Source organism: Egicoccus halophilus, assembly GCF_004300825.1.
Classification (GTDB): Bacteria; Actinomycetota; Nitriliruptoria; order Nitriliruptorales; family Nitriliruptoraceae; genus Egicoccus; species Egicoccus halophilus.
This window is the reverse complement of record NZ_CP036250.1, coordinates 2925001-3155686: the sequence shown is the minus strand read 5'-3', so window position 1 is coordinate 3155686 and position 230686 is coordinate 2925001. Positions and strand designations below refer to the sequence as shown.

Annotated in this window: 199 protein-coding genes and 4 pseudogenes (1 of these 203 cut by a window edge); 122 read left to right on the top strand and 81 right to left on the bottom strand. The window is 73.0% G+C overall.

The features are described 5' to 3' along the window. From rpsO to dapB, 4 genes are all read left to right on the top strand, one after another. Positions 1-148: the 3' portion of a 30S ribosomal protein S15 gene (gene rpsO / locus ELR47_RS18970; RefSeq protein WP_229730570.1), read on the top strand. It extends 125 nt beyond the left edge of the window; the window shows 148 of its 273 coding nt (coding positions 126-273); the start codon falls outside the window, past its left edge; the stop codon is at positions 146-148. Positions 149-360: 212 nt separating this feature from the next. Continuing rightward, entirely contained in the window at positions 361-2988 is a 2628-nt protein-coding gene (locus tag ELR47_RS14240; protein WP_130650491.1) for a polyribonucleotide nucleotidyltransferase, read from the top strand. Between the two features lie 63 nt (positions 2989-3051). Then, positions 3052-4314, top strand: a complete 1263-nt coding sequence (locus ELR47_RS14235; protein WP_130650490.1) for a M16 family metallopeptidase — start codon at positions 3052-3054, stop codon at positions 4312-4314. Positions 4315-4351: 37 nt separating this feature from the next. Then, on the top strand, positions 4352-5137 hold the full coding sequence (dapB, locus tag ELR47_RS14230; protein ID WP_130650489.1) for a 4-hydroxy-tetrahydrodipicolinate reductase: 786 nt from the start codon (positions 4352-4354) through the stop codon (positions 5135-5137). Between the two features lie 114 nt (positions 5138-5251). Here dapB and ELR47_RS14225 read toward each other — a convergent pair whose 3' ends face one another. Further along, positions 5252-6172 carry a ribonuclease Z gene (locus tag ELR47_RS14225; RefSeq protein WP_130650488.1) on the bottom strand — a complete coding sequence of 307 codons (921 nt, stop codon included), beginning with the start codon at positions 6170-6172 and terminating at the stop codon, positions 5252-5254. Positions 6173-6451: 279 nt separating this feature from the next. Here ELR47_RS14225 and ELR47_RS14220 point away from each other — a divergent pair, with 279 nt between their 5' ends. Both ELR47_RS14220 and ELR47_RS14215 read left to right on the top strand, forming a co-directional pair. Further along, on the top strand, positions 6452-8584 hold the full coding sequence (locus tag ELR47_RS14220; RefSeq protein ID WP_130650487.1) for a pentatricopeptide repeat-containing protein: 2133 nt from the start codon (positions 6452-6454) through the stop codon (positions 8582-8584). A 480-nt stretch (positions 8585-9064) separates the two neighbouring features. Beyond that, positions 9065-9841 (top strand): hypothetical protein, encoded by a 777-nt coding sequence (locus ELR47_RS14215; protein WP_130650486.1) that lies wholly within the window; start codon positions 9065-9067, stop codon positions 9839-9841. An 84-nt stretch (positions 9842-9925) separates the two neighbouring features. On the opposite strand, the gene ELR47_RS14210 is transcribed toward ELR47_RS14215, so the two are convergent. From ELR47_RS14210 to ELR47_RS14195, 5 genes and pseudogenes are all read right to left on the bottom strand, one after another. Further along, positions 9926-10552 carry a hypothetical protein gene (locus ELR47_RS14210; protein WP_130650485.1) on the bottom strand — a complete coding sequence of 209 codons (627 nt, stop codon included), beginning with the start codon at positions 10550-10552 and terminating at the stop codon, positions 9926-9928. A 573-nt stretch (positions 10553-11125) separates the two neighbouring features. After that, positions 11126-12052, bottom strand: coding sequence for an S-layer homology domain-containing protein (locus tag ELR47_RS14205; protein ID WP_229730572.1), 927 nt, complete (start codon positions 12050-12052; stop codon positions 11126-11128). A gap of 24 nt (positions 12053-12076) precedes the next feature. Beyond that, positions 12077-12823 (bottom strand): annotated as a pseudogene (locus ELR47_RS19415) (hypothetical protein); the annotation flags it as partial. Continuing rightward, on the bottom strand, positions 12747-14606 hold the full coding sequence (locus tag ELR47_RS14200) for an ABC transporter ATP-binding protein (protein ID WP_420811109.1): 1860 nt from the start codon (positions 14604-14606) through the stop codon (positions 12747-12749). The gene ELR47_RS14200 and the pseudogene ELR47_RS19415, both read right to left, overlap by 77 nt. Before the next feature lie 169 nt (positions 14607-14775). Continuing rightward, a complete protein-coding gene (locus ELR47_RS14195; protein WP_165404100.1) occupies positions 14776-15636 on the bottom strand; it encodes an FAD-dependent thymidylate synthase in 861 nt (286 codons plus the stop codon). A gap of 178 nt (positions 15637-15814) precedes the next feature. On the opposite strand from ELR47_RS14195, the gene ELR47_RS14190 reads away from it, so the two are divergent. After that, positions 15815-16192, top strand: coding sequence for a hypothetical protein (locus ELR47_RS14190; RefSeq protein ID WP_130650482.1), 378 nt, complete (start codon positions 15815-15817; stop codon positions 16190-16192). A gap of 32 nt (positions 16193-16224) precedes the next feature. Here the strand turns inward: ELR47_RS14190 and ELR47_RS14185 are convergent, their stop codons facing one another. Further along, positions 16225-17022 (bottom strand): hypothetical protein, encoded by a 798-nt coding sequence (locus ELR47_RS14185; RefSeq protein ID WP_130650481.1) that lies wholly within the window; start codon positions 17020-17022, stop codon positions 16225-16227. Positions 17023-17206: 184 nt separating this feature from the next. Here ELR47_RS14185 and dapA point away from each other — a divergent pair, with 184 nt between their 5' ends. The 3 genes from dapA to ELR47_RS14170 all read left to right on the top strand — a co-directional run bounded on the left by dapA (position 17207) and on the right by ELR47_RS14170 (position 22585). Further along, the gene (gene dapA / locus ELR47_RS14180) at positions 17207-18124 is read left to right on the top strand and encodes a 4-hydroxy-tetrahydrodipicolinate synthase (protein WP_130650480.1); all 918 of its coding nucleotides are present in this window, start codon (positions 17207-17209) and stop codon (positions 18122-18124) included. Next, entirely contained in the window at positions 18121-19806 is a 1686-nt protein-coding gene (locus tag ELR47_RS14175; RefSeq protein WP_130650479.1) for a ribonuclease J, read from the top strand. Before dapA ends, ELR47_RS14175 begins: the two co-directional genes overlap by 4 nt. A gap of 142 nt (positions 19807-19948) precedes the next feature. Beyond that, the gene (locus ELR47_RS14170; RefSeq protein ID WP_130650478.1) at positions 19949-22585 is read left to right on the top strand and encodes a DNA translocase FtsK; all 2637 of its coding nucleotides are present in this window, start codon (positions 19949-19951) and stop codon (positions 22583-22585) included. Positions 22586-22791: 206 nt separating this feature from the next. Here the strand turns inward: ELR47_RS14170 and ELR47_RS14165 are convergent, their stop codons facing one another. Beyond that, positions 22792-23091, bottom strand: coding sequence for a hypothetical protein (locus tag ELR47_RS14165; RefSeq protein WP_130650477.1), 300 nt, complete (start codon positions 23089-23091; stop codon positions 22792-22794). Positions 23092-23282: 191 nt separating this feature from the next. On the opposite strand from ELR47_RS14165, the gene ELR47_RS14160 reads away from it, so the two are divergent. The 5 genes from ELR47_RS14160 (at position 23283) to thpR (ending at position 28442) form a co-directional block, all read left to right on the top strand. Continuing rightward, the gene (locus tag ELR47_RS14160) at positions 23283-24116 is read left to right on the top strand and encodes a helix-turn-helix domain-containing protein (protein ID WP_130650476.1); all 834 of its coding nucleotides are present in this window, start codon (positions 23283-23285) and stop codon (positions 24114-24116) included. A 109-nt stretch (positions 24117-24225) separates the two neighbouring features. Continuing rightward, complete coding sequence (locus ELR47_RS14155; RefSeq protein ID WP_130650475.1) at positions 24226-25893, top strand: MiaB/RimO family radical SAM methylthiotransferase; 1668 nt, start codon at positions 24226-24228, stop codon at positions 25891-25893. Beyond that, the gene (gene pgsA, locus ELR47_RS14150; RefSeq protein ID WP_130650474.1) at positions 25890-26537 is read left to right on the top strand and encodes a CDP-diacylglycerol--glycerol-3-phosphate 3-phosphatidyltransferase; all 648 of its coding nucleotides are present in this window, start codon (positions 25890-25892) and stop codon (positions 26535-26537) included. Before ELR47_RS14155 ends, pgsA begins: the two co-directional genes overlap by 4 nt. Beyond that, positions 26534-27847: a CinA family nicotinamide mononucleotide deamidase-related protein gene (locus ELR47_RS14145; protein WP_165404099.1), complete on the top strand. Its 1314-nt coding sequence runs from the start codon at positions 26534-26536 to the stop codon at positions 27845-27847. Before pgsA ends, ELR47_RS14145 begins: the two co-directional genes overlap by 4 nt. Before the next feature lie 10 nt (positions 27848-27857). Continuing rightward, positions 27858-28442, top strand: coding sequence for an RNA 2',3'-cyclic phosphodiesterase (gene thpR, locus ELR47_RS14140; RefSeq protein WP_130650472.1), 585 nt, complete (start codon positions 27858-27860; stop codon positions 28440-28442). A gap of 12 nt (positions 28443-28454) precedes the next feature. Here the strand turns inward: thpR and ELR47_RS14135 are convergent, their stop codons facing one another. Further along, complete coding sequence (locus ELR47_RS14135; RefSeq protein WP_130650471.1) at positions 28455-29216, bottom strand: 3'-5' exonuclease; 762 nt, start codon at positions 29214-29216, stop codon at positions 28455-28457. A 436-nt stretch (positions 29217-29652) separates the two neighbouring features. Between ELR47_RS14135 and recA the strand changes: the two genes are divergently transcribed. The 10 genes from recA (at position 29653) to miaA (ending at position 39849) form a co-directional block, all read left to right on the top strand. Beyond that, on the top strand, positions 29653-30678 hold the full coding sequence (recA, locus tag ELR47_RS14130) for a recombinase RecA (protein WP_165404098.1): 1026 nt from the start codon (positions 29653-29655) through the stop codon (positions 30676-30678). Positions 30679-30683: 5 nt separating this feature from the next. After that, positions 30684-31544, top strand: a complete 861-nt coding sequence (locus ELR47_RS14125; protein WP_130650469.1) for a regulatory protein RecX — start codon at positions 30684-30686, stop codon at positions 31542-31544. A gap of 272 nt (positions 31545-31816) precedes the next feature. Next, positions 31817-32515 (top strand): PRC-barrel domain-containing protein, encoded by a 699-nt coding sequence (locus ELR47_RS14120; RefSeq protein WP_130650468.1) that lies wholly within the window; start codon positions 31817-31819, stop codon positions 32513-32515. A 322-nt stretch (positions 32516-32837) separates the two neighbouring features. After that, positions 32838-33680: a PRC and DUF2382 domain-containing protein gene (locus tag ELR47_RS14115; RefSeq protein WP_130650467.1), complete on the top strand. Its 843-nt coding sequence runs from the start codon at positions 32838-32840 to the stop codon at positions 33678-33680. 91 nt (positions 33681-33771) lie between these two features. Continuing rightward, positions 33772-33939, top strand: coding sequence for a hypothetical protein (locus ELR47_RS18460; protein WP_165404097.1), 168 nt, complete (start codon positions 33772-33774; stop codon positions 33937-33939). 180 nt (positions 33940-34119) lie between these two features. After that, the gene (locus ELR47_RS14110) at positions 34120-34416 is read left to right on the top strand and encodes a hypothetical protein (RefSeq protein WP_130650466.1); all 297 of its coding nucleotides are present in this window, start codon (positions 34120-34122) and stop codon (positions 34414-34416) included. A 179-nt stretch (positions 34417-34595) separates the two neighbouring features. Beyond that, a complete protein-coding gene (locus tag ELR47_RS14105) occupies positions 34596-36692 on the top strand; it encodes a putative bifunctional diguanylate cyclase/phosphodiesterase (RefSeq protein ID WP_130650465.1) in 2097 nt (698 codons plus the stop codon). 6 nt (positions 36693-36698) lie between these two features. After that, positions 36699-38195, top strand: a complete 1497-nt coding sequence (miaB, locus tag ELR47_RS14100; protein WP_130650464.1) for a tRNA (N6-isopentenyl adenosine(37)-C2)-methylthiotransferase MiaB — start codon at positions 36699-36701, stop codon at positions 38193-38195. Continuing rightward, on the top strand, positions 38192-38923 hold the full coding sequence (locus tag ELR47_RS14095; RefSeq protein ID WP_130650463.1) for a hypothetical protein: 732 nt from the start codon (positions 38192-38194) through the stop codon (positions 38921-38923). The genes miaB and ELR47_RS14095 overlap by 4 nt, the downstream gene beginning before the upstream one ends. Then, positions 38920-39849 (top strand): tRNA (adenosine(37)-N6)-dimethylallyltransferase MiaA, encoded by a 930-nt coding sequence (miaA, locus tag ELR47_RS14090; protein WP_130650462.1) that lies wholly within the window; start codon positions 38920-38922, stop codon positions 39847-39849. The genes ELR47_RS14095 and miaA overlap by 4 nt, the downstream gene beginning before the upstream one ends. A 265-nt stretch (positions 39850-40114) precedes the next feature. On the opposite strand, the gene ELR47_RS14085 is transcribed toward miaA, so the two are convergent. After that, positions 40115-42745 (bottom strand): penicillin acylase family protein, encoded by a 2631-nt coding sequence (locus ELR47_RS14085; protein ID WP_205745268.1) that lies wholly within the window; start codon positions 42743-42745, stop codon positions 40115-40117. 144 nt (positions 42746-42889) lie between these two features. On the opposite strand from ELR47_RS14085, the gene dapF reads away from it, so the two are divergent. From dapF to ELR47_RS14070, 3 genes are all read left to right on the top strand, one after another. Further along, positions 42890-43822, top strand: a complete 933-nt coding sequence (gene dapF / locus ELR47_RS14080) for a diaminopimelate epimerase (RefSeq protein ID WP_130650461.1) — start codon at positions 42890-42892, stop codon at positions 43820-43822. A 95-nt stretch (positions 43823-43917) separates the two neighbouring features. Then, complete coding sequence (gene hflX / locus ELR47_RS14075; RefSeq protein WP_130650460.1) at positions 43918-45408, top strand: GTPase HflX; 1491 nt, start codon at positions 43918-43920, stop codon at positions 45406-45408. Beyond that, entirely contained in the window at positions 45384-47006 is a 1623-nt protein-coding gene (locus ELR47_RS14070) for a GGDEF domain-containing protein (protein WP_276319925.1), read from the top strand. Before hflX ends, ELR47_RS14070 begins: the two co-directional genes overlap by 25 nt. 3 nt (positions 47007-47009) lie before the next feature. On the opposite strand, the gene lexA is transcribed toward ELR47_RS14070, so the two are convergent. Beyond that, entirely contained in the window at positions 47010-47690 is a 681-nt protein-coding gene (lexA, locus tag ELR47_RS14065; RefSeq protein ID WP_370469419.1) for a transcriptional repressor LexA, read from the bottom strand. Positions 47691-48109: 419 nt separating this feature from the next. Between lexA and ELR47_RS14060 the strand changes: the two genes are divergently transcribed. Beyond that, the gene (locus tag ELR47_RS14060; protein WP_130650458.1) at positions 48110-48556 is read left to right on the top strand and encodes a hypothetical protein; all 447 of its coding nucleotides are present in this window, start codon (positions 48110-48112) and stop codon (positions 48554-48556) included. Between the two features lie 32 nt (positions 48557-48588). Here the strand turns inward: ELR47_RS14060 and nrdR are convergent, their stop codons facing one another. Beyond that, positions 48589-49065, bottom strand: coding sequence for a transcriptional regulator NrdR (gene nrdR / locus ELR47_RS14055; RefSeq protein ID WP_130650457.1), 477 nt, complete (start codon positions 49063-49065; stop codon positions 48589-48591). Between the two features lie 141 nt (positions 49066-49206). Between nrdR and ELR47_RS14050 the strand changes: the two genes are divergently transcribed. From ELR47_RS14050 to ELR47_RS19170, 4 genes are all read left to right on the top strand, one after another. Further along, complete coding sequence (locus ELR47_RS14050) at positions 49207-50085, top strand: hotdog family protein (RefSeq protein WP_130650456.1); 879 nt, start codon at positions 49207-49209, stop codon at positions 50083-50085. Between the two features lie 176 nt (positions 50086-50261). Then, positions 50262-50780 carry a nuclear transport factor 2 family protein gene (locus tag ELR47_RS14045; protein ID WP_130650455.1) on the top strand — a complete coding sequence of 173 codons (519 nt, stop codon included), beginning with the start codon at positions 50262-50264 and terminating at the stop codon, positions 50778-50780. Further along, positions 50773-51600, top strand: a complete 828-nt coding sequence (locus tag ELR47_RS14040) for a putative RNA methyltransferase (RefSeq protein ID WP_205745267.1) — start codon at positions 50773-50775, stop codon at positions 51598-51600. The genes ELR47_RS14045 and ELR47_RS14040 overlap by 8 nt, the downstream gene beginning before the upstream one ends. Positions 51601-51651: 51 nt before the next feature. Next, on the top strand, positions 51652-51783 hold the full coding sequence (locus tag ELR47_RS19170; RefSeq protein ID WP_268234458.1) for a PIN domain-containing protein: 132 nt from the start codon (positions 51652-51654) through the stop codon (positions 51781-51783). A gap of 531 nt (positions 51784-52314) precedes the next feature. On the opposite strand, the gene ELR47_RS14030 is transcribed toward ELR47_RS19170, so the two are convergent. Next, on the bottom strand, positions 52315-53202 hold the full coding sequence (locus ELR47_RS14030) for a GNAT family N-acetyltransferase (protein ID WP_130650454.1): 888 nt from the start codon (positions 53200-53202) through the stop codon (positions 52315-52317). Between ELR47_RS14030 and ELR47_RS19410 the strand changes: the two are divergent. Then, positions 53168-54046: pseudogene (locus tag ELR47_RS19410) on the top strand (amidase family protein); the annotation flags it as partial. The gene ELR47_RS14030 and the pseudogene ELR47_RS19410 sit on opposite strands and share 35 nt — an antisense overlap. Before the next feature lie 185 nt (positions 54047-54231). After that, positions 54232-54777 carry an amidase family protein gene (locus ELR47_RS19405; protein WP_370469420.1) on the top strand — a complete coding sequence of 182 codons (546 nt, stop codon included), beginning with the start codon at positions 54232-54234 and terminating at the stop codon, positions 54775-54777. Positions 54778-54894: 117 nt separating this feature from the next. On the opposite strand, the gene ELR47_RS14020 is transcribed toward ELR47_RS19405, so the two are convergent. Together ELR47_RS14020 and ELR47_RS14015 are read right to left on the bottom strand one after the other, a co-directional pair. Continuing rightward, positions 54895-56070, bottom strand: a complete 1176-nt coding sequence (locus tag ELR47_RS14020) for an S-layer homology domain-containing protein (RefSeq protein WP_130650453.1) — start codon at positions 56068-56070, stop codon at positions 54895-54897. A gap of 666 nt (positions 56071-56736) precedes the next feature. Further along, a complete protein-coding gene (locus ELR47_RS14015; protein ID WP_130650452.1) occupies positions 56737-58134 on the bottom strand; it encodes an AI-2E family transporter in 1398 nt (465 codons plus the stop codon). Between the two features lie 199 nt (positions 58135-58333). Between ELR47_RS14015 and ELR47_RS14010 the strand changes: the two genes are divergently transcribed. From ELR47_RS14010 to ELR47_RS13990, 6 genes are all read left to right on the top strand, one after another. Then, complete coding sequence (locus tag ELR47_RS14010; protein WP_130650451.1) at positions 58334-59659, top strand: GAF and ANTAR domain-containing protein; 1326 nt, start codon at positions 58334-58336, stop codon at positions 59657-59659. 465 nt (positions 59660-60124) lie between these two features. After that, positions 60125-62938 carry a vitamin B12-dependent ribonucleotide reductase gene (locus ELR47_RS14005; protein WP_130650450.1) on the top strand — a complete coding sequence of 938 codons (2814 nt, stop codon included), beginning with the start codon at positions 60125-60127 and terminating at the stop codon, positions 62936-62938. Positions 62939-63024: 86 nt separating this feature from the next. After that, positions 63025-63198 carry a hypothetical protein gene (locus ELR47_RS18455; protein WP_165404095.1) on the top strand — a complete coding sequence of 58 codons (174 nt, stop codon included), beginning with the start codon at positions 63025-63027 and terminating at the stop codon, positions 63196-63198. Positions 63199-63210: 12 nt separating this feature from the next. Then, a complete protein-coding gene (locus ELR47_RS14000) occupies positions 63211-63525 on the top strand; it encodes a transposase (protein ID WP_130648066.1) in 315 nt (104 codons plus the stop codon). Then, positions 63522-64004, top strand: coding sequence for an IS3 family transposase (locus ELR47_RS13995; protein WP_165404094.1), 483 nt, complete (start codon positions 63522-63524; stop codon positions 64002-64004). Before ELR47_RS14000 ends, ELR47_RS13995 begins: the two co-directional genes overlap by 4 nt. Positions 64005-64015: 11 nt before the next feature. Continuing rightward, positions 64016-64426: an integrase core domain-containing protein gene (locus ELR47_RS13990; protein WP_165404093.1), complete on the top strand. Its 411-nt coding sequence runs from the start codon at positions 64016-64018 to the stop codon at positions 64424-64426. Positions 64427-64694: 268 nt separating this feature from the next. Here ELR47_RS13990 and istB read toward each other — a convergent pair whose 3' ends face one another. The 4 genes from istB to ELR47_RS13970 all read right to left on the bottom strand — a co-directional run bounded on the left by istB (position 64695) and on the right by ELR47_RS13970 (position 68009). Then, positions 64695-65468 (bottom strand): IS21-like element helper ATPase IstB, encoded by a 774-nt coding sequence (gene istB, locus ELR47_RS13985; protein ID WP_130648905.1) that lies wholly within the window; start codon positions 65466-65468, stop codon positions 64695-64697. Continuing rightward, positions 65465-66955, bottom strand: a complete 1491-nt coding sequence (gene istA, locus ELR47_RS13980) for an IS21 family transposase (protein ID WP_130651227.1) — start codon at positions 66953-66955, stop codon at positions 65465-65467. Before istA ends, istB begins: the two co-directional genes overlap by 4 nt. Positions 66956-67392: 437 nt before the next feature. Next, positions 67393-67800, bottom strand: coding sequence for a helix-turn-helix domain-containing protein (locus ELR47_RS13975; protein WP_130649562.1), 408 nt, complete (start codon positions 67798-67800; stop codon positions 67393-67395). Next, positions 67797-68009 carry a type II toxin-antitoxin system HicA family toxin gene (locus tag ELR47_RS13970; protein ID WP_130649563.1) on the bottom strand — a complete coding sequence of 71 codons (213 nt, stop codon included), beginning with the start codon at positions 68007-68009 and terminating at the stop codon, positions 67797-67799. Before ELR47_RS13970 ends, ELR47_RS13975 begins: the two co-directional genes overlap by 4 nt. A gap of 393 nt (positions 68010-68402) precedes the next feature. Here ELR47_RS13970 and ELR47_RS18450 point away from each other — a divergent pair, with 393 nt between their 5' ends. Next, the gene (locus tag ELR47_RS18450; protein WP_165404092.1) at positions 68403-68540 is read left to right on the top strand and encodes a hypothetical protein; all 138 of its coding nucleotides are present in this window, start codon (positions 68403-68405) and stop codon (positions 68538-68540) included. 65 nt (positions 68541-68605) lie between these two features. Continuing rightward, on the top strand, positions 68606-71662 hold the full coding sequence (locus tag ELR47_RS13965; protein ID WP_130650447.1) for a DUF3427 domain-containing protein: 3057 nt from the start codon (positions 68606-68608) through the stop codon (positions 71660-71662). A gap of 85 nt (positions 71663-71747) precedes the next feature. Here ELR47_RS13965 and ELR47_RS13960 read toward each other — a convergent pair whose 3' ends face one another. The 3 genes from ELR47_RS13960 to ELR47_RS18445 form a co-directional block, all read right to left on the bottom strand. Next, positions 71748-73319, bottom strand: a complete 1572-nt coding sequence (locus ELR47_RS13960; RefSeq protein WP_165404091.1) for a tannase/feruloyl esterase family alpha/beta hydrolase — start codon at positions 73317-73319, stop codon at positions 71748-71750. Between the two features lie 340 nt (positions 73320-73659). Beyond that, on the bottom strand, positions 73660-74505 hold the full coding sequence (locus ELR47_RS13955) for an SDR family NAD(P)-dependent oxidoreductase (protein WP_130650445.1): 846 nt from the start codon (positions 74503-74505) through the stop codon (positions 73660-73662). Continuing rightward, positions 74502-77009, bottom strand: a complete 2508-nt coding sequence (locus ELR47_RS18445) for an alpha/beta fold hydrolase (protein ID WP_165404090.1) — start codon at positions 77007-77009, stop codon at positions 74502-74504. The genes ELR47_RS13955 and ELR47_RS18445 overlap by 4 nt, the downstream gene beginning before the upstream one ends. A 209-nt stretch (positions 77010-77218) precedes the next feature. Here ELR47_RS18445 and ELR47_RS13945 point away from each other — a divergent pair, with 209 nt between their 5' ends. Together ELR47_RS13945 and ELR47_RS13940 are read left to right on the top strand one after the other, a co-directional pair. After that, positions 77219-77899, top strand: a complete 681-nt coding sequence (locus ELR47_RS13945) for an RNA polymerase sigma factor (protein WP_205745265.1) — start codon at positions 77219-77221, stop codon at positions 77897-77899. Next, complete coding sequence (locus ELR47_RS13940; protein ID WP_130650444.1) at positions 77896-78777, top strand: hypothetical protein; 882 nt, start codon at positions 77896-77898, stop codon at positions 78775-78777. Before ELR47_RS13945 ends, ELR47_RS13940 begins: the two co-directional genes overlap by 4 nt. Positions 78778-78882: 105 nt before the next feature. On the opposite strand, the gene ELR47_RS13935 is transcribed toward ELR47_RS13940, so the two are convergent. After that, positions 78883-79512, bottom strand: coding sequence for an isochorismatase family protein (locus tag ELR47_RS13935; protein WP_130650443.1), 630 nt, complete (start codon positions 79510-79512; stop codon positions 78883-78885). Positions 79513-79876: 364 nt separating this feature from the next. On the opposite strand from ELR47_RS13935, the gene ELR47_RS13925 reads away from it, so the two are divergent. Next, on the top strand, positions 79877-80752 hold the full coding sequence (locus ELR47_RS13925; protein ID WP_130650441.1) for a hypothetical protein: 876 nt from the start codon (positions 79877-79879) through the stop codon (positions 80750-80752). A 40-nt stretch (positions 80753-80792) separates the two neighbouring features. Here the strand turns inward: ELR47_RS13925 and ELR47_RS13920 are convergent, their stop codons facing one another. Together ELR47_RS13920 and ELR47_RS13915 are read right to left on the bottom strand one after the other, a co-directional pair. Then, entirely contained in the window at positions 80793-81557 is a 765-nt protein-coding gene (locus ELR47_RS13920) for a maleylpyruvate isomerase family mycothiol-dependent enzyme (RefSeq protein ID WP_130650440.1), read from the bottom strand. Positions 81558-81562: 5 nt separating this feature from the next. Then, positions 81563-82165: a TetR/AcrR family transcriptional regulator gene (locus ELR47_RS13915; protein ID WP_165404089.1), complete on the bottom strand. Its 603-nt coding sequence runs from the start codon at positions 82163-82165 to the stop codon at positions 81563-81565. Between the two features lie 179 nt (positions 82166-82344). On the opposite strand from ELR47_RS13915, the gene heR reads away from it, so the two are divergent. Continuing rightward, complete coding sequence (gene heR / locus ELR47_RS13910; RefSeq protein ID WP_130650438.1) at positions 82345-83130, top strand: heliorhodopsin HeR; 786 nt, start codon at positions 82345-82347, stop codon at positions 83128-83130. A gap of 46 nt (positions 83131-83176) precedes the next feature. Here the strand turns inward: heR and ELR47_RS13905 are convergent, their stop codons facing one another. Together ELR47_RS13905 and ELR47_RS13900 are read right to left on the bottom strand one after the other, a co-directional pair. Continuing rightward, positions 83177-84100, bottom strand: a complete 924-nt coding sequence (locus ELR47_RS13905) for an SAM-dependent methyltransferase (protein ID WP_130650437.1) — start codon at positions 84098-84100, stop codon at positions 83177-83179. A gap of 236 nt (positions 84101-84336) precedes the next feature. Continuing rightward, entirely contained in the window at positions 84337-85128 is a 792-nt protein-coding gene (locus ELR47_RS13900; RefSeq protein ID WP_130650436.1) for an IclR family transcriptional regulator, read from the bottom strand. A 174-nt stretch (positions 85129-85302) separates the two neighbouring features. Here ELR47_RS13900 and ELR47_RS13895 point away from each other — a divergent pair, with 174 nt between their 5' ends. From ELR47_RS13895 to ELR47_RS19400, 10 genes and pseudogenes are all read left to right on the top strand, one after another. Next, positions 85303-86334: an Ldh family oxidoreductase gene (locus tag ELR47_RS13895; RefSeq protein WP_130650435.1), complete on the top strand. Its 1032-nt coding sequence runs from the start codon at positions 85303-85305 to the stop codon at positions 86332-86334. Further along, positions 86324-87634: an iron-containing alcohol dehydrogenase gene (locus tag ELR47_RS13890; protein WP_130650434.1), complete on the top strand. Its 1311-nt coding sequence runs from the start codon at positions 86324-86326 to the stop codon at positions 87632-87634. The genes ELR47_RS13895 and ELR47_RS13890 overlap by 11 nt, the downstream gene beginning before the upstream one ends. Then, positions 87618-89078 (top strand): NAD-dependent succinate-semialdehyde dehydrogenase, encoded by a 1461-nt coding sequence (locus ELR47_RS13885; protein ID WP_370469428.1) that lies wholly within the window; start codon positions 87618-87620, stop codon positions 89076-89078. Before ELR47_RS13890 ends, ELR47_RS13885 begins: the two co-directional genes overlap by 17 nt. 100 nt (positions 89079-89178) lie before the next feature. Beyond that, positions 89179-90342 carry an ABC transporter substrate-binding protein gene (locus tag ELR47_RS13880; protein ID WP_165404087.1) on the top strand — a complete coding sequence of 388 codons (1164 nt, stop codon included), beginning with the start codon at positions 89179-89181 and terminating at the stop codon, positions 90340-90342. 102 nt (positions 90343-90444) lie between these two features. Next, on the top strand, positions 90445-92202 hold the full coding sequence (locus ELR47_RS13875) for an ABC transporter permease (RefSeq protein WP_130650431.1): 1758 nt from the start codon (positions 90445-90447) through the stop codon (positions 92200-92202). Positions 92203-92246: 44 nt separating this feature from the next. Further along, positions 92247-93374, top strand: a complete 1128-nt coding sequence (locus ELR47_RS13870) for an ABC transporter ATP-binding protein (protein ID WP_165404086.1) — start codon at positions 92247-92249, stop codon at positions 93372-93374. Positions 93375-93427: 53 nt separating this feature from the next. Further along, complete coding sequence (locus ELR47_RS13865; protein ID WP_130650429.1) at positions 93428-94606, top strand: mandelate racemase/muconate lactonizing enzyme family protein; 1179 nt, start codon at positions 93428-93430, stop codon at positions 94604-94606. Next, on the top strand, positions 94603-95694 hold the full coding sequence (locus ELR47_RS13860; protein ID WP_130650428.1) for an enolase C-terminal domain-like protein: 1092 nt from the start codon (positions 94603-94605) through the stop codon (positions 95692-95694). Before ELR47_RS13865 ends, ELR47_RS13860 begins: the two co-directional genes overlap by 4 nt. A gap of 18 nt (positions 95695-95712) precedes the next feature. Beyond that, a complete protein-coding gene (locus ELR47_RS13855; protein ID WP_130650427.1) occupies positions 95713-96846 on the top strand; it encodes a mandelate racemase/muconate lactonizing enzyme family protein in 1134 nt (377 codons plus the stop codon). Positions 96847-97289: 443 nt separating this feature from the next. Further along, positions 97290-97760 (top strand): annotated as a pseudogene (locus ELR47_RS19400) (GNAT family N-acetyltransferase); the annotation flags it as partial. A gap of 516 nt (positions 97761-98276) precedes the next feature. Here ELR47_RS19400 and ELR47_RS19395 read toward each other — a convergent pair. Further along, positions 98277-98651 (bottom strand): nitroreductase family deazaflavin-dependent oxidoreductase, encoded by a 375-nt coding sequence (locus ELR47_RS19395; protein WP_130650426.1) that lies wholly within the window; start codon positions 98649-98651, stop codon positions 98277-98279. A 98-nt stretch (positions 98652-98749) separates the two neighbouring features. On the opposite strand from ELR47_RS19395, the gene ELR47_RS13840 reads away from it, so the two are divergent. Both ELR47_RS13840 and ELR47_RS13835 read left to right on the top strand, forming a co-directional pair. Then, a complete protein-coding gene (locus ELR47_RS13840) occupies positions 98750-99367 on the top strand; it encodes a GyrI-like domain-containing protein (protein ID WP_130650425.1) in 618 nt (205 codons plus the stop codon). Positions 99368-99539: 172 nt separating this feature from the next. Beyond that, entirely contained in the window at positions 99540-100322 is a 783-nt protein-coding gene (locus ELR47_RS13835) for a potassium channel family protein (protein ID WP_130650424.1), read from the top strand. A gap of 12 nt (positions 100323-100334) precedes the next feature. Here ELR47_RS13835 and ELR47_RS13830 read toward each other — a convergent pair whose 3' ends face one another. The 8 genes from ELR47_RS13830 to katG form a co-directional block, all read right to left on the bottom strand. Continuing rightward, complete coding sequence (locus ELR47_RS13830; RefSeq protein ID WP_130650423.1) at positions 100335-101087, bottom strand: hypothetical protein; 753 nt, start codon at positions 101085-101087, stop codon at positions 100335-100337. A gap of 170 nt (positions 101088-101257) precedes the next feature. Then, entirely contained in the window at positions 101258-103159 is a 1902-nt protein-coding gene (locus ELR47_RS13825; RefSeq protein ID WP_130650422.1) for a metallophosphoesterase family protein, read from the bottom strand. A 256-nt stretch (positions 103160-103415) separates the two neighbouring features. Continuing rightward, positions 103416-104549: an iron-siderophore ABC transporter substrate-binding protein gene (locus ELR47_RS13820; protein WP_205745262.1), complete on the bottom strand. Its 1134-nt coding sequence runs from the start codon at positions 104547-104549 to the stop codon at positions 103416-103418. A gap of 272 nt (positions 104550-104821) precedes the next feature. Further along, positions 104822-105682, bottom strand: coding sequence for an ABC transporter ATP-binding protein (locus ELR47_RS13815; protein WP_188584437.1), 861 nt, complete (start codon positions 105680-105682; stop codon positions 104822-104824). Beyond that, positions 105679-106740 (bottom strand): FecCD family ABC transporter permease, encoded by a 1062-nt coding sequence (locus ELR47_RS13810; RefSeq protein WP_205745261.1) that lies wholly within the window; start codon positions 106738-106740, stop codon positions 105679-105681. Before ELR47_RS13810 ends, ELR47_RS13815 begins: the two co-directional genes overlap by 4 nt. Next, positions 106737-107699, bottom strand: coding sequence for a FecCD family ABC transporter permease (locus tag ELR47_RS13805; protein WP_205745260.1), 963 nt, complete (start codon positions 107697-107699; stop codon positions 106737-106739). The genes ELR47_RS13810 and ELR47_RS13805 overlap by 4 nt, the downstream gene beginning before the upstream one ends. A gap of 189 nt (positions 107700-107888) precedes the next feature. Beyond that, positions 107889-108254 carry a DUF1330 domain-containing protein gene (locus ELR47_RS13800; protein WP_130650420.1) on the bottom strand — a complete coding sequence of 122 codons (366 nt, stop codon included), beginning with the start codon at positions 108252-108254 and terminating at the stop codon, positions 107889-107891. Between the two features lie 254 nt (positions 108255-108508). Further along, positions 108509-110710 (bottom strand): catalase/peroxidase HPI, encoded by a 2202-nt coding sequence (gene katG / locus ELR47_RS13795; RefSeq protein ID WP_130650419.1) that lies wholly within the window; start codon positions 110708-110710, stop codon positions 108509-108511. Between the two features lie 212 nt (positions 110711-110922). Here katG and ELR47_RS13790 point away from each other — a divergent pair, with 212 nt between their 5' ends. Then, positions 110923-111357, top strand: a complete 435-nt coding sequence (locus ELR47_RS13790) for a Fur family transcriptional regulator (RefSeq protein WP_130650418.1) — start codon at positions 110923-110925, stop codon at positions 111355-111357. A 24-nt stretch (positions 111358-111381) separates the two neighbouring features. On the opposite strand, the gene ELR47_RS13785 is transcribed toward ELR47_RS13790, so the two are convergent. Together ELR47_RS13785 and ELR47_RS13780 are read right to left on the bottom strand one after the other, a co-directional pair. After that, complete coding sequence (locus tag ELR47_RS13785; protein ID WP_205745259.1) at positions 111382-111966, bottom strand: DinB family protein; 585 nt, start codon at positions 111964-111966, stop codon at positions 111382-111384. 82 nt (positions 111967-112048) lie between these two features. Beyond that, complete coding sequence (locus ELR47_RS13780) at positions 112049-112546, bottom strand: DUF2243 domain-containing protein (protein ID WP_130650417.1); 498 nt, start codon at positions 112544-112546, stop codon at positions 112049-112051. 180 nt (positions 112547-112726) lie between these two features. On the opposite strand from ELR47_RS13780, the gene ELR47_RS13775 reads away from it, so the two are divergent. Then, positions 112727-113077: a PGPGW domain-containing protein gene (locus ELR47_RS13775; RefSeq protein ID WP_130650416.1), complete on the top strand. Its 351-nt coding sequence runs from the start codon at positions 112727-112729 to the stop codon at positions 113075-113077. Here ELR47_RS13775 and ELR47_RS13770 read toward each other — a convergent pair. Together ELR47_RS13770 and ELR47_RS13765 are read right to left on the bottom strand one after the other, a co-directional pair. Continuing rightward, a complete protein-coding gene (locus ELR47_RS13770; protein ID WP_130650415.1) occupies positions 113074-113862 on the bottom strand; it encodes a transglutaminase-like domain-containing protein in 789 nt (262 codons plus the stop codon). The two genes, ELR47_RS13775 and ELR47_RS13770, sit on opposite strands and share 4 nt — an antisense overlap. 219 nt (positions 113863-114081) lie before the next feature. Continuing rightward, on the bottom strand, positions 114082-115263 hold the full coding sequence (locus ELR47_RS13765) for a M14 family zinc carboxypeptidase (RefSeq protein WP_130650414.1): 1182 nt from the start codon (positions 115261-115263) through the stop codon (positions 114082-114084). Between the two features lie 276 nt (positions 115264-115539). On the opposite strand from ELR47_RS13765, the gene ELR47_RS13760 reads away from it, so the two are divergent. Both ELR47_RS13760 and ELR47_RS13755 read left to right on the top strand, forming a co-directional pair. After that, the gene (locus tag ELR47_RS13760) at positions 115540-117021 is read left to right on the top strand and encodes a potassium/proton antiporter (RefSeq protein WP_130651396.1); all 1482 of its coding nucleotides are present in this window, start codon (positions 115540-115542) and stop codon (positions 117019-117021) included. Positions 117022-117114: 93 nt separating this feature from the next. Further along, positions 117115-117498 (top strand): SRPBCC family protein, encoded by a 384-nt coding sequence (locus ELR47_RS13755; RefSeq protein WP_205745257.1) that lies wholly within the window; start codon positions 117115-117117, stop codon positions 117496-117498. A 49-nt stretch (positions 117499-117547) separates the two neighbouring features. Here the strand turns inward: ELR47_RS13755 and ELR47_RS13750 are convergent, their stop codons facing one another. Beyond that, the gene (locus tag ELR47_RS13750) at positions 117548-118354 is read right to left on the bottom strand and encodes an SDR family NAD(P)-dependent oxidoreductase (protein ID WP_130650413.1); all 807 of its coding nucleotides are present in this window, start codon (positions 118352-118354) and stop codon (positions 117548-117550) included. 137 nt (positions 118355-118491) lie between these two features. Continuing rightward, entirely contained in the window at positions 118492-119352 is an 861-nt protein-coding gene (locus tag ELR47_RS13745; protein WP_440588486.1) for a dienelactone hydrolase family protein, read from the bottom strand. On the opposite strand from ELR47_RS13745, the gene ELR47_RS13740 reads away from it, so the two are divergent. Continuing rightward, positions 119351-119758 carry an NYN domain-containing protein gene (locus ELR47_RS13740; protein ID WP_130650411.1) on the top strand — a complete coding sequence of 136 codons (408 nt, stop codon included), beginning with the start codon at positions 119351-119353 and terminating at the stop codon, positions 119756-119758. The two genes, ELR47_RS13745 and ELR47_RS13740, sit on opposite strands and share 2 nt — an antisense overlap. A 75-nt stretch (positions 119759-119833) precedes the next feature. On the opposite strand, the gene ELR47_RS13735 is transcribed toward ELR47_RS13740, so the two are convergent. Continuing rightward, positions 119834-120079 (bottom strand): acyl carrier protein, encoded by a 246-nt coding sequence (locus ELR47_RS13735; RefSeq protein ID WP_130650410.1) that lies wholly within the window; start codon positions 120077-120079, stop codon positions 119834-119836. 332 nt (positions 120080-120411) lie between these two features. Between ELR47_RS13735 and ELR47_RS13730 the strand changes: the two genes are divergently transcribed. Next, positions 120412-122562 (top strand): DEAD/DEAH box helicase, encoded by a 2151-nt coding sequence (locus ELR47_RS13730; protein ID WP_130650409.1) that lies wholly within the window; start codon positions 120412-120414, stop codon positions 122560-122562. Between the two features lie 26 nt (positions 122563-122588). Here ELR47_RS13730 and ELR47_RS13725 read toward each other — a convergent pair whose 3' ends face one another. Then, positions 122589-123830 carry an MFS transporter gene (locus tag ELR47_RS13725; protein WP_205745256.1) on the bottom strand — a complete coding sequence of 414 codons (1242 nt, stop codon included), beginning with the start codon at positions 123828-123830 and terminating at the stop codon, positions 122589-122591. 63 nt (positions 123831-123893) lie between these two features. After that, on the bottom strand, positions 123894-125918 hold the full coding sequence (locus ELR47_RS13720) for a hypothetical protein (RefSeq protein WP_130650408.1): 2025 nt from the start codon (positions 125916-125918) through the stop codon (positions 123894-123896). A 483-nt stretch (positions 125919-126401) separates the two neighbouring features. On the opposite strand from ELR47_RS13720, the gene ELR47_RS13715 reads away from it, so the two are divergent. From ELR47_RS13715 to ELR47_RS18440, 8 genes are all read left to right on the top strand, one after another. Next, the gene (locus tag ELR47_RS13715; protein ID WP_130650407.1) at positions 126402-126866 is read left to right on the top strand and encodes a nucleotidyl cyclase domain-containing protein; all 465 of its coding nucleotides are present in this window, start codon (positions 126402-126404) and stop codon (positions 126864-126866) included. Beyond that, positions 126863-127615, top strand: a complete 753-nt coding sequence (locus ELR47_RS13710) for a sugar transferase (protein ID WP_130650406.1) — start codon at positions 126863-126865, stop codon at positions 127613-127615. The genes ELR47_RS13715 and ELR47_RS13710 overlap by 4 nt, the downstream gene beginning before the upstream one ends. Before the next feature lie 175 nt (positions 127616-127790). Beyond that, complete coding sequence (locus tag ELR47_RS13705) at positions 127791-128741, top strand: NAD-dependent epimerase/dehydratase family protein (RefSeq protein ID WP_130650405.1); 951 nt, start codon at positions 127791-127793, stop codon at positions 128739-128741. 33 nt (positions 128742-128774) lie between these two features. Next, positions 128775-130181, top strand: coding sequence for a hypothetical protein (locus tag ELR47_RS13700; protein WP_130650404.1), 1407 nt, complete (start codon positions 128775-128777; stop codon positions 130179-130181). Further along, on the top strand, positions 130178-131713 hold the full coding sequence (locus tag ELR47_RS13695) for an O-antigen ligase family protein (RefSeq protein WP_130650403.1): 1536 nt from the start codon (positions 130178-130180) through the stop codon (positions 131711-131713). Before ELR47_RS13700 ends, ELR47_RS13695 begins: the two co-directional genes overlap by 4 nt. Beyond that, positions 131710-133278 (top strand): oligosaccharide flippase family protein, encoded by a 1569-nt coding sequence (locus ELR47_RS13690; RefSeq protein WP_130650402.1) that lies wholly within the window; start codon positions 131710-131712, stop codon positions 133276-133278. The genes ELR47_RS13695 and ELR47_RS13690 overlap by 4 nt, the downstream gene beginning before the upstream one ends. Positions 133279-133301: 23 nt before the next feature. Further along, a complete protein-coding gene (locus tag ELR47_RS13685; protein WP_130650401.1) occupies positions 133302-134525 on the top strand; it encodes a glycosyltransferase family 2 protein in 1224 nt (407 codons plus the stop codon). Then, positions 134522-135706 carry a glycosyltransferase gene (locus tag ELR47_RS18440; protein WP_165404084.1) on the top strand — a complete coding sequence of 395 codons (1185 nt, stop codon included), beginning with the start codon at positions 134522-134524 and terminating at the stop codon, positions 135704-135706. Before ELR47_RS13685 ends, ELR47_RS18440 begins: the two co-directional genes overlap by 4 nt. 121 nt (positions 135707-135827) lie before the next feature. Here the strand turns inward: ELR47_RS18440 and ELR47_RS13670 are convergent, their stop codons facing one another. From ELR47_RS13670 to ELR47_RS13660, 3 genes are all read right to left on the bottom strand, one after another. Further along, positions 135828-137927, bottom strand: a complete 2100-nt coding sequence (locus tag ELR47_RS13670) for a PKD domain-containing protein (protein ID WP_130650399.1) — start codon at positions 137925-137927, stop codon at positions 135828-135830. A gap of 234 nt (positions 137928-138161) precedes the next feature. Then, positions 138162-140060 (bottom strand): PKD domain-containing protein, encoded by a 1899-nt coding sequence (locus ELR47_RS13665; RefSeq protein WP_130650398.1) that lies wholly within the window; start codon positions 140058-140060, stop codon positions 138162-138164. 255 nt (positions 140061-140315) lie between these two features. After that, on the bottom strand, positions 140316-141356 hold the full coding sequence (locus ELR47_RS13660) for a pirin family protein (protein ID WP_205745255.1): 1041 nt from the start codon (positions 141354-141356) through the stop codon (positions 140316-140318). A gap of 174 nt (positions 141357-141530) precedes the next feature. Between ELR47_RS13660 and ELR47_RS13655 the strand changes: the two genes are divergently transcribed. The 3 genes from ELR47_RS13655 to ELR47_RS13645 are packed head-to-tail and all read left to right on the top strand — an operon-like array spanning position 141531 to position 144851. Beyond that, positions 141531-142652: an alanine racemase gene (locus tag ELR47_RS13655; RefSeq protein WP_130650397.1), complete on the top strand. Its 1122-nt coding sequence runs from the start codon at positions 141531-141533 to the stop codon at positions 142650-142652. A 41-nt stretch (positions 142653-142693) separates the two neighbouring features. Further along, complete coding sequence (locus ELR47_RS13650) at positions 142694-143824, top strand: serine hydrolase domain-containing protein (protein WP_165404083.1); 1131 nt, start codon at positions 142694-142696, stop codon at positions 143822-143824. A gap of 31 nt (positions 143825-143855) precedes the next feature. Continuing rightward, complete coding sequence (locus tag ELR47_RS13645) at positions 143856-144851, top strand: Gfo/Idh/MocA family protein (RefSeq protein ID WP_130650395.1); 996 nt, start codon at positions 143856-143858, stop codon at positions 144849-144851. Positions 144852-144858: 7 nt separating this feature from the next. Here ELR47_RS13645 and ELR47_RS18730 read toward each other — a convergent pair whose 3' ends face one another. Beyond that, complete coding sequence (locus tag ELR47_RS18730) at positions 144859-146259, bottom strand: S8 family serine peptidase (RefSeq protein WP_130650394.1); 1401 nt, start codon at positions 146257-146259, stop codon at positions 144859-144861. A 70-nt stretch (positions 146260-146329) separates the two neighbouring features. Between ELR47_RS18730 and ELR47_RS13635 the strand changes: the two genes are divergently transcribed. From ELR47_RS13635 to ELR47_RS13615, 5 genes are all read left to right on the top strand, one after another. Further along, positions 146330-148993, top strand: coding sequence for a CHAT domain-containing protein (locus tag ELR47_RS13635; protein ID WP_130650393.1), 2664 nt, complete (start codon positions 146330-146332; stop codon positions 148991-148993). Positions 148994-149097: 104 nt separating this feature from the next. Continuing rightward, the gene (locus ELR47_RS13630; protein ID WP_130650392.1) at positions 149098-149673 is read left to right on the top strand and encodes an RNA polymerase sigma factor; all 576 of its coding nucleotides are present in this window, start codon (positions 149098-149100) and stop codon (positions 149671-149673) included. 13 nt (positions 149674-149686) lie between these two features. Beyond that, entirely contained in the window at positions 149687-150190 is a 504-nt protein-coding gene (locus ELR47_RS13625; protein WP_130650391.1) for a hypothetical protein, read from the top strand. Between the two features lie 279 nt (positions 150191-150469). After that, positions 150470-151489, top strand: a complete 1020-nt coding sequence (gene ligD / locus ELR47_RS13620; RefSeq protein ID WP_130650390.1) for a non-homologous end-joining DNA ligase — start codon at positions 150470-150472, stop codon at positions 151487-151489. 174 nt (positions 151490-151663) lie between these two features. After that, the gene (locus ELR47_RS13615) at positions 151664-151942 is read left to right on the top strand and encodes a GNAT family N-acetyltransferase (protein ID WP_130650389.1); all 279 of its coding nucleotides are present in this window, start codon (positions 151664-151666) and stop codon (positions 151940-151942) included. A gap of 20 nt (positions 151943-151962) precedes the next feature. Here ELR47_RS13615 and ELR47_RS13610 read toward each other — a convergent pair whose 3' ends face one another. Beyond that, positions 151963-153051, bottom strand: coding sequence for a hypothetical protein (locus tag ELR47_RS13610; RefSeq protein WP_130650388.1), 1089 nt, complete (start codon positions 153049-153051; stop codon positions 151963-151965). Between the two features lie 188 nt (positions 153052-153239). On the opposite strand from ELR47_RS13610, the gene ELR47_RS13605 reads away from it, so the two are divergent. The 4 genes from ELR47_RS13605 (at position 153240) to ELR47_RS13590 (ending at position 156674) form a co-directional block, all read left to right on the top strand. Continuing rightward, complete coding sequence (locus ELR47_RS13605) at positions 153240-153668, top strand: hypothetical protein (protein WP_130650387.1); 429 nt, start codon at positions 153240-153242, stop codon at positions 153666-153668. Between the two features lie 201 nt (positions 153669-153869). Continuing rightward, entirely contained in the window at positions 153870-155285 is a 1416-nt protein-coding gene (zwf, locus tag ELR47_RS13600; RefSeq protein ID WP_130650386.1) for a glucose-6-phosphate dehydrogenase, read from the top strand. Next, positions 155285-155980: a 6-phosphogluconolactonase gene (gene pgl, locus ELR47_RS13595; RefSeq protein ID WP_130650385.1), complete on the top strand. Its 696-nt coding sequence runs from the start codon at positions 155285-155287 to the stop codon at positions 155978-155980. Before zwf ends, pgl begins: the two co-directional genes overlap by 1 nt. Before the next feature lie 70 nt (positions 155981-156050). Next, a complete protein-coding gene (locus ELR47_RS13590; protein WP_130650384.1) occupies positions 156051-156674 on the top strand; it encodes a TenA family protein in 624 nt (207 codons plus the stop codon). A 19-nt stretch (positions 156675-156693) separates the two neighbouring features. Here ELR47_RS13590 and ELR47_RS13585 read toward each other — a convergent pair whose 3' ends face one another. From ELR47_RS13585 to ELR47_RS13575, 3 genes are all read right to left on the bottom strand, one after another. Beyond that, positions 156694-157605 carry a dihydrodipicolinate synthase family protein gene (locus ELR47_RS13585; protein ID WP_130650383.1) on the bottom strand — a complete coding sequence of 304 codons (912 nt, stop codon included), beginning with the start codon at positions 157603-157605 and terminating at the stop codon, positions 156694-156696. Beyond that, complete coding sequence (locus tag ELR47_RS13580; protein WP_188584434.1) at positions 157602-158486, bottom strand: MSMEG_6728 family protein; 885 nt, start codon at positions 158484-158486, stop codon at positions 157602-157604. Before ELR47_RS13580 ends, ELR47_RS13585 begins: the two co-directional genes overlap by 4 nt. 103 nt (positions 158487-158589) lie before the next feature. Beyond that, positions 158590-159057: an NUDIX hydrolase gene (locus tag ELR47_RS13575; protein WP_130650382.1), complete on the bottom strand. Its 468-nt coding sequence runs from the start codon at positions 159055-159057 to the stop codon at positions 158590-158592. 117 nt (positions 159058-159174) lie between these two features. On the opposite strand from ELR47_RS13575, the gene ELR47_RS13565 reads away from it, so the two are divergent. The 3 genes from ELR47_RS13565 to ELR47_RS13555 all read left to right on the top strand — a co-directional run bounded on the left by ELR47_RS13565 (position 159175) and on the right by ELR47_RS13555 (position 161726). Next, on the top strand, positions 159175-160260 hold the full coding sequence (locus tag ELR47_RS13565) for an aminotransferase class V-fold PLP-dependent enzyme (RefSeq protein WP_205745254.1): 1086 nt from the start codon (positions 159175-159177) through the stop codon (positions 160258-160260). Positions 160261-160331: 71 nt separating this feature from the next. Beyond that, complete coding sequence (locus ELR47_RS13560; protein ID WP_130650380.1) at positions 160332-161222, top strand: hypothetical protein; 891 nt, start codon at positions 160332-160334, stop codon at positions 161220-161222. Between the two features lie 90 nt (positions 161223-161312). Further along, positions 161313-161726, top strand: coding sequence for an STAS domain-containing protein (locus ELR47_RS13555; RefSeq protein WP_205745253.1), 414 nt, complete (start codon positions 161313-161315; stop codon positions 161724-161726). 704 nt (positions 161727-162430) lie between these two features. Here the strand turns inward: ELR47_RS13555 and ELR47_RS13550 are convergent. Then, the gene (locus ELR47_RS13550) at positions 162431-163435 is read right to left on the bottom strand and encodes a sigma-70 family RNA polymerase sigma factor (RefSeq protein ID WP_130650379.1); all 1005 of its coding nucleotides are present in this window, start codon (positions 163433-163435) and stop codon (positions 162431-162433) included. Positions 163436-163570: 135 nt separating this feature from the next. On the opposite strand from ELR47_RS13550, the gene ku reads away from it, so the two are divergent. Together ku and ELR47_RS13540 are read left to right on the top strand one after the other, a co-directional pair. Then, a complete protein-coding gene (gene ku / locus ELR47_RS13545) occupies positions 163571-164527 on the top strand; it encodes a non-homologous end joining protein Ku (RefSeq protein ID WP_130650378.1) in 957 nt (318 codons plus the stop codon). Positions 164528-164542: 15 nt separating this feature from the next. Next, positions 164543-165805, top strand: coding sequence for a hypothetical protein (locus ELR47_RS13540; protein WP_130650377.1), 1263 nt, complete (start codon positions 164543-164545; stop codon positions 165803-165805). A 929-nt stretch (positions 165806-166734) separates the two neighbouring features. Here ELR47_RS13540 and ELR47_RS18430 read toward each other — a convergent pair. From ELR47_RS18430 to ELR47_RS19390, 3 genes and pseudogenes are all read right to left on the bottom strand, one after another. Continuing rightward, entirely contained in the window at positions 166735-167439 is a 705-nt protein-coding gene (locus ELR47_RS18430; RefSeq protein ID WP_165404082.1) for an HNH endonuclease signature motif containing protein, read from the bottom strand. A gap of 373 nt (positions 167440-167812) precedes the next feature. Continuing rightward, positions 167813-168379 carry a hypothetical protein gene (locus ELR47_RS13530; protein ID WP_130650376.1) on the bottom strand — a complete coding sequence of 189 codons (567 nt, stop codon included), beginning with the start codon at positions 168377-168379 and terminating at the stop codon, positions 167813-167815. A gap of 84 nt (positions 168380-168463) precedes the next feature. Continuing rightward, positions 168464-168822 (bottom strand): annotated as a pseudogene (locus ELR47_RS19390) (DUF3140 domain-containing protein). A 73-nt stretch (positions 168823-168895) separates the two neighbouring features. On the opposite strand from ELR47_RS19390, the gene ELR47_RS13520 reads away from it, so the two are divergent. The 3 genes from ELR47_RS13520 (at position 168896) to ELR47_RS13510 (ending at position 171144) form a co-directional block, all read left to right on the top strand. Beyond that, on the top strand, positions 168896-170104 hold the full coding sequence (locus ELR47_RS13520) for an NAD(P)/FAD-dependent oxidoreductase (protein WP_165404081.1): 1209 nt from the start codon (positions 168896-168898) through the stop codon (positions 170102-170104). A gap of 114 nt (positions 170105-170218) precedes the next feature. Beyond that, a complete protein-coding gene (locus ELR47_RS13515) occupies positions 170219-170473 on the top strand; it encodes a DUF2277 domain-containing protein (protein WP_130650374.1) in 255 nt (84 codons plus the stop codon). An 11-nt stretch (positions 170474-170484) separates the two neighbouring features. Continuing rightward, a complete protein-coding gene (locus ELR47_RS13510; protein ID WP_130650373.1) occupies positions 170485-171144 on the top strand; it encodes a YigZ family protein in 660 nt (219 codons plus the stop codon). Positions 171145-171166: 22 nt separating this feature from the next. Here ELR47_RS13510 and ELR47_RS13505 read toward each other — a convergent pair whose 3' ends face one another. From ELR47_RS13505 to ELR47_RS13495, 3 genes are all read right to left on the bottom strand, one after another. After that, a complete protein-coding gene (locus ELR47_RS13505; protein ID WP_130650372.1) occupies positions 171167-171733 on the bottom strand; it encodes an Lrp/AsnC family transcriptional regulator in 567 nt (188 codons plus the stop codon). 132 nt (positions 171734-171865) lie between these two features. After that, positions 171866-174790 carry a M14 family zinc carboxypeptidase gene (locus ELR47_RS13500; RefSeq protein ID WP_130650371.1) on the bottom strand — a complete coding sequence of 975 codons (2925 nt, stop codon included), beginning with the start codon at positions 174788-174790 and terminating at the stop codon, positions 171866-171868. A gap of 200 nt (positions 174791-174990) precedes the next feature. Beyond that, complete coding sequence (locus tag ELR47_RS13495; RefSeq protein ID WP_130650370.1) at positions 174991-176028, bottom strand: LLM class flavin-dependent oxidoreductase; 1038 nt, start codon at positions 176026-176028, stop codon at positions 174991-174993. A 227-nt stretch (positions 176029-176255) separates the two neighbouring features. On the opposite strand from ELR47_RS13495, the gene ELR47_RS13490 reads away from it, so the two are divergent. The 4 genes from ELR47_RS13490 (at position 176256) to ELR47_RS13475 (ending at position 179775) form a co-directional block, all read left to right on the top strand. Continuing rightward, positions 176256-177098 carry an SDR family oxidoreductase gene (locus ELR47_RS13490; protein WP_130650369.1) on the top strand — a complete coding sequence of 281 codons (843 nt, stop codon included), beginning with the start codon at positions 176256-176258 and terminating at the stop codon, positions 177096-177098. A gap of 298 nt (positions 177099-177396) precedes the next feature. After that, positions 177397-178338 (top strand): PfkB family carbohydrate kinase, encoded by a 942-nt coding sequence (locus ELR47_RS13485; protein ID WP_165404080.1) that lies wholly within the window; start codon positions 177397-177399, stop codon positions 178336-178338. Further along, on the top strand, positions 178335-179198 hold the full coding sequence (gene surE, locus ELR47_RS13480) for a 5'/3'-nucleotidase SurE (protein WP_130650367.1): 864 nt from the start codon (positions 178335-178337) through the stop codon (positions 179196-179198). The genes ELR47_RS13485 and surE overlap by 4 nt, the downstream gene beginning before the upstream one ends. 163 nt (positions 179199-179361) lie before the next feature. Next, positions 179362-179775 (top strand): PLD nuclease N-terminal domain-containing protein, encoded by a 414-nt coding sequence (locus ELR47_RS13475; RefSeq protein WP_130650366.1) that lies wholly within the window; start codon positions 179362-179364, stop codon positions 179773-179775. 8 nt (positions 179776-179783) lie between these two features. Here ELR47_RS13475 and ELR47_RS13470 read toward each other — a convergent pair whose 3' ends face one another. Then, on the bottom strand, positions 179784-180470 hold the full coding sequence (locus tag ELR47_RS13470; protein WP_165404079.1) for an O-methyltransferase: 687 nt from the start codon (positions 180468-180470) through the stop codon (positions 179784-179786). Between the two features lie 284 nt (positions 180471-180754). Between ELR47_RS13470 and ELR47_RS13465 the strand changes: the two genes are divergently transcribed. From ELR47_RS13465 to ELR47_RS13455, 3 genes are all read left to right on the top strand, one after another. After that, a complete protein-coding gene (locus ELR47_RS13465) occupies positions 180755-182401 on the top strand; it encodes a RecQ family ATP-dependent DNA helicase (RefSeq protein ID WP_205745251.1) in 1647 nt (548 codons plus the stop codon). 118 nt (positions 182402-182519) lie between these two features. After that, the gene (locus tag ELR47_RS13460; protein WP_130650364.1) at positions 182520-183353 is read left to right on the top strand and encodes an ABC transporter ATP-binding protein; all 834 of its coding nucleotides are present in this window, start codon (positions 182520-182522) and stop codon (positions 183351-183353) included. Beyond that, on the top strand, positions 183346-184818 hold the full coding sequence (locus ELR47_RS13455) for an ABC transporter permease (RefSeq protein ID WP_130650363.1): 1473 nt from the start codon (positions 183346-183348) through the stop codon (positions 184816-184818). Before ELR47_RS13460 ends, ELR47_RS13455 begins: the two co-directional genes overlap by 8 nt. Before the next feature lie 18 nt (positions 184819-184836). On the opposite strand, the gene ELR47_RS13450 is transcribed toward ELR47_RS13455, so the two are convergent. Continuing rightward, a complete protein-coding gene (locus ELR47_RS13450) occupies positions 184837-186351 on the bottom strand; it encodes a hypothetical protein (protein WP_130650362.1) in 1515 nt (504 codons plus the stop codon). A 70-nt stretch (positions 186352-186421) separates the two neighbouring features. Between ELR47_RS13450 and ELR47_RS13445 the strand changes: the two genes are divergently transcribed. Then, positions 186422-187465 (top strand): glutathione S-transferase family protein, encoded by a 1044-nt coding sequence (locus ELR47_RS13445; protein ID WP_130650361.1) that lies wholly within the window; start codon positions 186422-186424, stop codon positions 187463-187465. Positions 187466-187468: 3 nt separating this feature from the next. Here ELR47_RS13445 and ELR47_RS13440 read toward each other — a convergent pair whose 3' ends face one another. Both ELR47_RS13440 and ELR47_RS13435 read right to left on the bottom strand, forming a co-directional pair. Beyond that, positions 187469-188275: an ABC transporter permease gene (locus ELR47_RS13440; RefSeq protein ID WP_130650360.1), complete on the bottom strand. Its 807-nt coding sequence runs from the start codon at positions 188273-188275 to the stop codon at positions 187469-187471. After that, complete coding sequence (locus tag ELR47_RS13435; protein ID WP_130650359.1) at positions 188272-189333, bottom strand: ATP-binding cassette domain-containing protein; 1062 nt, start codon at positions 189331-189333, stop codon at positions 188272-188274. The genes ELR47_RS13440 and ELR47_RS13435 overlap by 4 nt, the downstream gene beginning before the upstream one ends. Positions 189334-189779: 446 nt before the next feature. On the opposite strand from ELR47_RS13435, the gene ELR47_RS13430 reads away from it, so the two are divergent. The 3 genes from ELR47_RS13430 to ELR47_RS13420 are packed head-to-tail and all read left to right on the top strand — an operon-like array spanning position 189780 to position 193615. Continuing rightward, positions 189780-190571, top strand: a complete 792-nt coding sequence (locus ELR47_RS13430) for an ABC transporter ATP-binding protein (protein WP_130650358.1) — start codon at positions 189780-189782, stop codon at positions 190569-190571. Between the two features lie 4 nt (positions 190572-190575). After that, entirely contained in the window at positions 190576-193122 is a 2547-nt protein-coding gene (locus ELR47_RS13425) for an ABC transporter permease (protein WP_130650357.1), read from the top strand. Between the two features lie 58 nt (positions 193123-193180). Then, positions 193181-193615: a TraR/DksA family transcriptional regulator gene (locus tag ELR47_RS13420; protein WP_205745250.1), complete on the top strand. Its 435-nt coding sequence runs from the start codon at positions 193181-193183 to the stop codon at positions 193613-193615. Positions 193616-193658: 43 nt separating this feature from the next. Here ELR47_RS13420 and ELR47_RS13415 read toward each other — a convergent pair whose 3' ends face one another. After that, positions 193659-194615: a helix-turn-helix transcriptional regulator gene (locus ELR47_RS13415; RefSeq protein WP_130650356.1), complete on the bottom strand. Its 957-nt coding sequence runs from the start codon at positions 194613-194615 to the stop codon at positions 193659-193661. Between the two features lie 107 nt (positions 194616-194722). Beyond that, positions 194723-195904: a zinc-dependent alcohol dehydrogenase gene (locus tag ELR47_RS13410; protein ID WP_130651389.1), complete on the bottom strand. Its 1182-nt coding sequence runs from the start codon at positions 195902-195904 to the stop codon at positions 194723-194725. Between the two features lie 224 nt (positions 195905-196128). Between ELR47_RS13410 and ELR47_RS13405 the strand changes: the two genes are divergently transcribed. Together ELR47_RS13405 and ELR47_RS13400 are read left to right on the top strand one after the other, a co-directional pair. Further along, the gene (locus ELR47_RS13405) at positions 196129-197826 is read left to right on the top strand and encodes a potassium channel family protein (protein WP_205745249.1); all 1698 of its coding nucleotides are present in this window, start codon (positions 196129-196131) and stop codon (positions 197824-197826) included. A gap of 101 nt (positions 197827-197927) precedes the next feature. Next, the gene (locus ELR47_RS13400; RefSeq protein ID WP_130650355.1) at positions 197928-199784 is read left to right on the top strand and encodes a putative bifunctional diguanylate cyclase/phosphodiesterase; all 1857 of its coding nucleotides are present in this window, start codon (positions 197928-197930) and stop codon (positions 199782-199784) included. Here the strand turns inward: ELR47_RS13400 and ELR47_RS13395 are convergent. Next, a complete protein-coding gene (locus ELR47_RS13395; RefSeq protein WP_130650354.1) occupies positions 199685-199927 on the bottom strand; it encodes a hypothetical protein in 243 nt (80 codons plus the stop codon). The genes ELR47_RS13400 and ELR47_RS13395 overlap by 100 nt on opposite strands. A gap of 195 nt (positions 199928-200122) precedes the next feature. Here ELR47_RS13395 and ELR47_RS18425 point away from each other — a divergent pair, with 195 nt between their 5' ends. Both ELR47_RS18425 and ELR47_RS13390 read left to right on the top strand, forming a co-directional pair. Further along, positions 200123-200521 carry a hypothetical protein gene (locus ELR47_RS18425; RefSeq protein ID WP_165404078.1) on the top strand — a complete coding sequence of 133 codons (399 nt, stop codon included), beginning with the start codon at positions 200123-200125 and terminating at the stop codon, positions 200519-200521. Beyond that, a complete protein-coding gene (locus ELR47_RS13390) occupies positions 200518-201375 on the top strand; it encodes a sensor histidine kinase (RefSeq protein ID WP_165404077.1) in 858 nt (285 codons plus the stop codon). The genes ELR47_RS18425 and ELR47_RS13390 overlap by 4 nt, the downstream gene beginning before the upstream one ends. Positions 201376-201400: 25 nt before the next feature. On the opposite strand, the gene ELR47_RS13385 is transcribed toward ELR47_RS13390, so the two are convergent. After that, complete coding sequence (locus ELR47_RS13385; protein WP_130650352.1) at positions 201401-201586, bottom strand: hypothetical protein; 186 nt, start codon at positions 201584-201586, stop codon at positions 201401-201403. 65 nt (positions 201587-201651) lie between these two features. Then, the gene (locus ELR47_RS13380; RefSeq protein WP_130650351.1) at positions 201652-202149 is read right to left on the bottom strand and encodes a metallophosphoesterase family protein; all 498 of its coding nucleotides are present in this window, start codon (positions 202147-202149) and stop codon (positions 201652-201654) included. Positions 202150-202235: 86 nt separating this feature from the next. Here ELR47_RS13380 and ELR47_RS13375 point away from each other — a divergent pair, with 86 nt between their 5' ends. Beyond that, positions 202236-203117: a GNAT family N-acetyltransferase gene (locus ELR47_RS13375; RefSeq protein WP_165404076.1), complete on the top strand. Its 882-nt coding sequence runs from the start codon at positions 202236-202238 to the stop codon at positions 203115-203117. A gap of 34 nt (positions 203118-203151) precedes the next feature. On the opposite strand, the gene ELR47_RS13370 is transcribed toward ELR47_RS13375, so the two are convergent. The 6 genes from ELR47_RS13370 to ELR47_RS13345 form a co-directional block, all read right to left on the bottom strand. Then, positions 203152-204447 (bottom strand): hypothetical protein, encoded by a 1296-nt coding sequence (locus tag ELR47_RS13370; RefSeq protein ID WP_130650349.1) that lies wholly within the window; start codon positions 204445-204447, stop codon positions 203152-203154. A gap of 7 nt (positions 204448-204454) precedes the next feature. Then, positions 204455-205708: a multidrug effflux MFS transporter gene (locus tag ELR47_RS13365; RefSeq protein ID WP_130650348.1), complete on the bottom strand. Its 1254-nt coding sequence runs from the start codon at positions 205706-205708 to the stop codon at positions 204455-204457. Positions 205709-205847: 139 nt separating this feature from the next. Beyond that, the gene (locus ELR47_RS13360) at positions 205848-206654 is read right to left on the bottom strand and encodes a YtxH domain-containing protein (protein ID WP_130650347.1); all 807 of its coding nucleotides are present in this window, start codon (positions 206652-206654) and stop codon (positions 205848-205850) included. A 119-nt stretch (positions 206655-206773) separates the two neighbouring features. Further along, positions 206774-207553 carry an SDR family NAD(P)-dependent oxidoreductase gene (locus tag ELR47_RS13355; RefSeq protein WP_130650346.1) on the bottom strand — a complete coding sequence of 260 codons (780 nt, stop codon included), beginning with the start codon at positions 207551-207553 and terminating at the stop codon, positions 206774-206776. Positions 207554-207667: 114 nt separating this feature from the next. Then, positions 207668-208144: a hypothetical protein gene (locus ELR47_RS13350; protein ID WP_130650345.1), complete on the bottom strand. Its 477-nt coding sequence runs from the start codon at positions 208142-208144 to the stop codon at positions 207668-207670. A 68-nt stretch (positions 208145-208212) separates the two neighbouring features. Then, a complete protein-coding gene (locus ELR47_RS13345) occupies positions 208213-208428 on the bottom strand; it encodes a hypothetical protein (RefSeq protein ID WP_130650344.1) in 216 nt (71 codons plus the stop codon). Between the two features lie 155 nt (positions 208429-208583). On the opposite strand from ELR47_RS13345, the gene ELR47_RS13340 reads away from it, so the two are divergent. Both ELR47_RS13340 and ELR47_RS13335 read left to right on the top strand, forming a co-directional pair. Next, positions 208584-209024: a CBS domain-containing protein gene (locus ELR47_RS13340; RefSeq protein WP_130650343.1), complete on the top strand. Its 441-nt coding sequence runs from the start codon at positions 208584-208586 to the stop codon at positions 209022-209024. A 26-nt stretch (positions 209025-209050) separates the two neighbouring features. Continuing rightward, positions 209051-209320, top strand: coding sequence for a DUF3039 domain-containing protein (locus ELR47_RS13335; protein ID WP_130650342.1), 270 nt, complete (start codon positions 209051-209053; stop codon positions 209318-209320). A gap of 6 nt (positions 209321-209326) precedes the next feature. Here ELR47_RS13335 and ELR47_RS13330 read toward each other — a convergent pair whose 3' ends face one another. The 3 genes from ELR47_RS13330 to ELR47_RS13320 form a co-directional block, all read right to left on the bottom strand. Continuing rightward, positions 209327-210379, bottom strand: coding sequence for an alcohol dehydrogenase catalytic domain-containing protein (locus tag ELR47_RS13330; RefSeq protein ID WP_130650341.1), 1053 nt, complete (start codon positions 210377-210379; stop codon positions 209327-209329). 40 nt (positions 210380-210419) lie between these two features. Beyond that, a complete protein-coding gene (locus ELR47_RS13325) occupies positions 210420-211886 on the bottom strand; it encodes an aldehyde dehydrogenase family protein (RefSeq protein ID WP_130650340.1) in 1467 nt (488 codons plus the stop codon). 167 nt (positions 211887-212053) lie between these two features. Next, positions 212054-213565 (bottom strand): NarK family nitrate/nitrite MFS transporter, encoded by a 1512-nt coding sequence (locus ELR47_RS13320; RefSeq protein WP_130650339.1) that lies wholly within the window; start codon positions 213563-213565, stop codon positions 212054-212056. Between the two features lie 204 nt (positions 213566-213769). Between ELR47_RS13320 and ELR47_RS13315 the strand changes: the two genes are divergently transcribed. The 3 genes from ELR47_RS13315 to ELR47_RS13305 all read left to right on the top strand — a co-directional run bounded on the left by ELR47_RS13315 (position 213770) and on the right by ELR47_RS13305 (position 217019). Beyond that, positions 213770-214966 (top strand): uroporphyrinogen-III synthase, encoded by a 1197-nt coding sequence (locus ELR47_RS13315; protein WP_130650338.1) that lies wholly within the window; start codon positions 213770-213772, stop codon positions 214964-214966. After that, positions 214963-215769, top strand: a complete 807-nt coding sequence (cobA, locus tag ELR47_RS13310) for a uroporphyrinogen-III C-methyltransferase (RefSeq protein WP_165404075.1) — start codon at positions 214963-214965, stop codon at positions 215767-215769. Before ELR47_RS13315 ends, cobA begins: the two co-directional genes overlap by 4 nt. A gap of 155 nt (positions 215770-215924) precedes the next feature. Then, positions 215925-217019, top strand: a complete 1095-nt coding sequence (locus ELR47_RS13305; protein ID WP_130651387.1) for a M20 family metallopeptidase — start codon at positions 215925-215927, stop codon at positions 217017-217019. Positions 217020-217052: 33 nt separating this feature from the next. Here the strand turns inward: ELR47_RS13305 and ELR47_RS13300 are convergent, their stop codons facing one another. Beyond that, positions 217053-219251, bottom strand: a complete 2199-nt coding sequence (locus tag ELR47_RS13300) for a molybdopterin oxidoreductase family protein (protein WP_130650336.1) — start codon at positions 219249-219251, stop codon at positions 217053-217055. Beyond that, positions 219248-220939: a DmsC/YnfH family molybdoenzyme membrane anchor subunit gene (locus tag ELR47_RS13295; RefSeq protein WP_165404074.1), complete on the bottom strand. Its 1692-nt coding sequence runs from the start codon at positions 220937-220939 to the stop codon at positions 219248-219250. The genes ELR47_RS13300 and ELR47_RS13295 overlap by 4 nt, the downstream gene beginning before the upstream one ends. Positions 220940-221094: 155 nt before the next feature. Between ELR47_RS13295 and nirB the strand changes: the two genes are divergently transcribed. Next, on the top strand, positions 221095-223728 hold the full coding sequence (gene nirB / locus ELR47_RS13290; protein ID WP_130650334.1) for a nitrite reductase large subunit NirB: 2634 nt from the start codon (positions 221095-221097) through the stop codon (positions 223726-223728). Then, positions 223725-224099 carry a nitrite reductase small subunit NirD gene (gene nirD, locus ELR47_RS13285; RefSeq protein ID WP_130650333.1) on the top strand — a complete coding sequence of 125 codons (375 nt, stop codon included), beginning with the start codon at positions 223725-223727 and terminating at the stop codon, positions 224097-224099. The genes nirB and nirD overlap by 4 nt, the downstream gene beginning before the upstream one ends. Here the strand turns inward: nirD and ELR47_RS13280 are convergent. Then, entirely contained in the window at positions 224096-224278 is a 183-nt protein-coding gene (locus tag ELR47_RS13280; protein WP_130650332.1) for a hypothetical protein, read from the bottom strand. The two genes, nirD and ELR47_RS13280, sit on opposite strands and share 4 nt — an antisense overlap. A gap of 310 nt (positions 224279-224588) precedes the next feature. On the opposite strand from ELR47_RS13280, the gene lepA reads away from it, so the two are divergent. From lepA to ELR47_RS13255, 6 genes are all read left to right on the top strand, one after another. Beyond that, positions 224589-226466 carry a translation elongation factor 4 gene (gene lepA / locus ELR47_RS13275; RefSeq protein WP_130650331.1) on the top strand — a complete coding sequence of 626 codons (1878 nt, stop codon included), beginning with the start codon at positions 224589-224591 and terminating at the stop codon, positions 226464-226466. A 45-nt stretch (positions 226467-226511) separates the two neighbouring features. Then, complete coding sequence (locus tag ELR47_RS18420; RefSeq protein WP_165404073.1) at positions 226512-226673, top strand: hypothetical protein; 162 nt, start codon at positions 226512-226514, stop codon at positions 226671-226673. 127 nt (positions 226674-226800) lie between these two features. Further along, positions 226801-227424 (top strand): DUF1269 domain-containing protein, encoded by a 624-nt coding sequence (locus ELR47_RS13270; RefSeq protein ID WP_130650330.1) that lies wholly within the window; start codon positions 226801-226803, stop codon positions 227422-227424. Next, complete coding sequence (hemW, locus tag ELR47_RS13265; protein ID WP_165404072.1) at positions 227421-228662, top strand: radical SAM family heme chaperone HemW; 1242 nt, start codon at positions 227421-227423, stop codon at positions 228660-228662. Before ELR47_RS13270 ends, hemW begins: the two co-directional genes overlap by 4 nt. A 235-nt stretch (positions 228663-228897) precedes the next feature. After that, positions 228898-229647: a gamma-glutamyl-gamma-aminobutyrate hydrolase family protein gene (locus tag ELR47_RS13260; protein ID WP_130650328.1), complete on the top strand. Its 750-nt coding sequence runs from the start codon at positions 228898-228900 to the stop codon at positions 229645-229647. Then, positions 229644-230195 (top strand): MarR family winged helix-turn-helix transcriptional regulator, encoded by a 552-nt coding sequence (locus tag ELR47_RS13255; protein WP_130650327.1) that lies wholly within the window; start codon positions 229644-229646, stop codon positions 230193-230195. The genes ELR47_RS13260 and ELR47_RS13255 overlap by 4 nt, the downstream gene beginning before the upstream one ends. The last annotated feature ends 491 nt before the right edge of the window (positions 230196-230686 follow it).

The following is a 230686-nucleotide window of genomic DNA, read 5'->3' as shown; positions in this document are numbered from 1 at the left end:
GCACCTCAAGACGCACAAGCACGACCACCACTCGCGGCGTGGGCTGCTGATGCTGGTCGGTCAGCGTCGACGGCTGCTGAACTACCTGCGTGACAAGGACATCGAGCGCTACCGCGCGCTCATCGCGGAGCTCGAGCTCCGCCGCTGAACCGACCGAGCCGGGGTCCGCGACCCCGGCTCGTTCGTTTCGTCTGACAACCGACATCCCGCGACCCGACCCGTACCGACCGGGACGGTCGGTCGTCAGTGGAGACGTCTCGGTGGCCGCCGTCGCGGCGCCCGAGCCGCCCCCACTGATGCACCGGCAGCCCTCCCGGCGGGCGGACGTCGTCGCGGACCCATCACGACGAGGAGGCCCACGTGGGCACGCTCGGAACGTACGAACACAACGTCGAGATCGACGGCAAGACCATCACCTTCGAAGCCGGCACCCTGGCCCAGCAGGCCGGTGGCGCGGTCGTCACCACCCTCGGTGACACGAAGGTCCTGACGACCACCACGGCGTCGAAGCAGCCCAAGGACTTCCTGCCGTTCTTCCCCCTCACCATCGAGGTCGAGGAGCGGATGTACGCCAACGGGCGCATCCCGGGCTCGTTCTTCAAGCGCGAGGGCCGTCCGTCGGAGAACGCCATCCTGGTGTGCCGGCTGACCGACCGCCCGCTGCGCCCGACGTTCGCCGAGGGACTGCGCAACGAGGTCCAGGTCGTCAACACCGTCGTGCAGACGGTGCAGTTCGACCCCTACGACGTCGTCGCGATGAACGGCTCGTCGCTGTCGACGATGCTCTCGGGCCTGCCGTTCGCCGGCCCGATCGCCGCCGTGCGCTACGCGATGCTGCGCGACGGCTCCTGGATCGCCTTCCCCTCCTTCGAGGAGCTCGAGGAGGAGGCGGTCTTCAACATGGTGATCTCCGGCCGCGTCGAGGACGACGGCGAGGTCGCCATCCTCATGATCGAGGCCGAGGCCACCCCGGACGCGTGGGTGAAGGTCGAGATGGGCGCCCCGGCGCCGACCGAGCAGGTCGTCGGTCAGGCCATCGAGGACGTCAAGCCGATCATCAAGCAGCTGTGCGAGGCGCAGCAGGCGTTCGTCGACGAGGTCGGCGCCCGTGACGCGGGCGAGTTCCCGCTGTTCGTCGACTACACCGACGAGGTCTTCGACGCCGTCTGGGGCTTCGCCGCCGACCGGGTCACCTCGATCTACCGCGACGCCGAGCTGACCAAGGCCGAGCGCAACGACCAGCTCGACGTCGTGCGCCAGGAGTCGATCGCGCACGTGGTCGCCGACGGCCCGGAGGACCTCGACGAGGACGCCCGTGGCAAGCAGGCGTCCGAGGCGTTCCGCTCGACCGAGAAGAAGGTCGTGCGCCAGCTGATCGTCGACGACGGCTTCCGCATCGACGGGCGCGGCCCGAGCGACCTGCGGCAGCTGAGCGCCGAGGTCGGCGTGCTGCCCAAGACCCACGGATCGGCGCTGTTCCAGCGCGGCGAGACCCAGGTCCTGTCGGTCCTGGCGCTGGGCACCCAGCGCGACGGACAGCGGCTCGACACCCTCGACCCCCAGGACGAGAAGCTGTTCCTGCACCACTACAACATGCCGCCCTACTCGACCGGTGAGGCCGGCCGGGTCGGCAGCCCCAAGCGTCGCGAGATCGGCCACGGTGCGCTGGCCGAGCGTGCCCTGATCCCGGTCCTGCCCGAGCAGGACACCTGGCCGTACGCGATGCGGGTCGTCTCCGACGTCCTCAGCTCCAACGGCTCGACCTCGATGGGGTCGGTGTGCGCCGCGTCGATGGCGCTGATGGACGGCGGTGTGCCGGTGCACGCGCAGGTCGCCGGTATCGCGATGGGGCTGGTGTACGAGAACGGCAAGTACACCACCCTGACCGACATCCAGGGCGTCGAGGACTTCTTCGGCGACATGGACTTCAAGGTCGCGGGTCCCGAGAACTTCATCACCGCGCTGCAGTTGGACACCAAGCTCGCCGGCATCCCGGCCAACGTCCTGCAGGACGCGCTGCTGCAGGCCCGCGACGCCCGCCTGCAGATCCTCGAGGTGATGAACGACGCCATCGGCGAGCCGCGCGACGAGGTCGCCGAGACCGCCCCGCGGGTCGAGATCGTCAGCATCCCGCAGGACAAGATCGGTGCGGTCATCGGCCCGCGCGGGGCGATCATCAAGGAGCTGGTGGAGGTCACCGGCGCCCAGATCGACGTCGACGAGGAGGACGGCCGCGGCGTCGTCAAGATCTACGCCAGCTCCCGTGAGCAGGCGCAGGACGCCCTCGACCGGGTCAACGCGATCGCCAACCCGCAGCTGCCCGAGGTCGGCGAGCGCTACAGCGCCACGGTCGTCAAGACGGTCGACTTCGGCGCCTTCGTGAACCTCACCCCGGGGACCGACGGGCTGCTGCACATCTCCGAGCTGTCGAAGATGGCCGGCAAGCGGCTCAACCACGCCGAGGACGCGGTCGAGGTCGGCCAGCAGGTACTCGTCGAGGTCAAGGACGTTCTCGACGGCGGTCGCAAGTTCAAGCTCGAGTACGTCGGTGAGCGTGCCGGCGGGAACGACGACGGCGACGCCGACGGTGGCGACGACGAGCCCCGTGGCGGCCGTGACCGTGGCGGTGACCGCGAGCGCGGTGACCGTGGCGGTGACCGCGAGCGCGGTGGCCGTGGTGGTGACCGTGAGCGTGGCGGTGACCGCGAGCGTGGCGGCGATCGTGAGCGTGGTGGCCGGGAGCGCGGCGAGCGTGGCGGTGATCGCGAGCGCGGTGGCCGTGGTGGTGACCGTGAGCGTGGCGGTGACCGGGACCGCGGTGGTGACCGGGACCGCGGTGGTGACCGTGAGCGTGGCGGTGACCGTGAGCGTGGCGGTGACCGTGAGCGTGGCGGTGACCGTGAGCGTGGCGGCCGCGAGGGCGGCGGCGACGGCGGGGGCGAGCGCACCCGCACGCGGACCCGCAGCCGCAGCCGCGAGCGCGACTGACCAGCCGAACCAGCGGCGGCCCCTCGGGACATTCCGGGGGGCCGCCTGCATGAAGGACCTGCCGTGCACCAGCTGACCCAGCTCGACTCCGGCATCACCGTCGTCACCGAGCACATGCCGGCCGTCCGCTCCGCGACGCTCGGCCTGTGGATCGGCGTCGGCTCCCGCGACGAGACCGGCGAGCAGGCCGGGTGCTCCCACTTCCTCGAACACCTGCTGTTCAAGGGCACGTCCCGGCGCAGCGCCCGCGACATCGCCGAGGCCCTCGACGCCGTCGGCGGGGAGATGAACGCGTTCACCTCCAAGGAGCTGACCTGCTTCTACGCGCGCGTGCTCGACCAGGACCTGCCGCTGGCGTTCGACGTGCTCGCCGACATGGTCGTCGACGCCACCAACGCCGAGGCCGACGTCGAGGCCGAACGCCAGGTCGTGCTCAGCGAGATCGACATCCACGTCGACACCCCCGACGACCTGGTGCACTCCGACTTCTCCGAGGTCGTCCTTGGGACGCACCCGCTGGCCCTGGAGACCCTCGGCAGCGCCGACTCGATCACCCGCATGACCCGCGACACCGTCGACGGCTACTACCGCCAGACCTACCGGCCGCACAACCTCACCGTCGCCGCCGCCGGCAACGTCGACCACGACGCGGTGGTCCGGCTCACCGACGAACTGCTCGGTGACCTGCATCGTCCCGGCGGTGCCCGGCCCGCGCGCGTGGCCCCGCGCGAGTTCGGTCGTGGCCAGGTGCGCGTCCGTCACCGCCCGACCGAGCAGGCCCACGTGGTCCTGGGTGTCCCCGGCCTGGCCCACCGCGACGAGGACCGCTGGGCGCTGCGGGTGCTCAACACGCTGCTCGGTGGCGGCATGTCGTCGCGGCTGTTCCAGGAGATCCGCGAGGTCCGCGGCCTGGCCTACTCCACCTACAGCTACACCTCGTCGTACACCGACGGCGGGTTGTTCGGCGCCTACGTCGGCACCGCCCCGGCAAAGGTCGACGAGGCGCTGCAGGTCCTGCGCGAACAGCTCGACGTCGTCGCCGACGAGGTGACCGCCGCCGAGGTCGAACGGGCCAAGGGTGCGCTGACCGGCGGGACGGTCCTCTCCCTCGAGGACTCCGGCTCGAGGATGTCGCGTCTGGGCAAGCAGATCGCCACCGGGGCCGACATCGTCACCGTCGACGACGCCCTGCTGCGCATCGGTGCGGTCACCGCCGACGACGTCCGCCGGGTCGCCGCCCGGGTGCTGCAGCAACCGCGCGACCTCGCCGTGGTCGGCCCGTTCGACGTCGGGGAGACCGACCGCTTCGCCGCCGCCGTCGCCTGACACCTAGGCTGCGCCGCCGAGCGACGAGGAGCAGGACGTGACCATCCGGGTGGGTGTCGTGGGGGCAGCGGGCCGCATGGGCGCCGAGGTCTGCCGTGCCGTGGCCGCAGCGGACGACCTCGAACTGGTCGCCGCGGTCGACCCCCACCACGCGGGCGTCGCCGTACGCGAGGCCACCGGCGTGGACACCGACCTCACCCTCGCCGGGGACCTCGACGCGCTGGTCGACGCCGGAGCCGAGGTGGTCGTCGAGTTCACCGGGCCGTCCGCGGTCGGCGCGAACCTGCGCTGGCTGCTCGAACACGACCTGCACGCCGTCGTCGGCGCCACCGGCATCGACGAGGCCGATCTCACGGTCGCGCGCGAACTCGCCGAGGCCCGCCCCGCCAACGCGCTGATCGCCCCGAACTTCGCCATCGGCGCCGTCCTGCTGATGCAGTTCGCCGCCGAGGCCGCCAGGTACCTCCCGCACGTCGAGATCATCGAGCTGCACCACGACCGCAAGGTCGACGCCCCCTCCGGCACCGCGCTGCGCACCGCCGAGCTCATCGCCGACGCCCGCGCCGAGATCCCCGACGCGCCGCTCGGTGACGACCGTCACCCCGGCGCCCGCGGCGCCGCCCACGCCGACGTGCGCGTCCACTCGGTGCGGCTGCCCGGCCTGGTCGCGCACGAGGAGGTCATCTTCGGCGGCACCGGACAGACCCTGACCCTGCGGCACGACTCCATCGACCGCACCTCGTTCATGCCCGGCGTCCTGCTCGGCTGCCGCAAGGTCGCCTCCCTCGACGGCCTCGTCGTCGGCCTCGAACACGTGCTCTGAATTCGTTGCCGCTGCTTCCTCTCGCTACGCGAGCGGGGGAGCGGACGGCGGGGTGCCGGACTGGTCAGCAGCGGCGGGGCCCGTTCCCCGGACTGGTCAGCAGCGGCGGTGTCCTCAGCGGCGGGGCGGGACGTCGACGCGGTCGAGGTCGGCGGCGACGTGGATGTCCAGACCCGGCGCCGCGGCCCGGGCCTGCGCGAGGTGCTCGGTCAGGTCCGGGTAGCGTTGCGAGAAGTGGGTCAGCACCACCCGGCGCGCTCCGCACTCCGCCCCGATGCGGGCCGCCTGGGTGGCGGTGAGGTGCCCCACCTCCTCGGCGAGTGCCCGCTGGTCGTCGAGGAACGTGGCCTCGATCACCAGTAGGTCCACGCCCGCCGCGAGCTCGCGGGCCCCGTCGCAGTCGCGCGTGTCCATCACGAACGCCATCGACTGTCCGGGACGCGGCACCGCCACCTCCTCGCGCCGGACCATGCGTCCGTCCACCTCGACCCGACCCTCGCGCAGCAGTTCGCGCCGCAGCGGGCCGGGCACGCGCGCGGCGGCCAGGAGCTCCGGGTCCGCCCGCCAGCCGTCGGGCTCGTCGATGCGCCACCCCACGGCCGGCTCACCGTGCTCGAGCGGTGCGGCCCGCAGCGTCACCGGCCCGAGGTCCAGCGGCGCGGTGGACGCGAGCTCGACGCCGCGCAGCACCACCGGTGCGGTGGCCTCGTACGGGGTCGCGTCACGCAGCCGGGCGATCGTGTCCGCGGCGGGGCGAGGATGGTGCACGGTCACCGGTGCGCTCAGCCCGTCGAGCGCCCGCCGCTGCAGCACGCCGGGCAACCCCAGGCAGTGGTCGCCGTGGGCGTGGGTGATGCAGACGTGGTCGATGCGGGACACCGGCAGGCCGGCATGCGTGAGCTGCCGCTGGGTGCCCTCACCCGGATCGAACAGGATCCCGAGCTCGTCCCACAGCAACACATGGCCGTTGTGGTTGCGGGTTCGGGTCGGGACCTGGCTCGCGGTCCCCAGCACCACCAGTTGGCGGGTCGACATCCTGGCTCCCTCGGCCGCGGCCACCGCGTCGCGGCGGCCGGTCGGGCCGCGACCGTAGTCAGTGCCGGTACGTGAGACCGACCGGACGCGGGGTGCGCTGTGGGCGTCGACGGGCGCACGTCGTCGTCCGTGACCCGCTACGGTCCGTGGCCCGGCCGATGGTCGGCTGGCCACAGCGCACGTGGGGAGGTGCGCAGCCCGTAGACGGGGGCACGCGACTCGTGGGGGACGACCCGCACGATCTCTGCGTCCCGGCTCGTGGCGCGAGGAGGTCGAGCGATGACGTCCGAGACCAACGACCGCTACCTCGACGCGATGCGCCGGTTCTCCGGCGACCTGCGCATGATGCGCCAGGTGTTCGCCTCGATGCAGCAACGCGACGTGATGCCGGGCGAGGGCCACTACCGCCTGTTGCTCAAGGCCCACCTCGACGCCCGCGACCTCGCGGGTGCCGGGGAGATCCTGACCGCGATGCAGGCCGCCGGGATCGCCGTCGAGGGCGCCACCCGCTGGGACGTCGCCATCGCCACGGGACGCGCCGGCCGCACCGACGAGGCGCTCGCGACGCTCGACGAGCTGCACCGCGAGAACGTCGAACCCGACGCCGACCATGCGCCCGCGGTGCTGCAGATCTACCTTGCCGCCGGTCGGTACCCGGCCGCCCGGGCCGTCGTCCGGCAGATGTCACAGCGTGGGCAGCTCGCCGCGGACGCCGACTACGAACGTCTGCTGCGCGACTGCCTCGACCGGCGGGCCATCAAGGACACCCGCACCGTCGTCGATCTCATGCTGCAGGTCGGACGGGCACCCTCGCCGCGGCTGTCGACCGAGCTGGTGGCGATGATGGCCCGGGCCGGGCACACCGACCGGGCCCTGGAGCTGCTCGAGCGCCTGTCCGAGGCCGGCGTCGACCTCCCCGGTGACGTACACACCGAACTGCTGCTCGCCCACGCCAAGGCCGGCGACGCCGAGGCCGCCGACCGCGCGCTCGTGGCCATGGAGGAGGCCGGCAGCCGACCGTCGAGCTTCCACCGCAACGCCGTGCTGCGTGCCCGCATCGCCGCGGGCGACGTCGACGGTGCCTGGTCGGTCGCGTTGGCGCTGGCCGCGGACGGGCGCATCCCCTCGGGAGAGAACCTCGAGGGTCTGATCGACGTGTCGCTGGCCGCGAACCGGGTCGCCGCCGCCAGCGGCGTGCTCGACTGGATGCTGATCCTCGGGGTGCCGGTGCCGCCGCAGAAGGCCGCCGACATCATCGGCCGTCACCTGCAGGCCGGCGAGCTCGACACCGGACTGATGCTGTTCGAGGTCGTGACCGCCAACGGCGTGCCGGCCGACCGCCGCACCGCCCGCGACCTGGTCGAGCGCCTCGTGCGGGCCAAGCGCCTCGACGAGGCCCGTGAGCTGCTCGAACGCCTGCGTGCGTCGGGCACCCTCACCCACGGACGCCACTACGGCTCGCTGCTCAACGGGTTGGTCGCCGCCAAGCGCGCCGACGAGGCCATCGCCCTGCTCCAGCACATGCTGTCGAAGAAGATCGTCCCGACCAGCGCGGATGCGTCCAAGCTGCTCGGCACGCTGATCCGGGGCGGGGACCTTGCCACCGCCGACGACCTGCTCGCATCCCTCGGGGACGCCGGGGTGGCCGTCGACGAGCCGACCTACCGCGAGCTGATGTGGGCGCACGCCCGCAAGGGACAGGCCGAGCCGGCCCGCGCCGTCTACGCCCGTATGGTCGCCGCGGAGATCACGCCCGACGAGCGCCACCAGAAGGCGCTCGAGTGGGCCTCGGGCGAGACCAAGCGCCGCCTGCCCGAAGACGGCGAGTCGGACGAGTCCGCCCCGGACTCGTCCGCCGACCAGGCGGCTGATGCCGGTGCCGCGGACCAGGCTGCGGACGCGGACGCCGGTGCGTCGGACCAGGCTGCGGACGCGGATGCGTCGGAGCCGGCCACGGACGCCGGTGCGACGGAGCCGATTGCGGACGCGGACGCCGGCGCGTCGGAGCCGGTGACCGGGGGAGAGGTCCTGGTGGTCGCCGATCCGGCCGACCGCTTCGAGAAGCCCGAGGCGCCGCACGCGATCGCGGCGGCCGAGGCGACCGAGGCGCCGGCCCCACCGGCCCCGTCCGAGCACGACTCGTCGTCCTCCGGCCACGCGGCGTCGGTGGCGTCCGAGCCCGGCGGCACCGAGCCGGCGACGCCCGATCCCGCGCCGGGAGCGGACACGCCCGTGTCGGAGCAGGCGCCGGCGGTCGAGGCGGCGGCGGAGGCCGCTGACGACGGGTCTGCCGAGGGACCGGCGGCCGACGACGCGTCCAACGACTCCTCGACGGCCGGAGACGCGTCCGCCTCCGCCGGTGCTGCGCCCACGCCCGCCGAGGACGACGAGCTCCGTTCCAGCGGCGACTGAGGCGCCGGCCCGCGCGGCGGACCTGCCCGATCCCGTCGATGCGAGCGGGCCGGTGTGTGCTGCCCGGGGTTGTGGAACGTTGTCCGCCTGATCCACAGCCGGTCGGCTCCGGCACTCGATCAGCCGGACCTGGCCATCGAGAATCGAGGCCATGTTCGGGTCGGTCTCTGCTCAGTCGAAGCCGCGGTCAGCGGTCGGCCCCCGCGCGGGGTCGGCGCTCTCGGAACGCCGTGCGGCACGCGTCCCGCCGTCGCGCAGAAGCCCGGCTCCGGCGCTCGCGGCCGAGAGGGCCGGCGACTACGACGCGGTGACGACGTCGGACACGGCGGCCCGATCGACGCCACCGCGCTGCCTCGTCCAGCGGTGACGTGCGCCGAGCGCGTTCGCTGTCTCGGGCGGTGACCCGATCGTGGAGGGCCTTCCGGCGCCGCGGGAACCAGTCCCTCCTACGGTCGAAGGGAACGCGAAGGGGGAGCCTTCATGCGACGCGCCGTGCTGCTCGCGGCCGCTGGAACGCTCGTGCTCGCCGGCTGCGACACCGACGACACGACCGACACGCCGACACCGACGGCGGGCGAAGAACCCGACGTCGGCGGGGAGCCGCCGGCGTCGCCGGACCAGGGGACACCGGACGAGGGCGTGGTAGTGGAGGAGGAAGGTTCGCCCGGCGACACCGACCCACCTCCTGGCACCGACGACGAGACGATGGCGCTCGGGCCACCGAGCGCGGAGATCGGCGCGCCGGTGGCGTTCGAACCGGCCGTGGTCGAGGCGGAGGACGTGGTCGTCGCGTTGACGTCGATCACCATGCACCGAGAGGGCGCCGACCTGGAGGTGCAGGTCCGGTGGGACCCCGACGCCGGCGGGCGCGACCTCCAACAGGGCCCGGGCGGGCCGATGGACGTCACGGGCGAGGAGCCGCCGACCTCCGAGGACGACATACCCGACACGGTGCTGCGCGTGGCGCTCCAGCATCCCGACGGTCGCGTCGCCGCCACCGTCGACGACCTGCTGGCCACTGCGGCGGGCGAACAGCCCGAGGAGCCGACCCTGACGGGACACCAGGGCATGGGCGACGACGAGTCCTGGGAACAGCACCTGTGGACGTCGCCGGCGCCCGACGAGGGCGAGGAAGCGCTCGTGTTCACCGTCCGGTGGCCGGCCTACGACCTCGACGAACAGGTCGAGGTCGACGTCGACCTCGACGACCTGCAGCAGGCGGCCGACCGTGTGCTGGTGCCGTTCGGCGACGGTTGACCGGCGGGAACTCGACGTCGTGCCCCGGCTCGGGGCCGGGGCACGACGCGTCGAACGGGCGTCGGCAACATGCTCCGGGGGCGGTCAGCCGCACGGTTCCGGGGCGCCGCGGTCGAAGTCGACCTCCAGCAGGTGGACGGCGTCGGCACCGGGGGCGTCCACCAGTTCGGTGACCGCGTCGCTGGGGCCCGTGACGACGAGACCGTCGACCTGCGGGTCCTCGCTCGCGAACGCGTCGGCGGTCGCCTGCAGGTCCGCGAACACGCCGACGTCGGCGATGCCGTCGATCGTCGGTGCTTCCGCGAGGTTGGTGGTGGCGTGTCGGACCTCGGCCAGCGCGTGGGTGACCCCGTTGCCCGCCACCTCCGGGACGCGGAACCCGTCGCCACCGAACGACCCGATCCGGTTCGAACGCTCCAACAGGAAGCCCGGGAGGGTTCCGCAGGCGCGGTAGCCCAGCGTCGGGTCGAAGAGCGCGTCCGGCGGCGAGCCGGCAGGCGGAACCCCCACCCACAGCAGGGCCGTGCGCTCTTCGGGGGTCGCCAGGTGCTGCGCCTCCTCGGCGGCGATGCCCTCGGGCCAGCGCAGGAGCACGGTCACGGCCGTGCCCTCGCCCAGTCGTTGCGGATCGAACTCGGGCAACGACGATCGCTGGTCCCTCGCCAGCGGCGTGCCGTCGCGCTCGCGCAGTGTCGTCGACAGCGGCCGCACCGTTGTCGACCGTGACGCCGATCGGACCCAGGCGTGTCGCCAGCCACCCCAACGGTTGCACGCGCGCGCCGACGGCCCGCTGCACCGACCACAGCAGCCCGAGCGCGTCGACGGCCGTGCGCAGCAGCGTGCGCCGGATCGCCCGCCGCAGGTGCCGCTCGTCGAAGGCGCCGTCGGACACCTGCCCGGCCGTCGGCAGCACCACCGCCTCGTCGGACGGGGACAGGTCGTCGTCGAGGTGGGCGTGCAGGGCCGCGTCGTCGGGATGCGGTCCGGCGCCGCGAGCGCCGTCGGGTTCGCGCTCAGACATGGCCGCCCTCCGCCTGGTGTCGGTCACGGGTCAGACCGATCAGGTGGGCCAGGACGAGGTCGGCGTGGGAGCGGTGGAGCTCGTCCACGTGTCCTCGGCCTCGTCGAACGGTCGCCAGAGGAGACGCAGCGACGGCGCCGGAAGTGACGCGACGGAGAAGAACCTGCGACGTCGATCCGGGGCGAGGGTGCGCCGTGCCGCCCACAGCGTCGTGCCCCGGCCGTGGGCCGGGGCACGATCCGTCGAGCGGGCCGGTGCCAGGGTCAGCAGTCGGCGACGTCGGCGGCGGTCGCCAGGGCGTAGATCCCGGTGCCGTCCTCGTCGAGGAAGATGCTCAACGAGTGCTGGGCGTCGGTCTCGATCGTGGTCGCCACGGCGCACGTGAACGCGTCGGCGGTGACATCGGCACCCTCGACCTGGAAGTCGTTGTCCCCGAGGTAGCCGAAGCGCAGGAACTCGGTGTCGGGCACCAGCGTCTGCACGTCGAGCACACCCGCGTCCGCATCGATCGCGATCGCCTCGGACGGGTACTCGCCCGGCGTGGCGACGGTCGGTTCGACCGGCTCGCCCCAGTCCACGCCCAGCAGCGTGGCACGCCGGTCGGCCTGCGGTTCGAGCTCGCCGTCGTCGTCCTCGGTGGCGCAGACGGCCGCGTCGGGCGCGAACTGCTCACCGGCGGCCACGGTGCAGGCCGCGACCGCGTCGGTCGCGCCGGGTTCGACGTCCCCGCCGGCATAGCTGTACTCGAGCTCGCCACCGGGACCACTGACGACCGTGCCGCTGCGGACCACGCTCCAGCCGTCGGCCGTGGGCCGGTGCACCTCGAAGCGCACGTCGGCGAGGAAGTAGCCGGTGTCGAACTGGTCGACGACCTGGCCCGAGAGCCGGTGACGCAGGTTGGACGGCTGCTCGTCCGCGGTGGCGGACACCTGCACGTCGAAGGGCACCGGGTGGAAGCCCCGTTCGGCGAGGTAGTCGAGGCTGCGGGCCAGGAAGGACCCCATCGCGGCGCGGGTCACGACGCCCGACGGGTCGTAGGTGCCGTCGGTCCGACCCTCGACCACGCCGATCGCGGCCAGCTTGTCGATGTTGACCTCGTGGTGACCCTGCTGGTCGGGGAACGCGCCGTCGCTGGCCGGCAACTCCTCGTCGATCACGGCCTCGATGGCCCGCACGAGGTAGGACGCCATCGCGGCACGCGTCACCGGTTCGCCCGGGCCGTAGGTGCCGTCGGTGCGGCCCTGTACGACCCCGACCGCGCGAGGGCGTCGACGTTGTCGGCATGGGTGCCGGCGACGTCGTCGAAGGCCGGTTCGGGATCGGTCGGCAGGGCGTAGGGGCCGGTCTGCATGGCGCGGGCCACGAACGACGCCATCGCCGCCCGGTTGACCGGGTTGCCGGGTGCGTAGGCACGCTGCCCGTCGTCGACGACATAGCCCTGCGCGATCTCCCAGCGGGCCAGACACTCGATGGCCGGCTCGTGCACGGCGCCGCCCGTGTCGGTGAAGGTGCCAGGCTGCTGCGCGGTGCCGGTACAGGCGGCGTCGATGCCGCGGTCGAACGTGTGTCCGTCCGCGCTGGCGAGGCCGGTGCCCAGCACGGTCGTCAACGCCAGGGCCGCTCCCGACGCGGCGGCCAGGCCGCGTCGGCCGCGGCCGGGTCCGCGCCCTGCCGTCGTCGGTCGGTCGGATGAGGTTTCCCGAAGACGCACGCAACTCCCTTCGCTCGCGTGCGCCACCACCGTGGGCGGAGGAACGGGACCGCGCGACCGGGGTGGTGCCGACGATCGTCCGGGTACTGCGGGCGGCCCTTCCGGTGGCCGCGACCCTCCGGTTGACCGCGACCACCTCGGCGTCGCTCGACCACCGAGTCGGCGCGTGACGGCTAGGACGCTTCGCTGGTGACCAGCTGGGTGCGGGCGAGATCGGCGTAGAGGCCACCGCGGCGGACCAGCTCGGCATGCGTGCCGCGTTCGACGATGGTGCCCTCGTCGAGCACCACGATCTCGTCGGCGTCCACCACCGTGGACAGGCGGTGCGCGATGACCAGGGCGGTGCGGCCCACCAGCGTCTCGCGCAGGGCGGCCTGCACCAGCCGTTCCGACTCGGTGTCGAGGTGGGCGGTCGCCTCGTCGAGCACCACGATCGCCGGGTCCTTGAGCAGCACCCGTGCCAGCGACACGCGCTGCTTCTCCCCGCCGGAGAGCCGGTAGCCGCGCTCGCCGACGACGGTGTCGTAGCCGTCGGGCAGCCGGGCGATGACGTGGTGGATGCGGGCGGCCCGGCACGCTGCCTCGATCTGTTCCTGGGTGGCGTCGGCGCGGGCGTAGCGCAGGTTGTCCGCGATGGATTCGTGGAACAGGTGCGCGTCCTGGCTGACGACCCCGACCGCGTGCGCCAGCGACTCCAGCGTCAGGTCGCGGACATCGATGCCGTCGACGGTGACCCGGCCCTCGGTGACGTCGTAGAGCCGCGGGACCAGCGACGAGAGCGTGGACTTGCCGGCTCCCGACGGGCCGACCAGCGCGGTGACCGTGCCGGGCCGCAGGTCGAGCTCGATGTTGCGCAGGATCCAGTCGGAGGCCGCGTCGCCGTGGGCGGAACGCGGCCCCTCGAGCGACTCCAGCGACGACCCGCCGGCGGCCGGGTAGCGGAAGGCGACGCCTTCGAAGCGCACGTGACCACGGGGGTCGGTCAGCTCGCGCGCGTCGTCCTTCTCGTCGATGTCGCGCGGCAGGTCCATCACCTCGAAGACGCGCTCGAACGACACCAGCGCGGTCATCAGGTCGACCGGCGCGTTGGACAGCTGCGCGAGCGGGCCGTAGAGCTGGGTGACGTACATCCCGAGCGCGACGACCACGCCGATCTGCAGGCCCGAGTCGGGCGAGATGACCAGCAGGCCGCCGACCAGATAGACCAGCGCGGTCGCGGCCGCGCCCACCAGGCCCAGGGCGGCGAAGAGCCCGCGGCCGTACAGCGCGGTGCGAACGCCGATGTCGGCGACGCGTTCGGCCCGCTCGCCGAAGCGTTCCGTCTCCCGCTCCTGTCGCCCGAACAGCTTGACCAGCAACGCGCCGGCGACGTGGAACCGCTCGGTCATGGTGGTGTTCATCTCGGCGTTGAGCTCCATCGAACGCCGCGCCAGGCCCTGCAGCCGCCGTCCGACGATGCGGGCCGGGAGGATGAACAACGGCAGCAGGGCCAGCGAGAGCAACGTCACCTGCCACGACAGCGAGAACATCGCCGCGAGCGTCACCGTGACGCCGATGAGGTTGGCGACCACCGTGCCCATCGTGCCGGTCAGCGCCCGTTGCGCCCCGATCACGTCGTTGTTGAGCCGGGTGATCAGCGCACCGGTCTGCGTCCGGGTGAAGAACGCCAGCGGCATCGACTGCACGTGCCGGTAGAGCATGCGCCGCAGGTCGTAGATGAAGCCTTCCCCGACGCTCGAGGACAGCCACCGCTCGACCAGCGACAGCACCGCCTCGAACACGGCCACGGCCAGCAGCCCGGCGAACAGCCACACGAGCAGGCCGGTGTCCGCGGCGGGGATGGCGCGGTCGATCGCGAGCCGGATCAGCTGCGCGGGCAGGACCGCGGTGATCGAGGTGGCGACGAGCACCGCGAGGTAGCCGGCGAGACGGGCCCGGTAGGGCCGTGCCAGCTCCCAGGCGCGCCGGACCACGGCCAGGTCGACGCCACGGCCCTTGAGCGCGTCGGCGTCACCGATGGGGCGCAGTCGCATGCGCCCGTAGTTGGCAGGTCCCACGGATTCGTCCTGAGTGTGGTCGGCGGGTCGGCGACCCGCCGCGAACAGTTCGCCGGAGACAACGTCGCCGGACGGCCGGTGGCTTCCGGGCGCGGCGCCGAGGTGGTCGGTGTGGTGCTCCCCGCGCGCCGGCCAGGGCCGTGCGTCAGGCGTCGACCGGTGCGCGGTCGAGCTCGACGACGTGGCGGAGCTGTCGCCAGCCCCGCAGGTTGCCGCGTACCGGGCCGTCGCCGTCGGCGGGCGTGGCGACGTGCTCGAGCGGTGACCAGTGCGGCGGCTCGGCCGTGACCAGGCGCTCGTAGAGCTGTTCGTCGGCGGCCAGGTCACGGCGCCCGTCGTGGGTGAGGTAGCTCACCCGGGCGCAGCGGGCCGCCGAGACGCGCTTGCGGGTCTCGACGTCCAGGTCCCCGTCCTCGGCCCGCACGTAGGGCGTGTGCCAGTCGCCGACGGCGAGCTCGACCGGCGTGCTCGCCGCGAACGCGGCGCGCATGGCCTCGGCGGCGGCGCGGATCTCGGGCTGCGCCAGCGGGCTGCAGCGCTGCTGCCAGAACCCGTCCCAGTCGGTTGCCGTGACGATCACGGTCTGCCACAGGAACGGCTCCAGCAGCCGGTTCGCCACCTGCTTGTGCACGCCGAGGTCGAGCAGGTCACGGGCGGCGGCGACCGCGGCGTCGCGGGCGGCGAGCCAGCCCGCTTCGGCCCGCTCGCGCTCCTCGCCGGTCAGCGGTGGCCCGGCCTGCATGCCGCGTTGGTTCGCGCCGAACTCGACCGGCACCGCCGGGTCGTGCAGGACCGTGTCGAGTTGGCGCTGCACCGGGATCGCCCGGGAGCTGGCGGAGTTGCGCGAGAACGCCCGGTGGGTGTTGAGCTCCGCCAACACGAAGCGGTGGAGGGTCACCTCGACGGTGGTCAGACGCACGCCGGCCGGGGAGACGCTGTCGCGCACCACCTCGGCGCGGGGGGTGCCGACGACGCCGTCGGCATCGGGGAGCGGAGCACGGACCATGGCGGACAACACCTCGCGGCGACGGCGACGCCCCATCCTACGCCCGCCCTACGCCCGCGCGGGACGCGCGCCCGACGGCGACGGGCGCCCGTGATGGATGCCCCGGGTCCACCGGTCGCGGCCGGTAGGCTCCGCGCCCCGGCAGACGGAACCGACGGGTGACCAAGGACGGGCCGCGATGAACGAGCGTGCACGGTCCGTCGCGACCGGGCTGTTCGCGGGACTCGTCCCGCTGCTCCTGCTCGACCTTGCACGCGTGCTGCAGGAGGCCATGTACACCGATCCGGGCAGCACCAGCGCCTGGTGGCCGGTGGCCTGCTTCGTCGGCGTCGGCGCCGTGGCCGCGTTCGGGGTGTCGGCTGCCCGTGGTGACCGGCTGGTGGCACTGGTCGGGATCGCCGTGCTGCTGCTCGCCGCGGTCCCCTCGGTCGCGGTGACCCCGCCCGCCTGGCTGCCGAGCCTGCCGCTGGTCACCGACACGTTCGCGTCGCAGGCGGTCGCGTTCGCGGTCGCCGGAGCCTACCTGTACGCGCTGCTGCGGGGCCCGCGGGCCTGACACGCCGGTCGCCGGTCGCCGGGTCGCCGTGGTCAGCGGACCTCGAACTCGGCACGGTCGGTGACCATCGGCGCCAGGGGCACCCCGTCGCCGCGGGTGAACTCGACGTGCAGGGTGTGCGAGCCGGCCTCGAGTTCGATCGGGAAGGTCACGCTGCCGCAGGGCGCCACGACCGTGCAGTCCTCGAGGTAGTCGACCACCACGCGCTCGCCGTTGAGCGTGACGGTGAGCCCACCGGCCTCCTCGGCGTCCGGCGGCAGGTCCTCGAGGGCGGCGTTGCCCGGGCCGATGCTGCCCCCGGCGACCGAGACCGCGACCTGGAGCGTGCCGGCCTCGATCACCGCGCCGTCCTGGGGCACGAGGATCTCGACCTCGGCGTCGGACGCCAGCGGCAGGTAGTCCGGCGGCGGGTGCCAGGCGACCGTGAGCGGCCGGTACAGCACGACCGCGCCGACCGCGGCCACCGCGACGACGGCCCAGGTCAGTGGCGAACGGGCATCGAGCTCGAGTGGCGTCAACGCCGCCGTCACCAGCCCGACGAGCACCGTCACGCCGATGGGGAAGGCCCACCCGATCCAGTCCGAGAGCCAGTAGTCGGCCAACGGCGCCAACGACGAGAGCACCGCCACCGCTGCCAACGGCAGCACCAGGTCGTCGGGGCTGCGGACCCGCAGACGGCCGAGTACCGCCAGCACGGCCACCACCACCAGGCCGAGGCTGATCGCGGTGAGCAACGCCTGCCAGGTCGAGCCCGGCCCGGCGTGGGCCACCCACGGCGTCCACGGCACCGGCGGCAGCGACGGGGCCGCCAGGAGCGCGCCGGCCGTCACAGCCGCAGGTCCACGTGCGGGTGGGAACACTCGGCGGAACGCACGGCGGACTCCTCGTGCCGGGTGGCTCGCCGACCGGGTCCTGCGCGGGGAGCGGTCGGGCACGGACGGTTAGGATAGGCCGTCGGCGGCCGTCGCCCGGGCCGCGCGCGCCCGCAGCGGATCCGACGACACGAGGCAGACGATGAGCACCTCCGAGGAGGGCACACCGGCCATGGCCATCGGCGCGGTGGTGACCGCGATGGTCACGCCGTTCACGGACGGCGGCGAGCTCGACCTCGACGGCGCGCAGCGACTGGCGCGGCACCTCGCCGACCATGGCACCGACACCGTGCTGGTCAACGGGACCACCGGTGAGTCGCCGACCCTGCACGGCGAGGCGCCCTGGGAGCTGTTGGCCGCGGTCCGCGAGGCGGTCGGCGGCGACGCCACCGTGATGATCGGCACGGGGTCGAACGACACGGCCAAGAGCGTCGCGGCGACCGCCCGGGCCGCCGACGCGGGCGCCGACGCGGTCCTCGCCGTCACCCCGTACTACAACAAGCCCCAGCAACACGGACTGGTGGCGCACTTCCGCGCCGTCGCCGAGGCCACCGAGCTGCCGGTGCTGCTCTACGACGTCCCCGCGCGCACGGTGACGACGCTGGAGCTGGCCACCACGACCGAACTGTCGGGCGTGGAGAACATCGTCGGCGTCAAGGACGCCACCGGTGACCTCGGCCGGGCCGCCGACGTCAGGCTCGCGACCCGGGGCGCGCCCGGCGGGTTCGACCTGTGGAGCGGCTCGGACGAGATGAACCTGCCGATCCTGGCCGTCGGCGGCCGCGGGCTGGTCTCGGTGAGCGCCCACCTCGTCGGTCCGGAGCTGGCCGAGATGGTGCGGGTGTTCCCGTCCGACCCGGCCCGTGCGCTCGAGTTGCACCTGCGCTGTCTGCCCCTGCACCGGGCACTGTTCACCGAACCGTCCCCCGCGCCGCTCAAGGCCGCCCTCAACGCGCTCGGACTTCCCGCCGGCCCCGTACGTGGTCCGCTGGCGGAGGCGTCCGAGGAGACCGTCAAGGCCGTGCTCGGCGCCCACGAAGCGATCGAGGCTCTGCGATGACCGGCAACGACACCGACTCCCCTCCCGTCACCGTCAGCTTTCTCGGCGGGTTGGGCGAGATCGGCCGCAACATGGCCACCATCGAGGTCGACGGCCGGCTCGCGGTCGTCGACGTCGGCGTGCTGTTCCCCGACGCCGAGCACCTCGGGGTGGACCTGATCCTGCCCGACTGGTCCAGCGTCAAGGACCGTGCCGACGACGTCGAGGCGGTCTTCCTCACGCACGGCCACCTCGACCACATCGGGGCGTTGCCCTACCTGCTGCGCGACCTCGACCGCGAGGGCGTGCCCGTCTACGGCACGCAGCTGACGATCGCGTTCGTCGAAGCGATCCTCGAGGAGTGGCCGGACCTGCCCGAGCCGCGCCTGGAGGTGATCGAACCGGCGGAGACCATCGAACAGGGCCCGTTCACCGTCGAAGCGGTCCAGGTCAGCCACTCGATCCCCGACGGGGTCGCCTACGCGTTCCGGACCCCGCACGGGCTCATCGTCCACACCGGCGACTTCAAGCTCGACCAGACCCCGATCGACAACCGCCCCACCGACATCGCCCACTTCGCCCGCCTCGGTGACGAGGGTGTCGACCTGCTGCTCGCCGACTCGACCGGTGCCGACGTGCCCGGGCACGTCGCGACCGAGCGCACCGTCGGTCGCAACGTCAAGGAGCACATCGCGGCGCAGAAGGACGGGCTGATCGTGGTCGCGTCGTTCGCCTCGCACGTGCACCGCATCCAGCAGGTGCTCGACGCCGCCGCCGAAGTGGGTCGTCGACCGGTGTTCGTCGGACGCTCGATGGTCCGCAACATGGGCATCGCGCAGGAGCTCGAGTACCTCGACTTCGACCACGACTCGGTCGTCGAGCTCCACGAGGTCGACCGCTACGACCGTCGTCAGCTGATCGTCATCTCCACCGGGTCGCAGGGGGAGCCGTTCAGCGCGCTGTCGCTGATGGGCGCCGGTGACCACAAGCACCTCGAGGTGGGCGAGGGCGACCTGGTGATCCTGGCCAGCAGCCTCATCCCCGGCAACGAGCAGGCCGTCTACCGCTCCATCAACAACCTCTCGCGTCGCGGCTGCAAGGTCGTGCACAAGGGCGTCGCACCGGTGCACGTCTCCGGTCACGCCTCGCGCGAGGAGCTGCTGCTGTTCCACAACGTGGTCGAGCCGGAGTACTTCGTGCCCGTCCACGGCGAGCACCGGCACCTGCGGGCGCACGGCGAGATCGCCGAGCAGACCGGAGCGTTGCCCGAGCACGTGCTGATCTGCGAGGACGGCGACACGGTCGTGCTCGAGGACGGCGTCGTGACGCGCGGCGAGCCGGTGACCACCAGCCATGTCTACATCGACGGTCTGCTCGACGACGTCGGCCCGGCGCTGCTGCGCGACCGGCGCCGGATCGGTGAGGACGGGATCTGCGTCTGCGTGGTCGCGGTCGACACCCACGACGGCGGCGTCGTCGGCGACGTCGTGGTCACGCAGAAGGGTGTGGTGTTCCACGGCACGGAGGAGGACATCCTCGAGCAGGCCAAGCAGGCGGTCGACCGGGAACTCGCCAGCCTCACCCGCGTGAAGTTCCAGGACCCGCAGGTGGTGCAGCGTCACGTCGTGCAGGCACTGGGGACGTTCTGGCGGTCCGAGACGGGCCGCCGCCCGTTCATCCTGCCGGTCGTGCGCGAGGCCTGAGCCCGCGTCCGCCTGCCCCCACGTGGCCCTGCCGAACGTGTAGTTCCATGCTTGTGTGCGCCCGTTATCCTCGGTGCGCTCGCCCGGCGTGTGCCGGACCGGCCCGACACGGGCACGAGCACGTGAGGAGCTGGGAACCCGAGTGGCGTCCACCACGAAGAATCCGCCGAAGAAGTCGCGGGGCAAGCCTGCCGCGCGACGGCCGTCGCGTGGCAGTTCGTCGCGCAGCGGCTCGTCCCGTGGTGGCTCGAGCCGCAGCGCCGGTGGGGGGAGCGGCAGGGGGAGCAGCAGCAAGGGCGGCAGCACCCGCCGTCAGGGGCCGGCCAGCAAGGCCGGCAGCGCCCTGGGCGGGCATCTGGCGGCCCAGAAGCAGGACGCCGTCGGCATCCTGCTGATCCTGCTCGGCGTGCTGACCGGCATGGGGACCTACGCCGACGTCGCCGGTCCGGTCGGCAACTTCCTGGAAGCCGTCTCGCTCGGCCTGCTCGGCCTGCTCGGGTACGCCGTACCGGTCCTGCTGGCCTGGTTCGGGATGCTCGTGCTGCTGGGCCGCCCGAGTCCGGAGATCGGGCGCATCGGGGTCGGCTCGCTCGTCCTCGGCGTCGGTGTGCTCGGTGGCCTGCACCTGATCGCCGGTGGTCCCGAGCCCTCCGAGGGCATCCGGGGCCTGTGGCTCGCCGGCGGCCTGCTCGGGTGGGCGGTCGGACGGCCGCTGACGGCCGCCCTGTCGGTGTGGGGGGCGGCGGCCGTCGTCGTCGCCCTGATCGCCCTCGGGCTGCTCGTGGTCACCAAGACCCCGTTCTCGGCCGTCGTCGAGGCGATCAAGGGCCTGTTCGTCCGCGAGCCCGCCGACGCGGACGACGTCGGCGAGAACGAGGACGAGGACGACGACGCGACCCAGCAGATCGCCTCCCGACCCGCCCGACGCCGCCGATCCGACGCCGACGCCGTGGACGACGCGACGCCGGCCGCCAAGCGCCGCAGCGGCAGTCGCCGGCGGACGACCGAACCCGGCGACGCGGACCCGCAGGCCGACGAGCCGACCGAGGCCATCCCGGCCACACCGGTCCGGGCGACCCTGGCGAACAAGGCCTTCGAGCAGCCGGAGCTCGACGAGGATCGCGGCGGCGCTCGCCACGCCGACACCGACGACGGGGACGGCTCGACGGCCGCCGACCGCCTCGCCGGCCGGGCCCCCGATCCGCCGGTCGAGCGCGCCCGGGTGCCCGTCGACCCGGCGACGCTCAAGGCCAGCCCGGTGTCGCCCGTGCAGTCGTGGGACGACTACCAGCTTCCCAGCATGGACCTGCTCGCCGCCGGCAAGAAGCTGGGCAAGGAGTCCACCCGCACCATCGAGGCGCAGACCGCCGCGCTGCAGGAGACCTTCGACCAGTTCGGGATCGACGCCACCGTCGCCCGCTGGTCACGGGGCCCGACCGTCACCCGGTTCGAGATCGAGCTCGGCCCCGGCGTGCAGGTCAAGAAGGTCGCCAACATGGGCGACGACATCGCCTATGCGCTGGCCGCCCCCGACGTGCGCATCGTCGCGCCGATCCCCGGCAAGTCCGCCATCGGCGTCGAGGTCCCCAACCGCCAGCGCGACCTCATCACGCTCGGCGACATCCTGCGCTCCGACGAGGCGCAGCGCGACCCGCACCCGCTCACCGTCGCCATGGGCGTGGACATCGCCGGCAACCCGGCGCTGGTCAACCTCGCCACCATGCCGCACCTGCTGGTCTCGGGCGCCACCGGCTCCGGCAAGTCGGTGACCCTCAACGGCATGATCACCTCCATCATCATGCGCGCCCGCCCCGACCAGGTGCGGATGATCCTCATCGACCCCAAGCGCGTCGAGCTCAACGGCTACGAGGGCACCCCGCACCTGCTCTCCCCGGTCGTCACCGACCCCCGCCGGGCCGCCGACGCCGTGCAGTGGTGCGTCAAGGAGATGGAGCAACGCTACGAGCTGCTGGCGCTGCTCGGCTTCCGCAACATCGACGGCTACAACGACGCCGTCCGCGCCGGCGAGGTGCCGCTGCGTGAGGGGCCGTTGGGCGAGGACGGGGTGCCCACGCAGATCGAGCCCGAGGAGCTGCCCTACATCCTGCTGGTCATCGACGAGCTCGCCGACCTCATGCTGGTCGCCCCGCGCGACGTCGAGGACGCGATCTGTCGCATCGCCCAGATGGCCCGCGCCGTCGGCATCCACATGGTCATCGCCACGCAGCGGCCGTCGGTCGACGTCATCACCGGCCTGATCAAGGCCAACATCCCGTCGCGGCTCGCGCTGGCGGTCGCCTCGCAGACCGACTCGCGCACCATCCTCGACATGGGTGGGGCGGAGAAGCTGGTCGGCAAGGGCGACATGCTGTTCCTGCCCGCCAGCCAGGGCAAGCCGTCCCGGCTCCAGGGCTGCTGGGTCACCGAGCGCGAGGTCCTCGCCGCGGTCACGTTCTGCAAGCAGCAGCGCGAGGCCGAGTTCGAGGAGACGGTCGTCAAGACCGGCGACGACGCCGAGCGGGTCGACTCCGCCCGCTCCGGCGACGACGACTCCGACGAGGCCCTGCTGCGCCGGGCGGCCGAACAGGTCGTGGTGTCCGGGCTCGGGTCCACCTCGATGCTCCAGCGCAAGCTGCGCATCGGGTTCGCGCGCGCCGGGCGGCTCATGGACGAGCTCGAGGAGCTCGGGGTGGTCGGACCCAGCGAGGGTTCCAAGGCCCGCGACGTGCTGTGGACCCCCGAACAGCTCGACGAGGCCCGCGCCGCCGGCCACATGTAGGCCCTCGGTCCGCGCCGGGCCCCGGGGACGGCGGAATCCGGGGCGGACGCCGGGTGGGGCGCCAGGGTGCGGCTCGTCAGCGCCGAGTCAGGGTGCCGCTCGTCAGCGCCGAGTCAGGGTGCCGCTCGTCAGCGCCGAGTCAGGGTGCCGCTCGTCAGCGCCGAGTCAGGGTGCCGCTCGTCAGCGCCGAGTCAGGGTGCCGCTCGTCAGCGCCAACGAAACTCGCCGGTGGCCTGGGAGCGCTCGCCCTTGTACTGGCGGCGGGCGTTGGTGAACGCCAGGTAGGCGCCCACGCCCAGCGCGCCGTAGAGCAGCAGACCGACCTGCTGACGGGGCGTCTCCGCGATCTGGTAGCGATCCGAGGTACCCGCCCCGTGGTCGCCGACAGGAGCCTCCTCGGCGGTCTCCGTCGTGGCGGGGTCCTCGGCGGCCGACACCGGGCCAGCGACGAGGAACACGGCCGCCAGGGCGGCGGCCGACGAACGCAGCAGCTTGGAGGTCTTCATGCGCGCATCGTAGCCACGTGAGCGCGCGATCACGGCATCCGGTGTGCGCCCCGGGGCCGCCGGGGCGGGCCCCGCACGACCTGCCCCGACCTGCGGCGGCCGGACGCCCGGGGACGGCTCGTGCGACGACCGGGGGGTGGTCCTAGGCTCGCGTCGTTCACCGGAGCAGCAGGCTCCCGAGGACGTCGTGGATGGGAGGCCGGCCGGGCGTGGGTACGGGTATCGGCGAGACACTGCGCGCCGCACGGCAGGAGCAGGGACGCTCCGTCTCCGATCTCGCCGAGCGACTACGGACCCGCAGCGACTACCTGCGCGCGCTGGAGGACGAGCACTTCGAGGTCTTCGGCGGGGCGATCTACGCCAAGGGCTTCCTGCGCAACTACGCCACCGAGCTCGGACTCGATCCGCAGCCGTTGCTCGACGAGTACCGCCGCCAGGACGGTGAGCCCGCGGTGGCGAGCGGGGTCGTCGGTTCGAGCGCGGTGGGTGGTCCGTCGTCGGGTTCCGGGCCGCCGCCCTGGGTCGCGTGGGTCCTGGTCGCCGTGGTGGTGCTCGCCGCCTTCGCCTTCCTGAGCACGCTCGGATCGGGCCGCGCTCCGCAACCGGCCGGACAGGTGCCGATCTCCCCGCCGCCGGCGCCCGTGCCCTCCGAGCAGCCGGCGGCCGAGGACGCGCCGGAACCGGACACCGGGGCAGCCAACGCCGATGGCGACGGCGACGGCGGCGCCGCGTCGGCGTCGGACACCGAGGAGGAGGCCGAGCCGGTCGTCGAGGGCGTCGAGGTCCTGCTCGCCCTCGAGGAGAGCTCGTGGATGCGGGTGACCATCGACGGTTCGGTGGTGCTCGAGCAGACGGTCGAGGCCGGCGTGACCCGCGACTTCGAGGGTGAGGACGAGATCCGTGTCCGGCTCGGCAACGCCGGCGGCATCCGGGCCCAGGTCAACGGCGAGGAGGTCGACTCGCTCGGTGCGCGTGGGCAGGTGGTCGAGGTGGTGTTCACTGCCGACGGTGTCGCGACGGACTGAACGCCGGCGCGCCCACCGGCCACCACCACCGCATCGGCCACCACGGCGCCCGCGTGCCGCCCGTCGCCCCGGTTCCTTCGCGCTCCACCGTCCTGCCGAGGTCCCTGTCTTGTCAGCATCCGCATCCACCGACACCTACCGCGTCGCCGTGGTCACCCTCGGCTGCGGCCGCAACGAGGTCGACTCCGAGCAGCTCGCCGGGTTGTTCCACCGCGAGGGCAACGCGGTCGTCGATGATCCGCTCGACGCCGACGTGGTCCTGGTCAACACCTGCACCTTCATCGCCCCGGCCAAGCAGGAGTCGATCGACACGGTCCTCGAGGCGTGCCAGCTCAAGGACGAGGGCAGCGCCCGCGCGGTGCTGGTCGTCGGATGCATGGCCCAGCGCTACCCGCACGAGCTCGCCGAGGCCATCCCCGAGGCCGACGCAATCGTCGGGTTCGACGGCTACGCCACGTTGCCGTCGGTCGTCGGGGACGTGCTGGCCGGACGGCAGATCGACCGGGTCGTCGGTGTCGGCGACTCCCACCCCGGGGCCCGGCCCGTGCGACGCGACCTGCCGCTGATGGTCGCTCCCGTCGGCGCGTCGCCCACCGCACACCCACCGAGCGCACCGGTGACCGCACCGGTCACGACCCCGGAGCGCGCGCGGTCCGAACCGTCGGTGCCCTCGACCGCCGCGGATCTCGACGAGCTCGCCCTCGGACTGCGTGCGCTCGAGCTGCCGCCCGAGGCGCCGCGGACGGCGCTCGCGCCCGGCACCGCACAGGACCTGCTCGACCGGGTGCCCGACTCGGGACCCCGGTTCCCCGTGCGCCTGCCGCAGACCGGCGGGGTCCCGCGGCCGTGGGCCTACCTGAAGATCGCCTCGGGGTGCGACCGCATCTGCACCTTCTGCGCCATCCCGTCGTTCCGCGGCCGGTTCCGCAGCCGCCCGCTCGACGAGGTGCTCGCCGAGGCCGCCTGGCTGGTCGAGGGCGGGGCGCGCGAACTCGTGCTGGTCAGCGAGAACACGACCTCGTGGGGCAAGGACCTGCCCGGCGGGCGCAGGCTGCAGGCGACCCTGCTGCGGGAGCTGTCGGCCATCGACGACCTCGAGCGCCTGCGGTTGATGTACCTGCAGCCGGCGGAGCTGACCCTGCCCCTGCTCGAAACCATGGCGGAGCTGCCCAAGGTCGCGTCCTACTTCGACCTGTCGTTGCAGCACGTCTCGGGCCCGGTGGTCCAGGCGATGGCCCGCTCCGGCGACCCGGAGCGGTTCGGGGCGTTGATCGAGCGGATCCGCGGCCTCGATCCGCAGGCCGTCTTCCGGTCGAACTTCATCCTCGGGTTCCCCGGCGAGACCGAGGCGGACGTCGCGGCTCTCGAGACGTTCCTGGCCGAGCACGTGCTCGACTGGGTCGGGCTGTTCCCGTTCAGCGTCGAGGACGGCACCCCGTCGGCCGACTTCGACGCCCAGGTGCCGGCCGAGGTGGCCGAACACCGACTGGCGCGGGTCGGGGAGTTGCAGGAGCGTCTCGCCGACGAGGCCAGCCGTCGATTCGTCGGCCGCGAACTGGACGTGATCGTGCAGGAACGCCCCGAGGACGGTGACGAGGAGATCGCCGCGACGCTCGCACGTTCCTATCGTGAGGCACCGGACACGGACGGGGAGATCGAGGTGGTGGACGACCAGGGTCGCGCGGCCGACCTCGCCGTCGGTGCCCGGGCACGGGTGCAGGTGATCGACACGGTCGGTGTCGACCTGGTCGCGCGCCTGGTCGAGGCCCGCGCGTGACCGAGCCGCCTCCGCCGCGCGACGGCGAGCCGAATCTCGCCCCGGCATCTCGGTCGGCAGGCGCGGCGGGCGCGCAGGGCGGGACCGAGCCGCACTGGCTCAACGTGCCGAATCTGCTGACCTTCCTGCGCGCGCTGCTGGTCCCGGTGATCCTGTGGCTGCTGGCGGTCGAGGGCGACACGGCCCGCTGGTGGGCGTTCGGCGTGTTCGTCTTCGCCGCGGCCACCGACTCGATCGACGGGTGGGTCGCGAGACGGTGGCACGGGGTGACCCGCTGGGGCGAGTTGGCCGACCCGATCGCCGACAAGCTGCTGATCATCGGGTCGCTGGCGAGTCTCGCGCTGGTCGGTGAGCTGCCGTGGTGGGCCGTCAACGTGATCGTCGCCCGCGAGGTGGCGGTCACCGCGTTGCGGGTCCGGCTGGTGCGCCGGTTGGACCTGGTGATGCCGGCCAGTCACTGGGGCAAGGCCAAGACCGTCTCGCAGGTGGTGGCCGTCGCCGCGTACCTGTCACCGGGCGTGCCGGCGAACGTGGCCGACCCGTTGCTCGGCGTCGCCGTCGTGCTCACCATCTGGTCCGGTATCGAATACGCGTTCCGCGCCGGGCGGTTGGCCCGGGGGCGGCGGGAGGAATCGACGACGTGAAGCAGGACGCAAGCGGACCGGCCGGCACGATCGACGGCCTCGAGATCCGCCCCGCCGGCGAGCCCGCCCGGGCCGCCGTGGTGTCCGTGGGAAGCGAGCTGCTGCTCGGGGACCTCGTCGACACCAACGCCGCCTGGGTGTCCTCGAAGCTGCGCGACATGGGCGTCGAGGTCGTGCACCACGTCGCGGTCCGCGACGACACCGAGGAGTTCGTCGAGGTACTCGCCTGGTTGGCCGAGCGGGTCCACGTGATCGTCTGCGGTGGTGGGCTCGGTCCGACCTCCGACGACCGCACGCGTGCGGCGATCGCGGCAGCGGCCGGCGTCGCCCTCGAGCACCACGACGACCTCGAGGAGGCGATCCTGCAACGCTTCGCCTCGATGGGGCGGCGCATGCCCCCACAGAACGCCAAGCAGGCCGGCATCCCGCGCGGCGCGCGGCCGTTCCCGCCGGTCGGTACCGCGCCCGGGTTCGCACTCACCCTCGCGAGCCCCAAGCCCACCCGGGTGTACGCGCTACCGGGCGTGCCGTGGGAGCTGCAGCAACTGTTCCACCGCGACGTCGCGCCGGAGCTGCAGGCGCTGGCCGGCGCACGCGCCACCGTCACCCGGGTCGTGCACGTCATCGGCATGGGCGAGTCCGACGTCGCCCAGGTCGTCGAGCCGATCGCCGGCGACCGCGACGGGGTGACGTTGTCGTACCTGGCGCGCAGCCACGAGATCCAGGTGCGCCTGACCGTCAGCGCGGACGACGTCGGAGCGGCCCGCGGCGCGTCCCAGCCCCTGCTCGACGAGGTCATCGACGCGCTCGGTGGTGCCGTGGCCGGTCTGGACGACGAACAGCTCGAGGACGTGGTCCTGCGGCTGCTCGGGGACCGTGGCGAGACCGTCGCGACCGCGGAGTCGGCGACCGCCGGCGACATCGCCGCCAGGTTGGGCGCCGTGCCGGGTGCGTCGCACGGTCTGGTCGGCGGCATGGTCGTCTACGACACCGAGATCAAGCACGACGTGCTCGGGGTCGACCGGGAGCTGCTCGACGAGCACGGGCCGGTCAGCGAGGCCGTGACCCGCGCGATCGCCCAGCTCGCCCGCGAGCGGTTCGGTGCCGACTGGGGGATCGGGGTCACCGGCTGTGCCGGCCCGACCGAACAGAACGGCCAACCCGTCGGGACCGCGTTCTGGGCCCTGGCTCACCCCGACGGGCACGTGGAGGTGCACGGACGGCAGATCCCCGGCGACCGCGGGCAGATCATCAAGCGGCTCGGCAGCGCCGGACTCGACCTGTTGCGACGTCGGTTGCAGGAACGCTGAGCGGCTCGGCGTGCGCCTGTTCGTCGCCCTCCCCGTGCCCTCGGCGTTGCGCGAGGCGGTGACCCGCGCCACCGCGCCGCTGCGCGAGGGGGGCGGGCAGGAATCGGTGCGCTGGACCCGGCCCGAGGCCTGGCACCTGACGCTGGCCTTCCTCGGCGCGACGCCCGACGACCGGCTCGCCGAGGTGCGAGCCGCGCTCGACCGGGTCGCCGCCGGGACCGCGTCGATCGACCTGCGCTCGGCCGACGCGGGACGCTTCGGCCGCCGGGTGCTGTGGCTGGGGGTCGACGACGACCCGCCGGGAGCGGTGGCGCGCCTGGGCGGGCTGGTGCAGTCGTCGCTGGCCGACGCCCACCTCCCGGTGCAGCGGCAGCCGGTGCACCCGCACGTCACGCTCGCCCGCGCCGGCGGGCGTCGGGGCCACGAGCGTCACGACGTCGACGAGGCGCTGGTCGCGCGCGTGGACGCGGCACTGACCGCGGGCGTCCCGCAGCCGGTCGCGTGGCGCGCGACGGCGCTCGAGCTCTGGTCGTCGCGCCTGGGGCGCGGCCCGGCCCGGTACGCGGTCGAACACGTCGCGCGGCTCGCCACCTGACGGACGGACGGTTCAGCGGGGGGTGTGGGCGTCGCGCTCCGCACGCTGCTCGGGCGCGGCCTCGTCGGCCGGGGTGGCGTCGGCGAGCCGGTCGGCGACCTGCGGGTCCACCGCCCGGGCGCCGTCGACGCCGTTGCGGCCGCTGTCGCGTGGCACCGACGCGGGCAGGGGACGCTCGTTCGCCCGGAGGTCGGCCAGCACCTCCCAGATCCGGTCGAACACCAGCTTGGTCTGCCGGGCGTCGTAGAGCGCGCCGTGGGCCTGGTCCTTGTCGTGGGGGATGCCCAGCGCCGCGCAGGTCTTGGCGAGGCTGCGTGGCGCCTCCGGTCCGGCGGCGATCAGCGGCAGCGCGAGCGTCTCCACGTCGAGCAGATGGTGGTCCCAGGTGGGCGTGAGACCGAGCTTGCGGCACATGCGGTCGAGGTGCTGCGCGTCGAAGTCCGGCACCGCGCCCACCAGGACCGCGTCCTGCGCGTCCTCGAGGAACAGCGTCAGCCATTCGGCGGCCGGTGTCTTGTCCTGCGGGGCGATGCGGTCGTGGTAGCGCGTGAGCGAGAGCGCGTCGGCGTCGGCGCCGTCCACGGTGTGCTGGGGGAAGAACTGCCGTTCCAGTTCGCGGCCGTCCTCGAAGCGCACGATCCAGGACACCTCGGTCAGCTCGTGACGTTCGTGGTCGAGGCCCGTCGCCTCGGTGTCGACGAACACGAACCGGGTCCGGCCGCTGCGGCGACCGGTCGCGGGCACGGGCGCAGGAGTGGTGGGATCGTCGGCCATGCGGTGGCGCCTTCGGAGGAAGTGGGGCTTCGAGCGGGCCGCACGCCGGAGGTCACGAGCGGGCCCGGGGGTCGTTCCCCACCGTAGCCGGCGGGTCCGACGCGTCACCGCCCGACACGCGGCCGCCCGTGGACAGCCCCGGACGGCACGGCACGGGGCGACCGCACGACGCGGATGCTGGCGACCGAACACGCGTTCGGATACGGTCGTCGTCCACAGCGCAGCGGACGCGGTCCTCGGTCGTGTCCCAGCCGGCCCGTACCGTGACGGCCGCTGGAGCGACGACCCTGGCGCGACACCGTTTCCGACGACCTGACGCAGACGACGTCACGCAGACGTGATGCAGACGACGTGACGCAGACGACGCCCGGCACCTCGCCCGTACCGCACCGACACCATCGCGCCCGCGCATGCCGGGCAGACCCGGGAGGCACCCGTGGACAAGGACAAGGCCCTCGACCTGGCACTGGCCAACATCGAGAAGCAGTTCGGCAAGGGCTCGCTGATGAAGCTCGGGGACGATGCCGCCGTGCAGGTGGCCGCGATCCCGACCGGGGCGCTCTCCCTGGACCTCGCACTGGGGATCGGCGGGCTGCCCAAGGGGCGCGTCGTGGAGATCTACGGTCCGGAGAGCTCGGGCAAGACCAGCCTGGCCCTGCACGCCGTGGCGGAGGCACAGAAGGCGGGCGGCATCGCGGCCTTCATCGACGCCGAGCATGCGCTCGACCCGGTGTACGCCAAGGCCCTGGGGGTCGACATCAACGAGTTGCTGGTGTCCCAGCCCGACACCGGTGAGCAGGCCCTCGAGATCGCCGACATGCTGGTGCGCTCCAACGCGGTCGACATCGTGGTCATCGACTCGGTCGCGGCGCTCACGCCCCGTGCGGAGATCGAGGGCGAGATGGGCGACAGCCACGTCGGCCTGCAGGCCCGCCTGATGTCGCAGGCCCTGCGCAAGCTGTCGGGATCGCTGCACCGGTCCAACACCTGCGCGGTCTTCATCAACCAGTTGCGCGAGAAGATCGGGGTGATGTTCGGCTCGCCCGAGACCACCCCGGGTGGACGCGCGCTGAAGTTCTACAGCTCGGTCCGTCTCGACGTGCGCCGGATCGAGACGCTCAAGGACGGCACCGAGGCGGTGGGCAACCGTGTGCGCGTGAAGGTGGTCAAGAACAAGGTCGCGCCGCCGTTCCGCCAGGCGGAGTTCGACATCCTCTACGGCGAGGGCATCAGCCGCGAGGGATCGCTCATCGACGTCGGCGTCGAGGAGAGCATCATCCGCAAGGCCGGGGCTTGGTACACCTACGACGGTGAGCAGCTCGGGCAGGGCAAGGAGAACGCGCGCAAGTTCCTGCGTGAGCACGTCGACGTGGCGCAGGAGATCGAGAAGAAGGTCAAGGACAAGCTCGGGGTGAACCCGCTCGCCGCCGACGAGCTCGGCACGCTCGACGAGCTGGACTGACCACCATGGCCGACGACGCGACCGATCCGGTTCCCTTCCAGGACGCCGAGGCCTGGCTGGCCGCCCGAGGGGTGCGACGCGACCCGATCCGGGTACCGCTGACGCCTCCTGACGCTCCGACGCCCGCCGACCCGCCCCGCCGCACCGATGGCGCCGGGCCCGACGCCGTGGACCCGTCCACGCTCGCCGAACCGGCGCCGTCTGCGCCCGCCGAGCCGGTTGCCGCCACGTTCGTCGACTCGGGGTCGAGCGTCACGGGCGGCGGCCCGGCACCCGGTGCGCGCGAGGCGGGCCGGCTCGCCGGCGACGCCCTCGACGAGGCGGTGCGCCGCGCCGACGAGCGGGCCGCGCGTCCCGATCCGTCCGCGCCGCGACTCGAGGACGACGTCGCCGAGGCGGTCGCGTTCCTGCGCCGGTCGACCGCCATGGCACCGCAGAGCGAGTCGCGGCTGCGCACGAAGCTGCGTGAGCGCGAGACCCCGCACGCGGTGGTCGAGTTGGCCCTGACCCAGGCCCGCCGGGAACGGCTGGTCGACGACGCGGCGATGGTCGGCGCACTCGTGGAGGAACGACGTCGCAAGGGCCATGCGCCGGCCCGGATCCGGCGGGATCTGCGCCAGCGCGGGTTCGACGAGGCACTGCTCGACGCGGCCCTCGCGCCGGCCGAGCAGGAGGACGCCGAGGCCGCGGCCTACGCCCTGGCGCAGGAGAAGGCCCAGCGGTGCACCGGGCTGGCGCCCGAGGCCGCGTTCCGTCGGGTGGCCGCCCACGTCGTCCGTCGCGGCTATCCGGAGGGGTTGGCCCGCAAGGTGGCACGCGAAGCGGTGTTCACCGCCCGCGACGCGGAGCGCACCGCCGGGCACTGACCGCCATCCGTCGCGCTCGGCTCACCTCGGTGCGCGCCGTCGTGCCGCGGGCGCCGTCGCCCGCTGCCGTCGCCCCGCTGTGGCGGTCCTGCGCGCGTGTGCGGGTGTCGCGGTTTCGCCGGCGTGCGGGTTCGCCACGCCTGCCGCTCGGCCAGTGGCCCGGGCCGTGCCACCCGGTGACCCCGGACGCCGGGACCGGTCGGTGCGGTCGTCGGTCGCGGGCGGATGCGGTTGGGTACGGGGCACGAACGGTCCGCGACCCCGGGGGAGCCATGTTCGGCAAACAGGATCTCTACCAGCTCATCGGCGTGACGGCCTTCGACCGCGACGGAACCAAGCTCGGCAGCGTCGACACCGTCTTCGTCGACCGGGAGACCGAGGCACCGACCTTCGCGGCGGTCACCACCGGCTTGTTCGGCACGAAATCGTCGTTCGTCCCGCTCGCCGACGCGAACTTCCGGGACGGCGAGCTGCACGTCGCGTATCCGCGTGAGCGCGTCAACGACGCACCGACCATCGATGCCGACGACACGCTCGACCCCGAGCAGGAGGTCGAGCTCTACCGCTACTACGGCATCCCCGTCGCCGACACCGACGAGACCGACGACACCGACCACGGTGACGCCGACAGCGGCCGCGTCGACGCGCAGGCCGAGACCGGCAGCGGCGCGTACGAGGGGGCCGCGACCGCCGGCGCCGCAGCCGGCGCGGGCGGTGGTGCTGGTGCCACGGCCGTCGAGGAACTCGACGAGGGCCGTGCTGTCGGGCAGCCGGTCGACACCGACCTGCCCACCGGAACCGACCTGATCTCCGGACAGGGTTTCGATCCGATGTTCGACGGGCCACTGGGCACGCCCAACAGCCGCGTGCGTCTGCGACGGGTCGGCCGCCCGGTCGAACACGCCGACGACCCGCGCGCCGCCCGTGCCGAGCAGGACCCCGAACCGGCCCCCGAGCGACCCGACGCCTGATCGCCACGGCGTTCACGCTCCGGACGGGAGGGCCGACAGGCCCTCCCGTCGTTCGTGCCGGGACTCGGGGCGCGAGGTGCCCGCCATGGGCCCGGCAGACGCCCGGGCCGGCGGAGGCCGGATCTGCCGGAAGCAATCACGAATTCCCGCGATCTTCGGGTTCGCTCCAGTCGAACTGGAGGTAGTCCCCGTCGTGCAGCCGCTGACCGGACAGGTCGTCGTTCTGACCCCGGCGCAGGGCGGGAACGATCGCTCCCCGAGTGACGCCGGATGCGGTTCGGTGGACCTATCGCAAGCACGACCGCAACCCAACGGAGTGAGCATGATCGGCAAGCAGGATCTCGACCAGGTCATGGGCGCCACGGCCTACGACCCCGACGGCGACAAGATCGGCAGTGTCGACACGATCTTCGTCGACGACCAGACCGGCGAACCGACCTTCGCCCTCGTCAACACCGGGCTGTTCGGCTCGAAGTCGTCCTTCGTGCCGATCCAGGACGCGAACTTCAGCGACGGCGACCTGAAGGTCCCGCACAGCAAGGACAAGATCAAGGACGCCCCGAGCATCGACGCCGACGGGCATCTCGACCCCTCCGAGGAGGCCGAGCTGTACCGCTACTACGGCATGTCGTACGACTCGGGCCACGACGACACCGTTCGCGACGACGCCTCGGCGCGTGGCACCACGCAGCCGTCCGGTACCGCCACCGGTGGCACGGGCACCGAGCGCAACGACCACGGCACCGCGGGCCACGACACCTCCGGTCCGACCACCGACGACGCGATGACGCTGTCGGAGGAGGAGCTGCAGGTCGACAAGGAGCGCCGTGAGACCGGCCGCGCGCGTCTGCGCAAGCACGTCGTGACCGAACACGTCACCAAGACCGTCCCGGTCCAGCGTGAAGAGGTCCACGTCGAGCGTGAGCCGATCACCGACGCCAACGCCGACCAGGCGATGGACGGCCCGGCCATCTCCGAGGAGGAGCACGAGGTCGTGCTCCACGAGGAGACGCCGGTCGTCGACAAGCAGGCCGTTCCGAAGGAGCGCGTCCGCCTCGAGAAGGACGTCGAGACCGAGCAGCACCAGGTCGAGGACGACGTCCGCCGCGAGGAGATCGACGTCGCCGGGGTCGAGGACTCCCGCGAGTCGAACCGTCGCAGCTGACGTACGACGGAACACCGGTCGAGGTGGCGGCACACGGGCGGTGGCCCGTGGCCGCCACTTCGGCGTTCCACGACCCCTCCAGGAGGCAGCGATGAGTACCGCGCCCGCCGACGGCGGCGACGACGCGCGCCGCGACGAGGACCCCGGCCTGATCGACGACACCGCACCGCTCCCGCCCGAGGGCGGCGAGCAGACCGTGCCGTCCGAGGGGCCCGACGACCCGCCCAACGAAGGGCAGCTTCCCCGCGACCCCGACTGACGGCGGACACCGGCAGCCGGTGACCTCCGTCGCGAGCACCCGGGTCCCCGGCCGACTGCGGCCGGGGACCGGCCGTTCGCTAGCCTCGTGACGCCGGTGGCCCGGCGCGCCCGTCGGCACACGTCGGTTTTCGTCGGTGTTCGTCGACCGAGGATGCGCGCCCGGGAACGAGGAGACGCAATGGACGTGTTGCAGGCCTGGGTGATCGTCGGCGTGCCCGTCCTGGCCGTGGTCCTCGGCCTCTTCACCGGCCAGTCGCAGCAGCGGGCGTGGGCCGGTCATGCGTTGCTGGTCGGACTCGTCGTCTTCTTCGTGACCGTGCCCGGGGACGTGCTCTCCGCGTCCGCACTGGGCATCCTCGTCGTCGCCTTCGTCGCGACCGGCCGGGGTTCGCACCGCGACGAGGGGCTCGCGGAGCACCACCAGAACCGCAAGCGGCTGACCACCGCCCGCGAGGGCGGCAGCGACGCCCCCTGACCCACCCCGCCGGACTGCGGCCGTCGCCCCGCTCGACGCCCTGCCAGTTCGCGGATCGGTCGAACACGCGCCGGGCGCGGTCGGCGCGCGTCGACGACCGGCCCCCGGCGACCTGCCGTCGTGGTGCTCGGGTTCCGGGCGCCACGGCCGACGAGAACTCGGCCGATGTGGGAGCCGAAGTGTCCGTCGAGAGGTGGCTGTCCGTCGTCCAGCTCCTGCTGGCCGGCGCGGCCTTCGAGTTGGCCCTCGGCTTCCGGCGCAGCGCCCGCAACGACGACCGCGAGGCACGCTGGCTGGCGGCCTGGACCCTGCTGCTGGGCATCTGCCTGCTCGTCACCACCTTGGCGCCGACCCTGCCACCCGGCCTGGCCGGTGCCGGCTACGCCCTGCGCTCGGCGCTGTTCTACGTCTCGTCGGCCTTCCTCGTCCCCGTGGTGGCCTCGCTGTGCGGACGTCGCGTCCCGCGGCTGCTGTTCGGCGCGCTGCTCGCGCTCGGGGCGGTCCGCCTCGTGCTGTGGGGGGCGACCGACCTGGTGTTCGCCCACGCCTTCACCGATTCGGGCGGTCCGGTGTTCGGCCCGCTCGTCCGGTTGTTCACCGTGCCGCTGGTGGTCGGGGTGTTCGGCTACCTGGTCCGCAGCCTGCCCTGGTGGCGCAGTCGCGGGGAGCGCTACGCCGTGGCCCTGGCGGCCCTGCTCGCGGCGCTGATGGTGGTGGCGGCGTTGACCGCCGGCGACCGCGTCGGCGAGCTCGCCCTGGGCCTGTGGACGGTGCCGTTCCTGGTGTGCATCCAGCTCGTGCGCACGCGCCGCGACCAGCTCGCCGCCCGGGCACACGCCGAGCTTCGACACCGCTCCCACCACGACGCGCTGACCGGCCTGTGCAACCGCGAGCGGCTGCGCGAGGAGCTCGACCGTCGGTTGGCCGCCCGGTCCGCGCTGAGCCTGCTGGTGCTCGATCTCGACGACTTCAAGGACGTCAACGACTCGTTGGGGCATCCGGTCGGTGACGAGGTGCTGCTCGAGGTGGCCGCACGTCTGCGCCGCCTCGTCGGCGACACCGCCCTGCTCGGCCGCCTCGGCGGGGACGAGTTCGCGGTGGTCCTGCCGGCGGGGCAGGACCCGCGGTGGACGGCCGCCGCGCTGGTCGACGCCCTGGCCGCACCGTTCTCGCTGCACGGCATCGCCATCGAGCCCGGCGGCAGCGTCGGCGTCGTCACCAGCCCGGCGCACGGTCGTGACGCCGTGACGCTGCTCCAACGGGCCGACGCCGCGATGTACCAGGCCAAGGCGAGTGGCGGTGGACGCTGGTGCGTGTTCGCCGAGGAGCACGAGACCCGTACCGCTCGCCGGCTGGCGCTGCTCACCGACCTGCGCCGCGCGCTCGACGGCGAGGCCGACGGCGAGCACGCCCTGACGCTGGCCTACCAACCCAAGCTGGACCTGCGCACCGGTCGGGTCGCGTCGCTGGAGGCCCTGGCGCGTTGGACCCGCCCCGACGGCGAGACGGTGTCCCCGGGGGAGTTCGTGCCGCTCGCCGAACGCTACGGCCTCGCGCCGCGGCTGACCCGCTGGGTGCTGCGGCTCGCGTTGCAGCAGCTGGCGGTGTGGCGTCGTGACGGCCTGGCGCTGCAGGTCGCGGTCAACGTCTCCCCGGTCTCGGCGCAGCAGCCGAGCTTCGTCGGCGACGTCGTCGAGGCGCTCGCGCTGGTGGACGTCCCGCCCGACGCGCTCGTGCTCGAGATCACCGAGGACGCCTTCGCGGTCGACGGCGTGGCGTTCGGTGCGGCGGTCGACCGCCTGCACCGCCTCGGGGTGCAGCTGTCCATCGACGACTACGGGACCGGCTTCGCGTCCCTGGGCTACCTGCGCCGCCTGCCCTTCGACGAGCTCAAGCTCGACCGCGCCTTCGTGCGCGAACTCGCCGCCGACGTCCGTGACGACGCCATCGTCGCCTCGACCATCGAGCTGATGCACCGGCTCGGCGTCCGGGTCGTGGCCGAGGGGGTCGAGGACGCGGTCACCCTGGCGCACCTGCAGGCACTCGGCTGCGACCTGGCGCAGGGCTTCCACATCGCGCGCCCCCTGCCGGCGGCACAGGTGGCGGACTGGCTGCGTGCGCACGCGCACGTCGCGGTGGGTGACGGGCCCGGGGGGCAGCTGGCCCGCGCCCGTGCGCTCCCGCCGGTGCGCCACGACACCCGGGACGTCGGTGGCCCGCGGACGGACGGTGCCCGCGAGCCCGTACCCTTGCGCGCCCAGCGCGAGAGATGGTGAGCAGGCGTGGCCAAGAGCTATTTCATCCGCACGTTCGGATGCCAGATGAACGAGCACGACTCCGGTCGTGCCGCCGGCATGCTCGAGACGCTCGGGTACCGACGCGCGCCGGACGAGACCGCCGCCGACCTCGTTCTGGTCAACACCTGCGCGGTGCGCGAGAACGCCGACAACCGGCTCTACGGCACCTTGGGCCACCTCAAGGGCCTCAAGGACCAGCGCCGCAGCGAGGGTGCCGATCTGACCATCGTCGTCGGGGGCTGCCTCGCGCAGAAGGATGGTGACACGGTGGCCCGCAAGGCGCCGTGGGTCGACGTCGTCTACGGCACTCACAACCTGCCCGACCTGCCGCAGCTGCTCGCGCAGGCGGACTCCGCCGCGATCCCCGTCGTCGAGCTCGTCGAGCAGCTGGAGACCTTCCCCTCGGCGCTGCCGGCCAAGCGCAGCGTGCGTCATCACGCGTGGGTGTCGATCGCGGTCGGCTGCAACAACAGCTGCACGTTCTGCATCGTGCCCAGCCTGCGCGGGCCGGAGCGTTCGCGACGCCTGGGCGACATCGTCGAGGAGGTCCGCGCCCTGGTCGCCGACGACGTCGTCGAGGTGACGCTGCTCGGCCAGAACGTCAACTCCTACGGCCGCGACCTCGCCGGACGGTCCCAGTTCGCCGACCTGCTGCGTGAGCTCGGGACCGTCGACGGGCTCGAGCGGCTGCGCTTCACCTCGCCCCATCCGCGGGACTTCACCGACGAGGTCCTCGAGGCCATGGCGCAGACGCCCAACGTCTGCCCGCACCTGCACCTGCCGTTGCAGTCGGGCTCGGACCGGCTGCTGCGCCTGATGCGCCGCTCCTACCGGGCCCGGCGCTACCTCGCGCTGGTCGAGCGCACCCGGGAGCTGATGCCCGACGCGGCGCTGACGACCGACATCATCGTCGGCTTCCCGGGGGAGACCGACGAGGACTTCCAGGCCACCCTCGACGTGGTCGCGCAGGTCGGCTTCGACCAGGCGTTCACCTTCCAGTACTCGCCGCGTCCCGGCACGCCGGCGGCCGCGCTGGTCGACGAGTACGTCCCGGCCGAGGTGGTGCGTGAGCGCTACGGCCGGCTCGAGCAGCTCACCCGGGCCCAGTCGCTGACCGCCCACCAGCGGCTGCTCACCACCCGCCAGGAACTGCTGGTCGAGTCGCCGTCCAAGACCGACCCGTCGCGCTGGTCGGGGCGCACCCGCGGCAACCACCTGGTGCACTTCCCGGCGCCGTCGACGTCCGGTGGCGAGCCGGCGTTCGCCCCCGGCGACCTCGTCGAGGTCGAGATCCTCGAGGCGAGTGCGAACTACGCCATCGGTGGACCGGCCGCGATCCGACGTCGGACCGCCGCCGGTCGCGCCGCCGGCGCGGCGATGGCCCGCGGCGAGGGGCACGGTGTGCCGACGGACGCGGCGCCGACGCCCGGGGCACGCGGGTTGCGGCTGCCCGTGCTGAGCGCGCCACCGGCCGGTCCGTGACCGTCGTCGGCCGCGCGGCCCTGCCCACGGCCGTCGAACTGTTCACGCCCGGGACGGATCCGGCGGCCCGCCAGTTGCGGCAGGCCGTCGACCGGACCCTGACGCAGCTGCCCCCGGTGGACTCGTTCGTGCTGCTCGCCGCGGGGGAGGAGGGCCTGGTCCACGACGCCTCCGGGGCGACACTGCACGCCAGTGGCCAGCCGGGGCTGCGCGTCGAACTGCACCACGACGAGGAACTGCTCGCCGCCCTGGCCACCCGCGGGCGCACGCCCCGCGTACGTGGCGACTGGCTCGAGGGACCGCTCGCGGTGCTGGCACTGCTCGCCGCGACCATGCAGCCCTCGGCCTGCATGCTGCCGGTCACCGTGCCACGGGCTGCCGGCTGGCAGGCGCTCGAGTCGATCGCGGCCGGCATCGCCGGCGCCGCCCGCGCCACCGAGCGTCGCATCGCGGTGGTCGCGGCCGGTGACCTCGCCCTCGCCGACGCCGACGGCGACGGCCGGCGGGCGGCCGACTGGGACCGCGACGCGGTCGTGGCCCTGCGCGACGACGAACCGGAGCGTCTCGCCACGCTCGGCCCGGTGACCGCGAACCGGCTCGGCGCCGACGGGTGGGCGCCGCTCGCGGTCCTGCTCACCGCGGGTGGCCGGCGCGGGCCGCTGCGACCCGAGCACCTGACCGTCGGCGGGCAGGGGCGCCTCGTCGCCGTCGACACCCTGCCGTCGTGACCAGCGCGAGCCCCGGTCCGCGGCCCGTGCTCGCGGTGGTCGGACCGACCGCGAGCGGCAAGTCGTCGCTCGCGCTCGACCTCGCCCGCCGTCGGATCGCCGCCGGCCGGCCGACCGAGCTGGTCGCGATCGACGCGTTCACGGTCTACCGCGGCATGGACGTCGGCACGGCCAAACCGACCGCCGCCGAACGCGCCGAGGTGCCCCACCACGGCCTCGACCTGTGCGAGCCCTCGCAGGAGGTCACCGTCGCCTGGTTCCAGCGCACGGTGCGGGCCGCGGTCGACGACGTGCTGGCGCGTGGCGTGACGCCGTTGCTCGTGGGCGGGTCGGGGCTGTACTTCCGCGCCGTCGTCGACGACCTGCGCTTCCCGCCGACCGACCCGCGCCTGCGGGCGGCGCTGGAACGGACCTGGGCGGACCGGCCCGTCGAGGCGCACGCGCACCTCGCCGCGTGCGACCCGGCCGCGGCCGAGCGCATCGACCCGGCCAACCTGCGCCGCACCGTGCGCGCCCTGGAGGTGCTCGAGCTGACCGGGGAGCGCTTCTCGGCCTTCGCCGACGCCTGGCACGACCACCGCTCGATTCACCCGGGATTGGCGGTCGGCTACCTCGAACCGGACACCGAGGTGCTGCGCGAGCGCATCCGCACCCGGGCCGACGCGATGGTCGCCGACGGGCTGCTCGACGAGGTCGCCTCGCTGCGAGCGGCGCCTGGCGGGCTGTCGGCGACCGCCGCGAAGGCCATCGGGTACGCCGAGGCGGCCGCGGTGCTCGACGGCGCCGCCCCGTTCGACGGGCTGGCCGACGCCATCGCGAAGCGCACCTGGACCTACGCCAAGCGCCAACGCAGCTGGTTCCGCGCCGACCCCCGTTGCACCCCGATCGACCCCGAGGCGCTCCTCGCCGACTTCGCCGCCGCGTGAGTCGGTGGCGGTTTCGCGGCGTACGCGCGAGGACGGTCGTCGCCCGGGTGCCGCCGCGCAACCGCGCAGGGCCTGATCGGAGCCGTCCGTGCGTCCTGATCCGCACCGGCCGACGTCCGGACGCACGGATCGCGCGCAGGGCCGTCGCGACCGTCGATCCGTGCGGACTCATCTGCACACGGCCGGCTTCCGACGCACGTGCGTCGCACCGAACGTGCCGGCGGGGTCGCGTGTCGCCGGCTCGAAGCCGGCCACGGGCTGCTCGTCAGCCCGCCGGCGGGGTCGCGTCCCCCGGCGTGAGCGTCAGGGTGTGCTCGGCGGCGGCGTCGACGGCGTCGGAGGAGAACGGCAGCCGGAGCATTCCGCCGTCGCGCCAGAGCTCGGCCTGATCGGTGTAGTGCGTCGAGAACGGCCGGCCCGACTGGCCCGTGAGGTGGATCCAGCGACCCGCGTCGAGGTCGTTCGTGTCGACCAGGTAGCGCATCGAGGGCACCCAGGTCACCTCGTAGCCCTGGCTGGCGTCCCAGCCGTTGGCGTTGACGACCGAGGTGCCGCCGGCGACCTCCAGCGGCCCCCGGTTGAACAGCGCCTCGACCGGGGCGATGCCCGAGTCCCCGAACGTGCCGTGGCGCAGCAGCAGCGTGTGCATCGCCCCCCAGCGCCAGTCGGCGGGGTCGTCGCCGAAGCGTTCGACGAGCTCCGTGGTGGCGTCCCCCAGGGATGCGGCCAGCACGTCGTCGCGGGTCTCGACCTGTTCCGTGCCGCGGTCGTCCCACCAGGGCGAGTCGGGCTCGTCGACCAGTGCGCGCACGACCTCCCACCAGCGCGACCCGCCCGAGGGTGCGGCCCAGTCGGGCAGCTCGTCGGTGAAGGTGCGGCGCAGCAGGTGTGCCCAGGTCGCGTTGAAGACCGCCGCGCCGGCAGCGTCGGCGTCGTCCTGCAGGTCCCAGTCGCGCAGCACCCGCTGGGCGGTCGCCGCCTCGTCGTCGACGTCGTCGACGGCGAGCAGGAAGGGGACCAGCTGTTCGGCGTTGCCGTTGTGGTTGTCGAGCTGGATCTCGAGCAGGTCGTCGAGGGTCAACCGGTCGCGCTCGCCGAGCAGTTCGTGGATCCGGCGGGCCCGGTAGCCGGCGTCGGGGTCGACGGTCAGGAACGGTTCCTCGTCGGGCGGCAGGACCGCCTGGTTGGCGGTGACGAGCTGACCGTCGGGCGGGTCGAAGGCGAACGGCAGCTCCTCGAAGTCCAGGTAGCGCTCCCAGGTGTGCTCACCGGTCCACCCGGGCACCGGCACGGTGCCGTCGCCGGTGGAACGCACCGGGATGCGTCCGGGCGCCTGGTAGCCGATGTGGCCCTCGACGTCGGCGTAGACGAGGTTCTGGCTGGGGACCAGGAAGTCCGCCGCGGCGGCGCGGAAGCTCTCGAAGTCGGTCGCGCGCATGAAGGCGGGCACCCCGTCCATGGTGTTGGCCGGCTCGAGCGCGGTCCAGCGCAGGGCGACGGCGAACGCGACCTCACCGGACGCGTGGACCGCGGCCTGATCACCCGCGGCCCCCTGCGGGCCCTGCGCGATGTCGCGGCCGGCGGCGGAGACCTCGGAGAACAGCGGCCCGTTGCGGGTCGCGCGGATCGTCAGCTCCTCGCTGCCGCCCCCGGCGATCGCGATCGCCTCGGTGGTCACCTCGAGGTCCTGCCAGCCGTCCTCGGTGCGGTAGCGGTCGCCGTCGAGCTGCTCGACGTACAGGTCGGCGACGTCGGGACCGAGGTTGGTGAACCCCCACGCGACGTCGGCGTTCTGGCCGATGATGATCCCGGGCACGCCGGAGAACGAGAACCCGGCGACGTGCCACGGGCAGTCCTCGGTCACCTCCGCGCAGCGCAGGCCGACCTGGTACCACAGCGAGGGCTGCGCCGGACCGAGGTGCGGGTCGTTGGCGAGCAGGGCGCCGCCGGTGGCCGAACGCTCCGGCGCGATCACCCACGAGTTCGAGCCGATGCCGTCCTCGGCGCCGTCCCCGAGCAGCTGCGGGGCGCCCGCCAGCGCCTGCTGCGCCTGCGCGAGCGCCGCGTCGAGCGCGGCGGCCACCTCGCCCTCGCCGTCGTCCGCGGCCTCGCCGGCCGTTGCGTCGTCGGACGCGTCGCGGGTGCCGTCGGCGGGGTCGTAGTCGGCGGCCGACGCGAGGTCGTCGGCGCTCAGGATGGTCTCGTGGCGGTCGTAGGGGTAGGTGGGGAACAGCTCCTGCCAGTCGCGCCCGTCACCGAGGTCGACCGTCTGCAGCCGCCCACGCAGCAGCTCGTCCTCGAGGTTGGAGCGCAGGTCCCACGCCATGGCCTTGAGCCAGGCGAGCGAGTCCACCGGCGTCCACGGCTCGGCCTCGTACCCGCGGGCGCCGGCGACCGGGAGCAGGGCGTGCTCGAGCGAGAGCCGGCTGCCGCGCTGGTCCCCGATCCAGGCGTTGACGCCCTCGGCGTAGGCCTCGAGCATCCGTCGCGTGTCCGGGGCGAGGATCGCCAGCTCTTGTTCGGCCACGCGTCGCCACCCGAGCGTGCGCACGAACCGGTCGGTGTCGAGCTGTGTGTCGCCGAACAGCTCGCTGACGCGGCCGGCGGTGATGTGCCGGCGCACGTCCATCTCCCAGAACCGGTCCTGGGCGTGGACGTAGCCCTGCGCCCGGAACAGGTCGTCGCTGGTGCGCGCCACGATGGTGGGGATCCCGGCGGCGTCGCGCTGGACGCTCACGCGGGCGTCCAGGCCGGGCACGGCGAGCTCGCCGTCGAGCGTCGGCAGCGAGCGTCGCACCAGCACCGTGGTGGTCGCGGCCACGCCCAGCGCCACCAGCAGCGCCAGCACGACCAGCGCGGTCAGCCCACGCGCGAACCACGTCCCGACCCGTCCCACGCGCACTCCTGCCACCGGGCGGGCAGCCGGTCCCGGTCGCCTGGTGCGGCGGTGGCCCCGCCAGGCCGACGGCGGCGCAGTCAAGCAGCCGCGCCGGCCGGGTTACCGGTGTCAACCCCAGAACGTGCGCGTACGCTGTCGCCGATGGAGTTCACCAAGGCCCATGGCACCGGCAACGACTTCGTCGTCCTGCGCGATCCGGACGACCACCTCGACGTGTCCGCAGCGCTCGTGCGGGCCCTGTGCGACCGGCGGTTCGGGATCGGCGCGGACGGCGTCATCCGGGTGGGCGGGGTCGCCCGTCTCGAGGGCGCCAACGCCGGTGCGGACGTGTTCATGGACTACCGCAACGCCGACGGCTCCGTGGTGGAGATGTGCGGCAACGGCGTGCGCGTCACCGCCAAGCACGCCGTCGACCACGGCCTGGTCACCCCCCGCGAGGACGGCACGGTCGTCGTCGCCACCCGTTCGGGGCCGCGGCCGGTGCGGGTGGTGGCCCGTCACGCCGACGGCACGGTCGCCGAGGTCGAGGTCGACATGGGCCCGCCCGCGCTCGAGCCGGTCGAGGTGCCCTTCGACGCGACGGCCGCCGGCACCGGGCCCGCCGTGGCCGACGCGTTCGGCCCCACGGTGCAGGTCGGCGACCGGCAGGTCGAGCTCGCGGTGGTGTCGATGGGCAACCCGCACGCGATCCTGACGGTCGACGACGTCGGCACCGCCCCGGTCACGACCCTCGGCCCGACGCTGGAGACCCACGCCGCCTTCCCGGCCAAGACCAACGTCGAGTTCGCGCAGGTGGTGGACCGCGGTTCCGTTCGCCTGCGGGTGTGGGAGCGCGGCGTCGGGGAGACCGCCGCGTGCGGTACCGGCGCGTGTGCGACCGTGGTCGCCCTGCGACGCGCCGGACGTGTGGACGACGAGGTCGCCGTCCGACTGCCGGGAGGCACACTGACGGTCCGGTGGCATGCTGGAGGTTCCGTGTACATGACCGGTCCGGCCGTCGAGGTCGGACACGGCACGCTCGACGACGCCTGGCTGCGCGACGCGCGGTCGGGCCTGCTGGAGACCGCACCCTGAGTTCCGACGACCCCCGTTCCCCCGAACCTCGCGGACCGTCCGCGTCCGACCCGGGCGACGACGCACCGCTCGACGACGCGCCCCTCGACGACGTCGTGGACGGCTACGCGCTCGACGACGAGCCCGCCGCCGACGACCTGCTGCTCGGCGACGGCTCGGGCCTGAGCGCCGAGCAGCTCTCGCGTGCCGAGGAACGTCGCCGCCGCCGCGACGTCATCGAGGAGGGCGCCCCGCGCGAGGGCGTCGACATCATCCGGCGGGTCGAGGCGGCCGTGATCGTCGGCGTGCAGCTGCCCGGACGCACCTCGGCGGACGTCGAGGCGTCGCTGGACGAGCTCGAGGCGCTGCTCGACACCGCCGGTGCCGAGGTGGTCGAGCGCGTCGTGCAGCGGCTGGACACCCCGCAGGCCGCGACCTACATCGGTGGCGGCAAGGTCGGTGAGCTGCGCGAGCTGGTGGCCGCCCACGGCGCCGACGCCGTCGTGTTCGACGACGAGCTCTCGCCGGCGCAGCAGCGCACGCTGGAGGAGCGGGTCAAGCAGAAGGTGCTCGACCGCACCATCGTCATCCTCGACATCTTCGCCCAGCACGCCACCTCGCGCGAGGGCAAGGCGCAGGTGGAGCTCGCCCAGCTCAACTACCTGCTGCCCCGCCTGCGTGGGTGGGGGACCGCACTGTCGCGGCAGGCCGGTGGCCGCACCGCCGGTGGTGCCGGCATCGGTGGTCGTGGACCGGGCGAGACCCAGCTCGAGGTCGACCGTCGCCGCATCATGCGACGCATCGCCAAGCTGCGTCGCGACCTGAAGGACTACGCCCGCATCCGCGAGACCAAGGCGTCCGAGCGCGAACGCAACCGGGTGCAGGTCGCGGCGCTGGTCGGCTACACCAACGCCGGCAAGTCGTCGCTGCTCAACCGCCTCACCGGCGCCGACGTGCTGGTCGAGAACCGCCTGTTCGCGACGCTGGACCCGACCGTGCGGCGTCTGCCGCTCGACGACGGCCGCGACATCGTGCTCACCGACACGGTGGGGTTCGTCCGCAAGCTGCCGCACGGGCTGGTCGAGGCGTTCAAGTCGACCCTCGAGGAGTCGTTGACCGCCGACCTGCTCGTGCACGTCGTCGACGCCTCGCACCCGGAGGCGGAGTCGCACATCGTCGCCGTGCACGAGGTGCTCGAGGAGATCGGCGCCGACGCCGGCGCCGAGCAGTTGGTGCTCAACAAGATCGACCGGGCCGACCCGGCCACCGTGGAGGCGCTCGCCCGTCGGGTGCAGGTGGAACTCGACGCCGACCCGGTGCTCGTGTCGGCGCACACCGGCGAGGGCATCGAGGACCTCGTCGAGCGCATCGGACTCCGGATCCCGGGACAGCGGATCCGCATCAGCGCGCATGTACCCTACGCACGGCAGGATCTCGTCGCCTTGGCACACCGCAGTGGGCAGGTGGTCAAGGAGGCGCACGGGGACAAGGGGACCGAGCTCGTGGCCGATCTCGACGTCCGTGCGGCGCGCCGACTGCGCCCGTACCTCGACGTCGACGTGTTCGCCGAGGAGCCCGAGGACTGGGAACGGGAGACGGGGACCTGACCGAGGAGTCGACCTCACTGCGGGGCAGCGCCGATCTCGCCGCCCGGCTGCGTTCGCTCGCGCTCGCCGGCCGTCGGCTGGGGCGCAGCGAGCACGAGGGCGAGGTCTACGACCTGGCCGTCGAGGTCGCGGTGCGCTGCCTCGGCGCCGACGCGGCCTCACTGTCGCGCTTCGACCGCGCCGAGGGCATCACCCGGGTGCTGCGCAACCACGGTGACCTGGCGCCGTGGGAGGAACCGCGTCCGCTGCACGAGACGTATCGCATCGACGGGTGGCGCAACCTCGTGACGGTGCTGCTGCAGGGCCGGTCCTGGACGGGGACGCTCGACGACCCCGACCTGCCCGGCCCCGACCGGGACCTGCTGGTGTCGCTGGACAAGTACGCGGCGCTGTCCTCGCCGGTGTTCGTCGGCGGGCAGGTGTGGGGCGAGCTGTACGTGACCCGGCGGGCGGGCCGACCGCCGTTCGAGGAGCTCGACCTGATGGTGGCGCAGACCCTCATGGGACTGGTCGGGGCGGCGCTGCGCCACCTGCAGGACCGCGCCGTGCTGCACGAGCTCGCCTACCGCGACCGACTCACGGGCCTGGGCAACCGGCGCGCGGTCGACGACCGGCTCGAGCGCGTGTTCGCCCGCGACCCGCTGGCCGCACCCGTCGGGCTGCTGGTCGGCGACGTCAACGGCCTCAAGGAGGTCAACGACGAACAGGGCCACGCCGAGGGCGACCGGCTGCTGCGCGAGGTGGCGCGCGTGCTCACCGCCGAGGTGGCGCGCCACCCTGGTGGCCTGGCGGCCCGCATCGGCGGCGACGAGTTCTCCGTCGTGCTCGAGGGCGTCGACGACGAGCAGATGCAGGAGGTCACCAAGCGTCTGACCGCCGAGGTCGAGGCGCTGGCGGTCGGTGACGGCCTGTCCTGCGGGTTCGCCGTCGCGGAGCAACGGCCCGGTGGGGCACCGTCGCCGGCGGCCGCGGGGCGGGCGCTGCTGCGGCTGGCCGATGCGATGCAGTACCGCTCCAAGCGCCAGTCCCGCGCGACCCGCAACGGCCGGGTCGCCGACGGGCTGGGCACGCTGGCGCGTCACCAGATCGGCGCCGCCGACCGGGCTGCCGGACGGGAGCTGGCAGGCCGGGTCCTGACCGCCGTCCAGGCCGCCGACGGCGACACCGAGGAGCGGCTCGCGGCGTTGGCCGCCAGCGTGGCGCAGGGGCTCGGGGCGGCGTCGTGGTGGCTGTCGGACAGTGACGGGCGCGACCTGGTGATCCGCCGTGGCGAGTACCTGCGTCAGGGGGACCTCGGCACGGGCACCATGCCGGTCGCCGCCGGGGACCGCTATCCGCTGGCGGACTATCCCGCGTCCGCGGCGGTGCTGCGCGGCGGGGTGTTCTTCGCCACCCTCGAGGACGGCCACTCCACCGAACGGGCGTTCCTGGCCGCCAACGGCTACGTGTCGATGCTCGCGGCCGGGACCACCCGCAACGGGGTCGGGTGGCTGGTCGAGATCATGGGGGACGCGGTCACCCAGCCGCTCGCGCCGCACGAGGGCCTGCTGCTCGCCCTGGTCGAGCTGGCCGCCAACGGTGCCCCCGGGGGCCGCTGAGCCTCAGCGCACCGAGCGCATCACGGTCACGACCTTGCCCATGATGCGGGCGTCCTGACCGGGCACGATCGGGATCGGCTCGTAGGCCGCGTTGGCCGGGTCGAGGAAGACGTCCCCGGTCCGGGTGCGCCGGAAGAACTTGACCGTCGCCTCGCCCTCGATCAGCACGGCGCACATCTCGCCCTGCTCCACCGAGGCCTGCTCGCGCACCACCACCAGGTCGCCGTCGAGGACGCCGGCCTCGATCATCGACTCACCACGGACCCGCAGCAGGAACAGCTGCCCCTCGCCGACCAGCTCCTTGGGCAGCGCGTACACCGCGTCGACCCGTTCCTCGGCCAGGATCGGGCCACCGGCCGCGATCTCGCCCACCAGCGGGACGTTGCGTGACGCGCCGGGGCGCAGTTGCAGCCCGAGCTCCAGGTCACGGCCCAGCTCCAGCGCGCGTGGCTTGGTCGGATCGCGGCGCAGGTAGCCCTTGCCCTCGAGGGTCTCGAGCTGCGCGTGCACCGAGGACGTCGACTTGAGGCCGACCGCGTCACCGATCTCCCGCACCGACGGCGGATAACCGTGCGCGTCGACGTGGGCGTGGATGACCTCCAGGATCGCCCGCTGGCGGGGCGTGAGGTCGCTGACGTCGCGGGGCTGCTCGCTCACGAGGGCTCCTGGCGCAGTGCGGAGGATCGGGTCGGGTCGAGTCGGGTCGGGTCGAGTCACGTCGGGTGGGCGGGGTCGGGCGGCTCACGCGACGTCCGGGGGAGCTCGTCGGACGGTCGCCGCCGTCCCACCGGCGGCAAGACTGTCCTTCACGCCGTTCCAACGGCCGTGCCGAACGGGCGTTCGGATGGCCGTGACCGTAACACGCACCCTGTACGAAAGCGAACACCCGTTCGAACGAACGCTTGATTCTCGAACGCCCGTTCGGTTCACTGCCTAGCAGAACGGATGTTCGATTCCACGCAGGTGGGACCACGAACCGCCGGCCGGCGCGCACCCCAGTGACCGACGCCGACACACCGGCCGTGTCACACCCCCTCCTTAGCGTCCGTTCCACCGCCGCAGCGACCGCCGTTGCGCACCCCGCCAGCCGAAGGAGCCTTCCGATGAGTTCGAGCGCCCTGCCGGCACCCCTGGTCCGCCGTCGTCCGCGTGCCGTGAGGCCGGCGCGCCCCGCGATGCCCGCCCGTCCCGCGGTGCGGACGCGTCCCGCGGCCCCGATCGCGGTCCCGGCCCGGGCTGGCACCGACCGGCCGTCGGCGGCGGTGCTGTGGCGTCGTCGGGCCGTCGCGGTCGCCATCCTGCTGACGGTGGTCCTGGCGCTGACGGCGGCGATCGGCCGGGTCACGTCGGGCGCGTTCGCGGAGCCGACCAGCCAGGTGGGCGGTCACGTGGTCGTGGAGCCGGGACAGACGCTGTGGGACGTCGCGGTCGCGACCGCGCCGGACGGCATGGACACCCGCCGCCACCTCGACGAGGTCGTCCGACTCAACGGCCTGGACACCGCCGCCGAGGTCGACGCCTGGACCGTGGTGCTGCTGCCCGCACGGTGAGCCCACGGACGGGGTCTGGCGGCGGACGGGGGTCAGGCGGGGTCGGGAGCCTTGGGCGGGGCGTCCTTGCGCAGGGTGAGCAGCGCCTCCTCGAAGTCCTCGGGACCCTGGAAGTCCTTGTAGACCGAGGCGAAGCGGACGTAGGCGACGTCGTCGAGTTCGTGCAGTTGGGCGAGCACCTTCACCCCGACCTGCTCGGAGGGCACCTCGCGGGCACCGCCGACGCGGAGCTGCTGCTCGACCCGTGCCGCGGCCCGCTCGAGCTCCTCCTGGGCGACGCGCCCCTTGGCCGCGCGCGCCATGCCGTCGAGCACCTTCTGCCGGGAGAACGGGATCACCACGCCGGAGCGCTTGCGGACGAGCAGTTCGGGCAGCTCCACCCGCTCGAAGGTGGTGAAGCGGGTGCCGCAGGCACGGCACTGCCGACGGCGGCGGATCGCCGCACCGTCGGGGGTCGGACGCGAGTCGACGACCTTGTCGTCGTCGATGCCGCACTCGGGACAGCGCATCGGGGAGCAGGGGTCCTGGTCGCAGGGCTCGGGAGCGCGACGGTACGACCTTTCGGGCGCGGGACCGAGCACCCGCGTCGCGGCCGGCGCACACCACGGGCGACCGCGTCGCCGCGAGCGCTGCCGACTAGGGTCCGCGCCATGAGTGATCTGCGCGTGCTGACCCCCGTCGACGACACCCCGGTGCCGGTCGGTCCGACCGTGCTGGGCATGTCCATGAGTGCCGAGGCCCGGGTGGTCGACGGCTGGCTCGAACGCGAGCTCGAGGTGCCTGCCGGCCTCGACGGTCCCGCCGGGATCCTGCAGGGCGGCTTCGCGACCGGCGTCGCGATCGCCGCCGCGCGGGCGGTGGATCGCATCGACGCGCCGCTGACCAGCCTCGACGCGCGACTGTTCGCGCCCACGCCGCTGGACACGACGCTGACGATCCGCGTCCGGCCGACCGACGTCACCGCCCGCTACGAGGTCGAGACCCGCCACGGCGAGCAGACGCTGGTCGCCGCCACCGTGGAGCTCGCCGGCCACGACCCGGCGCCGCGGGTGTACGACCTGCTCGAGCTCGCCACCGTGCCGATCCCGCCGGGGCGGACCGATTCGCCGTTCCCGCACTGCTTCGTGTGCGGCGGCGACCCCCGCCACGAGCACGCGCTGGGGATCCTGCCGGCGTGGGCGGGCGAGGGCCGCATCAGCCAGCCATGGGTGGCCGAGGAGGTCTTGGGTGACGAGCGCGGCGTCGTCGACCCGCTGCTGGTGTCCGCGGTGCTGGACTGTCCGACGGTGTGGTCGGCGTGGCACGAGGTCGAGGCCAACGGCTGGGAGGGCGCCCTGCTCGGCCACTACCACGTGCGGTTCTTCGGCGACGCGCCGGTGATGGAGCCACTGCGCACGGTCGCCCGGCTCGACGGGGTGGACGGCCGCAAGGTGCGTGCACGCGGTGCGCTCGTCGACGAGGACGGGGTGGTCTACGCGACCTCGTCGGGCCTGCACATCGGCGTCGCGCAGCTACCTTGCGGGGACTGACCCTGCCCGGCCGGTGAACCTCGCGCCTCGACGGCCGACAGGTCGCATCGACGGCGCAACGAACGCCTTGCACCGACGGGCCGACGAACCGCTGCCCTGACGGCACCGACCACCTCGCCGCCGGCGTCGACGCCATCCGTGCGTCCGCGCCGGCGTCGTGCGCGAAGGACCTGCGCATGCATTCCCAGCTGACCCCGCCCACCGACGTCGCCGCGTGGATCCAGGGCTTCCGTCGTGCCTTCGAGCAGGCCGACGTGTTCGCCGCGGGGGACCTGTTCTCCAAGACCGTCCGCTACCGGCCGGCGCCCTCGTTGCCCGCTCTCGAGGGGCGTGGCGCCATCGAGGAGCACTGGAGCCGCGACGTCGTGGTCCTCGAGGAGCGCCTGGCGGTCTGCCGGTGGCTCGGTGAGGACGGCGACACGCACCTCGTGCACGTGCAGCTGCACGCCCAGGCGCCGACGGCGCCCTACGGCCTCGAGGCGGTCCTGAGCGTCGCGTTCGACGAGGACGGCCGGTGCTGCCGGCTCGAGGGCGCCGAACACCGTCCCCAGCCAGCCGACGACGCGAGCCCGCTGGCGGGAACGGCCACGCTCGCCCCGGCCGCTGCCGAACCGGTGGCCCCGTTCGTCGCCGCCGCCACGGTCGCGGCGTCGGGCGTGCCGGTCCAGGACGTCCCCGCTCGCTTCGGTGCCTGACCCGGCGCCGCTGCGCTGCCCCCACGACGGCGGGGCCCTGCACCGTGCCGAGCGGTCCTGGGGCTGTGCCCGCGGGCACCGGTTCGACGTCGCCCGCCAGGGGTACGTGAACCTGCTCACCTCCCCGCCACGACGCGTGTCGGGCGACACCGCCGCGATGCTCGACGCCCGGCAGTCCGTGCTCGACGCGGGCCACCTCGACGCGGTCACCGCCGCGCTCGTCGAGGCGTGTGTCGGGTCACCGGACGGCGTGCTGGTCGAGGTCGGCGCCGGCACCGCGCACCACCTGGCCGCGGTCCGACGCGTCCTGGGGGAGCGGGCCGCGGTCGCGACCGATCTCAGCGTGGCCGCCGCCAAGCGGGCCGCACGGGCCGACCCGGGGCACGTGACCGCCGTCGTCGCCGACGTGTGGCAGCCTTGGCCGGTGCTGGACGCCACGGCCGCGGTCGTGTTGACCGTGTTCGCCCCCCGCAACGGTGCCGAGGCGGCCCGCGTGCTGGTCCCGGGCGGACGACTGGTCGTGGTGACCCCCGCGTCGGACCACCTCGCCGAACTGCGCGACCCGCTCGGGATGCTGACGGTCGATCCCGGCAAGGCCGAGCGTCTGCACGCCGAGCTCGACCCGCACCTCGACCACCTCGACACCCGCGAGGTGCGCGCCACCACGACGGTCGGTCGCGCCACCGCGGCGGCACTGGCCGCCATGGGCCCGGCGGGGCACCACCTCGACGCCGCCGCGTTGGCCGCCCGCGCCGAACGGCTGCCCGAGCGAACCGAGGTGACCGTCGCCGTCCACGTCGCCCGCTTCACGCCCCGCTGAGCTCGTCAGCGGGTGTCGACGGGACCGGCACCGGCAGGGTGTGCACAGCGGATGCTGCTGACACCTTCGGCCGTCTTGACCGCCGAGCTGGCGAGCCTCGCCGTTCTCCACCGCGACAAGGACTTCGACATCATCGCGGACGCGACCGGCCAGCAGCTCGAGCGGCTCCGTCTCGACGAGTAGCGCAACGGGCGTAGCTCGACGGTCCGGCCCGGCGGTAGCGATGCGTGCCTCCCGCCTGACGTGGCGACACGCGACCCCGCCGGGCACGTCCGGTGCGACGCACGTGCGTCGGACGCCGGCTGTGTGCAGATGAGCACGCACGGATCGACGCTCGCGGTGGCGCTGCGCGTGATCCGTGCGTCCGGACGTCGGGCGGTGCGGATCAGGACGCACGGATGGCTCCGGCGAGACCCTGCCGGCGGCACCCGGGCGACGACGGCTGTCTCTCTGCACGATGCCCGGGGTCGCGGAGATGGCCGGGCCCGCCGTGCTGGAGGGCCTGTCGGTCAACGCTGACCGCCGTACTGACGCCCCGTTGACCCCGCTCGCGCCACCGCGGCGCCACCGCGGCGCCACCGCGGCGCCACCGTGGCGCCACCGCGGCGCCACCGCTGCGCCGCCGCGCGTCCCCCCGACCGGCGGGCTCGTGATTCCGCAGGTCTCCTCCCACGCGGACGCGCCCCCGGCGCAGGCGGGTGGCGGGAACCGGCGTCAGGACTCGTCGCGGCGTTCGACCAGGACGCGGCGGCCGTGGGAGCCGGTGTCGTCGGACCACTCGTCGACGACCTCGAGGCGACCGTCCCCACGCCGCTGCAGTCGCGCCCGACCGCGGCCCATGACCTCGAGCCCGCCGCTGCGGCGCTCCTCGGTGTGCACGAAGCGGTAGCGGATCACGTCACCGACCACGATCCCGGCCAGCTCGCCGTCGGTGAGTCGGTGGGCGTCGTAGCGGGCGATGGCGCGCCGGCCCTCCTGCAGGAACTTGAACCGCAGGCCGTGCCCCTGCGGGCCGTCGATGGTCTGGTCGACCTCGAACCACAGCCCGTGCAGGTCGTAGCCGAGGTCACCGAGCCGGTGGCGACCGGCCTCCCAGTCACGGCGGGTGAGTGCGTAGCCCCACTCGCTGGCGGCCGGACCGTCCGGCGTGGCCCGGTAGGACTCGCGGTAGCGGGCCTCCATGCGGAAGCCGGCCGCGTTGAACGCCCGCTGCATGGGCACGTTGTGCTCGTGTGCACGGCCGGTCAGGCGCAGCAGGTGCGGGTTGGCCTGGAAGTGGTGGTCGGCGAGCTGGCGCAGCACCTCGCGGCCGACGCCGCGGCCGCGCAGCCGCGGGGCGATGCGGATCGACATCCTGGCGTCCTCACCGGACAGCCCGGTGACCAGCGTGAACCCGGCCGGCTCGCCGTCGACCACGATCGCCCAGCCGAAGTCGTCGTCGGAAGCCCACACGCCCTCGTCGAGTTCGGCCGCGAGCTTGTCGACGTCCCACGTGTAGCCGCGGGCGAGACCCGACGCCGTGGCCCGGTCGACCTCGACCAGCCAGTCGGCGTCGTCGGACACGAGCATGCGCAGATGGACTTCCGGGCGGTCGGCCGCCAACGTCGCCCCCTTCGTCGGATTGGCACGCACCGAGGTGCGCCGACGGTGCAACTCGTACAGGTACCACGCGGTGCCGGTCGGTGGCAGGGGGCTTAGGGTGATCGGCGAAGGTCACGACGAGGGACGAATCGAACCGATGAGCGACGGCACGACACGCACGACGTCCACGACGCCCGGGGCGCGCCCGGCGCGCCCGGGGACCGCGACGGGCTGGGTCGGGGCGAGCGCGATCGAGATCGCCGCCGCGGTCGCCGAGGGGCGGGTCCGGGCGGTCGAGGTGGTCGAGGCCCACCTCGACCACCTCGCCGGCGTGGAGCACCGCCTGGGCGCGTTCGTGTCGGTGCGCCGGCGGGCCGCGCTCGAGGAGGCCGCGGCCGTCGACGCCCGCGCCGACCGGGCGCAGCTGCCGCTGGCCGGGGTGCCGGTGGCGGTCAAGGACGTCGCCGACCTCGCCGGCGAGGCCACCGGACACGGTTCGCTGGGTGCCTCGACCGACCCGGTCGAGGACGACGAACCGGTCGTCGCGCGGCTGCGGGCGGCCGGCGCGATCCCGATCGGCAAGACCCGCGCGCCGGAGCTGGCGGTCTGGGGCACCTCCGACGACGCCACCGGCACCAGCGTCAGCCCGTGGGACCCCTCGCGCACCGCCGGCGGGTCCTCGGGCGGCTCGGCGGCGGCGGTGTCCGCCGGCGTGGTCCCGATCGCGCTCGGCTCCGACGGGCTGGGCTCGATCCGTATCCCCTCGGCCGTGTGCGGCGTGGTCGGGGTCAAGCCCGGGGCGTCGCTCGCGCCGGCGATCGTCGACGGCCGCCCGCAGTGGTTCGGCATGAGCCGGTACGGGCCGATCGCGACCACCGTCGCCGACGCGGCCCTGCTGCTCGACGTGCTGGCGGGCACGCCGCACCTGCGACGGGTGGCGCCACCGTCGTCGCCGCTCGAGGTCGCCGTCGCCTGGCGGCCGCCGGTCGCCGGCGCGCACCTCGCCCGCCACTGGATCGACGCGGCCAGGAGGCCGGCCGGTTGCTGCGCGTGGCCGGGCACGCGGTCAACCATGCCGAGCCGCCCCACCACCCGGCGGTCCTGCCGGCCGTGCTCGCGCGCTGGACCCAGGGCGCCGCCCAGGACGTCGAGCTGCTCGGCATCGACGAGGCCCGCCTGCAGCCGCGGACGGCCCGCCACGTCGCTCTCGGCCGGGCGATGGCGCGGCGGTTGCCGGTCCGTGACGAGCAGGCCCGCGACTGGCAGCAGCGGCTCGACGGGCTGTTCGCGCGGTATGACGTGCTGGTCCTGCCGACCCTGGCGCACGACCCTCCCGGGGCGCACGCCTGGCACACGCGCAGCTGGCTGGCGAACGCGGCCGCGAACCTGTGGGCCTATCCGCTGACCTCGGCGTTCAACCTCGCCGACGTGCCGGTCGCCGCGGTGCCGTTGGGCACGCACCGGGGCCGGCCGCTGTCGGTGCAGGTCGTCGCCGCACAGGGACGCGAGGACCTGGTGTTGGCCGTCGCCGCGCAACTCGAGCGGCAGCGACCCTGGACACGGCACGCGCCCGGCTGGGGCGTGCCGACCTCCTGACGATGCGGGAGGTGGCGGCCCAGCCGGGCGCGGTGGTTCTCCGGTCACCCGTCCCTCGCGCCGGTGCACGGGCGCTGGGGACGGTCGGCCGACGCGACGGTCAGCCGAAGGGGACGGTCAGCTGAAGCGGACGGTCGAGGGGGTGCGGTCCGCGACGGTCCAGGCGTACTGGTTGCTGGCGAGGCGGTAGAGGAACGTCGCCGCCTGCTGCCGGGTCACCGTGTGGTGCGGGGCGAAGCGGGTCCCGTCGATGCCGCCGGTGATGTTGCGACGGTGCAGGAACGACACCGGCACGTCGTCGCGGCTCTTGACGTCGATGAACGGGTGCATCGGGGCGCCGAGCGGCTCGCCGACCAGGCGGTGCATCATCCGTGCCATCTGGGCCCGCGACAGGGTGCCGGTGGGGTCGAAGAGGCCCGGAGCGGTGCCACCGATGACGCCCTCCGCGGCGGCCCAGCGCAGGGCGGCCTCGTAGTGGGCGTCCGAGGGGACGTCACGGAAGCCGTGGGCGGTGGTGACCCGCGGCGAGTCCATCGTGCGCCACAGGAAGGTGACCATCTGCGCGCGGGTCACGTCCTGGCCGGGACGGAAGCTGCCGTCCTGGAACCCGGTGGTGATGCCGGCCTCCGAGGCCCAGGTGATCTCGTCGACGAAGCTGTGCTGGGAGCTCACGTCGCGGAAGGGACCGGGTGCGACGGCGGGGCGGACCACCGCGGCGTCGGGAGCGGTCCAGTAGGAGGTCTTGCGCTGCGCGCCGTCCCACGTGAACGAGAAGTGGACGTGGTCGGTGTGCGGCGACGCGCCGGTGTAGGGGCGCCAGCCGTCGTTGGGGCGGTAGGCGTTCCAGACCTGGCGGTTCCAGATGATGTACATGATGCCGAAACGACGGGCCATGGCGTGGCGGTTGCCGTGCTCGTCGGTGGCGAGCAGCCAGCCGATCACCTCGTCGGCCTTGCGACGGTCGCTCGCGTTGTGCGCGTTGAGCATCCAGTCGTAGGCGCGGCCTTCCTTGTGCTCGCTCTTGCCGCCCTGCGAACAGCTGCGCAGGATGCCGCCGGCGTTGGCGCCGTAGTTGCGCTGGAGCAGGGCGCGGAAGTCTCGGACACCGGGCTGCTCGGCGGATGCGCAGCGGCTCTGGCCCTCGTAGCGGGCGTAGGCGTCGATCTGCGAGCCGAAGTCGCGCACCTCGATGGAGGACGAGGAGGCGAAGGCAGGGCCGGTGAGGGTTGCCAGCAGGCCGGTCATCAGTCCGACGACGACGAGCCGCTGACGAAGGGAGGACAAGCGTCGCAAGAAGCGTTCCTTGATCGGGGGCTAGGGGCGACGTCGCCGTGGAGGCCGACGTCCCACCTCAGAGGTCCGTGCGGTGCTCGGACTCGCTGTCGGTGATGCGGGCGGAGGTGTCGCTCGCGGTCGCTGGGCTGGCCATTCGGACCCGGTCAGGCAGCGAAACGGGGGACGGACAGTGCCCGTCCCCCGGTACCGGTCGGGGAGTGAAGCCGGCTCCCAAGTGCCGAGCGCACCGAATGCGAACCGCGCCCGCCGGGAACCCCGACGCTCGTGCCGACGTTCACAAGCCACGCCGGACGGCCCGAGGGGCGCTGAACGACGGACGAACTAGTCCTCGCGTGCCGGTTGGCAACATGCGATCCGTCGCCGAGACGACTGAACGCGCCGTTGCCTCTCGTTCCCTCTCGGCCCCGCCGCTCGGCTCCCGCACCGGCGGCGAGGTTGGCAGGGCGCGCAGCCCTGTCGACCGCTTTCTCGCGCGCCCGATCGAGGCCGGATTCGGGTCGATGCGTGTGTGCGCTGCGTGCGCGCCTGCCGGAAGGGCGCAACCGACCGTGCACCGGGTGCGTCGGCGGGGACGCCGAACTCAGCGCGCCCGGGGTGCTCCGGCGAGCGGCGATCGCTCGCGCGCGGCCGGTTCGGCACGGCCGCGGAGGGGCGCCGGGCTGATCACAGCTCGTCGGTGGGCACCGGCTCCTCCGGCGGGCCGATCGGCGCCTGGGGGGCTCCCGGCTCGCTGACCGCGTCCCGCTCGGCCCGCAGGCGCAGTTCGTTGCCGACGGCGGACACGACCGCGGCGATCGGCACGGCAAGGAACGCGCCGACCACGCCGACCAGTGCCGCACCGGCGGTCAGGGCGGCCAGGATCACCACCGGGTGCAGCGACACCGCCCGGCGCATGATCACCGGTTGCAGCACGTTGGATTCGAGCTGCTGCACGGCGACGACGATGGCCAACACGATCAGGGCCTGCTGCACACCACCGGCGGCGAGCGCGACCAGCACCGCCAGCATCCCCGTCACGAACGCGCCGATCACGGGGATGAAGCCGCCGAGGAACACCAGGGCCGCGATCGGCAGTACCAGCGGGATCTGCAGGACCGCGAGGCCGACACCGATGCCGATCGCGTCGATCAGCGCGACCGCCGCGGTGCCGCGCACGAACCCGGCCAGCGCCGCCCAGGCGCGACGGCCGACCGCCCGGATGGTGTCGCGGTGGGCGTCGGGGGAGCGGGCGATGAACCAGCCGACGATCTGTTCGCCGTCCTTGACGAAGAAGAACAGCAGCACGACCGCGAGCGCGAACGCCGCCACGCCCTGCACCACCAGCGCGGCGCCGCTGATGACCTGGCCGGCGACCTCGCCGCCGCGTTGCTGCAGCGCCTCCACGCCCTGGTCGACGAACCCGAACACCTCTTCGCGGTCCCAGCCCAGTGGGCTGTCCTCGAGCAGGTCGAACAGGGTGTCGACCGCCTCGAGCACCGTGGGCTCGAGGTCCTGGACCTGGGTGACGAACGCCGGGGTGAGCGCGGCGACGAGCCCCCCGAGGGCGACGAACCCTCCGCCGACCACCATCAGCGCCGCAGCGGCGGGCGGCAGCCCGAAGCGCTCGAGCGCCCGGGCCGGCGGGACGCACAAAGTCGCCAGGATCAGCGCGATGACGATCGGCAGCGTCACCAACGACAGCGTGGTCAGCACGTACAGCGCCGCCACGGCGCCCACCAGCAGCACCAGCAGCCGCCAGCCCCACGCCGAGCCGGTCACCAGCCACGAGGGCACCCGCTCGTAGACCGGCGGGGCGGGAGCCCTGCGGGAGCCGGCCCGTGGGGTCGTCGCCGGGGCGCCGGCGGGCGGCTCACCCGCCGTCGGCGTGCCGGTGGCCGGCTCGTCCGCGGTCGGGGGGCCCGCGGTCGGGGCGCCGGTGGCCGGCTCGTCGGGGGCCGGGGCGCCGGCGGGCGCGGTCGCTGCGGCGTCGTCCGCGGTCTGCGGCGCGCGGTCCGCAGGGGTGCTCCCCGACGGTTCGCGCCCCGGCGGCGGGGGAGCGCCGGAGCCGTCGTCGTCCTGCATGGCGTCCCCCGGGAGGCTGGTGTCGGGCGCGCGGATCCTAAACGGCCGGCAGGGCCACACCGCTGCGGTCCTTCGGACGCGGGCGTGCTGGTCGATTGACCAGCACGGCAACGTCACGCCTAGGATCGCCAGCGGGTCGATGGCGCGCCGTGCGTCATCGGACGAGGTCGAGGTCGAGTCGATTGACGGAGTCGGCGACGTGACCGCGCTCGGACGGCCGGACGGCGACGCGCCCGCCGGCCGCGCGGACGCATCCGGGCCGGACCGCGCCGCAGGCGCGGCCGGTGGCGAGGTCCCCGACGTCGGTCGCGGCGCGGACGTCGCGGGTCGCGAGGCGCTGGAGGCGGCCGTCACCCGGCTGCGCGAGGACAACGAGGGACTGCGCCGCTCGCTGCGTCACCGGGGCGTGATCGAGCAGGCCAAGGGCGTGCTGATGGCCCGCACCGGCGGCGACCCCGACGCGGCGTTCCGCAAGCTGCTCGAGCACTCGCAGCGCACCAACCAGAAGCTGGCGCGCGTGGCGGCTGCGGTGGTCACGGCGACCATCACGGCCCGCGAACCGGTCGCCCCGGCCGACGACCGCGACCTCGACGCGCTGTTCGCCGTCGCCACGGCAGCCGACGGGCTGCGCCAGGCGGACCGGCGGCTGGGCGCCGCCGCGCTCGACGCCGCCCGCGATCTCGACGAGCTGGTGGGCATCCTGGCCACCGAGACGGCCGCGGACCTCGCACCGGATGCGGCGCTGCTGTGCGCGGTGGAACCCGACGGCGCGGTCCGGATCGTGGGCAACGTCGGCTACGACCGGCAGTTGATGTCGTCGTGGTTGCGCATGCCGCCCGAGGTGGACGTGCCGCTGATGACCGCCGTCCGCGCCGGACGACCGGTGCTGCTGGAGGACCTCGACACCTGCGTCCGCCGGTTTCCGCTCACCGGCCGGATCCTGGCCGACTTCGAGGCCCAGGCGTGCGTGCCGCTGCGGGTGCGCGACCAGGCGGTCGGCGTGTACGCGCTGTCGTGGCGGCAGCGCCGCACGTTCGCCGCTGCCGACGAGGCCCGGCTGTCCGAGCTCGGCGAGCAGCTCGTCGGTCCGCTGCTTCGCCTGCTGCGCACCACCGAGGTCGGGCTGCCGCCCCCGGACGCCGGCGTGGGCGCCCGCGACTGGTTCCGCGTCGCACTCGACGCGGTGCTCGTGCCCGCGTTCGTGCTCCAGCCGCTGCGCGACGACGACGGACGGGTCAGCGACTTCCGGATCGACTTCGTCAACCGGGCGGCGCTGGAGGCCGTCGGTCGCGACGAGCCGGGTGAGCTGGTGCGCAGCACCGTGCTCGAGCTCTATCCCCGCACGGCCAGCCGCCGGCTCTTCCCGACCTTCCTCGAGGTGTTGGCGACCGGGGAGCCCGCGGTGGTCGACGAGTACCTCGGTGAGGAGGAACTCGACGGCCGTCGTGTGCACCACCGCTACACCATGGCGGCCGCCCGCATCGGCGACGCGCTGCTGGTCACCTGGCGGCGCCTGGACACCTGAGCGTCCCGGCCGGCTCGGCGTCGTCCGCCCGCCGGACCGCGGGACGCGCGCTCAGGCTCCCGCGGAGGCTGCCCGGTCGAACGGCCAGGGCCTCGTCCGGAGGCGCCGCGCCGGCGCGCGACCTGCGCGCTGTGCAAGTACGGCAAGCGGTGGACGGGGGTGTGGACAACCCGGCGCCGGTCTGTGTGAAACCTCGGGACGGACCGGGGCATCACCTGTGGGAACACCACATGTTGTGGTCGCGTTCCCCCTAGAGCCACTAGCGGTTGTGTGTCGCGGTGTCCAACGCCTCGAGTCCCTGCTTGCGTAGGGTCCGACGAACGGCGACAGTGAGGCCCTGGTCACACGCGTGTAGTTCCACCTCGAAGACACGCTCGACGACCGGCCGGCGACGACACGTCGCACCCCCGGGGGAGCCTCGGGACCGACACTGCGACAGCAGCACGAGCACAGGAGCGCGCCCGAATGGCGGAGATCACCGCGGACGACACCACGACCGTCGACACCGACGCAGCCGGCCAGGCCCTGCGGGTGGTGAAGCGCGGTCGCAAGTCCGGCCTGAAGTTCGCGCGCCACTTCACCACGCCGGGTGTGCACCCCTACGACGAGCTCGAGTGGGAGCTGCGTGACGCGGTGCTGACCAACTGGCGCGACCAGTCGGTCTCCTTCGAGCAGCGCGGGGTCGAGTTCCCCGCGTCCTGGTCGATGATGTCGACCGTCATCGTGGCGCAGAAGTACTTCCGCGGGACGCTGGGCACCGACCAGCGGGAGCGTTCGGTCAAGCAGATGATCGACCGCGTCGCCGACACCATCGGCGGCTGGGGCACGCAGGGCGGCTACTTCGCCGACGAGGAGTCCGCCGAGGTCTTCGTCGCCGAGCTCAAGCACCTGCTGGTCAACCAGAAGGCCGCGTTCAACTCGCCGGTGTGGTTCAACGTCGGCGTCGAGGAGAAGCCGCAGTGCTCGGCGTGCTTCATCCTCTCGGTCGAGGACACGATGTCGTCCATCCTCAACTGGTACGTCGAGGAGGGCACGATCTTCAAGGGCGGCTCGGGCGCGGGCATCAATTTGTCCTCGATCCGCTCGTCGAAGGAGATCCTCAAGGGCGGCGGCGAGGCCTCGGGCCCGGTGTCGTTCATGCGTGGCGCCGACGCGTCGGCCGGGACGATCAAGTCCGGTGGCAAGACCCGTCGCGCGGCCAAGATGGTGATCCTCAACGTCGACCACCCCGACATCGAGGAGTTCGTCTGGACCAAGGCGCGCGAGGAGAAGAAGGTCCGCGTGCTGCGCGAGGCCGGCTTCGACATGGACCTCGACGGCGAGGACTACGCGTCGATCCAGTACCAGAACGCCAACAACTCGGTCCGGGTCACCGACGAGTTCATGAAGGCGTACGAGGACGACCGCGACTACGAGCTGCGTGCGGTCACCACCGGCGAGGTCATCGACACCAAGTCGGCCCGTGACGTGATGCGCCAGCTCTCGCAGGCGTCGTGGGAGTGCGCCGACCCGGGTCTGCAGTACGACTCGACGATCAACGACTGGCACACCACGCCGGAGTCGGGCCGCATCAACGGCTCGAACCCCTGCAGCGAGTACATGCACCTCGACAACTCGGCCTGCAACCTCGCGTCCCTGAACCTCAAGAAGTTCTACGACTACTCGGCCGGCCGGTTCGACGTCGAGGCGTACAAGCGCGCCGTCGAGGTCGTGTTCACCGCGCAGGAGATCATCGTCGGGTTCTCGAGCTACCCGACCGAGGCGATCGGCGAGAACGCGCTGGCCTACCGCCAGCTCGGCCTGGGCTACGCGAACCTCGGTGGGCTGCTGATGTCGATCGGGCTGCCCTACGACTCCGAGGAGGGTCGGGCGTGGTGCGGGGCGCTGACGGCACTGATGACCGGGCACGCCTACCGGACCTCGGCCGAGATCGCGCGGGTGACCGGCCCGTTCGCCGGCTACAAGAAGAACGAGCAGCCGATGCTGCGGGTCATCGGCAAGCACCGTGACGCGGTCGAGGGCATCGACCCGCGTCCGGTCGCCAAGGACCTGCTCAACGCCGCCCGCGAGTCGTGGGACGACGCGCTGAAGCTCGGCGAGAAGCACGGCTTCCGCAACGCGCAGGCGACCGTGCTGGCCCCGACCGGCACCATCGGCCTGATGATGGACTGCGACACGACCGGCATCGAGCCCGACCTCGGGCTGGTGAAGATGAAGAAGCTGGTCGGTGGCGGGTCGATGGCGATCGTCAACCGCACCGTGCCGCAGGCGCTGCGCCACCTCGGCTACACCGAGGAGCAGGTCGAGGCGGTCGTCGCCTACATCGACGAGAACAAGACCATCCACGGGGCGCCGGCGCTGCGCGACGAGCACACCAAGGTCTTCCAGTGCGCCATGGGTGACGACGCGATCCACTACATGGGTCACGTCGGCATGATGGCCGCGGCCCAGCCGTTCATCTCGGGCGCGATCAGCAAGACCGTCAACCTGCCCGAGGAGGCGACGGTCGAGGACGTCGAGCAGCTGCACTACGACGCCTGGAAGATGGGCATCAAGGCGATCGCGATCTACCGCGACAACTGCAAGGTGGCGCAGCCGCTGAGCGTGTCGAAGAAGGCGGACGCGAAGCTCGACGCGCCGGCCGCGGCGCCGCTGCCGGCCGAGGCGTACGTGCCGATGCGCCGCAAGCTGCCCAAGACCCGCCCGAGCCAGACGATCAGCTTCCAGGTCGCCGACGCCAAGGGCTACATCACCGCGGGCGAGTACCCCGGTGACGGGCTGGGCGAGGTGTTCGTCAAGCTCGGCAAGCAGGGCAGCACCCTGTCGGGGCTGCTGGACGCGTTCGCGATCAGCGTGTCGATCGGTCTGCAGTACGGCGTGCCGCTCGAGAGCTACGTCAGCAAGTTCATGAACATGCGCTTCGAGCCGGCCGGGATGACCGACGACGAGGAGATCCGCTTCTCCACGTCGGTGGTGGACTACCTGGCCCGCAAGCTGGCGATCGAGTACCTGCCGTACGACAAGCGCGAGGCGCTGGGGATCTTCACCCTCGAGGAGCGCACCGCGATGCTCGACGAGGCCAACGGCCACGACGAGCAGCCGGCTGTGCCGACCACGCCGTCGGCGGCGTCGGTGGCGGCGGCGAAGCCGCTGCTGTCGGCCGGCAGCGTCCCGGTCGACCACGACGCCCCGATGTGCTTCGAGTGCGGCATCAAGATGAAGCGCGCCGGCGCCTGCCACGTCTGCGAGAGCTGCGGCACCACCAGCGGCTGCAGCTGACTGATCCAAGGCAGCGTGTGAGCGTGTGAGGTTCGTCGGCCCCGGGTTCGCCCGGGGCCGACGGCGTTTCAGGGGAAGGGGATGTGGTGCGACGCGAACCGGTCGTGATGGTGCTCGGGGCGGGGCGCTGGAAGTGGGTGTACGAGGGCGTGATGGTGGCGCTCGCCATCCTGGTCGTCGTATTGCTCCCGCTGCCCAACGAGGGCTGGGTCCTGGCCGTCAACCTGGACCTCCCCCCTGCAGCCGGACACCCTGGATGACAGGATGTCCGCATGGGACACGACAACGAACGACGACAACCAAGACCGCGCCGCAAGTTCTCCGACGAGTTCAAGCGCGACGCGGTCGACCTGGTGCTCACGACCGGCCGCCCGGTCGCGGAGGTCGCCGCGGAGCTGGGGATCTACGACTCCACGCTGGGCAACTGGGTGCGTCGCCACCAGGACGAACAGGCCGCCGGCAGCGGCATCGCACCTGACGAGCGCGCCAGATTGAAAGAGCTCGAGGCGGAGAACGCCAAGCTTCGGATGGAGCGTGATCTGCTCAAACGAACCGTGGCCTTCTGGGTGAAGGAGTCACCGCAGTGACGCGCTATCGCTGCGTGGCCGCCCGGAAGGCCGAAGGGTTCAACGTCAACGCTGCCTGCGCCGCCGCCGGTGTGTCGCGATCGGCGTTCTACGCCTGGCTCGAGCGCGGCGAGGGGCCGACCGAGGCGGAGTGGGACGAAGCGCGGCTGATCAACGAGATCCGTGATCTGCACGCCGCCTCGGACGGGACCTACGGCGAGCCGCGCATGACGGCGGAGCTCGTCGAGAAGGGGTGGGTGCTCAACCGCAAGCGCACCGCCCGGCTGATGCGCCAGGAACGGCTGCAGGGCCATCGTCCCCGGCGTCGTCGGTCGTTGACCAAAGCGGATGAGGCCGCGCCGGCGATCGAGGATCTGGTCGGCCGTAGGTTCCAGCCGCAACTGCTCGACACCGTCTGGGCCGGTGACATCACCTACGTCCGCACCGGTCAGGGATGGCTGTACCTGGCCACCGTGATCGACTGGCATCCCGGCGGCTGATCGGCTGGTCCATGGGTGACCGCCACGACGCGACGCTGGTCGTCGATGCGCTCGAGATGGCGGTCGCCGCCCGTGGGCGACGCAAGATGGACGGCACGATCTTTCATCACGACCGCGGCTCGGAGTACACCTCCGAGACGTTTCGAACCGCGTGCCGCGACCTGGGTGTCACCCAGTCGTGCGGGCGGACCGGCTCGTGCCTCGATAACGCGGTTGCTGAGAGCTTCTTCGCGACGTTGAAGGTTGAGCTCATCCACCGGCTGCACCTACCGACCCGAGCCGCCGCCCGCCGGGCGATCTTTGTCTGGGTCCATCGCTACAACCATCGACGGCGGCACTCCACGATCGGGATGATCCCGCCAGCCCTCTACGAACAGCACCAACGGCAGACCCAGTCGCTACCGTCGACGGTGGCCGCATAAGCCGGTGTCCGGCCCGCGGGGGGAAGTCCAGTGGAGTGGTTCGCCGGATCCGCAGGGTGCCGGTGTACATGGCGCCGCCACGTCCTGGATCGGACGAGTATGGGCGGTTCGACGGGGTTCGGGCCGGTCTCGGCGCGCCACACGACGTGCCGAGTGCGTTGGCGCGGGTGTCAACGGACATTTGGTTCTCCCCGGTGGCGGACATGAGACCTCCCCGGTGGTGGACAACAGTTCTCCCCAGCCGCGGACATGAGATCTCCCCACGGGGTCAGGCCAGGGGCGTCACCCCCTTGCCGTCGCGGGCTTGGGCGAACCGGTAGGAGTCGCCGTCGGTGACCACGACGTGGGCGTGGTGCATGAACCGGTCGACCGCGGCGGTGGCGATGGTGGTGGGCAGCAGCTGGTCGAACCCGCCGGGGTGGATGTTGCTCGAGATGGCGACCGAGCGGCGTTCGTAGGCAGCATCGATCACGCGGAACAGCGCTTCGGCGGCTTCGGCGGGGACGGGGAGCAGGCCGATGTCATCGATGACGACCAGGTCGGCCTTCAACACCCGGTTGACGGCTTTGGCGACCGAGTCGTCCGCACGATGTCGGGTGACGAGCCGGCCGAGGGACTCGATGGTGAACCACGCGACCATCAGCCCGTCATCGATTGCGGCCTGACCGAGGGCTTCGAGCAGGTGTGACTTCCCGGTCCCGGACGGTCCGACCACGGCCAGGTTCTCGGCCCGCCGGACCCATTCGAGGGTGCGTAGCGCCTGTTGGGTCGCCGCCGGGATCGTCGAGGCGGTCTCGCGCCAGGTGTCGAAGGTCTTGCCGGTCGGAAACCCGGCCCGGCGTCGGCGGTTGCGGATGGTGGCGGCGTCCCGGCCTTGCGCTTCCTCGGCGAGCAGGACCCGGACGAGCTCGGCAGGTTCCCAACGTTGCGCTTTGGCGGTGGGCAGCACGTCGACGGCGGCCTTGCGCAGGTAGGGCAGCCGCAGCCGTCGGGCGAGCGCTTCGACCTCGGCGTCGAGGGCTTGGGACTTCGAGACGGTCATCGGCCGACCTCCGCCCAACGCGACGTGCCGGTCTGCAGCGAGTGCCCCTCGACGAGCGGGACCACGACCCCGTCACCGTTGCTGCGACGCCGATGCCGCAGAATCGAGGCGAGATCGCCTTCGGCGAACCGGCCGGCCTGCGCGGCGGCAGCCAGCGCGGCGTCGACCTCGGCCTGGTCGTAGACCGCGGCGAACTCGACCGCCTGGTTCATCTTCATCCGAACCCGCGCGGTCCCGGCCGCAGCGGCGGCGGTCAACCAGGCCGCCGCTCCCGGCCCGAGCGCGAGGAACGCGGCCTCGCCCGGCGTGCGAGGCGCCGGGCGGTGCTCGAGAATCTTCGACGCCGACCGGGGCGGGTAGTGCGATAGATCCAGCCGCGGCGTGCCGGGGGTGGAGACCAGGTGGCGGGCGACCTCGGTCACGCCGTCACGGCCCTGGTGGGCGATGACGACCTCGTCGCCGTCGACGCGGACGAACACGGTCTGGTCGATCAGCTGGTGTGGGACCGAGTAGCGCACCCCACCCAGCGAGATCACCGAACTGCGCGACACCACCCGGGTTTCGCCCAACGCGGCCACGTAGGGGTCACGGGGCACCGGGTGGAGCCGTGCCTGTTCCTCGGCGAGCATGTCGACCGGGGGCCGGCCGGTCTCACGATGCGGGCGGGCGTTGATGTGCTCACACCACATGGCGGCCTCAGCCCGCAGCTCGGCGAAGCTGTGGTAGGCGTCGCGCAGGTTCGCCGTGGTCGGGACCAGATCCGCCTTCGCGATCCGCACAGTCGCTTCCGAGCCGCCCTTGGACTCCGGATCGGCCGGCACGCAGGTGGTGATCTGGGTGCCGTAGTGGCGGCCCGCGGCGGCCATGTCGGGATGGCGGACCGGGATCCCGGCGACATGCTCGGCCGTGACGGTCTTCTCGTTGTCGGTCAACGTGTAGGTCGCGATGCCCTCCACCCGACGGAACGTCTCGTCCAGGCACGACAGCACGGTCGGCAGGGTGCGGTCCCACACCGGGATCACCACCCGGAAACGGCTCCACGCCAGCCAGGCACAAAACAGCAGCGTCGCCCGCCCGGCGATCCTCGGTCCGGTGCCCCAGTCGAACTGCAACCAGCCGCCCGGTTCAGTGATCCAGGGCCGATACACCCGACGTCGTCCCGCCGCGTAGTGGTACTTGGCCTCGGCAACCGCCCGGCGCGTCGTGCGGTCGGTGCCGTCAAACCCCATCGCGGTCAGCCGCTCGTGCACGACATCGGCCCGGATGTCGCCCTCGGAACGTTCGACGAGCTCTTCGATCTTGGCCCGGTAGCCGTCGATCATCGACGGCCGCGGCACGCTGGCCGACGGGTCGGCAGCCGCGGCACGGCGCTCGACGTAATGCTTGACGGTGTGGTGGTCGCAGCCAGCCAACCTGGACGCGCCGCGGTAGGTGCCCACGAGGTCGTAGGCCTCCAAAATCTCCATGATCTCTCCGGCAGACTTGATCCCGATCCCTCCTGGTCGGCGACGCTTCAGCACCGCCGTCGTACCGGGAGGGATCACTCGTTCACGACAACCGTGACGAGCACAACGGACAACACCGGGGAGATCTGATGTCCGCGGGGAGCTTTCCTGTCCACCACCGGGGAGGTCCGCTGTCCGCCTACGGGGAGAATCTCATGTCCGCCGACAGCGGGTGGTCGCGAAGCGGCCGGACGCATTTGCGCTGCCGCTTGACCGTCGAGAGCCGGATGCCGGCTTCGGCGGCAACTGGGGCAACCCTCAAGCCGGCGGTTTCTGGACGTCGTCGGAGTGCCTCGTGCACCTCGAACTTCGAGCCTGCTCGTGCACGCCTGAGTGACACCCGCAGGGAGAGCTGACCGGCGGATGCGCGGGCTGGGCCGGCCGCCGTAAGCACCAGCGAGCGGTAGCGATAGCGGGCGTTAGGCGGAGTTCGCCAGGTGATCTTGCTTCTCGATCTGGGAGACCCGCGACGGCGTCACGCCGAGGAGTTGCGCGACATCGCGCACGGTCAGGCCCGCCGCCCGGAGTTCGGCGACCGCGGCAGGGGTCCGGCGGCGCGCTCGGTCGCTCAGCTCGGCCAGGGCACGACGCAACTCAAGCGCCTCGAGCGTGTCGTCGGACACGTCGACGCGACGGAGGTCCGGGGAGATGTCGACCTCGAACGCATCACCGTCGATGTCGAGGACCAGCGCGATGGCCTCGCGGATCGCGGCATCCGCCTGGTCGAGCCGGCGTGACTGCGAGGCGACCTCGCGGCCCTCGACGTCGTACGCCACGAGCGACCACCAGTCGCCGTCACGGGTTGCGGTGACGCGGTAGGTGCTCACCTCCACCACTCCTCTCCGAGCTTGGCTGCCGCCTGCCGCATGATCGATCGGGCGGTGCCTTCGGCGATCTCGCGGTGGTTCGGGATCGGGATGCGTAGGCCGTCGAGTGAGAAGACCTCGTGACCGCCGGCGTTGCGCAACGACGCGAACTCAAGACCCGCGTCGTTGGCCGCGTCGCGGAGCTGTCTGATGAGGTCACGTCGCTTCATGAGCGTAAGTGTAGAAGCTGAACGAAGTCAAGTGCAGGCGATGAACTTACCTGTGCACAACCGCCGGTATGACTATGTGCGGGCGGACGCCGAAGTCGACGCGCACGTAGTCACGGTTGCGGGCGCGTCCACCATCGCGCCCCGCGGTGACGCTCGCTCGGGTGCTGTCTCACGGCTCGGCGATACTCGGATCGAAGGGTCCGCAGGATCGCAAGGGGCTGGAGGTAGGCCGGTGGGACGACGGCAGCGGCTGCGCGACCTCGTGACGCAGCATCGGCACGCACTCGACGGATCTGTCGAGGTTCCAGGACTCCATCAGCAGGAGTGTCGCACTTCGTTCTGGTCGAGCGGAACCGCTGGCATGGTTCTGTCTACCTCTCGCTGCATGCGACCGTGGAAGCGGCCACCGACTACCACCTCGGCCAGGAGTCCGACGAGTGGGTCGTCGAGCGGCTCGTCGATCTCGAGACGGGCGCGAGCTTCGAGCCGGTCTTCTCCCTGCGTTGGAAGGTCAGGGCTCCGACCTCGTAGGCGGCGCTGTCGGCCGAGATTTGTGCGCCCGAGGCTGCCGCCTTTACGCAGCTAGGGTGCCGGCCATGGGGAACCAGGGGTTGCCGCCGGGGCGGTACGACGCGATCGTCGACGCGCGGCTCGAACGACTCGTGTCCGGCCTGGTCGCCTCCGCGGTCGAAACCAACGACGTCGACGACGCCGAACAGGCCGAGCGGCTCGCATCCCAGCTCGCCGAAGCTGCGCAGCGGCGCCACGCCGCCATCCGGGACCCGCGGCAGCGGCTCGCGCTCGTCAACGGCCTGATCGACCAGCTCGAGGAACCCGACGCCGTCGTCGCCGCTCCGGCGCGTCGGTTGCTGTCCGTGGCACCGCCACCGGCCCGGCATGCGGTCGGCCCGGACATCCCGCTGTCGCAGCACGACCTGCTCGTCAACGCGCGCGGCGAACCGCACCTCGCCGCCGAGCTCAAGAAGGAGCTCGCCTCCGCCGACCGCATCGACCTCATCGTCGCGTTCGTGCGCTGGTACGGCGTCCGCCTGGTCGTCGACGAACTGCGGGCCGCACTGCAGCGTGGCGCACGCGTTCGACTGCTGACGACCACCTACACCGGCTCGACCGAAGCCGCCGCGCTGGAACGCCTGCAGGACCTCGGCGTCGAGGCGCGGGTCTCCTACGACACCCAGGTCACCCGTCTGCACGCCAAGTCGTGGGTGTTCCACCGCGACACCGGCTTCTCCACCGCCTACGTCGGCTCGTCGAACCTGACGCACAGCGCCATGGTCGACGGCCGCGAGTGGAACGTCCGGCTCTCCCGCGCCGCGACACCGGCGCTGTTCGACAAAGTCGCCGCCGCCTTCGACGCCCAGTGGGAGTCAGGTGACTACGAGCCCTACGACGCCGACCGGTTCGCGCAGGCCACCCGCCCGGCCGACCCGGACTCGCCGCTGTCAGGCCTGGAACTGCGCGCGTGGCCGTACCAGTCGGAGATCCTCGACGCGCTGAGCGTCGAACGCGAGATCCACGGCTCGACGCACAACCTCGTCGTCGCCCCGACCGGTACCGGCAAGACCGTCGTCGCCGCGCTCGACTACCTGCGCCTGCGCTCCGAGCACGGCGACCTCAGCCTGCTGTTCGTCGCCCACCGCGAACAGATCCTGCGCCAGTCACGACGCACGTTCCGCGAGGCCCTCGGGAACGGCAGCTTCGGCGAACTCCTCGTCGGCGGTCACCGTCCCGAGCACGGCCGCCACGTCTTCGCCTCCATCCAGACCCTGTCGTCGCCTGGGGTGATCGAGCAGCTCGGCGACACGTTCGACGTCGTCATCGTCGACGAGTTCCACCACGCCGAAGCCGGCACCTACCGCCGCCTGCTCGACCGGCTGACGAGCCGCTGGCTCCTGGCGCTGACCGCGACACCCGAACGGACCGACGGGCTCGACATCCGCCGCTGGACCGACGGGCGCACCGCCTTCGACATGCGCCTGTGGCATGCGCTCGACCGGCAGCTGCTCGCCCCGTTCCAGTACTTCGGCGTGTCCGACGTCGAGGGCGTGCTCGACCACGTGCACTGGCGGGCCGGCCAGTACGACCGAGGCGAGCTCGGTCGCGTCCTCACCGGCAACGACGCGCGCGACCGGCTGGTCGTCAAGCAGATCCGGCGCATCATCGGCGAGCCGCACCGGATGAAGGCGCTGGGCTTCTGTGCCACCGTCGAGCACGCCCACCACCTCGTCGAGGTGTTCGCCGCCGCCGGCTGGCCCGCCGCCGCCATCGACGGCACCACCCCGCAGACCGAACGCGAAGCCCGCATCGCCGAGCTGGAGCGCGGCGAGCTCGTGTGCCTGTTCAGCCGTGACGTGTTTAACGAAGGGGTCGACATCCCCGCCGTCGACACGATCCTGCTGCTGCGCCCGACCGAATCGGTGACCGTGCACCTGCAGCAGATCGGCCGCGGCCTGCGCCGACACCCGGACAAGCCGGTGTGCACGGTTCTGGACTTCGTCGGCCAGCACCGCCGCGAGTACCGCTTCGACCTGCGTCTGCGGGCACTGACCGGCATCCCGCGGGCACAGCTGCAGCAGGCCGCCGAGGAGGGCTTTCCGTACCTGCCGTCGGGCTGCCACCTCGAGCTCGACCGCCAGGCCCGCGAGTGGATCATCGAGCACCTCAAGCAGGCCGTGTCGGCCGGCAAGGCGGCGCTGCGTCGGGAGCTCGTCGCCCAGGTCAGCCGCCAGCCCACCCGTCAGGCGCCTGCGCTGGCCGACTTCCTCGACGAAGCCGGCATCGAACTCGAGGACCTCGCCAAGGCCGGCGGCTGGACCAGCCTGCAACGCGCCGTCGACCTGCTCGACGCCGAGCCCTCGCCGAACGAGCCGCTGCTGCAGCGCGGCCTGCGCCGCCTGCTCCACCTCGACGACGTCGACCGCATCGACCGGTTCCGGCAGTGGCTCGACGACCCGCACCCACCCGAAGCCGCGAACACCGCCGACGAGCGGCTGGCCTGGATGTTGCTGGTCAACCTGTGGGGCCTCAAGCAGGCACCGGCGGACACCGCCGCGGCCTGGCAGGCGCTGTGGGACGCGCCGGCGTTGCGTGACGAGCTGCGCCAGACGCTGCCGCTGCTGCGCCAGCGGATCGCGCGTCCGAGCCTGCCGCTGGACCTCGACGACGTGCCGCTGCGCCTACACGCCACCTACACCCGCGACGAGCTGCTGGCCGGCTTCGGGCACGTCACCGCCGAGCGCCGACCGAACCTGCAGTCCGGGCACTGGCACGACACGCGCACCAACAGCGAGGTGCTGTTCGTCACGTTGCACAAGGCCAGCGGCTACTCGCCGACGACGCAGTACCGCGACTACGCCATCAGCCGCGAGCGGTTCCACTGGGAGACGCCGAACAACACCCGCGTCGACTCGCCGGTCGGCCGTCGCCTGCTCGGGCAGCGCCGCAACGGGCTGCGCGTGCTGCTCGCGGTCCGGACCGCCCGGCAGGACGCCTGGGGCGCCACGCAGCCATACACGCTGCTCGGGCCGGCCGAGTTCGTCGACGCGGCGGGGGAGCGGCCGATCGCGATCACCTGGTGCCTGGCCAACCCGATCCCCGCCGACGTCTACGAGACCTTCAAGCTCGCCGCGGCGTGACAGTGCGGCCCGCCGTCTCGACGGGCCGCAGACCGCTCACCAGGGGCGGGGAGGCGGCGGTCCGCGCCGCCTCCCCGCCACGGACTCAGCGTGAGCGACCGACCGCCGCACCGGGGAAGCCCGGCGCCTTCATGCAGTGGAAGCTCTCGGCCCGGTTCGGGTCGCCGTGGCGGTAGCGCGGCCAGTCCGGCCACTCGCAGACCGGCCGGGTGCGCTGCGTACCCTGTGCCTGGGTGATGTCCCGGGCCGGTGGCTGACCATCCTCGACCCACCTCTCGAGGACGTCGACCCAGTCGACCTGGGCGGGCGCGCCGCCACCGCCGTGATCAGCTCCCGGGGACACGTACATCCGCAGGAACTGGCGGGTACGGCCACGGTTGAGCGTGTCGACCACCGACTCGTAGTACCGGATGCCCGACATGCCGCTCTGCGCGTAGTCACCCAGGTGTTCCTGGATGATGAGCTTGCCGCCGCTGGCGGCGAACTCGGACAGATCGGGATCGGTGGAGTCCACGACGCTCGACACGTACTCGATCCGTTCCCGCCACTGCGGATCGTTGTGGTCGAACGCGAACGTGTCGAAGTCGGGATCCTGGGCGATGAAGTAGCGCACGAACTGGGACCCGAAGTTCACGATCAGGCCGCCAGGAGGGCCCCCGCCCATGACCCAGGTCCCAAAGCCGCCGGAGACCTGGTGGCCGATCGGCCACGCGGGGTACGACGGAACGCCGTTGGCCAGGTCGGCGTCGAACTCGACCGGGGAGTACAGCGTCGACACCGCTGCGAGCTGAGCGTCGGACAGGCAGTGCGACCCGGCATCCTGCCCACCGGGACACCGCAGGATGCCCGGGTCGAAGTCGCAGGCGTCCGGTCGCGTGATGATTCCGTCCTCGAGGCCGTCGAGCCCGTCGCACGCCGCCATGGTCGCCGCATCGAGCAGCGCGATCTCGGCCGCGTTCATCCAGCCACCGCCCTCGATGGCAGCTCCCATGCGGTTGCCGGCGACCTGCAACCCGGTGAAGTTCAGCACGGGCACCCGGCTGAGGATCCCGTCGTAGTCGTGCGGGAACCGCTGGGCGACCGTGACCGCCTCGCGGCCTCCCTGCGAGCTGCCCACGAAGTAGGTGTACTCCGGCCCCGCGCCGTAGCGGGCGTGCATCAGCTCGACGGCCACGTCACGGGTCTTCTTCAGGGCGGCGTAACCGAAGTTGACCATCGCCTCGTCGTTCAACGCGAAGCTCGCGTTGCCTCCCTCGTGTCCGGAGTCACTGCCGAAGGTCGCGTAGCCGCGCGCGAGGGGCGGAAGCGTGCCCGCCGGCGCCGAGGGAGCCGTGCCCGTGGCCGCGACCACGGTGCCGTTGTAGCCACCCCCACCGAAGTGCATCGCCCGCCCGTTGTAGTCGACCGGCAGGTTGACCCGGAACCGGATGTCGGGCGCCTCGGGATCGACGGGGGCGATGCGGCCCTCGACACGGCAGTATTCGGGCAGTCCGCCGCCCGAGGTCGTGACGGCGCTGACGACCTGTGCGCCGTTGGTCGGTAGGCCGATGTCCGCCGCCGGGATGACGGTGCCGGCCAGGTCGGCGCAGGCGTCGGCATTCGCATCGGCGTGCGCCATCGGGGCCGCCATGACGAGCATGCCGGCAACGGCGACCAAGCCGACACCGCGGCGATGTCGTGCCCGCCGCCCTCTCGTGGCGATGGTGGGTGTGGTAGGAGCTTCTCGGGACATGCGGTCTCCCTCCGCGAAGTGCCAGGCGGCGTTCGCACCGCGAACGAGCTTGCGCCTGGCGCAATCCGAATCCTCGCTGTCGGCCCGGGAAAATGCAACCCAATCGAGCTAGTCAGCCACGAGGTGGCACGGGTCCCGGTGCGCCCCGCGCCGCTCCGTCGCCGCAGTGCGACGCGGACGGTCGGTGAGCGCCCGTTGCGGCTTTCCAGGCAGCGGTCGAGATCGCCGCAGGGTCTTCGGTCAGGCGTGGTCACACCGAGGGACGTCAGCGGAAGGCGCGCTCGACGAGGCGGGTCAGCAGCAGCGGCGCGCGCCCTGGCAGCAGCCGACCCAGCACGTCAGCCACCTGGGCGTCGCGGCCGACCAGGATGCGGGCCCGTTTCGCCTCGACGCCGCGCAGGATCAGGTCGGCGGCCTCGTCCGGCTGCATCGTCAGCAGCCGTTCGTTGTAGCCGCGGGCGCGGGCGTGGTGCCGCGCGGTCAGCTCGAGCCCGAGCGCCTGCGCCTCCTCGAGGGCCGCCGTGGCGATGTTGGTACGCACCCCGCCGGGATGCACGACCGACACCTCGACCGGCGCTCGCGCCAGGCGCAACTCGGCGCGCAGCGCCTCGCTGAACCCGCGCACGGCGAACTTGCTGGCGCAGTAGGCACTCAGCTCCGCCTGGGCGACCAGGCCGTTCAACGACGAGACGTTGACGACGTGCCCGTCCCCGGAGGCGACCAGCGACGGCAGGAACGCCTTGGTGACGTTGACGACCCCGTCGAGGTTGACGGCGAACACCCGGTCGTAGACGTCCCAGTCCGACTCGAGCACGGACGCGGCGGCGCCGGTCACCCCCGCGTTGTTGTAGACCTGGTGCACGCAGCCGAACCGTTCGAGCACGACCGGGACGTACGCCTCGACCGCGTCGCGCTCGGCGACGTCCAGCCGGTGGGTGTGCAGCTGCGCACCCAGGACGCGGCACCGCTCGGCCGTCGCGGCCAGCCCGGCCTCGTCGACGTCGGACAGCGCCAGGTGCGCCCCGCGCCGGGCCAGCCCGACGGCGAGTGCCTCACCGATGCCCGACCCGGCACCGGTGACCAGCGCGACCTTGTCCAGGAAGTTGCTCATGCGGTCCCTCCCACACGCTCGGCGTCGACCGGCGGCGTCGCGGTCTGGTTCGCAGCTCGGCCGGTGTGTTCGACGACCAGGTCGACGAGACGGTCGAGGACGTCGGGCGCGATGTGGTGCGCCATCCCGTCGAGCTCGACGTGGCGGGCGCCGGGGATGGCCTGCGCCGTCGCGTGACCGCCGCTCGGGTGCACCATCGGGTCGGTGTCGCCGTGGATCACCAGCGTCGGTGCTGTGACCCGACGCAGCTCCGGTGTGCGGTCGCCGGAGGCCTGGATCGCGCCGATCTGGCGGGCGACGCGGGCGGCACGGTCGGAGCCGTCGCTGCGGCGCCACGCCTCGGCTGCCGCGGCGCGCTCCAGCGGCTCGTCGAACGCGAGGGTCGGCGAGCCGATGTGGCGCAGCATCGCGAGATGCCGCGCGACGTGCTGCTCGAGGTCACGGGCTGCCGGCTGGGCGAGCCGCAGCAGCGTCGAGCGGGCCGGCTGGCCGACCCGCGCGTGCCCGGTCGTGGAGAAGATCGACGTCAGCGTCGCGACCCGATCGGGATGCCGGGCGGCGAGTACCTGCGCGATCATGCCGCCCATCGACATGCCGACGACGTGGGCGGCCGGGACGTCGAGGTGGTCGAGCAGCTGCACGGTGTCGGCGGCCAGGTCGGCCAGCGTGTAGGCGCCGGGACGGGGACGGGCGAGCAGCTGCTGCAGCCGGCCGGGTGGGGGCGCGTCGATCGTGCTGGACCGACCGACGTCACGGTTGTCGAAACGGACGACCCGGAACCCGCGTCCGGTCAGCGACGACACCAGCCGCTCGGGCCACGAGGTGAGGTCCTGGCCGAGCCCGGCGACCAGCAGCAGCGGGACCCCGTCGGCCGGCCCGCTGACGCGGTAGCACAGGCGCAGCCCGCCGAGCAGCGGGACGAACCGGTCCTCGTCTTCCGCGCCGGCGGGACGGCGGCCGTCCGGGTCACCGGTGGCCTCGCCCGCCGGACCGGAACCGCCGGAACGGCCGGGTCGGACGGCGGTGGGCACCCGGGAGAAGTGCAGGTGCGGGTCGTCGACCCGTCCCGTGCGCAGCAGCCTCACGTCGCCGTGGTAGTTCATCGACGTCGACCACGGGGCGGCGTCGCCCTGGCGCGGCAGCTGGTCGACGGTCCGCCGGATGTAGCCGGCCCCGAAGTCGAGGAACGGGCGGGTGCCCGACTCGCCCGGTGCGAGGACCGGACGGCACACGTCGTAGCCGTGGGTGTCCATGTGGGCGAGCAGTCGGCTGACGTGCTCGCACAGCAGCCCGACCTTCAGCGTCCACGAGGCGTTGGTGTAGCCGATCGCGAAGGAGAAGTTCGGGACCCCCGAGAGCATCATGCCCTTGTAGGCCACGGTGTCCGACAGCTCGACCGGTTCGCCGTCGACGACGATCTCGACCCCGCCCATCGGCAGGACCTGCAGGCCGGTGGCGGTGACCACCACGTCGGCCGGCAGCACCTCGCCGGAGGCCAGCGCGATCCCGTCCTCGGTGACGTGCTCGATGCGGTCGGTGACCACCGACGCGGTGCCTTCACGGATGACCCGGAACAGGTCGCCGTCGGGGGCGATGCACAGCCGCTGGTCCCACGGGTCGTAGGGCGGACGGAAGTGCTCGTCGACCGGGTAGCCCTCGGGCAGCTGCCGCACGTTGATCCAGCGGATCAGGCGCCGGGCCGGCCCGGGGTAGCGCTGACAGAACTGCCAGATCAGCCGCTGCTGGGCGATGCTGCGCCGGCGGATCAGCGCGAAGCCGCGCCGGTCGCCGAACCAGCGGCGCAGGGCGTCGGCGACCGCGTCATGGGTCGGCAGCGGCAGCACGTAGGTGGGGGTGCGCTGCAGCATGGTGACGGAGGCGGCCGTGCCGGCCAGCGCCGGTACGAGCGTCACGGCGGTCGCGCCGCTGCCGATCACCACGACCCGCTTGCCGGCCGTGTCGAGGTCGTCGGGCCAGTGCTGCGGATGCACGAACTCGCCACGGAAGCGGTCCCGGCCGGGGAACTCGGGGGTGTGTCCCGCGTCGTAGCGGTAGTAGCCGGTGGCCGAGAACAGCCACGAGCAGGTCAGGTGGCTGACCTCGCCGGTGTCGGTGTGCTCGACCTCGAGGTGCCACCGGGCGTCGTCGCCGGACCAGACCGCGCGCCGCAGCCGCCGCCGGTGGCGCACGGCCCGGTCGATGCCGTACTCGGCGGCGGTGTCGCGCAGGTAGCGCAGGATCGCGTCGCCGCTGGCGATGGCCTCCCGGTCGGACCACGGGCGGAACTCGTAGCCGAAGGTGTGCAGGTCCGAGTCGGAGCGGATGCCCGGATAGCGGAACAGGTCCCAGGTGCCGCCGATGGCGTCCCGCGCCTCGAGGACGGCGTAGCGGCGGTGGGGGTGGTCGCGCTGCAGGTAGTAGGCCGCGCCGATCCCGGAGATGCCGGCGCCGACGATCACGACGTCGAGGTGTTCTACCTCGACCGGCACGGTGGTGTCGCTCACGCAGTACCTCGTCCGTCGGCGGCCGCCGGCGATTCTGCCGTGCCCGCGGCCCGGGACCGCATCGGGGTGCGGTGGCCGGGGTGATCGGTGTCACACCTTTCGCCGCTGGCGCCCGCTGGCGCCCGACGGCGCCCGGTCCGCGACCCGTCGCCGTAACGTCGTGGGCGCGTCGGACAACTCTGGGTGACACCGACCGATCCGGAGTTGCCGTGGAGCATCCGAACAACGACGAGGACGACCGCGAACTGCTCGCTCGCCTGTCCACCGATCCGGCCGCGTTCGAGGCCTTCTACCGCCGCCACGTCGGCCGGGTCACCGGCTTCGCCGTGCGGCGCTGCGCCTCCGCCGACGAGGTCGCCGACCTGGTCGGTGCGGTCTTCCTCGCCGTCATCGAGTCGGCGCCGAGGTACGACGCCGCCCGCGGCGAACCCGTCGGCTGGCTCTTCGGTGTCGCCGCGAACACGCTACGGACCCAACGTCGTCGCCGATGGCGGCAGATCGACGTCGTGGGGCGCATCCAGGGTCAGCGGCTCCTCGACGTCGACGACGTCGTGCGGCTCGAGGAACGCATCGACGCCGCACGGCTCGCCGACGACCTGCGGCGTGGGGTGGCACGGCTCCCACGTGGCGAGCGGGCCGTGCTGGAACTGGTGGCCTTCGACGGGCTCAGCCCGACGGAGGCGGCGTCCGCGCTCGGGCTGAGCCCGGGTGCCGCCCGCGTCCGGCTGCACCGGGCCCGGCAGCGGCTGCGCCGCGAACTGGGGTCGCCGGATGCGACGGAGGCACCACCGCCCGCCCGCACCGCTCCACCGACCCGCATCGACCCGTTGACCCGCACCGTTGCGCCGCGACCGATCCGACCCGTCGACACCGAGGAGGTGGCGCTGTGACCCGCACCGACGACCTGCCGCCGTTCGAGACCCGACTGCTGACCCACCTCCTCGAGGTCGTCGAGGACCGTGCCGAGGCCGCCACCGAGGAGACCCCACCCGCCGACCCGGCGAACGCGTCGCGCGGCGGTGGCCTCCCGCGGTTCGCCGTCGCCGCCGGGGTCGCCGCGCTCGCCGTCGGCCTCGCGGTCGGACCCGGACTCTCCCGTGACGGCGGCTCGCCGGCCTTCGCGGTCCGCGAACTGGACGGCGGCGTCATCGAGGTCCGCTACGACACCGACTTCCGCGACGGTCACGCCCTCGAGGCGGCGCTGCGCGAACACGGCGTCGACGTGCGCATCCTCCCGGTACCGGCCACGCCGTCCGCGGTCGGGGAGGTCCACGGGCTGGAGATGGGCGAACCCGGCGCCACCACGCCCGGCTTCACCTGGGGGCCCGACGGCGGCGACTTCGCCTTCACCATCGATCCGGCCGTCTTCCGCGAGGAGCTGACACTTCACCTCGCGGTGGAGGCGGCGCCTGGCGAGCCCTACCAGCTCGCGGAGGAGGCGTTCGAGCCCGGCGAGGTGCTCGGCGGCCTGCACTGCCACCTCGGCGAACCGGTCCAGGCGTCGGCTCTCGTGCCCTACCTCGACGCGCTCGACCTCGACGTGGTCTGGGAGGTCATCGGCCCCTCGCCCGACGGCGAGCCGAGCTCGGCCTTCACCGAACGCGTCGACACGGTGCCCGACGGGCGCGTGATGTCGGGCTACGCGGTCGATGCCACCACGGTCCGCTTCGAGGTCGAGCTGCCCACCGCGACGCTGGACCCGGCGCACTGGCAGCCGCGACTGTCCGACGAGCCCTGCACCCCGGAGCTGGCCGCGGCCTGGGAGTGATCCGACCGGTACGACCGCGCCACACGGCGTGAGGGCGGGCGAGGGTTCCCTCGCCCGCCCTCGGGCGGTGACGGGACCGGCGGGCGGGTGGGAGCGATCCGACCGTCAGCCGCCGTCGCGTCCGGCCAGGGCGGACTCCACGAGGTTGCCGCGCTCGAGGGCAGCGCCGGCCTCGACCGCCTCGAGCCACCGGTCGGTGGGGGTGACGGCCGCCCAGTTCGAGTGCAACAGCGCCATCAGGGTCTCGTGCACGGTCTCGGCCGACGCCGAGCCGGCCGCGTTCGCGAGCGGGATCGCTCCGGTCGCGTCGGCCAGGACCTCGACGGTCAGGCCCAGGGGTTCGGCATCGGCAGCGGAGCCGATCACGCAGTTGTTGGTCATGTAGCCGGTGAGCGTGACGGTGTCGATGCCCTCGGCGCGCAGCCAGTCGGTCAGCCCGGTGCCCTCGAAGACACTGGCGAACACCTTGGTCACCCGCTTCGCGGCGTGGTCGGCGCGCCGCTCGATCTCCGGGTGCAGCCGCTGCTCGTCGGAGCCGGCGGCGAAGACCGGGGCGTCCTCCGGCAGTTCGTGCTGGACGACGACGACCGGGATCCCGTTCGCCGTGGCGGTGTCGAACGCCTCGCCGATCCGGGCGATCGACTCGGCGCGGGGCGGGTGCTCGACGGCGAGCATGCCGTCGAAGTACTGCTGCTGCGCGTCGATCACGACGAGGGCCCGGCGGGGCGTGTCCATGGGTGTCGTCCTCTGGTCTGGGGCGGTGTCGCAGCATGCCGCTCTGGAACGCCTAGCGTCGGTGGCGCACGTGCCTACCTTCGATGGGATCGAGCCAACATGAAGATCGCGGCACACGCCTTCGTGGCCGAGTTCGCCACGACCCCGTCGCACTACCGGCATCGGTTCGCCAACCCGCCGTCGCCCACGGCCCGATCCGGCACCTCGGGGAGCGTGTGACCTGTCGCGGCACCGCGCCAGCCAACTCCTCGAACGAGTTGGTCGATGAGTCCGGGCCGCGAGAACGGCATCATGTCGAGGTCGTTCTTCGCCGAACTGGCCGCCTGCTCGTTTCCGTCGGGATTTCCTCCGTGTTCCACCTGCCATGACCACACCGTTCGACGAACTGCCGCCGGCGGAGGCCGACGCGATCGTCGCCCGCTTCGTCGCCGCGCGCCCGCAGGCGCTGGCGGACCTGCGGGACCGGCTGGTCACCGACGGCCAGGACCCCGACGCGCTGCTCGACGGTTCGGTCGACAGCCTCGTGCCGTTGTGGGCATGGGGAAAGCGCCACCTGCGACGACGTGACGACGGGCTTGCGGACACGGAGGCGGAGCCGTTCGCCGGCCAGTCGGTACCCGAGTGGTACCGCCACGACACGCATCGGGAACGACTGCTGTCGCTCGACAGCGTCCGGCTGCTCGACGGGGTGTTGACCTACGTCGGCGAGGTCGTGCGCCGGGCGGTGCCCGGGGTCGCCTGGCGTCGTGGCCACCACGAGGTCCGCGCGTACGCGCACCGGAACCGGCCGGTGATCGGGCGCGGGGACGAGGAGGTCGGCGCCGGCCCGATGGTGTTCGGTGCCGCGCGCAGTCACCTGCTCGAGCCGGGCAGCAGCCCTGACGGACAGCTGCGCGGCTTCGTGGACCGCTGGGTCGAGCGACTGCGCGCAGCGGATGCGGGAAGCGACGAACGACTCCATGGCGAGTCCGGACCGCCGCCCGTCGCCGTCCTCGACGACGTCGTCGTCTCGCGGGGTGTCGAGGCCGACGAGTGGGTCGTCGAGTTCGGTGACGACGCGCGGGCGTTGGTGGGGCAGGCGGTGGTCGAGCGACTCGCGGACACGCTGCCGGGCAACGCCGGCGTGACGGCAGCGACGTTCGAGGACCGTGAGGTCCTCGTCGTCAGCGGCAGCGTCGACCCCGGCGAGCTCGAGCGCTTCGTCGTCGCGGAGCTTTTCCGGGACGCCGACCCCGCCTGATCTCGGGAGCCGCACCAGCGGCGCGCGTCACCGTCGCCGGTCAGAAGGGGACGGGCTGGGTGAGCAGGCCGGTGCCCGGCGCGCGACCGGAGAGGATCCGGCAGAACTCGATCGCGTCGAGCGTGAGCTGCTCGCCGGCGCCGTCCCCGGCGACGAACTGGCCGCCGGCGGCGCCGGTGAGCGTGAGCGTGCAGGGCTGGCCGTGCCGGCGCGCCCACTCGGCGACCACGTCGGCGACGATGCGCCCGTCGTGATCGGCCGTGAGCACGAGCTCGCGGCCGGTGGCGCGGGCGATGTCGATCCGGTGCATCCACGGGTCGCGGGTGAGGATCGTGTCGAGCAGGTATCCGAGGCGCCAGGTCTCCTTGCGTCCGCCGACGGTCTCCTGCATCGGCAGCCGCCGCAGCAGCCGCGGGGTACCGGTGCGCCACCGCGCCGCGACCGGCCCGCGACGCTCGACCAGCGCGACGAGCTCGTCGGGGGTCGCGGCCGCGTGCTCGGCGACCTGCATCGCCGTCATCGCGTCGATCATCTCGCCACCCTGCGCCTTGGCCGCCCGCGTCGCCGCCTGCACCCTCGTCACCATCGAGCGCAGGGAGCGGAAGTCCGACAGCATCCCGACGCAGTGGCCGGCCACGGCGCGCACGTCCCACGCCGTGCAGTCGGTCGGCTGCCACCAGTCGTCGGGCGTCAGCGAGCGCAGCTGCTGGGCGAGGCGCTCGTACTCGGTGACCGCCAGCCGCCGGGCGTCGGCCCGGGTCAGCGGTGTGAGGTCGTCGATCCGTGTGCCCGTCAGATCGGTCATGGTGCTCAGCCCCCTCGGCTCGCCGAACCCGCACGGGCCCGGGTGGTGACGTGGTCGACGTACATGTCGATCGCGTCGTCGATCAACCGGATCCAGCGGTCGCCGTCCGGGTCGTTCGAGATCTGCTGATCGGCGAGCCCCGTGCCGATCGCGGTGAACAGGTCGAGGTCGCGCGGGTCGTCGATGCCGAGCGACGCGAGGTGGTCCGTGATCACCGCGAGGCTCTCGGTCGCGATCGCCATCGACGCGGCGGACGGCTCGAACCCGGGGATGGTGCGCTGGTAGAGCAGCTGGTAGCGGACCGGGTCCTCGACACAGAACGCGAGGAAGTAGTGGCCGATGGCGCGCAGGTCGGCCCGGACGTCGCCGGTCAGCTCGGCGCGTGGCTGGCGCTCGGCGAACTGTCGGCAGCCCTGGGCGAACATCGCGTCGTAGATGGCGTGCTTGTTGGGGAAGTAGGTGTAGAGCGACTGCGGCCGCATCCCCACCTCGCCGGCCAGCTCCCGCAACGACAGCCCCGCCAGCCCCTCGGCGCGGGCCAGGCGCCACGCGGTGGCGACGATCTCCTCGATCGTTTCCTGACGTCGCTCGGCTCGCCTGTCGCGCATCGGATCTCCTGACGGTGTTCGGAGCATCCGCCGATCCGCCGACGCTGTCAAGGGGCCGTCGCCAGCGGAGGTCGCGCCGGTCGACAACCGGCCGCCTCGCGGGCAGCATGGCCGTCGCACCGTCCGGCCAGCTGCTCGTCCTCGGAGCCGGCACGTGCGACGACGAAGCGACCTCCCGTGTGAGCATCCCTGGAGCGAGCGGCGCCACCGCCACCGGCGTGACCCCCGACCGGCTCGTCGACCTGCGGCGGTGGAACCTCGCCCTGACGGTGCTCCACCTGGTCCAGGCGGTGGCGGTCGTCGTGCTCGCGTCCGACTTCGCCATCACGGTCACCGGCTCGTTCCCGGCCGGACCTCCAGGGACGGAGGTGCCCCCGCCCGAGTCGCTGTTCGACGTGCCGATCGGGATCGCCATCGCGGTGTTCCTCGGCCTGGCCGCGCTCGACCACCTGCTGACCGCGACCGTGCTGCGCGGCACGTACGAGCAGGACCTGCGGCGCGGGATCAACCGGTTCCGGTGGGTCGAGTACTCGTTCAGCGCCACGCTCATGCTGCTGTTGATCTGCCTCTACAGCGGGATCACCGGCGTGGCCGCCCTGGTGGCGATCGCCGGGGCCAACGTGGCGATGATCCTGTTCGGGTGGCTCCAGGAGCTGATGAACCCTCCGGCGCGTCCGACGACGACCATGCTGCCGTTCTGGTTCGGGACGCTGGCCGGTCTTGCGCCCTGGGTCGCCCTGGCGATCAACCTGGTCGGCGCGGACGAGCTGCCCGGGTTCGTCATCGGGATCTTCGTGTCCCTGTTCGTCTTCTTCATGAGCTTCGGGCTCAACCAGTGGCTGCAGTACCGCGGGATCGGCCCGTGGCAGGACTACGCCTACGGCGAGAAGGCCTACCTGGTGCTCAGCCTCGGGGCGAAGTCCGCCCTCGCCTGGCAGATCTTCGCCGGGTCACTGGCCGGCTGACCGGTCCCCGGGTGCGCCGCAGGGCGACGGAGGTCACCGCCTTCGTCTACCGACGGGCGCCGCCCGCGTCGAGGATCGCGCAGGTCAGCTCGTGCTTGTTCTGGTCGAGGTGGAACAGCTGCGCGTCGGGCAGCGCGGCGAAGCGGGCGGCCACGGCGTGGTCGGTGGCGCCCTGGAACTTCACCGTGCACACCAGGTTGCGCACCAGCCCCGTGTCGAGCCATCGCGTCACCAGCTCGAGCAGCCGGTCCGGGTAGGCGATGAGATCGCTGCACCACCAGTCGACCGGTCCGAACGTGGCCGGGTCGAGCGCGAACGCCGAGCCCTGTTCCCAGCTCACGTTCGGCAACGCCGCGACGTCCGCGGCGAGCGGTGCCTTGTCCAGCGCCACCACCTCGGCGCCGGTGCGGGCCAACAGCCACGTCCAGCCCCCGGGGGCGGCGCCGAGGTCGAGGCAGCGCTCGCCGGGGCGCGGCTGGCGACGCAGCCGCGCGAAGGTCTCCCACAGCTTGAGGTAGGCGCGGCTGGGCGGGCCCTGCCGGTCCTCGACGAACTGGGGCACGCCGTTGGGGAACGGCACCGAACAGTCGGTCGCGGCCAGCACGACGTCGCGCTCGAGCAGCGTCCACGAGCCCAGCGGCGCGTCGGGGGCGACCTCACCGAGCTCCAGCGGGCGGGCGGCGACGTGGGGCAGCTTGTCGGCGATCAGCTCCGCACGTCCGCGCAGGGTCGGGGCGTACCGGGCCCAGTTGCGCTGGCGGGCCCGCAGCTGCCGGGCGGCGTCGCCGATGGAGCGGACCTCGATCCGCTCGGCGTCCCACCAGGTGTTGGCGGCCCACGCGGCGTGCACCGGCGGGCTCTCGCTGAGGAGCAGCCGACCGTGCCGCTGGCCCACGACCACACCGGCGAGGCGCAGCTCCTCGTCGAGTTCGGCCTCGAAGTCCTCGGCGGCGAGATAGGCCGTCGTCATGGCTGTGCGGACCGCCAGCGGCGGGGTGCGGCAACTTCGAGGAAGCTGCCACGGATCTGGGTGATCGTCGTCACGTCTGTGCCCTCGGAGGAGCGTGCACACTGCCATGCTGACGCTCGGGGGGACGTAGGCATCGGGGGGACGTAGGCATCGGCACGTCTTGTGGACTGAGAAGCAGACACTACCGCTCGACGAAACCGGCTCGGTGGGAGGCGCCGAGCCGGGTCGCGCTTGCTTCATCCCATCCAGCCGAGCCGGCGTGAGATCATCTGTCCGGCTTCACGCAGCGCCGTGCCGGCGTCTGCCTTCGCGTCGTCGCTGCTGAGCAGCAGCCGCGACTTGATCGTCGTGACGCTGATCGCGCCGACCGCATCGCCCGAGCTGTCCCTGACCGGCGCGGCGATGCACAACACGCCCTCGTGCAGCTCCTCGTCGTCGGTCGCGTAGCCGAGTCGCCGGTAGCGTTCGATCTCCTCGTGCATCCGTGCCGCGGACTCCACCGTGCGTCCGGTCATCGCCGAAAAGGTGTGCGCACCCATCCAGGCATTGCGCGTGGTGTCCGACATCTCGGCGACCAGTACTTTGCCGAGCGCCGTGGCATGAGCGGGGATGCGCACGCCGATGTGCGTCGTCAGCTGCATCGGGTGCGACTCGTCGCGGACCTGGTCCACGTAGACGACGTCGTGGCCGTCGAGCGTCGCGAGGTTGCAGGTCGCCGCCAGTCGTGAGGAGACGTCGCGCATGACGTCAATGGCGGCATGTCGGATATCGAGTCGCTTGTACGCGTCGTCGATCACGGCGAGGAAGTGTGGCGCGAGCGCGTAGTCGCCGGCTCTGTCCGTGGTCAGCGCGCCCTGCGCGACCAGAGTGGTGACCAGGCTGTGGGCGCTGCTCTTGGGCATCGACAGACGCCGAGCGATCTCGGCCAGTCCCAACCGCCCCTCCGGCTGCGCCAACAGCAGCAGCAGTTCGACGGTGCGTTTCGCCGACTTCACGGTCCGAGGGGCGGATCTGGTGGTCTCGGTCATCAGGAACCTCGGGCAGGGCGGCGCTGACGCGGCGCACGGTTGGGGCGGGTGGCAGGGAACGGAGTCTTGCGGGTCTGATCTTCCGGTGCTTTACTCGGACACATAGGAGAATAACCGTACACAAGTGCGAACAGTGCGAGTGGACGGTACCCCGGCTTGGGAGGGCCACGCGGCATGAGACTCGCGTACGAGCACCTGCTGCAGATGTGCGCCACCATCCTGACGGCCGCGGACGTGCCGGAGGATGCGGCGCACCTCCAGGCGCGACTCTTGGTCGAGGCCGACGCACGGGAGCACGCCTCCCACGGCGTACAGCGCCTGCCGACCTTGATCGGCCGGCTCGCCAACGGCGTCGCCAACGCCAACCCCCGGATCGCCTTCGACTGGCGCAGCGAGAGCGCGCTCGTCGTCGACGGCGACCACGGCCTCGGCCCGGTCGTCGTGACCCGCGCCCTCGCCGCGCTGCAGGAACGCGCCGCACGCCACGGCATCGCCCTGGCCGCCATCCGCAACGCCAACCACCTCGGCATGTTGGCCTTCTACCTCGAGGACCTCGCGCAACGCGGCTACGTCGCGTTGGCCGTCACCACCAGCGAGGCGCTGGTCCACCCCTGGGGTGGCCGCGACGCCATGGTGGGCACCAACCCGCTGGCGATCGCGGTGCCCGCCGAGCCCGAACCCCTCGTGCTCGACATGGCCACCGCCGCCGTCTCGATGGGACGGGTGATCGCCACCCTCCACGAAGGCGGTGAGCTGGCCGACGGATGGGCGCTCGACGCCGACGGCGTGCCGACCCGGGACCCGGCCGCGGCCATCGACGGTGCACTCAGCCCCTTCGGCGGCGTCAAGGGCTACGCCCTCGGCATCGCCATCGAGGCACTGGTCGGAGCCCTCACCGGGACCCATCTCGGACGCGACGTCACCGGCACCCTCGACGAGGACTGCCCGCCGACCAAGGGGGACGTGTTCATCGTGATCGACCCCAACGTGCTGGGCATCGTCGAACCGGAGAAGCACGTGGGTGCCTACCTCGCCGAGGTACGCGACTCGCCCCTGGCCGCCGGCTCCGCGGACATCCGCATCCCCGGTGACGGCGGCCGACGCACCCGCAGCCGCAACCGACAGGCGGGCGTGCCCGTGGCGGACGCCACCTGGCAACGCCTGTGCGACCTCGCCGACCAGGCCGGAGTTCCCCATGCCGTCTGAACTGAGCATGCTGCGATCCCCGGGCAACGTCCTGTTCGGACGCGGGGTCGCCACCACGCTGGGCAGCGAGACCGCCCGCCTGGCCCGCCGCGTCCTGGTCGTCGTCGACCGGCACGTGCAGGACCTGGCCGCGGTTCAGGACGTCGTCGCCACTCTCGCCGACGCCGGCGTCGAGCACGTGCTCCACCCCAGCGAGGAACTGGAGTTCGGCTTCGACAGCGCCGACGCCCCGGCTCGGCGCTACGAGACCGAGGGGTGTGACGCGATCGTGGCGATCGGCGGCGGGAGCGCCCTCGACCTCGGCAAGCTCGTCGGCATCCGGGTGACCCACCCGGGCTCGCTGGGGGAGTACATCGGCGAAGCCAAGGTGCCCGGCCCGATCCCGCCGGTGGTGGCCGTCCCGACGACGGCGGGCACCGGCTCCGAGGTCACCCCGGTCGCGGTCCTCACCGACGAGGAACGTGGCAGCAAGGTCGGGGTGTCCAGCCGCCACCTGGTGCCCACGCTCGCCCTGGTCGACCCCGGACTGACCGACACCTGTCCCGCTGGCGTCACCGCCGCTGCCGGCATCGACGCCCTGTGCCATGCCGTCGAGGCCTTCACCGCCCGCGACGGCCGGACCCCGGCCGACCTCGGCGTCGCTCCCACCGGGTTCATCGGCAAGGCCGCCCTGAGCGACGCCCTCGCCCTCGAGGCCATCCGCGCCATCGGGACCGCCCTGGCCGTGGCGGTCAACGACCCGACACGCGACGCCCGCGACCGGATGGCGTACGGCAGCCTGCTCGCCGGCCTCGCCTTCGGCCAGGCGGGCACGGGCACGGCCCACGCGATCCAGTACCCCGTCGGCTACTTGACCCGTACCCCGCACGGGGTCGGGACGGGCCTGCTGTTGCCCTACGCCATGGCCTACAACCGCCCGGTCCGCACGAGGGAGCTCGCCCGCGTCGCCGAAGCCCTCGGCGCCGACGCCGACACCGACGCCGACACGGGGGCGTCGAACGCGGTGCGGATGGTCGAACACCTGTGCCGGTCGATCGGGTTGCCGCCCACGCTGCGCGAGCTGGGGGTGCGCGAGGTCGACCTCCCGGCGGTCGTCGACGGGGCGCTCGCGGCACGGCGACTGCTCGACAACAACGGCCGAGTCATGGCCGCCCTCGACGTCACCCGCGTCGTCCACGCGGCCTGGCACGGCGAGCTGGCGGACTTGCTGGCCGATGCCTCGCCCGCTGCCGACGGACGCGCTGCCGACGGACCTGCCGCCGAGGACGCCGACGCCGCTGGAGGTGCCGCAGATGGTTGACACGCCGACGATTCCGCCGGTGCCCACCGGGCTCTATGTCGCAGGGGCCTGGCACGACGCCGACGACGGCCGGACCTTCCCGGTCACCGATCCGGCCACGGATCAGGTCGTCGCCACGGTCGCCGACGCCGGCCCCGACGAGGCACGCCGCGCGTTGGACGCCGCCGTGGCCGCCCAGCCGTCCTGGGCCGCCACCTCGCCGCGGGAGCGCTCCGAGCTGCTTCGTGCCGTCTTCGACACGCTCGTCGCCCAGCGCGAGGAACTGGCGCAGCTCATCGCGACCGAGATGGGCAAGTCCCGCAACGAGTCGCGCGCCGAGGTCACCTACGCCTCGGAGTTCTTCCGCTGGTACAGCGAGGAGGCCGTGCGCATCGGCGGGCGGACCGCCCAGGCACCGCACGCCAACGGACGCATCGAGACCTATGCCCGGCCGGTCGGCCCCTCGCTGTTCATCACCCCGTGGAACTTCCCGCTGGCCATGCTGGCCCGCAAGGTCGCGCCCGCGCTGGCCGCCGGCTGCACGACGATCACCAAGCCGGCACCCGAGACGCCCCTGTCGGCGAACCGGCTCGCGCAGATCTTCGACGAGCTCGACACCCCGCACGGGGTGGTCAACGTGCTCGCGACCAGCCGCGCCCGCGCGCTGGTGGAGCCGCTGCTGGCCGACCCTCGGCTGCGCAAGCTGTCGTTCACCGGCTCGACCGAGGTGGGACGCGAGCTGCTGCGCAGCGCGGCCGGCAACGTGCTGCGGACCTCGATGGAGCTCGGCGGCAACGCGCCCTTCCTCGTGCTCGAGGACGCCGACGTCGAGGCAGCCGCAGACGCGGCGGCGATCGCCAAGATGCGCAACATCGGTCAGTCGTGCGTGGCGGCGAACCGCTTCCTCGTCCACGAGTCCGTGGCCGAACCGTTCGCGCACGCCCTGGCGGTGCGCCTGCAACGACCGCCGCTCGCGCCCGGTTGGGACGGCGACGACGTCGTCGGCGCCCTCATCGACCGCGCCGCCTGCGAGCGCATCGAGGCCCTGGTGCGCGACGCCTGCGACCGCGGCGCCAAGGCGCTGATCGGCGGTGACGCCGTGGACGGCCCGGGCAGCTTCTACGCCCCGACGGTGCTCTACCCGTGCCCGGTGGACGCCGAAATCCTCCGACAGGAGATCTTCGGGCCCGTCGCACCGATCACGGCGGTCGCCTCCGAGGACGAGGCGATCGAGCGGGCCAACGACACGCCGTTCGGACTGATCGCCTACGTGCACGGTCGCGACGTCGACCGGTGCCGCCGGCTGGCCGAGCGGCTGGAGACCGGAATGGTCGCCGTCAACCGCGGGGTCATCTCCGAACCGGCGGCCCCGTTCGGGGGAGCGAAACAGTCGGGACTGGGCCGGGAGGGCGGCGCCGAGGGACTCGAGGCCTATGTCGAGACGCAGTACGTCGGGCTGCCGTGAACGACACGGACACGAACACGTCGTGGACCAGCACGGTCTCGCGGCGGGACCAGCCGGTCGGTGCCGGACACGCGCCGATCGCGACCAGAGGGAGAGCAGCATGGGTGCCAGGACACGACGCCGACCCCGTCGGCTGATCACCACGACGCTGGCCGTCACGGCGTTGTTCGCCGCGGCGTGCGGCGGTGACAACGGCAACGGCGGCGACGACGGTGCCGCCCCCGACTCGGCGGACGGTGAGGTCGACTGGGCCACCGTGACGGCGACGGGCGACGACGCTGACGCCAGCCGTGACGACCTGATCGCCGCCGCGCAGGAGGAGGGACAACTCACCTACTACGGCGACGCGAACGAGGCCTCGCTGCGGGCCTGGCTGGACGGCTTCGAGGAGGAGTACGACATCGACGTCAGCATCCTGCGCCAGCCCGGTAGCGCGCTCTACGAGCAGTGGCAGCAGGAGACCAGCGCCGGACAGCACCAGGCGGACGTCGTCTCGATCGCCGACCTGCCACCGATGGAAGACGCCGTCGAGGCCGGCCACATCGCCGAGTACACCCCCGAGGGTGACGGGCTGTTCCCCGAGGACATCACCCGCTCGGGCCACCTGTACCCGGTCCAGAACTTCTTCACCCAGACCGTGTCGTTCAACTCCGACCAGCTCGATGACGACGAGATCGCCCGGCTCGAGGAAGACCCCTTCGGCACGCTCGCGAGCGAGGACTTCGACGGTCGCGTCGCGACGGGCTCGCCGTACGCGTCCCAGCAGGCGGCCGCCTTCTACAACTCGATCGACCGAGATCTGCTGGAGCGAATCCGCGAGGGTGGCGCCACCAGCTACGACGACTCGTTGGCGCTCATGGAACGGATCGTCTCGGGTGAGCACGCCGTCGGCATCGGGATCACCGACAGCCTGATCGCCTCCCAGGCAATGGCCGGCGCGCCGGTGCGCTGGGTCTACCCCGACCCGGCCGTTGCCGGCGCCTTCGCAGTCGGCATCTCGGCCAACGCGCCCCACCCCGCGGCCGCCCGGCTGCTGATGGAGTGGGCCACCTCGCCGGAGGCCAGCGAGCGCTACTCCTCGATCACGCAGACCCCGCCGTCCAACGCCGAGGCGAGCGATGACCGCGAGATCCTCGAGACGGACTGGTACCAGACCCCCTCGGACGAGCAGCTCTTCTTCGGCTGGATCGACGACGAGGAGATCCAGGCGCAGATCGCCGAGGACGGCGAGTTCTTCGAGTGGTGGAGTGCCACGTTCGGGTGACACGATCGGGACTTCCGCGGGTGCCGCGCCACGTCGGCCGACACCCGCGGGACCCGACCGACACGCGCAGCGCGGGGCAACGAGCGAAGGTAGAGGCGAGCCATGAGCACGTCATTGGCGGACAGGACCGAGACGTCGTCATCGTCCGAACCGCCGCGCAGCGCACTCGGCACGGTGGTGGCGGTCCTGCGTGAGCGCGCCCTGGTGACCACCGTCCTGGTGATTCTGAGCGGTCTCATCGTCGCGCCGGTCGCCGCGATCTTCTACGGGGCGGTGCGCACCGGCGCGCCGGGGATGGCGGACCAGGGCTTCACCCTCACCGCCGTCCGCGAGGTCTACACGACCGGGCCGTACCTGGCGACGCTGGGCTGGACGCTGTTGATGGCCGTGGGGGTGGCCGCCATCTCGACCACATTCGGGGCGTGCGCCGCGTGGCTGCTCACCCGCACCGACCTCCGGTGGAAGAACCTGTTCGAGCTGTCCGTGATCGCCCCGCTGTTCCTGTCGCCCTTCGTGGGCGCGCTCGCCTGGGTCGCGTTGGCCGCCCCCAACTCCGGCATGGTCAACGTGAACCTGCGCTGGCTGCTGGACACCGACGCCACCTTCGTGAACATCATGACGTTCACGGGTGTCGTGTTCGTCCTCAACCTGTACTACATCCCCTACGGATATCTGTTCGTCTCCTCGGCGCTCAAGAACATGGACCCCTCGCTGGAGGAGGCCTCGTACCTCAACGGGCGCGGCGTCATCGCCACGGTTCGGCACGTCACCTTTCCGATCATCCGGCCGGCGTTGCTGGCCGCGTTCTTCTTCATCGCCGTCCTGGCCACCGGCATCTTCTCGGTGCCGGGCGTGCTCGGCCTCAACGCGACCTTCAACGTCCTCGCGGTCGAGGTCTACCGGTCGATGTCGATCTGGCCGACCAATCACGCCCGCGGTGCGGCCATCGGCACCCTGCTGCTGTGGTTCACCGTTCTCGGGGTGTACTTCTACCGACGCGCCATCCGGCATGCCTCGCGCTACGTGACCATCAGCGCGCGCGGGACCCGCCCCCGGGTCGTGCGCCTGGGGTGGGTGCGCTACCTGATCAGCGCGGTCTTCCTCGGCTACCTGCTGTTCGCGACCCTGCTGCCCTACGTGGCGCTGGGGATCGCGTCGCTCAACCCGTTCACCATCACCGACTTCCGTCAGATGCAGTTCTCGTTCAACAACTTCCTGGAGGTCGCGAGCTCCGGCCGCATCGTCGACGCGACGATCAACACGCTCGTGCTCGGCGTGGTCACCCCGACGGCCACCGTGCTGCTCGGGCTGGCGGCCGCCTACTGCGTCGTGCGGATGAGCGGGCGGACCGGCGCCGTCGTCGACTACCTGGCGACCGTGCCGATCGCGATCCCCGGCATCGTCTTCGCGACCGGCATGCTGTGGGTGTACGTCAGGACGCCGCTGTACGCGACCCTCACCCTGCTGGTGATCGCGTTCATGGGGACCTACATCCCGCACGCCGCGCGTTTCGCCGGCAACTCCCTGATGCAGATCGATCCGGCGTTGGAGGAGTCCTCCCGCGTCACCGGCGCCAGCCGGATGCGGACCCTGCGGCGCATCACCCTGCCGCTGAGCAAGCCGTCGCTGCTGTCCGCCTGGGTGCTGGTGTTCGTGTTCGTCGTCCGGGAGATCAACACGGCGATCCTGCTCTACGCCCCGGACACCCAGATCCTCTCCGTCGTGGCGTGGGGCTACATCCAGGACGGCACCGTGCGCAACGCCGCCGTCGTGGGGCTGTTGCAGACGCTGGTGCTGATCGGTGGCGTGCTGATCGCCCGGTTCCTGTTCCGGGTGAAGCTCTCGTCGACGCAGGTGTGACCCAGTCCGAGCGGCGGCGAGGCCGCCGAGCCGAGGAGCGACAGGTGGAAGCAACCTTGCAGCAGCAGGCGACCGCGAAGTCCGCGCGCGGATCCTCGCTCGTGGTGCGCGACCTCGTGGTTCGCTACGGCGAGGTCGAGGCGGTGAGCGGCATCAGCTTCGCGGCCGAACCGGGCGACTTCATCACGCTGCTCGGTCCGAGCGGCTGCGGCAAGAGCACCACGCTGCGGTGCATCGCCGGGCTCGAGACCCCGTCGGGCGGGACGATCGCCATCGACGGACGGACCGTCGCCGGGCCCGGGGTGGAGGTGCCCCCCGAGCGTCGCGGCATCAACATGGTGTTCCAGTCGTACGCGATCTGGCCGCACATGTCGGTGTTCGACAACGTCGCCTACGGGCTTCGCGGACGCGGAGCGAACCCCAGGTTGGTCCGCGAGCGCACCCTCGAGGCACTCGAACTGGTCGGGTTGCCACACCTGGAGAACCGCTTCGGCACCGAGCTCAGCGGCGGTCAGCAGCAGCGTGTCGCCGTGGCCCGGGCGGTGGTCACCCGCCCCGGGGTCATCCTGTTCGACGAGCCACTCAGCAACCTCGATGCCGGCCTGCGCGAGCGGATGCGAGAGGAGCTGCTCGAACTGCAGCGCCAGGTCGGGTTGACGGCCCTCTACGTCACGCACGACCAGACCGAGGCCATGTCCATGTCGGACCGGGTCGTGCTGATGAACCATGGGGTTATCGAGCAGGCCGACCCGCCACGGCAGCTCTACCGCCGGCCGGCGTCGATGTTCGCGGCGTCCTTCGTCGGCAACGCCAACCTCGTGCGGGGCCGGCTGACCGATCTTGGGTCCGGTGCCGGCCGACTCGCCACGGCCAGCGGTGACATCGCCGTCGTCGGCGAGCTCGAGCACACCGCCGCCGGCGAGGGCGACGCCGTCGCCGTGTTCCGCCCCGAGAACGTCGTCGTCGGCGATGCGGCCGAGGCCATGGAAAACCGCTGGATCGGGCAGGTCGTGCAGGCCGCCTACCTCGGGCCACGCACCGACGTGACGTTCGAGGTCGCCGGCCAGCCGATCCGTGCGGTGCTGCACCCCGAAGAGCCTGTCGAGCCGGGCGACCGGGTCACCGTCGGCGTCGCTGCCAGCCACGTCCACTTCGTGCCGGCCGAGGGCTGACGCACCCGCGCCATCGATCCGTAGGCGCCCCGACCACCCAGGAGCCGTTTCGCATGCGCATCACCGCCCTGCGTACCTACCGGCGGCAAGCCGGCAACCGTGCGTGGTCCTTCTGCAAGCTCGAGACCGACGCTGGACTCGAGGGCTGGTCGGAGTTCTCCGACGACCAGTTCGGCAGTCACGGCCTCAAAGGCGCCGTCCACGCGCTGGGTGCCGGCATCGTGGGCCTCGACCCGAGGCGGACCCGACACGTCGAGGCACTGCTGCACGAACGCATCCGCGAGGCGCCCGGCGGACAGAACCTGCGGGCCGTCGCCGTGCTGCTCAACGCCTGCCTCGACCTGCACGCCCGCAGTCTCGACGTGCCCGTGTACGCGCTGCTGGGCGGGCCCGTGCGCGACGACATCCCGGTCTACTGGTCACACTGCGGCCTGACCCGCATCCGCATGGCCGAGTCCGGCCTCGGCGAGGCGATCCGCACCCCCGACGACCTCGAGGCGCTCGGCCGTGAGGTCCGCGATCGCGGCTATCACGCCCTCAAGACCAATCTGCTCGGATTCGGCCCGGACGGTGCCTACATCCGCACCACGGCCGCCCCGGGTTCGCTTGGTGACCCCTTCGAGCGGCGTGCGGTGCTCCGCGATGTCGCCGCCGTCATCGGCGCCCTGCGCCGGGGCGCCGGCCCCGACGTCGGCATCTTCCTGGACATCAACTACAACATCCGCGAGCCGGCGCTGCTGCAGGAACTGGCCGACGTCGCCGCCGAGGCCGGCCTCGACTGGCTCGAGCTGGACACCAAGACGCCGGACCTGCTTCGCCGGCTGCGCGCACCGAGCGGCCTGCGCATCGCCTCCTGCGAGACGCTGCACGGCGTGGAGGAGTTCCGCCCGTTCCTGCAGGGACGCCTCGTCGACGTCCCCATCATCGACCCGGTCTGGAACGGCATGCCCGAGAGCGTCCGGATGGCCGACGAAGCCGCTCGTTACCGCGCGGACATCGTGACCCACAACTACGCCAGTCACCTCATGAGCTTCATGGCCGCCCATCTCGCGGCCGTCGCCCCCAACCTCTCGATCATGGAGCTGGACGTCGAGGGTGTGCCGTGGCGCGACGACGTCACCGACACCGCCCCCCAAGTCGTCGACGGCCGGATGCAGCTGCCCACCGGTCCCGGCTGGGGCTGTGTTCCGCAGCAAGCCGCCCTGGACGCCGACGAACAGGTCACCCGATGACGACGATCACCGAGGTCCGCGCGTCCACGCTACACACCGTCCGCGACCCGCAGTTCGTGTGGCGCCGCGGCATGCCCGGCTCCGGTGAGATCTCCGAGGTCACCGTGCTGTCGCTGCACACCGACGACGGCCACGTCGGCTACGGCACCGTCTCGCGCGGCGTCATCGGACAGGATCTCATCGAACGGCGCTTCAAGGACATCGCCCTCGGCGCAGATCCGCTGCTCAAGGAACGACTCTGGCACGAGGTGTGGGAGGTCGACCGGGTCGAGGAGATTCCGCTCTACGCCCACGGGGTCCTGGACATCGCCCTGTGGGACTTGACCGCCAAGCTGGCCGGCCGGCCGCTCTACGAGCTTCTGGGAGGGGCACAGCGCCGCGTCACCGCCTACGCCAGCACGGCCACCTATCCCTCGATCGAGGCCTACCTCGATGTCGCGGACCAGTGCCTCGACCTCGGTTTCCGGGACATCAAGATTCACGCCTGGGGTGACGTGCGCGAGGACGCCGCCCTCGCGCACGCTTTGCGTTCCCACGTCGGTGACGACATCCGGCTGACCTACGACGCCTCCGGCGGGTTCACCCTTGACGAGTCGCGGGTCCTGGGTCGGGAACTGCACGCCGCCGGTTTTGCGGTCTTCGAGGAGCCGATGCGCGAGTTCAACCTGTGGCGCTACCGGCGCCTGCGCGAGGACCTGGAGATCCCGGTGCTCGCGGGGGAGACCAGCGACGGCATCCACTGGAACATCGCCGACTTCATCACCTCCGGTGCGGCCGACATCGTGCGCACCTCCACGTTCTACAAGGGCGGCATCACCGGGGCGTTGCGCGTCAGCCACCTCGCCGACGCGTTCGGCCTCAACGCCGAGATCCACGCCGCCGGGCTGCCCAATCTGCATCTGGCCTGCGCCGTGTCCAACCACATGGGCTACGAGATCGTCGTGGCCGAGGATCCGGTCAAGCTGCTGCACCCGCTGAGCGGCCCGGGCTACGTCGAGCCGCCGGACGTGCCCGGCATCGGCTTCCCCTACACGCCCGAACAGTTGGAGGCGGACGCCGTCGACCACCGGGTCTGGACGCTCGACTAACGAGGAGCGCACCTCACGATGCGAATCACCGACGTCCACGCCCAGGTCCTGAGCTACCGCTTCCCCGAACCACCCCGCCCGCTCAGCGTCGGCAGCCCTGACCGACGGGACGTGGTGCTGGTGCGGGTCACCACCGAGGACGGCACCACCGGTCACGGCGAGTCCTTCCACGGACACGCCGGCACGGCGGTGGCGGAGATCGTCAACACGACCCTGCACCGGGTCGTCGTCGGCCGCGAGGTGCACGACGCCGTCGGGCTCAACGACCACGTCCACCGGCGGTTCGTCGACGGGGCCGGCATGAGCGACGCCTTCCTCGGCGCGTTGAGCGGGGTCGACATCGCCATGTGGGATGCCCGCGGCAAGGTCGAGGGGCGGCCCGTCGCGGAACTCCTCGGCGGCACGCTCGGACCGGTGCCCGCCTACGGCGGTGGGTTCGCGCTCGGCTTCCAAGAACCGGCCCGCCTCGTCGAGGCTGCTGCCGAGATCACGGCACGGCTAGGGGTCGGTGCCATCAAGGTGCGGGTCGGTGATCATCCTTCGCGGGACCTGGCCCGGGTGCGCGCCGTGCGGGACGCTTTCGGCGACGAGCTGCAGATCATGCTCGACGCCAACAGCGGGCTGCCCTATGACGTGGCCCGGATCGTGCGTCCGCTCGAGGAGCTGGGCGTGGTGTGGCTCGAGGAGCCCTATGCCCCGACCCGGCGTGCCGCCTTCGTCCGGTTGCGGCAGGTCAGCACGCTTCCCCTTGCCGGTGGCGAGAACCTCATCGGCGCGCACCAGTTCTACGACTGGATCGACACCGGCGCGATCGACGTCGTCCAGCCGGACGTCAGTCGCTGCGGCGGCATCACCGAGGCCGCTCGGATCGCGGCCTTGGCGCGCATCAGCGGTCGACGCCTCGCCCCGCACATCTCGCACAGCGGGCTCAACCACGCGGCCACGCTGCACCTCGTCCGGGGGCTGGGTGCAGACGCCTGGTTCGAGGCCGACGCGTCGATCGACAACCCATTCCGTGACGGCGTCCTCGACGGCGGGGTGCGCGTTGTCGACGGTCTCGCCCGGACCAGTGACGCTCCCGGCCTCGGTGTGCAGGTCGACGAAGAGCGTCTGGCCGCGTTCCCCGGCCAGACCGGCTCTCCCTTCTCGTGACGTCATCGCCGACGCAAGCTCATCCTGATCGACAAGCCGGCGTAGCCCGCCGTCGAGACCGGTAGCGTCCGCGGCCAGGTCCCACCAGCGACACGCTGGCTGACCTTGGCGGGATCGACCTCCACCCGACCATCCGGCACGCTCCACGCGGTCACGTTCCGATTCGCGTGCGACAAGAGCTCCCGACCAGTCGGGGCGCGGTGACCTCGACGTCACTCCCTTCGAGGTGCAGCCGGGCGTGCCAGGCGACGAGCACGGTCGGCACCCAGTCGACCGCGAGCCGTTGACCAAGGGGGAACGGCACCGCGCCGTCGGTCGCGGCCAGCACGACGTCGCCGCGTCCACGGCCCAGCGGCGCGTCGGGCGCGACCTCGCCGGGTTGAAAGCGGGCAGGCGGCGGCGTCCGCCCCCATCTGGACCTCGCTGCGGCTACGGTGCCGTCCATGGGGACACAGGGGATGCCGCCCGGGACGCCGGCGGGCCGGGACGACGACGCACCGGTCGAGATCCATTCGCTCGCGCGGCGCCCGGAGCTGCAGGAGCGCTGCTGGGACCTGACCAAGTTGTGGCCGCCGTTCATGCTGCACGACCCGGTCGGTGACCTGTACTTCGCACGCCTCGAGGACCACGCCGCGCACGCGTTCGTCGCCCTGCACGAGGACCGGATCGTCGCCCGGGCGTTCTCCGTGCCGTTCGCCATGGGGGAGGAGCTCGGGCGCACCGAGTTGCCGGTGGCAGGCTGGGACGGGGTCATCAGCTGGGCGTGGCTCGATCACCTGGCGGGTCGTGCGCCCACCCACGTCTCCGCCCTGGAGATCACGGTCGTCCCCGACCTGCGGGGGACCGGGCTCGCGCAACGGCTGCTCGCCGCGATGAAGGACGCGGCCCGCGCCATCGGTGCGGGCGGTCTCGTCGCGCCCGTGCGTCCGAGCCGCAAGCACTTCGAGCCGCACACCCCGATGGCCGAGTACGCCGCCCGGACCGGCGACGACGGGCTGCCGTGGGACTCGTGGCTGCGGCTGCACGTCCGGGCCGGCGGACGCATCGAGGCCGTGTGTCCGCGGTCGATGACGGTCGCGGGCAGCCTCGCCGAGTGGCGCAGCTGGTCCGGGCTGCCGCTGCGGGAGTCCGGTCGGGTCGAGGTCGCCGGGGCCCTGGTGCCGGTGCACGTCGACGTGGACCAGGACCACGCCGTCTACGTCGAACCCAACGTCTGGGTCGTCCACGACCTCCGACCGCCGGGGGGTGCTGCACGCCGGCAGCGGCGGCGTCCGCTCAGGCGTTCGACGAGGTCGTCGCGCTCCGGTGTCGCTCGACGTCGTCGACCGGTGGCGTGCGGGCGGCGGTCGCGACCGGAGCCACCAGCCGGCGACGACCCCGCCGGCGAGGTTGAGGACCAGGTCGCGGGCGGTGTTGTCGTAGCCGCCGCGTCAGTCGGTCGTGGCGTCCAGGCGCAGGAACTCGGTGATGCGCAGCAGCTTCGGCGGCCTCGCGACCTCGGGGTCCAGGACGGCGAACGCCTCGTCGCGCCCGACCAGGCGGGGCGCGGTGACCTCGACGTCGCGCCCCTCGAAGCGCAGCCGGGCGTGCCCGGCGGCCAGCACGTTTCGTACCCAGTCCGACTGTGAGCCGTACACCAGGTAGACGAGGTAGCCGCCCTCGACCGCGTGCGCGCCGATCGGGGTGCGGTACGTGCGGCCGGAGTGGCGTCCGACGTGGGTGAGCACCGGCCAGGTGTCGCGCTCGATCGCCCGCGGGTTGAACAGGCGCTTGTTGATCTGCCCCCACCACCGCGGCATCGGCATGATGGTTCTCCCTGCACCGCCGCCGGGCGCGGCAGAATCCGCTTCGGCCGTGCACGTCGGCACGGTAGTTGCCGAGTTTTCGACGGGAGGCCGGTTCGATGGCCGACAAGCTCGACGTCAAGACGTCGCTCGACGTCTACCGGGCGCCACGCGACGCCTTCCGGGTCCTCGACGTGCCCGACCTGCAGTACCTGATGATCGACGGGCACGGGGACCCCAACACCTCGGCGGCGTTCGCCGACGCGGTGGCCGCGCTCTACCCGGTCGCCTACAAGCTCAAGTTCGCCAGCAAGCAACAGCTCGGCCGCGACTACGTCGTCCCGCCCTTGGAGGGCCTGTGGTGGGCCGACGACCCGGCGGCGTTCACCACGGCACGCGACACGTCGCGCTGGAGCTGGACCCTGCTGCTGCTGGTCCCCGACTGGCTGGACGCGGGCCGGGTCGCCGCCGCCGTCGAACAGGCGGGCGCGAGGAACCGGCCGGCACGGCTGGACGACGTCCGCTTCGAGGCGCTGTCGGAGGGTCGATGCGTGCAGACCCTGCACGTCGGCTCGTTCGACGACGAGGCGGACGTGCTCGCGCGGATGCACACCGAGTTCCTCCCCGAGCACGGCCTGCGGCTGCGCGGTACCCACCACGAGATCTACCTGAGCGACTTCCGCCGGACCGCACCCGACAGGCGACGCACGATCCTGCGGCAACCCGTCACCGGCTGAGCTCGCGACCGGTCACGCCGAGGAGCTGCTCGCGGCGCTCCGCGGCGGCCGTCGCCCGCCGGTGTTCGCCGCCGGACGGTCGCCGGGCGCCTCCCTAGCGTCGGGGCTGCACGGTCGGGCGAAGCCACGGGGCATCGCCCGACCGGCCGATTCCCCGCGTGGAAGGACCAGGGTGCGACGCGAGCCGGTCGTGATGGTGCTCGGCACCGGGCGCTGGAAGTGGGTCTACGAGGGGGTGATGGTCGCCCTCGCGCTCGTGGTCGTCGCGCTGCTGGCCCTGCCGAACGAGGGCTGGGTGCTGGCGGTCAACCTCGGCGTGTGGGCGGTCTTCGTCGCCGACTACGTGACCCGCCTGCTGCTGTCGACCGACCGAGGGGCGTTCGTCAAGGCCAACGTGGTCGACCTGCTGGCGATCCTGCCGGCCGACTTCTTCCGCGGCCTGCGGGTGCTGCGTCTCGCCCGGCTGCTGCGGGTCCTGCGCGCGGCCAGCACCGTCGGGCGGGTGCTGCGTGACGTGCGCGGCATCACCAACACCAACGGGCTCGGCTGGGTGCTGATCGTGTCGCTGTGCTCGGTGCTGTTCGGCGCGCTGGTCGTGTGGGTCGTCGAGCCCGGCATCGAGGAGTTCACCGACGCCGCCTGGTGGGCGATCGTCACCGCCACCACCGTCGGCTACGGCGACCTCGCGCCACAGAACCCGGTCGCCCGCATCGTCGCGGTGGCGCTGATGCTGGTCGGCATCGGCACGATCGGGATGCTGACCGGGTCCATCGCCACCTACTTCATCGGCGACGAACGGGACACCGACCCCGACGTCGAGCACATCCGCGACCGCCTGGGGGAGTGGGGTGAGCTGTCGCACGGGGAGCGCCGGCGTCTGGTCGCGCTGCTCGCCGCCGTCGTCGACGACACCGACCCGGGTGCAGGCGCCGACCGACGCGCCGCGGAGAGCTGAGGCACACCCAGCTCACACGGCGAGCAGCAGGACCGTGTAGGCGGTGGCACCGAGGGCGAACGGGGTCCAGCGGGCCCGGCGGTCGGCGGGCAGCTCCTCCTTGAGCACGTTCATGATGATCCCGCCACCGAGGAAGGCGATCAGCAGGCCGAGGGTCGCCTCGGCGATGGTCGTGGCCATGCCGACCGCCCACCCGACCAGCACACCGGCGGCGACGACCCACCGTCCGCGGCCGTCGTAGAGCGCGGCATGGTGCTCGCGCAGGCCGTGGTCGTTGACGAGGAAGTGCACACCCATCGCGAACGCGAAAGTCGCCAGCGTGGTCGCCGACACCTGCGCCCGCTCGACCAGCAGGTAGCCGATGACGGCGTTGTAGACCGCATAGCTGCCGACGTGACCCCAGCCGACCACCGACGGTGCGGGGGGCGCGTCACCGCGGGCGTCGCCCTGCGACGCCGTCGAGCGTTCGGCCCGCGACCGCCGCGCAGACAGCTCCAGTCCGTAGACGGCCGCCAGTCCGGCCAGCGCCACGATCCAGGCGTGGCTGGCGAGGTAGGGGACCTGCTGGACCGTGGAGGTCTCCACCAGGTGGTCCTGCACGTGCGCGAGCTCGGGCAGCAGGTGCACGAAGACGTAGGCGGCCGAGACCCCCGAGCCGGCCGACAGCAGCCAGCTGCGCGGGACGACGTGCAGGCCGCGGACCCGTCCGGCCAGCGCGTGCAGCACCGCGAGCACCACGGCGGCGGCCGCTGAGGCTGCAGCCATCCCGTCCTCGCTGGTCGCCGGTGCACGTCAGCGCAGTCTGCCATCCGTGCGACGTCCGACCGTGAACGGCGCCCGCGGACACCCGCCGGGCCGACGCCTGCGCGGGCGGGCCGACGCCTGCGCGGGGCGACGACGCGCGTCGCGTCGCCGCCCCGCCCCCCCACGGCGGACTAGAGCCCGAACGCGTCGAACTTCACCGCGACAGGATCGGCGGCATCGAGGTCGACGTACCAGCTGGTGACCGTGCCCGTGCCGGTGTCGAGCGCCTGGAACACCACGTAGCGGTTGTCGGCGATGAACGGCAGCGCGACCCCGTCGTCGTTGCGCAGCGGCGCGATCGTGGGCACCACCGGGTCGAGGCCGCCCGGGTTGCCCTGTGCGAGGTAGTTGGCCGGGTTCCACGGCGCCGGGGGGACCGGGCGCGAACGGCCCGACAGCGGGTGGTAGGCGCCGTAGCTGTTGCCGGTGTTCGACGCCTCGAGGTAGTTGACGCCGTTGGGGGACGTGAACCGGTTCCACAGGTGGCTGTGGCCGTTGTGCACCAGGTCGACGCCGGCCTGCTCGAGCAGCGGTTGCACGTCACGCAGCAGGACGTTGTCCTCGGCCGGGTACTCGTAGCGGATGCCGACGACCTCGCCCGCCTCGTCGACCTCCTCGATCGCCACCGGGTGGGCGAAGGGGGCCATGACGTTGTCGCCGAGCCCTTGCGGGCCCTCATGGAGGATCACCACCTGGTAGCGGGCGCGGCGGAACTCCGGCGAAGCGAGCTCCTCGGCCAGCCACGCGTACTGCTCGGACCCGACGGCGAGGTCCTCGAACACGAACTCGCCGTAGCCGCGGGCGAGCGGGTCGTCGAGGTCGGCCCGAGCCTCCTGGTAGCGGCTGGTCGAGGTCCGGGCGGCCGGGTCGGGCTGCGCGGTGGTGTTGCGCCAGATCCGGGTCGAGTACAGCGACACGAGGCGGACGTCGCCGACCGTGGTCGCGTAGTAGCGCTCGCCACCGGACGACGAGGTCGGCAGCGAGAAGATCTCCTCGTAGGTGGTGGTCGAGAACGAGTTGTCCTCGATCCAGGCCGCCTCGGTCGCCGGGTCGCCGGTGGGGTTGACCTGCGCGGCGACCTGTTCGTAGACGGCCTCGGCGACCTCGCGGGGCACGGGGTTGTTGTACGAGGCGTTGAGCGAGGTGTGGCCGTCCCGGCGTCCCTGCACCTCGTGGTTGCCGATGGCGGGGAAGATCGGGGCGTTCTGGAGGATCTTCGCACCGCGGTAGACCCGGCCGTCGCGCGCCACGCGTCCGCCGTTGCCCTGGAGCACCGGGAAGAACGCCGAGCCGCGCTGGTCGTCGAACCACTCCGAGGCGCGGTCGGGGATGTTGACCAGGTCACCGGGGAAGAACACCGCGTCGATGCTCCCGAGCTCCTCGGTGACGGTGCGGGCGGCGAGCTCCATGTTCGCCGCCGTGTTGACCATCGCCTGGTGGTCGGACGTGAGCAGGATCACCGCGGGACGGCCCGGCTTGAGGGCCCCGCGCAGCCCGAACGTGTCGGAGGCGGCGAACGCGTCGCCGTCGAAGCTCACCACCCGGTACGGCTGGCGGTCGCCGTTGCGGGGGATGTTGGTGACCGTCGCCGCGTGACGGAACACCGGCCGCGGGGCGACACCGGTGGCGGGCTTGCGATCGGCGGGCAGCTGCGAGTCGGCGTCCTCGGCGACACGGGACAGTTGCGTCGTCTCGGCCTCGAACACGCGGATGCGCTGGTCGCGACCACGGGCGACCGCCCGGCGCAGCTGTGTCTCCGACAGCTCGTCGACGCCGTCGCCGGTCAGCACGTAGTGCGATCCGCCGGCGAACTCGGTGAACCAGGCCACCTCGACCGCGTTCTTGTCGGGCTGCTGGAGGAACGGGTCGGTGAGCAGCTCGAGCGAACCGGCCAGGCCGGTCACCGCCGGCGCGCGCCGCGGCGCGGACGCGGCCGGGTCGGCGGCTCCGACCGTGGCGAGGCTGCCGGCAAGCAGGGTCGCGACGAGGGCGGCGTGCCGCCGTCGCCGCAGCGGGAGGGATCGTCGGGTCATGGGAGGGAACTCCGCGTCGGTGGACGTCGTCGCCCGACGCTACGAACCGGTGCTGACGGCCGATCGCCCCGTCAGTGATGGCGAGGTGAACGGCCGGCGAACGTCCCTGCGGATTCGCGCGAAGCGACACCCGGCGAGGTCCGGAGCACCGAACCGGCCGCGCGACACACGAGTGTGCCCCGGCGGTTCGGCCGGGGCGCACTCGGAGCCCCAGGTGCCGCGCGCCGTTCGTGGGGCGAGGTCGCGGCCGTGAGGGTCAGTCCAGCGCGGCGCTCAGGGACTCGATCAGGTCCGGCATGCCCCAGTACACGCTCAGGGCGGTCGGCGGCGAGACCGACGAGACGTACTCGTTGCCCACGACCTGCGCCACGTTGCCCTCGGCGACGGCCGGGATGGCCTGCACGTCGGCCTTGGTCAGGAAGGCGTCGGCCTCGTCCGGCGTCGAGTGGTAGCTGACCACCACGTCGGACTCGAGTCGGTCGAGCTGCTCGTAGCTGAGGTCGTAGTAGAAGTTCGTCTCGGTCGTGTCGGTGTCGAGCTCGTCGACGGCCGGGGCGATCTCGAAGCCGAGCTCGGTCAGCATCGCCGCCCGCGGGTCCAGCGAGGTGTACACCGACATCTGCCCGTCACCGTCCCAGACGTTGGCGACGGTCTGGCCGGCGAACTCCGGGTGCGCCTCGGCCTGCTCGGAGAAGAAGGCGTCGATGTCGGCGAGGACCTGCTGGCCGGCCTCCTCGCGACCGAGGGCCCGGGCGGTGATGTCGATGACGTCGCGCCACGGCGTGGCCCACGGGCCCTCGGGATAGGCGACGGTCGGGGCGATCTCGCTGAGCAGCTCGTACTGCTCCTCGGTGATGCCCGAGTAGGCCGCCACGATCAGGTCGGGCTCCTGCGCGATGATCTCCTCGTAGGGCGGCGCGGTGAAGTCGTCGGTCAGCAGCGTCGGCGACTCCTCGCCGGCGTCCTCGACGGCCTCCTCGATCCAGGGCAGCTGGCCACCCTCGCCGACGGTCCACACCTGCTCGGTCATCGCGACCGGGTAGACGCCGACGGCGATGGCGGCCTCGGTCGAGCCCCAGCCCCAGGTGACGACCCGCGCGGGTTCCTCGGTGATCTCGGTGCTGCCGAAGGCGTGCTCGATCTCGACCGGGAAGGACGCCGCGGCGTCGTCGCCCGCGGCGTCACCGGCGTCGGCGCCGTCCGCATCGGTGGCGGCACCGTCGTCGTGAGCGGTCGGGTCGCCGGCCTCGTCGTCGCCGTCGGCGGGGTTCGCGGCGGGGTCGGTGTCCCCGGTCGTCGCGTCGTCCGCCCCGTCGGTGCCGCAGGCGGTCAGGGCGAGAGCGGCGGTCACCAGGACCGCGGCCAGCCGGGTGGAACGGGGGGCACGCACAGGAGGTCTCCTCTCGAGCCCGGCGGCTCGACGACGGGGCAGGAGGCGAGGCGTCGGTCGGCGCCGGGCCGCTTAAGTTAGCCTCACCTGCTTCGGCAGGCCAACCCGGCGATGCGCCCCGACGCACGTGCGTCCTGCCCCGGCCCGGGTCGGATCAGGACGCACGCACGGATGGCGCGCCGACGCACGTGCGTCCCACACCGGCCCGGGTCGGATCAGGACGCACGGATTGCGCGGTGCCCGGGGTGGGCCGCCCGGCTGCCGACAGCGGGTCAGCAACGGTGGCCGGTCTCGACACCGAGGTCGGCGTCGGCCGCGTGGTAGCGGCCGATCGGGACGATCAGCGGCGAACCCGACACCGGGTCGGCGACGACCCGCGACGCGAGACCGAAGGCGTCCGCGACGATGTCCTCGGTCACGACCTCGGCGGGCGCCCCCTCGACCACGATCCGACCCCGCTGCATGACCACGAGGTGGTCGGCATAGCGGGCCGCGAGGTTGAGCTCGTGCAGCACCAGGACCACGGTCGTGCCGTGCACGCGGTTGCGTTCGGTGAGCAGGTCGAGCAGCTCGAGCTGATGGGTGACGTCGAGGAACGTCGTCGGCTCGTCGAGCAGGATGATGTCGGTCTGCTGGGCGAGCACCATCGCGATCCAGACCCGCTGGCCCTGCCCACCCGAGAGCTCCTCGATGCGGCGGTCGGCGAGGTCCGCCACCCCGGTGGCGGCCATCGCCTCGGCGACGACACGGTCGTCGTCGCTGCGGTGCCGGCCGAACCAGCCCTGGTGGGGGTAGCGGCCGCGGGCGACCAGGTCGGCGACCCGCACGCCGTCGGGCGCCTCCGACCGCTGCGGCAGCACCCCGACGATGCGGGCGACCTCCCGGCTGGGCAGGCGCGCGATGTCCCGTCCGTCGAGCGTGACCCGGCCGCCGGCGAGCGGCAGCAGGCGCGCCAGGCCGCGGAGCAGCGTCGACTTGCCGCAGGCGTTGGGGCCGACGATGGCGGTGATCCGCCCGTCGGGGATCGTCAGGTCGAGACCGTCGATCACGAGATGGTCGCCGTAGCCGATGCGCACCTGTTCGGCGCTCAGGGCGTGCCCGGTCGTACGCGCGTCGGTGTCCGGTGCCCTCACCGGCTCGTTCCTCGTCCGGTTCTCGCCAACAGCCAGATCAGGTACGGCGCGCCGATGATCCCGGTCACGATCCCGACCGGCGCGGCGAGCTGGAACGGCAGCGCGTGCTGCCCGATCACGTCGCCGCCCAGCATCAGCGACGCCCCGACCAGTCCGCTGGTGGCCAGGGCGGGGCCGCCGTCGTCGAGCAGCCCGCGGGCGATCGCGGGGGCCACCAGCGCGACGAAGGGCACCGGTCCGGCCACCGACGCAGCGGCCGCGACCAGCGCGGTGCCGAGCAGCAGCGCACTCGCGCGGGAACGGTCGGCCGCGACGCCGAGCCCCCGGGCATGGTCGTCACCCAGCGCGAGGATGCGCTGCCGGGCGTGCTGGCGCAGGGCCAGCGGCAGCAGCACGGCGACGCTGGCCAGCAGCAGCGTCAAGCGCGGACCGCGGACGTCGCCGACGCTGCCGACGGTCCACAGCAGCGCGCCGGCGGCGTCGCGGACCTCGGCCCGCGTGAGCAGCCAGCTGATCAGCGAGGTCGCGAGGTAGGCGAAGCCGATGCCGACCAGCACGAAACGGATGCCGTGCAGTCCCTGGCGCCAGGCGAACAGCCAGATGGCCAGCGCGGTCGCGAGCGCGCCGACGCCGGCGAACCCGGCCACCGCGGCCCCGGTCAGTCCCAACCCGAGCAGGGCACACACGGCGCCCAGGCTCGCGCCGGCTGAGATCCCGAGGATGTCCGGGCTCGCGAGCGGGTTGCGCAACGTCGACTGGAACAGCGCGCCCGCGGTCCCCAGTGCCGCGCCGGCCGCGACGGCGGCCAGCACCCGCGGCAGCCGCAGGCGCCGCATCACGAACACCTCGCTGCTCTCGCCGGCGCCGGTGAGTGCCAGCAGCACCTGGCGTGGCGTCAGCCCCGCGGCGCCCAGGGTGAGGGCGAGCATCGCCAGCACGAGCAGCAGCGCGACGCCGCAGCCGAGCACGGTCGCCGAGCGGCGGGTCCGCCGCCGCCGGAGGTCGGCCGGTGCGCGACCGGCCGTGGCGGCGGGGGTGGCCTCGGTGGTCAGGCTCACAGCTGCGCCACCTTGCGTCCCCGCGCGACGGCGACCAGCACCGGGGCGCCGAGGAAGGCGGTGACGATGCCGGCCTCGAGCTCCCCCGGACGGGCGACCAGACGGCCGATGACGTCGGCGACGAGCAGCAGGGTCGCGCCGAGGACGGCCGCGACCGGCAGGATCCGTCGGTAGTCGGAGCCGGCCAGGCGGCGGGCGGCGTGCGGCACGACCAGCCCGACCAGGGCGATCGGTCCGACCAGGCTCGTCGCGGCCCCGGCCAGCAGCGTGATGCCCAACCCGGCGAGCGCACGGGTGGTCCCGACGCGCTGGCCGAGGCCCCGGGCGACGTCGTCGCCCAGCGCCAGCAGGTTGAGGCGGTGGGCGCAGACGACGGCCAGCACCGCACCGGTCGCCACGTACGGCCACAGGTCCCCGGCCAGGTCGAGGTCCCGCCCGGTGAGCGAGCCGACCGCCCAGAAGCGGTACTCGTCGAAGGCCTGCCGGCTGCGCATCAGCACCATCGTGATGACCGGGGTCAGCAGCGCGGTCAGGGCGGCACCCCCGAGGGCCAGCCGGACAGGATCCCCCCGCCCGATGGCGGCCACGGCCAGGGCCGCCAGGGCCGCCCCGGCGAACGCGAACCAGACGAAGCTCGTCGGGCTGGTCACCCCGAGCAGCCAGATCGCCAGCACCACCGCCAGCGACGCCCCGGCGTTGATGCCGAGCAGTCCGGGATCGGCGATCGGGTTGCGCGTCACCCCCTGGATGAGCGTGCCGGCCAGACCCAGGGCGACGCCGGCGAGCGCGCCGACGAGCGTGCGCGGGACCCGCAGGTCCAGCACGACCCGGTGGTCGCCGCTGGTCGCGACCGGGTCGGTGAAGGCGCGCCACACCTCGATCGGCGGGGTGCCGCGCACGCCCAGGAGCAGGCTGGCCACCGCAGCCAGGACGAACAGGCCGAGGCAGACGGCGACCACGGCGACGCCCGGGCGCCGACGCGGCGGCGCCTCCGTCACGGGCGCGGGAGGCGCCAGAGCCGAGGTGAGCATTACCTAAGTATCGCAGCGCACCGCCGAAGCACCAACCGGGCACCACCAGCCGGGCGCGACGTCACGGATGGCGGGTCACCAGGGGCAGCTCACCAGAGGCAGCTCACCAGAGGCAGGTCACCAGGGGCGGGTCGCCTGGAGGACCGCCTCGGTCAGCGCCTCGGTACGCAGGTGCGTGACCTGCTGGTACTCCGGATCGGCGACCATGCGGCTGAAGGACTGCCGGTCGGGATAGCGCACGAGCACGACCGCGTCCCAGGCCTGGCCGTCCTCGGCGACCAGCGGACTCGACCCGCTGCCGGCGTAGAGGACCTCGCCGCCGTAGCGGGGCAGGAACGTCTCCGAGAGGTGGCGTGCGTACTCGGCGTAGCGGGCCCGCCCGCCGTCGGGTGCGAAGCGCAGCAGGTTGAGCATCACCACCGGCTCGCCGTCGTCCTCGGCCAACAGCTGCTTCAGCTGCGCCCCGGTCGGATCGATCGCCACCCGCTGCCCTTCCGCTCGCCGTCGGTGCGCGACGCTAGTCGTCGCGCGTCGGGCCGTGGCGGCGTCGTCCGGGTCGCGGCGCGGGCCGACGGGGGACCATCGGTTCCTCGCGCCGGCCGGACGCGAGGCGTCGCGGACCGGTGCTACCGACACGCGACGAGCGGCCGCCCTGAGGACGGCCGCTCGCCTGGTGATGCGTCGGTGCTGGTGGTGCGTCGGTGCTGGTGGTGCGTCGGTGCTGGTGGTGCGTCGGGTCAGCGGTGCAGGTCGAACCGGTCCGCGTTCATGACCTTGACCCAGCCCTGGACGAAGCGGTCGAGCATGCGCTCCTCGCCACCGTCGGCCGCGTACTCCTCGGCGATGGCCCGCAGCACCGAGTTGGAGCCGAAGATCAGGTCCACGCGCGTGGCGGTCCAGCGGGTCTCCCCGGTCGTGCGGCTCTTGCCCTCGAACCGGTCCTCGCCCTCGCCGATCGGCTCCCAGACGGTGTCCATGCCGACCAGGTTGAGGAAGAAGTCGTTGGTCAACTGACCGAGACGGTCGGTCAGGTAGCCGTCGGTGTTGTCGTCACCGGCGTTGACGCCGATGCCGCGGAAGCCACCGACCAGCGCCGCCATCTCGGGTGCGCTGAGGTTGAGCATGAACGCCCGGTCGATCAGGAAGTGCTCGGCCGGGAGGCCACGCGGCGTCTTCAGCAGGTAATTGCGGAACCCGTCGTGCTTGGGCTCGAGCCACCCGAAGGTGTCGACCTCGGTCTGCTCCTGGGTCGCGTCGGTGCGGCCCGGGGTGAACGGGACGGTGATGTCGTGCCCGGCCGCCTCGGCCGCCATCTCGATCCCGACGCTGCCGGCGAGGACGATGAGGTCCGCGAGCGAGATGTTCGCGTCCGAGGCGTCCTTGATCTGCTCGAGCTGGTCGATCACGCCCGCGACGCCGGAGCGCAGGTTGACGTCCCAGCTGGCCTGCGGCTCGAGCCGGATGCGTGCACCGTTGGCGCCACCGCGGTGGTCGGTCTGGCGGTAGGTGCAGGCCGACGCCCAGGCGGTGCCGACCAGCTGCGCGGCGCTCAGGCCGGAGTCGGCGATCTGCTGCTTGAGCGTGGCGATCTCGTCCTCGGAGACCAGCGGTCCCTCGTGTGCGGGGACCGGGTCCTGCCAGACCAGCTCCTCGTCCGGGATCTGGGGGCCGAGGTAGCGGGCGCTCGGGCCCATGTCCCGGTGCAGCAGCTTGTACCAGGCGCGGGCGAACTCGTCGGCGAGCACGTCGGGGTTCTCGTAGAACTCCTTGCAGATCCCGAGGTAGGTCTCGTCGGCCATCATCGCCATGTCGGCGGTCGACATCACCGGCTTGTTCTTGCGGCCCTCGACGTGCGCGTCGGGGACGAGGTACTTCTCGTCGGGGTCGACCGGCTCCCACTGCTTGGCGCCGGCGGGCGACTCGGTGAGCTCCCACTGGTTGTTGAACAGCGTGTCGAGGTAGGAGTTGTCCCACTGCGTCGGCGTCGGGGTCCAGGCGCCCTCGAGGCCGGAGGTGATGGTGTACTCACCCAGGCCGGTCTCGTGGGTGTTGGCCCAGCCGAAGCCCTGCTCGTGGATCTTGGACTCCTCGGGCAGGCCGCCGACGGCCTCCTTCGGACCGTTGCCGTGCATCTTGCCGAAGGTGTGACCGCCGACCGTCAGGGCGGCCGTCTCGCGGTCGTTCATCCCCATGCGGCCGAAGGTCTCGCGGATGTCCTGCGCGGACTTCAGCGCGTCGGGCACACCGTTGGGGCCCTCGGGGTTGACGTAGATCAGGCCCATCTGGACCGCGGCGAGCGGATTGTCCAGGACGCGGCTGCCGTCCTCCCAGTCACCGGTGTAGCGCTCGTCCTCGGTCGCCAGCCACTCGGTCTCCGGGCCCCAGTAGACGTCGTCCTCGGGCGCCCAGATGTCGGAGCGGCCGAACCCGAAGCCGAAGGTCTTGAAGCCCATGGTCTCGAGCGCCCGGTTGCCGGCGAAGACCAGCAGGTCGGCCCAGGAGATCTTCTCGCCGTACTTCTGCTTGATCGGCCACAGCAGCCGGCGGGCCTTGTCGAGGTTGCCGTTGTCGGGCCAGCTGTTGAGCGGTGCGAAGCGCTGGGCGCCGGTGCCGCCACCGCCGCGGCCGTCGATCGCCCGGTAGGTGCCGGCCGCGTGCCACGACATGCGGATAAAGAACGGACCGTAGTGACCCCAGTCGGCGGGCCACCAGTCCTGCGAGTCGGTCATCAGCGCGTCGACGTCGGCGGTCAGCGCCTCGACGTCGAGCTGCGAGAACGCGTCGGCGTACCGGAAGTTCTCGCCGAGCGGGTTCGCGTCGGGGTGCTTCTGGTGCAGGATGTTGAGGCTGAGCTGGTCGGGCCACCAGTGCTCGTTGCCCTGCAGGCTGGGCGTCGTCCGCGCGGCCCACTCGGGGCGCGTGGTGGATTGGTCGGACACGATGTCCTCCTCGAAGGGTGCTGGTCTCGTCTCGCCCGGCCTGGGGCGATGCGGCCCCTGTCGAGCCGGCCGGGCCGCGTCCCGTGCGATGTCGGCAAGCTAGAACAGTTCCAAGCCTGGGAGCAACCGGTAGTTCGAGCGACGGCGGTGCTGGCACGGGCTCTGGTAGCGTTCGGCCGATCTCTCCCCGTCGACCGGACCGAGGACCTGCCGTGCAACCGCTGGTGGAGCGCCTGCGCGACCGCCGCTGGCGTCTGACCGCGCAGCGGCGCGTCATCGCCGAGGTGCTGGCCGGCGAGCACGTCCACCTGGCGGCCGACGAGGTGTTCGACCGCGCCCGCGCGATCCTGCCCGAGGTCAGCCTCGCCACCGTCTACAACACGCTGCACGAGCTGGTGGACATGGGCGAGCTCCTCGAGGTCGCCCACGTCGACGGTCGCAAGCGCTACGACCCCAACGTCGAGCACCCGCACCACCATCTGCTGTGCGTGGACTGCGGACGGATGCTCGACGTCCACGTCGACGACCCCCGGCTGCCCGACGGCGAGCAGCACGGCTTCGAACTGCTCGGGGTGGACGTCACCTTCCGGGCGCGCTGCCCCGACTGCGTCGGCCGCGTCGCCGTGGCAGCACTCGACCGCGTCTGACCCCCGACGGGGCCGCCGCGGCCGTCAGCGGAACGTGCGCGCCGCGTCCTCGACCTGTCGTCGGTGGCGGTCCCACCAGGCGTCGTCGCCGTCGGGCAGGTTCTCCGCGCCGGCGCGGAGCCCGGCGGCACCGTCGATCAACTCGCGCACCAGGTCGGCGTGGCCGGCGTGCCGGTGGGTCTCGGTCACCACGTGCACGAGGATGCGGTGCAGCGTCACCTCCTCGCCGCCGGGCGCCCACCACGGGACCCGCCCGGTGGTGTCCAGCGGCAGGTCCGCGATCGTCGCGTCCGCGTGCGCCCACACCCGCCGGTACAGGCCCAGCACGTCGTCGCGGGACTCCTCGACCGTGGCCCACAGGTCGGCGTTGGGTGGCGCGTCCATCGCCATCCAGGGCAGCTCCTGCGGGAACGGCCGGTCGAAGACCAGGCCGAGGTAGCCCGCCTCGACGCCGGCCAGGTGCTTGACCAGACCCAACAGGTTCGTCCCCGTGGGCACCAGCGGGCGGCGCACGTCGTACTCCGACAGCCCGTCGAGCTTCCACAGCAGCGTGTCGCGGGCGACCTGCAGGTAGCGCTGCAGGGTCTGCTTGGCGTCGTCCGGCACCACGGGCGTCCTCCGTCTCGCTGGGCCGGCACAACCTAGGTGGCGGCCGTGACCCCGGCCGCACGCCCGTGACGACGTCCGCCGTTCACCGGCCGATGCGTCCCCGGGTCCGTAGCAGCAGACAGCCGGCGGCAGCCAGCACGCCACCGATGGCGAAGAAGCCCCAGTTGTAGACCCCGGGGTTCGCCACGCCCTGGCGGATGTCGTGCACGTCGAGCAGCAGGTGGAACACCAGCTGGTCGACCGCGTGGAAGGCGCCCCAGCCGAGCAGCGACAGGCCGGCCAGCGCCGCCAGGTTCCCGGTCGCCCGATCCTGCCGCTCCCAGCCGCGGTGGAGCAGCAGGACACCCACGACGAGCACGATCGTGGTGGCGAGGTGGAAGACGCCGTCCCAGAACAGGTTCTGCTCGAGCGCCGCCTGGCTCTCGCGCGGGACGCGGCTGCTGACGAGGTTGTGCCACTGCAGCACCTGGTGGAGCACGATGCCGTCGGCGAGCCCACCCAACCCGAAGCCGAACGTCAACGCACCCGCGACGAAGACCCGCCCGTCGGCGGTGTCGGTGGTGGTCGGCTCGGCGGCCATCCGCAGGCCCTTCCGAAGCGTGTTCCCGGTCGCCGTGCGACTCCCACCCTAGGGCCGGCGTCGTGTCCGGCGGTTCGCGGCGGCGGGCCGGACGGACGAGGCGTGTCCGCGTCGGTCGGCCGGGTCCGCCGCGGCCGGCTCCCACGTAGCCTCCCGGTCGGGACGAGGGCGGAGGACCGCGTGGGAGACGAGGCGCGCGAACGCGCCGACCGCAAGGTCGACGAGGCACGTGACGTCTACGACCGGCACGGCCGGGTCTTCCACGTGATGTGGATCGCGGTCGGTGCCGTCGTGGTGCTCGGCGGGCTGGCGATGATCGTGTTCCCGGGCCCGTCCACCGTGGTCGTCCCGCTCGGTATGGCCATGCTCGCGGTCGTGTTCGGCTGGGCGCGCCGGGCATTGCTCGAGGGGGTCGACGTCGGCGACGACGTGCTGCAGCGCTACCGCCGTGCCCCGACGTCGGTGAAGGTCCTCACCTGGGCGGTGTCCGCCAGCGTGGCGGGCGCGCTGATCGCGTGGACCCTGCTCTAGTCCTGTGTCCCGTCGGTGACCTCCACCGCGAGGTCCGCGAAGTTCATCGGTCCGTCGATGGTGCCCCAGGCGATCTCGGCAGCGTCGCGTCCGGTCGCGATCCGCGCCAGCGTCGAGGTCGACGCGAGCCCGGTCGCGTCCAACAGTCGCCAGCCGGTGCCGTCGTGGGCCTCGACCACCGCATGGAAGTCGGGCGGTTCGAGGTCGAGCGCGTACACGGCGACGAGGCGTGCGGGCACGTTGAGCGCCCGCAGCAGCGTGGCGGTCAGGTGGGCGAGGTCCCGGCACACCCCGGCTCGGCGCAGCATCGTCTCGTCGGCGGCGGTGTGCACGTCGCTGGACCCCGGGACGTAGGCCACCTCCCGCTCGACCCACGCCCGGACGTCCTCGAGCAGCGTCCCGGTGTGCGGGCCGCCGCCGAACAGGGCGACGGCCATCGGTCGCAGCACGTCGCTGGGGCAGTAGCGGCTGGGCAGGGTCCAGGTCTGCAGGTCGAGGTCGAGTCCGGCCAGGCCCGGGAGCGGCGCGTCGCCGACGGTATCGGCCGGCGCGACGTCCACGTCGGCGCGGTAGTGCAGGCGGACCGTGCCGGCCTGCGCGTGCAGGCGCAGTGGCCGGGACCCGTCGGGGCGGGTCCCGGGGTCCTCGACCTCGGCGCCCTCGACCTCGAGGTGCTCGGCGACGTGGGTCTGTCCGGCGGCGTCGGCGACCTGCAGGAGCACGAGGCCGGCGGCCGCCGCCGTGGCGTTCCAGGACGCACGCACGTCGATGGCGAGTCGTTGCACGAGCACCTCACGTCGGTTGCACGCGAGCGGTCGCTCGCTGGGGTGGAGCACCCGACGGTAGCCCGGTGCCGCGCCGGTGGGGGTTCCGGCGCCGGGGCACCCGCCGCCGGCGACGCTGCCCAGTGGACCGCCCGACACGGTCCCGACGAGCGGGACACGGCGAGGGGGCGGTCTGCGCGCCGCCCCCTCGTCGCCCCCTCGCCGTCGGACCTCGACGTCCTACTGGTCCCAGCCGTAGGTCGGCAGCTCGTAGAAGTCGTCACCGTCCATCTGCTCGATGGAGCCGTCGGCCATCCGCTCGACGATGCCGACCAGGCCCGCCTCGACGACGGCGGTCAACATGCCCTTCTGCTTCTGTCCCCAGGCCTGCTGCTGGCCGCGGACCTCGAACAGCACGGTCGAGGTGCCGTTGAGGGCGAACGACGAGCGCGCCTGCCCTGGCAGGTCACGCCACTCGGGGTGCAGGTAGCGGGTCACGCCGCCGAAGAACGGCGAGCTCTGCCCGTTGCCATTGCCCGCCTTGTCGAACATGCCCTCGGCCGCGGCCAGGGCGTAGCGGCGCGAGCGCTCCTGGTCGAGTGCCGGCCAGGCGTCGTACTTGTCGCTGTCGTCAGGGCCGAGCGGTGGGTAGTCGAGCGCGACCGAGACGTACTGACCGTCCCCGTCGACCTGGTTGCACGGACCCATGTGGTGCAGGTCGACGTAGGCCTCGACGTGCCCGAACTCGTCGCGCAGCTCGACGTAGAGGTCGCGCAGCGCGCGGGCCTCGTTGGTCAGGTAGAAGCCCGGTTCGAGGTTGCCGCCCGGCAGGTCCTCGGCCCGTGGCTCGTAGTCGAGGTCCGGGTTGAAGTCGCGGTTGACGTCGAAGCCGCCGATGCGGGCGTTGTAGTTCCACGCCGGCGCAGCGCCCTCGAGCTGGGGGAACTGCTCCACGACGTCGGCCCACGGGAAGACGTTCTGGCGCTGGTTGCGCTCGGCCCCGTCGACGTTGAACTTCGGGATCGCGACGAGCGTCACGTCCTCGAGCCACGCCTGCACCTGCGGGTTGCCGCTGCTGCCCAGCGTCTTGAGCAGGCTGAGCAGCGCCTCCGGCCCGGTCTTCTCGTTGCCGTGGATCTCGGCCGTCACGAGCAGGACCTGGTCGCCCGAGCCGACGCGGGCCGCGTAGATCTCGTGGCCCAGCTGGGTCTGCCCGATGGAGCTCACTTCGACCCGACCACGGCTGGTCCGCTCGATCCGGTCGAGTTCCTTCTCGAGCTGGGCGTAGTCCGTCCACCCCGACGTGGAGGGTGTGGTGGGCAGGTTGCGGCAGTCGGCCTCGGCGCTCTGCGCACCGGCGGCGGGTGCGAAGACCGACATCCCCAGCAGGGCGGCCAGCCCGAGGGTCAAGAATCGTCTCATCAGTGGCGTCTCTCTCGCGTGTGGGTGCTCCGGCTGCCCGGAGCGGCGCGTCGGACGCTAGAGAACTAGTCCGTTGGGGACAGTCTGACGTGCCAGGACCGCACAGGGGACCGGGAGGCGACCCGGTAGCGACGGCCCGGGCGACCCGACCGGTGGGTCGCCGCTCCCGGCCCGGCCGTCCGTCGCCGGCCCTACGAGGAGCCGGGAACTGGCATGCTGGAGCGTCGGCGGCCGCGCCCGCGGTGCCCAGGACGACGAAGGCCGGCTGCTTTGCAGATGACGCTCGGCGTGGACGCCTTCCTGCTCCTCGCCGCCGTGCTGACCTTGTCGGCCGTCGTCGTCTCCGCCCTCACCACCCGCTTCTCGCGCCGCCTGCGGGTACCTGGGGCGCTGCTGTTCCTCGGGCTCGGGATGCTGGTCGGCGACGACGGGCTCGACCTCGTCAGCCTCGCCGACGCCGAACTGGTACAGAACGCCGGCGTGGTGGCCCTGCTGTTCATCCTGCTCGAGGGCGGTCTGACCACCAAGCCGACCGACCTGCGGTTGGCGGCGGTCCCCGGCCTGCTGCTCGCCACCGTCGGGGTCGCGGCCACCGCCGGGATCACGGCCCTGGGCGTGTGGTTGCTGCTCGACGTCGAGGTCGTCACCGCGGCGCTGGTGGGCGCGGTCGTCGGCTCGACCGACGCCGCCGCGGTGTTCTCGATGATGCGCACCACGCCCCTGCCGAGGCGGGTGTCGGCGCTGCTGCGGGTCGAGTCGGGATCCAACGACCCGATCGCCGTGATGCTGACCGTCGGACTGCTGGCCACGGTCGACGGTGGTGCCTCGCCCGGGACCTGGGCCGCGTTCGCGGGCATGCAGCTGCTGGGTGGTGCGGTGGTGGGTGTGGGCGTCGGAGGGCTGGCCGTGGTGCTGCTCCGTCGGTTGCCACTGGGCATCGACGGTCTGTACCCGATCGCGGTGGTCGCGCTGGGCGTGCTGGCCTACGGGTCGGCCGTGCGGCTCGGTGCCTCGGGGTTCGTCGCGGTCTATCTGACCGGTGTGCTGGTCGGCGCCTACGTGCCCCGCCACCGGCGCACGATCCTCGGGTTCCACGAGGCGCTCGCCAACGCCGCCGAGATCGGGTTGTTCCTGGTCCTCGGGCTATTGGTGTTCCCGGCCCGGCTCCCGGCGGTCGCCCTGGGGGCGTTGGGGGTCGCCGCGGTGCTGACGTTGGTGGCCCGTCCGGCGGCGGTGTGGTTGTGCACCCTCGGGCAGGGGTACGACTGGCGCGAACGGACCCTGCTGAGCGCGGGTGGGCTCAAAGGGGCGGTGCCCATCGTCCTGGCCACCTTTCCGTTGACGGCCGGCATCGACGACGCCCTGCTCGTCTTCGACGTGGTGTTCTTCGTGGTGCTCTCGTCGGTACTCGTGCAGGGCCTCGCGCTGCTGCCGATCGTTCGGCGCCTCGGTTTCGAGCAGTCGACGCCGGCGTGGGCGCCCGTGGCCCAGGCCCTGCCGCTGGAGGGCATCGAGGTCGACCTCGTCGAGGTGCACGTCACCGAGGACCTGTTCCTGGCCGGCCGACGCCTGGCCGAGGTCGGTGTTCCCGGCGGGACGATCGTCACGGCGGTCATCCGGCGCGACGCCGTGCTGGTGCCGCGTGGCGACACGCGCATCGAGGTGGACGACGTGCTCCTGCTGACGGTGGAGCGGGCCGGGCCGGCGATCGACCGGCTGACCGCCTGGGCCCGGGGGGAGGGGGATCCGCGCCGTTGAGTCCCGTCGTCCCGCCGGACGACCGGTCAGCAGGCCGTTCGGGCCGTCCGTGTCGCCTACGGTCGTCGCGCCACCTCGTCCAACGGAGTCGCCGTGCTGCGCCACCTCGAGGTCGGCCGGGTGATGCCCGGTGCGCCGGAGCGCGCCTGGCGACTGCTGACCGACACCCGCACCTGGCCCGACTGGGGCCCCACCATCCGCGGCGTCGAGGTGGCCGAGCCACGGATCGGTCCGGACACGACCGGACGGGTGCGCACCCTGGCCGGGGTCGCGCTGCCCTTCCGGGTCACGGACTTCGCCGAGGGGGTCCGGTGGCGATGGCGGGTCGCGGGCGTCCCGGCCACCGGCCACCGTGTCGAGGCACATCCCGAGGGATGCCGGGTGGTGTTCGAGGTGCCGGTCCTCGCCGCGGCCTACACGGTGGTGTGCCGGGTGGCGCTGCACCGGATCGAGCAATGGCTCGCGGACGGCGCCTGACCGGCGGGTGGGCGCGGTTCCAGGAAGGTGTCCGTCGACGCCGTCGTCGTCAGCCGAGCAGGCCCTGCATCTGACGCTGGATCAGGTGGGTCGCCCGCTTCGGCGCGAGGCGGGTGAGCAGGTTCATCACCCGGGAGTCCTTGCCGACGAAGATGTGCAGCCGGTCCTCCTCGATGCCGTCGAGGATGATCCGGGCGGCCGCGTCCGCCATGGTCATCGGCAGCCGTGACGCCTTGCCCTCCGCGCCCGCGGCACCGGGCCGCTCGACCCCCGAGTTGGTGGTGATCTCGGTCCTGACCGCACCGGGCAGGATGACCGACACGGCCACCGGGGTCCCGATCAGCTCGGCGTAGAGCCCCTCGGTCAGCAGCTTCACCGCCGCCTTGCTGGCGCCGTAGACGGTCTGGCCGGGGACGGGCAGGAAGCCGCCCATGCTCGACACGTTGCCGATGTGGGCCACCGGACGTGCGAGCAGATGGGGCAGGAAGGCCTTGACCAGGTACAGCGTGCCGTACAGGTTGACGTCGACGACCCGGTCGATCGCGGCGTCGTCGAGCTCGGCGAGCCTGACGAACGGCTGGATGATGCCGGCGACGTTGAGCAGCCCGTCGACCTGGCTGAACGTGTCGAGCACCTGCTGCGGCAGCAACCCGACGGCCTCGCGGTCGCTGATGTCGAGCGCGAAGGTGGCGAGACGGTCACCGGCGCCGGCCCGTTCGACCGTGTCCTCCAGCGCGTCCTTGCGCAGGTCCACCGCGGCCACCCGCGCACCGCGCCGCAGCAGCTCCAACACGACCTCGCGTCCGATCCCGTTGCCGCCACCGACGACCACGACGACCTTGCCTGCGAGCTTCACGAGAGGTCCTTCCCGGCGCCGCACGCGTGGTGGCGCCCGACGACCAGCGTGCCGGTCGCCGCGCTTGTCGACACGGGCACGACGACCACACCCGCCGGGTCGATGGTCCCGTGACGGCGCGGGCCGGACACCGGCGTTCAGTCGGCCGGCGGGGCCAGCACCTCGGCGAGGAAGGCGAGGTGGGCCTGCCACGCGCGCCGGGCGGCGACCGCGTCGTGGGCAACGCCGTCGATCCCGGCCGTGTCGGCCTCCGGGTTGGTGAAGCTGTGCACCGCGTTGCCGTAGGCGACCAGCTGCCAGTCGGCCCGGGACGCGCGCATCTCGTCCTGGAAGGCGGCGACCTGCTGGGGCGGGGTCAGCGGGTCCTCGGCACCGTGGAGCACCAGCACGCTGGCACGCAGCTGGTCGGGGGCGGCCGGCTGCCCGGTCGTGAGGCTGGCGTGGAAGGCGACCACCCCGCGCAGCTGCGCACCGTCGCGGGCGAGCTCGAGCGCGACGTCGCCACCGAAGCAGAACCCGATGGCCGCCACCCGGTCGGCGTCGACCTGTGGCAGCGCGAGCAGCGTCTGCAGCGCCGCCCGCGAACGTGCCCGGCTGACCGCGCCCAGCCGCGTGTCGGCCGAGCGGCGCCCGGCCTCCTCGACGTCGTCGGTCACGGCACCCTCGCCGTACATGTCCGCGGCGAGTGCGACGTACCCCTCGGCGGCGAGCTCGCGGGCCCGACGTCGCGGGAAGTCGGTGACGCCCCACCACTCGGGGAACACCAGGACCGCCGGCCGCGGACCCGCGGCGTCCGCCGGCACGTAGGCATGGCCGACCAGGCGGGTCCCGTCGGCGTCGTACTCGACGCGGTGCTCGTCCACCTCGTGCGCGTCCCTCGTGCGTGCGTTCGTGTCGGGTGTGTCCACGGTTCGCTCTCCACCTCGCCGTCCCGGCGGCGGTCGCCGGCGCCGGAGGTTCGGCGCCACGGCACGATAGGTGCGTAGGGTGGGCGGCATGGGCATCCGCTTCGTGGACGCGATGAACGTGGTCGGCAGCCGGCCCGACGGCTGGTGGCAGGACCGGCCCGCGGCCGTGCGACGGCTCGCGGACCGCTTGCGGACGCTGGCCGCCGCCGCCGCCGTCGACGTCGAGGTCGTGCTGGTCGTGGACGGGACCGCCTCCGAGGCCCTTCCCGAGGGCCGGCACGGCCTGCTCGAGGTCCGCTACGCCGGGCACGGCGGCCGGAACGCGGCCGACGACCTCATCGTCGCGCTGGTGGCCGCGGCCGACGACATCGAGCTCGAGGTGGTGACCGCCGACCGGGAGCTCGCCGACCGGGTCCGCCGTCTCGGCGCGACGGTGACCGGCCCGCGCCAGCTGTGGGACGAGCTCGACCGGCCCGGACGGCATCGGTCCCGGTGACGCGTGGCCCGTCGAGGGGCGACACGCACACCGGGACCGTGGAAGCGCGATTCGTGCGCGACGGTGCGGGGACCGTCAGTCGACGGCCGGACCGGCGTCGTCGTCGCTCGTCATCAGTTCCTTGAGGAACTCGTGGCAGCGCTTGGCACGCTCGGAGTCCTCCTCCATCACCTGCTCGAAGAAGGACGCGAGGTCGTCGAGTCCGGCGTTCTTGGCGTCGCGGACGTACTGGCCGTAGTCGTGCCCGGCCTTCAGCGCGTGGTACTGCACCGAGATCAGGTCGTAGGTGACGTCGGCGAATCCGGTCTCACCGGTGGCCATCGTGGTCTCCTCGTCGGTCGGTCGGCGGGACGCGGTGACCCGCCGACCCACAGCCAAGGTGGTCGGAGGCGGGTGCGGAACCGAGGGCCCCGTCGGGTGGTCACCGACTCCGCCGGGCGGGTCCGGACGTGGCCACCGTCCGCTCCGGCCGGATCGAGGGACCGGGTGCCCGATATGGGCGAGGCGGGCGAGGTGGGCGAGGCGGGCGTGGCGCCACCGCGGGTCATCGGTGTCCGGGTCGGGACGGTGGAGCCGCCGCCTGTGGACGGTCGCCGACGGAGGTCACCGTCATCCGCTTTGCTGGGGGACGAACCCGACCCGAGGCCGATGCCGTGGCGACCACCCGTGAGCGCGCCGAGACGCTCCTGCACCAGCTGGCCGGACCCGACGCCCGTCTGCGCGAGGACCAGGGCCGCGCGATCCAGGCGCTGGTGGACGCCCGGGCCCGCGCGCTGGTGGTCCAGCGCACCGGGTGGGGCAAGTCGGCGGTGTACTTCATCGCCACGAAGCTGCTGCGTGACGAGGGGGCCGGCCCGACCCTGATCGTGTCCCCGCTGCTGGCGCTGATGCGCGACCAGCTGGCCGCCGCCCGGCGCATGGGGCTCACGGCGGAGACGGTCAACTCGACCAACGTCGACGACTGGAAGGCCATCGAACAGCAGGTCGCCGACGGGCAGGTCGACCTGCTGCTGGTGTCGCCCGAACGGCTCAACCACCCCCGTTTCCGCGCGGAGATCCTCGACCGCCTGGTGGCCAGCATCGGGCTGCTGGTGATCGACGAGGCGCACTGCATCTCGGACCACGGCCACGACTTCCGTCCCGACTACCGCCGGTTGCGCGACGTCCTGGACCAGCTCGTCGCCGCCCGGGACACCGACGTGCCCGTCCTGGCCTGCACGGCGACGGCGACCGACCGGGTCGTCACCGACGTCGCCGACCAGCTCGCCCGCCGACCCGACGGCGACCAGGTCCCGGTCACCGTGCTCCGCGGGGCCCTGGCCCGCGACACCCTCGCCCTGCACGTCGTCGACCTGCGCGGCCACGAGCAGCGCCTGGCCTGGATCGCCGGCTACCTGGCCGACCACGCCCCGGCCGGCCGGGCCGGCATCGTCTACGCCCTCACGGTCGCGGAGGCGGAACGGGTCGCGACCTTCCTGCGCGAGCTCGGCCACGACGTCGCGGCCTACACCTCCCGGCTCGACGCGCCGCAGCGCGCCGAGCTCGAGGACGCGCTGAAGGCGAACCAGCTCGCCGGGGTCGTGGCGACCACGGCGCTGTCGATGGGCTACGACAAGCCCGACCTCGGGTTCGTCGTCCACCTCGGCGCGCCCTCGTCGCCGGTCGCCTACTACCAGGCGATCGGCCGCGCGGGTCGAGGTGGGCACCCCACCGACATCGTGGTGCTGCCGACCCCGACCGACGAGCGCCTGTGGCACCACTTCGACGTCGCCGGCATCCCCACGCAGCCCGAGGTGGACCAGATCGTCGGCGCCCTCGACCGTGACCGGCCCCGGTCGCTGCCGGCGCTCGAAGCCGCCGTCAACGTGCGTCGCAGCCGCCTCGAGCTGCTGCTCAAGGTGCTCGACGTCGAGGGGGTCGTGCGGCGGGTCGACGGCGGCTACCTCGCGACCGGCCACCCCTACACCCACGACGACGCCCGCTACGAGCGACTGCTCGAGGGGCGCCGCGCCGAACACGAGGTGATGCGCCGCTACCTCGACCCGGCCACCACCGAGTGCTCGATGCAGCTGCTGACCGCGGCGCTCGACGACCCGGCCGCCGAGCCGTGCGGCCGTTGCGGCCGGTGCACGGGCCGTCCGCTCGACGTCGCACTCGACGAGCAGGTGCTCGCCGCCGCCCGGGAGCACGTGCGCAGTCGCGAGCTGCCGGTGCTGCCGCGCCGGCGCTGGCCGAGCGGACTCGACCGGCTCGGACACGACCGTCGCGGCAACCTGGCCAAGGACCTGCAGGCCGCGCCCGGTCGGGCGTTGGCCGGCACGGACCCGTCCGGGTACGGGCAGGCCGTGGCGGACCTGCTCACGCTCGCCCGCGAGGGCCGGGCCGAGGACGCCGTGTCGTCCGAGGCGTTCGCGGAGGTCGTCGACGGGTGCGTGAAGCTGCTCGCCCGCTGGGACTGGCCGCAACGACCGCGCACGATCGTGACCGTCCCCTCGGCGACCCACGGGCCGCTGACCCGGGCGGTGGCCGACCGGTTGGGGGAGCTCGGCCGACTGCCGGTGCGCCACGACGTGCTCGAGGCGCGCGACACCCCGCCGCAGTCGAGCTTCGCCAACTCGGCGCACCAGGCGGCCAATGCGCTCGACACGCTGGAGGTCACCGGCCCGGTGCCCGACGGGCCGGTGCTGCTCGTCGACGCGGTGACCGTGTCGGGCTGGACGCTCACCGTCGCCACGGTCCTGCTCGCCGAGCAGGGTGCGGGCCCGGTCCTGCCCCTGGTGCTGTCGTCCACGACGGCCGGCTGACCGTCGCTCGGACGACGCGTGGCTGGTCACCGGGAACCGGATCGTGCGGCGTCGAGGCGGCCGTCGCCGAGCCGTCGCGCGAGCGTGCGCATCGCCACCGTGCCCACCACGGGCCCCGGCACGAGCACCAGGAACGCCGACCGCCAGCCCACGGCCTCGACGAGCAACGGGACCCACCAGATCGTGGGGACCGTGAGCACGTAGCCGAGCGCCAGCTGCAGGGTCACGGCGGTCCCGACGTAGCGCTGGTCGGCCAGCTCGGTCACCAGCGTCGAGAACTGCGCCGAGTCGGCCACCACCCACAGGCCCCAGAAGACGACCACCGCCACCACCAGGGCGGGCGGCCCACCCCAGACCAGCCCCGCGACGACGGCGGCCGACCCCGAGGCGACCAGGGACACCGAGGCTGCCAGCGGCCGCCCGCAGCGGTCACCGAGCACGCCGCCCAGGACCGAGCCGAGCGCGCCGGCACCGATGGCGGCGAAGGCGACCGACGACGCGGCCCTCGCTCCCGCGGTCGGTGACGCCCCCGAGGCCTCGAACGATGCGGCGAGGTACACCGCCACCCACGCCCACATGGCGTACAGCTCCCACATGTGCCCGAAGTAGCCGTACGACGCCAGCCGGACGTCGCGGTCGGCGAGCACCCGCAGGGCCTGACGCGGTTCGAACCGGGCCCGGGGGAACGGGAAGGGTCCGTCACGGCCGACCAGCGCGAGCACGCCACCGAGCAGGCTCGCGGCGGAGGTGGTGACGATCACCACCCGCCAGTCCAGTCCACCGACGGCGCGCACCAGGTGGGGCAGCGCCGAGCCGAGCGTGATCGCACCGACCATGATGCCCAGGGCGAGCCCGCGCCCGCGACGGAACCAGGTCGACATCGCCTTCATCGCCGGCGGGTACACCGCCGCCAGGCACAGCCCGGTGGCGAAGCGCAGCAGCGTGGCCGTGCCGGCACCGGAGGCCACCAGCAGGCCGAGGTTGGCCGCGGCCGCACCGGCCGCGCCGGCCGCGACGACCCGACGCGCGGGGAAGACGTCGGCCAGGGACAGGGTGGCGCTGAGCACCGCCCCGACCACGAAGCCGACCTGCACCGCGACGGTCATCAGCGCGGCGCCGGCCGGCGTCAGCGACCACCGCAGCTGGAGCTCGGGCACGACGGCCGAGGCCGAGAACCAGGTCGCCATGGCGAGGAACTCGGCGGTGGCCAGCGACCCGAGTGCCCGCCAACGTCCGGGCGGGTCGGGTGGCAGCGTCGAGAGGGTCACCGGCCGCACCGTAGCGCCGACGTGGCCGGGGACCGGCGGCCGTGGCCGCCGGTCCCCGGGGCCTCAGTCGGCCGCCTCGAAGCTCAGCCCGATCAGCACCCACTCCATCGGCGAGCGCGTGGTCCCGCGCACCGGCACCGTGCGCTCGTCGTCGGTGGTGCTCAGCACGGTCGAGGTCCGTACGGAGCCGCCCTCGGCGTCGGCCACGGTGTTGAGCACGTTGGTCTCGAGGTCGTCGGCGGGGGAGAAGTCCTCGGTCCGGCCCGCGTGGAATCCCAGGACCAGCCCGTCGGCCGGGGCGTCCAGTTCCAGCTCCGCCGTCTCGGTCGCCTCGCTCCCGGTCTGCGCCGTGGCGAAGTCCGCGACCGGGCCGACGCCGGCCACGCCGAGCGCCTGCGCACTGACGTTGGTGCCCGCGGACAGTCGCAGCTCGAGTCCGCCGTCGTTGTCCGTGGTGCCGTCCTCGGCCGCGCCGTCGTTCGCCGGCGTCCCGAACCAGATCTCCAGGCCCAGGTTGCCGCCGTCGTCGCTCTCGCGGATGGCGCGTTGCCAGCGGCGGCCGTCACCCTCGATCCGGGTGACGCCGACCTCGTCCTGGGGATTGACGCGACGCACCGTGACCGCGACCACCGCGAGCTCGTCGTCGCCGAAGCTGGCCGCGGGCAGCTCGAGTCGGTCGGTGTCGAGTCCGGTGGCCTCGTGGGTGGCCGAGACGAACGGGCCGTCGACCTCGGCGACCTCCACCGGGAGCAGCCGCGGCAACGACCACCGGCCCTCGTCGTCGCGCACCCGCAGCAGGAACGGGTGCACGCCCGGCGTCAGGCCGTCGGTGGAGCGGCGCAGGATCGGCTCGTCGCCGACGGGGTCGCCGGTGCCGTCGGTCCACTCGAAGGCGGTGATCTCGCCGTCCGGCGCGATCGACCCGGTCGCGTCGAGCACCACGTCACCGCCGAGCGGGACCGGCTCCTGGGCCGTCGGCTGCGCCAGGGGGGCGTGCTCGTGGGCCTCCCAGTCGATCACCTCGAAGGCGTCCATCGGCAGGGCGCTGATGGTGTCCTCGTCGATCCGTCCGTCCCAACCGGCGGTCTCGTCGTACTCGGCGTAGATCTTCGGGCGGCCGGCGATGTCGATCAGGATCATCCCGTACTCCTGCAGCGCCCGGGCGATGACCAGGCCCTCCTCCTCGAGTCCGAGCTCCCGCAGGTCCTGCTCGTCGAGGGAGGGGTCCAGGCGCAGCCGCGCACCCTCGGGCAGGTCGACCCCGGCCTCGCCGGGCCCGTCGCTCTTGGTCGCCGGGAACACGAACTCGGGGCTGGGCGTCGGATAGGCGAACGCGATCGCGTGCTCGATGCGCCCGCGCTCGATGTCGTCGGGACGGATCAGTCCGGTCAGGTAGGGCACGCCGGCCCCGCGGCTGCCGAAGCCGTCGGGCGGGACGGCGTTCCAGTCGACGTGGTAGCGGTAGCCGTTGGTCGCGACGAAGCCGTCGTCCTCCGGCTGCAGCTGCCAGAAGCCCCACTCCTCGCCCGTGTCGGTGTTGACCACGACGATCTGGGCGTCGGAGCCCCGCGCGGCGGCGGCGCGGTCGGGAATGGGGACCTCGACCGTGGGGGTCTGGATGCGGTCGAGGCCGGTGCCGTGCGCATCGACGTCCGAGAACAGGTGCAGGAGCCGGACGGGCACCGTCGGGGTGTCTCCGTCGACCTCGTAGACCGGCAGGGTGTACTGGCTCACGTCACTGGTCAGCGGTCCCTCGATCCGCTCGAGGAAGGCGTCGGTGTCCGGGTGCACCGGCGCGTCCGCGGGGAGCGGGGTGTTCCACGGCGAGTCCGCGCTGTACGGGTGCACCGAGCTCCAGGGGGCCTCCGGCACGTCCACCGAGACGGCGTCCTCGGTCGTGTCGTCGGGCTGTGGGTCCGGTGGGGCCTCGCGGTCGGGAGCGGCCTCGTCGGGATCGTCCGCCGGCGGGTCCGGCGACACGAGCAGGGCCACGACGACCCCGACGACGGCGAGGCCGACGACGGCGGCCACCAGTGGTCGCACGCGGCGGGTACGCGGCGTGCCGGATGTCTCGTTCGGTGTCGTCATGCCCTCCCTGAAAAGGATGCGGCGACAGCAAGGACGGACGCGGTCGACCCGGGCGCGTCGAGGAACGAGCGTCCCCCGGCGCCCGGCAACCGCGTCGGGAGATCGACGGTAACGTGCGTCCGCGGCCACGACCGTCGTGACCCGGCCGTCGGTCTCCCGGCCGAGCCGAATCGCACGCCCGGCCCGGCCGAACGGCAGCCCGGTCGGATGGCCCCCCGCAGCCGGACCGGCCCCGAGGGGTGTGGCCACACCGGCCACGACACTCCCCGACGTGCGGACGGGGGAGCGGCGACGACGTGCCGTACGGTGCTGTCACGCGCCAGTACCGGTCGGCGCCTCCAGGTGCAGCGACGCACCGATTGCACCGCTTGCCCCGGCCGGCCTCACGGCCGCCGCCTTCTTTCGGCGCCCGCTCCGATGTCGTCCCACGACGGCCGGGCGACGCGCCGATCCCGTTTGGACCGCGACCTTGTTGGAGGGAGCTTGCTCCACCGTCCCAACCCCGACCTGCACCACTTCCTCGAACTCGAACTGGCTCGCAGCCGCCGCTTCGACATCCCCGTCAGCGTGCTGGCCTTCGAGGTGCCCGAGACGTCCGACGCGCGACGTTGGCGTCGCCGTCGACGCGACGGCACCACGTTGCGGGCGCTGGCCAACCGGCTGACCCAGCACGTGCGAGGCTTCGACGCGGTCTTCAGCGACGTGGACGCGCGACGGCTGATCGTCGTGGCCGCCGGCTCGCCGCCGGCGGAAACCGAGCGACTGCGGGACCGACTCGCCGCGCAACTCGACGCACACCAGCGTCCGGTGGCCTCCGGCGCGGCGTGCTTCCCCGCCGACGGCAGCCGCCCGGGTGAGCTGCTCGAAGCGGCGGTCGCCCGCATGCGCACGGACGACCACCACGAGGATGACGACACCGACGCCACGTACCTGGAGCGTTCGGCATGAGCGAGCTGGTCGCCGACACCCCCTCCTCGGAGGGCCCCGTCGCGACGCCGACGCTCCGCGCGGTCCCGACGGAGCCGCCGCCGCCGCGCAGCGCGCTGGAGCTCGTGCCCTGGCTGGCCCGGTACCCGCGTCGCCCCCGTCCGGGGCGCGCCTACCGGCCGGTCAAGCGGTTCGTCGACCTCGCGTTCGTGGGGCTGACCGCACCGGTGTGGGCACCGCTGTACGCGGCCAGCGCCGCCGCCGTCAAGCTCGACTCGCCGGGCGGACCGGTGCACTTCTCGCAGCGCCGCACCGGGACCGACGGCCGGCGCATCCGGGTGCACAAGCTGCGCACGATGGTCCCGGACGCCGAGGAACGCAAGGCCGAGCTGGCGCACCTCAACGAGCGCGAGTGGCCCGACTTCAAGATCACCGACGACCCGCGGGTCACCCGGGTCGGACGCGTGCTGCGGGCGACGAGCCTCGACGAGATCCCACAGATCCGCAACGTGGTCAAGGGTGACCTGACGCTGGTCGGTCCGCGTCCCTGGTCCAAGACGCCCGACCACCACGACCGGTGGCACCTGGAGCGCTACGCGGTCCGCGCGGGCCTGACCGGGCTGTGGCAGGTCGCCGCCCGGGGCGCCGACTCCTTCACCGAGCGCATCCGGCTCGACGTGGCCTACAAGCAGCGCCGTTGTCTCCGGCTGGATCTCGAGATCCTGCTGCGGACCGTGCCGGCGGTCCTCCTGCGCCGCGGCGCGGTCTGAGCCCGCAGGGCTCGTCGGCGACGCCGTACGGCCCCTGCCGACGTCCGCGTCCTCGCACGGCCCCCTGCCGACGTCCGCGTCCTCGCGCCGCGAGGAGCCGGCAGCCCACGCATGGTCCCTCTGCGCCGCTCGCCCCTCCACCCGTTCTCCTCCCCCGACCAGCATCGGAACCGACATGTACGCGATCGTGACCGGAAGCGCCGGCTTCATCGGCAGCCACGTCAGTGAGCGACTGCTCGCACAGGGCTTCGACGTGCACGGCGTCGACTGCCTGACGCCCTACTACGACCCGGACGTCAAGCGCGGCAACCTGCGTGAACTCGAGGCGAACGACCGGTTCACCAGTGTCGAGGCCGACCTCCGCACGGCCGACCTCGAAGAGCTCATCGACGGCGCCGACGTCGTCTACCACCTCGCCGCGCAGCCCGGCGTCCGCGGGTCCTGGGCCGATGGCTTCCAGCGCTACGTCGAGCACAACGTGCTCGCCACGCAGCGGTTGCTCGAGGCCGCCCGCACCACCGACCTGTCGCGGCTGGTGTACGCGTCGAGCTCCTCGGTCTACGGCAACGCCGAGCGCTACCCGTGCCAGGAGAGCGACGAACCGTCGCCCCACAGCCCGTACGGCGTGACCAAGATGTCGGCCGAGCACCTGTGCCGTGCCTACGCCGACAACTTCGGGCTCGAGACGGTCTCGTTGCGCTACTTCACCGTCTACGGCCCGCGGCAGCGTCCGGAGATGGCGGCCAGCCGTCTCATCGAGAGCGCGCTGACCGGCGAGCCGTTCCCGCTGTTCGGTGACGGTTCCGCGGTGCGCGACTTCACCTACGTCGGCGACATCGCCCGCGCCACGGTCGACGCCGGTCTCGCCGACGTCCCCGCCGGCGAGGTCATGAACGTCGGTGGCGGCGCGCCGGTCAGCGTGGCGCAGTTGATCGACCTGGTGGCCGAGGCCACCGGCCACGAGGTGCCCGTCGACCAGCACGGTGCCTCGCCCGGCGACGTCCAGCGCACCGGTGGCGACACCAGCCGTGTCGGTGAGGTCCTGGAGTGGGAGCCGCACACGGACCTGGCCGAGGGTGTCCGCCGCCAGGTGCAGGCCCAGAGCCACGAGCTCGCCCTCGCCTGAGCGACGCATCCGACTTCTCGTCTCGAGGTCTCCATGGAATCGACCGCCACCATCCTCCGCAGCCTCCGGCGCCGGTGGCCGCTGCTCGTCGTGACGATCGCCGTCGCGGTGGCGGCCGCCTGGGTCGTCACCGACCAGCGCCCGCAGGAACACCGGGCCAGCAGCCGCCTGCTCGTCGGTCCCGACAGCAGCGACGCGCCCGTTGACAGCCTGCGGGCGGCCGGGCTGGTCGGGCTGACCTATGCCGACCTGGTGACCTCGCAGAGCTATCTGCAGGCGGCGGCGGCCGAGGCCGGCATGAGCGGTGACCTCGACGACCTGCGTGAGCAGGTCACGGCCTCGACCAACGAGAACACGCGCGTGCTGACGATCGCCGCCGAGTACCCGGACCCCGAGGTGGCCCGGGCGATGGTCACGGCGTTGACGCAGCGCATCATCGACGTCTCGCCGCGGCAGCAACTGACCTTCCCGCCGGACCGGCTCGGCCCGGCGCTCGTCCCGCTGCCCGGCACGGTCACCGTCATCGACGGGACCGACCTGCCGACCGAGCCGCTGCAGCAGCCCGACGCGCTGCTCATCCTGCTCGCCGGTCTGGTCGCGGCGGCACTGGCGGCGACGGCCGCCGTCGCGCTCGAGATGGCCCCCTGGCGTCGTGCGCCGACCAACCTCGAGTCGCTGCAGCACCGCCGCTTCCTGGGACGGTTCCTGCTCGTGCCCAGCGGTGGCCTGCGCAGCTTCACCAACCGTCGCGCCCGTCGTCAGGCGGAACGCGAGTACCAGTTGATCGTGACCAAGCTGCAGCACCTGACCGCGAACCGGCCGCTGGACAAGCTGGCCGTGTTCGGTGCCGGGGCCGAGGACGGCAGCGCCTGTGTCGCCGGCGAGCTCGCCCGCACCTTCGCCCGATCCGGGCGGGACGTGGTCCTGGCCGACCTCACCGGCGACGACGTGTTGCGGTCCCGACTCAAGCCGGGCGGCGTCGAGCACGACGTCGTCACGGTCGACGACGTGGTGCTCGAGCTGGCCCGCGTCGTGGACGACGAGGAGGGCGGCTCGGTGCGCTACCTCGTCTCGGACGCCGTACGCGGTGCCGAGCACCAGGCTCGCACGCGCCCGGTCGCGGAACTGCTCGCCGACGTCGGCGACCTCGTGATCGTGGTCGCCCCGCCGATGCTGCTCGAGTTCGGCACCCTGCTGATCGCGGAGTCGGTCGACGGGTCGCTGGTGGTCGCCGGTGACGACAGCGAGTCGGTCGACGGCGCGGCCGAGGCCGTGGACCTGCTGCGCCGGCACGGTGCCGAGGTCCTGGGCACCGTGGTGGTCACCGCCAACGCCGATGCCGACTATCCGAAGACCGGTGCCGTCGGGTCGCCGTCGGACGTCGTCGCCGACCGCGGCACGCCCGTGCAGCGGCCGACCACCCGTGGTCACGGCCGATGAGCAACCCGCTCGCCCCGTCGCGGCGCGCCGCCGACCTGGCGCGCGATGCCGCCGTGATCACCGCCGTGCTGCTGACGGCGGTGGTCCTGGCGTGGGCGAGCGTGACCTCGCCGCTGCTGATGCTGTTCGGCGCCGGTGGCCTGGCCGTGGCCGCGGTCGTCCTGCGCCGCCCGGACGTGGCGACGCTGGTCGTCCTGGCGACGATGTACGTCAACGCGCCGGTGGTGGCGGTCAACCAGCACGGCCTGCCCTTCGTCGTGGGGGTCGTGGTCCCCTTCGCCCTGCTGGCGCCGCTCGTGTTCCATGTGGTGGTCCGTCGGGAACGCCTCCGGATCGGCGTCGCAGGTCCGCTGTTGCTGGTCCTGGCCACGTTGCAGCTGGTCTCGGCGCTCGCCGCCGACGACTGGACGACGACGGGGCCGGCGCTGCTGAACTTCCTCACCAACGGCCTGGCGCTGTACCTGCTGCTGGTCAACGTGCTGCGTTCGCCGCGCACCATCCGCCTGGCCGCGCTCACGGTCGTGCTCTCGGCGGGCCTACTGGGTCTGGTCACCGCGCTGCACGCCGGCATGTCCGACTGGCCCGGCGTGCGCTTCGGCGGCTTCAGCCAACTGGTGCGCGGGGACCTGCTCGAGGACGTCGACTGGGGGCACTACTTCAGCACCGAGGGGTTGCCGTCCGAGTTGCGGGCCGCCGGACCCATCGGTGAGACCAACTTCTTCGCCCTGGTGCTGATGCTGGCGCTGCCCTACGCGCTGGCCTTCGTCTTCGCGCCCCGGGCACGCCACGAGCGGGTGCTCGCCCTGCTGGCCGCGCCCTTCATCCTGGGCGGCATCCTGCTGACCTACTCCCGGGGTGCGCTGGTGGTCATCGCGGTGGTCGCCGGCCTGTTCGCCGTCACCGGTCTGATCCCGCGCAGCACCCTGCTCGCCCTCGGACTCGGTGGTGTCGCCGTGCTGGCGATCCCCGACATGGCCGTGCGTCTGGTGCGTCTGGCGACCGCACCGTTGCTGTGGACCGGTGGGGCCGACCAGGTCGGTGACGCGGCCCTCGTCGGCCGGTTCTCGGAGATGGTGGCCGCCGCGCACGCCTGGCAGGACCATCCCTTCCTGGGGCTCGGTCCGGGCCTGTTCCCGGCCAACTATCCGCGTTACGCGGCGGCCCTCGGCTACGACGTGCACGACGGCCCGCGGGAGGCACACAACCTCTACCTGCAGTTCGCGGCCGAACTGGGGACGGGCGGGATGCTCCTGCTCGTCGTGCTGCTGGTCGTGCTGGCCCGGGCGATGCTGCGGGCCCGACGCCAGGCAGCGAGCCCCGCGGCGCGGGCCTTCGCCGTCGCGGGCCTGGGCGTGATCGCGATGCTGGCCGCCAACGGGATGTTCCTGCACCTGGCCTTCGAGCGCTACCTGTGGCTGCACGTGGCGATCGTGGCCGCCTGGGCGGCCGAGCAGCGCCGTACGACGGACACGGCGCCCGACGGGGGGGCCCTGGCGCCGGCGCAGGAGCTGCCGGTGGAGGTGCGTGGATGAGTTCCAGCTCCCGGACCGACGCGGGCGGTGACGCGGGCGGCGACGCGGGCGGCGACGCCCCGGTCGTCGGCTCGGGCACCGCCCAGCTGCGCGGCTCGAGCCTGCTGTTCGTCGGCAAGTTCCTGGCGATCGGCGGCAACCTGGCCATCCAGGTACTGATCGTGCGCTACCTGTCGCAGAGCGCCTACGGCGCGTTCGCCTACGCGTTGGCGATCGCGAACCTGCTGACGGTCGTGGTCGGCTTCGGGCTCGAACAGGCCATCCAGCGGTTCGCGGCCATCTACGACGAGGCCAAGGCCTACGACCGCCTCGCCGGGGCGATCCTGCTCCAGATCGGCCTCGTGGTCGTGCTGGGCACGGTCGTGGTCGTGGGCACGTGGGCGAGCCAGGACCTGCTGCTCGGCATCGCGATCGACGACCGGCAGGCGATCAGCCTGCTCGTGGTCATGGTGCTGCTCGCGCCGTTGCAGGCGCTCGACGCGCTGATCATGAACCTCTTCGCCGTGTGGGCGAAGCCGATGGTCATCTTCACGCGCAAGTACCTGCTGGCGCCGGGCCTGAAGGTCGCCGCCGCCGTGATCGTGGTCCTGACCGGCGGGGACGTGTTCGACCTGGCGTGGGCCTACGTCGGCGCGACGCTGCTCGGCATCCTCGTCTACGCCCGCCTGCTGGTGCGCACCTTCCGTGACCAGAAGATCCTGGTGCGGGGACGGCGTCCGACCTTCCCGATCCGTGAGGTGGGCGGCTACGCGTTCATGGCGGTCGCCTCGGACCTCGTCGTGGTGCTGCTGTTCGCCTCGGACGCGATCCTGGTCGGCGCGTTCGGTGGCGCCGAGGACGTCGCGCTCGTGCAGGCCGTGCAACCGGTCGCCAACGGCAACCTCAACGTCTTCTACGCGCTGATCCCGCTGTTCATCCCCCTGATGTCGCGGCTGTTCGCCCGCGACGACGTCGAGGAGCGCAACGCCGTCTTCCAACGCTCGATGCTGTGGGCGCTGGTGTTCAGCTTCCCGGTGCTGACGTTGACGTTCTCGTTCGCGGACGTGACCGCGGTCACGCTGTTCGGCGCCGAGTACGGCCCCTCCGGGCCCATCCTGGCCCTGTTCGCCCTCGGCCAGTTCGTCCAGGGCGCGTTCGGCCTCACCGGGTTGACGCTCAAGGTGCTGGCACAGCTCAAGCGTCTCGCGGTCCTCAACCTGGTCATCGCCGTGGCCAACATCGGCGCGAACATCGCGCTGATCCCGCGGTTCGGGCCGGTCGGCGCCGCGATCGGCACGGCCGCGTCGCTCGTCGTGCTCAACGCCGGTCGGGTCGTGCTGCTGCGCCAGGCCACCGGCATGCGGGTGATGACCCGACCGCTGCTGCGCGCCGGGGCCCTGGTCACCGTGTTCGCCGGGGCGCTGTGGGTGGTCGGGCGCCTGGTCGCGGTGTCCTTCCCGGTGGCCCTGCTCCTCGGCGCGGTGGCCAGCATCGTGCTCTACCTGCTCACCCGTGACGACCTCGAGGTCGGGGTCGTCTTCCCGGAGCTCACGCGCCTGCCCGTGCTCCGCGCCATCGTCCGCTGACCATCCCCGCTCGAGGAGTCGTCATGCCCGCCCTGCGAGATCTCCGACTCGGCGTCGCCGTGCTCAGCGCGAGCGCCGTCGGCTACACGATGGTCGGCTATCCGTTGCTGATGGCCCTGCGTGCCCGCACGGCCCCACGGCCCCTGCCCCGGACCGACCACCGCCCGACGATCACGGTGCTGGTGCCGGCGCACAACGAGGCCGACGTCATCGCCCGCAAGCTCGACAGCATCCTCGCGCTGGACTATCCGCGCGAGCAGCTCGACGTACTCGTGGTCGACGACGGCTCGACCGACGGCACCGGGGAGATCGTGCGCCGCTACGTCGACGAGCACGGCGTGCGCTGTCTTCCCCGCACACCGCGGGCGGGGAAGATGGCGGCCATCAACGCCGGCATGGCCGAGGCACGTGGCGAACTCGTGCTGCTGACCGACGCGTCGGCGACCTTCCCGACCGCCTCGTTGCTGGCGGCCGTGGCCCCCTTCGCCGCCGACGAGGTCGGTGTCGTGTCCGGACAGAACCTCATCCGCGGGGGTGGTGGCGCCGTCGAGCAGCCGGCAGGGTTGTACTGGCGCTACCAGGAGCGGCTGCGTCACTGGGAGTCGCTGACCGGTTCGACCGTGGGCGTCACCGGCAACCTGTTCGTGTTCCGACGCGGGGACTACCGACCGTTGCCCGACGACACCATCAACGACGAGTTCGCGATCGCGATGGACGTCGCCGGGCGTGGCCGCCGGGTGCTCTACGAGCCCGAGGCCGTCGCCTACGACGAGGCGTCGGCGTCGATGGACGAGGAGATGGCCCGCCGAACCCGCATCAACGCCGGCCGCTACCAGTCGCTGGCGCGCTACTGCGCCGCCGTCGCCCGCGAGCCCTCGTTGCTGTTCCGGCTCGTCAGCCACAAGGTGCTGCGCGTGCTGACCCCGCTGTTCCTGCTGGCGCTGGCGGTCTCGTCGCTGCGGCGCGTCCCGGCGGACGGCGCCGCGCCGCGTCGACTGCTGGCCGGTCTGCACCGCTACGTGCTGCGTCCCGGGCAGCTCGCGCTGTACGGCGCGGCCGCGGCCGGGCGCCTGCTCGAACGCGCCGGCCGGCCGCTGCCGAAGGCGGTGTCGGTGCCCTACTTCTTCGTGGCCAGCAACACCGCGGCCTTCGGCGGCCTGTTGCGGTTCCTGCGTGGGGGACAGAGCGTCATCTGGCAGAAGCGCTCCGCCACGACCGGCACGACCGACTTCGAGGAGGCGGCGTGAGACGGCCGACGGAACTGCTGACGCGGCGTCCGGCGCGGCGGCGAACGCCGCGGCGCGCCGTGGCCCCCGGCGATCCGGTCCTGCTGGTCGACCTGGCCCGGTGGTTCGGCGGGACCGAGAACCGCGTCCTGCACCTCGCGACGTCCCTGCGGGCGCGTGGCTACCGCGTGCACGTGGTCTGCAGCGCACAGGGCATGTTGCTGCCGCGCCTGCGGGACGTGGGCGTGGACGTGCTGCCGCTCGCCGAAGGGCGCGGTGACCCGCGCGTGCTGCTGCGGTTGGTGACGATCCTGCGGCGCCTGCGTCCCGTCGTCGTCGACACCCACGGCGTGCACTCGCAGTTCTGGGGGATGCTGGCCGCGACGCTGTGCCGTACACCGTCGCGGGTGGTGACCGTCCACAGCGAGTACGGGCGTGAGCAGGCCGGGCTGCGTCGCGGCCGGTTCTACGACTTCGTGCTCCAGGCGTCACAGCGGGTCCGGGCGCGGTTCGTCGCGGTGTCGCAACCGGTGCGCGCCTATCTGCACGAGCTCGGCGTGGACGACCGCGACATCCAGCTGATCTGGAACGCCGTGCCGCTGCCCGACCCGGCCGACTTCGGGGACCGGGACACGACCCGTCGGCAGCTGGGCGTGCCGCAGGACGCGTTCGTGTGCACCACGGTCGCCCGGCTGCACCCGAGCAAGGGCCACCGGTTCTTCGTCGAGGCACTCGCCGGACTCGCCGAGCGGCGGCCGAACCTGCACTGGGTCGTCGTCGGTCAGGGCGGCGAGGAGGCGGCCCTGCGTCAGCGCGTGCGTGAACTCGGTCTCGAGGACCGGGTGCATCTCGTCGGGTTCCGTGACGACGTCACCGCCCTGTTGCACGCCAGCGACGTGTTCGTGCTGCCCTCGCTCGCGGAGGGACTGCCGCTGGTCGTCGCGGAGGCCACGCTGCAACGCACACCCGTGCTGGCGTGCGCCGTCGGCGGCCTGCCGCACGTCTACGACCAGGAGGAGGTCTGGCTCGTGCCGCCGCAGGATCCCGCGGCGCTGGCCGCGGCGGTCGAGCGGCTGATCGACGAACCCGACACGCGCGCGGAGCTGGCGCGGCGCGGGGAGCAGGCGACCAGGGAGCGCCTGCTCACCGAGACCATGATCGACGAGACGCTCGAGACCTACGTCGCCGCCGGCACCGGTTGACGTTCGACGGCACGCCGACGGGGCACGACGGCGGGGGCACGACGGCGGGGGCACGTCCGGATGGACGTGCCCCCGTCGCGTGGGCAACGGCGCGGTCGCCGTGGCCAGTGCTGGTGTCGGCTCAGCGCTGGCCGAGCACGATCCCGCCCATGACCCAGTCGAGGGCGGACGACTGCGTGCCGCCCAGCGTGACCGCACCGCCGTCGACGAGTGGCGTCGCGAGCAGGGTCGTGCGCACGTTGCCGCCTCCGTCACCGACGGCGTGGCGGCCGATCTCGGTCAGGCCGGCGTCGGGGGTGAACGGCGTGGCGCGACCGACGTGCACCCCCAGGGCCAGGGTGTTGGGTGTGCCGGCCGAGAGCGCCAGCGCGGGGAAGCGGGTGTCGAGCGCGCCGGTGTCCGCTCCCGCGGACGACAGCACCCGCGACGGCGACATGCGCAGCGCCTGGGCGTTGAGGGTCCAGGCCTGCCGGTCCGTGGTCACCGTCACCGCACCTTGCGTGGGCGCGGTGCCGCTGGCCCGCCAGATCTCGACGGCGAGTTCGCCCTGGACGTCGCGGTGGCGTACGACGCGGGTCCAGGTGAGGCCGTTGCCGGTGACCTGGGTGACGTTCGTGGACGCCGGCCGCAGCGCGACCATGGTGAGCAGTTCCTCGTTCGCGCCAGGGAGCCAGTCGACACCGCTCGCCCCGGTGGCGTTCACCGCGCCGAAGGCCTGCTGTTGCAGCACGGTCGGCAGCTGGGCGACGGCGATGGTGTGGGTGATGCTGGCGGGGGTGGACCAGGTGCCGGTGGTGTCGCGTACGCGCAGGGTGAAGGTGTAGGTGCCGGGGGCGAGGTCGCGGGTGTTCCAGGTGGCCTGGACGTTGGTGGGGTTGGTGAGGGTGGTGCCGGTGGGGGCGGTCCACTGGTAGGCGGTGATGGTGCCGCCGTCGGGGGCGTAGGAGCCGCTGGCGTCGAGGGTGACCAGCGTGCCGGGGGCGACGGTGGTGCCGGCGCCCAGGGCGGCGACGGGGGCCTTGGGGGTGCGCCAGTCGAGGACCTGGAAGGCGTCCCAGGGGATGCGGCTGACGGTCGAGGCGGTGATGGTGCCCTTCCAGGCGGCGGTCTGTTCGTCCTCGATCATGATCTTGGGGCGGCCGGCCTTGTCGATGGTGTACATGCCGTACTGCTGCAGGGCGCGGGCGATGATGCGGCCCTCGCGGGACAGGCCCCAGGCGGTGAAGTCGGCTTCGGTGTAGGTGGGGTCGAGTCGGATGCGGGCGCCTTCGGGCACGTCGCGGCCGATGGTGCCGATGCCGTCACTCTTGGTGGCGGGCCAGACGAACTCGGGGCTGGGGTAGTCGTAGGCGAAGGCGAGTGCGTGGTCGATGCGGCCGGCGTCGATCTCGTCGCGTCGGACCAGGCCGGCGAAGTAGGGGACGCCGGCGCCGCGGGAGCCGAAGCGGTTGGGCGCGGTCGGGGGGACCCCGGAGAAGTTGGTGTTGTAGTGGTAGCCGTTGCGGGCGCTGAAGGTGCCGTTGCCGTGGTTGGTGAACTCCCAGAAGCCCCATTCGTCACCGGTCGCGGGGTTCCAGATCACCACGCTGGCGTCCGTGCCCGGTGAGGGCTGGGCGTTCGCCGGGATCGGGATCGACAACACCGGCGCCGAGGAGGTCCGGGTGGTGACCTGGTCGACGACCTCGGAGTAGTTGCCCGTCAGGGTCACGGTGCGCAGCGGCGTCGACGCGTCGACGCGGTACAGCGGGTAGGTGTACTGCGTCGGGTCGCTGGTCAGCCGCCGCGAGTGTCCGTCGCTCGCCGCGGTCTCGAAGCTGCGCAGGAACACGGGCGAGTCCGGATGCACCCGGGCGTCGGCCTCGATCGGGGTGTTCCACGGGCTGTCGTCGGCGTAGACCGGCGTGACCGCGGTGACCGGGGCGTCGGCGACCGGGGTGGGGGCCGGAAGGGTCGGCTCCTCGGGGCAGTCGGGGTCCGGCTCGGGCGCCGGTTGCGGCGTCGGCTCCGGCGTCGGATCGGGGGTCGGTTCCGGCGTCGGTTCCGGCGTCGGTTCGGGGGGCGACTCCTTGGTCGCGGACGCGGCCCGCCGGTCCTGTCCGTTCTGGGACGGACTGGCTTCGGCGCCGGTCGGGGCGGCGGTGTGCAGGACGGTGAGGACGAGCAACACGGACGTGGCGCGCACCGCGTTGCGGTGGCCGGTCCGGCGCAGGATCGCGAGCATGGAGGAGAGCTCCTGGGACGTCGGTCCCCGCGGGTTCGTCGGGGCTCCCCATGCCTCGGTCGATCGGCGCGTCGGCCTGAGCCGAAAACCCTGACTCGCGCGGCGGTTGTCCATCTCCTGCACAGTCGCCGGACAACGCTTGAGTCGACACCGGACGGCGCGGACGGCGCCGTCCGGTGTCGACCCCCGATCTCCGGTCGGATCGTGCGTCGCCCGCGTCGAGGACGGTGCGGTTCAGCGCGGGCCGAGCACGATCCCGCCCATGACCCAGTCGAGCGCGGTCGACTGCGAGCCACCGAGCCGGACCCGGCCGCCGTTCGGCAGCGGCGTCGCGAGCAGGGTCGTGCGCACGTTGCCGCCGCCGTCGCCGACGGCGTGGCGGCCGATCTCGGTCAGGCCGGCGTCGGGGGTGAACGGCGTGGCGCGACCGACGTGCACCCCCAGGGCCAGGGTGTTGGGTGTGCCGGCCGAGAGCGCCAGCGCGGGGAAGCGGGTGTCGAGCGCGCCGGTGTCCGCTCCCGCGGACGACAGCACCCGCGACGGCGACATGCGCAGCGCCTGGGCGTTGAGGGTTCCGGCCTGCCGGTCGGTGCGCACGCTCACCGGTCCCGGTGTGGGGAGTGCACCGCTGGCCCGCCAGATCTCGACGGCGAGTTCGCCCTGGACGTCGCGGTGGCGTACGACGCGGGTCCAGGTGAGGCCGTTGCCGGTGACCTGGGTGACGTTCGTGGACGCCGGCCGCAGCGCGACCACGGTGAGCAGCTGTTCGTCGGCGGCCGGTCGCCACGAGGGGCTGGCGGCCGCGGTGACCTGGACGCCACCGAAGGTCTGCTGCTGCAGCACGGTCGGTTGACGGACCGCCTCCACCTCGTGGGTGATGCTGGCGGGGGTGGACCAGGTGCCGGTGGTGTCGCGTACGCGCAGGGTGAAGGTGTAGGTGCCGGGGGCGAGGTCGCGGGTGTTCCAGGTGGCCTGGACGTTGGTGGGGTTGGTGAGGGTGGTGCCGGTGGGGGCGGTCCACTGGTAGGCGGTGATGGTGCCGCCGTCGGGGGCGTAGGAGCCGCTGGCGTCGAGGGTGACCAGCGTGCCGGGGGCGACGGTGGTGCCGGCGCCCAGGGCGGCGACGGGGGCCTTGGGGGTGCGCCAGTCGAGGACCTGGAAGGCGTCCCAGGGGATGCGGCTGACGGTCGAGGCGGTGATGGTGCCCTTCCAGGCGGCGGTCTGTTCGTCCTCGATCATGATCTTGGGGCGGCCGGCCTTGTCGATGGTGTACATGCCGTACTGCTGCAGGGCGCGGGCGATGATGCGGCCCTCGCGGGACAGGCCCCAGGCGGTGAAGTCGGCTTCGGTGTAGGTGGGGTCGAGTCGGATGCGGGCGCCTTCGGGCACGTCGCGGCCGATGGTGCCGATGCCGTCACTCTTGGTGGCGGGCCAGACGAACTCGGGGCTGGGGTAGTCGTAGGCGAAGGCGAGTGCGTGGTCGATGCGGCCGGCGTCGATCTCGTCGCGTCGGACCAGGCCGGCGAAGTAGGGGACGCCGGCGCCGCGGGAGCCGAAGCGGTTGGGCGCGGTCGGGGGGACCCCGGAGAAGTTGGTGTTGTAGTGGTAGCCGTTGCGGGCGCTGAAGGTGCCGTTGCCGTGGTTGGTGAACTCCCAGAAGCCCCATTCGTCACCGGTCGCGGGGTTCCAGATCACCACGCTGGCGTCCGTGCCCGGTGAGGGCTGGGCGTTCGCCGGGATCGGGATCGACAACACCGGCGCCCGCCTCGTGCGGGTGGTGACCTGGTCGACGACCTCGGAGTAGGTCCCGGTGAGAGTGACCCGTCGCGTCGGGGTCGCGGCCCCGACCCGGTACAGCGGGAACGTGTACTGCGTCGGGTCGCTGGTCAGCCGCCGGCGATGACCGTCGCTCGCCGCGGTCTCGAAGCTGCGCAGGAAGGTGCGCGAGTCCGGATGCACCCGGGCGTGGGCCGGGATCCGGGTGTTCCACGGGCTGTCGTCGGTGTAGGCACGGCGGACGGTACCCGTCGCCGTCGCGGTGACCGGGTCGGTGGCGGTCGACGCGGTCGCGGTTCCGGCGGGGGTCGCGGTGTGCAGGACGGCGAGCAGCAGCAGGACGGACGAGACACGCATCGCCGAGCGATGGTCGTTCCGGCGCGGCGAGCAGCGCATGGGAGGCTCCTGGTGGCAGGTCCCCGCGCAGTCGTCGGGGCTACCCCATGCCTCGGTGCTCGTCCGGCCCGCTCAAGCCGTGGTGCGTCCTCGCGCGGCGGTCGTGCACTCGCGGTGCCGATCCGTGCCAACGCTTGAGTCGGACAACCGGCCGGGAGCGCGACGGCACCGGCCGGCGGAACGGCCTCGCGTGCCGCCGGCGGCCGTTGCCGGGACTCAGCCGGCGACGGCGTACTCCTCCACCCGGCCGTCGGCGTGGCGGGCGAAGCGGCGCAGGTCGCCACCGTGGTTCGGGTCGTCGTCGGGCCACGGCCAGCCGCCGAACCAGGTCTGCTGGTAGTCGGCGTAGGCCTGCTGGATCTGCGCCTTGGTGTTCATCACGAAGGGGCCGTACTGGACGACGGGCTCGCCGATGGGCCGGCCCTGCAGCACCAGGACCTCGGTGCCGTCGCCGGTGTCGGTCAGGGTGACCGGCACCTCGCTGCGCACGACGGCGGCGTGGCCGCCGGTCACCTCGGTGCCGCCGATGCGGACCGAACCACCCGCGAAGACGTACAGCGTGCGCACGGTGCGGGGGTGGGCTGCCGGGCCGAGCGTCCAGGACCCCTCGGGGCTGATCGCCGCGTGGTAGATGCCGACGTCGGTGTCGGGGCGCGACGCCCACGAGTGCGGCGGCGGGGCGGGAGCTCGGTGGCCGGCGACGAGCTGCCCGGCCACGACGGTGACCTCGGTGGGGCGTCCGGCGGCGTCGAGCAGCGTGTGCTGCGGGATCTCGTGGTTCCACAGCATCCGGAAGTGGGGCTCCACCATCTTGTCGGTCGACGGCAGGTTGATCCAGATCTGGAACAGCTCGGTCTCGTTGGAGGCCTGCTTGTCGAGCAGCGGGAACATCTCGGCGTGGACGATGCCGGAGCCGGCCGTCATCCACTGCACGTCCCCGCGACCGAACCGGGCCGCGGCGCCCAGTGAGTCGGCGTGGTCCATGTAGCCCTTGCGCATGAACGAGATGGTCTCGAACCCGCGGTGCGGGTGCTGGGGGAAGCCGGGTACCTGCATGCCGTGGTACATCGACCAGCCGTCGCGACCGGAGAAGTCCATGCCGAGGTTGCGACCGGTCAACGGCGCGCACGGGCCGAACTCGTCGTCACCCTCGGGGTAGTCGTCGTCGTGGTGCACACAGAACAGGAACGGGTCCACGGTCTGCCACACGCGGTCGAGCGCGACCGTCTGCAGGACCAGGTCGTCGGACAGGATCACGGTGGACTCCTCGTGCGTACGGCCGGACCCGGCGTTCGGTGCGACCGGTACCAGCGTACGGTAGTTGCATCTGCAAGCAAGTCGGCTGCTGCGCTGCGGGAGCTCGGCCGGACTTGGCGTCGGCACGTGGACGCGCGACAGTGCAGCTCCCGCGAACCGGACCGGACCAGCTCGATGTCGCCCACCACCTCGGACGCCCAGCTCACCGCCCCACGACTGCCCGACGGGCTCGACACGCCGGCCGTGGTGGTCGACCTCGACCGGGTCGACGCCAACGTCGCGCGCATGCAGGCGCTGCTCGACGGGCGTGGCGTGGCGCTGCGCCCGCACGCCAAGACGCACAAGAGTCCCTTCTTCGCCCGCCGGCAGCTGGCGGCCGGTGCGGTCGGCGTCACCGTGGCGGTGCTCGGCGAGGCCGAGGTGCTGGCCGACGCGGGCATCGACGACGTGTTCGTCGCCTACCCGGTGTGGGCGGTCGGGGCGAAGGCCGACCGGCTCCGTGATCTGGCCGGGCGCATCCGGCTCGCCGTCGGGGTCGACTCGGTGGAGGGCGCCACCCAGCTCGGCCGGGCGCTCGCCGGTGCGGCCGACCTGCCGGAGGTGTTGATCGAGCTCGACTCCGGCGAGGGCCGCACCGGCACCAGCCCCGGGCGGGTCGTCGAGGTGGCGCGTGCGGTCGCCGACGCCGGCCTGTCCCTGCGCGGCGTGTTCACGCACGGCGGACACGCCTACCGCGGACCCGACCGGGTCCTCGGTGCCGCCGGTGACGAGCGGGACCGACTCGCCGAGGCCCTCGACGCGCTGCACGCCGCCGACGTCGAGGTGGCGGTCGTCAGCGCCGGCTCGACCCCGACGGCCGTGCACGCCTCGGCACGCCCGATCACCGAGGAGCGCCCGGGAACCTACGTGTTCGGGGACCGTCAGCAGGCGCACCTGGGCGGCTCGGACCCCGCCACCCTCGCGCTGGCCGTCGCCGCCACCGTGGTGAGCACCGCCGTCGACGGTGGCTGCGTGCTCGATGCCGGCGCGAAGGCGCTGGCGAAGGACAAGCCCGGCTGGCTCGAGGGGCACGGGGCGGTCCCGGACCTGCCCGGTGCGGTGATCACGGCCGTCTACGACCACCACGCGGTGGTCCGTCTGCCCGAGGGCACCTCGCCGCCGCGGGTCGGGGACGTCGTGGCGGTCGTGCCCAACCACGCCTGCCCGGTCGTCAACCTGACCGACGAGCTGGTGCTGGCACGCGACGGCGAGGTCGTCGAGATCCTGCCGGTCGCCGCCCGCGGGCGGACGAGCTGACCGCGGTGGGTCGCCGGACGAGGCGACGGACGTGGCGCCGGGTGGCCCTGGCGCTCGTCGTCGCGCTCGCGACGACCTACGCCGGGGCGTGGGCGACGACCGACCGCTACGGCGCCTCGCGGGCGATCGCCTGGCTCGAGGCCGACACCGGTGACCTGCACCGCTTCCCGGCCCGGGTGGTCCCCGCCGGCGACACGCCGCGCGCCCTGCCGCCGGGACCCGCGCTCGACCTCGCCGAGGCGTGGGGCGTCGACGACCCGTCCGCCGTGCTCGCGGCGACCTCGACCGCCGCGCTGCTGGTCGTGCACGACGGCCGCCTGCGGGTGGAGACCTACCTCGGCGACACCGGACCCGACACCCAGCGGACGTCGTTCTCGAGCGTGAAGTCGGTGGTCTCGACGCTGGTCGGCCTGGCGGTCGCCGACGGCGCGATCACCTCGCTCGACCAGCCGGTGACCGACCACGTGCCCGAACTGCTCGAGCGCGATCCGCGTTTCGCCCGCATCACCGTCCGGCACCTGCTGACCATGTCGAGCGGCCTGCGCTACGAGGAGCGCGGGACGCCGTTCAGCGACGACGCGCGGACCTACTACGGCACCGACCTGCGCGCGGTCGCGCTGGACGCGCAGGTGACCGGCCCGCCGGGGGAGCGGTTCCTCTACAACAACTACAACCTGCTGCTCGAGGGGCTCGTGCTGGAGCGGGCCACCGGCCAGCGGGTGTCGGACCTGCTCGCCGAGCGGCTGTGGCAGCCGATGGGCGCGGAGGCCGACGCGGGCTTGAGCCTCGACTCGACCCGCAGCGGGTTCGAGAAGATGGAGAGTGGTCTCAACGCCGTCCCACGCGACTACGCCCGCTTCGGGCTGCTGTTCGCCGCGGACGGCCGCGTCGGGGACCGGCAGGTCCTGCCCGAGGGCTGGGTCGCGCGGGCGATGTCACGGGGAGCGGACACCGGCCCGAACCCGGCCTACGGCCTGCACTGGTGGACCGGCACCTTCGACGGCGCCCCGCTGCCCGACGGGCACGCGATGGCGGTCGGCAACTTCGGGCAGTACGTCTACGTCGCGCCGGAGCTCGACCTCGTCGTCGTCCGGCTCGGTGACGCCTACGGCGACGGCGCCTGGCCCGAGCGGTTCGTGCGACTGGCCGAGCACGTCGCGGCCGGCGGTTAGGGTCGCGCCTCGTCCAGCGAGGAGCGTGCGGGTGCGGAAGCTGCGCATCGGGGTGTTGTCCACGGCCAGGATCGCCGTCGAGAAGGTGATCCCCGGGCTGCAGGGCAGCGAGCGCTGCGAGGTCGTCGCCATCGCCTCGCGCGACCTCGACCGGGCCCGCGCCGCCGCGCAGCCGCTCGGCATCGGCACCGTCCACGGCAGCTACGAGGATCTGCTCGCCGACACCGGTGTCGACGCGGTCTACAACCCGCTGCCCAACCACCTGCACGCCCCGCTGACCGTCGCGGCGGCCGAGGCCGGCAAGCACGTGCTGTGCGAGAAGCCGCTGGCGCTCGACGCCGACGAGGCCCGGACGATGGTCGACGCCTGCGAACGCGCCGGCGTGGTCTTCGTCGAGGCGTTCATGTACCGCTCGCACCCGCAGTGGTCGCGCGTGCGCGAACTGCTCGACGAGGGCCGGCTCGGGGAGCTGCGCTGGGTGCAGAGCGCGTTCAGCTACGACAACCCGGACCCGGCCAACATCCGCAACGTCGCCGCCTACGGCGGTGGCGGGCTGATGGACATCGGCTGCTACTGCATCGACGTGTCGCGCTGGTTGCTCGCCGACGAGCCCGAACGGGTCGAGGGCGCGATCCGCACCGACCCCGAGTTCGGCACCGACGTCCTGGCGACCGGGCTGCTCGCCTTCCCCGGTGACCGCCACGCGAGCTTCACCTGCTCCACGCGCTCGGCCAACGACCAGTGGGTGCACCTGGTCGGCAGCGAGGCGACCCTGACCGTCGAGCTGCCGTTCAACGCCCGCCCCGACGCCCCGACCCGGCTCCTGGTGTCCGACACCGGACCGCACGAGCCGCCGCAGGTCCTCGAGGTCCCGCCCGCCGACCAGTACGGCCTCCAGGGCGACGCGTTCGCGGCCGCGGTGCTCGACGGCGCCCCGGTCCCGACCTCCGGCGCCAACGGCGTCGCGAACCTGCGCGTCATCGCGGCCCTGCGTGCGGCGGCCGGCCCGTCCGCCGACCGCCGCTGACCCGGGCTCACACCAGGTTCACGACCGTCCCGAGGTTGGGCAGCCGGTACAGCCCGTGCGCCCGCACGACCCGGTGGGCCGCTTCGCGGGGGGACGCGCCGGTGACCACCATGTCCCGCGCGATGGCCGCGGCGACCTTCGGCGCCGCGAACGAGGTCCCCGACCAGGTCGCCCAGCCCGTGAAGTGCTCGGCGACCGTCCCGGCCACCTCGACGCCGTCGTGGTACAGGAACGTGCTGGTCACGTCGACGCCGGGTGCGCAGGCGTCGACCCAGTGGCCCCAGTTGGTGAACCCGGCCGGAAGTCCGCCGGGCTGCAGCGCCGCGACCGCGATGACGTCGGCGAAGGCGGCCGGCCAGCTCGGCCGGCAGGTGGCGTCGTTGCCCGCCGAGGCGACCAGCACGGTCTCGTCGTGGCGTCGCACGTGGCGCCGCAGGATGGCCTCCATGGCCAGCGGCACCTCGTCGTGCTCGCTGTAGCCGCCGAAGGACAGGTTCACCAGGCAGGGACGTCCCCGGTCGAAGATCTCACCGAGCGCGGCCGCGAGGGTGGCGTCGTCGCCGTCCCCGAACGACGACATCGCCCCCTCGCACCGGACCTCGGCGCCCGGCACGAGCCGGGCGGCGATCCCCGCGATGAACGTGCCGTGACCGGCGGCCCGGTCGAGGAAGCCGTCGTCGTTCTCGTCGGCGTGGTCCTCGTCGCAACGCAGGTCGTCGGCGAGCGGCGTCATCCGCCACCGCTCGGGCAGCGGCACGTGCTCGCGCAACGCGGCGTGCCGGACGGTGCGGGTCGTCCCGGCCACCTCGTGTGCCCCGTCGTGCTCGCCGTCGGTCTGCAGGCCGGTGTCGAGCACCGCGATCCGCGGTCCGCCGCCGTCGCCGAGCCGCTCCCAGGCCGGCAACGGCGTGGCCGGCGTCGCCGTCGACGCCAACGGCCTGCCTCCCGGATTGCCCTGGTACCCGGGGTTGCCCTGGTAGCCGGGGTTGCCCTGGTACCCGGGGTTGCCCTGGTAGCCGGGGTTGCCCTGGTACCCGGGGTTGCCCTGGTAGCCGGGGTTGGCGGTCAGTCCCGGTCCGTTCGCGGTGAACAGCACGTGGTTGAGGTGCGCAAGCACGCCGCGCGAGCGCAACTCGCCGGAGGCGTCCTTCGCCGCCTGCACGTGGACGCACACCACCTCCCCGTCGCAGGCCGCCAGCGGTTCGGCGTCACGCACCTCCCGGGCCCGGCGGAAGGCGGGACTGCGGTCCGCGGCGCGGACGTCCGAGGCGCGCAGCAGCACCTGCCCCCGGCGGTAGGCGAAGGGGTTCCGGCCGCCGGCCAACTCGATGCCGCGCTCGGCGAACTCCCGCGCGAGCGACACCACGCCGTCGTCGTCGCTCGTTCCCGGTCCGTCGCCGTCGGTCATGCTCGCTCCTGATGTCGTGCCGGCCCCCGATCCTGTGCCGGCCCCCGACCCGAACCCCTACTCTGCCAGCATGGGGACGCTGCATGCGGCCGACACGGCCTTCCGCGACCTGGTCGACGTCGCGCTCGCCGACCCGGTGGGGTTCCGCCGCGACGCGGCGGAGCTGTTCAGCGACGCCGCCGGCGACGACGCGCGCACGGTCGCGGTCCGCTGGGCCCTGGGGGCGGCCCTGCGTGAGCTCGGGGACCTGCCCGGTGCCCGCCGCGAGCTGGACGCCGCCGCCCAGGGGGCGCAGCGGCTCGGCGCGCTCGGCACCGCCGCGCTCGTGCGCTCCAGCCTGGCGCTGGTGCTGCTCCACCTCGGCGAGACCGAGGCCGCCCTGGCGACGACCGCCCTCGCCGCCGAGCACCTCACCGGCCCCGACGCGGCCCGCAACGAGATGCAGCGCGGGCTGCTGCTGCAGCGACTCGGCCGCCTCGACGAGGCCGTCGACGCCTACGGCCGGGCACTACCGATCCTGCGCGAAGCCGACGACGTCGCGGCCGAGGCACGCCTGCTCGGCAACCGGGGCGTGGTGCACGCCTACCTGGGCGACCTGACGGCGGCGGCGGGCGACCTGCGGCGCTCGCTGGCCCTGGCACGCGAGCTCGGCACCACCCCGGGCATCGCGATCGCCCTGCAGAACCTGGCCTTCGTCGCCGCGCGACGCGGCGAGATCCCGCCCGCCCTGGCGCTGCTCGAACAGGCCCAGGACCTGCTCGACGACGAGCAGTTCGCCACCTCGGCCATGCGCGCCTGCATCGCCCTCGACCGCGCCGACGTGCTCGCCGACGCCGGCCTGCTCGAGGAGGCGCTGGAGGTCGCCGCCGACGCGGCCGAGGTCCTCGCCGCCGGCGACGACCGCACCAACGCTGCCGAGGCCGAGCTGCAGCTGGCGCGCACGCTGCTGTTGGCACACCACCACACGGCGGCGGCGGACCACGCGCGCCGGGCTGGCGGGGCGTTCCGTGCGGCACGACGCGACGGCTGGGAGCTGCAGGCGCGCTACGTCACCCTGGCCGCGGCTTCGGCGGCCGAGGGCCACGTCGAGGTGTCGACCGCTGCTGCGCTCGCCGACGACCTCCAGGCCGGCGGATGGCACCTCGAGGCCCGGTCGGCCCGCCTGTTGGTGGCCGAGCAGGCGCTGCGGGCAGGCGATCCGGCGCTCGCCGGTCGCGTGCTCGACGACGTCCTGACCGACGACGTCGACGGGGACCTGCCCGCCCTGGCCCGGGCGCAGCACTGCTACGCGACGGCACTCGTGCAGGCCGCGTCCGGACGGCGCGCCGACGCCGAGCTCGCCGTCGCGCGCGGGGTGGACGTGCTGCACCGCTCGCGGCTCACCTTCGGTTCGGCCGAGCTGCGGGCCCACGCCGCCCGCCACACCGTCGACCTGGTCCGTCTCGGCGTCCGGCTGGCACTCGAGGACGGCCGCCCCGATCGGGCGCTGTGTGCCCTGGACCGGGTCCGGGCCGCCGACGTGGCGGTTGCGCCCCGGCCGCCCGGGGACCCCGTACTCGCCGACCTCCTGGCCGAGCTGCGGCGGCTCGAGAGGGCCGAACGGGACGCCGCGCGCGGCGGCGGTGACCCGCGTCCGTACCGCGAGGCTCGTGCCCGTGCGGAGCGGCGCGTGCGCGACCGGGCCCGGACCACCAGCCACGCCGTCGACCGGCACGCCGTCGCGTCGGTTGCGCAGCCGGCCGACGCGACGCTCGACGTGGACCGGCTGCGGCAGACGCTCGACGGACGAGTCCTGGTCGCCTACGCCGAACTCGACGCACGCCTGCACCAGCTGACCGTGCATCCGTCCGGCGTCCGCCATCGCGTGCTCGGCCCCGCCGCCGAGGTCCGCGACGCCGTGGCGCTGATGCGCTCGGCGGTACGACGGTTGGCGCGCGGGCGGGCCAGCGCCGCGTCCATGGCCGCCGCGGACGCGTCGGTGGCCCGCTCGGCCCGGGACCTCGCCGGACGGCTCGGTCTCGACCGGCTCGACGCGCCGCTCGTGATCGTGCCGTGTGGCGCCCTCGACGGGCTGCCCTGGTCGACGCTGACGATCGGGCGGTCGGTGCCGACGGTCGTGCCCTCGGCGGCGGCCTGGCTGGCCGCGACCGACGGCTGCGCGAGGCCCGGGACGCCCGACCTGCTGGTCGCCGGCCCCGAGTTGCCCGGCGCCGACGCGGAGGTCGCGGCCCTGGCGGTCGAGCACCCGGCGACGACGGCGCTCACCGGTCCCCACGCCACCGTGGCCGCGGTCGGCGCGGCGCTGGCGGACGCGACGACGGCCCACGTCGCCGCGCACGGCGTCTATCGCACCGACAACCCGCTGTTCTCCTGCCTGCGCCTGGCCGACGGGGCGCTCAACGTCTACGACCTCGAGAAGCTGTCCGCCGTCCCGCGCACGCTGGTGCTGTCGAGCTGTGACGCGGCCACCACGGCGACCGTCGCCGGTGACGCCGTGCTGGGACTGGGCAGCGCGCTGCTGCGCCTGGGGGTCGGCACGTTGATCGCACCGGTGCTCGAGATCCCCGACACGGCGGCGGTGGCGCTGATGGTCGACCTGCACCGTCGGCTCGCGAACGGCACCACGGCGGCCTCGGCCCTGGCCGCGTCGATCGAAGCGGCCGACGACGCCGAGCCGGCGCACCGCGCGGTGCGGCACGCCTTCGTCGTCCTCGGCGACGGCGGTGGCGTCTGAGCGGGATCGCGACGCCTGCGGCCCCGACGCGTGTGCTTGCTAGCGTCGGAGGCCCTGGCGACGGTCGGTCGTCGGCCAGTTCGACGCCGGACAGGACGGACACGATGGACCGTGCGGCGGTCGAGGTGCTGGTCCGTTCCGCGGCGGCCGGTGACCAGGACGCCTTCGACGAACTCGTGGCGCGCTACTCCGGCCTGGTCTGGGCCGTGGTCCGCGCGCACCGTCTGGGCGACGCCGACGCGCAGGACGTGTTCCAGACCACCTGGCTGCGGCTGGTCGAGCACCTCGACCGACTACGGGACCCGCGGGCCGTGGGGGGATGGTTGGCCACGACCGCGCGGCACGAGTCGCTGCGCCTGCTGCGGGCCGCGGACCGCACCCGGCCGGTCGCCGCGGACGAACTCGACCTGGCCGACGAGTCCCGGCCCGCCAGCGACGCCGGCCTGCTCGGCGACGAGCAGCGCGCCGTCGTCTGGGCGGCCTTCGACCAGCTCGGGGAACGGTGCCGCGGTCTGCTGCGGCTGCTGATGGCGGACCCGACACCGAGCTACGAGGAGGTCGGTGCGGCGTTGGACATGCCCATCGGCAGCATCGGCCCCACCCGCGGACGCTGTCTGGGCCAGTTGCGCGAGCACCTGCGCACACGGGGTATCACGCCCTCGACCCGGTACTCCGGGTAGGCAGGAGGACGCCGTGGACGAGAATCGACTGCCTGGGGACGTCCCGCCGGACGTTGCCGCCGACGACCTGGACGAACTGCTGCTCGCCGAGCTCACCGATCTGGCGGCGCAGTTCGATCCCGTGCCGCCGGAGGCCGTGCTGGCGGCCCGTTCGTCGTTGGCCTGGTTGCGGCTGGACGCGGCCCTGGCCGAGCTCGTGCACGACTCGGCGGTGGAGGCCGAGCCCGTCGGGGTGCGCGGCGGGGCGCACGGTCGCGTCCGGCAGCTGAGCTTCGCGGCCGGGATCGCCGAGGTGGAGCTCGAGATCGAGGTCACCGGCCCCCGCCGCCGCCTGGTCGGTCAGTGCCTGCCCTCGGCGACGGCACAGCTCACCATCCGTCAACCCGCGGGGGAGCGGACCGCACAGACCGACGACCTCGGACGCTTCACCCTGGAGGTCGAGCCCGGGCCGCTGAGCCTGCGGTGTGCCTGGCCGCACCTGGGGCAGGCCGTCGAGACCGCGTGGGTCACGGTCTGAGCGAGCGCCTTTCGTGGATCGGTGAGCGGTCATCGCACGGATCCGGCGGGGTGGTATCACCGCCCACGGTTGCGGTTCCTCCACGTGAGGTGCCCGACAGGGGCCGCCGTGGGGACCGGCGGTTCGGGCCACTCGCACGCGCACCATCCTGGGGGCGGTCCGGACTGGGGGCAGACCGGACCGGGGGCGGCCGATCGCATCGATCGGCGGGAGCGCCGGACCGAGCCAGGTCCGGCGCTCCCGGCTCCCTCGGTCGCCCGGGGGACTAGCGTGCCGGTCATGAGCGACGCCGCCGCCACCACGATCGATCTCGCCGGGCGCGAGGTCCGGGTCTCGAGCCCAGACAAGGTGTTCTTCGCCGAACGCGGGGAGACCAAGCGCGACCTGATCCGCTACTACGAGGCCGTCGCGGCGCCGCTGCTCGCCGCCATGGGCGGGCGGCCGGTCCTGCTCCAGCGCCATCCGAACGGCGCCGACGGGTCGAGCTTCTTCCAGAAACGGGTGCCGAAGTCCGCCCCGGCGTGGTTGACCACGACCACGGTCAGCACCGTCAACGGGACCACCTCGCAGGCCCTGGTCGCCGCCGACCTGGCGCACGTCGCCTGGGCGGTCAACCTCGGCTGCCTCGGCTTCCACGTGTGGGCACTGACCGCCGCCGACCCCGACCACGCCGACGAGTTGCGCCTGGACCTCGACCCGCAACCGGGTACCGACTTCGACACCGCGCGCGAGGCGGCCCGCGAGCTGCGCGGGCTGCTCGAGGAGTTCGGCCTGGTCGGTTACCCGAAGACGACCGGCAAGCGCGGCATCCACGTCTACCTCCGACTGGTCCCCGAGTACGACAGCTACCAGGTGCGTCAGGCGGCGGTCGCCGTCGCCCGTGAGCTCGAGCGCCGACGTCCGGACCTGCTCACCGCCGCCTGGTGGAAGGAGGAACGCGGCGAGCGCATCTTCGTCGACTACAACCAGAACGCCCCGCACAAGACCGTGTTCGGGGCCTGGTGCGTCCGCGCCCGACCGGGAGCGCAGGTCTCCACGCCGTTCGCCTGGGACGAGCTCGACGACGTCGACCCCGACGGCCTGACGATCGCCAGCGTGCCGGCCCGCGTCGCCGCCGACGGGGATCCGTGGGCGCCGATGTACACCCGTCCGCAGTCGCTCGCGCCGTTGCTCGCACTGCACGAACGCGACCGGGAGGCCGGCCTGCACGACGCGCCCTGGCCGCCGGTCTACCCGAAGATGCCCGACGAGCCGCCCCGGGTCGCGCCGAGTCGCGCCCGCGCCGAGCGCGACGCGTAGTCCGTCGCCGTCCGCGTCTTCCGTGCGGTGGTGGTCGGGACGGAGGTGCCGCAGCCGGGTGGGCGAACGGCCGAGGACGTCCCACATCGTCGCCGTAGGGTGCCCGCGACACCGCCCCAGACACCGCCCCAGACACCGCCCAGGCACCGCCCCCGGGCGAGGAAGGCACCGTCAGTGGACATCGAACGCGACCCGGACGGCCAGCGCTACGTGGCCAGCGACGACGGCCGCGAGGTCGGCGAGCTCACCTTCGCGCAGGAGGCGGGCACGCTGCGACTGCTGCACACGAAGGTGGACGAGGCCGCCGAGGGACGCGGCATCGGTGGCGGGCTCGCCCGACGGGCCCTCGACGACGCCCGCCGCGACGGCCTCCGGGTCGATCCCCAGTGCCAGTTCGTCGCCGGCTGGATCGAACGCCACCCCGAGTACGCCGAGCTGGTCGCCGAGGACTGAGCGACCGCTCCGCTACTGACTCAGTCGCGTCGCGGTCGCACCGCCGCGTGCACGTGGTCGAGGTGCACCGCGTCGGTGAAGGAGCGTCCGCCGTAGCCGTCGAGGGCCCACGGGCTGCCGATGATCGGCCGGGACGGCTCGTCGTAGAGCCACTCCACGACCCGGCGCGTCTCCGACTCCAGCGACGTGTGACCCTCGATGACCAGCTCGCCACCCAGGCGGTGGATGTCGACGGCCCGGCCTCGCAGGTGGTCACTCATCCGGTCGGTGCCGAACACGTGGTAGGGATGTCCCGTCTCGAGCACCACCACGCCGACGTCACCGACCTCGTCGGCCAGGCGCGTGAGCAGCTCGAGCAGCTCGGGCTCGGTCGCACCGCGGTGGATGTCCCACCGCGAGGAGTCGGGCAGTTCGATGCGCTCGTCGTCGAGGACGGCGACGGCCTCCTCGGGCAGGTCGTCGGGTCGGGGCACCGGCACCCCGCCGTCCGACGCGATCCCCTCGAGCAGCCACACGTCCTCGCGCAGGCGCAGCCGCACGTCGATCGTGCGCACCTCGGTGCGCGCCTCGTCGGCGCCGGGTTCGCCGATCGTCTGGCGCAGCACGACCATGATCGAGGCCCGATCGGCGGTCAGGCCACCGAACTGCGGGTAGACGACCTCTCCCCGTGACCACGCGTCGGGGTGGTACAGGCCGGCCGCCTCCTCGGCGAGACGCTCACGGGTCGCGCCGTCGGCGAGCCGTCCGGTCACGTCCTCGAAGGTCTCGTCGGGACCGTAGGTGGTCAGGGTCTGTGCCACCTCCGCGCCCAGCGCCTTGGCGTTGGGATGCGTCTCGTCCGGGTGCAGCTCGTAGGGCGGCGGCATTTCGGGCGCGGGTGGAAGTACCGGCCCGGCCTCGTCGTCCGTGCCGTCCGTGCGGGGCTGCTGTGGGGCGGTCGTGGGCGCCGGTGCCGCCTCGTCGGTCGGCGTGCTCGTCGCCTGCGGGGTGGCGGCCGGGTCGCCCGGTTCGGGTGCCTGGAACGTGACGGAATCGCTCAGCAGGCCGCACGCGGCGGTCACCACGGCGAGCAGCAGGCAGCACAGCAGACGCAGACGCAACAGGGCCAAGGACCTGACGGCGGGGATCACGAAGATAGCCAGCCGACGCGACGTGCTGTGGCAGGCCTGGCGCATCGGACAGGGACCAGCCGAGGGCGGCGACTTCCCGTACGGGCACCCGCGACCGGCAGCGCCACTTCCCACGCTGGGACACGTACCTGCCCGCCCGAACCCGCCGAAATCGGAGAGGAACACCGATGAGTACCCACCCGACGCCCGACCGGGATCGACGCCACGGCAACGTCGCGGTCGAGGACCCTGCGACCAAGCGCACCGCCGGCAGCGCCACGGGACTGGGTGTCCTGGCCGCCATCGCGGGTGTCGCCTCCGTCTCCGGGCTGTATCCGACGCTGATGGGGGTGATCGCGCTCGTGCTCGGGCTCGTCACCCTGGCTGCCGGCTTCGCGGCGTGGCGGCGTGCCAAGGAGCAGACCGGTGAGCAGGCCGGCACGCCCGGTACCAACCTGTCCATCGCCGGCATGGTCCTCGGTGGCCTCGGACTGGTCCTCGGGATCGCCGGGATCACCACGACCGCGGAGGTCACCGACGTCGACGACGGGGTGACCGAGGTGGAGCAGGACGCCCAGGACCTCGGTGACGACGTCCAGGACGGCGTCGGCGGCTGACCGACCAGCACGCGTCCGCCACGACGACGCTCCGACGAGGCGGACCGCAGCGCTGCTGCGGTCCGCCCTCGTGTGGTCCGACGTGTTCGCCGCCGTGGATCGCTGCGGTTCTCCTAGGGTCGCGTCGGCACCTCGCCACCAGACGACCCGGACGGCAACCACGATGCGAACGTCAGCGGTACGGCACCACGGAGGAGCGCGGTGACCCCGCCGCGCGACGACACCGGCACCAGCGACGCCCTGGTGCTCTTCGGCGCCACCGGGGACCTGGCGCGCAAGAAGTTGTTCCCGGCCCTGCACCGGCTGGCGGAGCTCGACCGGCTCCCGCCGGTGGTGGTCGGCATCGGTCGCTCGCCGTGGGACGTCGCACGGTTGCGCGACCACGCCGCGAGTGAGCTCGACACCTCGACGCCGGCGCGCGCCGCGGCCTGGGAGCGGCTGTCGGCGGCGCTGCGCTACGTCGGTGGCGAGTACCGCGACCCGGACACCTACGCCCGTCTGCGCACGGCGTTGGACGGGGCGCGTCGGCCGTTGTTCTACCTCGCCGTCCCGCCCAGCGTGTTCGAGACCGTGGTCGGCGGCATCGCCGACGCGGGACTCGCCCACGCCGCGCGGGTGGTGGTGGAGAAGCCCTTCGGTCGGGACCTGGCCTCGGCCCGGCGGCTCAACGCGTGCGTGCTGGCGCGGTTCGACGAGTCGCAGGTGTTCCGCATCGACCACTTCCTGGGCAAGGAGGAGGTGCTCGACCTGCTCGTGCTGCGGTTCGCCAACGTGTTCCTGGAGCCGATCTGGAACCGGCAGTACGTCGACCACGTGCAGATCACGATGGCCGAGGACTTCGGGGTGGAGGGTCGGGGCGGCTTCTACGACGAGGTCGGCACGCTGCGCGACGTGGTGCAGAACCACCTGTTCGAACTGCTGACGCTGTTGGCGATGGAACCCCCGGGTGGCTCGGACGCCGCCGCCTTCCGCGACGAGCGGTTCAAGGTGCTGCGGGCCATGCCGGACCTGCGTCCCGACGCGGTCGTGCGTGGTCAGGTCGACGGGTTCCGCGACGAGCCCGGCGTCGCGGCCGACTCCGACACCGAGACGTTCGTGGCGGCGCGGGTCCTGGTCGACAACTGGCGCTGGGCGGGTGTGCCCTTCTACCTGCGGGCCGGCAAGTCGCTGGCGGTCACCGCCACCGAGATCGTGGTCGAGTTCAAGCGGCCACCCCGGCTGTTCTTCGCGCCCAGCGACGGCGGTCCGCCACATCCCAACCACCTGCGGTTCCGGGTCAAACCCGACGAGCAGCTGACCTGGACCGTGCAGACCAAGCAGCCCGGCGAGGAACTGCACAGCCGACCGATCGACCTCGCCTACGCCTACGACCCGCACCGGGACGGCCCACGCGACGACGCCTACGCCCGGCTGCTCGGCGATGCGATGGAGGGCGACCAGCGGTTGTTCGCCCGTGCCGACGCCGTCGAGGAGTCCTGGCGTATCCTCGCCCCGGTGCTGGAGTCCCCGCCGGCGACCCACCTCTACCGACCGGGCAGCTTCGGCCCCGCGGCCGCCGACGGGCTGTTTCCCGGCGCCGACCACTGGCACGACCCGGTCGTCGACGGCGGCGGCTGATGCGGATCGAGATCCTGGCACCGGCGGTCCTCGCCGACCACGTCGCGGGTCGGGTCGCCGCGTCGCTGCGCGCGGCCGCGCAGGCCCGCGGTCAGGCGACGCTGGCGGTCAGCGGCGGTCGCACGCCGGGACGGCTGCTGGCCCGACTCGCCGCCCAACCCGTGCCGTGGGACCGACTGCACGTGTTCCAGGTCGACGAGCGGGTCGCCCCCGACGGGGACCCGGCCCGCAACCTGACCGGGCTGCGGGCGGCGCTGCTCGACCACGTGCCGCTCCCCGCGGCGCAGGCGCACGCCCTTCCGGTCGAGGCCGACGACCTCGACGCGGCCGCCGCCGGGTACGCCGACGTGCTGCGGACGGTGGCGGGCGCGCCACCGGTGCTCGACGTCGTCCTGCTCGGGCTGGGCAGCGACGGGCACACCGCCTCGCTCGTGCCCGGGGACCCGGCGGTCGAGGTCGTCGATCGCGAGGTCGTCCGCACCGGCACCTACCAGGGGCACCGGCGCCTGACGTTGACCCGTCCGGTGCTCGACGCGGCGCGGGAGCGGTTCTGGCTGGTGACCGGTGGTGACAAGGCCGTGGTGGCCGCCACCCTGGCCGGCGGCGGTGGCGACCTCGTGGCCGGACGGTTGCGGCGTGACGGTGCCGTGCTCTTCCTCGATCCGCCGGCGGCCGCCGGAGTGCACAGCGCGTGAGACGGGGCACGCGTCGCCGGACGAGCCGGCTGGGTGGGCACGCGGGAACCGGCTGTGGCAGGGTGTGCCCATGACGACCTCCGACGCCCTGCTGCGTGCCAGCGACGACCTGGTGAACGCCTGCCGGGACCACCCGTTCGTGCGTGGCATCGCCTCGGGCGAACTCGCCCGCGACCGCTTCGTGTTCTACGTCGAGCAGGACGCCTGGTTCCTGCAGGCCTTCGCCCGGGCCTACGCGCTGGCCATCGCCAAGGCTCCCGACACCGCGACGATGGACGCCCTGCGCCAGCTGCTCGACGGGGTGGTCGACGAACTGCGGTTGCACCGCGGCTACGCCGAGCGGTGGGGCGCCGATCTCGAGCCCGAGCCCGCCGCGGCGACGTCCGCCTACACCGACTTCCTGCTCCGGGTGGCCTGGTCGGCACCGGTCGGCCCGATCCTGGCGGCCATGACCCCCTGCATGCGCCTGTACGCCGCCCTGGGGCAGGCGTTGGCGCCCGACACCGCGGCCGACGGCCCGTACCGCGAGTGGGTCGACACCTACGCCTCCGAGGCGTTCGAGGACCTCGCCACCACACTCGAGGACCTGCTCGACGCCCAGGCCGACGCTGCCGACCCGCGGGTCGCGACCAACTACCGCCGGGCCATGGCGCTCGAACTCGCCTTCTTCGACCAGGCCGCCGACGGTCGCTGAGCGACGGAGACCCGGCGCCTCAGCGCAGCAACGCGCTCCGGACGGCATCGAGGCGTGCGGGTGGCACCGACCGCAGCGGTGGACGGCACCAGCGTTCGGTGACCAGCCCGTCGAGTTGCAGGGCGGCCTTGATCACGGCCGGCAGCGAGGCCTGCAGGGCGCCGAGGGCCGCTTCGGTCCGGGCGAGCGTGCGTTGAACCTGCGCGGCGGTGTCGTGGTCGCCGTCGGCCACAGCGGCGTGCAGGCGCACCACCTGCCGGGGCCGGACGTTGGCGATGGCGGTGATCGACCCGCTCGCCCCGTCGCGCAGGGCCGCGTGCAGGCTCGGCCCGTGGCCGCTGAGCACCGCGAGGTCGCGGTCGACGACCGCGGCGACGAATGCGGCCCGCCGTTCGGCGTCGGAGGAGGAGTCCTTGATGCCCACGATGTTCGGATGCGCCGCCAGTTCGGCGAGTGCGTCGGCGGTCAGCGCCGACCCGGTCAGCTGGGGCAGGTGGTAGACCAGGGTCGGTACCGCGGCCTGCTCGGCGACCTCGAGGTGGACGTCGACGAGTTCCTCGGGCGTCAGCGGGTAGGTGTGCGGCGCGAGGACGAGCACGGCATCGGCGCCGGCCTCGGCCAGCTGCTCGACGTCGGCGTGCAGCGCCGCCGGGCTGGGTCCGCTCGCGCCGGCGAGCACCAGCGGCCGGCGGGTCGTGCCGGCGACCGCGAGCTCCTCGGCGTTGGTGCGGGCGGTGCGGGTCAGTGCGGCCCGCTGGGTCGGTTCGAGCAGGGTGCCCTCGCCGGTGGTGCCGGCCACCAGCACGCCGGCGAGCCCGTCGTCGGCCGCACGGTGCAACAGCGCGCCGACGTCGGCATGGTCGAGCTGCCGGTGCTCGTCGAGCGGGGTCACGAGGGCGACGAACACGCCGCGCAGGTCGAGCGTCATCATCCGACTCCGGACGCAGGGGAGGACGTCGTCGCACCGTCCGGACCGGCCGCGGCCAGTGCCGCGGCCACGGCCGGTTCGTCGTGGAGGGCGAACACGACCTGGGGGTCCTGCAGGGCGGCGGGGAAGTCGAGGGCGGCGCGTGCCAGCCGGCCCACCCGACGTACCGGCCGGACGTGCCGGTGGTCCTCGACCCGGTGGGGGCCCCGGACGACGGCGAGGTCGAGCTCGTCGCCGTCGGGCACCACCACGCCGTCGCCCTCGGCGATCTCGTCGACCAGCCGGGCGGCCTGCCGCAGCCGCTTGGTGATACGGCCGCTGCGGGCGTCCAGCGGCGTCCACGGCAGCTCGCCCGGCGCCACGGGTACGGCCAGTCTGCCGGCCTCCAGCGGGGCGCGTACCACCCACGCGACCCGGTCGCCGGGGAGCGCGGGTGGCGCCGGCGGCTCGGGCCAGTGGTAGTCGAGGTCGTCGGGATCGTCACCGAAGTGGGGCCGGTAGGACGCCGGTTCCTTGCGCAGGAGCGCCGATCGGTGGGAACGGTGCACGGCCTCGTCGCCCAGCCACGGTGGGAGCCGGTCCTGGCGGGCCAGCAGCTGCTGGTCCGGCGGGTCGTCGGGGTGGACGAACTCGGCGATGAGGGCGCGGGTGGTGTCGGCGTACCCACGCGCGACCCACGCGTCGACCATCGCGATCCCGTAGGCCACCAGTGCCGGGGTGTGCCCGTGCCACATGGTCACGGCGGGATGCCGTCGCCAGCCGTAGCCCTCGAGGTGCAGCGCCCGCAGGATCTGCAGGGTCTCGACCCGCTGCTTGCCCAGACGACGGTCGTCGAGCACCGCGGCGCTGGCGGCGAAGTCGGCGAAGGGCAGGAAGGTCTGCATCGTCCGGCGACCGTAGGTGCTGAGCGGGTCCCGGTGGCTGCTGCGCCGTGTCCGACCGGCGGGGCGTCACGCCGCCTGTCGCACCGGAGGTCGGCCGCGGCCGTCACCGACCGGCGAGGTGCGCCTCGAGCCGGTCGACGAAGGCCCGCTGGGCCGTCACCAACTTCGCCCGTGCGGTGTCCGGATCGAACCAGGCCACCCGGTCGACCTCCGGGAAGGCGCGTTCGTGCCCCGAGCCGCGGGGCCACTCGAGCAGGAAGGTGCCGGGCACGATCGCGTCCGGGTCGGGGTCACCGGCCACGGCGAAGGCCGTCACCCGCTTGCCGCCCGACTGACGGACCTCGCCGAGCTCGACCAGCTCCCCGTGCGGTGGGTCGAGCCCGAGCTCCTCGCGGAACTCCCGCCGGGCAGCGGAGGACGGCGTCTCGTCGGGCTCGTACTCGCCCTTGGGCAGCGTCCACGCGCCGACGTCCCGACGGGCGAAGAACGGCCCGCCCAGGTGCGCGAGCAGGACCTCGAGGCCGCCGTCGGACTGCCGGTACACCAGCAGGCCCGCGCTGCGCCTCGTCACACCGGCTCCTCCTTCTCGTCCGCACCGTAGCGTGGCGTCCCGACGCGCCCGACGGCGGCGCCGGCTCGCACGGGCGTGGGGCGACTACGGTGGCGAACACTCGTGGAAGGGAACGCGGTGGCGACGTCGACGACCGACGAGCTCGCGGAGCGGCGGCTCGCGACCGCGCGGGCGGAGTTCGACGCCGAGGTCGTCCACCTCGACAGTGCCACGCTCGGTCTGCCGCCGCGTCGGACCGTCCAGGCACTCGAGCGCACCCTCGACGAGTGGCGCCGCGGTGTGACCGACGCGGCCGCCTTCGACGCCGTCGTCGAGGCGAGCCGCCGCGACTACGCCCGGCTGGTCGGCGTCGAACCCGCCCATGTCGCGGTCGGCTCACAGGTGTCGGCGTTCGTCGGACTCGTGGCCGCCTCCCTGCCGCCGGGCAGCGAGGTGCTGACCGCCACCGACGACTTCACCAGCGTGCTGTTCCCCCTGCTGGCCCAGCAGGCCCGCGGCGTCACCGTCCGCGAGGCGCCGCTCGAACGGCTCGCGGAGGCCGTCACCGCGTCGACCGGGCTGGTGGCCGTCTCGGCCGTGCAGTCCGCCGACGGGCGGCTGACCGACCTCGACGACCTGGTGGCCGCCTGCGATGCGGTCGGCGCCCGCACGTTGGTCGACACCACCCAGGCGGCCGGCTGGCTGCCGGTCGACGCCGGTCGGTTCACCTACACGACCGGTGGCGGTTACAAGTGGCTGCTCGCCCCCCGCGGCACGGCGTTCTTCACCATCGGTCCCGATCACGTCGACCAGCTGCTGCCGGTCGCGGCGAGCTGGTACGCCGGGGAGGACCGGTGGTCGAGCATCTACGGCGGCCCGCTGCGGCTGGCCACCGACGCGCGACGGTTCGACGTCTCGCCGGCATGGCAGTCGTGGGTCGGCCAGGCGGCGTCGCTCGAACTGTTGCTCGAGGTCGGGACCCAGGCCCTGCACCACCATGCCTGCGCCCAGGCTGCCCGGTTCTGTGCCGCGGTGGGGCTGCCGTTCGCCGGCTCGGCGATCGTCTCGGCGCGTGCCGACGGCGCCGTTCCCGGACTGCTGGCCGACGCCGGGATCCGGGCGGCGACCCGGGCCGGACGCCTTCGCCTGGCCTTCCACGTCTCGACCAGCGCTGCGGACACCGACCTGGCCGCAGCGGTCCTCGACGGCCACCTCGCGCCCTGACCTCCGACGGAGGGACCCGGCAGGTGCGCGATACCCTGGCAGGTCCGGCAGGTCGTCGCAGAGGTTGGTCCATGCCCACGTCCACCGCCACCACCTGGCACCCGACGCAGACCCCCTCCGGTCGCTTCAACCGGGTGGGCGGCGACGTCGAGGTGCGCCTGGACCACACCGGCGACGACACCGTCCGCATCCGTGGCACCTGGCGGCGGCTGTCGCTGCAGGCCCTGTGGGCCACGCCGGTGGTGATGATCGAAGCCGGACTGCTCGTCGCGGCGTGGGTCGCGCTGCCGGTCGCCCGACCGGTCGTGCTGGCCGTCGCGGCCGCGCTGCTGCTGTTCCACGGCTGGCGGGGGCTACGGCAGCTGACCGGGGTGCTGCGGGCACTCGTGGAGGTCGACCGACACGGGATCCGCGGCTCGGCCCTCGGCCGCGAGCTCGCCTGGGAGGATGTCGTCGAGGTCCGCCGCGCGCAGGCCACCCGTGGGCCGGTGCTCGTCTACGTGACCGCCGGCGACCGTGACCGGACGGGACGTGGGAGCCGTGAGCTCGCGCCGTCGGAGCTGCCGACGGAGCTGCTCCTCGACGTCCTGGTACCGGCCGACGTGCCCGTCGCGCTCGGACACCCCGACGACGACCCCCGCGCGGTGACGGTCGCCGACGACCGCCTGCAGGTCGAACTCGGCGGCGGCCGCACGTTGCGCGTCCCGCTGACGGACGTCACCGACGTCGACGTGACCGCGGCCGCAGTCGGCAACGGGCGGGTCGCTCGCCAGCTCGAGGTGCTCGCCGTCGTCGACGGCCCGCGCCCCGGGGCGCGGGCAGAGGAACTGGTGACGCTGCCCGAGACCCTGGCGAGGCGCGCCGGCCTCGTCGACGCCCTCGACGCGCGGGTTCCGGGGCTCGAGTCGGCGCTGCGGGAGTCCGGCGAGGGACGGGCGACGCTGTGGAGCGCCGGCACCTGATCGCGTCACGGTCGCGTCCGCACCGATGAGTGCGGTGTCGGTGCGCCGTCTGCCCCTGCGACCGGGTCCGTCGGGTGGACGGGAGCCGCCGTGGGGGCAGACCGCACCGACGAACCGCCTGCGGCGGGTCCGGGGGAGCGAACCCTGGTGGTCGTCCTGGACGCCGACGCGCGGCCCGGCTGGTGCGTGGGGGCGCGACGACTCATGCTCGCCGACGAGGCCGCCGTCGTCGTTCTCGACGTCTCTGCCGTGGGGGCACCGGACGCGGCCACCGTCGACGCGCTCGCCCGCGTCCTGCTGACGGCGAGGCGTCTCGGCCGCACGGTGCGGTTGCGTGGGGTCGGGCCGCCCCTGCACGAGCTGCTGCTCCTGTTCGGGCTCACCGACGTCCTGCCGGGCGAGGCACCCGGGACCCGGTCGTCGGCAGACGTCCAACCGGGACCCCTCATCGGTGGAGAAGCGCGATCTCGTCCGACCGCCTCGACAAACCGCTTCAGTAGCTAACGAAACCGCATCAGCACCTTCGCCATAGCTGCTACGAATCCCCTTCGCCCTGCACGCACTCCCGGCTACTGGCGTTCCATGATCCGAGCAACTTCAGAGGATTCGTGTCGACGATGTCATACTGATCTCCAGTGGAGCTGATCACCACCACGTCTCCGCGATGCGTCTCCAAGAACAGGCTTCGATCATTCGAAGTCCGGCAGTCCGTGCCGACCCTAGTGGTGTAAGTCACTGACTCCGAATCTTCCGGCATTGCGATCGTGCCCCCTGGTGCCGCAATAATGTCATTCGGCTCCGCATCTACGACCCATAGGTCTCCATCCTTTCTCAAAGGACCCTGAAACGAAACTTCTGCCACCTGGGAGGACTCGGACTCGCCACCAGCCTGATTATCGAGCGCGTCGCCGCTTCCGGCGTCCTCCCCACTCCCGCCCGCACATCCAACGACCATGGCAACTATCGCAGCAGCCACTACGACAGCACCTGGGCCACCGGCCGATTCTCGGTGGATCGCTGAACCGGAGTGTGCCCGAACGGATCCTGGTCGCTCATCAAGGCTTCGGCCGATCTTGAGGGGGCAGTAGGCGTCGGGCGATCTCGCGATGGGCAACGGCGAAGTGAGGCAGCGAAATCTCCCTCGTCCGAATTATTCGTCGTAGTGCATGATCCTAAACCGAGGAGATGAGTAGCCTGCAAGTTCTAGATCATAGACCGCGGTGTACTGCCCCAAAGTTTCGTAGCAGGGGGAGGCCGAACCGCGGGAACAGGCGCTCGACGTCGAGGAAGCTGTTGAAGGCCAGGATCCGCCCGTCGACGATCTCGAGCACCTGCAACGCCCAGGCACGGTGGCCGCCGCCGGGATCCGGTCGGTACTGAGCGAAGGCCGGCATGCCGTTGGCCTCGACGGCCAGCAGCCGTGAGCCGCGGCACTCGTCCGGTCCCGGACTGACCATCCACGCCACCAGTTGGTCCCGGCCCTGCAGCCACAGGTCGTAGGGTGGCATGTTCTGGATCGCGTCCTCGCGCAGCAGCGCGGCCAGGGCGTCCATGTCGTAGCGCTCGAAGGCGTCCACGTAGCGCGCCAGCAGCTCCCGCTGTGCCGGGTCGTCCGGACGCAGCGGGTCGGTCTCGGCAGGGGTCCGGTTCGCCAGCGTCGCCCGCGCCCGCTGCAACGCCGAGTTCACCGACGCGACGGTCGTGTCGAGCAGTTGCGCGACCTCGTCGGCGTGCCACTGCAACACCTCGCGCAGCAGCAGCACCGCCCGCTGTCGCGGCGGCAGGTGCTGCAGCGCCGCCACGAACGCGAGGCGGACCGTCTCGCGGGCGACGGCGAGCTCCGCCGGGTCGCCGGCCGTAGGCAGCACGGCGCCGTCGGGCACCGGCTCGACCCAGGTGGCCGCGTCGCGCTCGATCAACTCGGCGGCGGCCACGGTCGTGGACGGCCCGAGGTCCATGGGCCGGGCCCGCCGCTTGCGGCCGCGCACCTGGTCCAGGCAGACGTTGGTGGCGATCCGGTACAGCCAGGTCCGCACCGACGCCCGCCCCTCGAAGCGGTCGTAGGCGCGCCAGGCGCGGACGAGGGTCTCCTGGACCGCGTCGTCGGCGTCGGCGCCCGAGCCGAGCATCCGGTAGCAGTAGCCGGTCAGCTCCCGTCGGAACGGCTCGAACGCGGCGACGGCGTCCTCCGGCAGGACGGTGAGTGTGGACATGCGCGCACCCCTCTCGACGTTCGGTGAGCACCCGAGGATCATGGCACGACGGCCAGCCGCCGTCCGGTCTCGTCGAGGGAAATGTCGTGCGCCGGCGACTGGCACGCTGAGTACCTGCGCACGAGAGGTGGCGACATGGCACGACCGACGTGGAGCGGCTCCATCAGTTTCGGGCTGGTGAGCGTGCCGGTCCAACTGTTCACGGCCGTGCGCACGCACTCGGTGCGCTTCACCCAGCTGCACAAGGACACGGGCAACCGGGTGCGCAACAAGCGGGTCGACGAGACCACCGGCGACGAGGTCGCCTACGGCGACATCGTCAAGGGCTACGAGGTCGCCGACGGCCAGTACGTGGTGGTCGACCCCGACGAGCTCGACGAGCTCGACCCCGAGGCCTCCCGCCTGATCGACATCGAGGACTTCGTCGAGCTCCAGCAGATCGACCCGGTCTACTACGACCGCGCCTACTACCTGATGCCGTCGGGCGACGCGGCCGCCAAGCCCTACAAGCTGCTCGCCGAGGCCATGGAACAGGCCGGCAAGGTGGCCGTCGCCCGGTTCGTGATGCGCAACAAGGAGTACCTCGCCGCCGTGCGTGCCCGGGACGGACTGTTGGTGCTCTCGACGATGCACTACGCCGACGAGGTCGCCGATCCCGCCGACCTCGAGGCGACCGACACGCTCGAACAGGTCGAGGTGGCACCTCGGGAACTCGCCATGGCCGAGCAGCTCATCGACTCGCTGGTCACCGACTTCGACCCGGAGCGCTACCACGACGAGTACCAGCAGCGGGTGACCAGCTTCCTCGAGGCGAAGGCCGAGGGGCAGGAACTCGAGGTCACGCCACCCGAGCGGGACACCGGCGGCGTCATCGACCTGATGGCGGCGCTCGAACAGAGTCTGGAGTCGGCCAAGCGGGACCGGGGCGGCGAGGGCACGGGCAGCTCCCGGGGCCGCGACTACGGTGCCATGACCAAGGACGAGCTCTACGACCTGGCGCAGGAACGCGACCTGCCGGGTCGCTCGTCGATGAGCAAGGAGGAGCTCGTCGAGGCCCTGGGCACGTCGGACGCCTCCTCCAAGGCCAGCTGACGCCGGGACGGTCCCATGGACGAGCAGGTGCTCGCGTCGCACGTCGACGCGATCCACGGTCTCGCCCTGGACGCCTTCACCGCCGAGCGGGATCGGCGGGTGAAGGCGCTGCGGGCGGAGGGGTACAAGCAGGAGGCGGCCGCCCTCAAGCAGCACCGCAAGCCGACCGTGCCGGCGTGGGCCGTCGACCAGCTCGTGCGCGCGGCACCCGACGAGGTCGAGCACCTGCTGGACGCGGCCGAGGAACTGCGCTCGGCACAGCACCGGGCCGCGAGCGGACGCGGCGCGCAGGGGCTGCGCGAGGCGAACCGCCGCGTCCGTGAGCTCGTGGGGGAGTTGCGGGAGCGGGCCGCCGAGCTGCTGGCCGCGGCCGGGACCAGACCCGACGCCCACCTCGACGAGGTCGAGCAGACCCTGTTCGCCGCCGCGGTCGACCCGGAACGGCATGACCTGCTCCGGCGGGGCATCTTCTCGACCGTGCTGCCGGGCCCCGGGTTCGACGGCCTCGGCTTCGGTGGCCTGGGATTCGGCCTCGCCGCGCTGCCGGACCCACCGGCGCCCGACACCGACACCGATGCCGACACCGATGCCGGCGCCGATGCCGACGAGGCGGTCGGTGACGTCACGGCCCGGGACAGGGACGAGGCGGGCGTGCGGGACCCGCTCGAGGAGACCGCCGACGGCCTGGCCGACGCCGCCGAGGCCGCAGCAGCCGCACAGGCGGTGGCCGACGCGGCCGAGGACGCCCGCCGCGCCGCGGCCAAGCGCGAACGCGAGCTCGAGGAGGACCGCACGGCCGAGGAGCAGCAGCGTCGGGAGGAGGCCGCGCGTCGAGAGGAGGAGGAGGCCCGTTCGGTGGCCGCGGAGGCACAGCGCCGGCAGGACGAGGCCCGCCGGGTCGAGGAGCAGCAACGTCAGGCCGAGGAGGAGGCCCGTTCGGCGGCCGCGGAGGCACAGCGCCGGCAGGACGAGGCCCGCCGGGTCGAGGAGGAACGACGCCGGGCCGAGGACGCAGCACGCGCGGCCGACGACGAAGCGCGTCAGGCCGCCCGGCGACGGCGCCTGCAGCGCCGGATCGACGCGTTCGAGGTGGCGCTCGACCAGCAACGCGACCGCGTGCAGCGGGCGCAGGAGCGAGCGGACGAGCTGCGGACGCAGGCCGAGGCGGCCCATGCCGAGGTCGAGGCCGCGCGTACGGATCTCGCCGACTACGAGGACGACCTCGCCGCCGCCCGCCGAGAACTCGACGAGCTCACCGCGTCCGACGAGCGGTCGTGAGCGGGAGCGGGCGGGAGACCGCGTGCAGGCGAAACGGAGGCGGGTGCGGTCCGCCTCGTCGGGTCGGTGTCGGACGTCGGTGTCGGACGTCGGGTCTCGCCGTCGGGTGTCGCTGTCGCCCAGGGCGGCGCGCGAGACGGTCGGCTGCCTCCCGGTCTCCCGGCCTGCGTAGCGCGGCGCTCAGCGCCACCTCGGAGATCGTCGCGTGCGCGCCCACAGGTGGCTGAGGAACCAGGCGACCGCGACCGTGACCGCGCCGGCGGCAGCAGCCCACGCGGCCGCGACCGCCGGGCTCGAGGTGGTCGCGACGCCGGAGACGCTCCGGCAGCGCTGGCTGACGGCGTCCGGTGCATCCGTTCACCGGCGATCACCCACTCGCACGCCACCGGGAGCGCGAGGGTGCCTACGGCGACGACGACGATCGCGCCCAGGAGCGCTCGGGCTCGCCACGGAGGGCCGAGGCCGGCGAGCCACGTGCACGTGCCGACGGTGACCCCGGTGAACGCGGCGACGGTGAGCCCCGACGCGCCCGGTCCCAGGGGCGTCGTCGCTCCGAGGTGCGACCGGCAGGCTCCCTGCGGAGGCAGGGACATCAGCAGCAGGCAGGGCTCGACGGGCTGCAGCGCGAGCCAGGTTCCGAGTGCCGTGGCCGCGGCCGCGACGACGGCGATCGCGGCCACCCGATGTCTCGCCGGGGCGCTGCTCGGGAACTCCACACCGGTGTGACGTCCCCGACGGCGCTGGGGTTGCGTGCGCCTCGACGCCCCCCGACCGACTCGTGGTGTCGGCAAGGCCGACCTCGTCCCGTCCGGATAGCGGCGCAGGTCCGGCCCACCACGGCGACGCCTCGGCGAGGCGTGCGTGATGGGCGTCGAAGTGGTGCTGCGGTCCGGGAAGAGGCGGGGAGGGTGGGTGCCACTGGGGCGGTGTCAGAAGGGCAGGGGCGGGTCACTGCCGGTCGGCGCAGGGTCACTGCGGGCGGGTTGGTCGGGTTGTTCGCCGGGGTGGACGAGCCGGGTCGAGCCGACGAGGGGCGGTGACGTCGGTGGGTCGTGGCCGTCGGGGGCGGCCGTGCTGCGGTCGTGTGGTGCCGGGTCGGCCAGTGTCAGGTCATCTGGTGGCGGGACGCGCAGGCGGGTGGTGGCGGGGAGGGTGTCGATGGTGAGGCGGGTGCGGGGGTGGTGCCAGCGGCGGGTGCCGTCGGGGGTCTGGGTGGCGCTCCAGCCGTCGGGTTCCTTGGTGCGGTTGGCGGTGCGGCACAGCGGGGCGAGGTTGTCGATGTCGGTGGTCCCGGGCGGGTGGTCGGGTCGGGTGGGGTGCCAGGGGGTGGCGTGGTCGAGGTCGCAGGCGGTGGCGGCGATGTTGCAGCCGGGTTCGGTGCAGGTGTCGTGGACCGCGAGGACGGCGTCGGTGAGCCAGCCGGGCGGGATCCGGGTACGGCGTCCGACGCCGACGACGTTGCCGGTGGTGTCGAGGACGATGGTGCGCAGCTCTGCGCCGCGTTCGTCGATCAGCCGGCGTGCGGCGGTGGCGGTGAGGGTCATGCGCCCACCGGCGAGCCGGGTCAACAGTTGTGCCGGGGTCTGTCGGCGGTCGCACAGGGTGTCGAGTTCGGCACGCAGCAGCAGCCGCACCGGCGGGAGCCGCCGCCTCCCAACGCGACCTCCGCTGCTGCCGCCGTCCTGGTCGGTGGTGGTGCAGGTGGTGCAGGCGGTCTGTTCGAGCCGGTCGAGCAGGGTGTGCAGCCGGCGTCGGCCGCGTTCGGCGATGCTGCCGGTCAGCCGGTCGGGGTCGGGGCTGGCACCGAAGCGGGTCCGGGTCGGACCGCCGACCGGGCCGGGGTCGCAGGCGGCTTCGAGGCGGGCGAAGGTTTCGGGGCCGGCTTCGCCGTGGAACCGGCCGCCGGTGCCGTCCAGCCTCGGTTGCAGCGCCAGGTATTCGGCCGGTCCGCCGTCCGGGGGTCGTCGGGCTGGTCGGTGGTGGTGAGGTCGGTGACGACCCAGCCGGTCAGGGTGGCGAGGTTGTCGGGGTCGGCGGTCTCGGCCCGATCGATGGCCTGCTCGACCGCGGCGTCCAACTGGTGGTCGAGCCGGCGGGGGAGCCGGTGGAGCTGCAGGACCAGGGTGCGGGTCTGGCTCCAGGAGATCCGTCCGGCGGTGAGGCGTGTCGGAGGGCGGGCAGGCGGCGGCAGACGTCGGCGGTGGTGAGCAGCATGCGCCGGTCGGTGCCCGTGCGGCGGGCCACGATGAGCAGCCACTGCTCGAGCGGGACGCCGGTGACCGTTTCGGCCAGCTCGGTGTCCTGCAACTCCACGATGGTGTCGATCGCGTCGGCGATCAGCCGGTCGACCTGCCGGAGCGTGGCCAGCAGCTGCCCCAACAGCGGCGCCTCGGCCAACACCGGAGAGTTCAGAGCCACCCCACCGGCGGACACCGTGCCGGCCGGGTCGGACACCGTGTCGGCCGGGTCGGACGTCGGGCCGGTCGCCGGTGCCTCGCGCTGGCGAGGTGGGGCAGGGTCGTAGCAGGTGGCCGGTTCGGCCACCAGGTCCGCACACGCCTCGATCAGCAGCATGACCCCAGTGTCGCACCGGGGTGGGACACCGCCAGATCGAGCGTTCCCGGAGCTGTGGACGACGCCACGGTCCTGCCGTCCGGGTCACTCCTCGAGCGGGTCGTGGCCCCAGTTCATCAGCGAGTAGCGCCACTTGCTGTCCTCGACGTCGCCCGACGGACGTTGCGCGGTGTGTCGGTTGACGTAGCCGACGACCTTGCGCATGTGTGCGAGGTCGTCGTCGGTGTAGTCGTCGCGGTGTTCGTGCGCTGCAGGTCCACGATCCGACGGCCCGAGGCATGACCGGTCGACTCACCGTCCCCGCCGGTGTCCCCGACCGACTGCGACTCGTCGGTCTCCAGCCACTCCTCGAGCTCCGTGGCGGGCATGTTGACCGCCTCATGGAAGTCGTCGAGCGTCTCGCGGGTGTCGTCGTCCACGTCGCCTCCTGGGTCGGCTCGCATCGTGGGTCGGGCGGGACCGGTTCGTGGACGGCGTCGTGATCGGACGGACGGTCCGACTAGCGTCCCGCCAGCAATGGCCGACGACCCGTACCGCGCGCCCGGACCCGCACCCGCCTGGGGGCGGGTCGGGATCGCCGCGCGTCCGCTGCCACCTCTCGAACCGCTCACCACGTCGACCCGTGCTGACGTGTGCGTCGTCGGCCTCGGAGCCTCGGGGCTCACCGCCGCGCTGCACCTGGCGGAGCGCGGCGCCGAGGTGGTCGCGATCGACGCGTACGGGATCGCGGCCGGTGCCGCTGGACGCAACGGCGGCTTCCTGCTCGCCGGGCTGGCCCGTTTCCACCACGACGCCGTCGCCGCCTACGGACGTGCACGTGCGGTGGGGCTCTACCGCTGGACGCTCGACGAGCTCGACCGGACGCTGGCCGACCTTCCCGACGACGTCGCCCGCCGGGTCGGGAGCCTGCGCATCGCGGCCGACGACGCCGAGTTCGCCGACGTCGATCGGATGCTCGCGCAGCTGCAGGCGGACGGGCTGCCGGCCGAACCCTATGTGGGACCCGAGGGGACCGGCGCACTGGTGCCCAGCGATGCGGTCATGGACCCGCACGCCCGTTGCGCCGTCCTCGCCGAGCGGGCACTCGCGGCCGGCGCCCGTCTGCACGCGCCGACGCGCGTGACCGACGTCGCCACCGACGGCGTCCGGGTCACCGCCAACGGGGTGCGGGACGACGCCGACGTCGGGCGGGGCGACACCGACGGGCGGGGCGACGCCCGGCGGCTGCGGATCGCGGCGGACCGCGTCGTCGTCGCCGTCGACGGCGGACTCGAGGTGTTGCTGCCCGAGCTCGCCGGGCGTGTCGAGACGGTGCGCCTGCAGATGCTGGCGACCGCACCGGAGCAGGGGGTGACGCTGCCGCGGCCCGTCTATCGTCGCTGGGGTTCCGACTACGTGCAGCAACTGTCCTCGGGGGAGGTGCTGCTCGGCGGGTTCCGCGACCGCGGGCGCGCCGAGCAGGGAGCGCCACCGGTCCCGTCCGACGACGTGCAGGCGTGCCTGGACGCCGAACTGCGTCGGCTGGGCGTTCGCGCCCCGGTGACCCACCGGTGGGCGGCACGGGCGGCGTTCACGACCGATCGGCTCCCCGTGTGCGACGAGGTCCGGCCCGGGGTGTTCGCCGTCGGTGGCTACAGCGGCCACGGCAACCTGATCGGCACCGCCTGTGCCCGCCTGGCCGCGGACGCGGCCCTCGACGGCGGACGACCGGAGCTGCCGGTGTAGTGGCAGCGCGGTCGCCAGGGCGTCGTCGAGCGTCGGGCCCGTTCCCCGCCGTCCGGCCTGACCCGGTCCCGTTCACCCCGCCATCGACCCTGCCGGCGACGTACGCTGCGTCGCATGTGCCGATCCATCCAGCAGCTGCGGGGCGCCCAACCGCCCGCAACCGACGACGAGGTCCGCGACGCCGCGCTGCAGTACGTGCGCAAGATCAGCGGGTACCGGGCCCCGTCGGCCGCCAACAGCGAGGCGTTCGACGCCGCCGTCGCCGAGATCGCCGCGGCGACGCGCCGGCTGCTCGACGACCTCGTCGTCGCACCGGGTTCGAAACCGGCCGACCCGGTCCAGCGCCGCGTGCGTGTCGCGCGGGCGTGAGCCGGCCCGACGTGTCCGCCGACCCACTCGACACCGTGGCGGCGCCGGTGCGGGTCGAGTCGGAGGTCAAGGGGTCCCGGTTCATCGGCGACCTCGTGCCGGTGGTCGACCTCGCGGCGGCCGACGCGGCGATCGTCGCGGCACGTCGCGAGTTCTCCGACGCGCGTCACCACTGCACGGCACTGGTGATCGGGCCCGACGGCGCGCGGCAACGGTCCAACGACGACGGTGAACCCTCGGGCACCGCCGGGGCGCCGATGCTCGCGGTCCTGCGCGGTGCCCGGCTGACCGACGTCGTGGTGGTCGTCACGCGCTACTTCGGCGGGACGTTGCTCGGAACGGGCGGTCTGGCCCGCGCCTACGGTGGCGCGGTCACCGACGCCGTGGCGGCGGCGACCCGGCTGCGGCGCCGCACCGTGCGGCGCGTTGCCGTGCACACCCGCCACGAGGACGCCGGCCGACTCGAGCACCGGTTGCGCATCTGGGCCGGGGCGCGTGGTCAGGTCGAGGTCGCGCCGGGCACCTACGACGCCGAGGGCGCTCGCTTCGAGCTGGCACTGCTGCCCGAAGCGAGCGACGCGTTGCACACGCTGTTGGCCGAGGACGGCGGTGCGGTCCACCTCGACGAGCTCGGCACCGCCCTGCGTCGGTCACCCGTCGACGGCGCGTGACCCGACCGGACCACCGTGGTGGTCATCCCGCCCGCCCGTCCCGGGTGCTGGCGAGCAGGTCTGCCGGCGTCGCCGTGCGTTCGTCGAGCACCAGGACGGTGCGGGTCCGCCGCACGTGCGGCAGGTCCTGCAGTCGCCGCAGCACCACCTCGCGCAAGGTGGGGATGTCGCGGGCGCGGACGACGAGCAGGACGTCGTGGTCAGCGGCCAGCACGGCGCAGTAGGTGACCTCGGGCAGCGCCCGGAAGGCCGCCAGCGCGTCGTCGCAGCGCTGCTGGTCGAGGGTGACGAGCACGTGCGCGGTGACCGTCAGGCCGAGGCGCGCCGGGTCGAGCTGGACGGAGAAGCCGGTGATGATGCCGCAAGCGCGCAGCCGTTCGATGCGGGCGTAGGCACTGGCGCGCGAGACCCCGACGGCGGCGGCGACGGCGCGCACCGACATGCGACCGTCCTCGCACAGCAGGGCGAGGATGCGGCGATCGGTGGGATCGGGGACGGCGCCTGGCCGACCGGCGTCCGGCGAGGCGACGGGTGGGGCGACCGGTGAGACGCCCGTTGGGTCGACGTCGACGGCGTACCCGATGCTCATGCGCCACTCCCGGTCCGACCCCGCTGCCACTGAAGTATGACTGAAGTGGCGTGAACGTGTCGGGGTTCGCGCGACGCCGGGAGGGCGCCGGCCGAGTGGCCGACGCCCTCCTGGACCACCCGTGTCAGTGGGTCACGGGCGGATCGTGATCTTCGCCTCCCGGTGGTTCTTGCCGGTCCCGGTCGGCTTGTAGTTCGCCTCGACGTTGCCACGGACGTCCACCGAGAACCAGCGGACGGTCGTCGAGCGGTCGACGAGGATCGATGCCTCGGTCTGGCGGGGCCCCTGGTAGGTGAGCTTCGGCGAGTCGTAGGTCGGTCGCGAACCGTCGAGCGTGTAGTACACGTCGGCGGGTTCGTCGACCGAGAAGGTCAGGCGGGTCGGCCGGTCGAAGCTCGTACCGGCGGGGGTCAGAACCGACTTCGGTGGCACGGTGTCACGGGCGTACATCCGGGCGACCTCGAGCATCCCGATCAGGCCGTTGGAGAACTCCATCGCCTGCTCGTAGCCCTCCTCGAACGGGGGCGTGAAGCCGTTGCCGATGGTGACCCAGCCGGTGTTCGCGGCGTTGCGACGCGACGCGCCCACCTCGAACGACCAGGCGAAGATGCCGCGGTTGTAGAAGTGCTCGTCGCCGGAGTTGCCGGCCGCCGAGTACAGCACGTCGCTGATCGGGCCGACCCGCGAGTCCCAGATGGCGGTCCCACGGTGCTCCTTGATGCGGTCGAGGATGTGCGACGACGCCTCGTAGAAGAACCGCTCGGTGCCGTAGCTCGGGCGGGGCAGCGACTCGCGACCGGCCGACTTGTACGCACCGGGGGCCCACATGAAGTAGCCGCCGTGGCTGTGGATGTTCATCGAGAACTTGATGTTCGGATGGTTCTCGGTCAGCCACACCTCGTTGCGCGCCTCGGGCTCGGAGAGCTCGGACGGGCCGGCGAAGGTGTCGCTCGTGCAGCTCGTCGACGCGCCGGCGTAGCCGTCGAAGAGGCTGCCGACCGAGAAGTTGCGGTTGAGGTCGACGCCCCACGTGTTGCGGGCGAGCAGGTCGTTGTTCTGCCCCTCACCGCAGTAGCGGGCCAGGTTGCGCCGCTGCAGGGTGAAGTCGTGCATCGAGTAGTGGGTGCCGTCCGGGTTGATCGACGGGACGATGAAGATGTCGAGGTCGTCGACCAGCCGGCGGGTGTTGTCGTCGTTGGTGTAGTTGCGCAGCAACCGCTCGGCCGTCTCCACCGCCACGAGTGGGGTCGCCCACTCGCGGGCGTGCTCCTGGGCGTAGGCGAACACGCCCACCCGGGAGCCGTCGCGGTGCCGTCCGATGCGCAGTGCCTTGATCGTGAACGGGTCGCGCGACACCGAGTCGGGCGCGGCCAGGTAGTCGCTGAGCGCGATCCGCGGGGTCGGCGCGACGACACCCGTGCCGGCCTGGTTGCGGTAGCGGTACGCCCACACCAGCTGGCTCGCCTGCGGGTGGGCGTTGATCGCGTCGCGCACCTGCACGGCGGTGCTGTTGCGGGTGCCGGCCGCGTTGGTGGCGAGGCCGATCTCGATGTGGTCGCCGCTCACCGTCACGGTCAACGGCGAGTTCGGCGCTCCCGGGTCGACCGCCCGGATCGTGAGGTCGTTGCCGCCCTCGTGACCGTAGGCACGCGACTCGACGCCGACACGGGCGTTGTTGTTGACCGCCGCACCGGGCAGCACGCGACCGGTCGACGCCGCCAGGGCGCCGCGGATCGTCGCACCGTCCGCCTGGGCGATCATCACGGTCGGGACCGTCGTGCCCGGTTCGGCCGTCCCGCCCGGGGCGGTCGGAGCGCCGGCGACGTTGTTGACGATCACGACCGCCGACGCGCCGGCGTTCTGTGCGTGGATGGTCTTGACCGAGAAGTTGCAGTTGCCGCGGTCGACGAGCGCGATCGCGCCGGACGGGAAGCCGGGGCTGTAGGGACCGCAACCGTCGGTGGCCGGGAACTCGCCCGTGCCGCGTGCGTCGGCGAAGGCGGCGTCGGCCGCCGGGACGCCGCTGGCGGGCACGGACGGGCCGTAGCTGGCCGCGGCGTAGGCGTAGTCGCCGGCCGCCGGGCCGGAGGCGACGTTCACGCGTGGGCCGGCCGGGTCGAGCAGCGCCATCGCCGGTCGCCGGTAGCCGTTGGACGGGTGGGGGAACTCGACGATCTCGGCCAGGCGCGGGAACTGCGCCGCGAGCGCCTCGATGCGTTCGGTGCTCTCGGTCGCGTCGAGGTACTTGTCGATGAAGCTGGTCTGGTAGGTGTCGCTGGCGTCGACCGGGGCCCCGGGACCGGTGCGGTCCACCCCGGTCAGGGTCTCGGTGACCGCCACCTCGCGGGTGCCGATGACCTGACCGGCCAGTGTCGTGGTCACCCGCATACGGGTCGGCGCCGCCGCGGTCGTGATCAGCACCGGGGAGTTGGCGCGGTGGAACATGTACTGGCCCGCGTCGACGAACCGTGACAGGTTGAAGCTCTGGGTTCCGGGCCCACCGATCTCGGTGCCCGCACCGGCGTCGAAGGCGACATTGACGGTGACCGACGCGGACACGCTGCCCGTCGCCGTCCACACCTCCACCTCGAGGAAGCGGCCCTGGTTGGGGTCCTCGTACCACTGGGCACGCTGGACGCGCAGTTCGTCGCCCGACTCCTCGGCCTCGGCCTCCGCCGCGGTCAGCTCCGCGGTCATGGCCGCGAACTCCTCCTGCAGCGCCACGGCCTCGGCCTCCGTGACGACGGTGTCACCGATCGTGACGCCCTTGCCACGCAACTTGGTCTTCTGGTCGCTGGTGAGGATGGCGTGCACCATCACGCTGCCGTCGTCGAGGTCGAACACCTCTTCACCGACGTCGACGCCCAGCGAGCCGAGCTCGCTCAGGGTCTCCCGGTCGGGTGCACTGACCTCGACGATCTCCGGGTACTCGACCTCGCGTGCTCCCGCGACCACCTCGTCGCTGGGGTTCTGCGCGATCGTCGGGACCACCAGGGTCGCCAGGATGCCCGTACTGAGCATCCCGACGACCGCTCTCCTGACTCGCTTGCGCGCCATGCGCATCGCCTCTCTGTCGAAGCGCAGGACGCCGACGACCGGGTCACGGTCGTGCTGGCGGCCCTCCCACGGTGCCGCACGTCCCACGCGACCCAACAGCTACCAGCCGGTCACGCCGGCGCCGACCGCCCACGCCGCGTGCTGGACGTCTGGATCGGCCCGGCGTCGGATGGTGGCCAAACGTCCACCCGCGCCGGGGGTCAGCGCTCGCCCGTCGCGAGCTCGCGGCGCACGATCGGCGCCACCTCCGTGCCGTAGAGCTCGATGGCGCGCAGCACGTCGGCGTGGGGCATCGTGCCGACGGTGAGCTGCAGCAGGAACCGGTCGTGGGCGAACAGCCGGTGCTGCCACAGGATCTTCTCGGCGACCTGCTGGGGGCTGCCGACGACGTAGGCGCCCGACAGCTGGGTCTGGGCCTCGAAGTCGACCCGGCGTTGGGGCGGCCAGCCACGTTCCCGGCCGATCCGGTTCATCATCAGCTCGGTCGGTGGCCAGGCGAGGTCGCTGGCCCGCTGGCTGGTGTCGGCCAGGAACCCGTGGCCGTTGATGCTCACCGGCAACGCGGCGTGCCCGGCCTCGGTGACCGCCTGTCGGTACCGCTCGACGAGCGGTCGGAAGCGGGCCGGCTGTCCACCGATGATCGCCAGTGCCATCGGCAGGCCGAGCCGTGCGGCCCGTACCACCGAGGGCGGGCTGCCGCCGACCGCGACCCACAACGGCAGAGGGTCCTGCAGCGGCCGGGGATAGACACCGCGGTCCTCGATCGGGGCCCGGTGCCGGCCGTGCCAGGTGACGTGCTCGGACCCGCGCAGTTCGTCGAGCAGCCGCAGCTTCTCGTCGAACAGTTCGTCGTAGTCGTGCAGGTCGTAGCCGAACAGCGGGAACGACTCCACGAACGAGCCCCGTCCCGCCATGATCTCGGCGCGCCCCTCCGAGAGCAGGTCGAGCGTCGCGAACGCCTGGAACACCCGGACCGGGTCGTCGGAACTCAGGACGCTGACGGCGCTGGTGAGCCGGATCCGCCGCGTGCGTGCGGCGGCGGCCGCGAGCACCGTCGCCGGCGACGACGAGAGGTAGTCCGGGCGGTGGTGCTCACCGATGCCGAACACGTCGAGGCCGACCTCGTCGGCGAGCTGGATCTCCTCGAGCAGGTCGCGCAGGCGCTGCACCGGGGACACCGCGACGCCCGTGACCGGGTCGGGTGTGGACTCGACGAAGCTGTAGATCCCGAGCTCCATGCGTGCTCCCGAACCGGCGGTGACGAGGGCGATGCAGCCGAAACTGTTTGCGAATGCAAGTACCGTAGCGGGTGGCGGGGACGGACGGCGGCCGTCGATGGGGGCCGTCCAGTCCAGTGCCCCATGGTCGGTGAGACGTCGGTCCGTGCCGGCGAGTGCGGCGCGCCCCGTCCACGCCGCAGGCTGCCGGCATCGGACGACCCTGACCGACCTGACAGAGGTGACGCATGAGCAACCCGCCAGCCCAGAGCCAGCCCTATCCCGGTCGTGAGGACCAGCTGCAGCCGCCCGCCGACCACGGGGAGGACTCCTACCAGGGTTCGGGACGCCTCGCCGGCAAGCGCACCGTGATCACGGGTGCGGACAGCGGCATCGGTCGGGCCGTGGCGATCGCCTTCGCGCGCGAGGGCGCCGACGTCCTCATCAGCTACCTCGAGGAGGACGACGACGCGCAGGAGACGGCGCGTCTGGTCGAGGAGGCCGGACAGCGGGCCGTCCTCGTCCCCGGCGACCTCGCCGACCCGGACCACTGCCGCGACGTCGTCCAGCGCGCCGTCGACGAGTTCGGCGGACTCGACGTGCTGGTCAACAACGCCGCGTTCCAGATGGCGCGCGCGGACCTGAGCGAGATCCCCGACGAGGAGTGGGACCGCACCTTCCAGGTCAACATCACCGCGATGTTCCACCTGTGCAAGGCCGCCCTGCCGCACCTGGGGGAAGGGGCGTCGATCATCAACACCACCTCGATCCAGGAGGACCAGCCCTCACCCCACCTGCTGCCCTACGCGGCCACCAAGGCCGCGATCCTGAGCTTCACCGGCAACCTGGCCAAGATGCTCGGTGAGCGCGGCATCCGGGTGAACTGCGTGGCGCCGGGTCCGATCTGGACCCCGCTGATCCCGGCCACCCTGCCCGCGGAGATGGTGGAGGGCTTCGGTTCGGGCACGCCGCTCGGCCGGGTGGGGCAGCCGGCCGAGCTCGCGCCCGCGTACGTCCTGCTCGCCTCCGACGAGTCGAGCTACATCTCCGGCGCGGAGATCCCGGTCACCGGGGGCAAGCCGATCATCTGACGCACCCCGCCGGGGGGCCGAGCGCGTTCGCAGCCCCCCGGCCGAACGCGTTCGCGGCCCCCCGGCCGATCCGATGGCGGCCCCCGGCCGATCCGATGGCGGCCCCCGGCCGATCCGATGGCGGCCCCCGGCCGATCCGATGGCGGCCCCCGGCCGATCCGATGGCGGCCCCCGGCCGATCCGATGGCGGCCCCCGGCCGACGGCCGTCTCGGTCGCGATCCGGGCCGGCGTCGCAGCAGCGAGCATGACGCCGTCTCCACGCCAGGGTGGCGTGGCACGGTCGGGAGCGAGTGGCGCATGGCGGGCACGATCGCGGTCTTCGCGCCGTCGGTGTGGGTGACGGTCACCCTGGAACAGGATGCGCAGGAGGAGGACGACGTCCATCTCCATGCCGGCGGTCAGGGCATCTGGATCGCCCGGATGCTGCGGCAGCTGGGTGCGCAACCGATCGTCTGTGCGCCGGTCGGTGGCGAGAGCGGACGGGCGTTCCGTGGCCTCACCGCCGACTGGGGCATCGAGCTGCGTGACGTCGACACCTCGGCGCCCTCACCGGTGGAGGTCAGCGACCGCCGCGAGGGCGACGAACGTCGCGAACTCGCCCGGACCCGGCCGCCGGTGCTGACCCGGCACGAGGTCGACGAGCTCTACAACCAGACCCTGGAGACGGCGTTGGCCGCCGGGACCTGCGTCATCACCGGACAGTTCCCGGAACGCTCCCTGCCGGTGTCGTTCTACGGTCGTCTCGCCGCCGATCTGACGCGCTACGACGTCCGGGTCGTGGGCGACTTCCACGATGCCGAGTTGTCGGCCTACCTCGAGGGTGGGCGGCTCGACCTGCTCAAGGTCAGCGACGGCGACCTGGTCAACGACGGGCTCATCGAGGCCGGCGACCGCTCGGAGCAGGCGGCGCTCGCCGCGGCGGCCGAGCTGCAGGAGCAGGGCGCCGGCGCGGTCGTGCTGTCGCGTTCGGACCGCCCCGTGATCGCCCGGTTCGGGGAGGCGGTGTACCGGGTGACCGGCCCCGAGCTGTCCAAGGTCGACTCGCAGGGGTCGGGGGACTCCATGACGGCCGCGTTCGCGGCGGGGATCGCCGCCGGACTCGACACCGAGCCGATGCTCGCCCGTGCCTGGGCCGCAGGAGCCGCCAACATCACGCGCCGCGGCAGCGGCGGCGCGAGCCCGGGGCTCATCGACGAGTTGCTCACCCACGTCACCGTCGACCGACTGGAAGCACCATGACCGAGTCGACCGCCGACCGCGACGACGCGCACGTCGACGTCGAGATCGACACCAGCGAGGTGGTGCGCCGACCAGGCCGCATCCTGGTGACCAACGACGACGGCATCGAGGCACCCGGGCTGCGCCTGCTCGCCACGGGGCTCGCCGACCGCTTCGACGACGTCCTGGTCGCCGCGCCCTCGAGCGACCTCAGCGGGACCGGGACCGGCATCGGCCGCTACGACCCGGACGCCGGCGTGGGCATGCGCCGGGCGGACGTCGACGGGATCGAGGGCTACGCGATCGACGGGCCGCCGGGACTGGCCGTCATGGCCGCCGCGCTCGGCGCCTTCGGCGCCGCACCCGACCTGGTCGTCTCCGGGGTCAACAACGGCATGAACACCGGGCACTCGGTGCTGCACTCGGGCACGGTCGGCGGCGCGTTGACGGCAGCGACCTTCGGTGGCCGTGGACTGGCGGTGAGCCTCGACGTCGACCAGCTCGGTCCCGACGGCGAGCGCCGTTGGGACACCGCGGTGCAGGTGGCCGTGGCGGTGGTGGGCTGGATGCGCAGCGACGCGGCGCCGGCCGTGATCAACCTCAACGTCCCGTCCGTGCCGGTCGAACGCTTGCGAGGGGCGCGCTGGGCGCGGCTCGACGACTTCGGCTACTTCTCGGTCGCCTCCGCCGACGTCGCCGGCGCTGCGCTCACCCTCGAGGTCACCGACCGAACCAGCGGGCTCGACCCGACCACGGACACCGCCCTGTGCCGGGCGGGGTACGTCACGCTCACCGCCTTGCGCTCGGTCGAACCCGCGGCCGTCCCCGACAGCGACGCCGGCACGGTCACGGGCATCGAGCGACGGTCCGACGCGGGTTGACCGCCAGCCGCCGATCGACGCCGTGACGCCGTGGCCGATGCCGCGGCAGCTGTGTGCGGCCCGCGGGCAGGCCCCCTCTCCGCCGTCCACCCGGACCTGACCCGGCGCCTCGCGCCGACGCCGTCGGGCCTACCATCGTCGGTCCGACGGTGGGAGGACGCGCATGTTGCAGGTGGGATCGTTACTGCTGTTCGCCTTCACCCTCTACTGCCTGCTCGACGTCGCCCTCAGCGATCGGGACGAGGTGCGCAACCTGCCCAAGCTGGTGTGGGCGCTGCTGGTCGTCTTCGTCGTCGGCATCGGCGGCCTGCTGTGGTTGCTGGCCGGACGGCCCGCCCGTACCGGCGCGGCCCCGGGCGGCGGTGTCTCCCGCTCGGCGGGGTTCCCGCCACGCGGGCTCGGCGGGGGCGTGCACCCCTCGACCGGCCGCCCGTCCGGGCACACCCCTGCGGGCCCGACGCCCGGTCCGAAGCCCGGACCGCGGCCCGGTCCGAAGCCGAAGGGGCCCGACGACGACCCGGAGTTCCTGCGGCGTCTCGACGAGCGGCTGCGGCGTCGCGGTGACCGCGACGCCTGATCCGGCGATCAGGCCGGCGGCGCGGCGCGGTGGGTCGCGAGCACCACGCCGCCGTCGACCGGCAGCACGGACACGGCGAAGTCCTCGTCGTCGACGAGCGCGAGGATGAACGCCTCGGCCTCCCATCGCGCTTCGGGTGCCGTGACCAGCCCTCGTGCCAACAGGATGCCGCCGGGCCGCAGCAGTCGACGGGCGTGGTCGATCGTCGCGGCGGCATCGGTGACCGGCAGCTGCCACACGACCAGGTCGTAGCCGCCGTCGGTCAGCCGCGGCAGCACCGTGGTGGCGTCCCCGTGGATCGAGCGCACGCGTGCGCCGGCACGCACGGACCGGTAGGCCTCACCGGCCAACCCGTGGAGCTGACCATCCGGTTCGATCGAGGTCAGCACCCCGCGTTCGGCCAGCGAGGCCAGCAGCGCGAGACCCGAGACGCCGGCGGCACTGCCGATCTCGACGGCCGTGCGGACCGAGCCGGTCGACACCAGCCAGCCGAGCAGGGAGGTCCCGGCCGCGTCGGGCACGTCGGTGCCCTCGGGCACCCGCTGCCGCGCTGCCACGACGCCCTCGGTCTCGGGCACACCGGCCGGCAGCGACGGGGTCGCGGACGTGAGGGGCTCCTCGGCACGTTCGGCTCCGCCCGACTGGGGCGAACCGAACAACGCATCGATGCCGGGCAGACTCGCACGACGATTCATCACAGGCCTCCACGGCCGCGTCCTGGGCGGCCACGGCGTGCACGGTAGCCCCGCCGGTCGGAGATCACCGCACATCGCCGGCACGACGTCCGCCCCGGCGCGCGGTCGGCACGACCGGGGCGCGTGCGGTCGGCGGCCGGGTGGGCAGACCCCGTTCGCGGCCGGTCATCCTTCGACGGGGGCGGGCGGGGTGGCGGTGACCCGGTTGCCGGCACCGTCACTCGCCCGGCGGCCGCGGCGTCCGAGTTCGACGCGGCGGCCCCACCCCCTTCCAGGAGCCTGCCGTGTCCCCCGAGGCGCTCGACCCGTCCGCGACCGGCATCATCCGGGTCGCTGCCCGTGACCTGCTCGACCACGATCGCCTGCGGCCCGGGCAGAAGGAGGCCGTGCAGGGCGTCCTCGACGGTCGCGACACCCTGGTGGTCCTGCCGACCGGCTCGGGGAAGTCGGCCATCTACCAGCTCGCCGCCGAGCTGATCGACGGGCCCACCATCGTCGTCTCGCCGCTCATCGCCCTGCAGGCCGACCAGGTGCGCTCCATCGCGGGTCACGAACGGCTCGGCGAAGCCGTGGCGCTCAACTCGACGCTGCGCGCGGCCGAGCGGCGCGAGCTGTTCGAGCGGCTGCGGCGCGGGGAGCTCGAGTTCGTGTTCCTCGCCCCCGAGCAGCTGGCCAACCCCGACACGCTCGACGAGTTGCGCGACGCCGGCGTGCGCCTGTTCGTGGTCGACGAGGCGCACTGTGTCAGCGAGTGGGGGCACGACTTCCGGCCCGACTACCTGCGCCTGGGCAGCGCGATCGAGGCACTCGGGCACCCGACCGTGCTGGCGCTGACCGCCACGGCCGCGCCGCCGGTGCGTCAGGAGATCGTCGAACGGCTCTCGCTGCGGGACCCGAACCTCGTGATCCGGGGTTTCGACCGCCCCAACATCTTCCTCGAGGTCCGGCGTACGCACGACGAGGACGTCCATCGGCGCGCGGTCATCGACGAGGTCGCCGGTGGCGAGCTGCCCGGCATCGTCTACGTGGCCACGCGGCGGGAGGCCGAACGCTACGCCGCGGACCTGCGGGTCGCCGGGCTGCGCGCCGACCACTACCACGGCGCGATGTCCAAGGACGAGCGCAACGCGAGCCACCGCGCCTTCCTCGCCGACGAACTCGACGTGGTGGTGGCCACCCCGGCGTTCGGGATGGGGATCGACAAGCCCAACGTGCGCTTCGTCCACCACGCGCAGATCCCGGAATCGGTCGACAGCTACTACCAGGAGGTCGGTCGGGCCGGACGCGACGGGGAACCGGCCCGCGCCGTGCTGTTCTTCCGCGAGGCCGACCTCGGGCTGCGCAAGTTCTTCAACGCTGCCGGTGGCATGGACGCCGACACCCTCGAGGACCTCGCGGTGGGCATCGCCGCCGCCGAGGGGTACGTCGACAGCGTCGACCTGCAGGACCGGCTCGGACTGACCGAGACCGCGCTGACCGTGGGGCTCACCCGGCTCGAGGAGACCGACTTCGTGGAGCTGCACCACGACGGCCGGGTCGAACACCTCGACGACGCCCCGGCACCACGGGAGGCGGTCGACGCGGCGATCGCCCGCGACCAGGCCCAGCAGCGCTACGAGTCCTCGCGGCTCGAGATGATGCGGGCCTACGCCGAGACCGACGGTTGCCGCGGTCAGTTCCTGCTCAACTACTACGGTGAGCACCTCGACGACACCTGCGGGCACTGCGACCACTGCCGAGCCGGGACCGCCGAGGCGCCGCCGGACGAGGTGCCCTTCCCCCTCGAGTCGCGCGTCCACCACCCGAAGTGGGGCAACGGCATCGTCACCCGTTACGAGGACGACAAGGTGGTCGTGCTGTTCGACGAGGGCGGCTACCGGACGCTGAGCCTCGAGCACGTCGTGGTCAACGACCTGCTGGTCACCGAATGAGGTCGGGGCCGGTCGTTGGGCCAGACCGCTGCCGCACGGTCGCTGCCTAGGTTTCGTCCACCCGCCAGGCGGCGACGGCGTCGCCACGCGGGTCGGAGGCGACGTGCCCACGGATGCCGTGTCACAGACCAGGGGACTGTCCGCGTCCCGAGCCGCGGTGGTCGTCGCCGAGGACGTCTGGCGCACCTTCCCCGGCCAGCGGGGCGTGCGCGGGCTGTCGATGACCGTGCCGGAGGGCACGATCTTCGGACTCATCGGCCCCAGCGGCTCGGGCAAGTCCACCATCGTCAAGCTGATGCTGGGCATGGAGGCGCCCGAACGTGGTCAGCTGCGCGTCCTCGGCGTCGCACCCGAAGGCTTCGACTCGGCGCTGCGGCGGCGGATGGGCTACCTGCCCCAGTCGGCGGCGTTCTACCCGGAGCTGTCGATGCGGCACAACCTGCACCTGATGGCCTCGCTGTACGGCATGCCGTCGCGTTCGCGCTTCCTGCCGGGCCGGCGCGCCCGGAAGGCCCGGCGACGAATCGCCGACACCCTGTCGTTCCTCGACCTCGAGGACCGGCAGAAGGTGCGCCTGTCGAAGGCCTCCGGCGGCGAGCAGCGTCGCCTCGGACTGGCGGCCGCGCTCGTGCACGAGCCGGAGCTGCTCGTGCTCGACGAGCCGACCGCCGGGGTCGACCCCCTGCTGCGACGACGGATCTGGGACCGGCTCGAGACGCTGCGCGACGCCGGCACCACCGTGTTCGTGACCACCCAGTACGTCGAGGAGGCCGCGGACTGCGACCTGGTCGGTTTCCTCGTCGACGGCCGGATGGTGGTCGTCAACTCCCCGTCGGGCCTGCGCAGCGCGGCCTACGGCGACGCCCCGCCGGACGGTGCGACGTTCGACGACGTGTTCGTGACCCTGCTGGAGCGCTACCGCGCCGGGACCGGAGACGCCGCCGATGCGTAGCCCGCTGCGCATCGCCGCCTTCGCCCGGGGAGAGACCGTCTCCACGATGCGCCAGCCGCGGTTGCTGCTGCTGCTCATCCTCGGACCGTTCCTGGTCCTGTTCCTGTTCGGTCTCGGCTACGACGAACGCGTTCCCCGGCTCGACACCGTCGTGGTCGGCGGGGACGACGAGCTCACCGCTCGCGTCGACGCGTTCCTGCAGGACGAACAGCCCGGCAGCATCGAGTACCAGGGGGCCTCCGCCGACCGCGAGCAGGCGCTCGAGGACCTGCGCAGCGGGCAGGTCGATCTGGTCATCGTCCTCCCGCCGGACGCGGCCGCGTCGTTGCGGGCCGGCGAACACGCCAGCATCGAGGTCCACCACCGCAGTCTCGACCCGGTCACCTCCGAGCAGATCGCGATCGCCTCGGACGTCGCGGTGGCGCAGATCAACGACCAGGTCCTCGAGGAGGTGCTGGCGGTCGCCCGCCGGCGCAGCGGCGAGGTGGAGGACGACCTGACGCGCACCCGGCAACAGCTGGCGGCGCTGCGCGAGGCGGTCGACGACGGTGACCTGGTGAGCGCACGTGACCGGGCACGCCAGCTGGCCCCCCGGCTCGAGGCGTTGTCGGCCGCGATCGAGGACGATCCGTTCGTCGGGGTGTCGCCCCTGCTGGGCGGTCCCGAGGACCTGCCGGCGACGTTGCGTTCGACCGCGGCCATGCTGGACGTCTTCGCCGAGACCGACGGTGCGGCCCGCCTCGACGAGACCGAACAGACCCTGGCGGAGCTCGAGATGGTCGTCGCGACCCTCCAGGACGTCGACCCGGTCGTGGCGGCCCGGCCCTTCGCCCTCGACCTGCGGACGCAGACGCCGGTGCCGATCGCGCTCGACACCTACTTCGCTCCCGGCGTGCTGGCGCTGATGCTGCAGCACCTGGGCGTCACCTTCGCCGCGCTCGCGCTGGTGCGCGAGCGTCGCCCCGGGACCCTGGAGGTGCTGCGGGTGGCCCCGGCCACGGTCGGTGAGCGCCTGGCCGGCAAGACGCTCGCCTTCTTGCTGCTCGGGGCGCTGGCGGCGGCCGGCCTGACGGCGCTGATCGTGGCGGTGTTCGCGGTGCCGTTGCCCGCGCACTGGCTGACGTTCGTGGCCCTGCTCGCCCTGACCGTCGTCGCCTCGATCGGGATCGGGTTCCTCGTCGCCGCCGTGAGCCGCAGCGACTCGCAGGCGGTGCAGATCGCCATGCTGCTGCTGCTGGCGACGATCTTCTTCTCCGGGCTGTTCATGCCGCTGGAACGGATCGGGTTCCCGATGCGCTGGATCTCCTACGCCCTGCCGGCGACACACGGTTTCCTCGGTGCGCAGGACCTCATGCTGCTGCAGCAACCCACGCACCCGAACCTGTTCGTCGCGCTCGGGATCCTCGCGGTGCTCGCGTTCACCGCCGCCCGGCTGCTGCTGCCGCGCCGGACCGAGGCGGTCTGAGCCGACCCCTCGGCGCGGTCAACGGCCGCGTACGGCCGCGGGCAGCCCGGCGACGGCCGCCAACGGCAACACCGAGCGCGGCGCCCAGGGCAGGCGCCACAGCCCGCCGTGCGCGGCGGTGTCGGCGAACAACGCCAGCGGGTGCGCGAGCGAGACGTCGGGCCGGCCGGCCGCCCGCGGGTCGCGCAGGTCGCGGACGAGCAGCGCCGACATCAGCGCCGTGCTGGTCGCCGGCGCGAACACCTCGACGCCGAAGTGGTGCGCGCCGGCGTAGGCCGCCGCCAGCAGCCGGTTGCTGGTCACCGAACGGGTCGCCGTGGCAGGTGCCACGTTGGCCGAGACCGGGGTGCCCGCCGCCCGGGCCACGCGCAGCCGCCAGCGCGCCAGTCGCTTGGCGAGCGCGTAGTTGGGGCCCTGCTGGGGAACCTGCGCGTCGGCCAGACCGAACGCGGTCCCCGACGCGCTGGCGACCGTTCCGGCGTAGGCGGGGCGATAGCCGCGTCCCCGCGTCACCGTCCGGGCCAGCCGCGGGGGGGCACCGGCCGCTGCCCGTCGCGCCTCCGCGGCCGCCACCGCGTCCGCGGGCGCGGCGTAGACGTCGGTCGGCGTGAGCAGGCCGGCCAGCGTCGCGCGCGGGGCCCGCTCGAGCACGCGGGTGGTCAGCACGTCGGCGGCCAGGGACACGCGCACGTTGTCGGCCCCGTCGGCGTAGACGTAGGTGCCGATCACGTCCGGCGCGTCCAGCGTCGTGAGCCAGGCGGCCAACTCCGGCAGCTCCCGGTCGAGGTCCATGCCGGCCGCGACGGCCAGGGCCGCGTGGTCGTCGGGATCGACCGGGTGGCGGACCGGTACCAGCGCGCGGCCGGCCCCCTCGCGCACCGCGCTCAGCACCCGCTCCCACAGCCGTGGACGGGGTAGGTCGACCGGGATCACGGTCGCGCCCCACCGCAGCAGGTGCGCGAGCGGTCCCATCTCCGCGGCGGCGCCGAGCACCAGCACGGTCAGGTCCGACAGGTCCAGCCAGTCGGGTTCGTCGAGGACCCGCTCGACGGCGGCGGCCACCGTCGGCTCGATCACGTCCGTGTCGACCCAGGCCCCGAGCTGGCGGCGCAGCGTCGGGCCCTCGAGCTGCCGTCCGCGGTAGGGCACGACCAGTCGACGGGCGGGGGGCCGGCGTCCGGGAACGACCGCCGTGGTCGGCAGCGGCGCGGTCGGCACGCTCGCGGCCTCGGCCAACGACACCACCTGGCCGTCCCGGTGGTAGGCGAACGTGTCCGCGACGGCGGCCAGACCGGCCCGGGGGACCGCGTCGAGATCCGCGCCCGTACTGCGCAGGTCGGCGGACACGAGGTCACGCAGCCGGTCGACGTAGCTCGTGTGCCACGCGCCCCCCGACGCGATGCGCTCTGCGAGCGCGGGATCCACGGCGCGTGCGGCGGCCGCGAACACCTCGCGGCCGGTCGCGCTCGTGCTGCGACGTCCGTCCACGGTCGGGAACTGCACGCCCTGCAGGGACTCGGAGCCGTCGCTCATCCTGGATTCCTCGTCGATCGGCCGGGCACGGTAGGCGTCCGACGTGGCCGGTGGGAGTAGCGTCGCATCCATGAGTGAGCAGACCACCAGTCAGAGCAGCCAGGGCAGCTACGTGGAGCCGGCGTTCGAACGGGACACCCGCTACCTGTCGGCGCGGATCACCGCCGACGGACGCGAGGGGTGGCCGGTCGAGGCCGGCCGTTACCGGCTCGTCGTCAGCCGGGCGTGTCCGTGGGCGAACCGGTCCATCATCGTGCGTCGCCTGCTCGGCCTTGAGGACGCCCTGTCGATGGGCGTGGCGGGGCCGACCCACGACGCCGACAGTTGGACCTTCGACCTCGACCCCGGTGGCGTGGACCCCGTGCTGGGCATCCCACGCCTCAAGGACGCCTTCGAGGCGGCGGTGCCCGGCTACGAGCGTGGGATCACCGTCCCCGCGATCGTCGACATCTCCACCGGCGGGGTCGTGACCAACGACTTCGCCCAGATCACCCTCGACCTGTCGACCGAGTGGACCCACTTCCACCGTTCCGGCGCGCCGGAGCTGTATCCGCAGCATCTGCGCGCGGAGATCGACGAGGTCGCCGAACTGGTGTACCGCGAGGTCAACAACGGGGTGTACCGGGCCGGGTTCGCCGGTACGCAGGACGCCTACGAGCAGGCCTACGAGCAGCTGTTCGCCCGGCTCGACTGGCTCGAACAGCGTCTGTCCGAGCAGCGCTTCCTGGTCGGGGACACCATCACCGAGGCCGACGTGCGCCTGTTCACCACGCTCGTGCGCTTCGACGCCGTCTACCACGGGCACTTCAAGTGCAACCGGCAGAAGCTGACCGAGATGCCGGTGCTGTGGGCCTACGCCCGGGACCTGTTCCAGACCCCGGGCTTCGGTGACACCATCGACTTCGACCACATCAAGCGCCACTACTACGAGGTCCACCTCGACATCAACCCCACCGGGGTGGTGCCGGCGGGCCCGGACCTCGCCAACTGGGCGACGCCGCACTTCCGCGAGGAGCTCGGCGGGGCCCCCTTCGGCGAGGGGACACCGCCCGGACCCCCGCCGGTCGACGAGCAGGTCCCCGTCGCGCACAACCCGGCGCTCGCGGAGCGCTGAGCGTCACTTCGTGGTGCTCAGCCGGTACTGACGCACGCTCAGCGGGACGAACACGGCCAGGATGAGGCCGATCCAGGCCAGCGTGTACAGGACCGGGTTCTGCATCGACCATGCCTCGGGGACGGGAAAGGCCCCGTCCCCGGTGTTGCCGAACAGTTGCCGTGCCGCCATGGTGACCGCCGAGACGGGGTTCCAGTCGGCGAACACCCGCAGCGGCGTCGGCAACCCCCGGGTGTCGATGAAGGCGTTGGAGACGAACGTCAGCGGCATGATCACCAGGAACGAGGCGTTGTTGATCACCTCGACGCTGGGCACCACCAGCCCGACGAAGCCCATCACCCAGCTCAGGGCGTAGGCGAACAGCAGCAGCAGGACGAACCCGGCGACCGCGTCGAGGAACGATCCGCGGATGCGCCAGCCGACCAGCAGCCCGGTCAGCGCCATGATGGCGATCGAGAGCAGGTTGTAGATCACGTCGCTGGCGGTGCGGCCGATCAGCACCGCCGAGCGCGACATCGGCAGCGACCGGAACCGGTCGATGATGCCCTTCTGCATGTCCTCGGCGATGCCGGCGCCGGTGAACGTGGCCCCGAACACGACCGTCTGGGCGAAGATGCCGGCGATCAGGTACTCGCGGTAGTTCACGCCCGGGATCTCGATCGAGGCCCCGAACACGTAGGCGAACAGCAGCACGAACATGATGGGGGAGAGCAGGACGAAGACGAGCACCTCCGGCACCCGTCGGATCTTGATCACGTTGCGCTTGGCGACGACGGCGCCGTCAGCGAAGGCGGTGGCGAGGCTGCTCATCGGACGTTCTCCGGGCTCGAGGTGGTGTCGGGCCTCCCGGCGTCCGTGGTCGCCACCAGGGGGCTGGCGGCCGTGGCCGCGTCGGTGTCGGGGTCCCCGTCGTGGCGCGCGTCGTCCGACTCGGCGGCGTGTCCGGTCAGGGTCAGGAACACGTCGTCGAGCGTCGGGCGTCGCAGGCCGACGTCGCTGACGCGGATCCCGCGCGCATCGAGTTGGCGCAGCGCGGCCATCAGGTCGTCGGCGCCGCGGGCCACCGGGGCGGTCAGCTGCCGGGTGTGCCGGTCGAGCTGGACCTCGCCGACGGCCAGGCCCCGCAGCACCTGCTCGGCAGGCGCGAGATCGGTGTCGTCGGCGACCACGACCTCGACCCGCTCGCCGCCGACCTGGCCCTTGAGCTGGTCGGCGGTGCCCTGTGCGATCGCGCGGCCACGGTCGATCACGACGATGTCGTCGGCCAGCAGGTCGGCCTCCTCGAGGTACTGGGTGGTGAGCAGCAACGTGGTGCCCCGCCCGACCAGCTCGCGGATCACCTCCCACATGTCCGAGCGGCTGCGCGGGTCGAGCCCGGTGGTCGGTTCGTCGAGGAAGATGACGTCGGGTTCGGCGACCAGCGCGCCGGCGAGGTCGAGTCGCCGGCGCATCCCGCCCGAGTACGTCTTGACCGGTCGGTCACCCGCGTCGCTGAGCGCGAACCGCTCGAGCAACTCCCGGGCACGGGCGCGCGCGGCCGAACGCCCGAGGTGGTAGAGCCGGCCGATCATGTCCAGGTTCTCGTAGCCGGTGAGCTGCTCGTCCACGGCGGCGTACTGGCCGGACAGGCCGATGCGGTGGCGGACGGCCTCCGGGTCGGCGATGGCGTCGATGCCGGCCACCTCGACCGAGCCCTCGTCCGGGGTCAACAGGGTGCTCAGGATGCGCACGGCGGTGGTCTTGCCGGCGCCGTTGGGTCCGAGCAGGCCCTGCACCGTCCCTGCCGGCACGACCAGGTCCAGGCCGGCCAACGCGGTCACGTCCCGGTAGCGCTTGACCAGGCCGGTGGCCCGGATGCCTTCGTTCATGGGTGCTTCTCCTCGACGGTGACGCGCGACGCGCCCGCCTGCACGTGCCGTCGCGCCCCGATGTGGACGCGTGGCAGCGCACGCTCGTTCGGTTCGACGTGCACCGGGCCCCGAACTCATCGTTCGATTCCGGTGAACGCGGTGCCGGTCCGAGGTCCGGCGATCGGGCGCGCGGATGGGCGCGGCGGGCTCAGGGCGAGCACGAGACGCGGCGCGACGTGCAGGACGAACCTACGGCCTGTCGCGGACCCTGCCGGTCCGCGACCCCCGTGCCGTCGGCCGCAACGCGCGATCCCGACCGCGTGGCCGCGCCACTGGCGCCCCCGCCGACGCGGGGACCCCGGCGACCCGGACCCGCGAACCCTGACGAGCGACGGGTGGTTCGGGGTCCGGCCAAGGGGGGTCCCCGATCCGGGTCGGCCCGCCGCCACGTATGGTCAGCGACCATGGACACCTCCTCGCGCAACCCGTTTCCCGCCGTGCCCGCCGATGCCGATGCCGCGGCTGCGGCTGCGGCGCCGGCGGCCCGCGCCGTGGACGCCGTCAAGGTCTACGGCCGCGGCGACACCGCCGTCCGGGCCCTCGACGGGCTCAGCGTCGACGTGCCGGCCCGGCGGTTCACGGCCGTGATGGGGCCGTCCGGGTCGGGCAAGTCGACGCTCATGCACTGCCTGGCTGGGCTCGACACGCTCACCTCCGGCGAGGCCTTCATCGGGGACCTGGCGCTGGGCGGGCTGTCGGACCAGCAGCTGACGGTGCTGCGCCGCGAGCGGCTCGGCTTCGTGTTCCAGGCCTTCAACCTGCTGCCGACCCTCACGGCCAAGGAGAACATCACGCTGCCGCTGGCGCTGGTCGGGCGCGACCCGGACCCCGACTGGTACGCGACCGTCATCGACGTGGTGGGCCTCGGCGACCGCCTGGGGCACCGTCCCTCCGAACTCTCGGGTGGCCAGCAGCAGCGGGTCGCGGTCGCGCGTGCGCTCGTCAGCCGCCCCGAGGTCGTGTTCGCCGACGAGCCGACCGGCAACCTCGACTCGCGCTCCGGCGCGGAGGTGCTCGGGTTCCTGCGTCGCGCGGTCGACGAGTTCGGCCAGACCGTGGTGATGGTGACCCACGACCCGATCGCGGCCGGGTACGCCGACGAGGTGCTGTTCCTCGCCGACGGCCGGCTCGTGGACCGGATCCCGGAACCGGACGCGGAGAAGGTGCTCGACCGCATGAAGCACCTCGAGGCCTGAGCCCATGTTGCGCATCGCCCTGGCCAGCAGCTGGCAGCACCGTCGACGCCTGCTCGGCACCGCCCTCGCCGTGGTGCTCGGCACGGCGTTCCTCGTCGGCACGTTGGTGCTCAGCGACACGATCCGTGCCAGCTTCCGCACCGTGTTCACCGACGTCAACGCCGGCATCGACGCGGTCGTGCGCGGCGAGCCGCTCGCGGAGGGCGCCTCGTCGCGGCGCGCGCTCGTCGACGCCGCGCTCGTCGACGAGCTCGCCGCGCTCGACCGCGTCGGCTCGGTCGCGCCGGAGGTCGAGGCGCTCGCGCAGGTCGTCGGTGCCGACGGCACCTCCATCGGCGGTGACGGCCCGCCGACGTTGGGGGTGAACTGGATCGAGGACCCCGTCCTCGCGCCCTACGAACTGGTCGAGGGCCGTGCGCCCACCGCCGCCGGCGAGGTCGTCATCGACGTCGACACGGCCGAGGTCGGCCAGCTCTCGGTCGGTGACGTCGCCGTCGTACGCACGCCGGCACCGATCGAGGTCGAGGTCGTCGGACTGCTGACCCCCCGCGGCGGGTCGGGTGCCGGCGTGACCATCACCGCGTTCCCGACCGCGGAGGCGCAGCGACTGCTGCTCGGCGACGAGGACCGGGTGACCCGCATCCTGCTCGCCGCGGACGGCGGTGACGACCAGCAGCTGGTGGACCGCATCACCCCGGTCCTGCCCGACGGGGTCGAGGCGGTGACCGGCACCGTCTACACCAACGAGGCCCTCGACGACCTCGGCCGCAGCTTCCTCGACTTCTTCGAGGCGTTCCTGCTGGTGTTCGCCGCGATCGCGCTGCTGGTGGCCACGTTCAGCATCTACAACACGTTCTCGATCACGGTGGCCCAGCGGTTGCGCGAGTCGGCGCTGTTGCGCGCCCTTGGCGCCTCACGCCGGCAGGTGCTCGCGTCGGTGCTGCTCGAGGCGCTGCTCACCGGGCTGGTCGCGGCCGTGCTCGGACTCGGCCTCGGGATCGCGCTCGCCGCCGGGCTGCTCGGCCTGCTCGGCCTGCTCGGCCAGTTCGGTCTGCCGGTGGAGGGCGCCGGGCTCGAGGTCGGGGCCCGCTCGGTCGGCGCGGCGTTCGCGGTGGGCGTGGGCATCACCCTGCTCGCGAGCCTGCTCCCGGCGGTCCGGGCCTCGCGCGTCGCGCCGCTGGCGGCGCTGCGCGAGGTGTCCGTGGACCGCAGCGACCAGTCGCGCGGCCGACGGTGGGCGGGGCTGGCGGCACTGGCCGTCGGTGCGGTGTTCGTGGTGCTGGCGCTCACCGGTGAGGACGGTGCCCTGCGACGGGCGGCGGTGGGAGCGGTGGGGGTCTCGATCGGGGTGTTCCTGCTCGGTCCGGTGACCGCCCGGCCCCTCGCCGGCGTCATCGGGGGACCCATCCGGCGTCTGCGCGGGGTGACCGGTGGGCTCGCCCACCGCAACGCCGTGCGCAACCCGGGCCGCACCGCCAGCACCTCCTCGGCGTTGATGGTCGGCGTGGGGATCGTGACCCTGTTCACGGTCGTGGCGGCCTCGATCAACGCGACCATCGACGAGGCGGTCCGCGGTGGGTTCGGTGGCGACCTGGTGATCCAGGGCGGGGGGTTCAGCGGCGCGGGCATCAGCCCGCAGCTCGTGACGGAGGTCGATGCCCTGCCGCAGGTCGACCGGGCCTTCGGGGTCGGGTTCGGGCAGGGGCTGGTCGACGGCGAGGAACGCACCTACTCGGTCGTCGACCCGGACGCCGTGACCGGCGTGCTGGACCTCGAGCTGGTCGCCGGGTCCCTGGCGGACCTCGGCGACGACGGCCTCGCCGTCGACGAGCAGAGCGCGCGGGAACGTGGCTGGGAGCTCGGTGACGCGGTCGAACTCGACCTGCTCACCGGCACCGTGCTCGAGTTGCACGTCCGGGCCCTGTTCGAGGCCGGACCGGGCGACGCCGTCGGCGCGCTGATCGTGCCGCTCGAGCCGGTGGCGGCGGCCGTGCCGCAGCTGGCCTACGTGTCCGCGTTCGTCCTGCTCGCCGACGGGGTCGGCATCCCCGAGGGGCAGGCGGCCGTCGAGCAGGTGGCCGCCGAGCACGGACGGCCCGAGGTGCTGGACCGCGACGCCTACGCCGAGCAGGCCACCGGGGACGTCGACCAACTGCTCGGCATCGTCTACGTCCTGCTCGCGCTCGCGATCGTGATCGCCCTCATGGGGATCACCAACACGTTGTCGCTGTCGGTCCACGAGCGCACGCGCGAGATCGGCCTGTTGCGCGCACTCGGACAGACGCGATCGCAGTTGCGGGCCATGGTGCGTTGGGAATCGGTGATCGTGGCGCTGTTCGGGACCGCCACCGGGCTGGTCCTGGGCACCTTCCTCGGCTGGGTGTTCATCCGCGCCATCGCCGCGGAGGAGGGGATCGGCACCTTCGCCGCCCCGCTCGGGCCGTTGTCGCTCGTCGTCGCGCTGGGGGCGCTGGTCGGCATCGTGGCGGCCTTGCGGCCAGCCCGTCGCGCGGCGCGTCTGGACGTGTTGACGGCCATCGCCACCGAATAGTCGTAGGCTGTCGTCGTGTCCCCGGCCTGGCCGGGGACAGCGACGCGGGAGGTTGGGCATGTCCCGAGGGCACGGGCACGCCGAGGACGGCGTCGAGGACGGCCGGATGCTGCCCGGCGCGGCGGTGCGCGGGGCGACGCGGCCCGACGCCGCGGCACTGCGGACCGCGATCGACTTCGAGCAGCAACGCACCGGTGGCCGCATCGTCGCGCTCGAGCGTGACCTCGCGGTGCTCCAGGACGCCACGGCCGACAGCCCCGACGACGAGCACGATCCCGAGGGGGCCACGATCGCCTTCGAACGGCAGCAGGTCGTCGCGCTCCTGCGTGCGGCCCGTAGCCGCCTGGCAGAACTCGACGACGCGTGCGACCGGCTGGCGGCGGGGGACTACGGCTTCTGTGCCGAGTGTGGCCAGCCGATCCCGCGCGAACGGCTGTTGGCCCGCCCAGCCGTGCGGCGCTGCGCGAGCTGCGCCGCCCTCGTCGAGGGGTGAGTCCTGACCTCGGCCGTGACCACCCGGACGCGGCCGTGTCGCTTCAGGCCGGTACGGGCCCGTCGGCCCCCAGCAGGCGCTCGACGTGGCGGCGCAGCGCGTCGCGGACCTCGACCGGCTCGAGCACCTCGACCCGGCAGGGCAGCCCGGCGAGATAGCCCGCCAGCCAGGCGGGGTCGTTCCCGCCGGTGCGCAGCAGGGTCGTGTCCCCGTCGGCCTCGAGCAGCCCGAACCGGGCAGCCGAGGTCGCCTCGGCCTCGGCCAGCGGCAGGTGCAGCCGGACGATCGCCCGCAGGTCGTAGGGCGCGACGCTCATCGCCGCGCGGACCAGGTCGACCGGGTCCGGCCCGTCGCGTTCGACGCTGCGCACACCGGTCGCCATGGGCGCGTGGGCCCGGTCGACCCGGAACGTGCGCCAGTCGTCGCGGTCGAGGTCGAACGCGACGAGGTACCAGCGCCAGTGGGCGTGCACGAGCCGGAGCGGTTCGAGATGACGCAGACTGCGGGTGCCCTCGCGGTCGCGGTACATCAGACGGATGCGCTCGCGACGACGGCAGGCCTGGGCGAGCACCACCAGGCAGTCCGGGTCGGTCGCGACCCCCGGGCCCGACGCCAGCGCGACCGTGGCGGCCTGCACGTCCTGCAGACGTTCGGCGAGGTGGTCGGGCAACACCCGTTCGAGCTTCGCGAGCGCGGAGACGGCCGCCTCGGCCAGCCCGACGCCGGTGCCCGCGGTCGCGAAGCGCAGGCCGACGACGGCGGCGAGCGCCTCGCGGTCGTCGAGGACGAGCGGCGGCAGCTCGGGGCCGCGACCGAGCTGGTACCCACCGTGCGGGCCGGGGGAGGCCTGCACCGGGTGGTCCAGTCGCCGCAGCCGGGCGATGTCGCGACGGACGGTCCGGGTGGTGACTCCGAGTCGCTCGGCGAGTTCGGGGGCGGTCCACGTCGCCCGGGTGTGCAACAGGGCGAGTAGGCGCAGCAGGCGGGTCGCGGTCTCCATGCCGGCACTCTCGCACGGGACCCGGACCGTTGTCGTCCGGTTCGCGCGACCATGAGCGCGGGCCGGGACGCGAGGTCCCGGCCCGCCGTGCGGTCACGGCCGCGGACTCATGGGTGCAGCACGATCTTGATCGCCTGGTCGTCCTTCTTCTGGAAGATCTCGTAGCCGTGCGCGGCCTCCGACAGCGGCATGTGGTGGGTGGCGAAGGTCTCGGTGCCCAGCGGGTCGCGGTCGTCGAGCACCAGCGGCAGCAGGTCGTCCATCCACCGCTTGACGTTGGCCTGGCCCATGCGCAGCTGGATCTGCTTGTCGAACATGGTCAGCATCGGCAGCGGGTCGGCCTGACCGCCGTACACGCCGATCAACGAGATGGTCCCGCCGCGACGCACGAGGTCGATGGCGAGGTAGAACGCCTCGAGGCGGTCCACGCCGGCCTTCTGCATCATCGGTGCCGCGAGCGCGTCGGGCATCAGCGACGCCATCGTCTGGGCCAGTTTGCCGGCCGGCGAACCGTGCGCCTCCATGCCGACCGCCTCGATCACCGCGTCGGGTCCGCGGCCACCGGTGAGGTCCTTGACCGCCTCCACGACGTCGTCGTGCTCGGTCAACGAGATGGTCTCGACGCCGAGCCGGCGCATGCGCTCGAGCCGCTCGGGCACCAGGTCGATGCCGATCACGCGCGCGCCCTGCAGCATCGCGATGCGGCAGGACATGTCACCGATGGGGCCGAGCCCGATCACCGCGACCGTGCCGCCCTTGGGGACGTCGGCGTAGGCGACGGCCTGGTAGGCGGTCGGGGCGACGTCGGAGAGGTAGACGAAGCGGTCGTCGGACGGACCGTCGGGCACCTTGACGTGGGTGTACTGCGCCTGCGGCACCCGCAGGTACTCGGCCTGGCCGCCGGGGACCTGGCCGTAGAGCTTGGTGTAGCCGAACAGCGCCGCACCCATGCCCTGGTCGCGGACCTGGGTGGTCTCGCACTGGGTCTGCAGGTTCTGCTCGCACATGAAGCAGTGACCACAGGAGATCTGGAACGGCACCACGATGCGGTCCCCGGGCTTGAGCGCGGTGACCTCGCTGCCGACGGCCTCGACGATGCCCATCGGCTCGTGGCCCAGGACGTCACCGGCGTCGAGGAACGGCGCCAGGACCTCGTACAGGTGCAGGTCCGAGCCGCAGATGCCCGACGAGGTGACGCGGATGATCGCGTCCGTCGGCTCCTGGATGGTCGGATCGGGCACGTCCTCGACCCGCACGTCGCGTTTGCCCTGCCAGGTGAGCGCCTTCATGTCGGTGCTGTCCTCCTGCGCCACGCCGGACGCCTCGGGTTCGTGATGCCCGCCGAAGTCCGTGCTGCTCTCTTCGAAGACGGGGGGACGACCGCCGTCGATCCGACGACGAGCCGTCGTGCTGCACGACGGTAGGGTCCGCCCTCGGGTGCTCGACCGGCACCTCCCCCGCCCTCCGGACGCCTCGGCAGCGTCCGGATCGACCAACGACCAGGGGCCCACCGGTGCTGAAGTCCTTCGGCCTGCTGTTCGCGACGCTGGCGGCGCCGCTCAAGCGCTGGAACGTGAAGTTCGCGGTCATCCTCGTGGCCGCGTTCTTCGTCATGGTCGCGGTCTACACAGTGATCTTCCACGAGTTGATGGCGCTCGAGGGGCGGCAGTTCACCTGGGCGACCTCGCTGTACTGGACGTTCGTGACGATGTCGACCCTGGGGTTCGGCGACATCGTGTTCGAGTCGGACCTCGGGCGGATGTTCTCCGTCGTGGTGCTGCTGACCGGGTCGGTGTTCATCCTGGTCCTGCTGCCGTTCCTGTTCATACAGTTCATCTTCACGCCGTGGATGTCGCAGCGGGAGAACGCCCGCGCCCCGCGCCGGGTCGACAAGGACCTGCGCGACCACGTCGTGGTGTGCGGCGTCGACCCGATCAGCGACGCGCTGATCGACCGGGCCAAGGCCGCGGGCATGCCCTACGTCGTGCTGATCGAGGAGCTCGACGAGGCCCTGCGTCTCACCGACCGGGGCTACGACGTGATGGTCGGGTCCTACGACGATCCCGACACCTACCGCGACGCGCGGGTGCAACACGCGGCCCTGGTGGCACTCACGCTCGCGGACGAGGCCAACACCAACCTCGCCTTCACGGTGCGCGAGATCGACGAGCAGGTGCCGATCGCGGCACTGGCCAACCGCGGGGCCTCGATCGACGTGCTGGAGCTGGCGGGCTGCGACGAGGTGGTGCACCTGGGGGACCTGCTGGGACGGGCGATGGCCCGCCGGGTGGTCGGCATCGACGCCAAGACCCACGTCATCGGCGAGTTCGGGGACCTGCGCATCGCCGAGGCGAGCGTCAACGGCACCTCGTTGGTGGGCACGACGCTGCGGGAGGCTGACCTGCGCAACCGTGGCCACGTCAACGTCGTGGGGGTGTGGCAGGACGCCCACTTCGAACCGGCCGGACCGGACACGCGCCTGACGGAGCGCAGCGTGCTGATCCTGGCGGGCTCCGAACGGCAACTGGCGGCCTACGACCGTCAGTTCGGCGTCGAGCGGCACCTCGACGCGCCGGTGCTGGTGCTGGGCGGCGGGCGGGTCGGCCGTGCCGCGGCGCGCGCGCTGGGCGAGACCGGCGTCGAGGCGGTGGTGGTCGAACTGCGGCCCGAGCGCATCCGCGAGGAGTTCACCTCCGTGCTCGGCGACGCCGCCGACCTGTCGGTGCTCGAGACCGCCGGGCTGGAGCAGGCCGCGGCCGCGCTGGTCACGTCCCACGCCGACGACACCAACGTCTACCTGACGCTCTACCTGCGCCGACTGCGTCCGGATCTGCAGGTCATCTCCCGCGCCACCCGCGATCGCAACGTCTCGTCGCTGCAGCGGGCCGGTGCCGACGCGGTGCTGTCCTACGGCAGCATCGGGGCGACCGCGCTGTGGAACGCGATGGGCCGCAACCGGCGGCTCGTCGTCGCCGAGGGGCTCGAGATCTTCCGGGTGCCCATGCCCACGAGACTGCAGGGTGAGTCGTTGTCGCAGTGCCAGCTCGGCGGCCGCACCGGGTGCCACGTCGTGGCCATCGCCCGCGGCGACCATCTCGAGGCCAACCCGGACCCCGACGAGCCGCTGCCCGCCGGCGGTGACCTCGTCCTGATCGGTGACGAGGACGCCGAGGAGCGCTTCGTGGCCCGCTACGGCGGTCGCCGGGACTGATTCCGGCCCGACGGTGCTCAAGTCGCCGCGATCACCGCCGACGGGGCGGGTGGGCCGACGAGGTGGTCGTGCCCATCCGTCGACGACGAGACGCCACCGACATGGCCCATCCGCCAGCGCCCGTGCTCTCCGCCACCGCGGCGCCCCCCGTGGCCGCCGGCGGGAGCCGCAGCGTGGACGTCGAGGCGCAACTGCGCACCATCTTCGAGCTGGCACCCGTCGGGATCGGGCTCGTCGACCTCGGAGGGCACACGATCCTGACCAACGGGGCCCTGCGGGACCTGCTCGGCTACAGCGCCGAGGAGTTCGCCACGATGCGCTTCGAGCAGTTCACCCATCCCGACGACGTCGCGCGCAACCTCGAACTGTTCGCCGAGCTGGCGGCCGGTGGCCGCGAGCGCTTCGAGATGGACAAGCGGTTCTTCCATCGCGACGGCGCCGTCATCTGGGGCCGTCTGACGGTGTCGCTGCTGCGCGACGAGGCCGGTCGACCCGACCTCGCCATCGGCATGCTGGAGAACGTGACCGAGCAACGTGAGCTGCAGGCGCGGCTCGAACGTCTCGCGTTCCACGACCCGCTGACGTTGCTGGCCAACCGCGAGCTGTTCCGTGCGCGCGTCGACGCCTGCATGCACGCGCGACCGGCCCCGGGCCGCCGCGGTGCCGTGCTCTTCGTCGACCTCGACGACTTCAAGACCGTCAACGACAGCCTCGGACACGCGGCCGGCGACGAGCTGATCCGCTCGGTCGCCCGGCGGTTGCGCGACAGCATCCGTCCCGACGACACGGCCGGCCGGCTCGGTGGTGACGAGTTCGCCGTCCTGCTCGACGATCTGGCGGACCCGGCCGACGCGATCGAGGTCGCCGAGCGCCTGCGGCTGGCGCTCGAACGCCCGCACCGGCTGCGTGGGCGGTCGGTCATCGTCCCGGCCAGCGTCGGGGTGGCCTACCTCGCCGACGCGCCGTCGACCGAGGCGGCCCTGCGCAACGCCGACCTGGCCATGTACCGCGCGAAACGGTCCGGCAAGTCGTGCGTGGCCACCTACGAGCCGCAGCTGCACCGCGACGCGCTGCGCCGACTGGAGCTGCGCAGCGCGCTGGGCGGGGCCCTCGAGCGGGGCGAGCTGACGCTGGTCTACCAGCCGGTCGTCGACCTGGTCGACGCGGAGCCGATCGGTGTCGAGGCGCTGCTGCGCTGGCACCATCCACCGGTGGGCACCGTGCCGCCGGACGCGTTCGTGCCCCTGGCCGAGGAGACCGGTGCGATCGTGCCGATCGGCCTGTGGGTGCTGCACGAGGCGACCGCCTGGCTGTCCGGGCAGTGGCCCGCGGGCGGCCGCCCGTGGAGCGTGTCGGTCAACGTCTCGCCCGTGCAGCTGCAGCCGCGACTGGTCGGGCAGGTGGAGGCCGCCCTCCAGTCGAGCGCCCTGGCGCCCGAGCGCCTGGTCGTCGAGGTCACCGAGCAGGCGCTGATGCGCCAGCGCAGCTGGGACGTCGTCCGCGACCTCAAGCGACTCGGCGTGCGCATCGCCATCGACGACTTCGGCACGGGCTACTCGTCGCTGGCCTACCTGAGCGAACTGGCGGTCGACCAGCTGAAGATCGACCGCTCGTTCATCGCCTCGCTGGGGAACGGGGAACGGACCGAGGCCGTGCCCCGGGCCGTGATCGAGCTCGCCCGCTCGCTGGGCCTGTCGGTGGTCGCCGAGGGGATCGAGACCGACGCGCAGTGGCAGCGGCTGCTCGAGCTCGGGTGCCGGGTCGGCCAGGGCTACCGGTTCGCGCGTCCGATGCCACCCGGCGAGCTGGCCGACCTCGTGGACGGCCCGCTCGCGAGCCGTCCCGGCACGGGCGCGACTCAGGCCGAGGTGTCGGCCTCCTCCATGGCGGTCAGGTCGAGTTCGAGCTCGTCCTCGAAGGCCTCGGTCTCCACGCCGTCCTCGAAGCGGACCCGGTAGAGCGTCGCGACGTCGTCGTCCCCGGCGTCGGGGTCCTGGTCACCCCGGACCTCCTCGACGATGGTGACGAGCTGGCCGGACCGTTCGCGGTAGCCGGGGGGGCCGTCGACGGCGGCGGAGGAGCGGAAGGTCGCCTGGGTCACTTCGAAACCTCGTGATCGGTTGACCACGAGGTTCACCCCCCGCTCGTCCCCCCGACGCGGGCCCGGCCCGCCCGTTCGGCCAGCGAGTTCACCGGGACCGCAGCGGGACGAGACCTGTCGGCCCTGACCCTCGCTACGCTGCCGCGTCCCTTCGGTGGCCGACGTGGCGGCCGACACGTACCAGTACGAGGCACCGTGGCCGTCGAGGTGGAGACCGTCGGACCTGCGCAGCTCGAGTGGGACACCGGCCAGCGGCGAGGCGTCCTGCGCTTCGTCGAGCACGGTCGGGGTGGTCGCGTCGAGGCCGAGCGGCTGGTGCGGCGGCTGCAGGGATGGGTGGGGGACTCCGCCGTGCCCTACGACTTCCTGGTGGACTGCTCGGAGATCGTCGACGTGGACGCGTCCTGGCGGGCGATCTGGGGCGAGCACTTCCGCGCGGACCGCGACCACGCGACGCTGGCCTGGTTCAACGCCAACCCCCGCATCCAGTTGATCGTGCTGATGTTCATCAAGGGCACCGGGGTCACCGGGCAGGCGTTCGCCACCGAGGACGAGGCGCGCGACTGGCTGAGCGGGCAGCGCGTGCCGTCGTGAGGGTCCCGGACCTCGAGGAACTGCTCGAGGTGATCTCCCTGGCCTGCCTGGGGGACACCACGACCCGGGCCCAGGTCGACCCCGAGGCCCTCGACGACCCGCTCGGCCTGATCGGTAACGCCGTCAACGTGCTGCTCGACGACCTCGAGTACCGCCAGCGCGAACGCGAGGACGCGCTGCGCCGCGTCGCGGGCATGGAGGCCAAGCAGGAGTTCCTCGCCTACCTCAGCCACGACATGCAGACGCCCATGGCGGTGCTGCTCGGCGCGGTGACGGTGCTGCGCAGCTCGCAGTCGGCCGAGGACGTCGAGGCGACCCTGCCGCTGATGGAGCAGGCCATCGAGCGCCTGCAGCGGTTCGTGCGGCAGTTCCTCGACCTCGCCCGCCTCGAGGCCGACCGCGGCCTGGTGCTCGAGGTGGCGCCGATGGACCTCGAGGCCAGCGTCAAGCGGGTCGTCGACCTGTTCGCCGACGACGGTCCGATCGCGGTCACCTCGGCGCCGCAGCTGCCGCCGGTCGCGGCCGATCCACTGCGCGTCGAACAGATCCTGACCAACCTGGTCGCCAACGCGTTCAAGTACGCCCGCATGGCGCCCAGGATCGAGCTCGACGCGGGCGCCACGCCGGGCACGGTGGAGCTCCGGGTCGTCGACGACGGTCCCGGCATGGCGCCCGACGAGCTCGCCCGGGTGTTCGGCAAGTTCGAGCGCGGCGGGGTCGCCTCGGGCGCCGGACTCGGGCTGTTCATCAGCCGGGCGCTCGCCGAGGCGCACGGTGGCTCGCTGTCGGCGACCAGCCGCCCTGGGCAGGGCGCGGCCTTCGTCCTGTGCCTGCCGGAGGCGCCGCGACCCTGAAACGGCGCCTCGCCGGACCGGTGCGTCAGCGCACGCCCGGCCCGGTGGTCGCAGCCCGGCGTCGGGCCAACTCCCGCTCGAGGCCACGCAGCCGCTCCTCGAGGGCGACCCGCGTTCCACTGCCGGCGTGTGGCGGTGCCTCGTGCAGGTGACGGCGGACGGCCTCGATCTCGGCCTGCACCGTGGCGATGGAACGTGTGGTCGTTGACATGGCGGGCAGTGTGGCGCGTGGCCGTCCGCGCGTCGAGTCGACCGCGCGTGACGTGCGCCGCACCGTCAGTCGTCCACCACCTCGATCCGGGCGTCGAGGATCTCGCCCTCGGCCAGGTCGAGCACGCCGATCGTCCGGTGGGGCATGCGACGCCGTTCGGTGGGGGAGCCGGGGTTGAACAGGCGTTGGTCACCCTCACCCGGTGCGTCGACCGGGACGTGGCTGTGGCCGAACACGACCAGGTCGGCGTCCGGGAACCGGGTGGAGAGGCGGCGCGACCGCCCGCGGGCCTGGCCGCTGTCGTGGATCATGCCGATCCGGACCCCCGCGAGGGTCAGCTCGAGCGTCTCGGGCAGCGCGCCGACGAGCTCGCGGTCGTTGTTGCCCAGCACCGCGTGGACGGGGGCGAACCCGCCGAACCGTTCGAGGTGCTCGGCCTGGGTGATGTCGCCGGCGTGCAGGATGACGTCGGCGCGTGCCAGCCACCGCAGCGCGGCGGCCGGCAGCCGCCGGTTGGGCCAGTCGCGTCGCAGGTGGGTGTCGGCGGTGACCACCACGCGCACGTCGTCTCCTTCGCCACCGGGACCGGCAGGGTAGGAGCCCGGCTGCGGCTAGGGTCCGCCGGCTGCCGACGACCGGGAGGCGCGACGTGGTGCAGCTCGACCTCGGACCCGCCGACCTGAGCGCCGTGGCGCGCTTCGTCGCCGAGCAGCAGCACGACCCGGCCAGCCACATCGGCTACCTCAGCCTCGACCCGGAGCCGGTCGCGGCCGAGCTGGCCGCGCTCGAGCCGGTGGGCACCGACGGCCTGGTCGTCGCCGTCGACCGCGGTCGGCTCGTCGGTGTGATCGCCGCGGAGTGGGACACCGACCCGCCGCGCTGCTGGTGGCACGGCCCGTTCGTGGCTCGCGGCGTCGACCCGACCGAGGTGGCCGACGCGCTGCTGGCACGCGCCCGCACCCTGCTGCCGGTGGAGGTCACCCAGGAGGAGGCCTGCGGCGACGCCCGTCACGCGTGGTTGGAGGACTGGGCCGGGCCGCACGGCTTCGTCGCCCAGGAGGCGTCGGCGGTGCTGGCGCGCCGTCTCGACACCGACCTGCCGACGCGGACGGTCGTGACCGTCCCCGGCACCGTGCTCGACGCGGTGCAGCGGGCGGCGGTGGCCACGCTGCACGACCGGTTGTTCGTCGACACGCACACCCCGGGTGCGCGGCTGGTCGCCGACGACGCCGATCGCCTCCTCGCGGTGCTCGACGGGGACCGTCCCGTCGGCTACGCCGTCGTCGAGCGGCACGAGGACGGCAGCGGCTACCTCGACTTCCTCGGGGTCGACCCGACAGCTCGCGGGCACGGGGTCGGGACCGGGCTGGTCGCCGCGGCCTGCGCCGAACTGCGGACCACGTTCCGCTGCGACCGCGCGCACCTGACCGTGCGGGTCGGCAACGCCGCGGCCCGCCGCGTCTACGCGGCCACCGGCTTCGTCGAGGAGCGCGTGCTGGTCCCGCTGCGGCGCGGGTTCGCGCTGCCGTGAGCGGCGCCGAGCGCGGCCGTCGCCCCGGGCGGGGTCAGGGTCGGGGGCGCAGGTCGACCTCGCCGAGCTCCCGGTCCCCGAAGGCCTCGCGCACGCTGCGGTCGATGTGCTCCCAGCGCGACGTGGTGGTCGCGTCGATGCCGCCGACGACGGCGCCGAACCCGTGGATGCCGACCGAGGCGAGCCCCAGCAGCCCCAGCACCGGCCCGACCCACCGGTGCTCGCGGACCGCCGCGACGCTCGCCGCGACGAGGGCCGGGGTGGCCAGCAGCAGCGGTTCGAGCGTCACGCGGTAGGCGAAGAAGTGGGCGCCACCGCGGTGGCCGACGGCGCGGACCTGCACGAACAGGTAGACCAGTCCCGCGAGCGCGCTCCCCAGGGCCCACCCGGGAACCCGACGGCGGGCGAGCAGCAGCGCGACGAGCGCCCCGGCGACGACCGGCGAGTACCGCAGCACACCGCGCTCGGTTCCGACCAGTGCGAGCGCGAACGCCCGCAGCGTCTGCCACGGCGAGTGGTCGACCAGGCCACCGAGATGTCCGGCGGTGTCGTAGCCCGCGACGGGCAGCAGCGTGCCGAACGCCCACCAGCTGTAGGCGCTCAGCAGCGCGAGTCCGAGCCCCGCGCCGGCGGTCATCGCGGCGGACGCCCGCCGTTCGCGGTCGCGCCAGGCGACCAGGGCGAGCACGCCGATCGCGACGACGAGGTGCGGTCGCACGAGCACCGCGACGCCGGCTGCCGCGGCCGCCACCACCGGTCGTTGCCGGCGCCAGCCGAGCAGCACGCCGGCCAGGGCGAGGCAGGCCGGCGCGTGCGGCCACAGGGCGTCGGCGGCGACCGACCACAGTGACGTCCCCAGGCCGAACAGACCCGCACCGAGCAGCGCCGGACGCCGGCCGGTCACGGTACGCAGCACGGCGAACAAGCCGACCGCGGCCAGTGCGGCGGTGATCGCGGCCATCCTCCCGGCCGGGCGTCGGTCGACCAGGAACGGGTGCGCCGGCGCGGGGCGCTGGTCGCCCAGCGAGGCGAGCGCGTACGCCGGCGCCGCCCAGTAGGCCACCCCCGGGAAGCGGTTGACGAACACCCGGCCGTCGGGCGCGGTGGTGCCCCAGTAGTTGTGGCTGGGCGGCCAGGCGCTCGGCAGCGCCGGATCCCCCCGGGTGCCCAACGACCAGGAGGCGACCGTGGCGGCCCGGGTGTCGTTGACCTGCGCCGGACCGCGCGAGGCGGTGGCGAGGTAGAGCACGGCGAGCACCAGCAGCAGCGCCGCCGCCGCGAGCACGTCGCGGCGCCGGTCGTCGCGGGCACGGCGCGCGGTGGCGGTCACGTCGGGCTCAGGCCTCCCGTGCGGCGCCGGGGCTCTGGCGGGTGACGGGGTCGACCAGTGGACGGAACAGTCGACCCCGTTCGACGACCACGACGACGAGTGTGGCGAGCACGCCGTAGCCGAGGAACCCGGCGGCCAGCGGCAGGATCGTGCCGTCGAAGAGCCGGTCGAGCACGGCGCCCAGCGAGGCACCGACGGCGAGCTGCACCGCACCGATGACGGACGCCGCGGTGCCCGCGTGCGCCGCCATGGGCGTCATCGCGATGGTGTTGAAGTTCGGGATCAGCAGGGCGTGCCCGACGAGGATCGCGGCCAGGAGCGGCAGGAACACCGCCAACGGCGGTCGGCCGTCGGTGACGAGTGCGACCACGAACAGCACCGTCGACACCGCCACGTAGACGAACAGCATCACGTGCGCCGTGCGACGGGTGCCGTAGCGGCCGACGAGTCGGGCGTTGACGAGCATGGCCAGACCCATGACGGCGGCGACCCCGCCGAAGATCAGCGGGAAGGCCTCGGGAACCCCGAACGTGTCCGAGAAGATGATCTCCGAGCTGGCGAGGTAGGAGGTGAACACCCCGTACAGGGCGGTGAGCGCCAGGGTGTAGCCGAACGTCTGCCGGTTGGTGATCACCAGCCGGGCGGTGCGCGTGATGCGGCCGACGTTGAGGTCCAGGCGACGTTCGGGCGGCAGCGTCTCGGGCAGCCGGCGCACCCACAGCGTCATCCCCACGGCGGCGACCAGGCACAGGACGAACAGCACGCGCCAGGTGGTGACGGCGGTGATCGCGGCCCCGAGCGTCGGTGCGATCACGGGCACGACGATGAACACGGCCATGATCATCGACATGGCCCGCGCCATGTCCTCGCCCTCGAAACGGTCACGGACGACGGCCAGGGTCACCACCCGGGGCCCGGCGGCCCCGAGCCCCCACACGAACCGCCCCAGCAGCAGCCACTGCAGACCGGGCGCGAGCGTGCACAGCAGGGCGCCGAAGCCGTAGACCCCGAAGCCCACGAACATCGTGGGGCGTCGCCCGAAACGGTCGGCCAGGGGCCCGTAGGCGAGTTGGCCGACGGCGAGACCGAGCATGTAGGCGGTCACCACCCCGGCGATGGCGGTCGAGTCGGCCGGCAGGCCGAGAACGTCGCGCATGGCGCCGAAGGCGGGCAGCATGAGGTCCAGGCCGAGCGCCGCGAGGGCCATGGACATGGCCAGGACCGCGGTGAACTCGACCCGACCGAGTGCGGGGCGGGTCATGACGTCTCGGGAGGGAGAGGTGCGGCGCACCGTACGGCACGGTTCCCGACGGTGGCACGGGACGTGGCGTGCATCGCACGACGACGGCCCGCGCTCGGCGGGCCGTCGTCGTGCGCGTCTGGTTCGCGTTCTCGTGCGGTCAGATGCTGCGGACCGTCAGCTCCGAGCGGACGTCGACGACGCCCTCGACCTCGGCGACCGAGGCGAGCAGGTCACGCTCGTTCTGGGAGGTGGGCACGGTGCCCTTGAGGGCGACCTGACCGGGGCCGTCCACCTTGATCACGACGTCGTCGACGTCGTCGCGGTAGCCGAACACCTCGCTCTTGATGCGGTCCTCGAGCCGCCCGGGGTCGTCGGTGGGACGCTCGGGCAGGGTGTCCTTGGCCGTCTCGACCGCCGCGCCCTGTGCCTGCTGCAGGCTGTGCTCGGCCTGTACCCGCAGTTCCTCGGCCTTCTGCTCGGCCTCGCCACGCAGGTCGTCGGCCGTCTGGGTCGCGGCGTCGAGCGCGACGTGGGCCTGCTGGGTCACCTCGTCACGCAGCTGGTCGGTCTGCGTGGCGACCTGGTCGCGTACCTCGTCGGCGCGCGAGTTCAGTTCGTCGCCGAGCTTCTGGCGCCGTGCCTGGCCGCGATCGGGGTCGGTGAGGTAGGCGATGCCGTACCCGGCCGCGACGCCGACGAGGAGCCAGAACAGCCGCCGCGGCCAACTGGTGCGGTTGCCGGTGTCCGCGAGGTCCTCGACCAGCTCGCTCTGGTCGCTGTCGAGGTCGTCGATGCGGCTGCTGAGGTGCGTCTCGAGACCGGCGATCTGCTTGCTCAGCCGCCCGAGCTCGCGGAACACCGAGCCGCCATCACCACCGACGGCCTCGGCGGTCCGGTCGCGGATCTCGTCGATGCCGGTACTGAGCGTCCCGGTGAGCTTGTCGGAGAGGTCGTGCAACTGCATGCGGACTCCTTGTCGTTTCCGACCCCCATCGTCCTCGCGCGGCCCGCTCGCCGCAGCACCGATGGGCGGGCGGACGGCCAGGGTGCACCGTGTTCGCCGACCTGGTCGCCGACCGTCCGTCAGTCGCGGGTGCCGCCGGCGCGCTCCATGCGCCGGGCGATGGCCGTGTAGAGCGGCGGGGCGAGGTGTCGCAGCGTCACGAAGGCGCGGTAGAACGCCGGCACCGTGCGTTCGGTCCGCGCATGCGCGATCACGTCGACGACGGCGTCGGCGACCAGCTCGGGCCGCCCGACCAGGCGGGCCATCGGCCCCCGCTTGGCCTGGGTCTGCGGGAACCCCTCGGTCTCGATGAAACCGGGGTTGAGCTGACAGACGGTGATCCGCCGGGAACGCCAGGACAGCGCGAGCGCCTCGCTGAAGCCCACGACCGCGAACTTGCTGGCGGCGTACGCCGCCGGACCGATGCCGAGCTTGCCCGCCACGGAGGCGACGTTGACCACGAAGGCGGGTGCGCCGGCCTCGAGCAGGTCGGCGAACGCGGCCGTGCAACGCAGCACCCCGTTGACGTTGACGTCGAGGGTGCGCAGGGCGTCGTCGAGGTCCCCGCGACCGTCGAACGCCCCGCCGCCGATCCCGGCGTTGTTGACCAGCACGGAACAGAACCCGTGCTCGTCGCGTACCCGCCGGGCGAGCGCGTCGACGGCGTCCCGGTCGGTGACGTCGACCGTGCAGGGCACCACCGTCGGATGCCGCCGGGCGAGCTGCTCGAGGCGGTCGGTCCGGCGAGCCACGGCATAGACGGTCATGCCCGCCGTGGCCAGCCGTCGGGTGGTCGCCTCACCGATGCCGCTCGAGGCGCCGGTCACCACGGCCACCTTGCCGCGGGGGTCGAAGGTCATGGGGGCTCCTGCCGTCGTCGCGGGTGGCGCACGGCGACGCCGGCACCGGGGCAGATGGTGGCACGCCGACGGTGGCCGCCGCACGTCGCGGCGGCGACCACCGACCGGGCCGGCTCACTCGAAGGTCTCGGTGTCCCCGTCGGGCAGCTCGAGGGTCACCGAGGTGACGCGCAGGACCCCCTCGTCGTCCTCGTCGAGCTCGACGGTCTTGCGACCGGGGACCAGGTCCATGGTCGTCGAATACTCCTCCTCGCCGACTCGGCCGACGCGGACGTCACCCCAGATCTCGAGATCCTCCTCGGTCGCGCCGAGCAGCGACTCGGCGTCCCGACGGGCGGCCTCGACGTCGAAGGCGCCGTCGACCGGCGGCTCGAGGTCGCCGCCGTCGAGGTCGGCATCGACGCAGTCCTCGGTGCCCTCGGGACAGGCGCCGGCGGCAGCACCGCCGTCCGTGTCCTCCCCGGTCGTGTCGGGTGCGGCCGTGTCGTCACCCGCGGGCGTCGGCGCGGCGGTGTCCGCGGTGGTACCGCAGGCGCCGAGCACCAGGACGAGTCCGATCGCAGGGGTGAGACGGCGAAGCAGGGATCCCACGGCAACTCCTTGGTCGAGCAGTGGTCACCGGGTGTGACGTCGTCGAGCGGCCGCGGGTTGCACGCCCGTCAGGAACCCTCGTTGCCGGGCTGCGCACCCTGGTCGTCGGTGAGCACGTCGTCGGCCTCCTCGGCGTCGGACGCGTCGGTCTCCGCGAGCCGGAAACGGTCGGCCTCGGCGCCCGCACGCCGCTCGTGGGTGCTGAGGACCTCCCCGCCACGCCGGACGGCCCAGCCGTCCTCGTGCTCGACGATCTCCAGGTCCGGGGTGTCGGCGTCGCTCACGGCGGCCTCCTCGTCGGGTCGGGTCGCGTACGCGCAGCATCCTCGTGCCGACCGCCGCAGGACGGCGACCCGCCCCGCCGATCGGTCACCGCGCCCTTCCGATCGGCCGGCCCACGTGCGAGACTCGTCGCGGGAGCCACTGGGAGGGAGCACCCATGAGCACGACGATCGCGGCGATCCTGGAACGCAAGGGCCACGAGGTGGTCACCATCGCGCCCGAACAGACCGTCAGCGAGGTGGTCGCCGCGTTGCGGGAACGCGGCATCGGTGCGCTGGTCGTGGTCGACGGCGACGACGGCGTGGCCGGGATCGTGTCCGAGCGCGACGTCGTGCGTCATCTCGCCGAGGTCGGCGGCGACGTGCTGCTGGCGCGGGTCGCCGACGTGATGACCACGCCGGTGCACACCTGCACGCCACAGTCGACGATGGACGAGTTGACGGAGCAGATGACCGAGCGCCGGATCCGCCACCTGCCGGTCTGCGAGGACGGACGGCTGGTCGGCATCGTCTCCATCGGCGACGTCGTCAAGGAACGCTTCGAGGAACTGCACGACCACAACCGCCAGCTCGAGTCCTACGTCGCCGGCTCGTACTGAGCCGCGAGCGGGGTATCTTTGCCGACATGCCTGCACCGACACATCTCCCCACCCGCCAGTCCCCGGTCGTCGAACCGGAGGTCCGCGAGCATCCCCAGACGGGCGAGCCGGGTGACCACGACCGGTTCACCCACTACGTGCGTCAGCGGGAACTCGAGCGCGCGCGCCGCACCGGCAAGCCGGTCACGGCCCTGTGCGGCAAGAAGTGGGTCCCGGACGGGGACCCGTCGCGCTACCCGATGTGTCAGACCTGCTCGGAGATCGTCGCGGAGTCGTTCTCGCGCGGTCTGGACTGACGGCGCTCACGGGCGGAACACGGCCTTGACCAGTCCGTCGCCGCGGGCGGCGAAGGTCGCGTAGGCACCCGGGCCGTCGGACAGGGGCAGCTCGGGATGGCTGACGACCACGTCGGTGGGCAGCGTGACCCCGTCGAGCCCGGGCAGCAGCCGCTCGAGCAGCGAGCGCACCGACGCACGCCCGGAGACGACCGTCAGGTTGCGGTCGTAGAGGGTCACCGCCGAGAACCCCAGGTGCGCCGCCGTCTGCACGGCGATGAGCGAGATCGTGCCGCCGGGGCGCACGAGCGACGCAGCCGCCCGCTGGGCAGCCGCGGTCCCGGCGGCCTCGACCACGCCGGTGACGCCGTCGGGTGCCACCTCGGCCGCGAGCGTCGCGGCGCCGTCCGGGGACACGGCCACGGCGCCGAGCCGTTCGGCCCGTCCGCGCCGTGCGGGCACCGGATCGACGGCGATGACGGCGGCGGCGCCGAGCCGTCGCGCGGCCCACACCGCACACAGCCCGACCGCGCCGAGTCCCAGCACGACGACCGTCTGGCCCGCGACCTCGCCGAGCCGTTCCACGGCGGTCCAGCCGGTCGGCAGGTTGTCGGCCAGCAGCACCCCGTCGAGCAGGCTGCGTCCGGGCGGGAGTGCGACGAGCGTGCCGTCCGCGAGGGGGACGCGCAGGCGCTCGGCCTGGCCGCCGTGCAGCGGCTCGGCGGTCGGGTCGTCGGGGTCGCCCCAGCCGAACAGCTGCCCGTGTGCGCAGCGGGCCGACAACCCGCGGGCACACGCGGCGCAGCGGCCACAGCAGGTGGTGAAGGGCACCAGGACGCGGTCGCCCGGGACGAACCCGCGCACGCCCGTGCCCACCTGGAGGACCCGTCCGACCGCCTCGTGGCCCGGTACCACGTCCCCGCGGGCGGCCTCGCGGCCCTCGTAGGGGTGCAGGTCCGAGCCGCACAAGCCGGCGGCGTCCACGGCGACGATCGCCTCGCCCGACCCGCGCAGCGTCGGGTCGGGCAGGTCGTCGGCGAACCGGACGTCGGCGGGACCGGAGAAGATCAGACCGTGCATGGGCGGGTGCGGACCTCGCGTTCGGGGACCGCGGAGCCTGTCACATCGGATACGCCACCGGCGTGTCGCGCTCGGTGACCCACTGCCACTCGGTGAACTCGTCGAAGTCGGCGAACCCGCCGAAGCGGCCACCGTTGCCCGACGCGCGGTTGCCGCCGAAGGGCGCGACGGCCTCGTCGTTCACCGGCTGGTCGTTGAGGTGGACCATGCCGACGTCGAGCCGGTCACCGATCGCCCGGGCGCGGGTGAGCGTGCCGGCGTGGATGCCGGCCACGAAGCCGTACTCGGTGTCGTTGGCGAGCGCCACCGCCTCGTCGTCGTCGGCGAAGGTGGTCACGACCGCGACGGGACCGAAGTGCTCCTCGCGGAACAACCGGTGTTCGGGCCGGACCCGGTCGACCACGGTGGGCCGGTAGTACGGGTCGTCGCGCTCGCCACCGGTGCGCAGCCGGGCGCCGGCGTCGAGCGTGTCGCGGACGATCTCGTCGATGGTGTCCAGCTGTGAGGCGTTGGTGATCGGCCCGAGGGTGACGTCGTGGTCCTCGAAGGCGTTGCCGACCTTCAGGGCCTCGGCCTTCTCGACCAGCAGGTCGGTGTAGCGCTCGGCGATCGACTCGTGGACGAGGTGACGGCCGATCGCCATGCAGATGTGGCCCTGGTGGAAGAAGGTGCCGAAGGCGCCGGCGGAGGCGGCCACCTCCACGTCGGCGTCCTCGAGCACGACGAAGGCGTTGTCGCCGCCGAGTTCGAGCGCGACCGGGATCAGGTTCGCCCCGGCCTTCTCGCCGATCTTGCGGCCGACGTCGGTCGAGCCGGTGAACGACACCATGTCGACGTCCGGGTGCTCGACGATGGCGTTGCCGATCTCCGAGCCGCTGCCCGGCAGCACGTGCAGCAGGTCGTCGGGCAGGCCGGCGGCGCGCAACAGGTCGATCCACAGCAGCGCGCCGGTGACGGGCGTGTCGGTGGCCGGCTTGAGCACGACGGCGTTGCCCAACGCGAGTGCCGGCGCGACCGAGCGCATGGTCAGCTCACCCGGGAAGTTCCACGGGGAGATGACGCCCACGATCCCGCGCGGGACGCGACGGACGGCGCTGCGCCGGTCGGCCTGGGTGGTGGGCAACAGGTGCCCCTGTGGCTGGTGCAGCAGCGCGGCGGCGTGGTGCAACTCACCGGTGACCAGCTCCACCTCGAAGTCGGCCTTCATCCACGTACCGCCGCACTCGCGCACGAACCAGGGCCGGAACTCGTCGCCGTGCTCCTGCAGCAGTGCGGCAGCGGTGGCGAACACCTCGGCGCGCTCCTGGAAGGGGCGGGCGGCCCACTCGGCCTGGGCGGCCCGGGCCCGCTCGACGGCCGTGTCGAGGTGGTCGCTGGTCGCGAGCGGGATCTCGAGCAGGGTCTGTCCGGTGGCCTTGTCGGTGACGGCGGTCCTCTCGCCCTCGGCGGGTTCCCAGCGCCCGAGATGACGGGAGCTGTTCCAACGGTCGACGTCCAGGAACGGCATTGACGGTCCTCGTGTTCGAAGGTGGGAGGACCGGGGTACGACAGTCGACGCCCTCGCCGGAGCGGCCGGGGGCGTCGGCCGTACAGGCATCCGCACCGGTGCGGTGTCCGGTGTGGCCGGCCGGTGGTGGCCGCCGCCGATGTCCGGGCACGCGCGGGCCACTGTCACTACACCGGCACCGTGGCCGGGGGCTGGTGGTTGGCGTCGGTGGGCGTGGACGCGGGGGTCGGGGTCAGCTCGGCGTCGAAGGCACCGTCGGGTTCGACCAGCCACCGGCAGGCGACGGCGGCGACGACCGCGCAGACGCCGATGGTGACGAAGAAGGTGGTCGGTCCGGTCACCAGCAGCAGCGTCAGGAACACCAGTGATCCGATGTTGCCGTAGGCCCCGACGATGCCGCTGATCTGACCGCTGACGCGTCGCTTGACCAGCGGCACGATGGCGTAGGTGGCGCCTTCACCGGCCTGGACGAAGAACGAGCACGCCATCGTGGCGGCGACGGCGAGGACCAGCGGCCAGCGGCCGTCGACGGCGGCCAGCAGCGCGTAGCCGAAGCCCAGCGCGGCGCACAGCAGCAACAGCGTGCGCCGGCGGTTGCCGAGCAGGTCGGAGAGCACACCGCCGGTGGGGCGGGCGACGAGGTTCATGAACGCGTACGCGCTGGCGGCGAGCCCGGCGACGACGGGGGACAGGCCGAAGGTGTCGGCGAAGAAGCCGGGCAGCATCGACACGACCGCGAGTTCGGAGCCGAACGTGACCGCGTAGGCGAGGCAGAGCACGGCGACGTTTCGGAACGGATAGCGGTCCTGGGCCGGGTAGGCGTCGCGACGTGCCGGTTCGTTCACCCGCCAGATCGTGCGGCTCTGCAGGGCGAGCAACACGGCGAGCACCGCGAGTCCGCCCCACATCGTCGCGGGGGCGAGGAATCCGACCAGCATCAGCCGCCACAGGATCAGTCCGAGCACGGCCACCAGCGGGACGTTCAGGGCGAGCAGGCCGAACACGGCCCGGCGGCTGGTGACCTCGAGCGCGCCCTGGCGACCGGGTCGGGCGTAGGTGCGCCCGTCGGGGGTGTCGGACACCGAGCGCAGGTAGACCAGCCCGTAGGCGGCGGCCAGGATCCCGACGCTGGCGAGGGCGACCCGCCAACCGCCGAGCATCCCGGCCAGCGTCGGCAGCGTCATCGCGGCAGCCGCCGAACCGAAGTTGCCCCACCCACCGTAGAGCCCTTCGGCGACGCCGACCTCGCGGGGCGGGAACCACTCCGACACCATCCGGATGCCGACGACGAAGCCGGCGCCGACGAGGCTGGCCGCGAGTCGGGCGACGACGAGCATGCCGAAGCTGGTCGCCAGGGCGGTGAGCAGGGCCGGGACGGCGCAGAAGGTCAGGATCGTGGTGTAGACGCGCCGTGGCCCCCAGCGGTCCAGGGCCATGCCGACGAACAGGCGGGCGGGCACGGTCAGTGCGACGTTGCACAGGGCCAGCACGCCGAGCTGTTCGGATGTCAGGTCCAGCTCCGCCGCGACGGTCCCCGCCAGCGGCGCGAACGAGAACCACACCACGAAGGTGAGGAAGAACGCGAACCAGGTCAGGTGCAGGATCCGGTGGCGGCCGGTGAACCGCCACAGGCCGGACACGTGGGAACCGACCGAGGGCCGGGTGCTGGATGCGGTCATGGCAACCATCCTGGGGCACGGGTGGGGTGGTGCGGACCGCGACACGATGGACGGCGGGGGTTCCAGCGGCGTGCGCGCCAGGTTGCGACGGCGTGACACCGGCGTCGCGGACGACGATGCGTGCCGGCGCGGGCGCTCGGCGCGACGGCCAGTTCACGGCGGCGAAACAGGCCCTCAACGCGCCGGCGACGGTGAGGCGTCACCATGCGTGTCGCTGTTGCGGGCGTGCACGCCCGACGACGGCACAGGAACGTCGAGCACCCAGGAGGTCGGGAACTGTCGCTGTCGGGGATCCGGGTGGGGGTGACCTCCCAGCGCAAGGGCGCCGAACTGGTGGCGGCCCTCGAACGGCGCGGCGCCTCGGTGCTGCACGGGCCGACCATCGGCGGCGACGTGCCGGTGCCTGACGAGCACATCGTGGCCGACACCGACGCGATCCTCGACGCCTCGCCCGACTGGTTCGTCGCCTCGACGGGGGTCGGCATGCGGCTGTGGGCGCAGGCGGCCGACCAGCACGGTCGGCTCGAGGCGCTGCAGGCCGCGGCGGGCGCGGCACGTTGCGTCGCGCGCGGCGCGAAGGCGCTCGGTGGGCTGCAGGCGTTGCGGGCCAGGGCGGTGTGGACCTCGCAGAAGCAGACCGACGCCGACGTCGCCGGTTGGCTGCGTGGCCGGGTCCTGCCCGGCGAGGTCGTCGCCGTCCAACTGCACGGCACGGCAGCCGCCACGACGTTCGCGCCCGTCGCGGACGCGGGCGCCGACGTGCTCTCGGTCGAGACCTACCGGCACGCCCTGCCCGACGACGTCGGCCCTGGCCTGGCGCTCGGCGACGCGATCGTGGCCGGCGAGCTCGACATCGTCGTGCTGACCTCGCCCGGTGCGGGCCGCAACCTGGTCACGATCGCCGCCCAGCGCAGCTCGGACCACGCCGACGCGTTGGTGCAGGCACTGCGCGAGCGGGTGGCGACGGCCGTCATCGGGCCGGTCACCTCGGCGGCCCTGGACGAGCTGGGCATCCCGTCGTGGCTGACGCCGACCCGGTCGCGCACCGGTGATCTGCTGCGGTCGCTGGACCGGTGGGCGTCGCGCCGCACGACCGCGCCGTCGCACTGGCGGCCACCCGTGCAGCTCGTCCCCGCCACGCACGCGGTGCGGTGCGCCGAGGGGCGCGAGATCGCCCTCGGCGAGCGCGGGTACGCGGTGCTGGCGGCGCTGGCCCGCCGGCCCGGCATGGTGTGTCCGCCCGAGCAGCTGCTCGCCGAGGCCTGGGGGTATGCCGCGCCCGACGACCCGAGCGCCATCAAGCACCAGATCGCCCGTCTGCGGCGCAAGCTCGACGGCACGGGGGTGCAGATCCGCACCGTCCGGGGCGTCGGGTACCGACTCGAGGGGAGCAGCACGTGACCTCCACGCCCGTCGTCCACCTCGTCGGCGCCGGCCCGGGCGCCGCGGACCTGCTGACGTTGCGTGCTGCCCGGCTGCTCGGTGAGGCCGACCTGGTGGTGCACGATCAACTGGTGACCCCTGACGTCCTGCGCCTGGTCGGACCGCGGGCGCGGCTGGTGTCGGTGGGACGCCGGCAGGGTCACGTGGTCCTCGGCCATGACGAGGTGGTGGCGCTGCTGGCCGCCGCCGCCCACGCCGGCCAGCACGTGGTCCGCCTCAAGGGTGGCGACCCGGTCGTGTTCGGCCGTGGCGGTGAGGAGTCGCTCGACCTCGCCGCTCGGGGTGTCGCGACCGCGTACGTCCCCGGGATCACCTCGGCGGTCGCGGCGCCCGAGCTGGCCGGCATCCCGGTCACGCATCGCGGCCTGTCGGCGGGGGTGCTCGTGCTGACCGGCCAACGGGCCCGTGGTGGTGAGCCGTGCCCGATGGACCTCGCGGTCGCGGCCGCCTTCGACGGCACGGTCGTGCTGCTGATGGGGGCGACGCGCCTGGCCGCCTGGTGCCGCGGCCTGGTCGACCTCGGCCGCCGCGGTGACACTCCTGCCGCACTGATCGCGCACGCCGGTCGTCCCGAGCAGACCCTGGTGACCGGCACGCTCGGGAACCTGGCGGCCCGCGTCGCCGAGCACGCCGCGGCGATGTCCGGGGAGCCGGGGGAGCGCCTGACGCCGGCCACCGCCGTCGTCGGTGACGTCGTCGGCGTCCCCGCCGCGGTCGACCGTCTCCTCGCGGCCACGACCCGGGTGCCGGCGATCGCCTGAAGCTCCCCCGACGGCGCGACGGCGCGACGGGTCGCATGCCGGCGTCGGGCGCGCTTCGATCGCGGTGCAGGGTTCGCCTACGGTGACGGGCCGGCGTCGGGGAGGTACCACGCGTGCAGGGTTCGGTCCGTCCACCGGGAGTGCAGGTCGAGTCGATGCTCGAGGACCTGCGCACGCTCGTCGAGATCGAGTCCCCGTCCCGTCATCCCGAGGCGCTCGCGACCTCCGCACGGACCCTGGCCGACCTGCTGGAGCGCCGCCTGGGCGGCCGGGCCGAGCTCGTGCACGGGGACGCCGGCCCGCACGTGCACTGGTCGGGAGGTGGAGATCCCCAGGTGCTGGTCCTCGGACATCACGACACCGTCTTCCCGCTCGGCACGCTCGAACGTCGTCCGTTCCAGGTCGCGGAGGGTCGGGTCACCGGTCCGGGCGTCTTCGACATGCTCGGCGGTCTGGTGCAGGCCGTGCACGGCCTGGCGACGCTGGAGGACCGTTCGGGGGTCGAGATCCTGGTGACCGCCGACGAGGAGGTCGGGTCGGGTACGTCCCGGGCGGTGATCGAGGAGCGCGCCCGGGCGTGCGGGGCGGTCCTGGTCGCCGAGGGCGCGGCCGAGGGTGGTGCCGTCAAGACCGGCCGCAAGGGGTGCGGCACCTTCCGGGTCGAGGTGACGGGCCGGGCGTCGCACGCCGGTCTCGAGCCGGATGCCGGCGTCAACGCGCTGGTCGAGGCCGCGCGCCAGGTGCTGACGATCACGGCGATGGGTCGACCCGAGCGAGGCACGACCGTGACCCCGACCGTGGCGTCCGCGGGCACGGTCGACAACGTCGTGCCGGCGCAGGCGACCGTCGTCGTGGACGTCCGGGTCGAGACCGCCGACGAGAAGGCGCGGGTCGAGGCGGCGTTCGCCGGACTGCGGCCGCATCTGGACGGCGCGCGGATCGCCGTGCACGGGTTCGTGGACCGGCCACCGATGCCGGAGTCGGCGTCCGCGGGCCTGTTCGCGATGGCGCGGCAGATCGTCCCGGACCTGGTCGGCACCGCGGTCGGCGGGGGCAGCGACGGCAACTTCACGGCAGCCCTCGGCGTGCCGACGCTGGACGGGCTCGGCGCCGTCGGTGGGGGCGCCCACGCCGACCACGAGTACCTGCTCGTGGACGCCATGGTCGAGCGGGCGCTGCTGGTCGCCGGCCTGGTCGACGAGATCCGTCGTGCCCGCCGGACCGGTGCCTGGCCGACCACCCGGAGCTGACCGCGTCACCGCGCACCGCGGCTGGACGAGCCGTCAGTCGTGGACCCGGCGGACCTCCACGGCGGCGTGCTTGTAGGCCGGTTGGTGCGAGTGCGGGTCGAAGCTCGGCATCGTCAGCCGGTTGGTGTCGACGTGGTGCATCGACACGAACACGCTCCCGGTCGCGATCGTGGGGGTGACCAACGCGCGTGCGCGCATGGTCCCGCGTTCGCTGACGAGCTCGACCCAGTCGTGCGAGACGATGGCGCGGGCGGCGGCGTCGGCCGGTGCCACCTCGACGTAGGGGTCGGCCGGCACGAGGTTGCGCAGCGCCGGCGAGGTCGAGGTCCGGGTGCCGGTGTGCCACTCGGCCGACGACCCACGTCCGGTCAGCAGCACCAGCGGGCGGCGGGGACGCACCAGTTCGGCCGGCGGGCGCGGCTCGTCCACGACGAACCGGGCGCGGCCGTCGGGGTGGTGGAAGACCCCGTCGGCGAACAGGCGACGCTCCTTCTCGACGAGCGCACCGGGGACGGGTTGCGGCCACTGGATGCCACCCTGGGCCTCGAGGTCGGCGTAGCCGTCGATGCCGGAGAAATCGCACGGTCGGCCGCGTGACAGTTCCTGCAGCAGTCCGAACACCGCCTCCGGTGACGACCAACGTCGGAAGTGCCCGCCGACGCCCCAGGCCTCGGCGAGCAGGCGGAAGATCGCGAAGTCGGCGAGGGCGAGTCCCGGTGCCCGGGCGACCTTGCGGACGCGTCCGATGCGGCGCTCGGAGTTGATGAAGGTGCCCTCCTTCTCGCCCCAGCCGGCCGCGGGCAGCACCAGATCGGCCAGTTGCGCCGTGTCGGTCGTGGTGTACAGGTCCTGCACGACCAGGAAGTCGAGCCGGCCGAGCAGGTCGCGGACGTCGTCCTGTCCGATCCAGGAGTGGGCGGTGTTGGTCGCCACGATCCACAGGCCGCGGATCTGCCCGTTCGCGATGCCCTCCACGATGCGGTGATAGGGCAGGCTCGGCCGGTCGGGGATGCAGGCCGCGTCGAGCCCCAGCACCTCGGCCACCTCGGCCCGGTCGGCCGCGCGGGTGAAGTCGCGTCCGCCGAGCAGACTGGTCGTGTTCGAGAACAGCCGCGAGCCCATCGCGTTGCACTGGCCGGTGATCGAGTTGGCGCCCGTGCCGGGGCGGCCGATGTTGCCGGTCAGCAGCGCGAGGTCGATGACGGCCTGCGCGGTGCGGGTGCCCTGGTGGGACTGGTTGACGCCCATCGTCCACCAGAACGACACGGCCCGGCCGGCGGCGATGGTCCGGGCGCAGCGTTCGAGGTCGGCGACCGGGATGCCGGTGGCCGCGGCCACCCGCTCGGGCGGGTAGCCGGCGACGTGGTCGGCATAGGCGGCGTAGCCGTGCGTCGAGTCGCGCACGAAGTCCTCGTCGACCGCGCCGAGGCCGATCAGCAGGTGCCCGAGGCCGTAGAGCAGTTCGAGGTCGGCCTTCGGACGCACGGCGAGGTGCTGGGTCGCGGCGGCGGCCGTCTCGGTCCGGCGAGGGTCCACGACGATCACCGCCGGCGCGTGCGGGTTGCGGTGCAGGCGTTCCCACAGGATCGGGTGCGCGATCGCCGGGTTGGCGCCGACGAGCACCACCACGTCGGACGCCTCGAGGTCGGCGTAGGTGTAGGGCGGGGCGTCCGACCCGAACGACTCCTTGTAGGCCTGCACCGCGGTCGCCATGCACTGGCGGGTGTTGCCGTCGCCGTGGACCATGCCCATCCCGAACTTGGCGACGGCGCCGAGCAGCGCCATCTCCTCGGTCGGGATCTGGCCGGTCGACAGGAACGCGACCGACGCGGGTCCGTGGCGCTGCTGCACGCCCCGCAGGCCACCGACGAACGCGTCGACGGCCTCGGACCAGCCGACCGGCCGTTGGCGGCCGCCGGCGTCGCGCAGCAGCGGCGTCGTCGCCCGCGTGTCGGCGCGCAACGGCGTGAGCGACTCCCAGCCCTTGGGGCAGGCCATGCCGTCGTTGACGGCGTACCCGACCGTCGGTGTGAGGCCGACCGCCTCGCCGTCGCGCAGGTGGACGTCCAGCGAGCAGCCGGTGGAGCAGAAGCCGCACACGCTGGTCACGACCCGGTCGGGAGCCCGACCGGCCGGGAGCTGACCGAGGCCGTGGCCGCCCGGTTCGCGCAGCAGCTCGCGGGTCAGCGGACCGTCGGTGCGCCGCAGCAGTGCCTCGAGTCGGGTCCTCATCGCAGGCCTCCGGGCATCCGCGGCGGCGCGCTGGCGGTGAAGAACCGCCACCGTTCCAGCAGTTCTCCCGCGACGACGGTCATCAGCCCCGCCCCCGCGGTGAGCATCCCGACGCCGACGTCGTCGGCGAGCATGCGCCAGGTCAGCCACGGCGCCGCGAGCGCGCCGAGGCACAGCGCCACCAGTCGCGACGCGGTCAGGCCCGGCATCCGGCGTACGTGCAACCAGGCGACGCGGGCGAGTTCGTCGTCGATGGCGGCGATCCGGCCGGCCGTGACGTCGTGCCGTCGGTGGTGGCGCAGCAGGGCGAGGTCCGCCGCGCCGACGCCGACGCCGACGCTTCCCGACGCGATCGCCAGGGCACGCACCGCCCCGCGGACGTCGGCGCCGGTGACCGCCGCCGTGCCGACCACGACGAGCAGCAGGGTGGCGCAGCCGGTCAGGGCGGTGGTGGCCGCGAACCGGGCGGCGACCCGTGGTGTCGACCACCAGCGACGGCCGGTGACGGCATACACCATCACCGAGGTGAACACCCCCAGCAGGCCGACGACCGTGGCGGTCGGCAGCAGCCACGTGGCGGCCTCGGCGAGCGGCCCGGTCGGTGTCGCCAGCGCGGCGGCGGCGGTCGCGGTCAGGCCGGCGAAGGCCCCGAAGGCGACGATCTCGCGTGACAGCCACGAGTGGCGCAGCCCCAGCACGGCGCGCCAGGCCTGCAGCGGTCGACCCAGGTGGAGCACGCTGGCGCCGAGTGCGACGACGCCGGTGCCCAACGCCGTCGCGGCGGCAGGGCCGGCGACCACGGCCGCCAGTTCGGGGACGAACCAGGTGCCCAGCAGCAGGGCGAGCAGCGTCCCGACGGCCGCCTGGGTCAGGACCAGCATGACGGTCAACGGCGGGTGCGCGTGGCCCGGGACGACCGCGTCCGCGTCGACCGCGCGGACGCCGTCGCGCAGGTCCTCGGACGTGCGCCACCGGGTCGCCGGCCGGGTGACGGCCGGGTCGGGGGAGGGGATCGGCCACGGGTCCTCGCCGCGGGCGTGCACGTCGTCGAGGTCGACCACCCGGATGCTGATCGCGTGGGTCGGACAGGCCTGCACGCACGCCGGGGCCTCGCCGGCCGACAGCCGGTCGGCGCACAGGTCGCACTTGCGCACGATGCCGCGCTCGGCGTCGTACGCGGGGATCTCGTAGGGGCAGGTCAGCGTGCAGTACTGGCAGCCGATGCACTGGTCGTCGAGGTGGCGTACCACGCCGGTGTCGGGGTCCTTGACGTAGGCGTCGGCGGGGCAGCCCGCGAGACAGCCCGGCTCGGCGCAGTGGTGGCAGGCCGTCGTCACCGTGCGCAGCACCGGCAGGTTCCGGCCGGTGCCCTCGGCGTCGTTGGCGCCCACGAGGGTCCCGGTCCGGCGGAACGACTGGCCCGAGGGCAGCCCGTTGAGGCTGCCGCAGGCGACCACGCACGCCTTGCAGCCCGAGCACGCGTCGAGGTCGACCTCGAACGCGTACTGCTGTCCCGGGGCGGGCGGCGTGGCGGGCAGCAGGTCGCGGTAGCGGCGCGCGGCCAGGGGCGCCGTCGGCGAGGCGTCGAGGGCGTCGTCATGGGCACGCGCGAAGCGTTCGACGGCCGTGGTCCCGGCCTGCTCGGCCAGGAACTCGTCGATGAGGGTTCGGACGGTGGTTTCGCTCATGTCGTGAGCGTGGCGGGCGGGCATTTGCGGCGCGTTCGCACCGTGTTACGCGACGTCGACGACCGGGTCGCGTCCGTGGCGGGCGACCACGCCGTCACGCGTTCGGACGGTCGACGTAACGTGGCGGAAACGGCGGACCGTCACCGTCTGTCCGCATGAAGACCTCCCCCGCCACCACCCCGCCCGAGACGGCCGGCGCCCGCGCCACCGCCGCGCACCGCTCGTCGCCCCGTCGCGTCGTCGTCGTCGGCAACGGCATGGTCGGCCACGAACTGGTCCGCCGGCTGGTCGCCGCCGACGTCGGGCACCGGATCGTGGTGTTCGGCGACGAGCCGCGCCCCGCCTACGACCGGGTGCGACTGAGCTCCTACGTCGCGACCCGCGACGTCACGGCGCTGGCGCTCGCCGAGCCCGAGGTCTACGAGCACCCGGACGTGCAGTTGCGCAGCGCGAGCCGGGTGGTCGCGATCGACCGTGACCGGCAGGTCGTGCGCACCGACCAGGGGGCCGACGAGGCCTACGACGAGTTGGTGCTGGCGACCGGGTCGCGACCCTTCGTCCCGCCGGTCGGCGACGGCGACGGGCCGGGGTGCCACGTCTACCGCACCATCGAGGACCTCGACGACCTGGTCGCCTCGGTCGCGTCCGGCGCCCGACGCGGCGTGGTCATCGGCGGCGGGCTGCTCGGCCTGGAGGCCGCCGAGGCGTTGCGCACCCTCGGGCTGCACACCACCGTGGTGGAGTTCGCGCCGCACCTGATGCCCGCGCAGCTCGACGCCCCGGCGGCTGCCGCGCTGCGCCGCCACGTCGAGGCCCTCGGCATCGAGGTGCGCACCGAACACGCGACGAAGCGGGTCGTGCGCGCCGCCGACGGGCGCCCGCGCGCCCTCGAGTTCGCCGACGGGACGACCCTGGACACCGACGTCGTCGTCTACTCGGCCGGCATCCGGCCCCGTGACGAGCTCGCGCGCGACTGCGGCCTGCCGGTCGGGGAGCGCGGCGGCGTGCTGGTCGACCGCACCTGCCGCACCGAGGACCCGCACGTGTGGGCCGTCGGCGAGGTCGCCGCCGTGGACGGGGTCACCCACGGCCTGGTCGGCCCTGGCTACGCGCAGGCCCGCGTCGTCGCCGCGCGCCTCGCGGGCGGCGACGGCGAGGTGCCCGACGCCGACCTGTCGACGAAGCTGAAGCTGTTGGGTGTCGACGTCGCGAGCTTCGGGGACGCGAAGGCGACGACCCCCGCCGCCCGGTGCGTGGTCGTCGACGATCCCGTCGCCGCCGTGCACCAGAAGCTGGTGGTCGACGACGACGGTCGCCTGCTGGGCGGCATCCTGGTCGGGGACGCCGACGCGTACGCCGTGCTGCACCAGTTCCACCTCGGTGGCGAGCCGCTGCCGGCCGCCCCGATCACGCTGCTCCAGCCGGCGGCCGGGGACGCGGCGCCCGCCCTCGGCCCGGCCGCGTTGCCCGACAGCTGCACGGTGTGCACCTGCAGCAACGTCACCAAGGGCGAGGTCCGGGCGGCGACCGCCGGCGGGCGGATCACGACCCTCGCGCAGCTGAAGGCCGCGACGAACGTCGGGACCGGCTGCGGGTCGTGCGCGACCCTGTGCCAGCGGCTGATGGAGCACGAACTCGAAGCGGCCGGCATCGAGGTCGACCGCAGCCTGTGCGAGCACTTCCCCCACACCCGCCAGGAGCTGTTCGACATCGTGCGGACCCGGCGGGTGCGCACCTTCGCCGAGCTGCTCGACGGCTGGGGGACCGGCAGCGGTTGTGCCACGTGCAAGCCGGCGGTCGCGTCGATGCTGGCCACGCTGTGGAACGAACACGTCCTCGACGCGGCGCACGCGCCGTTGCAGGACACCAACGACCGCTACCTCGCCAACCTCCAGCGCGACGGCACCTACTCGGTCGTGCCCCGGGTGCCGGCCGGCGAGATCACCCCGCGGCAGCTGATCGTGCTCGGCGAGGTGGCGACCGAGTTCGACCTGTACACCAAGATCACCGGTGGGCAGCGCGTCGACCTGTTCGGGGCGCGCCTCGACCAGCTGCCGTCCATCTGGCAGCGGCTGATCGACGCCGGCTTCGAGTCGGGGCACGCCTACGGCAAGGCGCTGCGGACGGTGAAGTCGTGCGTCGGGACGGCGTGGTGCCGCTACGGCGTGCAGGACTCGACGGCACTCGCCGTCCAGCTCGAGCTGCGCTACCGCGGCCTGCGCTCACCCCACAAGCTCAAGTCGGCCGTGTCCGGTTGCTCGCGCGAGTGCGCCGAGGCGCAGAGCAAGGACTTCGGGGTCATCGCGACCGAGAAGGGCTGGAACCTCTACGTCTGTGGCAACGGCGGCATGCGTCCGCGCCACGCGGACCTGCTCGCCGAGGACCTCGACACGCCGACGCTGGTCCGCGTCCTCGACCGGTTCCTGATGTTCTACGTGCGCACCGCCGACAAGCTCGAGCGGACCAGCACGTGGTTCGAACGGCGTGAGGGCGGCATGGAGGAACTGCGGGCGATCCTGCTCGACGACTCGCTGGGCATCTGCGACGAGCTCGAGGCGGCAATGGCCGACCACGTCGCGAGCTACACCGACGAGTGGGCGGCGACCCTGGCCGATCCGCAGAAGGTCGCCCGGTTCCGCCATTTCGTGAACGACGACACCCCGGACCCGGACCTGGCGTACGTCCGCGAGCGCGGACAGCGACGGCCGGTCTTCGACCACGAGCGCGAGCTGCTGCCCGTGCTCGCCACCAGCGGCACCGGCCGATCCGACGGACAGGTGGGCGGATGAGCGACTTGGCGACCCTCGTACCCGAACGCGACGACACGTCGCACCCAGGACACGTCGAGGTGTGCGACCTCGAGGCGATCCTGCCCGACACCGGGGTCGCGGCACTCGTCGGCGGTCGCCAGGTCGCGGTCTTCCGCCTGTCCGACGGGCGCGTGTTCGCGATCGACCACCACGACCCGTGTTCGGGCGCCAACGTGCTGGCCCGCGGGATCGTCGGTGACGCCGGCGGCGACCCGGTCGTGGCCTCGCCGGTGCACAAGCAGCGCTTCTCGCTCACGACCGGCCGCTGCCTCGACGCCGAGGACCGGTGCGTGGACGTCCACGCGGTGCGGGTCGACGGCGGCCGGGTCGCGGTGGCGTCGCCGGACTAGCGTCGCCGGCCGCCGCCACTGCCGCCGAGGAACTGCTGCACCAGGCCGCCCAGCCCGCTGTTGGAGCCACCCCGGCCTCGACCCCGGCCTCGACCCGACCCCGAGCCGCGACGCTGCTGGAACTTGTTGAACGCGAACGCGCCGGCCTTCGCCATCAGGGCCTTCTTGAAGAATCCCACGGGATGTCCTTTTCGATCGGTCGGGTTGCGGGAACCGGAGTGGACCAGCAGCTTGCCGTCAGCGAGCACCCCTGCCCACGGGCCTTCGCCCGGCTGGCCCTTCGCCTGCCCGCCACGCGAACACCGTCCACCCAACGTCGTCGGGGCCGTCCCGGTCGGACGACCACGGCGTCGTAGCCCACGCGGGCAGATGTCCGTGCTCGGGACGGCGCCAGCGACACCGGTACGCTCGCGCACCACGTGCTGGCGGCACCCTGGCGGGTCCGCACCAGCTCCCGCGCCCGTGTGCCGCCCGGCACCTCGCCACCCGATGCCTCGAGGCCGCTCGCCCGTGACCTATCCCATCGACCGCATCCGCAATTTCTGCATCGTGGCGCACGTCGACCACGGCAAGTCCACGCTGGCCGACCGGATGCTGCAGCTCACCGAGCTGGTCGACCCGCGCAAGATGCGGGCGCAGTACCTCGACAAGATGGACATCGAGCGTGAACGCGGCATCACGATCAAGGCACAGGCCGCCCGTCTGCCCTACAAGCCGCTCGGCGACGTCGGCGACGAGTACCTGCTCAACCTGATCGACACCCCGGGCCACGTGGACTTCTCCTACGAGGTGTCCCGGGCGCTCAACGCCTGCGAAGGCGCGGTGCTGCTCGTCGACGCCGCCCAGGGGATGGAGGCACAGACGATCGCGAACCTCTACCTCGCGCTCGAGGCCGACCTCGAGATCATTCCGGTGATGAACAAGATCGATCTTCCCGCGGCGCGCCCGGAGGAGATCGCCCGCGAGATCGCCGCCATCATCGGTGGCGAGCCCGAGGACGTGCTGCGCATCTCCGCCAAGACCGGCGAGGGCGTGCGGGAGGTCATGGACGCCATCGTGGACCGCGTGCCGGCGCCGACCGGTGATCCCGAGGCGCCGACGCGGGCGCTGATCTTCGACTCGTTCTACGACGCCTACCGCGGCACGCTGGTCTACTTCCGCGTCGTCGACGGTCGGCTCGAGCCCGGTCACAAGATCCGTCTGCTCGCCACCAACTTCGAGGGCGAGATCGACGACCTCGCGGTCAACTCACCCGAGGAGACCCCGATCGACGCGCTCGGCGTCGGCGAGGTCGGCGTGCTCTCGGCCGCGATCAAGAACGTGGCCGAGGCCAAGGTCGGTGACACCATCACGCTGGCCGGCAAGAAGTGCCGCGACGTCGCCCCGCTGCCCGGCTACCGCGAGCCGCTGCCGATGGTGTTCTCCGGGCTGTACCCCATCGACTCCGACGACTTCCCGCTGCTGCGTGACGCGCTCGACAAGCTGCGGCTCAACGACGCCTCGTTCTCCTACGAACCGGAGACCTCCGCGGCGCTCGGCTTCGGCTTCCGCTGCGGCTTCCTCGGCCTGCTCCACCTCGAGATCGTGATCGAGCGCATCGACCGGGAGTTCGACATCCCGCTGGTGACCACGGCACCGTCGGTGCGCTACCGGGTCACCCTGGAGCGGCTCGACCCGGAGACCGGCGAGCCGATCGTGCTGGAGGTCTCGAACCCGCAGGACCTGCCCGAGCCGAACCAGATCGCGGCGATCGCCGAGCCGACGGTGCGCGTCATGATCCTGACGCCGTCGAGTTACGTCGGGCCGGTCATGCAGCTGTGCGAGGGCCGGCGCGGCAACATGGAGGCGATGGACTACCTCACCGAGGAGCGGGTCGAGCTGCGCTACCAGCTGCCGCTGGCGTCCATCATCACCGACTTCTTCGACCAGCTGAAGTCGATCACCCGCGGGTACGCGTCCCTGGACTACGAGCCGTCGGGCTACCAGGAGTCCAACCTGGTCCGCGTCGACGTGCTGCTCAACGCCGAACCGGTCGACGCGTTCAGCTCCATCGTCCACCGCGACGAGGCCTACCCGTTCGGCAAGGCGATGGTGGAGAAGCTCAAGGAGCTGATCCCGCGGCAGATGTTCGACGTGCCCGTGCAGGCCGCGATCGGCTCGAAGGTCATCGCCCGCGAGACCATCAAGGCCCGGCGCAAGGACGTGCTCGCCAAGTGCTACGGCGGCGACGTGTCCCGCAAGCGCAAGCTGCTCGAGAAGCAGAAGGAGGGCAAGAAGAAGATGAAGAACGTCGGCTCGGTCGAGATCCCGCAGGAGGCGTTCGTCTCCGCCCTGCGCACCGGTGGCGGTGGCACCCGCAACGACTGACGCCCACCTGCGCGCCGACGTCGCCGCCGACCGGGTCTCGACCTCGTGCGGCTACGGCATCCCGCGCATGGGGCCTGGTCACGGAACGCGACGCTGTGCCGGTGGGACGAGCGCCGCTCCGAGCAGGAGCTCGCCGACGACCGCCGCCGCAAGAACGCGGTCTCCATCGACGGTCTGCCGGCGCTCGACCACGAGCCGATCACGTAGCCGCGAGCTCACCGCCGCGGGGCGCGCACGACCGACCTGCTGTGCGCGGGGGTACCGTGGAATCCGCAACGCATGCCGCAACGCGGACCTCTCCCGTCCGTGACGCCGCCCGTGCCAGGATGCGTCCATGAGCCAGCCGCCCCCGCCGCCGCCGCCGGCCGAGCAAGACCCGCGCGACACCCTCACCAGCGAGGAGGTTCGGGCGCTCGACGCCCTGGCGCAGGCCGCCCGCGCCGACAGCAAGTCGGACCTGTGGGTGTTCGCGTTCGACGGGCCGATGCGCAGCCAGGAGGCGCTGCTGGCGACCATGCGGCTGGTCGGCCGGCAGCACCTCGATCTCGAGGACGCGGCCATCGTCACCAAGGTCGGTACCCGGGTGCGCATCACGCAGACCCGTGACGTCACGCCGCGGACCGGCGCGATGGGCGGCGCGTGGCTCGGCATTCTCGCCGGGCTCTTCCTCGGGCCCGGGGGACCGCTCATCGGTGGTGCGCTCGGCGCCGCCGCCGGCGGCCTGTTCGGCAAGTTGCGCGACTACGGCATCGACGACGACCAGATGAAGCAGATGGGCGAGGAACTCGGGGACGGGTCCTCGGCGCTGTTCCTGCTCGTGCGCGACTGCCACCGCGCCCGCGCCCTGCACGAGGTCGGCCGGTTCCCCGGCCGCCTGCTGGCCACCACCGCCGACGCCGAGCTGGCCGCGGCCGTGCGTGAGCGCCTGCAGGTCGACCCGTGGGACGGCGGGACGTGAGCGTCGCCCCCGCCGTGTCCAGCGGTGCACAGCGGTGGCTGACCGACCCGATCGAGTCGGGCGCCGCCGCCGGATTCGGGGTCTATCTGCACGTGCCGTTCTGCTCCCACCGGTGCGGGTACTGCGACTTCGCGACCGACGCCGTCGGTGGTCGCGACGACACCGACGCGCTGTTCTCCCGCTACGTGACGGCCCTGCGCGACGACCTCGCCCGCCAGGTCGCTGCGGGCCGTCGCGCGCACGCCCCCGCCCGGCGGGGCCCGCAGCTGGACGACGCCTGGCCGACGGTCACCTCGGTCTTCGTCGGTGGCGGCACGCCCACCCTGCTGCCGCCCGACCTGCTCGCTGCGGTGGTGCGCGGCGTGTCCGACGAACTCGACGTCGCGCCGGACGCCGAGATCACCGTCGAGTGCAACCCCGAGACCGCCGACGAGGAGCTGTTCGGCGCGCTGGTCGAGGCCGGGGTGACCCGCATCTCGATGGGGGCCCAGTCGTTCACGCCGTCGGTGCTCGCCACCCTCGAGCGCGGGCACAGCGCCGAACGCCCCGTCGAGGCCGTCCGGCAGGCCCGCGCCGCCGGCATCGACGAGGTGAACCTCGACCTGATCTTCGGCACGCCCGGGGAGACCGACGAGGACTGGCGCGAGACCCTGCGCGCGGTCGTCGCCGCCGGCACCGACCACGTGTCGGCCTACGCGCTCACCATCCACGACAGCACGCCGTTCGGGCGTGCCATCGCCCGCGGGGCGATGCCGTCCCCGGACGAGGACGTGCAGGCCGACCGGTTCGACGCCGCGCGGGAACTGCTCGGTGGCAGCGGGTTCGAGCACTACGAGGTCTCCAACTGGGCGCTCGGCAGCGCCCGCCGCAGCCGGCACAACCTGCTGTACTGGCGCCACGGGGACTACCTCGCGCTGGGTGTCGGCGCCCACGGTCACCTCGCGGGCCGCCGCTGGTGGACGACGCGGTCCACGGCCCGCTACCTGGCTGCGGTCGAGGCCGGCATGTCGCCCGTCAGCGGCGCCGAGGACCTCGACGTCGACGAGCAGGCCGAGGAGCGGTTGCTGCTGGGCCTGCGGGTGCGCGAGGGGTTGCACCCGGCCGACGTGCCGGCGATCGACCCGTTGGCGCTCGAGGACGCGCTGGACGCCGGGCTGGTCACCACCGCCTGCGGGCGCCTGCAGTGCACCGAACAGGGCTGGTTCCTGCTCGACGAGGCCGTCCGCCGGCTGGTCTGACCACCCTGCCCGGTCCGTCGCCGGCCCGGGCCGCATCCGCCCGTCCGGCCGGTTCACGCGCCGGCTGCTGCGGGACAACGCCGTGGGACGCGCCCACGCGCCCACGCGCGCCGTCGCCGAGGTGGTGGTCGAGGTGCGCCGACGCGCCGTTGGCGCGTCATCGTTCGGGTCCGGACGGTTACCCTGTGGGCGTCGGTGCGGCCCGCTACGCACCGCGGGTCGACAAGGGGAGCCGATGCGGCCGAGGATCGCGATCACCACGTGGCGACGGCCGCTGCCGACGTTCGTCGCCGAGCGCACGCTCCTGCACACGCTCGCGGACGAGTACGTGACCTGCGTGCGTGACGTGGGCGGGCTGCCACTGCTGGTACCCCACGTGCGGGGTGAGCAGGAGGCGGATGCCGTGCTCGACGCGGTGGACGGACTCCTGGTCGCCGGTGGTGGTGACGTCGACCCGGCCAGCTACGGCGCGGCGAACGTCGCGAGCAAGGACGTCGATCCGGAGGCGGACACCAGCGAACTCGCGCTGTTGCGCTGCGCACGACGACGGCGGGTCCCGACCCTGGCCATCTGTCGCGGGATGCAGCTGGCCGTGGTGGCCGCCGGTGGGACGCTGCTGCAGGAGATCGGGCGGCCGGGAGGCGTGCACGAGCCGATCTCGAACGATCCCGACGCCGTGATCGGTGCCCGTCACCCCGTCGAGGTGCTCGACGACACGCGACTGGCCGCGATCTTCGGCGCCGGCACGAGGACGGTGAACACGATCCACCATCAGGCCGTGGACGACCTGCCGGCGGGCCTGCGCGTCACCGCCGTCGCCCCGGACGGCGTCATCGAGGCGGTGGAGCCGGTCGACGACCCCTGGCCGCTGCTCGCGGTGCAGTGGCATCCGGAGAAGCTCGAGGGCGCCGACCGGATGCTGTTCGAGGCCTTCGTGGCACTCGCACGTGACGCGATCCGACCGGTCGTGGCTGCGACGCCGTGACGGGTGCTGCCGCGGAGCGTGCCGAAGGCGACACCGGGCCCCGCCTCGACGACCTCATCGAGGCCGAGCGGGACATCGTCGCCCGTTTCGACGACGTCGGTCTCGAGGTCGACTTCGGTGCCCTGTCGGTGGTGTCGAACATCTATCGCGCCGCGTCGGCGATCCGGCGGCACATGGAACAGTCCGTGCTCGGCCCGGAGCAGTTGTCGTGGACGGCGTTCGTGACCCTGTGGGTGCTGTGGATCTGGGGCGAGATGGAAGCGCGCCACCTCGCCGCGGAAGCCGGGGTCACCAAGGGGACGCTGACGGGCGTGCTCGACACGCTCGAGCGACGGGGGCTGGTCGCACGTCGACGCCACGACGACGACCGGCGCCTGCTGAGTGCCGGGCTGACCGCTTCGGGGGAGGAGCTCATCCGCAGGCTGTACCCGCGGTTCAACGCCCAGGAGGCGCGCATCGCTGCGCTGCTGTCGCAGGATGGACGCGACGCCTTCGCCTCGGGACTGCGCGAACTCGTCCGTGGGCTGCCGCTCGAGGATCCGTCCTGAGGCGGAGTTGGCACCGGCGTCCGGTGTCGGTACGCTGCCTTCCCTGATCGGGTGGCGCGAGCACGTTCGACGCGCGGGCCTCAGCGAGGTCCACCATCGCCCGGTTTGCAGCTCAGGGACGGGACGGTTACGTTACGCCCCGCCCGAGCGGCACTGACAAGAACGACTTGCACGGCAACGCGAGGCAGGCTAGAGTACGCAGCCTGCTCGAAACGCCGGGCAGCACGCCGACCGCTCGGTTGGCCGATCGCAGCAAGACGCGGTACCGTCTTCGGTCCGCGAAGTACTGCGGTCAACGAAGCGACATCGGTCTCGAGAGCCGCCTGCCGTGTGGTGGGGTTGTGGGTTCGGGTGTGGTGTTGTGGTGTTCTTTGAGAACTGCACAGGGTGCGAGAAGCCAGTGACGCGCCTGCCCTTTTGGGTGGGTGTGTGTACACATGCCCTTGTCGGCCGGATGCTTTGGTGTCTGGTTGTCGAGAGTTGTAGTAGAA

Excerpts from the sequence above, each read along its gene's own strand:
- ELR47_RS13855 (WP_130650427.1), top strand. The coding sequence starts at position 95,713 with ATGCGAATCACCGACGTCCACGCCCAGGTCCTGAGCTACCGCTTCCCC.
- ELR47_RS14195 (WP_165404100.1), bottom strand. The coding sequence starts at position 15,636 with ATGGTCCGTGCTCCGCTCCCCGATGCCGACGGCGTCGTCGGCACCCCC.
- ELR47_RS13830 (WP_130650423.1), bottom strand. The coding sequence starts at position 101,087 with ATGGCTGCAGCCTCAGCGGCCGCCGCCGTGGTGCTCGCGGTGCTGCAC.
- ELR47_RS14005 (WP_130650450.1), top strand. The coding sequence starts at position 60,125 with ATGGCGGAGATCACCGCGGACGACACCACGACCGTCGACACCGACGCA.
- ELR47_RS14015 (WP_130650452.1), bottom strand. The coding sequence starts at position 58,134 with ATGCAGGACGACGACGGCTCCGGCGCTCCCCCGCCGCCGGGGCGCGAA.
- ELR47_RS13745 (WP_440588486.1), bottom strand. The coding sequence starts at position 119,352 with ATGCCGCCCACCCTACGCACCTATCGTGCCGTGGCGCCGAACCTCCGG.
- ELR47_RS13590 (WP_130650384.1), top strand. The coding sequence starts at position 156,051 with ATGACGACCTCCGACGCCCTGCTGCGTGCCAGCGACGACCTGGTGAAC.
- ELR47_RS13760 (WP_130651396.1), top strand. The coding sequence starts at position 115,540 with ATGACGCTCGGCGTGGACGCCTTCCTGCTCCTCGCCGCCGTGCTGACC.
- ELR47_RS14110 (WP_130650466.1), top strand. The coding sequence starts at position 34,120 with ATGGACGTGTTGCAGGCCTGGGTGATCGTCGGCGTGCCCGTCCTGGCC.
- ELR47_RS13925 (WP_130650441.1), top strand. The coding sequence starts at position 79,877 with ATGACCACACCGTTCGACGAACTGCCGCCGGCGGAGGCCGACGCGATC.
- ELR47_RS14045 (WP_130650455.1), top strand. The coding sequence starts at position 50,262 with ATGCATTCCCAGCTGACCCCGCCCACCGACGTCGCCGCGTGGATCCAG.
- ELR47_RS13860 (WP_130650428.1), top strand. The coding sequence starts at position 94,603 with ATGACGACGATCACCGAGGTCCGCGCGTCCACGCTACACACCGTCCGC.
- ELR47_RS13505 (WP_130650372.1), bottom strand. The coding sequence starts at position 171,733 with ATGAGCATCGGGTACGCCGTCGACGTCGACCCAACGGGCGTCTCACCG.
- ELR47_RS13955 (WP_130650445.1), bottom strand. The coding sequence starts at position 74,505 with ATGAGCAACTTCCTGGACAAGGTCGCGCTGGTCACCGGTGCCGGGTCG.
- ELR47_RS13655 (WP_130650397.1), top strand. The coding sequence starts at position 141,531 with ATGTCGCCCACCACCTCGGACGCCCAGCTCACCGCCCCACGACTGCCC.
- ELR47_RS13685 (WP_130650401.1), top strand. The coding sequence starts at position 133,302 with ATGCCCGCCCTGCGAGATCTCCGACTCGGCGTCGCCGTGCTCAGCGCG.
- ELR47_RS13360 (WP_130650347.1), bottom strand. The coding sequence starts at position 206,654 with ATGCAGTTGCACGACCTCTCCGACAAGCTCACCGGGACGCTCAGTACC.
- ELR47_RS13740 (WP_130650411.1), top strand. The coding sequence starts at position 119,351 with ATGGGCATCCGCTTCGTGGACGCGATGAACGTGGTCGGCAGCCGGCCC.
- ELR47_RS14120 (WP_130650468.1), top strand. The coding sequence starts at position 31,817 with ATGTTCGGCAAACAGGATCTCTACCAGCTCATCGGCGTGACGGCCTTC.
- ELR47_RS13320 (WP_130650339.1), bottom strand. The coding sequence starts at position 213,565 with ATGACCGCATCCAGCACCCGGCCCTCGGTCGGTTCCCACGTGTCCGGC.
- ELR47_RS13415 (WP_130650356.1), bottom strand. The coding sequence starts at position 194,615 with ATGGAGACCGCGACCCGCCTGCTGCGCCTACTCGCCCTGTTGCACACC.
- ELR47_RS14165 (WP_130650477.1), bottom strand. The coding sequence starts at position 23,091 with ATGAAGACCTCCAAGCTGCTGCGTTCGTCGGCCGCCGCCCTGGCGGCC.
- ELR47_RS13935 (WP_130650443.1), bottom strand. The coding sequence starts at position 79,512 with ATGGACACGCCCCGCCGGGCCCTCGTCGTGATCGACGCGCAGCAGCAG.
- ELR47_RS14220 (WP_130650487.1), top strand. The coding sequence starts at position 6,452 with ATGACGTCCGAGACCAACGACCGCTACCTCGACGCGATGCGCCGGTTC.
- ELR47_RS13420 (WP_205745250.1), top strand. The coding sequence starts at position 193,181 with ATGTCCCGAGGGCACGGGCACGCCGAGGACGGCGTCGAGGACGGCCGG.
- ELR47_RS13840 (WP_130650425.1), top strand. The coding sequence starts at position 98,750 with ATGGCCGACAAGCTCGACGTCAAGACGTCGCTCGACGTCTACCGGGCG.
- ELR47_RS13485 (WP_165404080.1), top strand. The coding sequence starts at position 177,397 with ATGGCGGGCACGATCGCGGTCTTCGCGCCGTCGGTGTGGGTGACGGTC.
- ELR47_RS13890 (WP_130650434.1), top strand. The coding sequence starts at position 86,324 with ATGCCGTCTGAACTGAGCATGCTGCGATCCCCGGGCAACGTCCTGTTC.
- ELR47_RS13900 (WP_130650436.1), bottom strand. The coding sequence starts at position 85,128 with ATGACCGAGACCACCAGATCCGCCCCTCGGACCGTGAAGTCGGCGAAA.
- ELR47_RS13295 (WP_165404074.1), bottom strand. The coding sequence starts at position 220,939 with ATGAGCGAAACCACCGTCCGAACCCTCATCGACGAGTTCCTGGCCGAG.
- ELR47_RS13735 (WP_130650410.1), bottom strand. The coding sequence starts at position 120,079 with ATGGCCACCGGTGAGACCGGATTCGCCGACGTCACCTACGACCTGATC.
- ELR47_RS13540 (WP_130650377.1), top strand. The coding sequence starts at position 164,543 with ATGGACGAGCAGGTGCTCGCGTCGCACGTCGACGCGATCCACGGTCTC.
- ELR47_RS13665 (WP_130650398.1), bottom strand. The coding sequence starts at position 140,060 with ATGCGTGTCTCGTCCGTCCTGCTGCTGCTCGCCGTCCTGCACACCGCG.
- ELR47_RS13425 (WP_130650357.1), top strand. The coding sequence starts at position 190,576 with ATGTTGCGCATCGCCCTGGCCAGCAGCTGGCAGCACCGTCGACGCCTG.
- ELR47_RS13435 (WP_130650359.1), bottom strand. The coding sequence starts at position 189,333 with ATGAACGAAGGCATCCGGGCCACCGGCCTGGTCAAGCGCTACCGGGAC.
- ELR47_RS13690 (WP_130650402.1), top strand. The coding sequence starts at position 131,710 with ATGAGTTCCAGCTCCCGGACCGACGCGGGCGGTGACGCGGGCGGCGAC.
- nirD (WP_130650333.1), top strand. The coding sequence starts at position 223,725 with ATGAGCGACTTGGCGACCCTCGTACCCGAACGCGACGACACGTCGCAC.
- ELR47_RS13865 (WP_130650429.1), top strand. The coding sequence starts at position 93,428 with ATGCGCATCACCGCCCTGCGTACCTACCGGCGGCAAGCCGGCAACCGT.
- ELR47_RS14200 (WP_420811109.1), bottom strand. The coding sequence starts at position 14,606 with ATGCGACTGCGCCCCATCGGTGACGCCGACGCGCTCAAGGGCCGTGGC.
- ELR47_RS13530 (WP_130650376.1), bottom strand. The coding sequence starts at position 168,379 with ATGCTGCTGATCGAGGCGTGTGCGGACCTGGTGGCCGAACCGGCCACC.
- ELR47_RS19170 (WP_268234458.1), top strand. The coding sequence starts at position 51,652 with ATGCTGCTGACACCTTCGGCCGTCTTGACCGCCGAGCTGGCGAGCCTC.
- ELR47_RS14060 (WP_130650458.1), top strand. The coding sequence starts at position 48,110 with ATGAGTTCGAGCGCCCTGCCGGCACCCCTGGTCCGCCGTCGTCCGCGT.
- ELR47_RS13430 (WP_130650358.1), top strand. The coding sequence starts at position 189,780 with ATGGACACCTCCTCGCGCAACCCGTTTCCCGCCGTGCCCGCCGATGCC.
- ELR47_RS13385 (WP_130650352.1), bottom strand. The coding sequence starts at position 201,586 with ATGTCAACGACCACACGTTCCATCGCCACGGTGCAGGCCGAGATCGAG.
- ELR47_RS13315 (WP_130650338.1), top strand. The coding sequence starts at position 213,770 with ATGCGTGTCGCTGTTGCGGGCGTGCACGCCCGACGACGGCACAGGAAC.
- pgl (WP_130650385.1), top strand. The coding sequence starts at position 155,285 with ATGCGGATCGAGATCCTGGCACCGGCGGTCCTCGCCGACCACGTCGCG.
- ELR47_RS13895 (WP_130650435.1), top strand. The coding sequence starts at position 85,303 with ATGAGACTCGCGTACGAGCACCTGCTGCAGATGTGCGCCACCATCCTG.
- ELR47_RS18460 (WP_165404097.1), top strand. The coding sequence starts at position 33,772 with ATGAGTACCGCGCCCGCCGACGGCGGCGACGACGCGCGCCGCGACGAG.
- nirB (WP_130650334.1), top strand. The coding sequence starts at position 221,095 with ATGAAGACCTCCCCCGCCACCACCCCGCCCGAGACGGCCGGCGCCCGC.
- ELR47_RS13330 (WP_130650341.1), bottom strand. The coding sequence starts at position 210,379 with ATGCACGGTCTGATCTTCTCCGGTCCCGCCGACGTCCGGTTCGCCGAC.
- dapF (WP_130650461.1), top strand. The coding sequence starts at position 42,890 with ATGGAGTTCACCAAGGCCCATGGCACCGGCAACGACTTCGTCGTCCTG.
- ELR47_RS13450 (WP_130650362.1), bottom strand. The coding sequence starts at position 186,351 with ATGAGCGACGGCTCCGAGTCCCTGCAGGGCGTGCAGTTCCCGACCGTG.
- istB (WP_130648905.1), bottom strand. The coding sequence starts at position 65,468 with ATGACCGTCTCGAAGTCCCAAGCCCTCGACGCCGAGGTCGAAGCGCTC.
- ELR47_RS13585 (WP_130650383.1), bottom strand. The coding sequence starts at position 157,605 with ATGATGACGCTCGACCTGCGCGGCGTGTTCGTCGCCCTCGTGACCCCG.
- ELR47_RS13300 (WP_130650336.1), bottom strand. The coding sequence starts at position 219,251 with ATGAGGACCCGACTCGAGGCACTGCTGCGGCGCACCGACGGTCCGCTG.
- ELR47_RS13355 (WP_130650346.1), bottom strand. The coding sequence starts at position 207,553 with ATGACCTTCGACCCCCGCGGCAAGGTGGCCGTGGTGACCGGCGCCTCG.
- ELR47_RS13495 (WP_130650370.1), bottom strand. The coding sequence starts at position 176,028 with ATGGAGCTCGGGATCTACAGCTTCGTCGAGTCCACACCCGACCCGGTC.
- ELR47_RS13880 (WP_165404087.1), top strand. The coding sequence starts at position 89,179 with ATGGGTGCCAGGACACGACGCCGACCCCGTCGGCTGATCACCACGACG.
- ELR47_RS13515 (WP_130650374.1), top strand. The coding sequence starts at position 170,219 with ATGTGCCGATCCATCCAGCAGCTGCGGGGCGCCCAACCGCCCGCAACC.
- ELR47_RS13305 (WP_130651387.1), top strand. The coding sequence starts at position 215,925 with ATGCTCGAGGACCTGCGCACGCTCGTCGAGATCGAGTCCCCGTCCCGT.
- ELR47_RS13340 (WP_130650343.1), top strand. The coding sequence starts at position 208,584 with ATGAGCACGACGATCGCGGCGATCCTGGAACGCAAGGGCCACGAGGTG.
- ELR47_RS13965 (WP_130650447.1), top strand. The coding sequence starts at position 68,606 with ATGGGGAACCAGGGGTTGCCGCCGGGGCGGTACGACGCGATCGTCGAC.
- ELR47_RS13670 (WP_130650399.1), bottom strand. The coding sequence starts at position 137,927 with ATGCTCGCGATCCTGCGCCGGACCGGCCACCGCAACGCGGTGCGCGCC.
- ELR47_RS13365 (WP_130650348.1), bottom strand. The coding sequence starts at position 205,708 with ATGACCCGCCCCGCACTCGGTCGGGTCGAGTTCACCGCGGTCCTGGCC.
- ELR47_RS13470 (WP_165404079.1), bottom strand. The coding sequence starts at position 180,470 with ATGAATCGTCGTGCGAGTCTGCCCGGCATCGATGCGTTGTTCGGTTCG.
- ELR47_RS13520 (WP_165404081.1), top strand. The coding sequence starts at position 168,896 with ATGGCCGACGACCCGTACCGCGCGCCCGGACCCGCACCCGCCTGGGGG.
- ELR47_RS13500 (WP_130650371.1), bottom strand. The coding sequence starts at position 174,790 with ATGGCGCGCAAGCGAGTCAGGAGAGCGGTCGTCGGGATGCTCAGTACG.
- ELR47_RS13325 (WP_130650340.1), bottom strand. The coding sequence starts at position 211,886 with ATGCCGTTCCTGGACGTCGACCGTTGGAACAGCTCCCGTCATCTCGGG.
- ELR47_RS14225 (WP_130650488.1), bottom strand. The coding sequence starts at position 6,172 with ATGTCGACCCGCCAACTGGTGGTGCTGGGGACCGCGAGCCAGGTCCCG.
- ELR47_RS14000 (WP_130648066.1), top strand. The coding sequence starts at position 63,211 with ATGGGACACGACAACGAACGACGACAACCAAGACCGCGCCGCAAGTTC.
- ELR47_RS13400 (WP_130650355.1), top strand. The coding sequence starts at position 197,928 with ATGGCCCATCCGCCAGCGCCCGTGCTCTCCGCCACCGCGGCGCCCCCC.
- ELR47_RS13605 (WP_130650387.1), top strand. The coding sequence starts at position 153,240 with ATGAGTACCCACCCGACGCCCGACCGGGATCGACGCCACGGCAACGTC.
- ligD (WP_130650390.1), top strand. The coding sequence starts at position 150,470 with ATGAGCGACGCCGCCGCCACCACGATCGATCTCGCCGGGCGCGAGGTC.
- ELR47_RS13990 (WP_165404093.1), top strand. The coding sequence starts at position 64,016 with ATGGGTGACCGCCACGACGCGACGCTGGTCGTCGATGCGCTCGAGATG.
- ELR47_RS13445 (WP_130650361.1), top strand. The coding sequence starts at position 186,422 with ATGAGTGAGCAGACCACCAGTCAGAGCAGCCAGGGCAGCTACGTGGAG.
- ELR47_RS13410 (WP_130651389.1), bottom strand. The coding sequence starts at position 195,904 with ATGAAGGCGCTCACCTGGCAGGGCAAACGCGACGTGCGGGTCGAGGAC.
- ELR47_RS13710 (WP_130650406.1), top strand. The coding sequence starts at position 126,863 with ATGAGCGAGCTGGTCGCCGACACCCCCTCCTCGGAGGGCCCCGTCGCG.
- ELR47_RS13695 (WP_130650403.1), top strand. The coding sequence starts at position 130,178 with ATGAGCAACCCGCTCGCCCCGTCGCGGCGCGCCGCCGACCTGGCGCGC.
- ELR47_RS13970 (WP_130649563.1), bottom strand. The coding sequence starts at position 68,009 with ATGAAGCGACGTGACCTCATCAGACAGCTCCGCGACGCGGCCAACGAC.
- ELR47_RS14135 (WP_130650471.1), bottom strand. The coding sequence starts at position 29,216 with ATGGCCGACGATCCCACCACTCCTGCGCCCGTGCCCGCGACCGGTCGC.
- nrdR (WP_130650457.1), bottom strand. The coding sequence starts at position 49,065 with ATGCGCTGTCCCGAGTGCGGCATCGACGACGACAAGGTCGTCGACTCG.
- ELR47_RS13260 (WP_130650328.1), top strand. The coding sequence starts at position 228,898 with ATGCGGCCGAGGATCGCGATCACCACGTGGCGACGGCCGCTGCCGACG.
- ELR47_RS13920 (WP_130650440.1), bottom strand. The coding sequence starts at position 81,557 with ATGACCGATCTGACGGGCACACGGATCGACGACCTCACACCGCTGACC.
- dapA (WP_130650480.1), top strand. The coding sequence starts at position 17,207 with ATGAGCACCTCCGAGGAGGGCACACCGGCCATGGCCATCGGCGCGGTG.
- ELR47_RS13335 (WP_130650342.1), top strand. The coding sequence starts at position 209,051 with ATGCCTGCACCGACACATCTCCCCACCCGCCAGTCCCCGGTCGTCGAA.
- ELR47_RS13720 (WP_130650408.1), bottom strand. The coding sequence starts at position 125,918 with ATGACGACACCGAACGAGACATCCGGCACGCCGCGTACCCGCCGCGTG.
- lepA (WP_130650331.1), top strand. The coding sequence starts at position 224,589 with ATGCCTCGAGGCCGCTCGCCCGTGACCTATCCCATCGACCGCATCCGC.
- ELR47_RS13490 (WP_130650369.1), top strand. The coding sequence starts at position 176,256 with ATGAGCAACCCGCCAGCCCAGAGCCAGCCCTATCCCGGTCGTGAGGAC.
- ELR47_RS14160 (WP_130650476.1), top strand. The coding sequence starts at position 23,283 with ATGGGAGGCCGGCCGGGCGTGGGTACGGGTATCGGCGAGACACTGCGC.
- ELR47_RS13875 (WP_130650431.1), top strand. The coding sequence starts at position 90,445 with ATGAGCACGTCATTGGCGGACAGGACCGAGACGTCGTCATCGTCCGAA.
- ELR47_RS14175 (WP_130650479.1), top strand. The coding sequence starts at position 18,121 with ATGACCGGCAACGACACCGACTCCCCTCCCGTCACCGTCAGCTTTCTC.
- ELR47_RS13780 (WP_130650417.1), bottom strand. The coding sequence starts at position 112,546 with ATGGCCGCCGAGCCGACCACCACCGACACCGCCGACGGGCGGGTCTTC.
- ELR47_RS13550 (WP_130650379.1), bottom strand. The coding sequence starts at position 163,435 with ATGTCCACACTCACCGTCCTGCCGGAGGACGCCGTCGCCGCGTTCGAG.
- ku (WP_130650378.1), top strand. The coding sequence starts at position 163,571 with ATGGCACGACCGACGTGGAGCGGCTCCATCAGTTTCGGGCTGGTGAGC.
- ELR47_RS13455 (WP_130650363.1), top strand. The coding sequence starts at position 183,346 with ATGCGTAGCCCGCTGCGCATCGCCGCCTTCGCCCGGGGAGAGACCGTC.
- ELR47_RS14190 (WP_130650482.1), top strand. The coding sequence starts at position 15,815 with ATGAACGAGCGTGCACGGTCCGTCGCGACCGGGCTGTTCGCGGGACTC.
- ELR47_RS13635 (WP_130650393.1), top strand. The coding sequence starts at position 146,330 with ATGGGGACGCTGCATGCGGCCGACACGGCCTTCCGCGACCTGGTCGAC.
- ELR47_RS13705 (WP_130650405.1), top strand. The coding sequence starts at position 127,791 with ATGTACGCGATCGTGACCGGAAGCGCCGGCTTCATCGGCAGCCACGTC.
- ELR47_RS14215 (WP_130650486.1), top strand. The coding sequence starts at position 9,065 with ATGCGACGCGCCGTGCTGCTCGCGGCCGCTGGAACGCTCGTGCTCGCC.
- ELR47_RS18730 (WP_130650394.1), bottom strand. The coding sequence starts at position 146,259 with ATGACCGACGGCGACGGACCGGGAACGAGCGACGACGACGGCGTGGTG.
- ELR47_RS14125 (WP_130650469.1), top strand. The coding sequence starts at position 30,684 with ATGGCCGACGACGCGACCGATCCGGTTCCCTTCCAGGACGCCGAGGCC.
- ELR47_RS13825 (WP_130650422.1), bottom strand. The coding sequence starts at position 103,159 with ATGACCCGACGATCCCTCCCGCTGCGGCGACGGCGGCACGCCGCCCTC.
- surE (WP_130650367.1), top strand. The coding sequence starts at position 178,335 with ATGACCGAGTCGACCGCCGACCGCGACGACGCGCACGTCGACGTCGAG.
- ELR47_RS13765 (WP_130650414.1), bottom strand. The coding sequence starts at position 115,263 with ATGAGACGATTCTTGACCCTCGGGCTGGCCGCCCTGCTGGGGATGTCG.
- ELR47_RS14050 (WP_130650456.1), top strand. The coding sequence starts at position 49,207 with ATGAGTGATCTGCGCGTGCTGACCCCCGTCGACGACACCCCGGTGCCG.
- ELR47_RS13580 (WP_188584434.1), bottom strand. The coding sequence starts at position 158,486 with ATGCAGACCTTCCTGCCCTTCGCCGACTTCGCCGCCAGCGCCGCGGTG.
- ELR47_RS13475 (WP_130650366.1), top strand. The coding sequence starts at position 179,362 with ATGTTGCAGGTGGGATCGTTACTGCTGTTCGCCTTCACCCTCTACTGC.
- ELR47_RS13915 (WP_165404089.1), bottom strand. The coding sequence starts at position 82,165 with ATGCGCGACAGGCGAGCCGAGCGACGTCAGGAAACGATCGAGGAGATC.
- ELR47_RS13270 (WP_130650330.1), top strand. The coding sequence starts at position 226,801 with ATGAGCCAGCCGCCCCCGCCGCCGCCGCCGGCCGAGCAAGACCCGCGC.
- ELR47_RS13560 (WP_130650380.1), top strand. The coding sequence starts at position 160,332 with ATGCCCACGTCCACCGCCACCACCTGGCACCCGACGCAGACCCCCTCC.
- ELR47_RS13700 (WP_130650404.1), top strand. The coding sequence starts at position 128,775 with ATGGAATCGACCGCCACCATCCTCCGCAGCCTCCGGCGCCGGTGGCCG.
- ELR47_RS13440 (WP_130650360.1), bottom strand. The coding sequence starts at position 188,275 with ATGAGCAGCCTCGCCACCGCCTTCGCTGACGGCGCCGTCGTCGCCAAG.
- ELR47_RS13630 (WP_130650392.1), top strand. The coding sequence starts at position 149,098 with ATGGACCGTGCGGCGGTCGAGGTGCTGGTCCGTTCCGCGGCGGCCGGT.
- ELR47_RS14205 (WP_229730572.1), bottom strand. The coding sequence starts at position 12,052 with ATGGCGTCCTACCTCGTGCGGGCCATCGAGGCCGTGATCGACGAGGAG.
- ELR47_RS19395 (WP_130650426.1), bottom strand. The coding sequence starts at position 98,651 with ATGCCGATGCCGCGGTGGTGGGGGCAGATCAACAAGCGCCTGTTCAAC.
- ELR47_RS14115 (WP_130650467.1), top strand. The coding sequence starts at position 32,838 with ATGATCGGCAAGCAGGATCTCGACCAGGTCATGGGCGCCACGGCCTAC.
- ELR47_RS13905 (WP_130650437.1), bottom strand. The coding sequence starts at position 84,100 with ATGACGACGGCCTATCTCGCCGCCGAGGACTTCGAGGCCGAACTCGAC.